208 protein-coding genes, 1 pseudogene and 4 riboswitches (2 of these 213 running past the window's edge) are annotated in these 230,686 nt (G+C 39.0%); of the genes and pseudogenes, 144 read left to right on the plus strand and 65 right to left on the minus strand.

Translation table 11 applies throughout. The annotated features are described in order from the left end of the window. The 6 genes from JI666_RS02725 to JI666_RS02750 form a co-directional block, all read left to right on the plus strand. Positions 1 to 584 carry the 3' portion of a phytoene desaturase family protein gene (locus JI666_RS02725; protein ID WP_206888680.1) on the plus strand. The gene continues 919 nt to the left of window position 1, outside the view, so the window shows 584 of its 1,503 coding nt (coding positions 920–1,503); its start codon lies off the left edge, out of view; its stop codon occupies positions 582 to 584. Further along, positions 581 to 2,017, plus strand: a complete 1,437-nt coding sequence (locus tag JI666_RS02730; RefSeq protein WP_206888681.1) for a phytoene desaturase family protein — start codon at positions 581 to 583, stop codon at positions 2,015 to 2,017. The genes JI666_RS02725 and JI666_RS02730 overlap by 4 nt, the downstream gene beginning before the upstream one ends. A 7-nt stretch (positions 2,018 to 2,024) precedes the next feature. Next, positions 2,025 to 2,861, plus strand: a complete 837-nt coding sequence (locus JI666_RS02735) for a phytoene/squalene synthase family protein (protein WP_206888682.1) — start codon at positions 2,025 to 2,027, stop codon at positions 2,859 to 2,861. A 269-nt stretch (positions 2,862 to 3,130) separates the two neighbouring features. Continuing rightward, positions 3,131 to 3,691: a GNAT family N-acetyltransferase gene (locus JI666_RS02740; RefSeq protein ID WP_206888684.1), complete on the plus strand. Its 561-nt coding sequence runs from the start codon at positions 3,131 to 3,133 to the stop codon at positions 3,689 to 3,691. A gap of 70 nt (positions 3,692 to 3,761) precedes the next feature. Then, complete coding sequence (locus JI666_RS02745) at positions 3,762 to 4,703, plus strand: alpha/beta hydrolase (protein ID WP_206888686.1); 942 nt, start codon at positions 3,762 to 3,764, stop codon at positions 4,701 to 4,703. Positions 4,704 to 4,744: 41 nt separating this feature from the next. After that, positions 4,745 to 4,918, plus strand: a complete 174-nt coding sequence (locus JI666_RS02750; RefSeq protein WP_206888689.1) for a hypothetical protein — start codon at positions 4,745 to 4,747, stop codon at positions 4,916 to 4,918. A 225-nt stretch (positions 4,919 to 5,143) separates the two neighbouring features. On the opposite strand, the gene JI666_RS02755 is transcribed toward JI666_RS02750, so the two are convergent. From JI666_RS02755 to JI666_RS02770, 4 genes are read right to left on the minus strand one after another with little or no spacing between them, the layout of a single operon-like run. Next, a complete protein-coding gene (locus tag JI666_RS02755) occupies positions 5,144 to 6,610 on the minus strand; it encodes a phytoene desaturase family protein (RefSeq protein WP_206888691.1) in 1,467 nt (488 codons plus the stop codon). Further along, positions 6,607 to 7,728: a glycosyltransferase family 2 protein gene (locus JI666_RS02760; RefSeq protein ID WP_206888692.1), complete on the minus strand. Its 1,122-nt coding sequence runs from the start codon at positions 7,726 to 7,728 to the stop codon at positions 6,607 to 6,609. Before JI666_RS02760 ends, JI666_RS02755 begins: the two co-directional genes overlap by 4 nt. Then, positions 7,728 to 8,540 carry a carotenoid biosynthesis protein gene (locus tag JI666_RS02765; protein ID WP_206888693.1) on the minus strand — a complete coding sequence of 271 codons (813 nt, stop codon included), beginning with the start codon at positions 8,538 to 8,540 and terminating at the stop codon, positions 7,728 to 7,730. The genes JI666_RS02760 and JI666_RS02765 overlap by 1 nt, the downstream gene beginning before the upstream one ends. 17 nt (positions 8,541 to 8,557) lie before the next feature. After that, positions 8,558 to 10,063 carry a phytoene desaturase family protein gene (locus JI666_RS02770; RefSeq protein WP_206888694.1) on the minus strand — a complete coding sequence of 502 codons (1,506 nt, stop codon included), beginning with the start codon at positions 10,061 to 10,063 and terminating at the stop codon, positions 8,558 to 8,560. Positions 10,064 to 10,244: 181 nt separating this feature from the next. Between JI666_RS02770 and JI666_RS02775 the strand changes: the two genes are divergently transcribed. The 4 genes from JI666_RS02775 to msrA all read left to right on the plus strand — a co-directional run bounded on the left by JI666_RS02775 (position 10,245) and on the right by msrA (position 14,213). After that, positions 10,245 to 10,757, plus strand: coding sequence for a glycosyl-4,4'-diaponeurosporenoate acyltransferase CrtO family protein (locus tag JI666_RS02775; protein WP_206888695.1), 513 nt, complete (start codon positions 10,245 to 10,247; stop codon positions 10,755 to 10,757). Further along, positions 10,744 to 11,787: a type 2 isopentenyl-diphosphate Delta-isomerase gene (gene fni, locus JI666_RS02780; protein WP_206888696.1), complete on the plus strand. Its 1,044-nt coding sequence runs from the start codon at positions 10,744 to 10,746 to the stop codon at positions 11,785 to 11,787. The genes JI666_RS02775 and fni overlap by 14 nt, the downstream gene beginning before the upstream one ends. A gap of 123 nt (positions 11,788 to 11,910) precedes the next feature. Continuing rightward, positions 11,911 to 13,266 carry a Na+/H+ antiporter NhaC family protein gene (locus tag JI666_RS02785; RefSeq protein WP_206889286.1) on the plus strand — a complete coding sequence of 452 codons (1,356 nt, stop codon included), beginning with the start codon at positions 11,911 to 11,913 and terminating at the stop codon, positions 13,264 to 13,266. Between the two features lie 86 nt (positions 13,267 to 13,352). After that, a riboswitch (SAM riboswitch) is annotated at positions 13,353 to 13,467 on the plus strand. A 101-nt stretch (positions 13,468 to 13,568) separates the two neighbouring features. After that, a complete protein-coding gene (gene msrA, locus JI666_RS02790) occupies positions 13,569 to 14,213 on the plus strand; it encodes a peptide-methionine (S)-S-oxide reductase MsrA (protein ID WP_206888697.1) in 645 nt (214 codons plus the stop codon). Positions 14,214 to 14,520: 307 nt separating this feature from the next. On the opposite strand, the gene JI666_RS02795 is transcribed toward msrA, so the two are convergent. Beyond that, complete coding sequence (locus JI666_RS02795) at positions 14,521 to 16,764, minus strand: alpha/beta hydrolase family protein (protein WP_206888698.1); 2,244 nt, start codon at positions 16,762 to 16,764, stop codon at positions 14,521 to 14,523. A 197-nt stretch (positions 16,765 to 16,961) separates the two neighbouring features. Here JI666_RS02795 and JI666_RS02800 point away from each other — a divergent pair, with 197 nt between their 5' ends. The 20 genes from JI666_RS02800 to JI666_RS02895 all read left to right on the plus strand — a co-directional run bounded on the left by JI666_RS02800 (position 16,962) and on the right by JI666_RS02895 (position 40,415). Continuing rightward, complete coding sequence (locus JI666_RS02800) at positions 16,962 to 17,327, plus strand: VOC family protein (RefSeq protein ID WP_206888700.1); 366 nt, start codon at positions 16,962 to 16,964, stop codon at positions 17,325 to 17,327. A gap of 135 nt (positions 17,328 to 17,462) precedes the next feature. Next, the gene (locus JI666_RS02805; RefSeq protein WP_206888703.1) at positions 17,463 to 18,290 is read left to right on the plus strand and encodes an ABC transporter permease subunit; all 828 of its coding nucleotides are present in this window, start codon (positions 17,463 to 17,465) and stop codon (positions 18,288 to 18,290) included. After that, entirely contained in the window at positions 18,287 to 19,291 is a 1,005-nt protein-coding gene (locus JI666_RS02810; protein WP_206888706.1) for an ABC transporter permease, read from the plus strand. The genes JI666_RS02805 and JI666_RS02810 overlap by 4 nt, the downstream gene beginning before the upstream one ends. 147 nt (positions 19,292 to 19,438) lie before the next feature. After that, the gene (locus JI666_RS02815) at positions 19,439 to 21,586 is read left to right on the plus strand and encodes a DNA topoisomerase III (RefSeq protein WP_206888712.1); all 2,148 of its coding nucleotides are present in this window, start codon (positions 19,439 to 19,441) and stop codon (positions 21,584 to 21,586) included. A gap of 167 nt (positions 21,587 to 21,753) precedes the next feature. Further along, the gene (gene argC, locus JI666_RS02820) at positions 21,754 to 22,791 is read left to right on the plus strand and encodes an N-acetyl-gamma-glutamyl-phosphate reductase (RefSeq protein ID WP_206888715.1); all 1,038 of its coding nucleotides are present in this window, start codon (positions 21,754 to 21,756) and stop codon (positions 22,789 to 22,791) included. Between the two features lie 33 nt (positions 22,792 to 22,824). After that, positions 22,825 to 24,051: a bifunctional ornithine acetyltransferase/N-acetylglutamate synthase gene (argJ, locus tag JI666_RS02825; protein WP_206889287.1), complete on the plus strand. Its 1,227-nt coding sequence runs from the start codon at positions 22,825 to 22,827 to the stop codon at positions 24,049 to 24,051. Next, positions 24,014 to 24,853: an acetylglutamate kinase gene (argB, locus tag JI666_RS02830; RefSeq protein ID WP_286170542.1), complete on the plus strand. Its 840-nt coding sequence runs from the start codon at positions 24,014 to 24,016 to the stop codon at positions 24,851 to 24,853. The genes argJ and argB overlap by 38 nt, the downstream gene beginning before the upstream one ends. Further along, positions 24,840 to 26,012, plus strand: coding sequence for an acetylornithine transaminase (argD, locus tag JI666_RS02835; protein ID WP_206888718.1), 1,173 nt, complete (start codon positions 24,840 to 24,842; stop codon positions 26,010 to 26,012). The genes argB and argD overlap by 14 nt, the downstream gene beginning before the upstream one ends. Continuing rightward, positions 26,009 to 27,082: a carbamoyl phosphate synthase small subunit gene (locus JI666_RS02840; RefSeq protein ID WP_206888720.1), complete on the plus strand. Its 1,074-nt coding sequence runs from the start codon at positions 26,009 to 26,011 to the stop codon at positions 27,080 to 27,082. Before argD ends, JI666_RS02840 begins: the two co-directional genes overlap by 4 nt. Beyond that, positions 27,069 to 30,272, plus strand: a complete 3,204-nt coding sequence (gene carB / locus JI666_RS02845) for a carbamoyl-phosphate synthase (glutamine-hydrolyzing) large subunit (protein WP_206888722.1) — start codon at positions 27,069 to 27,071, stop codon at positions 30,270 to 30,272. The genes JI666_RS02840 and carB overlap by 14 nt, the downstream gene beginning before the upstream one ends. A 4-nt stretch (positions 30,273 to 30,276) precedes the next feature. Further along, the gene (gene argF, locus JI666_RS02850; protein WP_206888723.1) at positions 30,277 to 31,248 is read left to right on the plus strand and encodes an ornithine carbamoyltransferase; all 972 of its coding nucleotides are present in this window, start codon (positions 30,277 to 30,279) and stop codon (positions 31,246 to 31,248) included. Positions 31,249 to 31,318: 70 nt separating this feature from the next. After that, a complete protein-coding gene (locus tag JI666_RS02855; protein ID WP_206888725.1) occupies positions 31,319 to 32,530 on the plus strand; it encodes an argininosuccinate synthase in 1,212 nt (403 codons plus the stop codon). 12 nt (positions 32,531 to 32,542) lie between these two features. Beyond that, entirely contained in the window at positions 32,543 to 33,931 is a 1,389-nt protein-coding gene (gene argH / locus JI666_RS02860) for an argininosuccinate lyase (RefSeq protein ID WP_206888727.1), read from the plus strand. Between the two features lie 321 nt (positions 33,932 to 34,252). Then, positions 34,253 to 34,390: a hypothetical protein gene (locus JI666_RS02865; protein ID WP_206888729.1), complete on the plus strand. Its 138-nt coding sequence runs from the start codon at positions 34,253 to 34,255 to the stop codon at positions 34,388 to 34,390. A gap of 129 nt (positions 34,391 to 34,519) precedes the next feature. Then, on the plus strand, positions 34,520 to 35,968 hold the full coding sequence (aldA, locus tag JI666_RS02870) for an aldehyde dehydrogenase (protein WP_206888731.1): 1,449 nt from the start codon (positions 34,520 to 34,522) through the stop codon (positions 35,966 to 35,968). A 101-nt stretch (positions 35,969 to 36,069) separates the two neighbouring features. Then, positions 36,070 to 37,185 (plus strand): aminopeptidase, encoded by a 1,116-nt coding sequence (locus tag JI666_RS02875; protein ID WP_206888735.1) that lies wholly within the window; start codon positions 36,070 to 36,072, stop codon positions 37,183 to 37,185. A 111-nt stretch (positions 37,186 to 37,296) separates the two neighbouring features. After that, entirely contained in the window at positions 37,297 to 37,503 is a 207-nt protein-coding gene (locus tag JI666_RS02880) for a hypothetical protein (RefSeq protein ID WP_048309524.1), read from the plus strand. Positions 37,504 to 37,766: 263 nt separating this feature from the next. After that, positions 37,767 to 39,053 carry an ergothioneine biosynthesis protein EgtB gene (gene egtB, locus JI666_RS02885; RefSeq protein WP_206888738.1) on the plus strand — a complete coding sequence of 429 codons (1,287 nt, stop codon included), beginning with the start codon at positions 37,767 to 37,769 and terminating at the stop codon, positions 39,051 to 39,053. Further along, positions 39,050 to 40,021: an L-histidine N(alpha)-methyltransferase gene (gene egtD / locus JI666_RS02890; protein ID WP_206888740.1), complete on the plus strand. Its 972-nt coding sequence runs from the start codon at positions 39,050 to 39,052 to the stop codon at positions 40,019 to 40,021. The genes egtB and egtD overlap by 4 nt, the downstream gene beginning before the upstream one ends. Before the next feature lie 76 nt (positions 40,022 to 40,097). Then, positions 40,098 to 40,415, plus strand: a complete 318-nt coding sequence (locus JI666_RS02895) for a thioredoxin family protein (RefSeq protein WP_206888741.1) — start codon at positions 40,098 to 40,100, stop codon at positions 40,413 to 40,415. 21 nt (positions 40,416 to 40,436) lie between these two features. On the opposite strand, the gene JI666_RS02900 is transcribed toward JI666_RS02895, so the two are convergent. Next, positions 40,437 to 40,667 carry a hypothetical protein gene (locus JI666_RS02900; protein ID WP_206888742.1) on the minus strand — a complete coding sequence of 77 codons (231 nt, stop codon included), beginning with the start codon at positions 40,665 to 40,667 and terminating at the stop codon, positions 40,437 to 40,439. Between the two features lie 227 nt (positions 40,668 to 40,894). Further along, positions 40,895 to 40,984: riboswitch (cyclic di-GMP riboswitch) on the plus strand. 26 nt (positions 40,985 to 41,010) lie between these two features. Between JI666_RS02900 and sinI the strand changes: the two genes are divergently transcribed. The 4 genes from sinI to JI666_RS02920 all read left to right on the plus strand — a co-directional run bounded on the left by sinI (position 41,011) and on the right by JI666_RS02920 (position 45,001). After that, entirely contained in the window at positions 41,011 to 41,163 is a 153-nt protein-coding gene (gene sinI, locus JI666_RS02905) for an anti-repressor SinI family protein (protein WP_206888743.1), read from the plus strand. Between the two features lie 369 nt (positions 41,164 to 41,532). Next, on the plus strand, positions 41,533 to 42,915 hold the full coding sequence (locus JI666_RS02910; RefSeq protein WP_206888744.1) for a glycine--tRNA ligase: 1,383 nt from the start codon (positions 41,533 to 41,535) through the stop codon (positions 42,913 to 42,915). A 63-nt stretch (positions 42,916 to 42,978) separates the two neighbouring features. Then, entirely contained in the window at positions 42,979 to 43,551 is a 573-nt protein-coding gene (locus JI666_RS02915; protein ID WP_206888746.1) for an HAD-IA family hydrolase, read from the plus strand. Positions 43,552 to 43,597: 46 nt separating this feature from the next. Continuing rightward, on the plus strand, positions 43,598 to 45,001 hold the full coding sequence (locus tag JI666_RS02920; RefSeq protein WP_206888748.1) for an MFS transporter: 1,404 nt from the start codon (positions 43,598 to 43,600) through the stop codon (positions 44,999 to 45,001). Between the two features lie 96 nt (positions 45,002 to 45,097). Here JI666_RS02920 and gltC read toward each other — a convergent pair whose 3' ends face one another. After that, positions 45,098 to 46,003: a glutamate biosynthesis transcriptional regulator GltC gene (gene gltC / locus JI666_RS02925; protein ID WP_206888751.1), complete on the minus strand. Its 906-nt coding sequence runs from the start codon at positions 46,001 to 46,003 to the stop codon at positions 45,098 to 45,100. Between the two features lie 176 nt (positions 46,004 to 46,179). Between gltC and gltB the strand changes: the two genes are divergently transcribed. Both gltB and gltD read left to right on the plus strand, forming a co-directional pair. Next, on the plus strand, positions 46,180 to 50,769 hold the full coding sequence (gltB, locus tag JI666_RS02930; RefSeq protein WP_206888752.1) for a glutamate synthase large subunit: 4,590 nt from the start codon (positions 46,180 to 46,182) through the stop codon (positions 50,767 to 50,769). Between the two features lie 14 nt (positions 50,770 to 50,783). Further along, positions 50,784 to 52,268, plus strand: coding sequence for a glutamate synthase subunit beta (gene gltD, locus JI666_RS02935; RefSeq protein ID WP_206888753.1), 1,485 nt, complete (start codon positions 50,784 to 50,786; stop codon positions 52,266 to 52,268). Between the two features lie 37 nt (positions 52,269 to 52,305). On the opposite strand, the gene JI666_RS21980 is transcribed toward gltD, so the two are convergent. Beyond that, positions 52,306 to 52,395 carry a putative holin-like toxin gene (locus JI666_RS21980; protein ID WP_224880206.1) on the minus strand — a complete coding sequence of 30 codons (90 nt, stop codon included), beginning with the start codon at positions 52,393 to 52,395 and terminating at the stop codon, positions 52,306 to 52,308. Positions 52,396 to 52,606: 211 nt separating this feature from the next. Between JI666_RS21980 and JI666_RS02940 the strand changes: the two genes are divergently transcribed. The 6 genes from JI666_RS02940 to JI666_RS02965 all read left to right on the plus strand — a co-directional run bounded on the left by JI666_RS02940 (position 52,607) and on the right by JI666_RS02965 (position 59,475). Continuing rightward, the gene (locus JI666_RS02940; protein WP_206888754.1) at positions 52,607 to 53,551 is read left to right on the plus strand and encodes a ring-cleaving dioxygenase; all 945 of its coding nucleotides are present in this window, start codon (positions 52,607 to 52,609) and stop codon (positions 53,549 to 53,551) included. Then, positions 53,548 to 54,153, plus strand: coding sequence for an alpha/beta hydrolase (locus tag JI666_RS02945; protein WP_206889289.1), 606 nt, complete (start codon positions 53,548 to 53,550; stop codon positions 54,151 to 54,153). Before JI666_RS02940 ends, JI666_RS02945 begins: the two co-directional genes overlap by 4 nt. 449 nt (positions 54,154 to 54,602) lie before the next feature. Then, positions 54,603 to 57,056, plus strand: a complete 2,454-nt coding sequence (locus tag JI666_RS02950) for a S8 family peptidase (RefSeq protein ID WP_206888755.1) — start codon at positions 54,603 to 54,605, stop codon at positions 57,054 to 57,056. Between the two features lie 389 nt (positions 57,057 to 57,445). Then, positions 57,446 to 57,811, plus strand: coding sequence for a DUF948 domain-containing protein (locus JI666_RS02955; RefSeq protein WP_206888756.1), 366 nt, complete (start codon positions 57,446 to 57,448; stop codon positions 57,809 to 57,811). Between the two features lie 392 nt (positions 57,812 to 58,203). Continuing rightward, on the plus strand, positions 58,204 to 58,980 hold the full coding sequence (locus JI666_RS02960) for a class I SAM-dependent methyltransferase (RefSeq protein ID WP_206888757.1): 777 nt from the start codon (positions 58,204 to 58,206) through the stop codon (positions 58,978 to 58,980). Positions 58,981 to 58,986: 6 nt separating this feature from the next. Next, on the plus strand, positions 58,987 to 59,475 hold the full coding sequence (locus JI666_RS02965) for a mismatch-specific DNA-glycosylase (protein ID WP_206888758.1): 489 nt from the start codon (positions 58,987 to 58,989) through the stop codon (positions 59,473 to 59,475). 38 nt (positions 59,476 to 59,513) lie between these two features. Here the strand turns inward: JI666_RS02965 and JI666_RS02970 are convergent, their stop codons facing one another. Beyond that, on the minus strand, positions 59,514 to 61,397 hold the full coding sequence (locus JI666_RS02970; protein ID WP_206888760.1) for a vWA domain-containing protein: 1,884 nt from the start codon (positions 61,395 to 61,397) through the stop codon (positions 59,514 to 59,516). Continuing rightward, positions 61,398 to 62,303 carry an ATP-binding protein gene (locus tag JI666_RS02975; RefSeq protein ID WP_206888762.1) on the minus strand — a complete coding sequence of 302 codons (906 nt, stop codon included), beginning with the start codon at positions 62,301 to 62,303 and terminating at the stop codon, positions 61,398 to 61,400. A 172-nt stretch (positions 62,304 to 62,475) separates the two neighbouring features. On the opposite strand from JI666_RS02975, the gene JI666_RS02980 reads away from it, so the two are divergent. The 3 genes from JI666_RS02980 (at position 62,476) to JI666_RS02990 (ending at position 65,198) form a co-directional block, all read left to right on the plus strand. Next, positions 62,476 to 62,817: a YojF family protein gene (locus JI666_RS02980; protein ID WP_206888763.1), complete on the plus strand. Its 342-nt coding sequence runs from the start codon at positions 62,476 to 62,478 to the stop codon at positions 62,815 to 62,817. 13 nt (positions 62,818 to 62,830) lie between these two features. After that, the gene (bshB2, locus tag JI666_RS02985) at positions 62,831 to 63,496 is read left to right on the plus strand and encodes a bacillithiol biosynthesis deacetylase BshB2 (protein ID WP_206889291.1); all 666 of its coding nucleotides are present in this window, start codon (positions 62,831 to 62,833) and stop codon (positions 63,494 to 63,496) included. Positions 63,497 to 63,578: 82 nt separating this feature from the next. Beyond that, positions 63,579 to 65,198, plus strand: coding sequence for an ABC-F family ATP-binding cassette domain-containing protein (locus JI666_RS02990; protein ID WP_206888764.1), 1,620 nt, complete (start codon positions 63,579 to 63,581; stop codon positions 65,196 to 65,198). Positions 65,199 to 65,232: 34 nt separating this feature from the next. On the opposite strand, the gene JI666_RS02995 is transcribed toward JI666_RS02990, so the two are convergent. Beyond that, positions 65,233 to 66,588, minus strand: a complete 1,356-nt coding sequence (locus tag JI666_RS02995) for an MATE family efflux transporter (RefSeq protein WP_206888765.1) — start codon at positions 66,586 to 66,588, stop codon at positions 65,233 to 65,235. A 128-nt stretch (positions 66,589 to 66,716) separates the two neighbouring features. On the opposite strand from JI666_RS02995, the gene JI666_RS03000 reads away from it, so the two are divergent. From JI666_RS03000 to JI666_RS03085, 18 genes are all read left to right on the plus strand, one after another. Further along, entirely contained in the window at positions 66,717 to 67,121 is a 405-nt protein-coding gene (locus JI666_RS03000) for a thiol-disulfide oxidoreductase DCC family protein (protein WP_349769293.1), read from the plus strand. A gap of 371 nt (positions 67,122 to 67,492) precedes the next feature. Continuing rightward, positions 67,493 to 68,332 carry an alpha/beta fold hydrolase gene (locus tag JI666_RS03005; RefSeq protein ID WP_206888767.1) on the plus strand — a complete coding sequence of 280 codons (840 nt, stop codon included), beginning with the start codon at positions 67,493 to 67,495 and terminating at the stop codon, positions 68,330 to 68,332. Then, positions 68,332 to 69,567 (plus strand): SpoIIE family protein phosphatase, encoded by a 1,236-nt coding sequence (locus JI666_RS03010; protein WP_206888769.1) that lies wholly within the window; start codon positions 68,332 to 68,334, stop codon positions 69,565 to 69,567. The genes JI666_RS03005 and JI666_RS03010 overlap by 1 nt, the downstream gene beginning before the upstream one ends. A 416-nt stretch (positions 69,568 to 69,983) precedes the next feature. Further along, positions 69,984 to 70,874 (plus strand): nitrilase-related carbon-nitrogen hydrolase, encoded by an 891-nt coding sequence (locus JI666_RS03015; protein WP_206888771.1) that lies wholly within the window; start codon positions 69,984 to 69,986, stop codon positions 70,872 to 70,874. A 58-nt stretch (positions 70,875 to 70,932) separates the two neighbouring features. Further along, positions 70,933 to 72,294, plus strand: a complete 1,362-nt coding sequence (locus JI666_RS03020; RefSeq protein ID WP_206888772.1) for an NAD(P)-dependent oxidoreductase — start codon at positions 70,933 to 70,935, stop codon at positions 72,292 to 72,294. Positions 72,295 to 72,316: 22 nt separating this feature from the next. Further along, positions 72,317 to 73,597 carry an NAD-dependent dihydropyrimidine dehydrogenase subunit PreA gene (preA, locus tag JI666_RS03025; RefSeq protein WP_206888774.1) on the plus strand — a complete coding sequence of 427 codons (1,281 nt, stop codon included), beginning with the start codon at positions 72,317 to 72,319 and terminating at the stop codon, positions 73,595 to 73,597. Between the two features lie 15 nt (positions 73,598 to 73,612). Continuing rightward, positions 73,613 to 75,037 (plus strand): dihydropyrimidinase, encoded by a 1,425-nt coding sequence (gene hydA / locus JI666_RS03030; RefSeq protein WP_206888777.1) that lies wholly within the window; start codon positions 73,613 to 73,615, stop codon positions 75,035 to 75,037. A gap of 16 nt (positions 75,038 to 75,053) precedes the next feature. Further along, a complete protein-coding gene (locus JI666_RS03035) occupies positions 75,054 to 76,535 on the plus strand; it encodes an NCS1 family transporter (protein ID WP_206888778.1) in 1,482 nt (493 codons plus the stop codon). Positions 76,536 to 76,539: 4 nt separating this feature from the next. Further along, positions 76,540 to 76,770 carry a hypothetical protein gene (locus JI666_RS03040; RefSeq protein ID WP_206888779.1) on the plus strand — a complete coding sequence of 77 codons (231 nt, stop codon included), beginning with the start codon at positions 76,540 to 76,542 and terminating at the stop codon, positions 76,768 to 76,770. A 15-nt stretch (positions 76,771 to 76,785) separates the two neighbouring features. Further along, a complete protein-coding gene (locus JI666_RS03045) occupies positions 76,786 to 77,028 on the plus strand; it encodes a hypothetical protein (protein WP_206888781.1) in 243 nt (80 codons plus the stop codon). Between the two features lie 262 nt (positions 77,029 to 77,290). Next, entirely contained in the window at positions 77,291 to 78,880 is a 1,590-nt protein-coding gene (locus JI666_RS03050) for a PucR family transcriptional regulator (RefSeq protein ID WP_206888783.1), read from the plus strand. Positions 78,881 to 78,991: 111 nt separating this feature from the next. Next, positions 78,992 to 80,458 carry a CoA-acylating methylmalonate-semialdehyde dehydrogenase gene (locus JI666_RS03055; RefSeq protein WP_206888785.1) on the plus strand — a complete coding sequence of 489 codons (1,467 nt, stop codon included), beginning with the start codon at positions 78,992 to 78,994 and terminating at the stop codon, positions 80,456 to 80,458. A 16-nt stretch (positions 80,459 to 80,474) separates the two neighbouring features. Beyond that, on the plus strand, positions 80,475 to 81,812 hold the full coding sequence (locus tag JI666_RS03060) for an aspartate aminotransferase family protein (protein WP_206888787.1): 1,338 nt from the start codon (positions 80,475 to 80,477) through the stop codon (positions 81,810 to 81,812). A 108-nt stretch (positions 81,813 to 81,920) separates the two neighbouring features. Beyond that, a complete protein-coding gene (locus JI666_RS03065; protein ID WP_206888788.1) occupies positions 81,921 to 82,904 on the plus strand; it encodes a quinone oxidoreductase family protein in 984 nt (327 codons plus the stop codon). A gap of 374 nt (positions 82,905 to 83,278) precedes the next feature. After that, positions 83,279 to 86,137 (plus strand): 2-oxoglutarate dehydrogenase E1 component, encoded by a 2,859-nt coding sequence (locus JI666_RS03070; RefSeq protein WP_206888790.1) that lies wholly within the window; start codon positions 83,279 to 83,281, stop codon positions 86,135 to 86,137. Then, on the plus strand, positions 86,130 to 87,422 hold the full coding sequence (gene odhB / locus JI666_RS03075) for a 2-oxoglutarate dehydrogenase complex dihydrolipoyllysine-residue succinyltransferase (RefSeq protein ID WP_206888792.1): 1,293 nt from the start codon (positions 86,130 to 86,132) through the stop codon (positions 87,420 to 87,422). Before JI666_RS03070 ends, odhB begins: the two co-directional genes overlap by 8 nt. Positions 87,423 to 87,483: 61 nt before the next feature. Continuing rightward, positions 87,484 to 88,335, plus strand: a complete 852-nt coding sequence (locus JI666_RS03080; protein ID WP_206888794.1) for a GNAT family N-acetyltransferase — start codon at positions 87,484 to 87,486, stop codon at positions 88,333 to 88,335. 67 nt (positions 88,336 to 88,402) lie between these two features. Beyond that, positions 88,403 to 88,606 carry a DUF6501 family protein gene (locus tag JI666_RS03085; RefSeq protein WP_206888796.1) on the plus strand — a complete coding sequence of 68 codons (204 nt, stop codon included), beginning with the start codon at positions 88,403 to 88,405 and terminating at the stop codon, positions 88,604 to 88,606. Between the two features lie 147 nt (positions 88,607 to 88,753). On the opposite strand, the gene JI666_RS03090 is transcribed toward JI666_RS03085, so the two are convergent. After that, positions 88,754 to 89,992, minus strand: coding sequence for a YeeE/YedE family protein (locus tag JI666_RS03090; RefSeq protein WP_414635125.1), 1,239 nt, complete (start codon positions 89,990 to 89,992; stop codon positions 88,754 to 88,756). Positions 89,993 to 90,239: 247 nt separating this feature from the next. On the opposite strand from JI666_RS03090, the gene JI666_RS03095 reads away from it, so the two are divergent. From JI666_RS03095 to JI666_RS03155, 14 genes are all read left to right on the plus strand, one after another. Next, complete coding sequence (locus JI666_RS03095) at positions 90,240 to 91,307, plus strand: nitric oxide synthase oxygenase (protein WP_206888802.1); 1,068 nt, start codon at positions 90,240 to 90,242, stop codon at positions 91,305 to 91,307. A gap of 21 nt (positions 91,308 to 91,328) precedes the next feature. Beyond that, entirely contained in the window at positions 91,329 to 91,625 is a 297-nt protein-coding gene (locus JI666_RS03100) for an antibiotic biosynthesis monooxygenase family protein (RefSeq protein WP_206888804.1), read from the plus strand. A gap of 103 nt (positions 91,626 to 91,728) precedes the next feature. Continuing rightward, positions 91,729 to 92,151, plus strand: coding sequence for a DUF4395 domain-containing protein (locus JI666_RS03105; protein WP_206888806.1), 423 nt, complete (start codon positions 91,729 to 91,731; stop codon positions 92,149 to 92,151). Positions 92,152 to 92,254: 103 nt separating this feature from the next. Continuing rightward, positions 92,255 to 93,565, plus strand: a complete 1,311-nt coding sequence (locus tag JI666_RS03110; RefSeq protein WP_206888808.1) for a lysine N(6)-hydroxylase/L-ornithine N(5)-oxygenase family protein — start codon at positions 92,255 to 92,257, stop codon at positions 93,563 to 93,565. A gap of 177 nt (positions 93,566 to 93,742) precedes the next feature. Next, on the plus strand, positions 93,743 to 94,372 hold the full coding sequence (locus tag JI666_RS03115; protein WP_206888810.1) for a methanogen output domain 1-containing protein: 630 nt from the start codon (positions 93,743 to 93,745) through the stop codon (positions 94,370 to 94,372). Between the two features lie 78 nt (positions 94,373 to 94,450). Next, complete coding sequence (locus tag JI666_RS03120) at positions 94,451 to 94,642, plus strand: hypothetical protein (RefSeq protein WP_206888811.1); 192 nt, start codon at positions 94,451 to 94,453, stop codon at positions 94,640 to 94,642. An 87-nt stretch (positions 94,643 to 94,729) separates the two neighbouring features. Beyond that, on the plus strand, positions 94,730 to 94,864 hold the full coding sequence (locus JI666_RS21590) for a hypothetical protein (protein WP_255435823.1): 135 nt from the start codon (positions 94,730 to 94,732) through the stop codon (positions 94,862 to 94,864). 209 nt (positions 94,865 to 95,073) lie between these two features. Next, a complete protein-coding gene (locus tag JI666_RS03125; protein WP_206888813.1) occupies positions 95,074 to 95,715 on the plus strand; it encodes a sterol desaturase family protein in 642 nt (213 codons plus the stop codon). 87 nt (positions 95,716 to 95,802) lie between these two features. Beyond that, positions 95,803 to 96,630, plus strand: a complete 828-nt coding sequence (locus tag JI666_RS03130) for an aldo/keto reductase (protein ID WP_206888815.1) — start codon at positions 95,803 to 95,805, stop codon at positions 96,628 to 96,630. A 181-nt stretch (positions 96,631 to 96,811) separates the two neighbouring features. Continuing rightward, positions 96,812 to 97,558, plus strand: a complete 747-nt coding sequence (locus JI666_RS03135) for a pirin family protein (RefSeq protein WP_206888817.1) — start codon at positions 96,812 to 96,814, stop codon at positions 97,556 to 97,558. 96 nt (positions 97,559 to 97,654) lie between these two features. Further along, positions 97,655 to 98,818 (plus strand): acyl-CoA dehydrogenase family protein, encoded by a 1,164-nt coding sequence (locus JI666_RS03140; RefSeq protein ID WP_206888820.1) that lies wholly within the window; start codon positions 97,655 to 97,657, stop codon positions 98,816 to 98,818. 187 nt (positions 98,819 to 99,005) lie between these two features. After that, positions 99,006 to 99,158, plus strand: a complete 153-nt coding sequence (locus JI666_RS03145; RefSeq protein WP_206888822.1) for a hypothetical protein — start codon at positions 99,006 to 99,008, stop codon at positions 99,156 to 99,158. A 197-nt stretch (positions 99,159 to 99,355) separates the two neighbouring features. After that, positions 99,356 to 100,792, plus strand: a complete 1,437-nt coding sequence (dacB, locus tag JI666_RS03150) for a D-alanyl-D-alanine carboxypeptidase/D-alanyl-D-alanine endopeptidase (RefSeq protein WP_524535769.1) — start codon at positions 99,356 to 99,358, stop codon at positions 100,790 to 100,792. A 285-nt stretch (positions 100,793 to 101,077) separates the two neighbouring features. Further along, a complete protein-coding gene (locus tag JI666_RS03155) occupies positions 101,078 to 101,698 on the plus strand; it encodes a hypothetical protein (protein WP_206888825.1) in 621 nt (206 codons plus the stop codon). Here the strand turns inward: JI666_RS03155 and JI666_RS03160 are convergent. Continuing rightward, complete coding sequence (locus JI666_RS03160) at positions 101,695 to 102,720, minus strand: YeiH family protein (protein WP_206888828.1); 1,026 nt, start codon at positions 102,718 to 102,720, stop codon at positions 101,695 to 101,697. The two genes, JI666_RS03155 and JI666_RS03160, sit on opposite strands and share 4 nt — an antisense overlap. 108 nt (positions 102,721 to 102,828) lie before the next feature. Between JI666_RS03160 and JI666_RS03165 the strand changes: the two genes are divergently transcribed. The 4 genes from JI666_RS03165 to JI666_RS03180 all read left to right on the plus strand — a co-directional run bounded on the left by JI666_RS03165 (position 102,829) and on the right by JI666_RS03180 (position 107,848). Next, a complete protein-coding gene (locus JI666_RS03165; protein ID WP_206888830.1) occupies positions 102,829 to 103,698 on the plus strand; it encodes a LysR family transcriptional regulator in 870 nt (289 codons plus the stop codon). 106 nt (positions 103,699 to 103,804) lie between these two features. After that, positions 103,805 to 106,024, plus strand: coding sequence for a DEAD/DEAH box helicase (locus JI666_RS03170; RefSeq protein WP_206888832.1), 2,220 nt, complete (start codon positions 103,805 to 103,807; stop codon positions 106,022 to 106,024). A gap of 101 nt (positions 106,025 to 106,125) precedes the next feature. Beyond that, positions 106,126 to 106,515 (plus strand): VOC family protein, encoded by a 390-nt coding sequence (locus tag JI666_RS03175; protein ID WP_206888833.1) that lies wholly within the window; start codon positions 106,126 to 106,128, stop codon positions 106,513 to 106,515. 136 nt (positions 106,516 to 106,651) lie between these two features. Next, a complete protein-coding gene (locus JI666_RS03180) occupies positions 106,652 to 107,848 on the plus strand; it encodes an MFS transporter (RefSeq protein ID WP_206888835.1) in 1,197 nt (398 codons plus the stop codon). 120 nt (positions 107,849 to 107,968) lie between these two features. On the opposite strand, the gene JI666_RS03185 is transcribed toward JI666_RS03180, so the two are convergent. Continuing rightward, on the minus strand, positions 107,969 to 109,138 hold the full coding sequence (locus JI666_RS03185) for a lactate 2-monooxygenase (RefSeq protein WP_206888837.1): 1,170 nt from the start codon (positions 109,136 to 109,138) through the stop codon (positions 107,969 to 107,971). Positions 109,139 to 109,331: 193 nt separating this feature from the next. Between JI666_RS03185 and JI666_RS03190 the strand changes: the two genes are divergently transcribed. The 5 genes from JI666_RS03190 (at position 109,332) to kynA (ending at position 113,820) form a co-directional block, all read left to right on the plus strand. Then, positions 109,332 to 110,732 carry a bifunctional metallophosphatase/5'-nucleotidase gene (locus JI666_RS03190; RefSeq protein ID WP_206888839.1) on the plus strand — a complete coding sequence of 467 codons (1,401 nt, stop codon included), beginning with the start codon at positions 109,332 to 109,334 and terminating at the stop codon, positions 110,730 to 110,732. A gap of 111 nt (positions 110,733 to 110,843) precedes the next feature. Next, positions 110,844 to 111,236, plus strand: a complete 393-nt coding sequence (locus JI666_RS03195; RefSeq protein WP_286170543.1) for a VOC family protein — start codon at positions 110,844 to 110,846, stop codon at positions 111,234 to 111,236. 102 nt (positions 111,237 to 111,338) lie between these two features. Next, positions 111,339 to 111,866, plus strand: a complete 528-nt coding sequence (locus JI666_RS03200) for a hypothetical protein (RefSeq protein WP_286170544.1) — start codon at positions 111,339 to 111,341, stop codon at positions 111,864 to 111,866. A 298-nt stretch (positions 111,867 to 112,164) separates the two neighbouring features. After that, the gene (locus tag JI666_RS03205) at positions 112,165 to 112,707 is read left to right on the plus strand and encodes a site-specific integrase (RefSeq protein ID WP_206888845.1); all 543 of its coding nucleotides are present in this window, start codon (positions 112,165 to 112,167) and stop codon (positions 112,705 to 112,707) included. A 267-nt stretch (positions 112,708 to 112,974) separates the two neighbouring features. After that, on the plus strand, positions 112,975 to 113,820 hold the full coding sequence (gene kynA, locus JI666_RS03210) for a tryptophan 2,3-dioxygenase (protein ID WP_206888848.1): 846 nt from the start codon (positions 112,975 to 112,977) through the stop codon (positions 113,818 to 113,820). A 95-nt stretch (positions 113,821 to 113,915) separates the two neighbouring features. Here kynA and JI666_RS03215 read toward each other — a convergent pair whose 3' ends face one another. Then, positions 113,916 to 114,566: an MtnX-like HAD-IB family phosphatase gene (locus JI666_RS03215; protein WP_206888851.1), complete on the minus strand. Its 651-nt coding sequence runs from the start codon at positions 114,564 to 114,566 to the stop codon at positions 113,916 to 113,918. Between the two features lie 162 nt (positions 114,567 to 114,728). Between JI666_RS03215 and ilvA the strand changes: the two genes are divergently transcribed. The 20 genes from ilvA (at position 114,729) to JI666_RS03315 (ending at position 138,939) form a co-directional block, all read left to right on the plus strand. Beyond that, positions 114,729 to 115,985 carry a threonine ammonia-lyase IlvA gene (gene ilvA / locus JI666_RS03220; protein WP_206888853.1) on the plus strand — a complete coding sequence of 419 codons (1,257 nt, stop codon included), beginning with the start codon at positions 114,729 to 114,731 and terminating at the stop codon, positions 115,983 to 115,985. A 94-nt stretch (positions 115,986 to 116,079) separates the two neighbouring features. Beyond that, entirely contained in the window at positions 116,080 to 117,042 is a 963-nt protein-coding gene (locus tag JI666_RS03225) for an LLM class flavin-dependent oxidoreductase (RefSeq protein WP_206888855.1), read from the plus strand. Between the two features lie 176 nt (positions 117,043 to 117,218). Next, entirely contained in the window at positions 117,219 to 119,144 is a 1,926-nt protein-coding gene (locus tag JI666_RS03230) for an ATP-dependent DNA helicase (protein WP_206888858.1), read from the plus strand. 75 nt (positions 119,145 to 119,219) lie between these two features. Further along, complete coding sequence (locus tag JI666_RS03235; protein ID WP_206888860.1) at positions 119,220 to 120,173, plus strand: phosphotransferase family protein; 954 nt, start codon at positions 119,220 to 119,222, stop codon at positions 120,171 to 120,173. A 27-nt stretch (positions 120,174 to 120,200) separates the two neighbouring features. Further along, entirely contained in the window at positions 120,201 to 120,773 is a 573-nt protein-coding gene (locus JI666_RS03240; RefSeq protein WP_206888862.1) for a histidine phosphatase family protein, read from the plus strand. 61 nt (positions 120,774 to 120,834) lie between these two features. Beyond that, a complete protein-coding gene (locus tag JI666_RS03245; protein WP_286170545.1) occupies positions 120,835 to 121,815 on the plus strand; it encodes an MBL fold metallo-hydrolase in 981 nt (326 codons plus the stop codon). Between the two features lie 170 nt (positions 121,816 to 121,985). Further along, positions 121,986 to 123,299, plus strand: a complete 1,314-nt coding sequence (locus JI666_RS03250; protein WP_206888864.1) for a TrkH family potassium uptake protein — start codon at positions 121,986 to 121,988, stop codon at positions 123,297 to 123,299. A 12-nt stretch (positions 123,300 to 123,311) separates the two neighbouring features. Then, positions 123,312 to 123,971: a potassium channel family protein gene (locus tag JI666_RS03255; RefSeq protein ID WP_206888867.1), complete on the plus strand. Its 660-nt coding sequence runs from the start codon at positions 123,312 to 123,314 to the stop codon at positions 123,969 to 123,971. Positions 123,972 to 124,232: 261 nt separating this feature from the next. Continuing rightward, positions 124,233 to 126,977 (plus strand): phosphoenolpyruvate carboxylase, encoded by a 2,745-nt coding sequence (gene ppc / locus JI666_RS03260; RefSeq protein ID WP_206889297.1) that lies wholly within the window; start codon positions 124,233 to 124,235, stop codon positions 126,975 to 126,977. 145 nt (positions 126,978 to 127,122) lie between these two features. After that, positions 127,123 to 127,938, plus strand: a complete 816-nt coding sequence (locus JI666_RS03265) for a YkwD family sporulation-associated protein (RefSeq protein ID WP_206888870.1) — start codon at positions 127,123 to 127,125, stop codon at positions 127,936 to 127,938. Between the two features lie 167 nt (positions 127,939 to 128,105). After that, the gene (locus tag JI666_RS03270) at positions 128,106 to 129,281 is read left to right on the plus strand and encodes an acyl-CoA dehydrogenase family protein (RefSeq protein WP_206888872.1); all 1,176 of its coding nucleotides are present in this window, start codon (positions 128,106 to 128,108) and stop codon (positions 129,279 to 129,281) included. 10 nt (positions 129,282 to 129,291) lie between these two features. Then, positions 129,292 to 129,741 (plus strand): MaoC family dehydratase N-terminal domain-containing protein, encoded by a 450-nt coding sequence (locus JI666_RS03275; protein ID WP_206888874.1) that lies wholly within the window; start codon positions 129,292 to 129,294, stop codon positions 129,739 to 129,741. Next, positions 129,738 to 130,136, plus strand: coding sequence for a MaoC/PaaZ C-terminal domain-containing protein (locus JI666_RS03280; RefSeq protein WP_206888876.1), 399 nt, complete (start codon positions 129,738 to 129,740; stop codon positions 130,134 to 130,136). Before JI666_RS03275 ends, JI666_RS03280 begins: the two co-directional genes overlap by 4 nt. 188 nt (positions 130,137 to 130,324) lie before the next feature. Next, on the plus strand, positions 130,325 to 131,866 hold the full coding sequence (locus JI666_RS03285; RefSeq protein ID WP_206888878.1) for a flotillin family protein: 1,542 nt from the start codon (positions 130,325 to 130,327) through the stop codon (positions 131,864 to 131,866). A 127-nt stretch (positions 131,867 to 131,993) separates the two neighbouring features. Beyond that, positions 131,994 to 133,388 carry an FAD-binding oxidoreductase gene (locus tag JI666_RS03290; protein ID WP_206888880.1) on the plus strand — a complete coding sequence of 465 codons (1,395 nt, stop codon included), beginning with the start codon at positions 131,994 to 131,996 and terminating at the stop codon, positions 133,386 to 133,388. Positions 133,389 to 133,615: 227 nt separating this feature from the next. Then, on the plus strand, positions 133,616 to 134,461 hold the full coding sequence (locus JI666_RS03295; protein ID WP_206889299.1) for a 3-hydroxyacyl-CoA dehydrogenase family protein: 846 nt from the start codon (positions 133,616 to 133,618) through the stop codon (positions 134,459 to 134,461). An 18-nt stretch (positions 134,462 to 134,479) separates the two neighbouring features. Continuing rightward, complete coding sequence (locus tag JI666_RS03300) at positions 134,480 to 135,628, plus strand: acyl-CoA dehydrogenase family protein (protein WP_206888881.1); 1,149 nt, start codon at positions 134,480 to 134,482, stop codon at positions 135,626 to 135,628. A gap of 14 nt (positions 135,629 to 135,642) precedes the next feature. Beyond that, a complete protein-coding gene (locus JI666_RS03305; protein WP_206888883.1) occupies positions 135,643 to 136,833 on the plus strand; it encodes a thiolase family protein in 1,191 nt (396 codons plus the stop codon). An 88-nt stretch (positions 136,834 to 136,921) separates the two neighbouring features. Beyond that, the gene (locus JI666_RS03310) at positions 136,922 to 137,395 is read left to right on the plus strand and encodes a GNAT family N-acetyltransferase (protein WP_206888885.1); all 474 of its coding nucleotides are present in this window, start codon (positions 136,922 to 136,924) and stop codon (positions 137,393 to 137,395) included. Positions 137,396 to 137,466: 71 nt separating this feature from the next. Further along, positions 137,467 to 138,939 (plus strand): flavin monoamine oxidase family protein, encoded by a 1,473-nt coding sequence (locus tag JI666_RS03315; protein WP_286170547.1) that lies wholly within the window; start codon positions 137,467 to 137,469, stop codon positions 138,937 to 138,939. Positions 138,940 to 138,952: 13 nt separating this feature from the next. Here JI666_RS03315 and JI666_RS03320 read toward each other — a convergent pair whose 3' ends face one another. Both JI666_RS03320 and JI666_RS03325 read right to left on the minus strand, forming a co-directional pair. Then, on the minus strand, positions 138,953 to 139,546 hold the full coding sequence (locus tag JI666_RS03320) for a DUF6944 family repetitive protein (protein ID WP_206888889.1): 594 nt from the start codon (positions 139,544 to 139,546) through the stop codon (positions 138,953 to 138,955). 81 nt (positions 139,547 to 139,627) lie between these two features. Next, entirely contained in the window at positions 139,628 to 140,080 is a 453-nt protein-coding gene (locus JI666_RS03325; protein WP_206888891.1) for an SRPBCC family protein, read from the minus strand. Between the two features lie 161 nt (positions 140,081 to 140,241). On the opposite strand from JI666_RS03325, the gene JI666_RS03330 reads away from it, so the two are divergent. Continuing rightward, positions 140,242 to 140,436 carry a hypothetical protein gene (locus JI666_RS03330; RefSeq protein ID WP_206888894.1) on the plus strand — a complete coding sequence of 65 codons (195 nt, stop codon included), beginning with the start codon at positions 140,242 to 140,244 and terminating at the stop codon, positions 140,434 to 140,436. 21 nt (positions 140,437 to 140,457) lie between these two features. Beyond that, positions 140,458 to 140,706: pseudogene (locus tag JI666_RS21985) on the plus strand (OsmC family protein); the annotation flags it as partial. A gap of 24 nt (positions 140,707 to 140,730) precedes the next feature. On the opposite strand, the gene JI666_RS03340 reads toward JI666_RS21985, so the two are convergent. Continuing rightward, entirely contained in the window at positions 140,731 to 141,048 is a 318-nt protein-coding gene (locus JI666_RS03340; RefSeq protein ID WP_206888897.1) for a YrhK family protein, read from the minus strand. Positions 141,049 to 141,194: 146 nt separating this feature from the next. On the opposite strand from JI666_RS03340, the gene JI666_RS03345 reads away from it, so the two are divergent. The 4 genes from JI666_RS03345 to JI666_RS03360 all read left to right on the plus strand — a co-directional run bounded on the left by JI666_RS03345 (position 141,195) and on the right by JI666_RS03360 (position 144,867). Continuing rightward, entirely contained in the window at positions 141,195 to 141,902 is a 708-nt protein-coding gene (locus JI666_RS03345; RefSeq protein WP_206888900.1) for a FadR/GntR family transcriptional regulator, read from the plus strand. A gap of 127 nt (positions 141,903 to 142,029) precedes the next feature. Further along, positions 142,030 to 142,755, plus strand: coding sequence for a (Fe-S)-binding protein (locus tag JI666_RS03350; RefSeq protein ID WP_206888903.1), 726 nt, complete (start codon positions 142,030 to 142,032; stop codon positions 142,753 to 142,755). A gap of 2 nt (positions 142,756 to 142,757) precedes the next feature. Next, on the plus strand, positions 142,758 to 144,182 hold the full coding sequence (locus tag JI666_RS03355; protein ID WP_206888906.1) for a LutB/LldF family L-lactate oxidation iron-sulfur protein: 1,425 nt from the start codon (positions 142,758 to 142,760) through the stop codon (positions 144,180 to 144,182). Continuing rightward, positions 144,175 to 144,867, plus strand: coding sequence for a LutC/YkgG family protein (locus JI666_RS03360; RefSeq protein WP_206888908.1), 693 nt, complete (start codon positions 144,175 to 144,177; stop codon positions 144,865 to 144,867). Before JI666_RS03355 ends, JI666_RS03360 begins: the two co-directional genes overlap by 8 nt. A gap of 16 nt (positions 144,868 to 144,883) precedes the next feature. Here JI666_RS03360 and JI666_RS03365 read toward each other — a convergent pair whose 3' ends face one another. Next, positions 144,884 to 145,768 carry a LysR family transcriptional regulator gene (locus JI666_RS03365; protein WP_206888910.1) on the minus strand — a complete coding sequence of 295 codons (885 nt, stop codon included), beginning with the start codon at positions 145,766 to 145,768 and terminating at the stop codon, positions 144,884 to 144,886. A 174-nt stretch (positions 145,769 to 145,942) separates the two neighbouring features. Here JI666_RS03365 and JI666_RS03370 point away from each other — a divergent pair, with 174 nt between their 5' ends. From JI666_RS03370 to JI666_RS03400, 7 genes are all read left to right on the plus strand, one after another. After that, complete coding sequence (locus JI666_RS03370) at positions 145,943 to 148,120, plus strand: malate synthase G (RefSeq protein WP_206888912.1); 2,178 nt, start codon at positions 145,943 to 145,945, stop codon at positions 148,118 to 148,120. Positions 148,121 to 148,242: 122 nt separating this feature from the next. Then, complete coding sequence (locus tag JI666_RS03375; RefSeq protein ID WP_206888913.1) at positions 148,243 to 148,962, plus strand: FadR/GntR family transcriptional regulator; 720 nt, start codon at positions 148,243 to 148,245, stop codon at positions 148,960 to 148,962. Positions 148,963 to 148,975: 13 nt separating this feature from the next. Continuing rightward, positions 148,976 to 150,259: an FAD-binding oxidoreductase gene (locus JI666_RS03380; RefSeq protein WP_206888915.1), complete on the plus strand. Its 1,284-nt coding sequence runs from the start codon at positions 148,976 to 148,978 to the stop codon at positions 150,257 to 150,259. Position 150,260: 1 nt separating this feature from the next. After that, positions 150,261 to 151,643, plus strand: coding sequence for a (Fe-S)-binding protein (locus JI666_RS03385; RefSeq protein ID WP_206888918.1), 1,383 nt, complete (start codon positions 150,261 to 150,263; stop codon positions 151,641 to 151,643). Positions 151,644 to 151,649: 6 nt separating this feature from the next. Continuing rightward, positions 151,650 to 153,113, plus strand: coding sequence for an FAD-linked oxidase C-terminal domain-containing protein (locus JI666_RS03390; RefSeq protein WP_206888920.1), 1,464 nt, complete (start codon positions 151,650 to 151,652; stop codon positions 153,111 to 153,113). 18 nt (positions 153,114 to 153,131) lie between these two features. Continuing rightward, positions 153,132 to 153,917 carry a fumarylacetoacetate hydrolase family protein gene (locus JI666_RS03395; protein ID WP_206888923.1) on the plus strand — a complete coding sequence of 262 codons (786 nt, stop codon included), beginning with the start codon at positions 153,132 to 153,134 and terminating at the stop codon, positions 153,915 to 153,917. Positions 153,918 to 154,076: 159 nt separating this feature from the next. Then, on the plus strand, positions 154,077 to 155,861 hold the full coding sequence (locus JI666_RS03400) for an L-lactate permease (RefSeq protein WP_206888928.1): 1,785 nt from the start codon (positions 154,077 to 154,079) through the stop codon (positions 155,859 to 155,861). Between the two features lie 44 nt (positions 155,862 to 155,905). On the opposite strand, the gene JI666_RS03405 is transcribed toward JI666_RS03400, so the two are convergent. From JI666_RS03405 to JI666_RS03415, 3 genes are all read right to left on the minus strand, one after another. Beyond that, complete coding sequence (locus JI666_RS03405) at positions 155,906 to 157,210, minus strand: nucleobase:cation symporter-2 family protein (protein WP_206888930.1); 1,305 nt, start codon at positions 157,208 to 157,210, stop codon at positions 155,906 to 155,908. Further along, positions 157,207 to 157,794, minus strand: coding sequence for a xanthine phosphoribosyltransferase (locus tag JI666_RS03410; protein WP_206888932.1), 588 nt, complete (start codon positions 157,792 to 157,794; stop codon positions 157,207 to 157,209). The genes JI666_RS03405 and JI666_RS03410 overlap by 4 nt, the downstream gene beginning before the upstream one ends. A 101-nt stretch (positions 157,795 to 157,895) precedes the next feature. Beyond that, positions 157,896 to 157,997: riboswitch (purine riboswitch) on the minus strand. 156 nt (positions 157,998 to 158,153) lie between these two features. Then, positions 158,154 to 159,167: an LLM class flavin-dependent oxidoreductase gene (locus JI666_RS03415; protein WP_206888934.1), complete on the minus strand. Its 1,014-nt coding sequence runs from the start codon at positions 159,165 to 159,167 to the stop codon at positions 158,154 to 158,156. Positions 159,168 to 159,358: 191 nt separating this feature from the next. Here JI666_RS03415 and JI666_RS03420 point away from each other — a divergent pair, with 191 nt between their 5' ends. The 6 genes from JI666_RS03420 (at position 159,359) to JI666_RS03445 (ending at position 164,092) form a co-directional block, all read left to right on the plus strand. After that, complete coding sequence (locus JI666_RS03420; RefSeq protein ID WP_206888936.1) at positions 159,359 to 159,616, plus strand: hypothetical protein; 258 nt, start codon at positions 159,359 to 159,361, stop codon at positions 159,614 to 159,616. A 105-nt stretch (positions 159,617 to 159,721) separates the two neighbouring features. Next, positions 159,722 to 159,952, plus strand: a complete 231-nt coding sequence (locus JI666_RS03425) for a hypothetical protein (protein ID WP_206888938.1) — start codon at positions 159,722 to 159,724, stop codon at positions 159,950 to 159,952. A 147-nt stretch (positions 159,953 to 160,099) separates the two neighbouring features. Further along, positions 160,100 to 160,702 carry a CPBP family intramembrane glutamic endopeptidase gene (locus JI666_RS21880; protein WP_206888941.1) on the plus strand — a complete coding sequence of 201 codons (603 nt, stop codon included), beginning with the start codon at positions 160,100 to 160,102 and terminating at the stop codon, positions 160,700 to 160,702. Between the two features lie 154 nt (positions 160,703 to 160,856). Further along, positions 160,857 to 161,924, plus strand: a complete 1,068-nt coding sequence (gene rlmN / locus JI666_RS03435; protein WP_206888943.1) for a dual-specificity RNA methyltransferase RlmN — start codon at positions 160,857 to 160,859, stop codon at positions 161,922 to 161,924. A gap of 140 nt (positions 161,925 to 162,064) precedes the next feature. Continuing rightward, positions 162,065 to 162,445, plus strand: coding sequence for a hypothetical protein (locus JI666_RS03440; protein ID WP_206888945.1), 381 nt, complete (start codon positions 162,065 to 162,067; stop codon positions 162,443 to 162,445). A 195-nt stretch (positions 162,446 to 162,640) separates the two neighbouring features. Beyond that, positions 162,641 to 164,092, plus strand: a complete 1,452-nt coding sequence (locus JI666_RS03445; protein ID WP_206888947.1) for a DUF11 domain-containing protein — start codon at positions 162,641 to 162,643, stop codon at positions 164,090 to 164,092. Between the two features lie 21 nt (positions 164,093 to 164,113). On the opposite strand, the gene JI666_RS03450 is transcribed toward JI666_RS03445, so the two are convergent. Together JI666_RS03450 and JI666_RS03455 are read right to left on the minus strand one after the other, a co-directional pair. Then, positions 164,114 to 164,578 (minus strand): S-Ena type endospore appendage, encoded by a 465-nt coding sequence (locus JI666_RS03450; protein ID WP_206888949.1) that lies wholly within the window; start codon positions 164,576 to 164,578, stop codon positions 164,114 to 164,116. Positions 164,579 to 164,768: 190 nt separating this feature from the next. Further along, a complete protein-coding gene (locus tag JI666_RS03455) occupies positions 164,769 to 165,233 on the minus strand; it encodes a hypothetical protein (RefSeq protein WP_206888950.1) in 465 nt (154 codons plus the stop codon). Between the two features lie 235 nt (positions 165,234 to 165,468). Between JI666_RS03455 and JI666_RS03460 the strand changes: the two genes are divergently transcribed. From JI666_RS03460 to JI666_RS03470, 3 genes are all read left to right on the plus strand, one after another. Next, positions 165,469 to 167,520, plus strand: a complete 2,052-nt coding sequence (locus JI666_RS03460) for a bifunctional 2',3'-cyclic-nucleotide 2'-phosphodiesterase/3'-nucleotidase (RefSeq protein ID WP_206888951.1) — start codon at positions 165,469 to 165,471, stop codon at positions 167,518 to 167,520. 127 nt (positions 167,521 to 167,647) lie between these two features. Beyond that, on the plus strand, positions 167,648 to 168,628 hold the full coding sequence (locus JI666_RS03465) for a DUF3895 domain-containing protein (RefSeq protein ID WP_206888952.1): 981 nt from the start codon (positions 167,648 to 167,650) through the stop codon (positions 168,626 to 168,628). A 91-nt stretch (positions 168,629 to 168,719) separates the two neighbouring features. Continuing rightward, a riboswitch (SAM riboswitch) is annotated at positions 168,720 to 168,831 on the plus strand. Positions 168,832 to 168,910: 79 nt separating this feature from the next. After that, positions 168,911 to 169,960: a homocysteine S-methyltransferase family protein gene (locus JI666_RS03470; RefSeq protein WP_206889302.1), complete on the plus strand. Its 1,050-nt coding sequence runs from the start codon at positions 168,911 to 168,913 to the stop codon at positions 169,958 to 169,960. Between the two features lie 56 nt (positions 169,961 to 170,016). On the opposite strand, the gene JI666_RS03475 is transcribed toward JI666_RS03470, so the two are convergent. Beyond that, the gene (locus tag JI666_RS03475) at positions 170,017 to 170,523 is read right to left on the minus strand and encodes a DUF3189 family protein (protein ID WP_206888954.1); all 507 of its coding nucleotides are present in this window, start codon (positions 170,521 to 170,523) and stop codon (positions 170,017 to 170,019) included. Between the two features lie 341 nt (positions 170,524 to 170,864). Here JI666_RS03475 and murB point away from each other — a divergent pair, with 341 nt between their 5' ends. From murB to JI666_RS03510, 7 genes are all read left to right on the plus strand, one after another. Beyond that, on the plus strand, positions 170,865 to 171,785 hold the full coding sequence (murB, locus tag JI666_RS03480; protein WP_206888955.1) for a UDP-N-acetylmuramate dehydrogenase: 921 nt from the start codon (positions 170,865 to 170,867) through the stop codon (positions 171,783 to 171,785). A gap of 179 nt (positions 171,786 to 171,964) precedes the next feature. Continuing rightward, entirely contained in the window at positions 171,965 to 172,555 is a 591-nt protein-coding gene (locus JI666_RS03485) for a YdhK family protein (RefSeq protein ID WP_206888957.1), read from the plus strand. A 156-nt stretch (positions 172,556 to 172,711) separates the two neighbouring features. Next, positions 172,712 to 173,695 carry a F510_1955 family glycosylhydrolase gene (locus JI666_RS03490; protein WP_206888959.1) on the plus strand — a complete coding sequence of 328 codons (984 nt, stop codon included), beginning with the start codon at positions 172,712 to 172,714 and terminating at the stop codon, positions 173,693 to 173,695. A 169-nt stretch (positions 173,696 to 173,864) separates the two neighbouring features. Next, positions 173,865 to 174,194: a four-helix bundle copper-binding protein gene (locus JI666_RS03495; RefSeq protein WP_136945205.1), complete on the plus strand. Its 330-nt coding sequence runs from the start codon at positions 173,865 to 173,867 to the stop codon at positions 174,192 to 174,194. A gap of 151 nt (positions 174,195 to 174,345) precedes the next feature. Beyond that, positions 174,346 to 175,731, plus strand: a complete 1,386-nt coding sequence (locus tag JI666_RS03500) for a sensor histidine kinase (protein ID WP_136945204.1) — start codon at positions 174,346 to 174,348, stop codon at positions 175,729 to 175,731. Further along, on the plus strand, positions 175,732 to 176,406 hold the full coding sequence (locus JI666_RS03505; protein WP_206888962.1) for a response regulator transcription factor: 675 nt from the start codon (positions 175,732 to 175,734) through the stop codon (positions 176,404 to 176,406). A 415-nt stretch (positions 176,407 to 176,821) separates the two neighbouring features. Further along, positions 176,822 to 177,130 (plus strand): hypothetical protein, encoded by a 309-nt coding sequence (locus JI666_RS03510; protein ID WP_206888967.1) that lies wholly within the window; start codon positions 176,822 to 176,824, stop codon positions 177,128 to 177,130. 295 nt (positions 177,131 to 177,425) lie between these two features. Here JI666_RS03510 and JI666_RS03515 read toward each other — a convergent pair whose 3' ends face one another. Next, positions 177,426 to 177,914, minus strand: coding sequence for a hypothetical protein (locus tag JI666_RS03515; protein WP_206888969.1), 489 nt, complete (start codon positions 177,912 to 177,914; stop codon positions 177,426 to 177,428). 293 nt (positions 177,915 to 178,207) lie between these two features. Here JI666_RS03515 and JI666_RS03520 point away from each other — a divergent pair, with 293 nt between their 5' ends. Continuing rightward, positions 178,208 to 178,753, plus strand: coding sequence for a 2'-5' RNA ligase family protein (locus tag JI666_RS03520; RefSeq protein ID WP_206888972.1), 546 nt, complete (start codon positions 178,208 to 178,210; stop codon positions 178,751 to 178,753). 56 nt (positions 178,754 to 178,809) lie between these two features. On the opposite strand, the gene JI666_RS03525 is transcribed toward JI666_RS03520, so the two are convergent. Next, positions 178,810 to 179,985 (minus strand): MalY/PatB family protein, encoded by a 1,176-nt coding sequence (locus JI666_RS03525; RefSeq protein ID WP_206888975.1) that lies wholly within the window; start codon positions 179,983 to 179,985, stop codon positions 178,810 to 178,812. 206 nt (positions 179,986 to 180,191) lie between these two features. On the opposite strand from JI666_RS03525, the gene JI666_RS03530 reads away from it, so the two are divergent. Next, positions 180,192 to 180,770: a DUF4184 family protein gene (locus JI666_RS03530; protein ID WP_206888978.1), complete on the plus strand. Its 579-nt coding sequence runs from the start codon at positions 180,192 to 180,194 to the stop codon at positions 180,768 to 180,770. Positions 180,771 to 180,808: 38 nt separating this feature from the next. Here JI666_RS03530 and JI666_RS03535 read toward each other — a convergent pair whose 3' ends face one another. The 5 genes from JI666_RS03535 to JI666_RS03555 form a co-directional block, all read right to left on the minus strand. Continuing rightward, the gene (locus tag JI666_RS03535) at positions 180,809 to 181,474 is read right to left on the minus strand and encodes a TVP38/TMEM64 family protein (RefSeq protein ID WP_206888980.1); all 666 of its coding nucleotides are present in this window, start codon (positions 181,472 to 181,474) and stop codon (positions 180,809 to 180,811) included. Positions 181,475 to 181,575: 101 nt separating this feature from the next. Beyond that, positions 181,576 to 182,073: a metal-dependent hydrolase gene (locus tag JI666_RS03540; protein ID WP_206888981.1), complete on the minus strand. Its 498-nt coding sequence runs from the start codon at positions 182,071 to 182,073 to the stop codon at positions 181,576 to 181,578. Positions 182,074 to 182,228: 155 nt separating this feature from the next. Continuing rightward, positions 182,229 to 184,655, minus strand: coding sequence for a DNA topoisomerase IV subunit A (gene parC, locus JI666_RS03545; RefSeq protein ID WP_206888983.1), 2,427 nt, complete (start codon positions 184,653 to 184,655; stop codon positions 182,229 to 182,231). 2 nt (positions 184,656 to 184,657) lie between these two features. After that, positions 184,658 to 186,628, minus strand: coding sequence for a DNA topoisomerase IV subunit B (gene parE, locus JI666_RS03550; protein ID WP_206888984.1), 1,971 nt, complete (start codon positions 186,626 to 186,628; stop codon positions 184,658 to 184,660). Between the two features lie 271 nt (positions 186,629 to 186,899). Next, entirely contained in the window at positions 186,900 to 187,292 is a 393-nt protein-coding gene (locus JI666_RS03555; protein ID WP_206888985.1) for a hypothetical protein, read from the minus strand. Positions 187,293 to 187,660: 368 nt separating this feature from the next. Here JI666_RS03555 and JI666_RS03560 point away from each other — a divergent pair, with 368 nt between their 5' ends. Beyond that, positions 187,661 to 188,248 carry a biotin transporter BioY gene (locus JI666_RS03560; protein ID WP_206888986.1) on the plus strand — a complete coding sequence of 196 codons (588 nt, stop codon included), beginning with the start codon at positions 187,661 to 187,663 and terminating at the stop codon, positions 188,246 to 188,248. Positions 188,249 to 188,321: 73 nt separating this feature from the next. Here the strand turns inward: JI666_RS03560 and JI666_RS03565 are convergent, their stop codons facing one another. From JI666_RS03565 to JI666_RS03590, 6 genes are all read right to left on the minus strand, one after another. Next, positions 188,322 to 189,497 (minus strand): MFS transporter, encoded by a 1,176-nt coding sequence (locus JI666_RS03565; RefSeq protein WP_206888988.1) that lies wholly within the window; start codon positions 189,495 to 189,497, stop codon positions 188,322 to 188,324. Between the two features lie 155 nt (positions 189,498 to 189,652). After that, on the minus strand, positions 189,653 to 190,642 hold the full coding sequence (locus tag JI666_RS03570; protein ID WP_206888990.1) for a sodium:calcium antiporter: 990 nt from the start codon (positions 190,640 to 190,642) through the stop codon (positions 189,653 to 189,655). Between the two features lie 159 nt (positions 190,643 to 190,801). Next, the gene (locus tag JI666_RS03575) at positions 190,802 to 191,920 is read right to left on the minus strand and encodes an amidohydrolase (protein ID WP_206888993.1); all 1,119 of its coding nucleotides are present in this window, start codon (positions 191,918 to 191,920) and stop codon (positions 190,802 to 190,804) included. Positions 191,921 to 191,967: 47 nt separating this feature from the next. Continuing rightward, the gene (locus tag JI666_RS03580; protein ID WP_206888998.1) at positions 191,968 to 194,244 is read right to left on the minus strand and encodes an ATP-dependent DNA helicase; all 2,277 of its coding nucleotides are present in this window, start codon (positions 194,242 to 194,244) and stop codon (positions 191,968 to 191,970) included. A gap of 8 nt (positions 194,245 to 194,252) precedes the next feature. Continuing rightward, entirely contained in the window at positions 194,253 to 195,545 is a 1,293-nt protein-coding gene (locus JI666_RS03585; protein ID WP_206889005.1) for a cytochrome P450, read from the minus strand. Positions 195,546 to 195,664: 119 nt separating this feature from the next. Further along, positions 195,665 to 196,903, minus strand: a complete 1,239-nt coding sequence (locus JI666_RS03590) for an aminopeptidase (protein ID WP_414635122.1) — start codon at positions 196,901 to 196,903, stop codon at positions 195,665 to 195,667. A gap of 113 nt (positions 196,904 to 197,016) precedes the next feature. Here JI666_RS03590 and JI666_RS03595 point away from each other — a divergent pair, with 113 nt between their 5' ends. After that, on the plus strand, positions 197,017 to 197,667 hold the full coding sequence (locus JI666_RS03595) for an SIMPL domain-containing protein (RefSeq protein WP_206889007.1): 651 nt from the start codon (positions 197,017 to 197,019) through the stop codon (positions 197,665 to 197,667). 30 nt (positions 197,668 to 197,697) lie between these two features. On the opposite strand, the gene JI666_RS03600 is transcribed toward JI666_RS03595, so the two are convergent. Further along, entirely contained in the window at positions 197,698 to 198,111 is a 414-nt protein-coding gene (locus JI666_RS03600; RefSeq protein ID WP_206889008.1) for a CoA-binding protein, read from the minus strand. A 428-nt stretch (positions 198,112 to 198,539) separates the two neighbouring features. On the opposite strand from JI666_RS03600, the gene JI666_RS03605 reads away from it, so the two are divergent. Together JI666_RS03605 and cspD are read left to right on the plus strand one after the other, a co-directional pair. Continuing rightward, positions 198,540 to 199,751 (plus strand): MFS transporter, encoded by a 1,212-nt coding sequence (locus tag JI666_RS03605; RefSeq protein ID WP_206889011.1) that lies wholly within the window; start codon positions 198,540 to 198,542, stop codon positions 199,749 to 199,751. A gap of 224 nt (positions 199,752 to 199,975) precedes the next feature. Continuing rightward, entirely contained in the window at positions 199,976 to 200,176 is a 201-nt protein-coding gene (gene cspD, locus JI666_RS03610; RefSeq protein WP_048309367.1) for a cold-shock protein CspD, read from the plus strand. 60 nt (positions 200,177 to 200,236) lie between these two features. Here the strand turns inward: cspD and JI666_RS03615 are convergent, their stop codons facing one another. Further along, positions 200,237 to 201,259 (minus strand): GNAT family N-acetyltransferase, encoded by a 1,023-nt coding sequence (locus JI666_RS03615; protein ID WP_206889012.1) that lies wholly within the window; start codon positions 201,257 to 201,259, stop codon positions 200,237 to 200,239. A 749-nt stretch (positions 201,260 to 202,008) separates the two neighbouring features. On the opposite strand from JI666_RS03615, the gene JI666_RS03620 reads away from it, so the two are divergent. Next, the gene (locus JI666_RS03620) at positions 202,009 to 203,364 is read left to right on the plus strand and encodes a YjiH family protein (protein WP_206889014.1); all 1,356 of its coding nucleotides are present in this window, start codon (positions 202,009 to 202,011) and stop codon (positions 203,362 to 203,364) included. Between the two features lie 172 nt (positions 203,365 to 203,536). Here JI666_RS03620 and JI666_RS03625 read toward each other — a convergent pair whose 3' ends face one another. Together JI666_RS03625 and JI666_RS03630 are read right to left on the minus strand one after the other, a co-directional pair. After that, entirely contained in the window at positions 203,537 to 204,475 is a 939-nt protein-coding gene (locus JI666_RS03625; RefSeq protein ID WP_206889016.1) for an NADP-dependent oxidoreductase, read from the minus strand. Positions 204,476 to 204,541: 66 nt separating this feature from the next. Further along, positions 204,542 to 205,438, minus strand: coding sequence for a hypothetical protein (locus JI666_RS03630; RefSeq protein WP_206889018.1), 897 nt, complete (start codon positions 205,436 to 205,438; stop codon positions 204,542 to 204,544). Positions 205,439 to 205,580: 142 nt separating this feature from the next. Between JI666_RS03630 and JI666_RS03635 the strand changes: the two genes are divergently transcribed. Next, positions 205,581 to 206,501: a ketopantoate reductase family protein gene (locus JI666_RS03635; RefSeq protein WP_206889020.1), complete on the plus strand. Its 921-nt coding sequence runs from the start codon at positions 205,581 to 205,583 to the stop codon at positions 206,499 to 206,501. A gap of 46 nt (positions 206,502 to 206,547) precedes the next feature. On the opposite strand, the gene JI666_RS03640 is transcribed toward JI666_RS03635, so the two are convergent. From JI666_RS03640 to JI666_RS03745, 22 genes are all read right to left on the minus strand, one after another. Beyond that, a complete protein-coding gene (locus JI666_RS03640) occupies positions 206,548 to 207,546 on the minus strand; it encodes a phosphotriesterase family protein (RefSeq protein ID WP_206889022.1) in 999 nt (332 codons plus the stop codon). 1 nt (position 207,547) lies between these two features. Continuing rightward, on the minus strand, positions 207,548 to 209,218 hold the full coding sequence (locus JI666_RS03645) for a long-chain fatty acid--CoA ligase (RefSeq protein ID WP_206889024.1): 1,671 nt from the start codon (positions 209,216 to 209,218) through the stop codon (positions 207,548 to 207,550). A 23-nt stretch (positions 209,219 to 209,241) separates the two neighbouring features. Beyond that, on the minus strand, positions 209,242 to 210,477 hold the full coding sequence (locus JI666_RS03650) for an ABC transporter substrate-binding protein (protein ID WP_206889304.1): 1,236 nt from the start codon (positions 210,475 to 210,477) through the stop codon (positions 209,242 to 209,244). 30 nt (positions 210,478 to 210,507) lie between these two features. Further along, positions 210,508 to 211,215: an ABC transporter ATP-binding protein gene (locus JI666_RS03655; RefSeq protein WP_206889027.1), complete on the minus strand. Its 708-nt coding sequence runs from the start codon at positions 211,213 to 211,215 to the stop codon at positions 210,508 to 210,510. Then, positions 211,193 to 211,972, minus strand: coding sequence for an ABC transporter ATP-binding protein (locus JI666_RS03660; RefSeq protein ID WP_206889029.1), 780 nt, complete (start codon positions 211,970 to 211,972; stop codon positions 211,193 to 211,195). Before JI666_RS03660 ends, JI666_RS03655 begins: the two co-directional genes overlap by 23 nt. Further along, positions 211,972 to 212,979, minus strand: a complete 1,008-nt coding sequence (locus tag JI666_RS03665; protein WP_206889031.1) for a branched-chain amino acid ABC transporter permease — start codon at positions 212,977 to 212,979, stop codon at positions 211,972 to 211,974. Before JI666_RS03665 ends, JI666_RS03660 begins: the two co-directional genes overlap by 1 nt. Continuing rightward, positions 212,979 to 213,842, minus strand: a complete 864-nt coding sequence (locus JI666_RS03670; RefSeq protein ID WP_206889034.1) for a branched-chain amino acid ABC transporter permease — start codon at positions 213,840 to 213,842, stop codon at positions 212,979 to 212,981. The genes JI666_RS03665 and JI666_RS03670 overlap by 1 nt, the downstream gene beginning before the upstream one ends. A gap of 121 nt (positions 213,843 to 213,963) precedes the next feature. Beyond that, entirely contained in the window at positions 213,964 to 214,758 is a 795-nt protein-coding gene (locus JI666_RS03675) for an enoyl-CoA hydratase/isomerase family protein (RefSeq protein WP_206889037.1), read from the minus strand. Positions 214,759 to 214,775: 17 nt separating this feature from the next. Further along, complete coding sequence (locus JI666_RS03680; RefSeq protein ID WP_206889041.1) at positions 214,776 to 215,546, minus strand: SDR family NAD(P)-dependent oxidoreductase; 771 nt, start codon at positions 215,544 to 215,546, stop codon at positions 214,776 to 214,778. A 14-nt stretch (positions 215,547 to 215,560) separates the two neighbouring features. Further along, on the minus strand, positions 215,561 to 217,300 hold the full coding sequence (locus JI666_RS03685; RefSeq protein ID WP_206889043.1) for an acyl-CoA dehydrogenase FadE: 1,740 nt from the start codon (positions 217,298 to 217,300) through the stop codon (positions 215,561 to 215,563). Continuing rightward, complete coding sequence (locus JI666_RS03690; protein ID WP_206889047.1) at positions 217,281 to 218,036, minus strand: 2-phosphosulfolactate phosphatase; 756 nt, start codon at positions 218,034 to 218,036, stop codon at positions 217,281 to 217,283. Before JI666_RS03690 ends, JI666_RS03685 begins: the two co-directional genes overlap by 20 nt. 8 nt (positions 218,037 to 218,044) lie before the next feature. Beyond that, positions 218,045 to 219,109: a phosphotransferase family protein gene (locus tag JI666_RS03695; protein ID WP_206889049.1), complete on the minus strand. Its 1,065-nt coding sequence runs from the start codon at positions 219,107 to 219,109 to the stop codon at positions 218,045 to 218,047. 77 nt (positions 219,110 to 219,186) lie between these two features. Beyond that, the gene (locus JI666_RS03700) at positions 219,187 to 219,591 is read right to left on the minus strand and encodes an acyl-CoA thioesterase (RefSeq protein ID WP_206889050.1); all 405 of its coding nucleotides are present in this window, start codon (positions 219,589 to 219,591) and stop codon (positions 219,187 to 219,189) included. An 18-nt stretch (positions 219,592 to 219,609) separates the two neighbouring features. Beyond that, positions 219,610 to 220,386, minus strand: a complete 777-nt coding sequence (locus JI666_RS03705) for an enoyl-CoA hydratase (protein WP_206889051.1) — start codon at positions 220,384 to 220,386, stop codon at positions 219,610 to 219,612. After that, entirely contained in the window at positions 220,386 to 221,270 is an 885-nt protein-coding gene (locus tag JI666_RS03710; RefSeq protein WP_206889052.1) for a 3-hydroxyacyl-CoA dehydrogenase family protein, read from the minus strand. The genes JI666_RS03705 and JI666_RS03710 overlap by 1 nt, the downstream gene beginning before the upstream one ends. Positions 221,271 to 221,347: 77 nt before the next feature. After that, entirely contained in the window at positions 221,348 to 221,917 is a 570-nt protein-coding gene (locus JI666_RS03715; RefSeq protein WP_206889054.1) for a TetR/AcrR family transcriptional regulator, read from the minus strand. 72 nt (positions 221,918 to 221,989) lie between these two features. After that, positions 221,990 to 223,606 carry a long-chain-fatty-acid--CoA ligase gene (locus JI666_RS03720; protein ID WP_206889056.1) on the minus strand — a complete coding sequence of 539 codons (1,617 nt, stop codon included), beginning with the start codon at positions 223,604 to 223,606 and terminating at the stop codon, positions 221,990 to 221,992. Positions 223,607 to 223,624: 18 nt separating this feature from the next. Then, a complete protein-coding gene (locus JI666_RS03725) occupies positions 223,625 to 224,377 on the minus strand; it encodes an SDR family NAD(P)-dependent oxidoreductase (RefSeq protein WP_206889058.1) in 753 nt (250 codons plus the stop codon). Positions 224,378 to 224,387: 10 nt separating this feature from the next. After that, a complete protein-coding gene (locus JI666_RS03730) occupies positions 224,388 to 225,557 on the minus strand; it encodes a thiolase family protein (protein WP_206889062.1) in 1,170 nt (389 codons plus the stop codon). A 22-nt stretch (positions 225,558 to 225,579) separates the two neighbouring features. Beyond that, a complete protein-coding gene (locus tag JI666_RS03735) occupies positions 225,580 to 226,353 on the minus strand; it encodes an SDR family oxidoreductase (RefSeq protein WP_206889064.1) in 774 nt (257 codons plus the stop codon). A 17-nt stretch (positions 226,354 to 226,370) separates the two neighbouring features. Beyond that, complete coding sequence (locus JI666_RS03740; protein ID WP_206889067.1) at positions 226,371 to 227,579, minus strand: acyl-CoA dehydrogenase; 1,209 nt, start codon at positions 227,577 to 227,579, stop codon at positions 226,371 to 226,373. Positions 227,580 to 227,681: 102 nt separating this feature from the next. Further along, positions 227,682 to 229,220: an acyl-CoA carboxylase subunit beta gene (locus JI666_RS03745; RefSeq protein ID WP_206889070.1), complete on the minus strand. Its 1,539-nt coding sequence runs from the start codon at positions 229,218 to 229,220 to the stop codon at positions 227,682 to 227,684. A gap of 189 nt (positions 229,221 to 229,409) precedes the next feature. On the opposite strand from JI666_RS03745, the gene JI666_RS03750 reads away from it, so the two are divergent. Further along, positions 229,410 to 229,856 carry a hypothetical protein gene (locus tag JI666_RS03750; RefSeq protein ID WP_206889073.1) on the plus strand — a complete coding sequence of 149 codons (447 nt, stop codon included), beginning with the start codon at positions 229,410 to 229,412 and terminating at the stop codon, positions 229,854 to 229,856. Positions 229,857 to 229,891: 35 nt separating this feature from the next. On the opposite strand, the gene JI666_RS03755 is transcribed toward JI666_RS03750, so the two are convergent. Further along, positions 229,892 to 230,686, minus strand: the 3' portion of a protein-coding gene (locus tag JI666_RS03755; RefSeq protein ID WP_286170554.1) for a carboxypeptidase M32. It continues 729 nt past the right edge of the window; only the last 795 of its 1,524 coding nucleotides appear in the window; its start codon lies off the right edge, out of view; its stop codon occupies positions 229,892 to 229,894.

A 230,686-nucleotide genomic window follows, 5' to 3' on the forward strand; every position in this document is an offset into this window, starting at 1 on the left:
GCTCAGCATTTATGCTTTATCTAGGAGTCAATAAAACCTATGATTTATCACATCACTCCATTGTCTTTTCTTCTGATTATAAAAAAAATGTAGAAGAGCTTACGAAGCAGAAAATGCTTTCGGACGATCCATCTATTTATATACAAAATGCCTCTGTAACGGATAAAACACTTGCACCTGAAGGCAAATCTTCCATTTATATTTTAGCACCAGTTCCAAATAATTTTAGTTTAATTGATTGGGAGAAACACAAAGAGGATTTTAGGAGACTCGTTCTAGATCAGATCAAGAAGAAAACAGGCTTTACCGATCTTGAAGAACATATTGAAGTTGAAGAAATGTACACCCCAACTGATTGGGAAACGGATATGAATGTTTATAAGGGTGCTACGTTTAACCTTGCACATAATCTTCCACAAATGATGTATTTTAGACCACCTAACCAATTTAAAGAGCTGAATCAATGTTGGCTTGTTGGAGGGGGAACACACCCAGGGAGCGGTCTCCCAACGATCATGGAATCTGCTCGCATAACAAGTAGAATGTTGCACGAGCAACCTGCATTAACGAGGTCTGAAACATGAGTATCGGTATAGTAGGTGGAGGAATTGGCGGAATGTTCTCAGCCCTTTTTCTTGCTCAAAAAGGGTACGACGTAACGATTCATGAAAAATCATCATCGCTTGGGGGTAGACTTTCTTTCGTTGAAAGAGAAGGGTTCAAAATTGATAAAGGGCCAACCATCGTTTTACTTCCAGGCATGATTTATGAATTCCTTGATAAAGCTGGGATTCCAAGAGATGAAGTCGAGATGGTGCGCTGCGACCCCCTTTATCGAATGATCTATCCTGATGGCACTACATTTACTAAAACGAGTGATGTTGACAAACAGCTTAAGGAAATCAGTCGTGTTTTTCCAGGTGAGGAAAAACACTTTTTATCCTATCTAAATGACATGCGTGTGCGGTTTACAAAAGGGAAAGCGGCTTTTCTAGAACAGTCCTTCGTCAAAAGAAAAGACTTCTTTACCCCAAAGAACATTAAGTTATTACTTGAGCTTAAAGCGTATCAATCTGTTCAGTCTCAAGTAGGAGATTACTTTACAAACACACGAATGCAAGATGCTTTCTCCCTTCAAACGTTATACATCGGAGGGGAACCATCAGCTTCACCAGCGCTTTATTCACTTGTTCCGTTTAGTGAGTACGAGCATGGCATTTGGTATATAAAAGGTGGATATGCTAGTTTAATATCTGTTTTAGAAAAGCATTTGCGCATCCAAAACGTAACAGTTCATTTAGAGTCTTCTGTGGAAGAGCTTCTAATAGAAGGCAACACCTGTAAAGGAATACGCACAACAGATGGCGAACATTATTACAACAAAGTAGTGTACAATGGAGATTTCCCGTTAATAAACCAATTAATCAAAGGTAAAAAGTCTTCTAAAAAGAAATATAAGGCTTCATCTGGCTGTTTACTTCTTTACATGGGTCTTAATCGTGTTTATGAAGAGGCGGATGTTCATCAATTCTTTATGACAGACGATTTTTCAACGCATATGAATGACGTATTTAAAAGCGGTAAACTGACGGATCAACCTGCTGTTTATACATTTCACCCCTCACGAATTGATGATTCGCTAGCTCCTCCTGGTAAGGGAGTGCTATACGTTCTAATTCCTGTGCCTTCAGGGGAATCAATTGATTGGAATGATAAAGAAGAGGTAGCCAATCGAATGATTCAATTATTGGATAATCGAGGATTTCCTAATTTGAAAGAATCAATTGAATGGTTAGAGATTCGGACACCTAGTGATGCCGAAAAAGAAGGACTTTACCAAGGTGGCAGTTTCGGGATTGCTCCTACACTTACACAGTCTGGTGCTTTTCGGCCACAGGTTAAGCCGTTTAAATATAATAATCTCTATGCAGTTGGGGCTTCCATTCATCCTGGTGGAGGAATACCGATCGTTATACAGGGAGCAGAACTTCTAGTGAAAGAAATCGAAAGGGAGTGAGCGAAAGATGCTGGAACAAGCTTATAATCACTGTGAAGCAATCATTAAACATCATTCTAAAACATTTTACAAAGCTTTTTCCTTATTACCTCCTACAAAGCGAAAGGCCGTTTGGGCTGTCTATGGTTTCTGTAGGCAGGTAGATGATATTGTCGATGAAGGCACAGATCCAGAAGCAGAACTAACTGTCTTTCGCGCTCAATTTGCCTCTTTTCTTAATGGACAAGTACCAGATACAGATCCAATGTGGCTAGCCCTTGAAGATGTATTTCAGAAGTTCCCAATGGAACCAGAAGCTTTTCATGATATGATTGCAGGTCAGGAAATGGATCTTTATAAAACGAAATATTATACTTTAGATGAACTTGAGCACTATTCCTATCATGTAGCAAGTACAGTCGGGTTGATGCTCCTACCCATTCTTGCTCCTAAGAAAGTAGACAAATTGAGAGAAAGTGCAATTGCTCTAGGTCTAGGAATGCAAATTACGAACATTCTCCGTGATATATCAGAAGACCTTGAAAGACAGAGGATTTATCTACCTATAGATGAAATGATTGCTTCAGGGTATATGGTCGATGATTTACTTAACCATCGTTTAACAGAAGAGTTCATTGAAGTTTGGGAAAGGTTAGCGATGAGAGCGGAAACTCATTATGAAAAGGCTCTCTCCGCGATGCATCACTATCCACTCGATGCTCGTTTACCTGTTAAAAGCTCTGCCGTCTTTTACCGCGCAATTCTAAAGTCGATCCGAAAAAAAGGCTATAACATTTTTGAACAGCGTGCGTTTGTAACTGATAAAGAAAAAGAAGAATTATTGTCTGCAATAGCAGGGAATTAATTAATCGCTTCCTCACTTAGGGAGCGTTTTTTTATTGAATAATTAGACCGGTAAGGCAAGAAGTTGTTGAGAAAATGGTTGCTGTTTGAAATAATTGTCATTGTACTAAAACAAAAAGTAATGGAGGCGGCATTCATAGTCCATTGGAGCTTTTGATCGGCGCGTTTCGTATGAATTGAAGAGTGAAATGGACAAGAATGTAGCCTGCAGTACTAAAACATTACGTAAATGGAAGACAGAAAGAAATGATACATAAGGTGGGGACAATTTTGATAACGATATCTAAAGACAAAATTATGTTAAGAGAAGCGACCTGGAATGATATTAACGAACTTTACTATTGGAAATACGAGGAGAAAGAACAAGAAGCGAAGAAGTGGAATGGTCCTTACATTCCTGAAAGGAAGATAACGAGAAGAGAGTATCGAAGATCGTGGGAGCATAATAATGAAATTCTACCTGGTATTCCCGATACTCTTGTCATATTAGCAGGAGACCATGTGATTGGAACTGTTGGCTCTTATTGGGTGGATCGAAATACAAATTGGCTTGAAACAGGAATTGTGATTTACGACAAACAATATTGGAATGGTGGGTACGGTTCAGAAGCATACAGAGTATGGATTGATTTTCTCTTCCGTTCAACAACTCTTCACCGTCTTGGGATGTCCACCTGGTCTGGAAATCATCGAATGATGAAGGTGGCAGAGAAACTTGGAATGAAAGAAGAAGCGAGAATAAGAGATGCAAGAATGGTAGATGGAGAGTACTATGATGCTATCAAAATGGGAATGCTGCGTAAAGAATGGGAGATTCTTAATAAATCGTAATGTGATAGTGTTTTTATACATCATATATGACATGATAGATAACGAGAGATTAGATAACCTGGAGGAATTTATGGAAAATATGACGTATACACATTTATTAAATGAAACGATTGCTATTTATGATAAGAGCGGTAGTCTAAAAGCTTATCAGTTTATGAAAGAAAATGCTGATGAAGTAGAAGGAAATCAGGCACAAATTTTTAATTTTAAATATGCCTTAGCAGCGGCTTCAGGTCTAGAACAAGAAGCACTTGATACAATGAAAGAAGCAGTCATTGATCGTGGATATTGGTACGCCTATGACTATTTACAATCAGATGATGATTTAAACTCTCTTCGTAAATTTGATGAATTTCAAGAGTTGGTAGTTCTTTGTAAAAGGCGAGAACAAGAAGCAATAGAAGAGACAAGTGCACAACTAATCATCGAAGGAGGCTCTAATAACAAGCGACCATTATTGATGGCACTTCATGGTGATCAGGAAAATGCAGATATGACCCTAAGAGCTTGGAATAGTGCCATTACTGAAGGATATACACTAGCTCTTCCTCAATCCTCACAAATTCAATTTACAGATGCGTATGAATGGGAAGATGTTGAAAAAGGTGTAGAAGAAGTCTCGGAACACGTTCAGAACCTTAGCAGCAGAACTGATCTTATGATAGAGGATATGGTTATCGGCGGATTTTCAGCAGGATGCCGAGTAGCACTGAAAGCGCTAATGAATAAGCGTTTTTCTGTGAAAGGTTTTCTCTTTGTTGCACCATGGCTTCCGGATATAGAGGAGTGGAGTAGTGCTCTAGATCATTTGAAAGGCGAGAATGTGAGAGGTTATATACTATGTGGTGATCAAGATGAAGACTGTCTAGACGGTTCTCGAAAGCTATCAGAATTGTTGGAAAAGAAAGGGATTCAACATGAATTGAGAATTATTCAAAACCTTGATCACGAATATCCTGAGGAATTTAATGAAGAATTAGCAAAAGCTCTTACGTTCATTAACAAAAACTAGAGTTTCTTATAAGACTACTTAAGGTATAGGGTGATGACTGGATGAAAGAACTGGTAGGAGAATGTGCAAATTGTCATAAGCCAATTTATTGTTTAGATGGTTTCTTAGATGGTGTTATTTCTGATAATCGGACACTTTATTGTTTTTCCTGTAATGGAGTTACTAATAGAGTTAATCCTGATAAAGATAGTAATAGTAGCGAGACAGAAAGTTAGGTGTTAACCTACTTACTTAAAAATTGGGCTCCATTTGCTTTAGGAATAATGATTTTAATCCCATTACTCGATATATTGGAGCGTAAACCAATTAATTTGGAGGTTGCCATTTGTATGAGTATAGGTGCTTTATTTGGCTTTATGATGAAATGGTATTACAAAAAGGGTAAGGAAAAAAGCAAGGACCATTAACACGTCTGTGTAATGGTCCTTGCTTTTTTGTAACTATGCATCTCGTTCAATAATCTTCTCCGCCACATTTTTCCCACTAATAACAACCATCGGAGAACCCCCGCCAGGGTGTGTACTACCGCCTGCGAAATAGAGATTAGCTATATCCTTTGATTGATTGGATGGGCGTAAAAAGCTGTTTTTTAGAGAGTTGGATGAGATGCCATACAGTGCGCCTCTAAATGCATGAAAACGCTCCTTAATTTCTTTCGGACCAATCACTTTTTCTTCTACTAAATACTTCCGAATAGGGAGACCACGAGCTTCTAATTTGTCGTATATGATTGTTTTATACTCATCCTCTGAAATGCTGTTGTCTGTTGAGATTGGTGGAGCATTTACCAGGATAAAGAGATTGTCTCCGTCTGGAGAAACAGATGGATCAGTATAGGAAGAATTTGAGATATAAATCGTTGGGTCTTGAGCCCACTTTCCATCAAAAAGCGTTTCAAATTCCTCAGTGTAATTTCTAGAAAAATAGACTTGATGATGACAGAGGTTTTCGAGTCGAGTTGAAAGACCTGCCATAATAACAAAAGCTGAAATAGATGGGGGAGAGCTCTCAATTTTTTTGTTTCGCATAGATGGACGATGCTTTTCGTTTACAAGTGTTGGATATGATTGAAGTAAGTCTCCGTTGATGACAACGTGGTCTACAGGCAGAACAAACCCGTCTACTGTTTCAACTTTCTTTGCTTCTTTACCTTCAATATGTACTTGTTTCACTTGCGTATTTAAATGAAAGTTCACCCCAAGTTGCTTAGCAGCACGCTCCAATCCTTCAGCGAGTCTAGTGTTACCGCCTTTAACGTAATAAACGCCTTGCACCATCTCTAAATATCCAATCATCGCAAAAGTGGCTGGAGACAAATAAGGCGATGATCCGATATAAGTAGAGTAGCGATTAAATGCTTTTAATAGAAGCGGGTGTTTAAAGAAGCGTTCGTGAAAGTGATTCATTTTCTCAAGTGGTCTAACTCTTAGTACTGCGTTAAAAAGTCCAGGTGATAAATAATCGCCTGGGGAAGTAAACATTTTCGGAAAGAACGAATGCTTTGATAACAAGTAAAGACGCTCGATTTCACGCAAATAAGCTGGATAATGTTCTGCAGCAAAGGGATCAAGCTTATTAAGCTGGTTAATCATATCTTCTTTATTTGTGCTCATCATAAATGACTCACCATTGTAGTCAACGTTGCGCGTGTGCTGATCAATCCGAGTCCAGTCAAAAAAATCACGAGGGTTGAGATTAGCCTCTTCAAATACACGATCGAATACTTCAGGCATCGTCATTGTGTTAGGTCCGAAGTCAAAGTGGTAGGAACCCATATTTACAGGCATCATTTTCCCGCCAGTATGAGCGTTTTTTTCAAATACATGTACATCATAGCCGTTGCTTGCGAGTTTAATAGAAGCTGATAGTCCGCCAAGACCTGCTCCGATAATTGCGATTGTTTTCATGAGTAGGTCCGCCCTTTCCAAACATAACCTTTACCCTTTAATCCTATACGCATGGAATGAATCAGTAGAATCATAAAAGCTAGCGCACTTAACGGCATAAAGAAAGATAAGGAAATAACTTGCTTCGTTCTAAAATCTACCCATGCTTTTTGTAGAACAGTCAAAAGGTAGGGATAGAACAATTCTAGTTGTAAGGTTCCATTAGCAAGCTTATAAAACCCAATAATTAATAAGATTAGTGGAGTAACATAAAAAATCCCATAGAAGCAAAATAGGACCGAGACGAGAAAGCGGGATCGTCCAAGGCCTGGAAACAGGTTCTTTGTAAATCCTTTCCACACTTCAAGGTTTGAGTGATACATATAACATGTTGCGTAGTTTGTTACATTTGCGAGTATCGCTCGATAGCCATGCTTTTTAAATGTTCTCGTTAAATCTACGTCATCAAGTAACGTGTTGTAAATCCCTTTGTGTCCACCAATGGTTTGATAGGCTTCATTTTTTACCATCATAAAAGCACCATGGGCGGCAGTAAATGAAGGGAGTGTGGTCCAGTTGGCTGGAGCTAAAGGTAGGTGAAAATGAACAACAAAGTGCTGTAGAGGCACTAGAAGTTTTTCGAGCCAAAGCTTTACTGGAAATGATGGAAACCCGGTTAACATAGCTGCTTTTCGCTTCTTCATTAAGGAAAGCGTTGATTGAACAACACCAGGTGCAAGTCTTAAATCGGCATCAATAAATAAGAGATAAGCACCTTTTGATTCTAAACTTAGTTGGTGGCAGGCATGTACTTTTCCAGTCCAGCCCGCAGGTAATTCCTTGCCTTCCATAATAGTGAATCGATCATCACTAATTGTCGTCATTTGAAGCAATTCCATTGTGTTATCTGTGGAATGGTCATCCAGAAGTATGATTTCTAGATTTGGATATGTAAGTTCTTTTAGAGACTTAACAAGATTAACAACATTACCCTTTTCATTACGAAGAGGGATAAGGATGGAAACAAGTTCATCCTTATCCCCCTGTGTGGTAGAATTTTTTAGGGGTGGCATAAATAACGAGTTGACGATTGTCCAAGCAACAAAACCAGTAAGAATCCATAGGTAGATTATTAGCATCAGAGTAGCACCTCTTCAGTTGTAGCCAATACTTTTTGTTTCGTGCTAGCTCGATAAGCAAAGAGTAGTAAATAGGCTGGTATTCCAGTAAGGAAAAATGCAAGCCATAGCCCATCAAGAAGAGCAAGAAAGATAAACATTCCCATTACCATACCGAACAAAGCAGCCATTCGATTTTTCCAGAGTTGAAAGGCTTTCTTTCTTTTCACTTTATTATTCATATAGATTGGATAGAGAAGGATGTGAAAGAAAAGTGATACCCAGAACCAACCTGAGAAGTTCTGTAATGGTACACTATAATAGAAGCTATCACCTTCCCACCCCCAATATCCTTTAACCAGATATGCAACTGGGTCAATAATTAAATCAATTAATACAGCAATCATTGCACCAAGTAATGAATAAGTTATCCATTTCATGATGGAAGGTTTAATCTTACTGACTAGTTCCATAGATAGTACATGAGTGACCGCTATAACCATTACCCAGGCGAATCCAATCCCAATTGGAACGTCAACTAATTTATAGCCGAAATCACCTGAGTAATCATATTTTCCAAAAATCCAACCATAATGAACGCCCAATCCTTCAGCGACCATACTAAATAAGAAGATAAAAGTAGTGATTGCTAATCCTTTATTTAATTCAAAGGTTCGAATGAAATAAAATCCTCCTAGAATACCACAAAGAATTAAGAAGAATGCATTGGCCCATTCGAGTATGGGGGGGAGCAGATCAAATCCTACTAGAATTAATCCGCAGCAATACCAAAAAACAAATAATCGAAATATTAAATTGTCCAATTTCATCATGCAGTGAAGATCCTTTCTCAGCCAGTTTGTTCGTCTTTCAGTTTCTGATCTTCAGCAATTAAGTCTGCAGTTAATTGTCCGGATAGAGTTACCATTGGAACGCCACCACCAGGGTGAGTAGATCCACCTACAAAATACAGATTATCAACAAGAGAGCTTCTAGAAGGAATTTTAAATCCGCCATTCACTTTACGATCAGTAGCAACACCATAAATCGACCCACCATTTGAACCGTATAGATCACGAATATCATCAGGAATAAATTGGTACTCAAATTCAATTGATTCACGAAGACCTGTCATGCCCATTCGTTCAAGTTTATCAAGCACAATTTCGCGGTATTTGCCACGGTATTGTTCAAAACTTTCACCTGGTTGAAGTGGTGGAACGTGAGTAAGTACAAATAGGTTTTCTTTTCCTGCAGGGGCTTGAGATGGATCAGACTTAGAAGAAACACCAATGTAAACAGTCGGATCATCCGCTGGAATACCTTCATCAAAAATTTGCTTAAACTCGAGCTCTGGATCTTTTGAGAAGAAGAAGTTGTGATGTTCTAAGTGATCAAATGTTTTGTTGACACCTAGCAATAAGACCAATCCTGAAACAGTTGGCGTATATTTCTTAAGATCATTTTTCACTTTTTCAGCGCCTGGTTCACCTTTTAATAGCGTTTCGTGAGCAGGAATTCCTTCAAGGTTACTAACAATTAAATCAGCTTCCATTATATGTCCACTTGCTAATTTAACGCCAGCTGCTTTTTTATTTACTGTTAGAATTTCAGCAACTTCAGTGTTTACTTGAACATCTACACCAAGTTCATCTAGTAGCTTAAGCATGCCTTCAGCGATGTTGTACATCCCGCCTTCTACATAATAAATGCCAAGTCCGAGCTGTACATAGACAAGCTGTGAAAGAATAGCAGGTGAGTGATATGGAGAAGATCCGATATACATAATGAAGAAATTAAATAATTGCTGTAGATGTTTATCATCTAAATACTTCTCAGTAGCTTGATTCATTGATTTCATAGGATTCATGGTGAGAAGATCTTTAAATGTATGTAGCTTTTGCAAATCCTGAATACCCGATAAGCTTTTTTTGTAGAAGCTCTTTAAACTTAAATCAAACATCGTCTTACAATAGTCTAAATAGGAGAGGAAATTGGAGTAATCTTTTTCTGAGCGTTTGTGAACTTCAGATAACATAACGGCAATATCACTCGTTACGTCTATCTGTGCACCATCTTCAAAGAAGGTTCTCCATTGTGGTTCGATCCGTTTGATTGTCATATAATCGCTCACATTTCGACCAGCACTATTAAAGAGCTTCTCTAGTACCCACGGCATTGTTAATATGGAAGGACCTGTGTCGAATTTGAATCCTTGACCGGACCGCTTGTTTAACTTACCACCAGCACGTTCGTTTTTCTCAAGAATTGTTACATCATGTCCATCGGCAGCAAGGCGAATAGCTGCTGAGAGCCCACCTAAACCGGCGCCGATTACGATTGTTTTTTTTCCCATTCCTTCTCCTCCTTCTTCATTTGAAAGTCATTCTTCGACTTTTGATCACTGTCATTGTATAGTGTAGGTATAACTTTTGTAAAGGAATCATAACACCTTGAACGTGCTAGGAGTATGTTCCTAACAGGACTATTACCTTAAATTAGGACATGTAAACCAAACTATGAAATGAGGATTGTCTGTGCAGGTTATCGAATTGTCCATTACCTTACTTATTATCCTAAATATACTTGCGTGGTTAATTATACACGTCGTACTATCTTATATTTGCCTTCGACTGCCAGATTCCTTTTATGAATCAGAAAAATCAGAGATTGATCTAAAAGATTGGGAACTCAAATTGTACAAGATTGTTGGCATTCGTAAATGGAAAACCATCTTACCTGATGGTGGAGGCGTTTTCCGAGGGGGATTCCGAAAGAAAGAGTTAAAAGCATTAACGTCTACTTATATAAACAAGTTTATACTTGAAACGAGACGAGCAGAGCTAACTCACTGGATTTTAATTCCACCAGCTATTTTGTTTTTTCTCTGGAATCCTCCCTTGGTCGGTTGGATAATGGTTGGATATGCTTTGCTCGTTAACCTTCCATTTATTATGATTCAACGGTACAACCGTTATCGATTTAAGCCGATATTAAAAAAACAAATGAAAAGAGAGCAGTACAGGGGGACTTCCAATGAATCATTTTGAATATGATCAAACTGAAAAACGTAAAAATGAACATATTGATATTTGTCTAACACAAGAAGTAGAAGGAAAAGATTTATCAACAGGTCTTGAAAGATATCGGTTTAAACACAATCCATTGCCAGAAATTGATTATAAGGATGTGGACCTTTCAACGACCTTCCTCAATAAAAAAATGGCCACACCTTTTCTTATTAGCTCGATGACAGGCGGAACGAACCGTGCCTGGGAAATTAATCAGCGACTAGCACAGGCAGCAGAGCGACATGGATGGGCGCTTGGTGTTGGATCAATGCGTGCGGCTATTCAAGAATCCCGCTCCGTTTATTCATTCGAAGTGAGAAAGCATGCACCTTCTATTCCAATTCTTGCAAACATTGGTGCTGTTCAACTGAATTACGGCTTCACAATTGAAGAATGCAAACGAGCAATAGATCTTATTCAAGCAGACGCCCTGCTTCTGCACCTTAATCCTCTGCAGGAAGTATTTCAGCCTGAAGGAGACACCAATTTCAAGGATCTAGTAGCGAAAATTAAAGAAGTCGCAAAAGAAATTCCTGTGCCTCTTGGCATTAAAGAGGTTGGAATGGGAATTGATTCTGAAAGTGCGAAACGCTTGATTGACGCTGGAGCTCACTTTATAGATGTAGCAGGAGCTGGTGGAACGTCTTGGATCCAGGTGGAAAGCTATCGAGCACATCAAGAAATGCGAAGACAAGCTGCAGAGGCTTTTCAGGAATGGGGAAATTCTACAGCAGACTGCTTGATTGACGTACGCAAGCACCATTCAGATGTGCCAATTGTGGCGAGTGGAGGGCTAAAAAACGGAGTTGATGCAGCTAAAACCATTGCACTAGGTGCAAATGTAGCTGGTTTTGGTCGTGCTCTTCTTGAGAATGCTGTAGATGACAGCGAACAAGCATTGTCTGATCAGCTTGAACGCATTGAGTTCGAGTTAAGAACCGCCATGTTTGGAATTGGCGCATCATCGATAGCAGATCTACAATTTCATAAAGCATTGCGTAACAGGTAGCCAGAGCGTATGCTCTGGCTTTTTGTATAGCTCGTTCCTCCTAGCGCAAACTAGTAGCGAAGGGGGGAGAATCACTTGGACTGGCTGTCAATCTTACCATTTGTGGTAGTTATCATTGTTGCAATGAAAACGAAACTTGTGATACCTGGTCTTACCGCAGGATTACTAACGGCATCATTTATATATAGAACGGGTCCACTTATAGGACTAGAACAGTTTTACACGTTTATTATGAGCGGGTTGAAAGATGAGAATAACATTAAAATTGTTCTCTTTCTTTATATGTTTACTGGGCTTATTGGAATGATGAAATTCACAGGAGGCATAAAAGGCTTTGTTAACGCTGCTTCTGAGAAAATTAGTACAAAAAAGGGAGCCCTTTTTCTTACATGGATCTCAACACTCGGTACGTTTAGTGCCCCAAGCTTTCGAATCGTTACAGTAGCTCCTATTATGAAAGCTCTTCTTAGTAAAGTGAAAATCACACCACAAGAACTTGGCTTTGTCATTGAGACAACAGCAACACCTGTTATCGTTTTAATGCCAATTGCGACAGCATTTGTTGGCTATATGTCTTCAGTTGTTCAACTTTCCATAAGAGCTGAGGGAATAGAAGGGGACGGCTATCGTTTATTCCTCCAAAGCATTCCATACAATTTTTTCTCAATTAGTATCATAATGATAGGTTTTTATTTAAGCTTTTTCCACCACCGCAAAAAGCCCTCTACTGATGCTGGTAATGCTGAGAAGGAAGTAGACGATCAATGGGAGGATTGTCATCCCGCTGTAGCAAAGAACCTTCCTACAAAACCGTTTAACTTATTAATCCCGCTTGGTGGCGTTATATTACTTACATTGTTACTAACGTATTGGAGTGGTTATCAAAAAGGGTTTACTTCTCCAATCAAAGCGTTCATTGAAGCAAGCGTTCTTGATGCGATGGTCTTTGCACTGCTTACGACTGTTCTCTTAGCATTTGTTTTTTACTTATTTCAGCGCTTCTCACTAAAAGAGCTCGTTACCTTTTTCATTGAGGGAGGTAACGAAATGATGCCGGTGATCGTTTTATTAACTGTCGTATGGGGACTTGCTGCATCGACGGAGGCACTAGGATTTTCAACTTTCGTAACATCAAACCTTGATTGGATTCCAGCACTATTTGTTCCAACTGTTCTTTTTTTAGTTGGAGCATTTATTTCCTATTTTATCGGATCATCGTGGGGAACATGGGGCATTTTAATGCCGCTTGGTGTTTCACTTGGTCATTCCACTGGAACTGATTTGCCACTTGTTATTGGTGCCGTTTTTGCTAGTGGGACATTTGGAGCTTTTTCATCTCCTTTAAGTGACAACACAAACACGGTTGCAAGAATTCTTAAATTGAATCCAATGTCGTATGCTAAATTCAAACTTGGCCCAGCATTAATAGGCGCTGGTACTGCTGCAGTAGGGTATTTTATAATTTCTTTTGTGATTTAGCATACTAATGTGTTCGTTTCTATTGACACTAGTATTAAAAGGATTTATTATTGAAAATAACTTAATAATCCTTTGTTTAAAGGATCTTCTTATTTAGAGAGGTGGAGGGACTGGCCCTTGGAAACCTCGGCAACGGACCGATGAATGTAATGTTCATTAGGAACCGTGCTAATTCCTGCGACGAAAGTCGGAAAATAAGAAGAGGCTCGGAAATTCCAAACCCTCTTCTGTTCTGACAGATGGGGGTTTTTTCGTATGCGCCCACTATCTGGCATCAATTTATTGTAGAGGAGTGACTGGCATTGCATACACTAATAAATAATGAAGCTAAACAACAACTTATTAAGACCCTTCTTTCAAAAGGGATTTACAAGAAGGGGAGTAAGCAGCTTTATATGTTACCACTAAATGAACTAGAGAACATATATAGAAATGAGACTGAAGCTAACAATATAGGAAACGGAGTGGGCACGATGAATTACGCAACATTTGCAGCTGGATGTTTTTGGGGAGTAGAAGCACTTTTTCAACAATTAAATGGGGTTATTTCAACTTCCACAGGTTTTACAGGTGGTGAAACCATCAATCCTTCTTATGAAGATGTATATAAAGAACTAACAGGTCATGCCGAAGCAGTTCATATTGAGTATGATTCAGCACTTATCTCGTATGAGGAACTCCTTGAAGTGTTCTTCGATAATCATAACCCAACTTCATTAAATCGCCAGGGTGAGGATGTTGGTGCAAGATATCGTTCAGCAGTCTTTTTCCATTCTGAAGAGCAGAAATCCGCTGCATTGATTGCAAAAAACACCCTGTCAGCCTCAGGAAGATTCAAGAAACCGATCGTAACACAAATCGTACCAGCTACAGCGTTTTATCGTGCAGAAGAGTATCATCAAAGCTATCTTGCTAAACGTGGTCAGTCTTCTTGCAGAATTTCTTAATACCAAAAGAGGCTGGGACATAAGTAAATAACCATGAGAAAGACCCGAACAATTCATTTGAATCAGATCGGGTCTTTCGTAATTTACAGATAGGAAACAACCGCTTCGCCAACATACTTCGCTTTCCGCGGGCACGGCCTCAGTCTCCTCAGAAAGCAAAAAACGCTTTCCTGCGGGGTCTTCGGACTCGTGCTGTTCCCGCAGGAGTCTACGTATGTTGGCTACGCTAAGGTCTTACTCTTAACATTCAAAATTCGCGATTTCCTTCATGTATTTTAGTTTTGTCCCAGCCTCTTTTTTTACTACTTTAGTTTGTTTGATTAACACCAATTTGGTCGATAAAGATAGTCCCTCCGTTAGGTTGATCGAATTGAAACGTAAGCGAATCTATCTTCTTAACATCTATAGAAGGGTTGTCTTCAATAAAATGTGAAATTGGAATGTTAAATGTTTGAAGAACAGGTTCTGTTGGTTCTCCGTACCGATTCTCTTCGAAGTAAATCGTTTTCGTATGCCTTACAGGTAAAACAGGATGCATAAGCATAATGTCACTTAACAAAACAGTAGCACTCTCACCGTTGCTTGATAATTTAATCGAGAAGTCAACCGGCTCCTGACTTATTTCTTCAGAAAGATTAGCCGCGGTAAAGGTTAAATCACTGTTCTTATTAAAATTAAATGGATCCTGAAGTGGTTTAGAAAAATTCAAGGTATAATGCCCGTTTTTGGAATATGAATCATCCCATTTCAAGAATACACCATGATTTGCTCTTTCTTTATCTCTTCTGTACTCAAGTTCTCCTTCATACCACTGCAATAAACTTCCTGCTGTAACATGAATAAAGGGAGACGATGTACTCGTCACATCAACATCTTCTTCATAATCAGCAAAGATGCTGTAGGAGGGATCTTCGTATTTACTAATATAAGTCGTATTAGGTAACCATCTAAGTGCATACCGGTAATCTTCAAACATCGGAGTAAAGGAATCATCCTCATGTAACGTAGATTCTAAGAAACCAGATACATATGTTTTAGCAATCTGTCGCTGTTCTTCCCCCTTTAATAAAGGCTTCTTATTTAAAAGCAACGTAAAAGGAAAGTACGTGTCATTATCTCCCCATGTTGTATTAAATTGTCCATGATTTGCACGATCAATATAAAGAGCTGCTTTAATGGCATCATCACCGCCAGTTAATTGAATACCGTTATATTGGCGATCTCCCTCGAATTCTGAAAGGTCACTGTCATATGATCCATGAAGTAACAAGTAGTTCACATCATTCATTTCAATTTTTCGGTCGGAAAGTTTTTGATAATCCGTTGGCGCTATGGCTATTACAGTTTGAATAGCGTAATTAAAATCAAAGCGCATAGTCGCATTATTTGGATAACGATCAAGCTTATTAAATTTCGCAGCTAGTATTGCTGCCTGACCGCCACGAGAATGGCCGATTAGAGCGATTTCATTCATATCAACTTTTTGATAAAAAGGCGTATCTTTCTTTTGGTTAAATGACTCGATTTGTTGAAGGTGTTGTAATAGCATCCAGGCTCTTCCGTTGATATCTCCTGCCACGCCTCCTGACCATGATGAATTTAGGAAATTCTCATCAACCGATACGGTGATAAATCCCCTACTTGCAAGTAATTCACCAAGATAGTCGTAACCTTCATCAGAGAAGTCCTCCATTTTGTGGTTTCCGTGAACAATAAGGACAAGAGGAAATTCACCTTTCCCTTCTGGCATCCAAACTCTGCCGTTAAGAGGAACATTTGTGTCTTTGAATCCCCAGAACCTTTCACGTGCTTTTGACCATTCGCCAATCATTGGGGAAGCATTGACAGACTGAGTCTTTAAATCCACTTGCTTACTGAATTCCTTTCGTTGTTTATCGTTGCCACTTCCATACGTAAATGTTTGAACAGAGTAGTTACCGCTACTTGCTGGGTTAGAGCTAACAGGCGAAAGAGGTTTTACTGCTATTTGAGAGCGGTAATCTTCAAAGCCAGGTGTGAACAGCCAGTAGAAAAAAACACCGGATGCGATTAAGCCAATAGTGAGTAAAACGATAGATACTGGTTTCTTTAGACCCTTCGTTAGAGGATAACCAACTAATCCACCAATACCAATGCCAACAACAAGCAATGTATAGGCTAAGGGAAGAATGTTATCGAGTTGTCTGTACTGATCTAATGTATAAATGATAATAAAGGCTGAAACTAGGATGCTTGCGATGAACAACGACGGTAGTTTCTTAATAAAGCCAACGATGATTACACCGATTTTAACAGCTAACCATGTTCCCGGAATCGCGATTAGTGTAAATATACCAATGTCTATTGCTTTCCCTAAGCCGGTATGAAAATCGAAACCCATTGAGATAATGAGTAGCATTGTCATGAAAATGGCTCCATAAGACGAACCTTTCCAAGTTGCTTTCGAAAAGGACTGAACTAGGTAGAGGCTTTTTTGCGTATAGATTTTAAAAATCTTTCTTTTATGATGGGTTGTTCTACGTGTTACCTCATATTCAGGTTCTTGATTCACACGAATCCTCCATTTCACTGCATGATTGTATTATTATATCAAAACCACATTCTACTTAGGGTACTAGAGAGTGGTTTTCACCATAGAAACTCCATCATTTTCGTGAAAAATTGAAGGGGATGAATCCTTTTTATGGAATTTTATAGGTTGTAGAGAAATCTTTTAGATAAATGACATCATTTTAAGGAGGAAATTTAGTGTTAAATCAGGTGTGTGTACTAACAGTTAAGGTAAAGGAAATGAAAGAATCGCTCTCATTTTATACGGAGATGTTCAATTTTACAGTATCAAAAAAGTATAGTGATAAGATTGTGAGTCTTGTACATAAGAATATCCCGATTGTCTTAGAAGAGGACCCTTCAATCAATTTGTCAGAGTCGAAGAATGTTCTGCTTGGTATTTCTTCAGAGAATATCGATTATGATTTCAAACTTTTAAAAGAACGAGGTGCTAACGTCCTATTTGATGAACCGAAGCCTTGTCCACCAGGTCTTTATTTTATCGTTGAAGATCCATCTGGCAACCAGATTGAGGTTGTTGAATTCACAAATGAGGATCAATAGGTAATCAATTATATGTTCAAAACTTACGCTGTCCGTTCACTCATTCAATTTTCCTTAACGTCAATTGGAATCATGTTGATAGGTTCACTTCCTTACCTTCTTTTCAATATGGAATCGCAATTGGACGTCTTAAAAATGGTAGATCGAAAGGAATTAACAAATACGCTTTTTATCTACGATACAATCGTCCTCAACTTTGAAGAATATTTAAAACACATGATGACAATGTTAAACCTGCTTTTTACTGATAATACGATTCAATATTACGAGCGAGGAAGAGAGCTACCATTGTTCCCTGAATTTTTTGATGCGTATCTTCAATCAATGGTTTATCTTTTGGCTTCGCTTACCTTAGCACTAGTGTTAGGAGTCCTACTCACAATTCTCACAATGTTGCTTCCAAAAGAGAAGAGAGCTCTACCTAAAGGAGTCCTGTTTGTTCTTGAGTCGCTTCCAGACATATTTGTTATATTGATTACGCAATTGACTATTATTTGGATTTACAAAGTATCAGGTATTCTTCTATTTAATATTGCTAGTGGATACAATGACCGAGCCATTTTGCTTCCGATTGTTGTATTAGCTCTTCTACCTGCTTTATACATCTTTAAATACTTATTAGTCTCATTTGAAGATGAGGAACAGCAGTTATATGTTGAGCTAGCAAGAGGAAAAGGATTAAAGCGAAGCAAAATCTTAGTGGTCCATATTTTTAGAAATTCTATATTAACGTTATTTAACCACTTTAAAGGCATTTTTCTTTTTGCATTAGCAAATTTGGTGATGCTTGAGGTTATTTTTGAAGTAAGAGGATTCATGACGTTTGTTATTAACCACGGCGTGTTAAACCCTGAAATTGTAACCATTGCCTTATTTATGATATTCATTCCTACTTTTTTATTCTTTACTTGTATGCAATGGATACTAGAGCGATGGTTGCATGTTAAGGGGGAGCTGATATGAGAAAGATATCGTTACTACGTAATAAACCTTTACTTGGCGGTGGATTGTTTATTGTATTATTGCTTATTGGGAGCATCTTGTATGGTTTGTTTTTCGATCCACAAGAGCCCCAAAAAGTTCTGCTTGATGAGAACAATAATGCTGTTGCACTTGCTCCTTTTCCGCCGTCACCAAAATTCCCACTAGGTAGTGACCTTGATGGCAAAAACTTATTGCTTAACATTCTTGAGGGGGCAAAATTCACGGTAGGCTTATCCATCCTCGTTGCATTTTTTCGAATGGTCGTTTCATTTGTTGGAGGATATATATTGTACCTTCTTCCAGGATCATTCCGAAGAATATTAGATGGTCTTGCTAACGCTTTGCATTACGCACCTGTAACGATTTTTACCTACGTACTAATAGCACCTGTCATCTTAAGCTTCAGCTGGAGTTATGACACATCAACGAAAGTGATTTTTCCGATGCTAGTACTTATCTTAATCAGCGTTCCGGTTTTATCACTTTATGTTCAAAATGAACTTCATCTTATTGCAGAAAAGGAGTTCATTGAAAGTGCTAAAGTGATGGGAGGGAGTCATTTTCAAATTTTTCGCAAACATATGGCACCGTTTCTATACCCTAAATTATTTGTTGTTTTTATTCAACAAGTCGGTCAGGTGCTGATTGTTTTTGCGCATCTCGGTCTTCTGAATGTGTTTATTGGTGGATCGGATATTCGAATTATGGATTACGATTATGATACGGGTGAAGCTACTATTGAAGTCTTCTCTATGTCCAATGAATGGGCAGGGTTGATTGCACAAAACTTTCAATATGTATCATCCTTTCCCTGGATGGTTCTTGCCCCTGTTACGGCTTTTGCCTTAACAATTCTAGCGGTTAATAGTATTGTATATGGGTTAACGCATACGTATACTTATCGCAAACGTAGGAAAAAAAGCAGTGAATCTTCCACACATCACGTTATCCGAGAAGATAGTTTTCATATGAAAGGTTAATAGTGGTAAAGTGAAGTACTGATCTTATGGATTGGTACTTCTTTTTCCCATGAATGAAAGACATGCTACCAAATGCGATCAAGTGTACGCTATACTAATAAAGAGAATAGATGATGCGCGCATCATGTTCAGGGAGGAATGTTTTGATTGGCAGCAGTATGTATTATCGCGGAAAAGCCAGATCAGGGAACGCGTCTCGCAGCGCCTTATCCGTCAGAAAAGAAACAAGGATATATTTACATAAAACCAAATCCAGATTTCCCAGAAGGTGCCTATATGACTTGGGCTGTTGGTCACCTTTGTGAACTTGTACCACCAGAAACATATGAGTCATCATGGAAGAAATGGTCACTACAAACATTACCTATGATTCCGCAGCAATTTCAATATCAAGTCACAAAAGGAAAGTGGAAGCAGTTTAAAGTTATTAAAGAATTAGTGAATAAGAAGGAAGTTCGCTCCATCATTCATGCCGGAGATGCTGGGAGAGAAGGAGAGTTGATCGTTCGCACCATTCTCAATCAGGCGGGATGTAAAAAGCCAATGAAGCGGTTATGGATATCCTCGCTAACTGAGCGAGCAGTAAAAGAAGGTTTTAACGCACTACTTGATGAGGAGAAAACGCGCAACTTATATTTTGAGGCTTATGCGAGGTCATGTGCAGACTGGGTCATCGGCATAAATGCTTCCCGTGTCTACACGCTCCTTTTTAAACAAAAGGGTGTACAGGATGTTTTTTCTGCAGGAAGAGTGCAAACACCTACACTTGCATTGGTTGTAAAAAGAGAAAAAGAAATTGCGGATTTTAAATCAGAACCATTCTGGGAAGTGAAGGGGACATTCAATTACAGTGGAAAAGTTGTTGTCGGGAAATGGATTAAGGATGACCAAACTCGAATTGAATCACCCGAAATGGCTAGTAAAATCGCTCAATTTTGTCAGGACAAAGACTGTATAGCCAGTGATGTTAAAAAGGAACGAAAGCAATACAAGCCTCCATTTCTGTTCCAACTTTCATCACTACAATCGACAGCAAACAAACGGTATAAGTTTTCACCTAAAAAAACGCTAGACATTGCTCAGAAGCTCTATACGAAGGGAATCATCTCATATCCCCGAAGTGATTCTAGTTTTGTCACAAAAGATGAGGCTGCAGAGTTTCCGTCGATTCTATCAAAACTGCAAAAGCAGTCAGCATACAAAGATCTATTTCCTCTAAAGCGTGATTCAATTATGGATGATAAACGGTTTGTCAATGCAGCTAAAGTTAGCGATCATTATGCCATCATCCCAACTGAGCAGGTTCCAAATATGGATAAACTATCAGGTGATGAAGCGAAAATTTATGACTTAATCGCAAGAAGTCTTCTAGCAGCACATGAAGAAGTCGCTATTGTTGATTATACAACGTTAATGACACTTGTAGATGATCGTGCTTTATTTCAATCTAAAGGTCAGGTTCGCATCCAAGAGGGTTGGCAACGTATTATTAATTCAACACAAAAAGATGAAGAGTTGCCTCCGATCGAAAAAGATGAAAATGGTAAGGTAGTATCTGCAGAAGTTACTGAAGGGAAAACACAGCCTCCTAAACGATTTACTGAAGGTCAGTTAATTACGATGATGAAAACCGCAGGCAGGCATCTTGAGGATGAATCGCTTGAGAAAATTCTAAAAGATACGGAAGGTTTAGGAACAGAAGCAACAAGGGCCGGAATAATTACAATGCTAAAAGACCGGAAATACATCGACGTAGTAAAAAACCAGGTGTTTGCAACGGATAAAGGAATTTTACTCATTGATTCAATCGGAAATGCCGTATTATCCAGTGCAGAAATGACAGCGAAATGGGAGCAGCGGTTGAAACAAATAGGAAGTGGAGATGCTTCTCCGCAAGCCTTTATGGAATCTGTTAAAAAGCTTGCTGCTAAATTAACGTCGGATGCAATTGAAGCTTCTGGAACGTGGGATTTAAAGGATATTAAAATTGAACCTTCTACGGTTTCCAAAAAGGCTCTAGGTAAAAAAATTGGGGAATGCCCACTATGTGGATCTGAAGTCATTGACAAAGGGAAGTTGTATGGCTGTAGCAACTATTCAAAATCCAAATGTCCGTTTACGATATCAAAAAGGATTCTTGGCAAACCAATCTCCCAAACCAATGCTAAGAAACTACTAACAGACGGCAAAACAAACGTAATCATTGGACTGAAAAGTAAAAAAGGAACGTTTGACGCAGCACTTGTTTGGAGTTCCACTGAAAAGAAAATAACGTTTGATTTTGCAAAAAAATAGCTTCTTCAAGAACATGCTCAGTACGCTGAGCATGTTCTTTTATAGTTTTATCAGTAGAACGTAATGTATTAATCAAAAATAAATATATTATTTTCTGAAACCTGTTGTATATATATTCTTTAGTATGTATAATCATACAATAAGAAAAGAAAGAGGGAGTGGAATTAGTGAAAGCAGGTATTGTCGGTGCCAGCGGTTACAGCGGTCTAGAATTGATCCGTTTATTGCTTGGACACCCTGAAGTAGAAATTAAAACGATCGTATCTCCATCTAATGTAGGTTCTAAACTAAATGATGTATTCCCTCACCTAACGAATATACACAATTGTGAATTTGATGCTCTAGATGTTAACGATCTAGCATCTAAAGTAGATGTCGTGTTTTTTGCTACACCTGCTGGAATTAGCAGTAAGTCCATTCCATCCCTTCTAGAGAGAGGAGTCCCATGTATCGACTTGTCGGGGGACTTTCGATTAAAGGGAGATGGGTTATACGAAGAATGGTATAAACATTCATCACCCCCTGCACATGCTTTAAAGCAAGCAGTCTACGGATTATCAGAATTTTATCCAGAGGAGATTGCGAATGCGAACTTGATTGCAAATCCGGGGTGCTATCCGACAGCTTCTCTTCTCGGCATTCTTCCTATTATCCAACAGGAATGGGTAGACCCAAATTCACTGATTATTGATGGTAAATCCGGACTTTCTGGTGCAGGTCGTAAAACAAGCCTTGAATCACACTTCTCAGAAGTGAATGAGAATGTTTCTGCCTATAAGCTTGGAAAACACCAGCACATTCCTGAAATTGAACAACTGCTTTCAATGCAAATCGAAAAAGAAATTCAGCTGACGTTTTCAACACATCTCATTCCGCTAACAAGAGGGATGATGTGTAGCATGTATATGAATCTACTAACTGATAAAACAACTAACGAAGTGATTGAGCTATACCAATCATTCTATGAAAATCATCCATTTATTCGTATTATGCCTGAAGGAAAATGGCCAACACCAAAGGGCGTTGCAGGATCTAATTACTGTGACATCGGCTTCTCGGTAGACAAGAGAACAAACCGGGTTACGGTAATATCTGTGATTGATAATTTAATGAAAGGTGCGGCCGGTCAGGCTGTTCAAAATATGAATTTACGATTTGGTTTTGCCGAAACAGAAGGTCTAACGCTTTCACCAGTGTTTCCATAAGTTTACGAATAGAAAGGATTGAACTTTGTGGCAATGACAACTGCAAGTGAGGAACTTTTTACTAAGGTAACAGAAGGCACAGTTACATCTCCAAAAGGATTTGAGGCAGGAGGATTTCATGCTGGGTTAAAGCGAAAGCGTAAAGATCTTGGCTGGATTAAGTCGAATGTTCCAGCAGTTGCAGCGGGGGTTTTCACGTTGAATACCTTCCAGGCGCCTCCATTGAAAGTAACGAAAGAGAGTCTATCTGGGGGACTACTGCAAGGTATTATTGTAAACTCTGGAAATGCAAATGCTTTTACTGGCAAAAAGGGACTTGAAGATGCTTATGAAATGCGCAAACAATTTGCAGAAGTGATGGATATAAAAGAAGCACAAACAGCTGTTACATCAACAGGTGTAATCGGCGAATTTTTACCGATGGAAGCTATTGCTAAAGGAATAAAGCAAATTCCAAATTACGAAGAAATGACATGCGGAAGTGATTTTGCTGAAGCCATTGTGACGACGGATACCATAACAAAGGAAATTGCAGTTACATGCGAGATAGACGGGAAGATGATTACGATTGGAGGTGCAGCTAAAGGTTCAGGGATGATTAAGCCGAATATGGCAACAATGCTTGCTTTTGTTACAACAGATGCAAAAGTGGAAACGGAGGCACTTCAAACAGCACTGAGTACGGTAACAGATCGTACCTACAATATGATTACAGTAGATGGAGAAACGAGCACAAATGATATGGTACTTCTTTTAGCAAACGGTCAAGCAGAAAATAAGGTATTGTCAGCAACTCATCCTGATTGGAAGACATTCTTACATTCACTAGAGTTTGTTTGTCAGCAATTAGCCAAAATGATTGCAAAAGATGGCGAGGGTGCAACTAAGCTCGTTGAAGTGCATGTAAAGGGAGCACAAACGAATAATGGAGCTAAAGCAATAGCGAAATCGATTGTAGGCTCTAGTCTTGTTAAAACAGCCATTTATGGAACAGATGCGAACTGGGGGCGAATCGTTTGTGCGATTGGGTACAGCGGTGAATCAGTTCAAGAAGAATCGCTCTCCATATCACTAGGTGGAATTAAAGTAGTTGATCATGGAATAACTACTAAATTTAGTGAAGAAGAAGCAAAGAGCTACTTAGAAAATGAAAACATTCATATTTATGTTGACTTGGGTAACGGAACCAAAGAAGCGACAGCATGGGGGTGTGATCTTACTTATGACTATGTCAGAATCAATGCCTCCTACAGAACATAATAGATTGAAGTATTTCGTTATCAAATGTGGAGGAAGTATTTTAGATCAACTTCCAGACGAATTCTATCAGGATCTTATTAAACTCAAATCTTATGACATCTATCCAGTGCTTGTACATGGTGGTGGTCCAGAAATATCGCATATGCTTCATAAGTTATCGATTGAGACTACTTTTATTGATGGATTACGCGTAACGACTGATCAAATGGTTGATACAGTTGAAATGGTTCTGAGCGGTAAAATTAATAAGCTGCTTGTCAGGAACATCCACCGTGCTGGAGGGAAAGCGATTGGTATAAGCGGTGTAGATGGAGGGATGTTTCGTTGTAAACAGACTGATCAAGCGCTTGGTCGAGTAGGCGAAGTGACTCATGTGGATCGATCTTTAATTGAACAGCTGTCTATTTCAGGTTACATACCTGTTATCTCTCCGATTAGTATGGATGACCATGGAAATTCGCTCAATATTAATGGAGATGAAGCTGCGTCTGCTGTTGCACAATCATTACATGCAGAGATATGTCTTGTGAGTGATATTCCTGGCATTTACAAAGAAATAAATGGTGAAAAAGTTGTTTTTAGATCTTTAGATGAAATTAGGATTACAAAGTTAATAGAAGAAGGCACAATATCAGGTGGTATGATCCCGAAAGTGAAAGGTGCGGTTGCTGCCCTTTCTGATCAAGTGTCTTCCGTGATTATTCTTGATGGAAGAGAAAAGAACGCTCTACAAAAAGCTGTCTCTAATGAACAGATAGGCACTAGGATTGTGCGAAAGGAGCTTACAAATGTCACCAACTGAAACCTCGCAAACTAGCATTATGAGAACGTACAATCGTCTTCCAATCACTGCAGTGAAAGGTGATGGAAGCTTCCTATACGAAGCAAACGGCATGAAATTTCTAGACTTCACCTCAGGGATTGCAACGTGTAACCTCGGTCACCAGCCAAATTCAGTAAAAAAAGCTGTCACAGATCAGTTAGATCTGCTTTGGCATTGCTCTAATTTATATCACATTCCGAAACAACAGGAGCTTGCAGACCTGCTTACCGAAAAAAGCTGTTTTGATCAAGTGTTTTTCTGTAACAGTGGAACAGAAGCCAACGAAGCGGCCATTAAACTAGTTAGAAAATGGAGTGACAACGAAACGATTGTCACGTTTACAAAGTCATTCCACGGAAGGACGCTCGGATCTCTCTCAGCTACTGCACAAACAAATTTGCAAGAAGGCTTTGGTTCTATGTTGGAAGGATTCCATTACCTTCCTTATAATGAATTTGAGAGTTTAGCAGAAATCGAGGAACAGAAACCAGCAGCTGTCATGTTTGAGCTTGTACAAGGAGAGGGCGGTGTTCGACCGGCAGATCAACAGTGGGTCTCAAAACTTGTTGAGATTTGTCAGTCAAACAATATCCTACTTGTAGTGGATGAGGTTCAAACTGGAATGGGCAGAACGGGAACCCTATTCGCGCATGAGCAATATGGGTTTGAACCTGACATTATGACACTTGCTAAAGGACTTGGATCAGGATTTCCGATTGGCGCGATGCTTGCTAAGGAAAGCGTAGGATCTGCTTTTGGTCCTGGGGCTCATGGGAGTACGTTTGGAGGAAATCCTCTTGCATCAGCAGCAGCTGTTGAAACGGTTAAGCAGGTATCTTCTCTATTGCCTGAAGTTAACGAGACATCAACTTATCTTATAAGTGAATTAAAAAACATTTCAGAACAGTGTACATCGATATTAGAAGTAAGAGGACTTGGTTTGCTCATTGGAATTGAAGTGAAAGAAGCAGCACCGTATATGACGAAACTGAGAGAAAAAAGTGTGCTGGTTTTAACGGCTGGTGCTTCAGTACTTCGGATCCTTCCACCATTAAATGTGACTAAAGAAGAAGTGAATAACTTTTTGAACGTTTTAACAGAAGTTTTTCAGGCAGCGGAGGAGGGTGAACAGCAATGAAAAAAGGCTATCTCGCTCTTGAAAACGGAGCGGTGTTTGAAGGTGTCCTAATAGGGGATCTCGAGGCCACAGGAGAAGTGGTTTTTAATACGAGCATGACTGGTTATCAGGAAATCGTGACTGATCCCTCCTATGCAGGGCAAATTATAGTTTTTTGCTATCCACAGATTGGAAATTATGGAATGAATGATTTTGATAGTGAAAGTGAGCATCTCCATCTTCACGGTGTCGTAACAGGTGAGCAATGTGAAACGCCTAGTCACTACCTATCTAATAATTCGTTCTCGAATGGACTCGCGCAAAAACATATCCCTTCATTAACTGGAGTGGACACACGAGCTCTTGTAAAGATGCTTAGAGATCATGGAACGATGAAGGGTAAAATACTGACCGAATTGCCAGTAGCGGAGATCGACTGGCATGGTGGTGACTCGTATGTTCCTCTTGTGTCAGTTAAAGAATTCAAGCATTTTCCAAATAACGGTCCACATATTGTATTGATTGATTTCGGCTATAAGAAGTCAATTTTAACGGCACTACAATCTATTGGGTGCGCGGTCACTGTTGTTCCTTATAATACAACGTTAGATCAGCTTCTTGATCTAAATCCCGATGGAGTTGTTTTAAGCAATGGACCAGGTGATCCTGAAGCTTTATCCGCAAGTTACGAAACGATACGTATCATAAGTGAAATGTATCCGGTTTTCGGAATATGTCTTGGTCACCAACTTCTAGCTCTAGCTCATGGTGCTTCTACTCGAAAGCTTTCGTTTGGGCATCGAGGATCAAATCATCCTGTTAAGCACGTAGAAACGGGTAAGGTGTATATGACTTCTCAGAACCATGGGTATGAAGTAGTGCAAGATAGTCTTATAGATACTGGCCTCAAAACAACTTTTATGAACTTGAATGATGGAACGGTGGAAGGATTGACGCATGAGAAATACAACATCCAATCAGTGCAATTCCATCCTGAAGCACATGCAGGACCATCAGATACGGCGTATTTATTTGAAGTTTTTATGCAGCAGATTACAAGAACAGGAGACCAGCATTATGCCTTTACGTAAAGAGTTAAAAAAAGTAGTGATTCTAGGTTCCGGTCCGATTGTCATTGGTCAGGCAGCAGAATTTGATTATGCTGGTACGCAAGCTTGTCTTGCTCTTAAAGAAGAAGGAATTGAAGTCGTCTTAATCAATAGTAACCCTGCAACAATTATGACGGATAAATCTATTGCTGATCATGTTTATATGGAGCCAATGACGATTGATTATGTAGAAGAAATTCTACGAAAGGAAAAACCTGATGGCATTATAGGAACACTTGGAGGGCAAACAGGACTGAATCTTGTTGTGCAACTATATGAAAAAGGAATTCTCGAGAAGTTAAACGTTGAGCTTCTTGGAACGTCAGTTGAATCAATTCAAAATGGCGAAGACCGTGAGAAGTTCAGACAAATGATGATTGACATCGGAGAACCAGTACCTGAATCTAAAATTGCTGTAACTGGAGACGAAGCTTTAACTTTTGCTAATGAAATTGGTTATCCAATTATGGTACGTCCTGCCTATACGATGGGTGGTGAAGGAGGCGGTTTTGCTGCAAATGATCACGAGTTGCTTGAGATTGTGGAACGAGGACTAGCGTTAAGTCCAATTTCGCAAGTTCTTATTGAGAAAAGCATGCTCGGATGGAAAGAAATTGAGTATGAAGTAATGCGTGATGAAAACGACACATGCATGATCGTGTGCAACATGGAAAATATGGACCCAGTTGGGATTCACACCGGAGATTCAATTGTTGTTGCACCTTCACAGACGTTAAATGATTACCAGTATCAAATGCTTCGTAATGTTTCCTTGAAAGTGATTCGCTCTCTTAATGTGATTGGAGGATGCAATATTCAACTTGGGTTAAATCCTGAATCCAACGATTATTACATTATTGAAGTTAATCCAAGGGTAAGTCGCTCATCAGCTCTCGCTTCTAAAGCGACAGGTTATCCGATTGCTCGAATGGCGGCAAAATGTGCGATCGGTTATACACTTGATGAACTTCCAAACCCTATTACTGGAACGACGTTTGCAGCTTTCGAACCAGCGCTCGATTACCTAGTCGTTAAAATACCGAGATTCCCATTCGATAAATTTCCTGAAGGTGATCGAGGTCTTGGAACCCAAATGAAAGCAACAGGAGAAGTAATGGCGATTGATCGAAGCTTTGAGGGGGCTTTAAACAAAGCGATTCGTTCCTTGGAAAATGGTCTTTATTCATTAACGAAAAATTTTTACCAAAATGTCAGTACAGAAAATTTAGATTATCAACTGCAACATCCTACAGACGAAAGGCTTTTTTTAATTAGTGAAGCTTTTCGTAGAGGTTATTCTGTAGAGCACGTAAAGTCCCTTACAGCGATTGACAACTGGTTTCTTGATAAAGTGAAGCGAATCGTAGACGCTGAAATGATGTTGAAAAATATAACCGACCTGAACGAAGAATTGTTATTGAGCTCCAAGCGTTTAAACATAAGTGATTCGTTCATCGCTGAAGCTATCGGAAAAACGATTGATACTGTTATTGAGATGAGTAAGAATGCAGGTATTAATCGTGGAATGAAACAAGTCGATACGTGCGCAGGTGAATTTGAAGCGGTGACGCCTTACTTCTATTCCACTTTTCTAGGAAACGATGAACTAGAGGTGGTCAGTGATCCAGCTATTCTCGTGCTTGGTTCTGGGCCGATTCGAATTGGTCAGGGTGTCGAATTTGACTATTGCTCTGTTCATGCGGCTCAAGCAGTGAAAAAGTTAGGGTACCGAGCAGTGGTCATGAATAATAATCCTGAAACAGTGAGTACAGACTACAGCATCGCAGATTGCCTTTACTTTGAACCACTTTCTCTAGAAGACGTTCTTGCGGTTATCGAGAAAGAGAATGTTGTTGGTGTAGCGGTTCAATTTGGTGGTCAAACAGCCGTTAATCTCGCTGAGGAGCTTCATGAACGAGGCGTACCGATTCTAGGAACACCAGTTGAGAACATCAATAAGGTGGAAGACCGGGATCAATTTTATCAATTGTTGAACTCACTATCAATTCCATATATAGAAGGAAGAATGGCATATAAAGCTGATGAAATGGAGCAGCTTGCTGAAGAACTAGGGTTTCCGATCATCGTGAGGCCATCTTACGTTATTGGGGGACAAAATATGTTTATCTTCCGGAACTTAGATGAGTTGAAAAAGTACACGAAGAAGCTAGGTTCAAGTTCAAAAAAAATGTGGCCATTTCTGCTTGATCGTTATGTGGAAGGCGTTGAATGTGAAGTCGATGTGATCTGTGATGGTAAATCAGTTGCCATACCAGGTATCATGGAACACCTTGAGCGAGCGGGAGTCCATTCTGGAGATAGCACCGCGATTTACCCACCTCTTTCTATTACGAAAAAACAGAAGGAAGTCATCACCCAATACTCTGAGAAGTTATCACGAGCACTCGAATGTCGTGGGCTTATGAATATTCAATTTGTGATTGATGAAGATATCATTTACGTTCTTGAAATAAATCCAAGATCTTCACGAACCGTTCCTGTTATGAGTAAAGTAACCAATGTCCCAATGGTCGAATGGGCGATTAAGTCTCAACTACAACCAAACTCACTCGAATTAACAGGGCTTTTAGAAGAAAAACCTTATTACACAGTGAAATTCCCGATTTTCTCAAAGGGAAAGTTAAAAAACGTCGATCATGTATTAGGACCTGAAATGAAGTCAACTGGTGAAGTTCTTGCTATAGCAAGAAACAAAGAGGAGGCGCTTAGTAAAGCTGTATTATCGACATGGGATACAGAGGTACTACCTTCAAAAATTCTTTGTTCAATAAGTGAAGAACATAAAGAAGCTGCGTCAAAAGTAATATCAAATCTCCCTGAAAAGGGTGTAGAAATATTTGCAACCCCTGGCACCGCTCATTATTTAAGCAAAAAAGGAATTCAGACGATTCTCATTCAAAAAGAGTTGGGTGAGGTAGAGAAATTGATGAAAGAAGGACTTGGAGCTGTTATATCCATTCCCACGACCGGAAGAGAAAAGGAACGTTCAGGCTTTCAAATCAGAGCGCTTGCAACACGTTATAAAATTCCATGCTTTACTCATATCGACACTCTTCAGCTTCTAGATTTAGCTGGATTAAAGACGATGGAAGTGATGAGTCTTCAGGATTGGCACCAGATGGAGAAGAATACAATCGGACAGAAAGGATGATTAGATGTTTCAATCAATACAGAAAGAAGATACTGAAATTGAAGAAGGGATGAAAGGGAAGGATTTTCTTACCCTGGATCAGTTTTCAGCAGAAGAAATTCATTACCTTTTAAAAGAAGCAGTTGAAATGAAAAAGTTACAAAAACAGGGCATACCTCATGAGGAACTAAAGGGGAAAGTCCTCGGGATGATCTTTGAAAAGTCATCAACCAGGACGCGCGTCTCATTTGAAGTAGCCATGTTGCAACTTGGAGGGCATGCACTATTCTTAAGTTCGAAAGATATTCAGCTTGGAAGAGGCGAGACGATAGAGGATACGGCACAAGTGCTTTCGGGATATCTTGATGGTGTTATGATTCGAACTTTTGGTCATGAGACCATTGAACGCTTTGCTAAAGCATCATCAATTCCAGTTTTTAATGGATTGACGGATACACACCATCCTGCACAGATCCTTGCCGATTTGCTTACGATTATGGAACGTAAAGGTGAGTTATGCGGGTTGAAAGCAGCTTATTTCGGTGATGGGAATAATGTGGCTCATTCATTAATAGAAGGTGCAGCTAAAGTTGGGATGCATTTTACCATTGCCTGTCCACCTGGATATGAACCAGACGAAGCGATCTTATCTAAAGCAAAAGAAGTTGGAAAAAAGACTGGCGCAGTTATTAACGTTACCCAAAATCCTTTCGAGGCTGTGAAGGATGCGGACGTGTTAATGACAGATGTATGGGCCAGTATGGGGCAAGAAGAAGAACAAGAAGAACGTGAAGGAGTATTTGAACAGTATCAAGTTAATAAGGAGCTATGCATAAACGCGAATGAAAATTACATCTTTATGCATTGCCTGCCCGCACACAGAGGAGAAGAGGTTACAGGAGAAATCATTGATGGTCCACACTCTGTTGTATTCGAGGAAGCAGAAAATCGTCTTCATGCTCAAAAAGCTCTTTTAAAACTTTTATTAAAAAGTTAAAAATTTTTAATGCATTTTGAATAAATATACGTTATCATATATATTAATACAAAGATAGGGAGTGGTTAGCATGGCGAAAGAAAAAATCATTCTGGCATATTCGGGAGGATTAGATACCTCCATTTCAATAAAATGGTTGGAAGAGAAATACGGTTATGAGGTAATCGCACTTGGACTCGATGTAGGAGAAGGGAAGGATCTCGAAACGATCAAGGATAAGGCGCTAAAAGTCGGCGCTTCTAAAGCATACATGATTGAAGCTAAAGAATTACTTGCTCAGAACTATTTGTTACCTGCTCTAAAAGCAAATGCGCTTTATGAAGGAAAGTATCCATTATCCTCTGCACTGTCACGCCCACTCATATCGAAGCTTCTCGTTGAAGCGGCAGAACGTGAAGGAGCATCAGCGGTTGCTCATGGATGTACCGGAAAAGGTAATGACCAGGTTCGCTTTGAAGTTTCGATTCAAGCGTTGAATCCGGACTTGAAAGTGATCGCACCAGTTCGTGAATGGGGCATGACGCGTGATGAACAGATTGCTTATGCTGAAGAAAAAGGCATTCCAGTACCTGTTAAATTGGATAATCCCTTTTCAATAGATGCAAATATTTGGGGCCGTGCTTGTGAAGCGGGGGTACTAGAAGACCCTTGGGCTGAAGCACCTGAAGCAGCGTTTGAATGGACCGCTCCGATTCATCTTACACCAGATGAGCCAGAGTACATTGAAGTGGATTTTAAAGAAGGTTGCCCAACTGCATTGAACGGTGAGGAAATGGGGCTAGTTGACCTTATTGAGAAACTTAATGAAATTGGCGGTCATCACGGAATAGGCCGCATCGACCACATTGAGAATCGTCTCGTTGGTATTAAATCAAGAGAAGTGTATGAAAATCCTGGCGCACTAATTTTAATTAATGCACACAAAGAGCTAGAATTTCTAACACATACACGTGAAGTATCACAGTTCAAAACAACGATTGATCAGCAGATGTCGAAACTCATCTATGACGGACTCTGGTATTCGCCACTTCGTCAAGCACTTGAAGGATTTATTAACGAAACACAGAAAGTTGTCAGTGGAAAGATTCGCATCAAACTATACAAAGGAACGCATACAGTGGTTGGCCGTAAGTCAGAGAATTCGCTATACAACGAACAACTCGCTACGTATCTTAAAGGAGATCTCTTCGATCATGATGCAGCGGTAGGTTTCATTAAGTTATGGGGACTACCAACAAAAGTAAATGCGGAAGTGCATAAAAAGCAAAAAGTACATCAATAAGGAGATGTTAATGTGTCTAAGCTTTGGGGAGGACGCTTCACGAAAGAGACGAATAAGCTCGTAGAAGAATATACAGCATCTATACAGTATGATAAGGAACTAGCAGAGGAAGATATCGAAGGGAGTCTTGCCCATGTTCAGATGCTTAGTGAATGCGGCGTAATCAGCTCAGCAGACATGTTAGAAATCAAACGCGGACTGAATATCGTGCTTGAGAAAATTCAATCTGGTGAGTTTGAATATGATGTATCTCATGAAGATATTCACATGAATATAGAGAAAGCACTAATTGATGAAATTGGTCCAGTAGGAGGTAAGCTTCATACCGGAAGAAGTCGTAACGATCAGGTAGCTACCGATATGCACATGTATCTTGTGAAAAAGGTGAAGTTATTCATTTCACATATCGAAGCTGTTCAGCAGGCAATCGTGAAGCAAGCTGAAGAACATGTGGAAACGGTTCTTCCTGGGTATACACATTTACAACGTGCTCAGCCGGTCTCTTTTGCGCACCACATGCTTGCTTACTTCTGGATGTTCGAGCGAGACAAGGAGCGACTCAAGGAAAGCTTGAAGCGCACAAATATGCTACCACTTGGAGCAGGCGCATTAGCTGGGACGACGTTTCCAATTGATCGCCATCGTACCGCAGAGCTACTTGGATTCAATGATGTTTATCCAAATAGTATGGATGCTGTAAGTGATCGCGATTTTATTCTTGAGTTTCTATCTAATGCTTCGATGCTAATGATGCACATGTCTCGTTTGTCTGAAGAAATGGTCATTTGGAGCAGTCAGGAATTTCAGTTCATTGAACTTGACGACTCTTTCTGCACAGGATCTAGTATTATGCCACAGAAGAAAAACCCTGATGTGCCTGAATTGTTACGTGCCAAAACAGGAAGAGTTTATGGGAATTTATTCAGTTTGCTAACTGTTCTGAAAGGATTGCCTCTCGCTTATAACAAAGACATGCAGGAAGATAAAGAAGGCATGTTTGATACAGCTAAAACGCTAGACGGAGCACTAAAACTTTTAGCGCCAATGATTGCGACGATGACAGTGAAAACAGAAAATATGAAGCAGGCAGTGAATGAGGATTATTCAAATGCAACGGACATAGCTGATTACCTTGTGAACAAAGGCATGACTTTTCGAGAATCTCATGAAATGATTGGAAAAATCGTTTTATACAGCATACAGCATCAGAAGTATTTGCTGGATCTGACGCTACAAGAATACCAAACCTTCACGCCACTGTTCGAGAAAGATGTATTTGATATCTTGAAGCCTGCAAACGTTATGAACGCAAGGAAAAGCTATGGAGGTACTTCACCTGAACAAATTAAAGTTCAGCTCGAATTAGCTAATCATCACTTAAAAGTGAAGGAAAGCGTATAGAAAAAGGCCCTATCCGTATGGATAAGGCCATGAAGAAGGAAATTATTAGCTATTGCTAAACAAGCGATGGGGTAGAACGGAAGTTGTCTTTTGGAGACACCTCTTTCTAATGAAAGTTGTTAGAGCCTTGTTTTACCAACAGAGTAGTTCAACGCGACCATCTCCTTAATTGACGATGCCGTCTTTCCTTATGCACTTTTGTTTTCCTTCTTCACTAATTATAATGGCCAAATGAACCTGATAATATACATCCGTATATCATTTTTTTTCGAATATGGGTTATGACAGGTGACATACTATCCACATGGAAGGAGGGATCGTATGGGTAGAGGCAAAGCTTTTGATCATAAGAAAAAAGGTATGGAGCGAAAGCGACCTGCAACAGCTGATCAAACGAAGTTTCCACACGAAGCTTCAACTGGACACAAAACAATTACCAATGAAGAACGTGAAGAATAGTTGATAATCCTGCTTAAGCAGGATTTTTTTGTGCATGAAAGCCATCAAAAGATTGAATGTGCTACAAAATGTTTAAGAATGTTCCTAACGCGGGAAGAGTTCACCACTAACGCGTAGGAGGTATTTCAAGTGAAGAGTTATCAAATCTACATTAATGGTGAATTTACAAAAAGCAATTCTGAAGAAATGATTGATGTTATTAATCCAGCAACAGAAGAAGTGATTTCGCGCATACCTAAAGGTGACGAGAAAGACGTAGAGCGAGCAATCGAAGCTGCTAAATCTATACAGCAGGAATGGGAACATAAACCATCTATTGAACGAGCTGAATACTTAACAACAATTGCAAGTGAAATAGAAGATAAAAAAGATACATTTATTAAAATGCTTACTGAAGAAAACGGTAAAACAACGGATGCTTCCAAAGCTGAAGTAGAAATAACAATCGATTATTTCCGATATATGGCTGGTTGGGCTAGAAGATATGAAGGCGAAGTTCTTCCAAGTGATCGTCAAAATGAGAATATTCTTGTATTCAAAAAACCAATTGGGGTCGTAGGCGGTATTGTACCTTGGAACTTCCCAATGTTTATCTTCGCACGCAAAGTTGCACCAGCTTTTGTTACGGGATGTCCTATTGTTATTAAACCAAGTCAATACACCCCAAATACAGCATGTGAATTGGCAAGTATCATCCATGAAGCTGGCGTTCCTAAAGGAGTCTTTAACTTAATTACTGGTAAAGGTTCAGATATTGGTACACCACTTGCGTCATCCCCAGATGTTGCAATGATAAGTTTAACTGGTAGTTATCCAGCAGGCTCTAAAGTAATGGAAGCCGCAGCTAAGAACATTACGAAAGTAAATCTTGAGCTTGGTGGTAAAGCGCCTGCCATCGTAACAAAACATGCAAATGTCGATCTTGCAGTAGAGAAGATTACAACTTCACGCATTACAAATAATGGGCAAGCTTGTACGAACGCGGAGCGAGTATATGTACATGAAGATGTGGCAGAAGAATTCATTTCAAAAATTACTGAATCCTTCAAGAATACAAAAGTCGGTGATTCTTTAAATGAAGAAGGCTGTGACATTGGACCACTTGCTAATGAACAGCAAATTGACTCTGTTGAAGAGATGGTAAACAACGCAGTTAAAGCAGGTGCAGTTGTAAAGACTGGTGGAAAGCGAATCGATCGAGAAAAAGGCTTTTTCTTTGAGCCAACAGTCCTAACAGATGTTTCCCAAGACATGAATGTCATTCAAGAGGAAATATTCGGTCCAGTACTACCAATCGTTGTCTATAGTGATTTTGATAAAGTCTTAGAAGCTGCGAATGATACGAAATATGGACTTTCTTCATCTATTTTTAGTGACAACATGCATGAAGTTATGAAGGCGTCTAATGTGCTTCGTTATGGTGAAACATATGTAAACCGTGAGAACTTTGAAGCCGTTCAAGGTTTCCATGCCGGAATGGGTCAATCAGGAATTGGTGGCGCAGATGGTAAGCACGGCTTGAATGAATATTTAAAAACCCACGTGATCTACATGGAGTACAATCAAGATATTAAGTAAAGAGAAACCGGGCTTATGCCCGGTTTTCTATTGTTTGAAGAAAGGGTTCTTTAAAGCGTATAATGAATGAAGCTATTATATTTTAAGAAAAGAGGGAGAATATGATTGATTCTCGTATTATAGAATTTTCACAGAAACTTGTTCAATACTCAACTGAAATCCAACCTGGTGAACACGTTCTAATTGAAGCATTTGATGTGGATAATACCCTTGTAAGAAGTATCGTAAAAGAAGTACATAAGGTAGGGGGATTTCCACACGTTAATTTACGAGATAACCAGATCATTCGTGAATTGTTGATGAATGCGACTGAAGAGCAAATTTCACAGTGGGCAGAGATGGACTTAAATCAGATGGAGAAAATGGATGCATATATTGGGATACGTGGATCTGAGAATATCAATGAACTATCTGACGTACCTGAAGCAAAAATGGCTTTATATAATCAAATTTATAAAACAAAAGTTCATAGCAACCAGCGTGTTAAGCATACAAAGTGGGTTGTAATGAGATATCCTAATGAATCGATGGCGCAGCTATCTGGTATGAGTACAGAAGCGTTCGAAGATTTTTATTTTAAAGTATGTACGATGGATTACGCGAAAATGAGTGAAGCCATGGATGCGCTTGTTGAGCGCATGAATAAAGCAGATTCAGTTCGAATCGTTTCTCCGGATACTAATCTGAGTTTCTCAATTAAAGATATCCCTGCAGTCAAATGTGCAGGACAACTTAATATCCCAGATGGTGAAGTATTTACTGCTCCAGTTAAGGATAGCGTAAATGGCGTTATTACTTATAACACACCATCTCCATACAATGGTTTCGTTTTTGAAGATGTTCAGCTTACGTTTGAAAATGGGAAAGTGATAGATGCAGAGGCAAATGATACTGAACGTTTAAATCAAATTCTTAATACGGATGAAGGCGCACGTTATATCGGTGAATTTGCTATTGGAGTTAACCCATTCATCCGCGAGCCAATGAAAGATATCCTTTTCGATGAAAAGATTGATGGTTCATTCCACTTCACACCTGGACAAGCATATGATGAAGCTCCAAATGGTAACGACTCTTCCGTTCACTGGGATCTCGTTTTAATTCAGCGCCCTGAATATGGTGGTGGTGAAATCTGGTTCGACGATGAATTGATTCGTAAAGATGGAAAGTTTGTCCCCGAGGCACTTCAGGCGTTAAATCCTGAGAATCTTAAGTAATTTACCGAGGCGCATCCAAGTGGATGCGCCTTTTTCGTACAGATGACCAATCACATTATAGATCTCTTGAATATAAATAAAGAAAATACTTAAGACAGGAAGTGCCTTCCAATGGAAATACATTGTGATGGATGTACGAAGGAGATGAGGGACTGGGAAACCATTCATATGGTTAAGTTCGATAAATGGTATGTTGGTCATTTCAACTGCTTATTGAACTTAAAAAAGAAGTTAAATCTTAATAGACCAATCAAGTGGGATAAACTTGAGGGTAAAAAAGATAACCAAAAAGATTCTGATGGTAAAATGGCACCTTAGATCGAGGGGTAAGAAAAGACGCTACGATAAAGTAGCGTCTTTTCTTATGGTACGATTCACCCTTTTCTACAAGGAAGACGCACCATGTAATAGCTATGGAAGAGAGGGAGAGTTATTATTGATGGCATTCATCCGAATACAGAAGGGCATAAAGTGTTAGAAAAGAACTAGTGGAAACAGGAATATGCTTATGAATGTTTAATTTAGAATAAACCGGGTAAAATTTGATGTTCATTATACTATTACTATTCAGGGAGGAACACATGGTACAACAATCTATTCAAACTACTGAGTTAAGAAATCAATTGCTCCATTCATACGAAACGATACGAATGATGACAAATAAATTAGTAGAACCACTCGAAACGGAGGACTATACGATCCAATCTATTCCAGATGTAAGTCCTCCAAAATGGCACATGGCTCACACAACTTGGTTTTTCGAGACTTTTATTCTAAAAGAATACTGCGAAAGTTACCGTTCCTTTCATGAAGAATTCGATTACTTATTTAATTCTTATTACGAAAGTGTAGGTAGTTTCTTTCCAAGACATTCTAGAGGGCTTTTGAGTCGACCAAGTATCGAGAAGGTAAGGAGTTACCGTAAAGATATTGATGAAGAAGTAATAAGGTTGATCATAGAAGCCGACGAAAAGAAGCTAGTTGATATATCAGGGTTAATTGAAATTGGATTAAATCATGAACAACAGCATCAAGAGCTACTTATGACTGACATCAAATATAACTTTTCAATAAATCCTTTAAAACCAGTTTACCGAGAACTTGAAATGAATTCTGATGGCAAAGCTTCTCCTTTAGAATGGGTATCGTTTGAAGGAGGACTTGTCGAAACTGGTATTAATGAAGAGGACGGCTTTTCTTTCGATAATGAACGTCCCGTACATAAAGTGTGGCTAGAACCGTTTGAACTTGCCACGAGAACGGTGACCAATGGTGAGTATCTTGCCTTTATTGAAGATGGTGGGTATCAGCGAGCTGAATTCTGGTTATCTGATGGTTGGTCAACAGTAAAGAATCAAAATTGGGAAGCACCTTTACACTGGGAGAAAAAAGATGGAGAATGGTATAATTTTACCCTTCATGGTTTGGTCCCTGTAAATAGGGAAGAACCAGTTACGCATATTAGCTATTATGAAGCAGAAGCATATGCAAGCTGGGTAGGTAAACGTCTTCCCACAGAAGCAGAATGGGAAGTTGCAGTGAGAGATCAGCCTATAACAGGGAACTTTGTAGAAGATGGTGTCTATCACCCTGTTGCTTCAGTTAAAAACGATGAAGGACAGCTACAAAAAGCATATGGAGATGTTTGGGAATGGACAAAAAGTCCATACATGCCGTATCCGGGAAACAAACCACTTGATGGAGCATTGGGTGAATACAATGCTAAATTCATGAGTAGCCAAATGATTTTACGAGGCGGATCTTGTGTAACCTCTCAATCTCATATACGTCCTACCTATAGGAATTTCTTTGCTCCTGATAAACGCTGGCAGTTTACTGGAATTCGTCTTGCAGGAGATGTTGAATGATTAAAACTCAAAGCAATATGCGAATCATTGATCAGCTTAATGAACAGAACAATCGGTTTAACGAAGCTATTGAAGGTTTAACTGCTTCAAAAAAGTCATTGCAGCCTAAGTTTTTGTATGATAAATATGGTTCGGAGTTGTTTGAGCAAATAACCCAACTTAAAGAATATTACCCAACTAGAACTGAACTTTCGATTATAGAACACTCGCTTGATGAGATTTTAAGACATATCGGTTCTGGCTCGACTGTTATTGAATTCGGTAGTGGTGCAAGTAGGAAAATTAGGTTACTGCTTGAATCAGGTATGATTCATGAGTATGTACCAATTGATATTTCGAAATCATTTCTAATAGAATCTTCTGAACAACTTTCATTTGACTATCCTGATATTCAAGTTACTGGCATAGTAGCTGATTATACAGATCAGCTCAATCTTCCTAACGAATTTATTGATTCAACGAAAAAAAAGACGGTCTTTTTTCCAGGTTCAACGATCGGGAATTTTGAGAAAAAAGAAGCCCAGAACTTCCTTTTAACAATCTCTAACTTACTGTCATCCGGAGATGGCTTATTAATTGGAGTTGATGTTAAGAAACCTCCTAGAATACTTCATAACGCTTATAATGATAATGAGGGCATAACAGCTAAATTTAATTTGAACATGCTTACACACTTGAATCGTGAACTTGGGGCGAATTTTAATCTTAATCAGTTCGAACATTATGCTTATTACAATGCAGTGATGGGTAGGATTGAAATGCATCTTGTTAGTATGGAGGATCAGATTGTTACCATTGGAAATGTAACGATTCCATTTAAAAATCATGAGACCATCCATACTGAAAATTCATATAAGTACAGTATCAGTGAGTTTCATAATCTTGCATCTGCTTCTGGTTTTATTCTAGAAAAGACGTGGACAGATCCAGAAGAATTATTTAGTCTTCATTATCTAAGTGTTTTGTAAAGGGGTCTCTTTAAAGACAACAGGAGAGTATTTCGGTATAATTGTGGTAAACGCTAGTTTCAAAGGAGAGATGAACATGAAAAAAATTGAAACAAATGATTCTTATCAATCATTTATTAACGATACGAATGTATCAGTCTTGAAATATGAGGCAAATTGGTGTCCTGACTGCAAGCGTCTTGATTTTTTTATTGATGATATTATGACAGAACATGATGATAAGAAATGGGCTCAAATTGATATTGAACAATTTCCTGAAATTACGGAGGAAAATGACGTAATGGGAATCCCAAGCCTTCTTATTTATAAAGAAGGTAAAAAAATTGGCCATCTTCACAGTGCTAATACGAAGAACCCTGATCAAGTAAAAGATTACTTAAGTCAATTTAAATAAAGAGAGGGGGGATCCCTCTCTTTATTTTGTTAAAATATATTCGATTGTGCCTTCTGGAAGTGAATGGACGAACGAAATGTTGTAGCCAATACTTAAGTAGATTGATAAGGTCTCCGTACATAATGGGTGGAGTGGTTCTGTCGGGGCATGAAGACTACTAAAAAACGAAATTACTTTATTCGTGTCTTGTGAACAGCGAATAATGACAACATGTGTGCCACTCCAAGCAGTGCCGATTTGATTTCTATTCATTAGAATACTTCCTTTATAATAGTAGTATAGTCCTTATTAGGGTATGAAAAAAATACCTTCATGTTAGAACATATTTTTTTCGAAATAATAATTAAAATATTTTGAATTTTAAATGAATTACTGGTATATTAGTAGCATATAACCTCAATGTTCTTTTAATACGGGTGAATTTCACTAATAATGCTAGATTAATTGGAATGTTGTTGGAGTGTGTCATTTCTGAACTCTCCAGAAAAAGGCAAACCATCTGAAAGGGTGGGACGCAAAGACACAGGTCTAATGTTGGAGATTCCAACGATGACGGCTGGTCCTCCTGGAAAACCTACGAAGGAGGATGAGGAGAATGGCCGTGGCCAAGATAATGTCTACTAAAGTACTTGATCAAGAATGGGTTGTTTTAATGAGAGCCGCCAGAGAACTGGGACTCCAAAAGAATGAGATTCAAGCATTTTTAAGACAATATAATAAACCAACAACGACGAGATTACATAAATGAAAAGAGCGATCAATAGATCGTTCTTTTTTTGGTCATTATAAGTAACGAGACGATGCAATTGAAATCCCTTGACTTTAGGTACTCATTTTTTGTATCATATGTCTTATCAATTGCATACATAAAACGTACAACTGTGAAGGACAGATAGTAACCAGGAGATTTCTTACTAGCGATTCAGGGATGGTGAAAGCCTGAAAAAAATCTGGTGAAACGGCAGTCTGGAGTTGGCATTCTTAAAGTGGATGTACTTTCTTTGTACATTAACTAGGGTGGAACCGCGGGTGCACAAGCTCTCGTCCCTGGACAATTACTGTCCATGGGTCGGGAGCTTTTTATAATTGAAGAGCATGAATAAAAGGAGAGATTGACATGAGTATTACAATGGAACAAATTGTATCTATATCGAAACACAGAGGGTTTATCTTTGCAGGGTCTGATATTTATGGTGGTCTTGCGAATACTTGGGATTATGGTCCACTTGGTGTGGAACTTAAGAACAACATTAAGGGTGCATGGTGGAAGAAATTCGTACAGGAGTCACCGTATAACAGCGGACTTGATGCAGCGATTTTAATGAACCCGAAAACATGGGAAGCTTCAGGGCATTTGGGTAATTTTAATGATCCTTTGATTGATTGCAAAAGCTGTAAAACACGCCATCGTGCAGATAAACTGATTGAGGATGCATTATCGACTGATACAGATGAAATGATTGCAGACGGTCTTTCATTTGAAGAAATGGGTCGTTTAATTAAAGAAAATAATATTACATGTCCTGAATGTGGTAGCGATGATTTCACAGAAATTCGCCAGTTTGATTTAATGTTCAAAACTCATCAAGGTGTAACAAAGTCGAGCACAAGTGAAATTTATCTTCGCCCTGAAACAGCACAAGGTATTTTCGTGAACTTCAAAAACGTTCAACGTTCTATGCGAAAGAAAGTTCCTTTTGGAATTGCTCAAGTCGGTAAAAGCTTCCGTAATGAAATTACACCAGGTAACTTTACTTTCCGTACACGTGAATTCGAGCAAATGGAACTAGAATTCTTCTGTAAACCTGGGGACGAACTGGAATGGCACGACTACTGGAAAGAATATTGTAAGAACTGGCTCCTTAATCTAGGTGTAAGTGAAGATAGCATTCGTCTTCGTGAGCATGCAGAGGACGAATTATCACATTATAGTAATGCGACAACAGATATTGAGTACAAATTCCCGTTTGGTTGGGGAGAACTATGGGGCGTAGCTTCAAGAACAGACTATGACCTTAAGCAGCATATGCAACATTCAAATGAAGACTTTACGTATCATGATCAACAAACAGGTGAAAAGTACGTTCCATATTGTATCGAACCTTCCCTTGGAGCGGATCGTGTAACACTCGCCTTCTTAATTGAAGCATATGAAGAACAAGAACTTGAAGACGGAACATCAAGAAGCGTGATGCACTTCCATCCTGCTATTGCACCGTTCAAGGCAGCTGTTTTCCCACTTTCTAAGAAGCTTTCTGAAGAAGCGAGAGCAGTACATGCTGAACTATCTAAATATTTTATGGTTGATTATGATGAAGCAGGTTCGATCGGTAAACGTTACCGTCGCCACGATGAGATTGGTACGCCGTATGCGATCACTTTCGACTTTGATTCAGTTGAAGATCAACAGGTTACAATTCGTGATCGTGATACAATGGAGCAAAAGAGAATGCCGATTTCCGAACTAAAAAGCTTCCTAGAAGAGAAAACACAATTCTAACTATGAGAGCCGCTCGATGTGAGCGGCTTTTCTATACTTATAAAAAAGGAGAGGGGTTACACGATGAGAATCTTATGGGATTTCGACGGTACTCTTTTTGATACATACCCAGCTTTTACAACAGTAATGAAAGAGCTAGTACCTCCCGAAGTAAAGGAAGAAGATATCTTAAAAGAATTAAAAGTATCTTTCCATCATGCTACAGAAGTTTTTAATTTATCGGAAGCTCAAATAAAAACGTTTCGTGAAATGGATAATGCGTTATCACCTGAAGATAAACCACCGTTTACTGGTTTGAAAAAAATCCTTGAGAAAGCAGAAATGAACGTCATTATGACGCACAAGCCTCGAGAAGAAGTAATAGCAATTCTAAATCATTTTAAAATGAACCATTATTTTACTGACCTTGTAGCAGGTGATGACGGCTATCCTCGTAAGCCTGATGCTTCTTCCTATCGCTATTTACATAGTAAACACAACCTCGATCTTGCGATTGGTGATCGTGTGCTTGATATCCTTCCTGCGAAAGAAATCGGTTTGAAAACGTGTCTATTCCAGAATAATGCAGAAGGTGCCGATATGTATGTAACGAATTATCACGACCTAAGTGAAATGTTGTGGCCAACTTCTAAATAGATTAGCTCTTTATGACATATGCATTGAAAGTGAGGGAGAATGAAGCGTGGATAAACAACTCCGATTTATACTCATTACATTTCTACTCGGTGTGTTTCTTGGAGCACTTGATTCTGGTATTGTATCACCAGCTTTAACGACATTAATTGAGGAACTTGGGATTGACCTGAAATGGACTGTTTGGGTAGTAACGATTTATACGCTTGTGTATGCAGTGAGTATGCCAATTGTTGGTAAATTAGGTGACTTATTAGGAAGGAAACGCGTTTTTCTCACCGGTATTGTCCTTTTCGCTATCGGGTCACTTATTGCAGGGTTAAGTCAATCACTGCCATTTCTACTGATTGGTAGAGCGATTCAAGCTCTTGGAGGTGGAGGTATTATTCCGATTGCAAATGCCGTGATTGGGAGTAGTTTTCCTAAAGAAAAGCGAGGTATGGCACTAGGGCTAGTTGGTGCAATGTACGGTATAGCAACGATACTTGGTCCAAACCTGGGAGGCTTATTTGTAGCACAGCTGAGTTGGAGATGGATTTTTCTTATTAATTTACCTATTGCCTTCATTATACTAATGATGGGTCTTAAACTTCCTGAAGATCGTATAGAAAGAAAACAACCTTCACTTGACTGGGGAGGGGCTACGATTCTGTCATTTGTCATTATTTCACTATTACTTGGACTAACGAATTTAGACACCAGTGACTTTTCTGCTTCTTTACAATCAGTGCTCGTATGGCCATTGCTTATACTTAGTATTTTGCTAATTTATCCGCTCATTAAAGTGGAGAAGAAGGCGAAAGACCCGATTATTAAATTATCTTATTTTACTGATCGAAACATTGTATTGGCACTCTTGATCTCAACAATTACAGGTATTGGAATTATAAGTATGATATTCATACCATCCTTTTCTGAAATACTCCTCTCATTATCAAGGGGACAGGGTGGATATGTTATGACTATTCTAGCTGTTGCTGCAGGTTTTGCTGCTCCTATTGGTGGAGTGTTGCTTGATAAGTGGGGTGCGAAACAGGTAGTGCTTCTAGGTTTTTCTTTAAGTTTACTAGGATCTCTCACTTTTGTTTTCATTGCACAGGGCTTTGTATCGCTATCGATCGGCATGATTCTCTCGGGTGTAGGTATTGGTTTTACAATGGGAACACCGCTTAATTACATTATTTTAGAATTAACTCCTGATCGTGAAGCGGGGGCTGCACTATCTCTCGTAAGCTTACTAAGATCAATTGGAACATCCCTTGGGCCAGTCATCCTTGCTGGTTTCATAGCAACTTCTGGTGCTGGATCATTTAGTAGGGGGGTGACGGAGACGATTAGGGCAGTGGTTCTAAATGGTTATGAACAGATGTATCTTGCTAGTGCAGTTATTTTTCTCATAGGTCTAGTTCTGGGGATTTTTCTGAAACTGCCTTCAAAAAACGTAACTAATTAAATTCTCCAAATTAAGAAGCCAGGGGTGAGTCTGATTGAATCAAACTCACCCCTGGCTTCTATGTATTTTGAATTAGCTCATTGTAATTAAATCAGTTTATTGTCCAAATCGGTTAAGAACTTCATAAAAATGGGTAAGGAATTCAAAAAACTTCCTTTCAGATGGAGCGAGTTCTCTTCCTTTAGGGATAATGACGCCAACAGTGCGAGTCACGTTAGGTTCAGATAGTTCAATTTTAACTGTCTCACCTGGTAGCTGTTCTGAAAGTGTAATTTCAGGAAGGAGGCTAACACCGAGCCCTGCAGCCACAAGACCCTTTATCGTATCGATATCTTCTCCTTCAAAAGCGATTCGAGTTTTAAAGCCAACCTGCTGACATGCTGATGTAACAAGATGATGAAGGGCATAGCCTGATCGAAACAGGACGAATGGTTCATTCTTCAATTGTCCTAGTCTTAACATCGGATAGTCGGCTAGTGGATGGGAGATAGGGAGAAGGGCTAGTAGCTTCTCTGTGAAAAAAATATGACCATCAACATCAGTACGATCCTTGGGTACTGGAGAAACAAAAGCGATATCGATTTCTCCTTTACTTACTGCATCCGTAAGGTCCTGAACTGAACCTTGCCTCAATTGAAAACCAACACTTGGGTGCTCTTTTCGAAATGCAGAAATAACGGTAGGTAACGTTTTGGCAGCTAGACTGTTTGGAAATCCAATTCGAATCGTACCAGTATCAGGATTAAGAAATTCGAACACTGCTTGTCTTGCTCGTTCAATCTCAGAGATAGCTGTTTCGGCGTGATCCATAAAGATGTGTCCAACTTGTGTCAGCTTAACGTTACGTCCCTCACGAATAAATAATTGCACACCGAGCTCAGACTCTAGGTTGGCAATCTGTCGGCTAACAGCTGATTGAGCGACATGTAATGAGGTTGCTGCCTCTGTTACATGCTCTCTTTTAGCTACTTCCATAAAGTAATAGAGTTGCCTAAGTTCCAATAAAAACGACCCTTTCTTCGATTCATATCAATAATAGATTAATTATATCTTAATTATATATTGGAAGCATTGGTTAAAGCAATGTACAATAAGTGTAGAATATTTAAACAATTTCGACGTTATGGCGTTAAAGCGAGAAACCATAATGAATTGGGATAAGAGCGAGGAGTGGGATTATGGATAGAAGCAATTTTCCAGAGAAACAGGGATTATATGATCCAATTCATGAGCATGACGCTTGTGGCATCGGGCTGATCGCCAATATGAATAATGAGCCAGCACATCATATTATTGAAAAAGGAGTTTATATGCTTCGCCAGCTAGATCACCGAGGCGGACAGGGAAGTGATCCTGACACAGGTGACGGTGCGGGTATTATGCTACAGATTCCACATGAATTCTTTATAGAAAATTCAGGTTTTAACCTCCCAAATAAAGGCGAGTACGGTGTGGGGATGATGTTCCTACCAGTAGATAATCAGCTGAGACAGCGCGCAAAACAAATTGTTGAGAAAGCAATTAAGGAAGCAGGTCAAGAATTTATTGGCTGGAGAACGGTTCCTGTTGATGAGTCCACAATTGGAGAAGCTGCATGCATTGCTCAGCCTGTCATTCGACAGGTCTTTATTAAGAAAAGCGATATTTCCGCTGAAGAATTCGAACGTAAACTTTACGTGATTCGTAAGAAAGCCGAAAAACAAGTAGCACTTGATTCACAGCTTTCCAAAACAAAGTACTACGCAGCAAGCTTTTCTAAAGATACGATTGTTTATAAAGGAATGCTTACACCAGAACAACTAGACAAATTTTATCTTGATCTTAAAAACCCAAGTTTTAAATCTGCCTTTTCAATGGTCCATTCACGTTTTAGTACAAATACATTTCCTAGCTGGGATCGAGCGCATCCGAACCGTTATCTCATTCATAATGGTGAGATCAATACGCTACGGGGAAATGTTAATTGGATGAGAGCACGTGAAGGAGCGCTTCAATCAGACGTTTTCGGTGACGATATGCAGGACATCGCTCCGATTATTCGTCCGAATGGAAGCGATTCTTCTTCATTGGACAATTGCCTGGAATTCTTGAACCTATCTGGACGTTCGTTGCCACATGCAGCAATGATGATGATACCTGAACCTTGGGATCGTGATGTTACAATGCAGGATCCAAAGAAGGCCTTCTATGAGTACCATAGCTGCTTAATGGAACCATGGGATGGTCCGACAGCCATCGCCTTTACAAATGGGCGTCAAATTGGTGCGATGCTAGATCGAAATGGTCTGCGTCCTGCGCGTTATATTATTACGGATGATGATACGTTTATCCTGTCTTCAGAAGTTGGCGTTATCGAAATGGAAGAAGAAAAGATAATTGAAAAAGGTCGTTTGAGTCCTGGTAAGATGCTACTTCTCGATTTAGAAGAGAAGCGCCTTGTATATGATGAAGAGATTAAAGAACAGATTTCAACAGAAGTTCCGTACAGAAAATGGCTTGATGATAATTTAATGAGCTTAAATAATACGCCTGCAAGTGAGCGCCATATTGATGAGAAAGAACTTGTGAAAACACAACGGGCCTTTGGTTACACATATGAAGAATTAACGAAGAATATTGCACCAATGGTCACGGAGAAAAAAGATCCAATTGGTTCGATGGGTAATGATGTACCACTTGCCGTTCTATCTCAACGTCCACAGCTTTTGTTTAATTACTTTAAACAGCTATTTGCACAGGTAACAAACCCTCCTATCGATTCAATTCGAGAAGAGTCCGTTACATCGACAATGACGTTACTCGGACCAGAAGGTAATTTATTAAGTACTGATCCCGGTAGTGCAAAAAGAATTCGTCTTGAAACCCCTATTTTAACTGAGGGTAGATTTGAAGCAATTAAAGCTTTAGATAAAGAGGATTTTCACACTGAAACGCTAAGCTTGCTGTTTAATGCTGCACGCGGTGAAACTGAAATGGAGCACGCGCTACTTGCTTTATTCCGTAAAGCAGATCGTGCAATTAAGAATGGAAAAACTATTCTAGTGCTTTCGGATCTTGGTGTTAATAGTGAAAAAGCAGCCATTCCTTCCCTTCTTGCTATTAGCGGACTTCATCACCATTTAATAAAGCGTGAGACGCGAACGAAAGTTAGTCTCATTGTGGAAACAGGTGAAGCGAGAGATGTACATCAATTTGCAATGCTAGTTGGGTACGGATCAGATGCAATTTATCCTTATGCTGCCTATGATTCAATTGCTCATATGATTCAGGATGGCACAATTGAAGGATTCACATTTGAAGATGCTCTTGATAATTACATTGAAGCTGCGACAACAGGAATTGTAAAAGTAATGTCCAAAATGGGGATCTCTACCATTCAAAGCTATCGAGGTGCGCAAATCTTTGAAGCTATTGGTGTTAGCGATGAAGTGATTGATCGTTACTTCACTGGTACAGCATCACAAATCGATGGGATTCCAATTGATATTATTGCAACAGAAACTCTGATGAGACATCATTTTGCTTATCATGATTCCGAATATAGTGACCTTACACTTGAAACAGGTAGTGAATTGCAGTGGAGAAATGGTGGAGAGCACCATTCATTTAATCCAAAAACGATTCATACGCTGCAACATGCTGCAAGAAGCAATAACTATGAGTTATATAAAAAATTCTCTAGTATGGCATTTGAAGAAAACTTAACGTATTTGAGACAGGCGATTGATTTTGGATCGAATGAACCGATTCCAATTGATGAAGTTGAAAGTGTTGAGTCAATCACACGCCGATTTAAAACAGGTGCTATGAGTTACGGTGCACTTAGTGGAGAAGCTCATGAGGCACTTGCAATTGCTATGAACCGCATTGGTGGACGAAGCAATAGTGGTGAGGGTGGAGAAGATCCTTCGCGCTTTACACCTGATGAGAATGGAGACTTGCGTCGAAGCTCTATTAAACAAGTTGCATCAGGAAGGTTTGGCGTTTCAAGTTATTACTTGAGTAATGCTGATGAAATTCAAATCAAAATGGCTCAAGGGGCTAAACCAGGTGAAGGTGGTCAACTGCCTGGTAAAAAGGTTTACCCGTGGATTGCAGAAGTTCGAGGTTCAACGCCTGGAGTAGGCTTGATCTCCCCGCCACCACACCATGATATTTATTCGATTGAGGATCTTGCTCAGCTTATTCATGACTTAAAGAATGCAAATCCTTCTGCACGAATTAATGTCAAACTAGTTTCCAAAGCGGGTGTAGGTACGATCGCTGCAGGTGTAGCGAAAGGGCTTGCAGATGTAATCCTCATCAGCGGATATGAAGGTGGAACTGGAGCTTCACCTAGAACCAGTATTAAACATGCTGGTTTACCTTGGGAGTTAGGTCTTGCTGAAACACACCAAACCTTAGTCCTAAATGATTTACGGGATCGCGTCGTTCTTGAAGCTGATGGAAAAATGATGACTGGCCGTGACGTTGTGATGGCTGCCATCTTAGGAGCAGAAGAATTCGGTTTTTCAACTGCACCACTTGTTGTATTAGGTTGTATTCTAATGAGAGCTTGCCATCTAGATACATGTCCAGTTGGGGTAGCGACACAGAACCCTGAACTTCGTAAAAAGTTTATAGGTAACCCTGATCACGTAGTAAATTACATGCAATTTATCGCACAGGAAGTTCGTGAAATCATGGCACAGCTTGGTTTCAGAACGATTGGAGAAATGATTGGTCGTACAGATGTGCTGAAAGTGAGTCGTCGTACGAAAGACCACTGGAAAGCAAGATATCTTGACTTAAAGCCGCTACTTTATCAACCACATGTATCTGAAGAAGTTGGTCGGTTTAATCAACGTAAACAAGATCATAATCTTGAAGCAGCACTTGATAATACGTCAATTATTCCTGCCTGTCTTGGAGCACTTGAAGAAGGAAAACCTTTTGAAGGGTCATATATCATTCGAAACACAAATCGAGTAGCTGGTGCGTTGTTAGGGCATGAAATTACGAAACGATATGGTGCAGAAGGACTTCCAAATGACCTTATCCGATTGAACTTTAAAGGATCAGCAGGACAAAGTTTTGGAGCATTTGTACCTAATGGTGTCACAATGCATCTTGTGGGTGACGCAAACGACTATGTTGGAAAAGGATTGTCAGGTGGTAAGTTAATTATCCACCCTTCATCTAAATCGGTATTTGCCCGTGATGAGAATACGGTTATTGGTAACGTTGCTTTCTATGGTGCTACTTCTGGTGAAGCATACATTAGCGGACTTGCTGGTGAGCGATTCTGTGTAAGAAATAGTGGAGTAAAAGCAGTAGTAGAAGGTATTGGGGATAATGGATGTGAATATATGACAGGCGGCCGTGTAGTTGTTCTTGGAAATACTGGGAAAAACTTTGCAGCAGGTATGTCAGGTGGAATCGCCTACGTGCTCTCTGAAGACCGTGACGCATTTATGCATAATGTAAATGCTGAAATGGTTCATATTGAATCTTTAACAAATTACGAAGAAATTCTTGAGGTAAAGCATCTGATTCAGCAGCATGCATACTTTACAGATAGCCCTAAAGCGATTCGTTACATTCAAAATTGGAACGAATATGTAGGCAAGATCGTGAAAGTTATACCAAAAGAGTTTAAGCGAATTACAAATTCATTAGAAGAATTGAAAGAAAAAGGATACAAAGATGATGAAGCAGCATATGAAGTGTTCCAGCAGGCTAAGAACGGTCAAGTTAAACCACGACAAAGCGATCTGGAGCCGGTATAAGGGGAGGTAATCGATTGGGTAAGCCGACAGGTTTTATAGACTATCCTAGAGAAAAAGCACGTGAAAGAGATTTAACAACACGACTAAAAGATTGGGAAGAATATCAGCTTCCTCAATCTGAAGAAGAATTGAAGACGCAAGGGGCCCGCTGTATGGACTGCGGCACCCCCTTCTGTCACTCAGGTATTGAATTAAATGGAAGCGCATCTGGATGTCCACTCTATAATCTTATTCCAGAATGGAACCATCTTGTTTACCAGGGTAAATGGAAAGATGCTTTAGATCGTCTACTGAAAACGAATAACTTCCCTGAATTTACTGGTAGAGTGTGCCCTGCACCATGTGAAGGTGCATGTGTAGCAGCTATTCCAGATGATGCGGTTGCAATAAAAAGCATTGAGAAAGAAATCATTGATCGAGGCTTTGCTGAAGGTTGGATGATTCCAAAGCCACCAGAAAATCGTACAGGAAAGAAAATTGCTATCGTAGGTTCGGGACCAGCTGGTCTTGCAGCAGCTGACCAATTAAACAAAGCAGGTCATTCTGTTACAGTATATGAACGTGACGATCGCATTGGTGGATTGTTAATGTATGGTATACCTAACATGAAGCTGGATAAAGATCTTGTTGAGCGTCGTGTGAAGTTGCTTGAAGATGAAGGTGTTGTATTTGTTACAAATACTGAAATCGGTAAAGATGTAACACGTGAAGAGCTTCGTGAAGAACATGATGCTGTTATCCTTTGTACTGGTGCCCAGAAGCACAGAGACCTTCCCATCGAGGGACGTAAACTTGGCGGTATTCATTATGCAATGGACTATTTAAGAAAGAACACGAAAAGCTTATTAGATTCACATCTTCAAGATAAGCAATATGTTTCTGCAGAGGGTAAAAATGTTATTGTTATTGGTGGCGGAGATACAGGAGCAGACTGTGTCGCAACTGCGCTTAGACACGGTTGTAAAAGTGTCCACCAGTTTGGTAAACACCCACAATTAACAGCAGATCGTATGATCGATAATCCATGGCCAGAATTTCCGAAAGTCTTTACGCTGGATTATGCTTATGAAGAAGCACAAGCAGAGTACGGAGAAGATCCACGTCAATATTCAATTATGACGAAGAAGTTCGTCGGCGATGAGAATGGTGATGTGAAAGAACTTCATACCGTTACAATTGAGAAGCATGTTGATAAAAAGGGCAACGTCTTTATGAAAGAGCTACCGGGTACAGAACAAGTTTGGCCGGTTGAGCTAGTTTTAATCGCGATCGGTTTTACTGGTCCTGAAGAAGGCGTGCTAGAACACTTTGAAGTAGAGCAAGATAACCGTAAGCGTGCAAAAGCAGAATTCGAAGATTACAGAACAAATGTTGATGGCGTCTTTGCTGCAGGGGATGTTCGTAGAGGGCAAAGTCTTATTGTGTGGGCAATTAACGAAGGACGTGGAGTAGCTCGTGAGACAGATCGCTATCTCATGAATAAGACGGTTATGCCATAAATTGAGAAAGCACTCCTCATTGAGGAGTGCTTTTCTATTACGATGACCGGTCTTTCGTGTGGATGATGGCGAGTACAAGAGCGGAAAAACTGACCATTAACGACAGGGCCTCAAATACGCTAAGCATCTCATCACTCCTTTACATATAGAATGTCTCATTGTGGGGTTGTCCTATACGCGTAAACCAAAACATTTGACAGATAGAGGAGATTTTTAATAAACTCAAATCAAACATCTCGAATTAAAGATAATTAAGTGGATAAATTCGAAGATTAGAAAGTTCACTAGACGGGAATCTTCTAGAATGGATGTAAAATTGTAAAGGAGAATAGCAATTTATGAAACATACAACAGGAATTCATCACATAACAGCAATTGTAGGAAATCCTCAGGAAAATGTTGATTTTTATAGTGGAGTATTAGGGCTTCGACTTGTGAAGAAAACAGTGAATTTTGACGATCCAGAAACATATCATCTTTACTTCGGTAATGAAGAAGGTGCACCAGGTACAATTATGACGTTCTTCCCGTGGTCAAACGCTCACGAGGGTACGATTGGATCTGGACAAGTCGGCGTAACGAGCTTTGTGATTCCAGAAGGGAGCCTTTCGTTTTGGAAAAAGCGCCTAACGAAATTAAATGTCGAGTATGGAGAAATGACACGCTTTGGTGAGGACGTACTTACGTTTGATGATCCTCATGGCTTGCACCTTGAGCTTGTAGAGCGAGAAGAGGGTGAACGTAATACGTGGAACTTCGGTGGAGTTGGTACACAACATGCTATTAAAGGATTTGCGGGCGCAACACTATTAACTGGAAAACCGGAATCAACTCTGCAAGTTCTTGAAGAAATACTTGGATTTGTTCGAGTAGCAGAAGAAGAGGATTTCGTGCGACTTAAATCAAGTGATTCTATCGGTAATACGATTGATGTCAAGAAAACGCCTCTTTCATCAGGTAGAATGGGTTCTGGTACGGTACACCACATCGCATTTCGTGCGAACGACTTTGAAGACCATGAAGAGTGGAGAAGTTTACTAGAAGAGAACGGGTATAAACCAACACCAGTTGTTGATCGCCAGTACTTTAATGCGATTTATTTCCGTGAAGAAGGCGGAATATTGTTTGAGATTGCAACGGACCCTCCAGGCTTCGCTAAAGATGAAGATCCTGAAGAAATGGGTAAGGAACTACTTCTACCACCGTGGCTTGAAGAGAAACGTTCACAGATTGAGAGTGTTCTTGAGCCTGCTAACACAAGAGTTCTTAAAGGTGATAAATAATGAAGCATATCTTCAAAAAAGGGAATGAGGACCTTCCTGTTTTATTGTTGTTACATGGAACAGGAGGTACGGAAGAAGATCTTCTTCCGCTTGCTGAGTTAATTGCGCCTGAACATTCCATTTTAAGTGTAAGAGGAAACGTATCTGAAAATGGCATGCCGCGTTTCTTTAAAAGACTTTCAGAAGGTGTATTTGATGTGGAAGATTTAATAGAACGTACACATGAGTTGAATACATTCATTGATGATTCAGCAAAGCAATATGACTTTGACCGAAATAATGTCATTGCGATTGGCTATTCAAATGGTGCTAATATAGCGGCAAGCTTACTGTTTCATGATCAAAATGCGCTTCGTGCAGCCATTCTTCATCATCCGATGGTTCCATTAAGAAACCATGTGCTTCCTAACCTTAGTAAGAAATCAATTTTCATTGGGGCTGGTGAAAATGATCCAATTTGTTCAGCCGATGAAACAAAAGAGCTAGAGCAGTTATTAAATAATGCCGGCGCTGAAGTTACCGTTCACTGGGAAAAGTCAGGTCACCAGTTAACACAGTCAGAAGCTATAAAAGCAGCAGAATGGTTTAGAAGATATAGTTGATGTTTAGAGGAGTAGCCAATCAGGCTATTCCTCTTTTTAATTGGCTCTTTTCTAAAAGATTGTTGCTTTTGAAAGTATTTAATATAAAAAACTACACTTAGCTAATTGGAGCGGAAGGATGCTCGACTCCTGCGGGACTAGCGGGACAGGCGAGACCCCACAGGCACGCCCGAGCGTGCCGAGGAGGCTCAGCGCCCGCCCCGCGGAAAGCGAGCATCCTGGAGCGGAAATTAACCCTCTCATATAGCAATAATGTGTACGAAAAGAGCCTTTCTAAAAGATTGTTGCTTTTATTGAGGTAACGAAAGTAGTACCCTATACTACTTTTGAATGATGACGATATAGTTCTTTCCCTTTTACCATTTAAAACCTTTAGTGAATAGAAAAAGGTTTGTTTTCATTACATAATGAAAAATAAGAAAAATAAGAAAATTAAAGGAGGAAAATGGATGAAGCAAATTTATGTACTTGTACTTTCGTTATTACTAACGGTAGGATTTGGTTATACTCCACAGTCATATGCAGAAAATGCTGCTGTGATTGGTCCCGAATTAACAGAAATGATGGCTAAAGAACACGGCCCTTTTGAGGTAATTGTAACCTTTAATGGTGATGGAGCTCCTACCAATGCTCAATCAAGCTTATTAAAGGATATTGGAGTGAAAGCCGGATTAACGTTACAGAACCTCCCAATGGCTGGAGTCATTGCAACAAAAGATCAAATTAATACGCTCGCTAAAAATGATCTAGTTCGTTCGATTTACTTAAATAAAAAGTTAAAATATTTCAATGCAGATGCAACAGCTCTAACAGGTGTCGATAAGGTCCGTACAGATGACGAAATGCGAAAAGAAAATGGTGGCATGCCTGTTAGTGGAAACGGAATAGGAGTAGTTGTGAATGACAGCGGAGTAGATGGTACGCACAAAGACCACGAGCTTGGAAGAAATTTAGTTCAGAATGTGATAGGTTCTACAAACCTTAATAGTTTATCGCCAGGATTACTACCTGTTACATATCAGGAAGGTGTTGCTAATACTGATACGAACTCAGGACATGGTACGCACGTTGCGGGTACAGTTGGAGGAACTGGAGCAATGTCAGGTGGTAAATATGAAGGTGCAGCTCCAGGTGCAGACCTAATCGGCTATGGATCAGGTGCAGCGCTATTCGTTCTTGATGGAATTGGTGGATTTGATTATGCTTTAACGCACCAATCTCAATATGATATCCGCGTAATTACAAACTCATGGGGATCATCAGGTGACTTCGACCCTAACCATCCAATTAATATTGCTAGTAAAAAAGTATACGACCGAGGCATTGTCGTATTATTTGCAGCAGGTAACGAAGGTCCTAGCGAAAATACACATAATCCCTATGCAAAAGCACCATGGGTCATTTCAGTAGCTGCAGGTGAGAAAGATGGTACATTAGCAGACTTCTCTTCTCGTGGCACAAAAGGATTAGGTGGCACATTTGAGATGGACGGTGAGACTTGGACATGGGAGGATCGTCCTACTGTAACAGCTCCAGGTGTTGATGTTGTTTCAACGCGTGTTATTGCTCCAGTTAGTTCTCTCGGTGCAACAAGTGATGTTGAAGACATTGATCCTGCTCACATACCGTTTTATACAACAATGAGCGGAACTTCAATGGCGACTCCACATGCAGCGGGTGTTGTCGCATTAATGCTAGAAGCTAATTATGCTTTATCACCGGCTGAAGTGAAAGTAATCGTTCAAGCAACTGCTACAAATATGCCAGGATATGAAGCATGGGAAGTCGGAGCAGGATACTTAAATGCTTACGCTTCAGTTGATAGTGCATTTGGAGATACAGGATATGGTGAAACAGTTAATACGAATCAAAAGTTTACTAGTTCTGTAGAAGCAGATACATTAAGAAAAGACTTTACTGTTGATTATAATCCAGTAACGCTCACATCGGATAATCAGTATGCATTTGAAGTTGAGTCAGGTTTAACAACTCTAGTTGCCAAAGTAAATGCAGGGGGGTTATTAGGAGAGACGGGTAACCCGGTCAACCTTGTCCTAATAGCTCCAGATGGTACTGAGTACAGTTCAGGTATCAGTTTATTGTTCACATTATCGACAGATAGAACTGTTTCTGTGAACGCTCCACTGAAAGGCACATGGAAGGCAGAGATTAGAGGTCTCAGAGGCGATGAAGCAAATCTAACTTCTGGATTATCGTTTCCTGAAAAAGTAAAAGGAAGTCTTGCTTTTACAAAGATTAGTGGATTCTCTGGACTAAATGATATTGAGGGACATGCAGCCGCTTCTGCAATTAAAACTGGTGTGAAAGAAAGACTTTTTGATGCTAACAATAAAGGTAACTTTATGCCAGATCAAAAGCTACAAAGAGGAGATTTAGCCAAGTATTTGGTAATGGGAGCAGAAATACGACAAGCTACGAATCAATCATACAGCGATGTTTCTTCCAAACAAGCTCCATACGTCGCAGCAGTAACTGAAGAAGGAGCATCATTCCGTGATACAACTTATAAGCAGCAGGGAGTTATTCTTGTTGAAGGAGCAAAATTCAATCCCAAATCTTCTGTTACAAGAGCAGAATTAGCTTACTCTCTTGTGCAAAGTCTCGGACTTCAAGAAGAAGCACAGTCAATTACGGGTAATCTAACTGTTCAGTATCGAGATGAAAGAATAAATATTGAAGACGCAGATTCAGTACCTGAGCACCTTAAAGGTTACGTTCAACTGGCGCTTGATCTCAATATTATCAACGCTAACTTCAATATCTCTCAAGGTAATTATGATCTGGAGCCTACTGTAATTGCAACGTTCAGTCCTAACACAGACGTAACTCGTGGAGATTTTGCTGTTGCTATGACAAGATATTTTGAAGCTTTTCTAAAATAGTTCCTTTCATTAGGAATAAGAAAGATTGAAATACTAAAAGTAACAAATGTAAAAAAGTCCCTTTAGGTAACGGGTTCAGTTATCGGGTATAAAACTTAATATCACACATAAAATGGAGTGCTAAATCATATTGATTTTGATGCTCCTTTTTTGTTGGATATACACAGATTATATAGATTTAACTATTCGATTGGTATAGGAAATCGCACGCTAAATGAGAAGCTATTTAGGTTACCAATAATAGTTAGAGATCGTTATAAATATGATAGATATGTAGAAAATGTTCCTTCTGTTATAGGGGCTTCTTGTATTAAGGTCTCTAGATCTAGTAACTAAGGAATGTCCTAACCCCTAACCTCATAGACTTAGAGAGTAGGAGGGAGGTGGTCTTGATAATTGAGTGGAGTGTTACCCTTGTAGCCATCGCGTTTATTGTTCTCGTCGTCTATTTAGTTTTGACATTACGAAAAGTTATGACAACATTGGCAGAAACAAAAGAGACGCTGTCTGGCGTCCGGAATTCTGTAAACGGCATTTCAGATGAAGCAGAAGAACTGATTCATAAAGCCAACGAAATTTCGGTTGATGTAAAAGGGAAAATGGAAGCCGTTGACCCTTTAATCGAGTCAGCTCATGATGTGGGGGATATGATACACGATGTAACAAGCTCAATAAAAAGAACTGCTTTGCATAAGAACAATAAGAAAACCATTCATACACAGGAAAGTCAAGGTGTGCAAATTAAATTGAAATAAGGAGAAAGAGGCTGGGTAAACCGGTCTCTTTTTAAATCGCTCTTCTCTAAAAGATTGTTGCTTTTAAAAATTTTTCTATAGAGAACCTCATTTCATAGTTCATTGGAAGGGAAGGTGCTTGACTCTTGTGGGACTAGTGGGATAGGTGAGACCCCACTGTGCATTTTAAGTATAAAAGAAGACTCTGTGGGCTTTTTATTATTGAAAATGTTTTATTTTAAAGCGGATTGCTTTTAACTATAAATATTTTTGACTACTATTAATTTGTATATTAAAACAGCAGCCGTTAACCCTTTGGGCATTTTTTGTTTGTGAAAAATATCTACTTAAGGTGTTAAAGAGGACATCTCATCGCATGGTATAATAGAGATACAAAAAGGAGTTATGAATAAATGATTTATACAACAGCAGGAAGACCAACAGATGCTTTGATTCTTGAAGCCACAAGACTATCAATAGAATACAATGGAACATACATACCTAGAAAAAAGCGGACTCTTCAACATTTTATCGACACATATAATGCCCCTGTAGTGGTAACCGGATTTGACCGACTCTTTCTCTATACGAATAACGCTGAAGAACCCGTTTTCTTTCACCCGAATTCCGCGATGTTTCGATGTAAATCTATTCTAAATAATCGTCCCGATGCTTTTATCAATGCAAGTGGCCTTAAAGAAGGGATGAGTTTACTAGATTGTACTGCTGGACTAGGTTCAGACAGTATCGTTGCAAGTCTTGTTACTGGTGAAACTGGAAGTGTGCAGGCACTTGAAGGCTCTAAGCATGCGATTCTTCTTCAAGAAGGGCTTCAGACGTGGCAGAGCGGAAATGAACAGATTAATGCTGCTATGAGAAGGGTATCGGTAAAGCATAATCGTTACGAAGATGTCTTGCCCTATTTAGCTGATCAGTCTGTTGATGTAGTGTATTTTGATCCCATGTTTGAGAACTCCATACTTGAATCAGACGGTGTGCATGCTATCAAACAGGTAGCTCTTTACGATCCATTAACAGACGAAATGCTAAGAGAAGCGAGACGTGTTGCTAGGAAAAGGGTAATACTGAAAGATTTTTGGAAAAGCACTCGATTTGAACGTCTAGGTTTTCAACAATTAAAAAGAAAAACAGCTAAATTTCACTACGGTATACTTGAAAGTAAGGAGTGAAAATAAATGTTACCAGACCATCTTGCTCATGAGCTTACAATAGTGTTTATCGGTTTTAATCCTGGCCTTCAATCGGAGGAGGAAGGTCATCATTATGCTAATCCGACAAATCGTTTTTACACTGTTTTAAAAGAAGCGGGCCTTACTCACCGTAAACTTTTGCCAGAAGAAGATCACAGGCTGCTTGAATATGGATATGGGTTAACGAATATCGTTGATCGTCCTACAAGAGGGGCTGCCGACTTAACTGCTGAAGACTATGCAAAAGGGAGAGAGAGCCTCCACAAAAAAATTAAAATGTATCGTCCGAGAATCAATTGTTTTGTTGGAAAAGGTGTTTACCAAAGATTCTCAGGAATCAAAAAGGTTGATTGGGGATTTCAACCGACTAATCAAGTTGAAGGAGTGCGTGACTTTGTAGCACCATCAACAAGTGGCCTTGTCAGGATGAGCGTTGACGAGCTCACGCATATTTATAGCAAGTTAATAATGTGAAAGAAACCGCGTAATGTAATGGACGCGGTTTCTTAATGTTACACAAATCGTAGCAATAATCGTTTCAGAAGAGGGGTTAAATAAGCAGGAATCTCGTTTGCAGATGGGATTACAATACTTTGTGTGCCATAAATATTTCGCATTGTATTCTTTTCTTTTTCCTGGGGTTCCCCGTTCGATAAGAAAACACCGATTACTTCATAGCCTCTTTTCCTCGTTTGTATGACGGCTTCATGTGTGTCGACGATGCCATTTTCACTGTAATCGAATGCAGACGGTTCACCATCAGTAAACACTAATAGTATTTTATGCTTCTCATTCCGTTCAGCGAGTTCCTCAGCGGCTTTACGAATCGCATAGCCATCTCGATTGTCTTCTTCAGGCTCAAGTTGCATGATTTTAGCACCCTCGTTCGGTTGTGTTGAACGATTGTAATCGATGATTTGAAACAAAGTGTTCGGTTGCTCCTGATCATCTGCATCGAATGCATCTTCATAGAAGCCTGTAATCGAGTGCTTAATATCGAGTCCTTTTAACGTTTCATGAAAAAGCGTAATTCCTAAACGCGTTTCCTCCATTTTGTCGTACATTGATGCCGAACAGTCTACGAGAAGTGAAAAGGTCACGTCAAGCTTAGTGCTTGGAGCATTTTTTTTATAAAACAGACGAGGATTTTCATCTGTTAACAGTCTTAGTAGCTTTCGATTCAATCTTCCGAAATGGAGATCACTTCTAGGTGCAATTTGTTTTTGCTCAATTGTCTTTTGAATTGCAGTACGAAGAGACTTCTCAGCATATTGAATCTCTGCTTTCGCAGTACGATACGACTCTTGATCTTGACCAGAAGGCTTTTCTGCGTTTCGAATGACTTCTTTCACATTGCGATTCGCTTCACCAAGAGGATCTTGAGCGGATGCAACAGCTTTTGTATCACGGCTGTCTAGAAGAGCTTCTTCATCGAATTGACTGCCTTCTGATTGCTTAGAAGCCCCTTGCACACTAACGAAAGCCTGATCACCAGACTCTTCTTTTCGTTCCCCTTCACCAATAAGGTCAGATTTTGCACCTTCCTCTAAATCAAATTGAAGGAAGTTAGACCCTTCTTGTTCCTGTTCTTCGTGCCAGGTGTTCATTTCTTCATCATACGTTTCTTTATCTTCTTTATCAGTCGTTTCCATCGTATCATCACTTTTTAACTCTCGAGCCTGCTCGTCTTCAACGAATGTTGAAGGATTGGAAGCTGTCCCGTACATTGTTAAATATTCAGTCGTCATGTCTGCATGATCTGCACTTAGTTCATCACAAAACGCATTCGTTAGAACAGAGACGTCTTTAGTCGACTTTGCCTTACGGATTTCGGCAATCAAATGACGCAAGTAAGGTTTGTAGGTAGCAAGGCTTTCCCCAACAGAAACAGGTTTTCCTATCGCTTGAAGATAAATGGCACAGAAAAGCGAATCGATGATCTGATTCTGTCGATTGTGTACTTCTAACCGACCTCGGAACCGTTTTTGAAAAAGAGAGCGTCTTGTTTCAAAAGCATCGCTCATACCAGGTCTCTTTAAAATGCAAAGGGATTCAATTCGCATGTCTTCTAAAAGGGAAAAAAGTTGCTTCCTAAATGATGGATAATTTTTGGTGCGTAGAGATGAAAGATAGTGATCGACGGCAGTAAAGTCAGTGTAGGAGACATTGCCAAGCGCACGTAAATATATATCACTTTTCATTCCATCGAACTGTCTACCGTCAAATATATCATTCCAGTAGTGGCTAACTGTAATTAAATTCTCAGCCGGTCTGTAATAGGAGTGAAAGGCAAATTGAACTTCGCTTTCGCTGTTACTTAATGTTTCAGCGAGATCAGATAAGCTCAAATGGAGAAAAGGATCCGTCTGATTCTCCGCAAAGTTAAGAAATTTCATTTATCCTTTCTCCTGAATGCGACCAAAAATTGTTTCTGCAATGTTTTCTACAGCTGCTTTTTCGCGTTCTTCTTCAAGTTTATCTGTAATCGCACGCTTTATTGCACGCCTTGCTTCCATAAACGTTGTAAGGTCACACGCATCAAGCAGAGACCGAGGTGATGCAGCTTCTTCTGAAATCTGACCGTCTCTTACCTTGGATTGGAGGTCCGTTGATAACGTTACGAATTGATCAAGTTTATCTGAATCGTTAAGTAAAGACTGTTCGTCCAGCATCTCTTTTAATGCAGAGCCCTGTAAGTACGGAACTTCAATAACAATAAAGCGATTTTTTAGTGCCTCGTTTAATGGAGCAGTACCAATATAACCTTCATTGATGGCTGCAATGACGCCGAAGTTTTCTTTAGCACGGACCGTTTCTCCTGTAAAAGGATTTAGAACCATGCGTCGATAGTCAAGTACACCATTTAATATAGGTAGTGTTTCAGCCTTCGCTGTATTAATTTCATCTATATATAGTAGCTCACCATTTTTCATAGCATTTTCAACTGGTCCTGGGATGAAAGTAATATGGGCATTGTTTTGGTCATCATATGTGAGAGTTTTATAGCCAAGAAGTGCTTCAGCGTCTAGATCCACCGAGCAGTTAATCGAATACATAGGTTGATTAAAGAAATAACTAATAAGCTCAGCAAGCTTTGTTTTACCTGCTCCAGTTGGACCTTTCAATAGAACATTTTTACCTAGAATTAATGCTGTAACGGCATCTTTAACAATTGACATATTAGGTGCTGTATAGCCCTCTGACCCAATTAAATAATGGTCAGGATTGTCATTGGCATCACGGCGATCTTGAATTCTGTTCTGTATTTCTAATGGAATATCAAATGTTTCATATAGTTGCATAAGTAAAACCTCCGAGTATCAATTATTCGCTTCTGTTCAACAGTTAACTATAACGGAAAAAAACAATGCTTGTCTAATAAGGAGGTACAGTAATATCAATCATTTTACCCGACTCGATAGATAGGCTATACTAGTTTTAGCTAGCTGGCCTAAGAAAGAAGGGGGCAATAGGATGAAGCCTATTCAAATAGAAGATGTTCAAGACATTCTTGAAACGTTTGAAAACAAAGATTTGTATTTCCATCTTGAAACAACAAGTGGAGCATATGCAGCTCAAAATAAAGAGAAGCTTGCAGTAGGAGCATACATAAGAAATGGCTCACTTCAATTTACGAATGTGAAAATAGCCGGTACTGGGCCATTCCGTGTTGGATTTAAACTTAAGGAAGGCTGGATGTATGCAGAAGGGTTAACGGATTATCAATTAGATGATGGTCGACTGCTTATGGCTGGTCATGATGATAGTGGACGTCTGGCGGTTGCGCTTCAATTAAGCTATACGCCATTTGATTAAGGAGGAATACATGATGGAGAAACAAGTCCTAGTAGTCTTCCCACATCCGGATGATGAAGCATTTGGAACGGCCGGGTTGATGACGAAATTTGTAAATGAAGGCGTGCCTGTTACGTACGCATGTGCAACACTTGGAGAAATGGGTCGCAATATGGGCAATCCATTTTTCGCAACCCGAGAAACGCTACCCGAAGTGAGGAAGAAAGAATTGAAAGATGCCTGTCAGGCAATGGGAGTTAATGATCTTCGTATGCTTGGCTTTCGCGATAAAACACTTGAATTTGAAGATCCAGAACTTCTTGTATCGACGATTAGTAAATTGGTGGATGAATTAAAGCCTTCACTTGTTATTTCATTCTATCCAGGGTATGGTATTCATCCGGACCACGATGCTTGTGGAGCAGCGGTTGTGGAAACCTTAAAAAGGTTGCCAGCTGCTAATCGACCTACATTGTACACTCTTCCAATCACACCTGACCGTGAAGCGGTATTGGGTAAACCTGATAAAGTATTCGATGTGATGGATGTACTAGATACCAAAATTAAAACAATTGAGGCCCACCGCTCACAAACAGAAGCCATGGTTGCTCGTCTTGACGATGGCTCTCTAGATCCGAATTCTGACATTATGACGTTCATCAAGCAAGAATCATTCTGGATCTATCCTTTTGATGAATAAGTTCTGATGCGTTCATATCTATTCGGCTCTATCCATGTTATAATCTTGACTATATTACGATAGATGGAGGAATACGACCTAAATGATTACTGTTACAGATGTCGGCTTACGATATGGTGATCGTAAGCTTTTTGAAGATGTTAATATTAAATTTACCCCGGGAAATTGTTATGGACTAATTGGCGCAAACGGTGCTGGTAAGTCAACATTTCTCAAGATTTTATCTGGTGAAGTTGAGCCACAAACAGGTGATGTTCACATGGGACCTGGTGAACGCCTAGCGGTTCTAAAGCAGAACCACTTTGAATATGAAGATTTCGAAGTGCTTAACACTGTTATTATGGGTCATACACGACTTTATGAAGTGATGCAGGAAAAGAATGCTATTTATATGAAAGAAGACTTTTCTGATGAAGATGGCATGAAAGCTGCTGAACTCGAAGGAGAATTTGCTGACTTAAACGGTTGGGAAGCAGAGTCCGATGCTGCAGTATTGCTTAAAGGACTCGGTATTTCAGAAGATCTTCACTATAAAAAGCTTTCAGATTTAACTGGCTCTGAGAAAGTAAAGGTACTTCTTGCTCAGGCATTGTTCGGTTCTCCGGATATCCTTTTACTTGATGAGCCTACAAACAACCTTGATTTAAATGCAATTCAATGGCTTGAAGAGTTTCTTATTAACTTTGAAAACACTGTTATTGTCGTATCCCATGACCGTCACTTCTTAAATAAAGTGTGTACGCACATGGCAGACCTCGACTATGGCAAAATTCAGGTATATGTAGGAAACTATGACTTCTGGTATGAATCAAGCCAGCTTGCTCGTACAATGAAAGAAGATGCGAACAAGAAAAAGGAAGAAAAGGTTAAAGAACTTCAAGCGTTTATTCAGCGATTTAGTGCGAACGCATCGAAGTCAAAACAAGCAACATCACGTAAAAAACTTCTTGATAAAATTACGCTTGATGACATTAAGCCATCTTCAAGAAAATATCCGTATGTTGCCTTCACTCCAAATCGCGAAATCGGAAACGATGTACTTCACGTTGAAGGTTTAACGAAAACAATCGACGGTGTGAAAGTGCTTGATAATATTAGCTTTATGCTGAATAAAGATGACAAAGTAGCACTTGTAGGTAAAAACGAGATTGCGAATACGACACTAATCAAAATTCTAATGGGTGAAATGGAAGCTGATAGCGGAACGTATAAATGGGGCATTACAACGTCTCAAGCATACTTCCCTAAAGATAACTCAGAGTATTTTGAGGGCGTAGATACCAATCTTGTGAATTGGCTTCGTCAATATTCACCTGAAGATCAAAGTGAAAGCTTCCTTCGTGGTTTCCTTGGAAGAATGCTATTCTCTGGTGAAGAAGTATTGAAGAAAGCGAGTGTTCTTTCCGGTGGGGAGAAGGTTCGCTGTATGCTATCTAAAATGATGCTGAGCGGTGCGAACGTGCTTGTTCTTGATGATCCAACAAACCACCTGGATCTTGAATCAATCACAGCATTGAACAATGGACTAACGAATTTCAAAGGTGCCATGATATTTACTTCTCATGACCATCAGTTCATTCAAACAATCGCTAACAGGGTGATTGAAATCACACCTAAAGGCATCATTGATAAAGAAGCAACGTACGATGAATACCTTGAAAATACTGAGCTTCAGGCGAAAGCACAGGCAATGTATAAGTAATACAAAAAAGCGGGTCCCAATTGGGATCCGCTTTTTATTTGTTTACTAGCACCTTTGTTCTTTGCACATGACGCAATCTAATAAAGAGGGTAACCGCAGCAACAAACAAGCCGGTACTAAGGCCTACCCAGTATCCATAAGGCCCAAATTCTGTATACTTAGCAAGCAAAAAACCTGAAGGAAGTCCAATAATCCAATAAGAAATCAAACTCATGACAAGCGTTACATTAACGTCTTTGTAACCTCGAAGTGCTCCTTGAATTGGAGCAGCGATCGCATCGGATAGTTGGAAGAAAATTGCATAAATAAGAAAGACTTTAATTAAATCAAACACGATTTCATTACTCGTGTACCAGCTAGCAACAGCATCATTAAAAATGAATAAGCAAAGTGCTGAGAGTAAGGCCATGCCCACTGCAACTGCAATTCCCAGATAGCTGTATTGCTTTGCATCCTTAAATCTTCCGCCACCAACTTCAAAACCAACCGCAATCGTTAAAGCCATAGAAATACTGAGAGGAATCATGTATAGAAGAGATGCGAAATTAATAGCAGCTTGGTGAGCTGCTATTGTTTCGGTTGTATACGTACTCATTAGAAGCGTAACAGCAGCAAATATACTAACTTCAAAGAAGATCGAGAAGCCAATAGGAACCCCAATTTTAAGCTGTTCTTTCCAATCCGAAAGTGAAATGCCATGTAACTTTTTGAAGATCGCGTACGCTCGGAAAGGACTGACTTTTAGAACGACAATTAATGATATAAATAAGATAAACCAGTAAGTGATTGCAGAAGCATACCCAGCTCCAACACCTCCTAGTTCAGGAAATCCGAATTTACCGAATATCAAAACATAATTGAAGAAGACATTAATTGGAAGTGAAGTTAGTGTAATTAGCATTGTTGTTCTTGTTTCTCCGAGTGCATCGATAAAGCTTCTGAGTACAGAGTAGATAAAGAGTGGAATGATTCCGTATGAGAGACCAATTAAATACTCTTTCGCAATCCTTCTGACGCTATCATTTAAATCCATAAGTTGTAGAACAGGATTAAGTATAATACTACCTGCAACCAAAATTAATATTGATAGTACAACTGAAAGGTAGATGCCCTGTAGGACTGAGAAGGAGACTCGATTTTGTTGTTTTGCCCCAATGTATTGAGAAACAATCGGTGTAATGGCGAGTAGGATACCACTTAATCCTGTAAAGATTGGGACCCATAGACTTGAACCAATTGCGACACCAGCAAGATCGTTTGCACCAGCTCTACCACTCATAATGGTATCAACGAAATTCATGGAATAAAGCCCAACTTGTGTGATAAGAATAGGGTATAAAATGATAAATAGTAGTTTTATCTTTTCTCGTAATGATTGAGTAGAGTACATGAACAAACATCCTTGCTACATAGTTTACTGAACACGAAAATTATAGCATATTCATATCAAAAAATAGTGCGTATGTGGTATACTGAAATTGTGAAATGTTGAGCATGAGTTACAACGAGGTGATTAGTGTGAAAAAGGATCAACCCAAAAATGTGATTTTGTTTGATGGGGTATGCAATCTTTGTAATGGCCTAGTGAAGTTTATGTTTAAATATGATAAAAAGGCTATATTTTCATTTGCTTCATTGCAGTCAGAAGTAGCTGGAAAGTTGCTACGAGAAGCTGGAGTGGTAGAAGTTCCAGATAGTGTTATTGTCATTTGTGATGGGAAAGCGTTAGTAAAGTCTGACGCAGCTCTTCATATTGTGAAGTATCTTGGAGGACTCTTTAACCTGTTGCTTATTTTTCGTATTCTCCCACGCGGATTAAGGGACAACTTGTATGATGTTATTGCAAAAAGGCGCTACAAGTGGTTTGGAAAGCAGGAGGCATGTATGATCCCGACGCCTGAACAGCGGAGCAGATTTTTATAGGTGAACATGGCTTGCCGTTCTCGGTGAGCCTTTTTTGTGGAGAATGGCCAATAACGGAGTTAAGGACAATTTTAGTCAATATCGTTTCATTACTGCTATATTAGAAGGGAGAAGTCTTAGAATAGTTTACAATTTTAGTTTTCGAAACAATAACAAAGATTAATATTCTATATTTTTTGAATAGTAAGATATTTTTCGTACAATACAACACACGTACATGTTAAAATAAGATAACTCATACTTCCTCTTTGATTTCGGTGTATTTATATTCCGTACATTAAACACTCCAAATTTAATTATAGTAGTTCATTTTAGTTATCTAGTACTTTTAATAATGAAAGATTAAATCTTAGTGAGAGGAGCTTATAGCAATGGATAATAGCATCCTGTTACGAAATAATGTCAACCTGAAAGGCGATGGCCAGACGCCACTAATCTTTGCTCCAGGTCTTGGTTGTGACCAGAACGTTTGGAATTCAGTAGCAAAGACGTTCGAAAAAGACTATCAAGTCATTTTATTCGATTATGTTGGGTCAGGTCATTCCGACATAGGTTCATATGACGAAGTACGGTACAGTTCGCTAAAAGGGTATGCTAAAGATGTCATTGACGTATGTACTAGTCTTGATCTTAAAAAAGCAGTCTTTGTTGGTCACTCTGTTGGGAGCACAATAGGTATGCTAGCATCAATGGAACATCCTGAATTCTTTACTGACCTGATCTTGGTCGGACCTTCTCCATGCTATATGAACGTGCCTCCTAACTACTTTGGAGGGTTTGAGAAAGAAGAAATTCTTGGATTAATAGATTTAATGGAGAAGAATTATATTGGTTGGGCACATATATTTGCCTCCACAGCAATGGGAAATGAAGAACGGCCAGAACTTGCTCAGGACCTTGAAGATCGCTTTTGCTCAACAGATCCAATCATCGCTCTTCAATTTGCCAAAGCTACTTTTTTTGCTGATACAAGGGCTGATCTACACAAAGTAACTGTTCCATCTCTCATTTTACAGTGTGCAGAAGACATTATTGCTCCAGTTGCTGTAGGGGAATATCTTCATCAACATCTTCCCTCTAGTACGTTTAAGCAAATGAAGGCAACAGGGCATTGCCCACATATGAGTTTCCCTGAAGAGACAGCGCAGTTAATTCGAGAGTATTTGAACGAATCGATGGAAAGGACAATTCAATTCGGTGATCTAAGGTAATGGAAGACATATTAAACTATGCACCTTGCGGCTTTCTAACTTTATCACAAAAAGGAAGTATTCTAGCTATTAATCAAACACTGCTTACTGTACTTGGATACGAGTTGGACCAATTAATTGGAAAGAATATCAATCATATACTTTCTGTTCCAGCTCGTATTTTCTATCAGCTTTACTTTATTCCATTAATCTCAGCAGAAAAACCTGTAGAGGAGATGTATATCTCTTTAGCATCAGAAAAAGGCGAAGAAATTCCTGTCCTGATTAATGCAGTCCAAAGGAAAAACAGTCATTTAATTGATTGCGTTTTTGTTAAAATGAACAAACGGAACGAATATGAGAATGAATTACTTATTGCCAAGAAAAACGCAGAGAGTGCTTTGTCTGCTAAAAGAAAAGCAAATAAGGATCTTGAGATCGCTCTTCATAAACTAGAAATGAAACAAAAAGAATTAATAGAATTGAACAAAGAGAATGATAAATACAAATCAGAAACCCAGATGGAATTGCATCTGGCAAAGAATATTCAAGAAACTTCGTTAACAGAACCAATTGTTTCTGAGCGGTTGCAAATTGAAGCATACTATAAAGCATCCAGTGAATTATCAGGGGATATGTATGGTTTTTATACTATTAACCCAAATCAATACGGAATTATTATACTAGATGTCATGGGACACGGAATTTCTTCAGCATTAATCACAATGTCGCTACAATCCCTGTTTCAACGATTAATATCAAAAGGGATGAGAGCAGATGTTATTTTTAAAGAATTAGATAACCATCTGAATAGGTTATTTCGAAAGAATGAGGAAACGTGGCATTATTGTACAGCTATTTATCTTTTCATTGATACTGAAAGAAAAACAATAGAATACATAAATGCCGGACATCCCCCTGGATTATGGCAAAATAGCAAAGGGGAGCAGTATGAACTCACTTCTACAAGCCCTCCAATAGGTTCATTTACTGACCTTACATTTAAACGAAATACGTTATCATACACAAAAGGTGGCAGGTTACTTTTGTATACGGATGGTGTCGTTGATCCATATGATGCTCATCTTCTTTCTTCTTTGTTGAAAGACAATCCTGAAGTACCAATTACTAAATTTAAAAACAAACTTCTTCAGCTAATTAAAGAAGAAGAAAATGGCTTCCATAAAAATGATGATCAGTGTTTTATACTAATTGATTTAAAGGGTGGAGTAGATACAGCAACGGTAACGATGTAGGTATGCGCGAAGTTTATATGAGCATCTTGATGAAAGGCAATGATATTAGTTTGAAAGAATAATTAAGGATTGCAGATATTCTCTTTACGCTTTTCCTTCACAAAAAAGCAAGCACTCTTCGTCGAGTGCTTGCTTTTCAATTTGTACTTTTCTAGTTCTATTAATAGAGGTATGTATAAAAAATTCACATTTAGCTAATCTCAGCGGGAGGGATTAGACTCCCACCTTGTGGAAAGCTAGCATCCTGGAGCATAAATCAACTATTCCATCTATAGAAATTTCACAACAACGACATTATGATTAATTTTCTTTAAAACTTTTTTACATTTTGTATAGTGCACGACTTCTAGCAATCTTCTACACTTTTATTAGAAAGAAAATTCAGTAAATTAAGAGCGTTAGAGGAGGGTTTACATATGGCGGATTCAGTGACAATCGGTTTGATTCAAGCAAGAAATGATGTGGAAGGAAATGAGTCAGTTGAAGTTCATAAAGAGAAAGCGATTGAGAAACATATAAAGCTTGTTCAGGAAGCAAGTGATAAAGGGGCACAGATTGTTTGTCTTCAAGAAATTTTCTATGGTCCTTATTTCTGTGCTGAGCAAAATAAGAAGTGGTATGACGCTGCAGAAGAAATACCCGAAGGACCTACTACGGTTAGGTTTCAATCGCTTGCCCGCGAACTAGGTATAGTCATTATCCTACCAATTTATGAGCGAGAAGGTATTTCAACTTATTACAACACAGCAGCCGTAATTGATGCTGATGGTTCTTATCTTGGTAAATACAGAAAACAGCATATTCCACACGTAGCAGTAGGGGAAAACGGTCATGGATTTTGGGAGAAGTATTATTTTAAACCTGGGAACCTAGGATATCCTGTTTTTGATACAGCTTTTGCAAAAATTGGTGTGTATATCTGTTACGATCGGCATTTCCCAGAAGGAGCAAGGCTTCTAGGTTTGAATGGAGCTGAAATTGTGTTTAATCCTTCTGCGACAGTAGCTGGATTGTCAGAGTATTTGTGGAAGCTAGAGCAACCTGCACATGCTGTTGCAAATGGTTACTATCTTGGTGCAATAAATCGTGTTGGTACAGAAGGGCCATGGAATATGGGGGAATTTTACGGACAATCCTATCTCGTCGATCCTAGAGGGAATTTTGTTGCAACTGGTTCACGTGATCAGGATGAGGTAATTATTGGGGAAGTGAACAAAAAATTAATACGAGAAGTAAGAGATACGTGGCAGTTCTATCGTGATCGACGTCCTGAAACTTACGGAGAAATGACGTCATTGTTACCTTGAAGATCAAAAAGCAGGTGAAACACACCTGCTTTTTATATTAATTATAGGGGGGACGTTTATGAGTTCGCTAGAATCATCGGTTCAGAAAGAGCTACAGAAAAACTTCACGGAAGTCATTCCATCTCTAACAAATCAAGAGGCATTCCAAGAATCCCAACGCTGTCTGTATTGTTATGATGCACCATGTATTACTGCGTGTCCAACCGGTATTGATATCCCTACTTTTATTAAGAAGATCGCATCTGGAAATATGAAAGGTTCAGCTAAAACCATCATGACTGCAAACCCTATAGGGGCTAGTTGTTCCAGGGTTTGTCCTACTGAAGAGCTATGTGAAGGTGCATGTGTGTTAAACCATTCAACTAAGCCAATTTTAATTGGTAATCTTCAGCGTTATGCAACAGATTGGGCAATAAAAAACGATCAGGTTTTATTTAAACAAGGTCAGCCCAATGGAAAGAAGATAGCAATCGTTGGTGGAGGACCAGCAGGTTTATCTGCAGCTCGTGAACTGGCTCTTCTTGGATACGACGTTACGATTTATGAAGCAGAATCACAGGCGGGTGGTCTTGATACATATGGAATTGTGTCATTCCGTTTGCCGAAGTCCGTCTCCCTTTGGGAGGTGGAGCAGGTTCTGAACCTGGGTGTGAAGATCAAAACAAGCGTTAAAGTTGGTGAAGACATCCAATTTGATGAAATATATTCTAGGTACGATCGCGTAATCCTGGCTATCGGAATGGCAAGCGTGCCGGATTTGAATATTCCAGGAGAACAATCAAGTGGCGTATATGATGCAATTGAACTTGTGAAGATGACGAAAGCAGCTCCATTCCCAACTGAATTAAAAGACAAGAAAGTTGTGGTCATTGGTGCTGGGAATACAGCTATTGATGGTGCCACATGTTCTGTTCGTCTTGGAGCTGATAACGTGAAAATCCTCTACCGACGGAGCGAACAGGAAATGACCGCTTATGATTTTGAATATGAGTTTGCGAAGCAAGATGGTGTGGAGTTCAGGTGGTTAACACAGCCAGTTGAAATAATGACAAATGAAGATGGAAAGGTAAAAGGAATTAAGTGTATCAGATTGAGGTTATTAAAAGCAGATCATGGTGAAAGACGAAGAACAGAACCAGTCCCTGATTCAGAATTCATCATTGAATGTGATGCAGTAGTTAAAGCGATTGGACAAAAAAGACACCTACCTTTTATTGAGGAACTGGGGCTTGCTCATAAAGATGGTGTCATTCTGATTAATAATGAAACGATGGAAACATCAAATCCAAAGGTATATGCTTGTGGCGACGTTATTTTTGGTAAAGGACAGGGTGAAGCAATGGTTGTGTCTGCTGCTCAACAAGGGAAAACAGCGGCGTATCATATGCATGAAAGTTTAAAAGAAACGTATACAGCATAACGGGATAGAAAGGGGAATGACGATGGCAGACCTGAGAACTAATCTTGCGGGCATTACATCACCAAATCCATTCTGGCTCGCATCAGCACCTCCTACAAATTCAGGGTATCAAGTGCAACGTGCATTTGAAGCAGGTTGGGGTGGAGCTGTTTGGAAAACGCTTGGTGATCCCATTTTAAACGTTTCATCAAGATACGCGGCCGTACACTTTAACGGTCAACGAGTCGCAGGCTTTAATAACATTGAACTGATAACAGATCGCCCGCTAGAGGTGAATTTAAAAGAAATTTACGAAACCAAAAAACGATTTCCCAATCATGCCGTTGTAGCATCTTTGATGGTAGAACCCAACCAGAGCGCATGGCATGAAATCGTTAAGAAGACGGAAGCAGCTGGCGTTGATGGGCTGGAACTGAACTTTGGTTGTCCGCACGGTATGGCAGAAAGAGGAATGGGATCAGCTTCAGGGCAGGTACCTGAACTCGTAGAGAAACAAACGCATTGGGCGAAGGAAGCTGCTGAGACACCAGTGATTGTGAAGCTTACCCCAAACATAACGGATATTACCGCTACTGCTGAAGCGGCAGTACGGGGCGGAGCTGATGCTGTCAGTATGATAAACACGATCAATAGCCTGGCAGGCGTTGATATTGATACGTGGTTACCAATTCCACATGTTGGTGGTAAAGGTGCACATGGAGGCTACTGTGGACCTGCGGTTAAACCAATTGCCCTTAACATGGTAAGTGAATGTGCTAGAAATAACCGAATCAACGTTCCTATTTCAGGAATGGGTGGGGTATCTAACTGGCAGAACGCAATAGAGTTTATGCTCATGGGTGCAAGTAATGTCCAAATTTGTACGGCTGCCATGCACCATGGGTTTCGGATTGTGGAAGACCTTATTGATGGTCTTTCAACATATCTTGATGACCGCGGTATTCTATCAGTACAGGATATTATTGGGAAATCGGTCCCTACATTTTCGGACTGGGGTAACCTTGATTTGAATTATAAAGTTGTTGCGAGAATTAACAATGATGTTTGTATTAATTGCAATAAATGCCATATCGCATGTGAAGATACATCACACCAATGTATTGATATGTTAAATGATCCCTCTGGCAATCCAATCCTTCAAGTTCGGGAAGAAGATTGTGTAGGGTGCAATTTATGTTCTATTGTATGCCCAGTCGATGGTGCTATCGATATGATTGAACTTAAGCGTGAACATCCAGCAATGACATGGAATGAAAGGCAGACTCTTATCGGTTCACTGAAAGATAAGAAAGTATCCAAATAAGTAGGAGGATTTGAAATGAAGAAAATCATTCGAAATGGAACGATCGTTACGGCAAGTGAAACGTATCAAGCGGATATCCTCGTAGCTAATGGAAAGATTCTATCAATAGGTAAGCAGCTGGTAGAAAAAGATGCTGAAGAGATTGATGCAACAGGACGTTATGTATTCCCCGGAGGCATTGATCCTCATACACATCTTGAAATGCCTTTTGGAGGAACTGTTTCAAAAGATGACTTTGAGACGGGAACAATTGCTGCAGCTTTCGGTGGAACGACATCAGTGATTGACTTTTGTTTAACAGAGAAAGGCAAACCTCTTTCTCAATCAATTAAAACCTGGCATGATAAATCGAAAGATAAATCGGTCATAGATTATAGTTTTCACTTAATGATTAGTGAAATTAACGATCGTGTTCTAGAGCAGCTTCCAGAAGTGATTGAGAAAGAAGGGATTACGTCTTTTAAAGTGTTCATGGCCTACAAAAATGTTTTCCAATCAGACGATGAAACCCTATATCGAACGCTTCTAGCGGCTAAGGAACTTGGGGCGCTCGTAATGGTGCATGCAGAGAATGGAGATGTCATTGAATACTTAACGAAAGAAGCACTTTCGAAAGGTCAGACCGAGCCCATCTATCATGCATTAACACGACCACCTGAAGTGGAAGGAGAAGCTACAGGTCGAGCAGCGCAGCTAACAGGTCTTGCATCATCACAACTTTACGTCGTACATGTTAGCTGTAAGGAAGCTGCAGATAAGATAGCTGAAGCAAGGAGCAAAGGTTACGATATTCATGGAGAGACGTGTCCACAATACCTTGTACTTGACCAAACCTATCTTGAAAAGCCGAATTTTGAAGGAGCTAAGTATGTTTGGAGTCCACCTCTACGAGAAAAATGGAATCAAGATGCTCTCTGGAATGCTTTACGGACCGGGCAACTTGAAACAATAGGGTCTGATCAATGTTCATTTGATTTTGTAGGTCAAAAAGACCTAGGAAGGGACGATTTTACGAAGATCCCTAATGGAGGCCCTATGATTGAGGATCGGTTTAGCATTCTATTTTCAGAAGGTGTTCTTAAAGGGAGAATCTCCCTGAATCAATTTGTAGACATTACGTCTACGAAGGCTGCGAAACTATTTGGATTGTTTCCTAAAAAAGGGACGATATCGGTAGGTGCTGATGCAGATTTAGTTATATTTAATCCTGATAGTAAACGTACAATTTCTGCAGAAACCCATCATATGGCAGTAGACTACAATGCTTTTGAAGGGATGGAAGTAACTGGAGAGGCTGAGTTTGTTTTCGTTAGAGGTGAATTTGTTATAAAGAATAAGCAATTCGTAGGAACACCAGGTTCAGGAAAGTATATGAAACGAGCGAAATACGGGAAAATGATGAACATCACTGATAAGGCAGATCCAGTAAGAAGTGAATGAAAAAGGAGATAGCTCAATGAAAAAAGAGGAAAGCTATTTAAAATCTCCAGATCTTCTACCTATTGCTCATCATGATAAGAAAATTGGCGCAACAGGGTTCGCAATGATGTGGGTTGGTATGGCGGTTGTGCTTGCTGCCTTTGCCATTGGTGGGGCAGGTGTTCAATCACTTTCTCTTACATGGGTTGTTGTGGCTACAATTATAGGATCACTAGCAATTGGATTATTTATCACTATTATTGGGGATATAGGCATTGAACATGGACTATCTTTTCCAGTCTATATGAGAGCGCCATTTGGAACAATCGGTACCCATATCCCATCTGTCGTAAGAGGTCTTGCAGCATCATTCTGGTTCGGTATTAATACGTATTTTGGCGCAACAGCGATGAATGCTATCCTAAACGTTCTGTTTGGTTTTAATAACTGGTTTGTATGTTTTCTTATCTTCGCGACCGTTCAGCTCGTGAATACATCCCTAGGAATTAAAGCAGTAGAACGATTCGCAGACCTCGCTGCACCGGTTATTATTATCATCTCTGTATGGATGTATGCCTCTCTCTCAGATCAGGCGCTCACGCAAGGAAGAGAAGTATGGGGATGGATTGAAAGTCCTGTAACTGGTGGAGCAGCAGTAACTGCGTTTCTTGTTGTAATCTTCAGTAACATGGGATTTTGGGCAACCATTTCAGCAGATATACCCTCAATCTCACGTTTTATTAAGGCGCCGAAGTTTGAAAGAAATTGGGTAAAGCGAAATAAAGGAACCTTGATTGGAAGTATGGTTGCCTTACCTTTAACGCAAACATTTATGGTTATAATCGGTGGCGTATCTTATATTGCGGTTTCAAACTATGATCCAGTTGTAGCTTTACAAGAAGCAGCAACAGGCTTAGTACTTGGGATTCTACTCCTTATGATCGTGCTTGCTCAATGGTCGACGAATGTATCGGCTAACCTTGTTCCCGCTGCTACGATTTTCTCGAACGTAGGAGGTCCGAAAGTACCTTTCTGGGCTGGAGTATTTATTGCTGGAATTTTAGGTTCAGTTGTTCAACCATGGAGTCTGTTTAGTATTCTCATTCCTATTCTACTTGTAGTAGGAGGCATTCTTTCAGCTATTGTAGGTATTCTTTTCTGCGATTATTATGTGCTTAGAAAACGCAGGGTGAACGTACCCGAACTGTACGAACAGTCTGGTCAATACCGATATGCAAACGGAATCAATGCAGCAGGGTTTATCGCATGGATCATTGGTGGAACGGCAGCATATTATCTTTCTACTTATTCATTTCTTGTAGGGTTTGTTGTAGGGGGCGCTACTTATTACGTTCTAGCGAAATATTGGTGGTTCAAAAAGTATGTACAGGCTGAAATTACAGATCCAAGTGATGATAAATATTTGGGAATTACGGTTGGGCGAGATTGGGTCATTACAAGTGGAAGTGAATCTGAAGCAGTAAAAGAAGTCGGTAGTGCACTTGAGGATGGGAGGTAAATACATGAGAGAACATCAACATTATATAATTGAACGTGAAAAAATTGATTATTTTATTGATAGAGGTTACCGTATACATGGTATTACAGAGAATTTAAGCGGTGCTTTTATTGAATTTAAATTAAAAGATAATAAGAATGAAGAAGAATCAATTGAAACCCTTCATATTCAAACACCAGATGGGAGAAAATACTTCTCAGCACTACTTTTAAAACAGATCCAAACAGTTTCTTAGAGAGGGAGGGTGTTCATGGAATATAATCTGTATTCAAAAGATAGTGCGTATCCATGTGAGGTTACCATCGATGAAGAAAATGGCCGCTATATGATTCGAAAAGCGGATACAAGTGGAGAGATATTTAATTCTGCAGCAGAATTAACAACATGGGTTCGTTCGAATTGGAAAGAAACAGACTTCCGTAGCAAAAAACAGTATTATTACTTAATGGAGCTATTAGACGAGTATGAATGGGAGATGGAAACCGGGCAGTAGCCCGGTTTTTAAATACGTTATTTATAAATTTCAATTACCGTATTGGATATAAAAAAATCAACTAAAAAAGGCTAATTATGTCACATATAGAAGAATAAGTAGAAAAGAAAAGCTTGATGTAGTAAAGTAAATCTCAAAAGATGTAAGCGTCATCATCGTAATTATTGAAAGATTATCTCCCCAATTTCACCTCGTAAACCATCGTCCATGATTAAATTATTGTACTTAATATTACAAAAGAGGGTGTGGTAGGATGCTACGAATGACCAGTTTAACGGTTCATGAGGTGTTAGAAAGAGAACATTTTAGTCATGCTACTGTGATAGCTGGGCAAGGCGGGTTATCTAGGAAAATCAAGTGGGTTCATGTAATGGAAGTAACAAGTGTTAAGCAATTACTACATGGGCAGGAATTAATTTTATCCACGGGCTTTGTTTGGAAAGATAATGTGAAAGTATTTCTATCAATTGTCAAACAACTTATTCAAAGCAAAGCGGCTGGTCTTTGCATTGAAATTGGTACATATATGGACAGTATTCCCTCTGAAATTATTGACCTTGCAAATCAACAGCAATTTCCCATCATCGTTTTTACGAAAGAAGTCCGTTTCGTCGATATCACCCAGGATCTTCATTCCCTCTTAATTGCCCATCATTATCAAATGATTTCTGACCTTGAAAAGTTTTCTCAAGAACTTAATAATCTTCTATTAGCACCTGGCTGTCTTTATAAAATCCTATCCTATCTCGCTAAAAGGACTGGGATGCAGGTTATCTACAAACCGAAGGAAAGTGAACCTATTTTTGCACCTGAAGCAACGGAAGAGAAGAAAGAAACATTTCTTCATTTCCTAACATTTCAACCAGATGGGAAAGGACTTGTTGTTCAACACGTCCGAGCAATGGATTATCATTTCGCAAATTTAATTCTTGTACCAGATCAACATACATCTGTTTCGGACTATGACATGCTTCTCCTCGATAGAAGTGCAACAGCAATTGCTCAATTTTTATTAAGAGAATTGTATATTGAGGAGAAAAAAAGAGCACTTGAAACAGAGTGGCTTTATGACTGGCTTGAAGGAAAGCATTCTGAAGAAAGAATCCTTTCATACCTTGTTGACTTTGACGAATCTCTCATACCAAGGGGTCTTCAAGTATGTACATGCAAGTTTACAAGGCAGATTGACGCATATACTTCATCTCAGGTCACATACTTTATGCTGTTAATGCGCTCTGTTTTTGAACAGGAAGGTTTCTTCCTATTATCATTAACAACAAGGAATAAACTCATCATCATCGTTCTCAACAGACGGGATGAGTTAACTGTAATGGAGCGTTTAAGAGAGGCGTTTAATCGATTTTTGACTAGCGATATCCTCCAAAAAGAAACTGTACCAGACGTTGACCAAATAAGTGTAGGTAAACATGTTCGCCTTTTAAAAGAAATGCACAAAAGCTATGAATCTTCGACAGAAACACTTGCAATGAACGACAAGCTATTGACTCAGTCCTCTAAAGTCATTTACCATGCTGATTTTCATATATATCGAATGATCTATCAATTAGCTAAAGGTAAAGAATTAAATGAATTCATGCATGATTATTTAGAACCTGTTTTAAAGTATGACGAGAAGAATAATAGTAATCTTTTAAACACTCTCAAGGTGTATATGTGCTGTAATGGATCCAAAAAGGAAACAGCTGAACAATTATTCGTTGTAAGACAAACACTTTACCATCGTTTAGAAAAACTTGAAGAACTGCTGGGTATTGATTTTATGAGCTCGCCCAAACGTCAAGCTATAGAATTCGCAATACATGCCTATGAGTATTTGAAACGAAACGTCTAAATTGTGCACCATGTACAGTGTCTTAACAATCCATGTTACGTTTTGTCTAATGAAGGATTGCCATTCCATCACCTACAATAGTGATATGAACGAATTAAAGGAGGGCGTGTTATGGCAGTCGTTAAAAAGGAAACAGCTGTGTTAAAAAACTTTGTGAATGGTGAGTGGGTAAGTTCTAGAAGCAATGAGACCCTGGAGGTACCGAATCCTGCTACAGAGGAAAATTTGGCTTATGTGCCGTTATCATCTAAAGAAGATGTTTCTCTTGCTGTGAGTGCTGCTAAGGAGGCTTTTCAGACTTGGAGTAAGGTGCCTGTACCAAAACGCGCTAGAATATTGTTTGCGTATCATTCCTTGCTTGTAAAGCATCATGACGAACTAGCCGAGCTAGTTGTAAAAGAAAACGGAAAAAGCTATAAAGAAGCTCACGGTGAAGTACTTAGAGGGATTGAATGCGTTGAATTTGCAACCGGTGCACCTTCGTTAATGATGGGTGACAATTTGTCTACTATTGCAGAAACGATTGATTCTGAAATGTATCGCTATCCTGTAGGTGTAGTAGGGGGCATTACGCCATTTAATTTTCCAATGATGGTTCCACATTGGATGTTTCCACTAGCCATTGCCTGTGGAAATACCTTCGTTCTAAAACCTTCTGAACGTACGCCTATTCTTGCAAACCGCATGGCAGAATTGCTAACAGAAGCAGGTTTACCAAACGGTGTGTTTAACATAGTTCATGGCGCTCATGATGTAGTTAACGGACTAATTGAACACGAAGAAGTTAAAGCGATCTCGTTCGTGGGTTCTCAGCCTGTAGCGAAATACGTTTATGAGCAGGCAGCGTCTAGGGGAAAAAGAGTTCAAGCACTTTCTGGAGCAAAGAATCATCATATCGTTATGCCAGACGCGGACATAGACAAAGCAGTGCAACAGGTTATTAGTTCTACATTTGGTAGTGCTGGCCAGCGCTGTATGGCTTGTAGTGCTGTAGTCATTATTGGATCAAGTGAGAAGTTTGTTTCTGCATTAAAAGAAAAGGCTGATGAACTGAAACTTGGTAATGGATTGGATGATGAGGTGCTATTAACCCCTGTTATTCGTAAGTCACATAGGGAAAAAGTGCTTGGGTATATCGAGAAGGGCTTAGAGGAAGGAGCAGCCTTAATTCGTGATGGACGAACAGATATACAGACTCATGAAAAAGGAAACTTCCTAGGGCCGACTATATTTGATGAAGTGACACCTGATATGACAATTGCGAAAGAAGAAATATTTGCCCCCGTGTTAAGTTTATTGCATGCTGATACGCTCGATGACGCTCTAAGTATTCTTAAAAAATCGAGATATGGCAATGGAGCGACAATTTATACGAAAGATGCAGGTGCGATACGAAAATTCCGTGAAGAAGCAGATGCTGGAATGCTCGGTGTTAACATTGGTGTACCTGCACCTATGGCGTTCTTCCCATTCTCTGGTTGGAAAGATTCTTTCTATGGTGATCTTCATGCTAATGGTAAAGACGGTGTGAATTTCTATACACGTAGGAAAATGATTACAACCCGCTTTGACTATTAATGAGGGAGTGAAAGATATGCATACAGCTCACGAGAACCTTGCTGGTAAGGACGAGAAGTATGTCTGGCATGCTATGCGTCCATTCGATCCAAAGTCTACAATGGTTATTGAGAAGGCGCAGGGCGCCTGGCTAACTGACTATGAAGGGAATCAGTTTCTAGATGCGATGGCCGGACTATGGTGTGTCAATGTAGGTTATGGCCGTGAGGAACTAGCTGAAGCAGCATACGAGCAACTTAAAACACTCTCTTACTATCCTTTAACACACACACATGCTCCTGCGATCAAGCTTGCTGAAAAGTTAAACGAAATGCTTGGTGGAGGATACGTCATTTTTTTCTCTAACAGTGGATCAGAAGCAAATGAAACTGCTTTTAAAATTGCGAGACAATATCACGAACAGAATGGTAATGTACATCGAAACAAAATTGTTTCTCGTTATCGTGCCTACCATGGTAATACGATGGGATCTCTTGCTGCAACTGGCCAGGCGCAGCGAAAATATAAATACGAACCACTGGGACAGGGATTCTTGCATGTACAGCCACCTGATACGTACCGTGATGCACCAAACATGGATGACCACCTTCCATCTGTAAAAGCGGTTGATGATCTAATGACATGGGAATTAAGTGAAACAGTAGCCGCAATGATAATGGAGCCAATCATTACAGGTGGCGGAATTATTATGCCACAGCAAGGTTATATGAAAGCTGTTAAAGAAGTGTGTGAAAAACATGGGGCTCTCCTTATATGTGATGAAGTGATCTGTGGATTTGGAAGAACAGGTAAGCCCTTCGGATTCATGAACTATGATGTAATGCCTGATATCGTTACGATGGCGAAAGGGTTGACGAGTGGATACTTGCCCTTATCAGCAACTGCTGTGAAAGAAGAAGTGTATGAAGCTTTTAAGGGAAAACAGCAATATGATCATTTCCGACATATAAATACGTTCGGAGGTAATCCAGCGTCATGTGCGCTTGCATTAAAAAACTTAGAAATTATGGAAACAGAACAGCTCTTTAATCGTTCAAAAGAGTTAGGTGAGAAGCTAAAGAACGAGTTGCAGAATCGTCTTTCAAAACACCCTAACGTCGGTGATGTAAGAGGTAAAGGACTATTAGTAGGGATTGAACTTGTTGAAGATCGCACAACTAAAAAACCTTTGGGTGTTACAGAGTTGAATAAAGTGATTGGCTATTGTAAATCACAAGGCGTGATTATAGGTAAAAACGGTGATACTGTTGCAGGATACAATAATGTTCTTACTATGGCTCCGCCGCTATCAATACAGGAAAAAGATATTGATTTAATCATACAGACAGTTGTCGAAGGATTATTGCAGCTGTAAAGTGCGCCTGAGTGCGCACTTTTTTTATTGAATAGTTTGACAAATTGTATTATAGTGATACTAATAATGTACATACTAACTGGTTAGTTTATAAAAGGAGGATTAATTATGAAAGCTATTCAATTAACAGAATTCGGTGGTCCAGAGGTTTTGAAAGTGATTGAGATGGATGTTCCTAAACCAGAGGGGCATGAGGTATTAATTGAGATTAAGGCGATTGGGGTTAACTATGCAGACACAGCTAGGAGAGAGGGGCAGTATGTTGTAGACACACCTCTTCCATATGTACCAGGATCGGAAGTTGCTGGCGTTGTTAAGGCAGTTGGGGAAAAGGTTACATCAGTTAAACCTGGTTCAACAGTTGTAACCTTGCTTGGGACGAAGAATGCAACTGGCTATGCTGAATTTACGCTTGCAGATGAGCGAGGGTTAATTCCAATTCCAGAAGGCATGGATCTTCATCATGCAGTAGCTTTACCTCTCCAAGGACTAAGCGCTTACCACACTTTGAAAACGATGGGGCGGTTTGAAAATGGTGAGACCGTTTTAATCCATGCAGCAGCTGGTGGTCTTGGGACAATTGCTGTTCAACTTGCCAGGCTATGGGGAGCAAAGACGATTATTGGAACAGCAAGTACTGAAGAAAAACGTAAGCTTGCTTCTGATATAGGAGTAGATGTAACGGTAGATTATACAAAGGAAGGGTGGGAGCAAGAAGTATTAGCTGCAACAGATGGAAATGGGGTTGATGTCATACTAGAGATGGCTGGAGGAGATGTTTTTTGCAAGTCGTTAAAGTGTCTTGCTCCATTTGGAAGACTCGTGATTTACGGAGTGGCTAGTGGAGAGCAAAGTCGCTTTTTTCCATCCTCATTAATGGAGAAAAATCAATCTGTTGTTGGATTTTTCCTTCCACAAATTATGAGAAAACCTTCTCTCTATCAAAAGAGTCTTGAAGAACTCTTGAATTATATCAAGAGCGGAGAGTTGAAATTAACAATAGGTGGAGTGTATGACCTAGAAAAAGCAGCCGATGTACATAGGATGCTTCAAGGAAGAGCAACGAAAGGGAAGCTTATTTTAACACCTTGATCTTTTGAAGGCGACCATACTCAGGTCGCCTTTTTTGGTGGTGAATTTCGAGTTTTCATATTCATTGTTATAAAATCTCTAATTTGTATTCACTATGGATACACTTTGTGGTAATTTAGTATTGCACTGTGTTAATATTCGAAAAATTTTTCGGTGAATTTATCTATTTCAGAAATTTTTTTCGAGAATTTGCTTGAAAGTTTTGTGGGCATCGCAACACTGTGCTAAAATGCCAATGTAAGCGTTTTTTTAAAATGAGGTTTTCAAATCACTCAAAGAGTGAAAAGAACTAGTAAGAAATCATGCTTTAGATTGCGTACAAATATACTATTTGCGCATGAATTTAGTAAAACCCAGTAGGGAGGTAGCATGCTTTGAATACCAAACAGTCCAGAGTGGAACATCAATGGCAAGAATTTTATGGACCCAACCTTGGCTATGCCATTGAATTATATGAAAAGTACCAGGAAGACCCGGAATCAGTCGATCCGGACATGCGCCAAAAGTTTGAACAGTGGGGACCACCACCATCTTCAACAGATGCAGTGGAAACATCTGGCCAACCAGGTAATTTAAAAAAGGTCATTTCAGCAGTTAAACTAGCTGACAACATTCGTACATATGGCCATTTAGCTGCAGCAATTAATCCACTAAATAATGAGAAATCTGATCAGAAATTTATGACTCCTAAGAAATACGGTCTTTCTGATGAAGACTTGAAAGCGATTCCCGCTGAAGTAATCTGGGAAAAAGCGCCTGCAGATATTCAAAATGGCTTGCAGGCTATTAAGCGATTGCAAGATCTATATACAAAGTCCTTATCTTATGAATTCACTCACGTTCATTCTGAAGATGAGCGTACATGGCTTGACGAAATGGTTGAGAACGATTCCGTAAGCAGAACGTTAACCAACGAAGATCGTAAAGCACTACTTCGAAGATTAACAGAAGTAGAAGGATTTGAGAAATTTCTTCATAAAACATTTGTCGGTCAGAAACGCTTCTCTATTGAAGGTGTGGACGCAATGGTACCAATGCTTGATGACGTTATTAAATGTGGTACCAGTGACGGTGCAAAAAACGTAATGATTGGAATGGCTCACCGAGGACGATTAAACGTTCTTACTCACGTTTTAAATAAGCCATATGAGAAGATCTTCGCAGAATTCCATCATGCACCGAATAAGGAACTTGTTCCATCTGAAGGCTCTATGGGTATTAACTATGGCTGGACTGGTGATGTGAAATACCACATGGGTGCAGATCGCAAGTTTGAAGGTTCTGAGACGGCTGAAGCAACCGTTACGCTTGCCAACAATCCGTCTCACCTTGAGTTTGTAGATCCAGTTGTAGAAGGGTATGCAAGAGCAGCTCAGGAAACTCGTGATAACAAAGGGGAACCTAAGCAAGATTTCCGTAAATCATTTGCTATTCTAATTCATGGAGACGCAGCTTTCCCTGGTGAAGGCGTGGTAGCTGAGACGCTTAACTTAAGTCAACTTAAGGGCTATCATACAGGTGGAACGATTCATATTATTGCAAATAATCAGCTCGGATTCACAACTGAAAGTTCGGATTCTCGTTCTACCAAGTATGCAAGTGATCTTGCAAAAGGGTATGAGATACCAATTGTGCATGTAAATGCGGACGATCCTGAAGCATGTTTAGCTGCAATGCACCTTGCATATGAGTACAGAATGAAGTTCAATAAAGATTTCTTGATTGACCTAATTGGATATCGTAGATTTGGTCATAACGAAATGGATGATCCAGCTGTTACCCAACCACATTTATATGAAAAGATTAAAAATCACCCAACAGTAAGAGCAAGCTATGCAAAGTACCTTACTGAACAGAATGTAATTGATTCTGGCCAGGGTGATCAGATTGATGAAGACGTTCTGAAAGAGTTGCAGGAAGAGTACGATAAGGTTGCAAAAGGCGGAGATAGTAAAGGGGATGTGCAAGAGTTACAACCTCCTAAAGAAATTGTTAAAGGCATTCCGTCTATTGATACAGCAGTCCCTCTTGAAACACTGAAAGACATCAACGATAAGTTACTCATTCGTCCTGATGGCTTTAATGTATATCCAAAGCTCGAGCGTATTTTGAAACGTAGACTTGATATGCTTGAAGAAGGTGGAAAAGTAGATTGGGCACTTGGTGAAACGCTTGCTTTTGCATCCATCCTTGGTGATGGAACACCAATTCGTATAACTGGCCAGGATTCTCAGCGCGGAACATTCGCTCAGAGACATCTTGTTCTTCATGATAAAGAAACAGGTGAAACGTTCTGTCCACTTCACGAACTGCCTCAAGCTGAATCGTCATTTGCGATTCATAACAGTCCACTTTCAGAGGCGTCTGTTGTTGGCTTTGAATATGGTTATAATGTATTCGCTCCGGAGACGCTTGTAATCTGGGAAGCACAATATGGTGACTTTGCTAATGCTGCACAAGTTATTTTTGACCAATTTGTTTCAGCAGGTAGAGCAAAATGGGGACAAAAGTCAGGAATGGTGTTGTTGCTTCCACACGGTTATGAAGGACAAGGCCCTGAACACTCTAGCGGAAGAGTAGAACGTTTCCTTACGCTTGCTGCTGAAAATAACTGGACGGTTGCGAATCTAACAAGCGCAGCGCAATATTTCCACATTTTACGTAGGCAAGCTGCCATCCTCGAGAAGCAGGAAGTAAGACCGCTTGTCATTATGACACCGAAGAGTCTACTGCGTAACCAGCGTACCTCATCACCTGGATTTGAATTTAGCCAGGGGCAATTCCTAAGCGTTGTTGAACAAGCTGGCCTTGGCGAAAGCAAAGAAAAGGTAGAGCGTATTGTACTTTGTACTGGTAAGGTTGCGGTAGATCTTGCTGCTGAAATAGAATCTTCTGAAGAGAATTTTGAATGGTTACATGTGCTTAGAGTAGAGCAATTATATCCATTCCCTCATGAAGAAGTTAAAAAGATTTTTGAACGTTATTCTAACGTGAAAGAAGTTATCTGGTTGCAGGAAGAACCGAAAAATATGGGCTCTTGGAATTATATTTCTCCGCGTATAAATGAATCAGCCCCAGAAGGTATAGCTGTTAGCTATGTTGGTCGTCCAGATCGATCAAGTCCAGCTGGTGGAGAGCCTAACGTGCATAAGAAAGATCAAGAACGAATTATACAAGAAGTATTAGAGCCATCCAAAACTGTTTCCCATCAAGGAGGTAATCGTCGTGATTGAAGTTAAAGTACCAGAACTCGCAGAATCCATTACAGAAGGTACCATTTCTCAATGGTTAATCAAAGTAGGCGACAAAGTAGAAAAAGGTGACAACCTTGTTGAGCTTGAAACAGACAAAGTTAACATCGAAGTTAGTGCTGAAAACGATGGAGTAATTAAAGAGCTCTTGAAAGAACCTGGAGATAATGTAGAAGTTGGCGAAATCATTGCTTATTTAGGAGGCAGTGAAGGAGGATCTTCTGTATCAGAAGAACAAGGAAATAATACTGAAAAAGCTGAAGCTAAAAAAGAAGAAAAAGAGTCATCTGAAGAGGCGAAATCAGAGCAGGAATCGAAAGCTCATGTAGCACCAGAACCTGATCAACAATCTGAGAATGGTCGTACCGTGGCTTCACCATCAGCTAGAAAACTTGCACGTGAACTTGGCGTTGATTTAAATGAGGTTAAAACGCGTGATCCTCTTGGTCGTGTTCGTCCTGATGATGTGAAAGCACATGCTGATCAACCGAAACAAAAAGAAACTCCAAAGCAGGAGAACAAACAAGAAAAACAAGAAAAGAAGCAACCAGAAGCTAATGAAGGTAAGCCAGTAGAACGCGTGAAAATGTCTCGCCGTCGTCAAACGATTGCGAAGCGTCTTGTTGAAGTTCAGCATACAGCAGCAATGCTTACGACATTCAACGAAGTAGACATGACAGCGATTATGGAGCTTCGTAAACGCCGTAAAGACAAGTTCCTTGAAGATAACGATGTAAAGCTTGGTTTTATGTCTTTCTTTACAAAAGCAGTTGTAGGAGCTCTTAAAAAGTATCCTCGTCTAAATGCAGAGATTCAAGATACTGATATTGTGTTGAAGAAATTCTATGATATCGGTATTGCAGTTGGAGCTGAAGAAGGACTTGTTGTTCCTGTCGTACGTGACGCAGATAAACTTTCATTCGCTGGGATTGAACAGGAAATTGGCAATCTTGCGAAGAAAGCCCGTGACAATAAATTGAAACTTGATGAGTTGCAGGGTGGATCGTTCACAATTACAAACGGTGGTATTTTTGGGTCTATGCTTTCGACTCCAATTCTAAATGCACCTCAAGTAGGAATCCTTGGAATGCATAAGATTCAATGGCGCCCTGTTGCGATTGATCAAGAGCGAATGGAAAATCGTCCTATGATGTATATCGCTCTTTCTTACGATCACCGTATCGTAGATGGTGGGGAAGCTGTTAGTTTCCTTGCAAAAATTAAAGAACTTCTTGAAGATCCAGAACAACTTCTTCTTGAAGGATAAGTTAGAGGTAGAACCTGAATCCGAGTGATTCAGGTTCTTTTCTCAAAAGTGGGGAATTAGAATGAAAATAAGAACCTTTCAAGATCCGGTTGCATACTTAAATCATGTCAAATCCTTTCTAGAAGAAAACGAAGCAGTGAATAATTTATCACTTGGAATTTTACATCGACTTGTTTCACAGAATGGAGTAGGGGAGCATAGGCCTTATTTATCAACGATCGAATCAGATGATGGAGAAATAGAACTATGTATGATTCAAACGCCGCCTCACAATCTCACAATAGCTGGACAACCAACTACTTCAAGTGAGACGCTTTCTTACGGAGCGAAAGAATTACTTAAGCAAAAGCAAGTTCCAGGGATTATTGGAGAAAATCATCTGGTTGAAATATTTTCTAAAGAGTATTGCAGGTTAACCACCCAAAAGCGCTCACTTCATATGAATCAACGTATTTATCGGCTTGATAAGGTAATATCACCTAAACAAGTAAATGGGACGATGAGGATTGTTGAAAGAGCTGACAATGAGTTATTAACTAAGTGGATCCAACAATTTATACAATCATTGGGACAACAAGCTACTCTTGAAGAAAGTCGTGAACGTGCTGAACAATTCATTGAAGAGCAATCCATTGTATTCTGGCAAGTTGAAGATCAAATTGTTTCAATGGCAAATCAGACGAGACCCACTTCAAACGGAATGACAATTAACTTTGTCTATACTCCACCAGAGTATGAAAGAAAAGGCTTTGCTTCTGCTTGTGTAGCTGAACTCTGTCAATCACTATTAGATCGTGGTTATACGTTCTGCAGTCTATATACTGATTTATCAAATCCTACTTCAAACTCAATTTATATGAAAATAGGTTTTAAACCTGTTGGAGATTCAATTGTCTATATATATGAATCCTAATGACGTATTCTTTATCTAAAAGGCGCTCTCATGTAGAATAGAAGAAAAGAAGAAAGGAGTGAGTGTAATGATCCATCACTCATGGAAAGATAAAGCAACCATTAAGAAAGTGAAATGTGTACATACTGACGCTAAGAAGTATATGGTAAACCGAGTATTAACTGAGGGAAAGATATACGATGTAAAGAATGAAACAGAAGAGTTCTTGTTTGTCATAGATAATAGCGGTAAAGTTGGCGGATTTTATAAAGAATATTTTGAAGAACTTTAAGTATTGAAAGGATAAAGACCTAATCGATTATCGATTAGGTCTTTATATTAATCTTACCTAAAGTTTTTTATCATATGGAATGTGTAGACAAAAAAACAAAAAAAGCCGTTCATAGAAGAGAAATTTGATGCACGACTTTTTCTTTTACTAACAGAATTGGTCTCCTTTTTTAGGATTACTTAACCCAAAAAGTGGACGAATGTAAAGAGCTAAGTAAGACCCTGCAAGAGCAACAATCATCCAAACCCAACCATGAAGGCTAAATGAAGCGATGCCTCCGAAATAAGCACCAATGTTACAACCAAATGCTAAACGAGCACCGTACCCCATTAACAAACCACCAATAATAGAGGCTGCAGCTAACTTAAGCGGAACTCTTCGAATGATAAACGCTCCACCTGCACCAGCAGCAACAAATGCACCTAGAATAACACCAAAATTCATAACGCTAGTAGAATCAGCGAGAATGGATTGTTCAAGTGCAGCTGATTTACCGCCAGACCAGTAACCCCACTGTGTGACATCAATTCCGAGAAATATTGCTATTTTTGAACCCCAAAGAGCAAAAGCAGAAGTAATTCCCCATGGATTACCTCTAGAAATTAACGTTAAAGCATTTAAAATGCCAAGCGCAATCGCGGCAGTCCATATTGGCCAAGATCCCCTGAAAAATCGTTTCCAACTGCCTGCAGATGGTAGAGGTTTCATCTTTGGAGGCTGACGTTTCTTTGCGATAAATCTTACAAGAAAGAAGATAAATGCAAATAAAGCAAGTTGAAGGACCCAAGCGCCGAAAAAGCCAAGCCCAGTATCTTTGGCTAAAGAGATAGCTGGAAACGATGGCATTTGGTTTACCCAGAAATCAAAATGCCATGCCCCGATGACGGATCCGACGATAAAACCGTAAAGCGTAAGTAGCATTTCGGTTTTGCCCCAACCAACTGTATAGAGTGTACCAGACGCACAGCCACCCCCTAGTTGCATACCTATACCGAATAGAAATGCTCCCACTACTACGCTTGTTCCGACAGGAAATACGTATCCTAAAGGGGTTGTACCAAATAGACCAAAACCATTTGATAGAATTGGTGCAAACAACGTGCAGGCGACAGCAAGCATCAGCATATGGGATTGGAGGGCTGTTCCGTTTCCCACGCTTAATAGTTGTCTAAAAGCAGAAGTAAAGCCGAACCTTGCGTGGAGTAAGCAATACCCGAAGGATAATCCTAATCCAAAGAGAACAACTTGCTGAACTCCTTGATCTAGAAAGAGTATCAAACCGAGTATTGCAATAATAAAGAAGCCAGCTGTAAGAACGGGCTTTTGTGGCGCTTTTAGGAACGGAATCTGTAATGAATTTTTCGTTGAATGAACAGGTTGTTCCATTGCCATAATTAATGCACCTCATTCCGATAGTTTTAATATGAATTAACGAATTTATCCTACAATAGATTCGATATAGTGTAAACAATTTACTCTTTAAAAAATTAAGAACACATTCACTGCAGTAGTTCATTAGGCCTGAATATCGTCGTGTGGTATAATACGCGTGGACTAGAAGTATACCTATGACAAAAACGATGAGCTTAAGATTAGGTTTTAGAACCGTCTCCGGCTACAGGAGGTAGATTCAATGAAAAATAATGAATTAGTAGAGAAAGCCTTGGACTTTCTTAATCAGGCTTATTATGAATTAGACAAAGAGCCTGCTATTCTACACAATCGCAAAAATGAAATAAGAGCTGAAATTAGCTCTAAAGGAACATATACCCATACATACGAGGAACTCGAGCATGGTGCCAAAATGGCATGGCGAAATAGTAACAAATGCATCGGTAGACTTTTTTGGAACACCATGACAGTGCTAGATGCACGGAATGCTTCAACAATAGATGAAGTAACAGATGCGTTAAGTAATCATATTAAGGTGGCTACAAACGCTGGTAAGATCAGGCCCACTATTACTATTTTTGAGCCTGGGATGGTACGAATTTGGAATCATCAGCTAATTCGTTACGCAGGATATGAAACGGAAAATGGAATTGTTGGTGATCCTGATTCAGTCAACTTCACAAATCAAGTGATGAAACTCGGTTGGAGAGGAGAAGGGACACCACATGACGTGTTACCCCTCGTCTTTACAATTAATGATGAGAAACCAGCAATTATTGAGATACCTTCAGAATATGTCCTACAAGTAGAAGTTGAACATCCTGAATATGATTTTTCTTCTCTTGGTGCTAAATGGTATGCAGTTCCAATTATTTCAGATATGCGATTAGAAATAGGCGGAATTGATTACAATGCAGCTCCATTTAATGGTTGGTACATGGGAACAGAAATCGGTGCACGGAACCTTGCTGATACCGACCGCTATGATTTACTGCCTCAAGTAGCAAACCTAATGAAGATTGATGCGAGTTCTAATGCGACATTATGGAAAGATCGAGCATTAGTTGAACTTAATCGAGCAGTTTTGTATTCCTACCAAAAGGCAGGAGTAAGCATAGTTGACCATCACACAGCAGCAAAGCAATTTCAGAAGTTCGAGCAAAACGAAGCAAAAGCAGAGCGAGAGGTAACAGGGAATTGGACATGGCTGATTCCTCCGTTATCACCAGCAACGACCCATATTTTCCATAAACCATATAAGAATAAAATTTTATCACCAAACTACTTTTATCAGCAGAAACCATTTTAGTTCAGAATAGGTGGAATGGAATTGATTACCGAAAAAGCGTACTTTACAATACACGAAGGGCTAGAAACTAAATTTGAAGAAGCTTTTGCAGAAGCAGTTGAATTAATTGCTGAAACTAAGGGATACCAGCATTACACTCTGACAAAATCAATTGAGTCTGAACGTAAATATGTGATTTTTATAGAGTGGGATTCACTTGCAGCCCACACGGAAGGTTTCATGAATTCACATCGGTTTGAACAGTTTACGAAAAAGATGGATCCATTTTTGGAACATGTGGAAATGGAACATTTAGTTCAACTAAATTCTGACAAGTAAACCCACTTTTAGTGGGTTTTTTTGAGCTTTGTACTGTACAAAATGCTCCATACCGTATATGCTATTATATAAGTAAATTCCTATAAGAAAGGTAGGTATTAACATGTCTTCATCCATACCTAGACCTCTTGTACGATTAAATCAATCGTTTATTTTTATATTTGCAACATTATTTATCATCACATCTAATTGGATCTTTTTAGTAGTACCGCTCTTGGCAGGATTAATTGGGCTGCTCTTTCATTTCAATCCAGTGATTAAAGCAGGTAAACCATTTCTTAAAAAACCTCTCAGTAGCTATATTCCTGAGGACTCTGAGCAGCAAAATTTCAATCAGAAAATAGCCGTAACCCTTTTGACTATCTCATTAATTGGAAGTATTTCATCTATTCAGTGGCTAGCGATTACAGCTGCTATTATGGTTGCACTTGCTTCCTTAGTAGCTATTCTTGGATTTTGCGTCGGCTGTTTTGTCCGATTTCAATGGAAACAATTTCAGTACAGAAGATCACAGCATTCTTCTTAAAAACAGCCTAAGGGCTGTTTTTTTTTTGTGAAAAAACAGAAAATATAATTTCTGATATACTTAGTAGAGATAATAGATAAAAGATTAGAAAGGATAGGGTTGGATGAGAGACAAAGTTTATGACTTGATTGGTGTAGGGATTGGGCCATTTAATTTAGGATTAGCTGCATTATTAGATCCTGTAAATGAAATTGAATCGTTATTCTTTGAACAGAAAGCAGAATTTGACTGGCATCCGGGTATGTTAATCGAGGGGACAAGGCTACAAGTCCCATTTATGGCCGATCTTGTTACAATGGCGGATCCCACAAATCCATATAGCTATTTAAATTACTTAAAGCATCAGAATCGATTGTATAATTTTTATTTTCTTCAGCGACTTGAAATGCCACGAAATGAATATAACCATTACTGTCAGTGGGCTGCTAGTCAATTAGAAAGCTGCAGATTTGGAACAAGGGTAACTAGTGTTGTGCCTGTTGGTGATCCTGTTCATCGCTATGAAATCACAGTAGAAAAGGTTGAATCTGGTGAAATAGAAAGGTATATTGCAAAAAATATTATTCTTGGAGTAGGAACAGTCCCATCTCTTCCTGCTCCGTTAAGAGGGATGCCTGAAGAAGATGTTTTTCATTCTTCAACGTTCCTTCAGCATACTGAACGATGTAAAGAAGCGAAGAGCATCACAGTTATCGGATCAGGACAAAGTTCAGCAGAAATTTTTCGGGAACTGTTAAAAGAGAGACAGGATTATGGCTATTCACTAAATTGGGTGACAAGGTCTCAAGGGTTCTTCCCAATGGAGGAAACGCGATTAAGTCTTGAGCATTTTTCGCCAGAATATATCGATTACTTCTATGACCTCCCACAGGATCAAAAAGATGAGATATTTAGTGGACAACAGCTTCTATACAAAGGAATTAGTCCACATACCATTACAGATATTTATAACCTTCTATATGAGCAATCTGTCGGCGGTAAGGAGATGGATGTTATGCTGATGCCTCTCACTGAGATTAATGGTCTTAAAATGAAAGAAGATGAATCAGGATATGAACTGGAATGTCGCCAATGGCAAAAAAACAAAAATTTCTTACTTGAAAGCGAAGTTGTTGTCGCAGGCACTGGATATCGCCCTTTAATTCCAACGTGTCTAGATGATCTCAAAGAATTAATTAAATGGGACGATAAAGGGCGATATCATGTAACCAAAGATTATCGTTTAACATTAAATTGTGAATCAACCTCTACTATCTTCGTGCATAGTGGTATGCAACATACGCATGGCGTTGGTTCAACAAACCTTGGTCTTGCCGTTAATCGTAATAAAATTATTATAAATGAGCTTGCAGGCAAAGATATTTACCCTGTCTTAGAAGGAAATGTGTTTCAGCAATTCGAATATAGAGAGTAGTTAGTATTGTTATAAAAGGCTCTTTTCTAAAAGAATGTTGCTTTTCAATGATTTTTCTATAGAGAACCCCATATCATATCATCCTGTAGCGGAAATCAACCACTACCTTTATAGCAATAATGTTTACGAAAAGAGCCTATTAAAAAGAGGAGGACTGGCTATGAGTGTGATCAAGACATGAATCAATTGCAACCCTTAACAGCCAGTAAGTTTCTTGGAAAGTTAATCACACAATATGCTCATATTCATAAACGGACAATCGGTCCAGGAGCGCAAGAATATATTACACAATTAGGAATAAGAACAGGAGAATGGCTGGAGTCGTATTATCCAAAAAGTAGCTGGACGCCTGATGACTATGCGCGCGTGATTGTTGATATTAAGAATTCAATTGGTGGAGAATTTTATATATCAGAAGTGAATGAACGTTACGTCGTCGTTAAATCGAACAGCTGTCCATTTGGTGATCAGGTCAAGGATGCCCCACACCTATGTAGCATGACTTCAAGTGTGTTTGGTGGGATTGCAGCTAGACACTTCAAGTATGGTGAAGTGAATTTACGAAAACGCATTGCTCTTGGAGACCCGGGGTGTGAAGTTATGATTGCATTTGAACCGGGTATTGAAGATGGGGATCGATATAAGAACCTACCGGTGACGCCTAAAAATGGTGATCCATTTACTTGGGAAGAGGATGCGATTGCGCTTTTGAACAAAGAATTAAAGCGTAGCGATGATATGGTGATGAAACTTGTCCAAGAATTAGAAGATCTTAAACAACAAGTAGATCGGAATAATACAGTATAGCCAGTTGGATATAATCCAACTGGTTTTTTGTATGAAATTTATGTTTTATAGGACACTAATAGAAAAGGAGGGATGAATATGGAAAAGAATGCAAGAGGTTATGTTCAGGATAGTTGTCAAGCATTAGAGGAAGCGAGCCGTTGTTTAGAACAAGCCCTTTCTACTGTTGAAAAAGGGCAAAATCGTGAGAGAATTCAACAATCCTTAGATGAGTTAATCACTGTTCAAACCCATTGTGGTGAAACAGCGAATGTACTTGAACAACAATAAAATATTTTAACAAATTTAATAAAATAAGTTTTAACAAAAATAAAATCGGAAATGGTGGATTAACGTTCACATAAGGAGGTATAAAAGATGAGCTTATTATTTGGCAAAGGCATGCAAGCATTTGAACAAGATGCCAAAGCTGAGAAAGAAAAAGTGCAAACTGCTCCAGATGCTCACTTTAATAAAAAGTCTCGATTAAAACAAAAACCAACTAAAATATAACCATCCAATTGGATGGTTTTTTTTATTGCTTATTGGAATGATGTTAATTACAATATATATGAAAATAATGTAAAAAAAGGTAGATTTGTTTCTCGGAGGAAATAAGAGACTTTAGTATCGATCTGAAGCTTTGAATGGCGACGTTCAGGGACATCATTTGAGGAACTTGGCAATAAATTGATAATAGAAAATAACAAAGGTGGAATGTAATGAAAAAGGTGAATTTTTATACGTTTTGTTTATATCCTGATATCATGATTATGTCTTTTCTTTTAGGGGCAAGTATTATTTATCTTATAAGTCACTTCACTGTACAGCATCTTCTTTTTGTTCTTATTGGTTTTTTAATTTTTAGTGTGATTGAATACACAACTCACCGTTTTTTCTTTCATCTTAAAACTCCGAAAAACCCGGTGTTATTGAAGGTCCTTCAGCGGTTACATTATGACCACCACAAAGACCCCAATAATTTACATCTTATGTTTTTGCCGATCTGGTATACAATTCCTCAATTTTTACTTATTTCCTATTTTATCTATCTAATTACACACCAGTTAGGAAGTTCTGTTGCTGTTGGTTTAGGGTTAATGTTCATGCTTCTATTTTATGAATGGAAGCATTATATTGCACATCAACCGATCGTACCTAGAACCAAGTTTGGAAAGTGGCTTAAAAAAACTCATTTACTTCATCATTACAAAAATGAAAATTACTGGTACGGGGTTACAAATCCATTTGTTGATATTATATTAGGTACCTTTAAGGATGAGAAAACAGTTGACAAGAGTAAGACGGCTAAAAGTTTGGAGATGCAACATTCATCTAAAAAAATGAATTCATTGGATGTGTAAAAATAAAGAAAGTACCTTTAAAAAAGATTAAATTCTTTAGAAAATGGGAAGAGTTCACTTGTAAATGAAAATTGGAGGAGATTTCTAATGACTAAACAATGGACAACAACAACATTGCATAATGGCGTTGAAATGCCAACGCTAGGACTAGGCGTATGGAAAATGGAGAACAATGATGAAGTTAAGACAGCTGTAAATGCTGCGATTGATGCAGGTTACAAGGCAATCGATACAGCAGCAGCTTATAAGAACGAAGAGGGCGTAGGTGCAGCGATTAAAGAAAACAGTACACCACGTGAAGATCTTTTTATTACATCTAAAGTGTGGAATGATGACCAGGGGTATGAGTCAACATTACAAGCATTTGAAGATACAGTAACTAAGCTTGGCGTTGATACTCTAGACTTGTACCTCATTCATTGGCCAGTAGAAGGCAAGTACAAACAGACGTGGAAAGCAATGGAAAAGCTATATAAAGATGGACGTATCCGTGCAATTGGGGTAAGTAACTTCCACCCACACCATCTAGAAGATTTAATCAAAGATGCAGAAATCAAGCCCATGGTAAATCAGGTGGAATTTCATCCACTCTTAAACCAACAGGAGCTTCGTGACTACTGTAAACAGCACTCTATTCAAATGGAAGCTTGGTCACCACTTGCACAGGGAAAATTGCTTGATCACGATGTAGTGAAACAAATTGCAGAACAGCATGGTAAATCAACTGCTCAGGTTATTATTCGATGGGATCTTGAACACGAAGTCGTAACAATCCCTAAATCATCGAATCCAGAAAGAATTAAACAAAACTTTGATGTTTTTGATTTTGAATTAACGAAAGATGATATTAGAGCCATTGACGAACTTAATCAAAATGAACGAATGGGTCCAGATCCAGATAACTTTGATTTTTAATTAATAAGCCGGCCAAAAGCCGGCTATTTTTATTGTGATATAGTTTTCGGATTTATTCTGTACAGAACCAGAACCCATATATGTCGATTAAGACATGAATTGTGGATTTATATTTGACTGAAAAAGGATAATGAGATAAAATTATCTCGAATTCAAGATATATTCGAAAGTGGTGAGGTAGTTGAATATAAAAAGGTATCAAGTGAACCAGCAAGGTGTTGGGCAGTTTGATGGAGGTAAAATCACTGAACAGAAGCCAATTGGTTTTCCAGGTGAGGGTTCAGAAGTGAAACGAATAGGACCACTTTTTTACTGGGCATGGGCAAAGTCGGAAAATGAAGGTTACATACCGCTACATCCTCATCAAGGATTTGAAATTATTACCTATGTGATAAGCGGTAAAGCTGAACATGGAGACACACTTGGGACCAAAAGTACGGTTGGTCCAGGGGGATTACAAGTCATGCAAACCGGATCAGGAGTTTCACACAAAGAAGGGTTTATAGGGCCAAACATGCAAGGTTTCCAAATTTGGTTTGAACCTCACATAACAGAAGCCTTGAAAAGAAGACCGACATATCAGCAATATAATGATGAAGATTTTCAAGTGGAAGGTAGTGAAGGGATACGTGTAAAAGAAGTATTAGGTGTTGATTCGCCGGTTGATTTTGTAACAGATGCTGCCATGTGGGATATAGAGGTAAAAAATGATTATACGTACGAACAAAGTTTAACTAAAGGACGATCTCTAAGTATTCTCGTTCTTAGTGGTGAAGGAAATATAAATGGAACAGAATTTCAAATGAAAGAATTTCTCGTTATGGAAGCAGATGAACGGAGTAAGGTTGCAATAGAGGTTAGAAAGGATACAAGAGTAATAGCTATTGAAGTACCAACTTTTGTTGACTATCCTATGTACAGAAAATAAGGGAATATGTTTATTCCGATCGATTTACTGGAGAATTAGACATACAATAGTGTACGATTAATAGTAGATCATGTTCGGAAAGGCTGTGAGTAAGAGATGAATCATTTGTATGAATCATTTATTAAATCTGAAAGTCAACAACAGTTGTTTGAACTAGGTAGTAAGCTTTCAGAATCTTTTGCATTGAGAGCAGATAAGGTTGATCGTGAAGGGCGTTTTCCTTCCGAGAATTTCGAACAGTTAGAACAGTCGGGCTACATTGCTTTAACGGTACCTGAGAAATTCGGTGGAAGAGAAATTAACTTGTATGAATTCGTTATGCTACAGGAACAGATTGCCACAGGTGATGCTGCAACTGCTCTTTCAATTGGATGGCATTTAGGTATTATGCTTGAAATGAGAGACGACCAAACATGGTCAGATGATGTGTATGAACGTTTATCCAAATTAATTGTCAATGAACATGCACTTTTAAATCGTGCGGCTTCAGAACCTGCAACTGGAAGTCCGACACGAGGTGGGATGCCTCAAACCAAAGCGAGTAAGAAGGATGGACAGTGGATTATAAACGGAAGAAAATCATTTACTTCTATGGCACCTGGACTCCATTATGCTCTTGTATCAGCACGAATTAACAATACAGGTGAGAAGGGCTTTTTCCTTGTCGATATGAGTTTAAAAGGAGTTACGATAGAAGAAAACTGGGATACGATATCTATGAGAGGTACGAGAAGTGATGATCTCGTACTAAATGATGTTATCCTCCCGCATGATGCTCTTATTGAAGGTCCCAATAGCAATAAAAGCGAACTACCTAAGGCGTGGCTTCTTCACATCCCTGCTTGTTATCTTGGTGTCGCAATTGCAGCAAGAAACGAAGCGATTGCATTTGCATCTGAGTATTCTCCCAATAGCCTACCAGGACCAATTAAAGATGTACCTGAAGTACAAAGGAAAATTGGTGAAATGGAGTTAGAGCTAATGAGAGCAAGAGAAATGATGTATTCTATTGCCTACCGGTGGGTAAATGAACCTCATCATAGGATCAACATGGGTCCAGAACTTGCAGCCGTAAAGCATGTAGCTACAAACAGTGCTGCTAATGTGGTTGACATCGCTATGAGAATTGTTGGAGCAAGAGCCTTGTTTAAAGACAACCCCATGCAGCGTTATTACCGAGATGTGAGAGCTGGTCTTCATAATCCTCCAATGGATGATGCTGTGATATCTATGCTTGCAAGTCGAGCACTTAATAAATGAGTAAAGTCTTCCTGATGGAAGGCTTTTTTTGCGCGAAGTGCTAAAGTCATACTGTTTTACCATGAATCAACATGTTTTTCCTTATCGTAACAGGATTCTAGGTAATTAGATTCAAATTCGCCAGCAAAGAAGGAAAAAGTTATTTGAGTGGCGAAATGAATCATTAATAAACGAAAAGGAGGGGAGTATGTTGAGAGAGCGAAGGACCGTTTCGTTGAGTGGAAGTTTGCTGCTGACGAATGTCTGGGGATTTGATCGGTTTGAAGAAGATCATTCAAAACAAGAAGGCGATTATGTAAGGAAGATCACCAAAGAACAGGGGTTGAAGGAAACCAAATGAATCTATTCAAAGCTAAATTACGACAGGAAACTTCATAGAAGGAGCCGTGCGACATGTCCATTCGCAGCGGCTCCATTTTCATTTACATAGAATGCACGAAATAAAGAATGCTAATAGAAAAGGAGGTCATAGTCATATTAAATAGAAAAAAATTGACTGGTGCTGCTTTACTTACAACTTGCTTGCTTCTCATTCCGATGACGTCTGTCAAGCAATTTGGTAGGTCGGCAAGGGCTGAAGATCATCAGACTTTAACAGAGCAAATACATACGATTGTTAACAATAAGCGATTAAAAGGTGCAATTGCTGGCGTTAGTGTTCGATCAGCTATAACGGGAGAACTTCTTTTCGATCATCATGGCGATACAAGACTAACTCCTGCCTCTAATATGAAACTACTCACAGCAGCTGCGGCTCTTGAAACACTCGGTTCAGATTATAGATTCAAAACAGTAGTCTTTGCAGATCATCGCAATGGAGAAATCATTAGTGGAAATCTTTATATAAAGGGAAGTGGTGATCCAACATTACTTCCCAAAGACTTTGATGCATTAGCAAATCAATTGAAACTTTTAGGGATTACCCAGGTAGATGGAGATCTAATCGGCGATGAGTCATGGTATGATAGTGAGTATTTATCAGAGGATATGATTTGGAGTGATGAGGATCAATACTATGGTGCTCAAATTTCTGCGCTTACAGCATCTCCAAATCAAGACTATGACGCTGGTACAATTATGATTGAGGTATCACCTGGAAGTGGTGAAGGATTGTTGAGCAGTGTTAAGTTAACACCTGAAACGGATACAATATCCATTATCAACAATGGAATGACCGTGAATGAAAATGAAGATGCTGAGATTGAGATTCACCGAAAGCATGGTACGAATATAATCGTTGTTGATGGAACAATTTCCAAAAATGCTTCCCGAGAAAAAGCTTGGGTGGCAGTTTGGAATCCAGCAAGCTATGCATTAAATCTTTTTGCCCAATCATTGAAGAAGCACGGTATTGAAATAAAGGGAGAAGAAAGGTTAGGTAAAACTTCTGATCAAGCCATTCCCTTAGCTGAAAAGAAATCCATGCCTCTTTCAGACTTACTCATTCCGTTTATGAAACTTAGTAACAACGGCCATGCAGAAGTTCTTGTGAAAGAAATGGGAAAAGTAGTGAAGGAAGAAGGTAGTTTTCAGGCAGGTTTAGAAGTAATTCGGTCAGTTTTACGAAATGAAGGTCTTCATACAGATGACATGTGCTTGCGAGATGGGTCAGGAATTTCACAGATAACTCTCATTCAACCTAATCAACTTTCATTACTTCTTTATCGAATTCAAGAAAAGCCGTGGTTTGATTTATATTTGAACTCTCTTCCTATTGCGGGCGAACCTGAACGATTGGTTGGAGGAACGCTTCGGAATCGATTAAGCAACACAGTAGCAGAAGGGGTCATTTACGCGAAAACAGGCTCATTAATCGGTGTAACGTCTTTGTCTGGTTATGTTCGAACTGAACATCCTCTTATATTTTCAGTCATTCTAAATCAGTTTATTGATGAAGAAGAAATGGGAAAGATAGAAGACCAAATTGCGGTTGTACTTGCTAATTATAAAGAAGCAAACAAACGAAAAGGCTGAATCATAGCCTTTTCGTTTGTTTGCAACCGTCGAAATAGATACACTTTAGTTTGATTACTTTGGTAAAGGCTATGTTAGCTCTTATTGTTGATTTCTCAATTTTTGGCTCATTCGAGTGAAACCTTAGTTTCACTCGCCTTTCAGCTCTGCTGAAAGGTTGTCCTGTGGTGACCAATCGTCTGAGCAAATGAATTTGCTCGAAGCGATTGGTCACCACAGGGCGTAAATGGGCCAAAAATCAACACTGCTCGCTAACATAGCCTTGGTAAAAGGGGGGATAGTCCAATGTGGAAACTTATTTATCAGTATCTTTTATTTGCATGTGTCATTTTGTCTGTTTCAACAATTTGGTATGAATCCCCTTTTCAAAAGGCAATCCTTATTGGGACCTGGGTTGTCTTTTTTGTAGATTACATGGTCTTTCTTTATCTATCTAAAGATCGGTTTCAATATATTAAAAAGCATCCTTTTGATCTTATTGCTTTAATTCCACTTGACTCTATCTTTCAAAGTGCAAAATTAGCTAGACTTTATCGGCTCTGGCGAATTAAGACGATTACGAAACGATTCAGTAATCCTATCATTGGAAAAGCGATGGGAATGTCGCCTCAAACATGGTTTCTCACAAGCTTTGTTTTTGTGATTGTTTCAACATTTCCCTTTTACTTCTATGAGCCTGTTGTGGATTCATTCCAAGATGCTGCGATTTGGTCATTTGGCTCGCTCCTATTTGTCGGTCGTTTTTCAGTTGAACCAACATCTTTTGTAAGTAAAATCGTCATTGTCGTTCTGACGATTGTAGGAATTCTACTACACGCATTAATTGTTCGAACGGCGCTTCATTATGTGGATCGAATAAGAAAAAGTTGGTCATCCAAAAAAGATGACCAGTCAGAAGAAGCCTAGTAGAACCATTTAACGATAAAGAAGGTTAGAATGGAAAGCGTCAATGATACAATTGTAATAATTGCGATAGGTTTTAATGCTTTATTTTTCAAATCTTTGATACTTACACTCAGCCCTAGTCCAACCATAGCAGCGGTTAGACACCATGTTGTGACTTCCGTAACGGCCGTCATAGCAGTTTCTGAAAATGGAACAATTGGGCCAAGGATATAAGTACCTGCAAGACTCATCAAAATGAATCCTACTAGGAACCATGGGAATGGAACCTGCTGCTTGCTTCCTATATTTTTCTTTTTCACAATGTACATAAATAAAAAACAAACTGGAACGAGTAAGAAAACTCTTCCAAGCTTTGCAAGAAGTCCCATAGCTAGTGCGGTCTCTCCCCCTGGAGCTGCGGCTAACGCAACGTGGGCTACTTCATGTAGTGAAATACCAGACCAAATGCCATATTCGGAAGGTGTTAAGGGAAGAAATGGACGAACGATTGTATAACCTACCGAGAAAATCGTTCCAAATAAAGCAATGATTCCGACTCCGATCGCAGTATCTTCTTCCTTCGCTTCAACGATGGGCGCTACGGCAGCAATCGCAGCAGCTCCGCATATTCCAGTTCCTGCACCTACTAACAAAGTAATCGAACGGTTTGCATTCATTGCTTTAGAAAGCCATACAGAAGATAGTAAGGCAAAAGCAATCACAGCAGCACCAAGAAGTAGAATTGGCAAGCCATCTTGTAATATCAAGCTAACATTCAGTTTTATTCCATATAAGATAATGGCAAATCGAAGTAATTTCTTAGAAGAGAATGTGATTCCTGCTCTAAGCCATTCAGGGTAACCCGCAATTTGTCTGTAGATGATTGAAATAAATATGGCAGAAGCGAGTTGTCCGGTCAATTTAAAGCCAGGAACCATTGCTAGATAATAGCCCAGTAATGCAATGAAAAATGTAAACGCGATTCCTAGCATCCATCGTATACCAGGCGTTAGTGTTTGTTGTTGTCTGATTATATTGATCATGATTCTGCCTCCGTTTCTCTTCTTATAGTTTACCTAGTTGTTTGCTATAAGTGAAATAATTAAATATAATTCATATCATAAGTAATTAGTTATAGTGAGGTGGATTAAATGGATCAACCATTAACTGTTTTTGTAACGGTTGTTGAGAAACGAAATTTTTCTAGAGCTGCTGAAGAGCTTCATATGACGCAGCCTGCCGTAAGTCAATATATCAAAAATCTTGAAGAGTCATTAGGAACGAAACTATTGGAACGAAGCAATCGTTCAGTAGAAATGAATAAAGCAGGCGAAATCGTCTATCATCATGCAAAAGAACTGTTAAATTTATACTCAAAAATGAACTATTTGCTTGATGATTTAAGTAATCGTGCAAGTGGGAAAATAACAATCGGTGCAAGTTATACATATGGAGAATATGTATTACCACATGTTATTGCTAAAATACGAAAGAACTATCCTCTCATTACACCGTCCATTACAATAGGTAACTCTAGAGAAATTGGTGATCTAGTTTATTCACATCAATTAGACGTTGGAATTATTGAAGGAGACTATCCTGCTCGGGATATGAAAATAGAAGATTTCACAGAAGATGAAATGGTCATTGTAGCTTCACCCTCTCATGTACAGGTAGCAAATGGATCTATGCTTGAGAACGAAATGTGGATTGTCAGAGAAGGGGGATCAGGAACGAGAGAAGCTACAGAGAAAATGTGGAAACATCTAGAGATCACACCAGGTAATACAATGGCGTTCGGAAGCACTCAGCTTATTAAAGAGTCTGTTGAAGCTGGAATTGGTATTAGTTTTCTTTCAAGGTGGACGATTCGAAAGGAATTAGAGCTTGGAACTTTAGTCGTTCTCGCCATTCCGAATTTTACATACAAACGAACTTTCTCAATCCTCATGCGTTCTCCTTTCCAGACTAAAGTCCTTGAATTGTTCCTAGAGCATTTGCACGACCATCATCTTGACTAAAAGTTCAGTAGAGAGTTCGAGTTATGCGTGATATAGTATAGGAATTGAAAAAAGACAAGTTGTCTCTTTAAGGAGCACTCCTAAGTAATAAAGGAAGCGATTAATTATGAAAGAACTAATACAAGAATGGCAAATGGCATTACGTGCTGAAATTGCACATCTGAAGAAATATGGAAGTAGACCATACAAAATTGTAAATGGACAAATATTATCTTCTAAAGATGACTTCCGCTATTACTTTGACGCCGTTATGCCTATTCAGATTCCAACCGGCTCAAAGGTGCGAATTGAGATGGGAGATGTAAAGCGTGAGGGGAGAATACTCTCTTCAGAAGGTAAGAATATCATTCTTTCCTTAGAAGGTGGGTTTGGTGACCTTATAGGTGAAGCGGATCTTTATCACGACCCATGGGAGCTACTCGACGAACTACATGAACGGTTAGAGGAAATTAAGAAAAGCAAACGCAGGTTAGCAAGAGTTAAAAATATGATGAATCCACCAGAAATTACGAAGCATCCGGAAGGAAAAGCGAAAAGTAAACTACATGAGTTAATTCTCAGATCCAAATATAACCCGGTTACGTTTGTATGGGGACCACCTGGAACAGGTAAGACTCATAATCTCGCAAGAGCGGCAGCTAACCATTTCTTTAGAGGTAATAAAGTACTGGTTTTATCTCACAGCAATCAGGCTGTCGATGTCTTGATGCGTGAGACGGCTGCATTCATTCAAACGAGAGAGAAGTTTGAAGAAGGTAAAATCATGAGATACGGTTTGCAGCGAGATGTGCCATCAGAACTACCGCTTTATACCGATCAGCTTTTAAGGACAAAACACCCAGAACTAGCTGAAGAGAAAGAAAACTTAATGACAGAACGTAAGAAACTGAAAGAAGATCTAACGAAATCTTTTAACAACAGAGATTCCGATCAACTACTTAAGCTTGAAGCGAAACTAGGAAATATACTCGAACAGATTCGTAGAAAAGAGTCTCAGTTTGTAAAGGAAGCGTCCATTATAGGCACAACGCTTGCAAAAGCTGCAATCGATGAAACGATCTATCGAAAACGAGTCGATGTTGTGATTATTGATGAAGCGAGTATGGCATATGTTCCCCAAGCCGCGTTTGCAGCATCTCTTGGAAAACGAGTTGTCATATGTGGGGATTTTAAGCAGTTACCACCGATTGCTACTGCACGACATCCTCTTGTATCAAAATGGCTTCGTGAAGATGTTTTTCATTGCAGTGGTATAGTCGATACTGTCCAAGAAGGAAAACTGCATCCTCAACTTTTCTTGCTTAATGAACAAAGGAGGATGCATCCGCTTATCTCAGCTTTTACAAATGATAAAATCTATCACTCTCTTGTAAAAGATCATCCCAAAACAACTGAAATGAGGAGAGCTATTGCAGAACGCTCTCCTTTTCATGGACGTGCCTCTACTCTTATCGATACAAGTCATACTGGTCAATTCTGCATTACAGGACATTCATCCAAATCACGCATGAACATGTGGCAACTTCTTGTATCATTTCAAGCTATTTATGAATCATTACTTGGGGGAATGACATCTATCGGCTACGTCACTCCTTATCGTGCTCAGGCTAAGATGATGAGTTTATTATTTGAAGACTTACTGCAAGAGCATCAACAAGCCGATATTCTTTCAGCAACCGTCCACCGGTTTCAAGGTAGTGAACGAGATATGATGGTGTTTGATACAGTAGATGGTGAACCACAAAATCGCCCAGGCATGCTCCTAGTTGGACAGAATAGCGCACGTCTTATTAATGTTGCTATGACAAGAACAAAGGGTAAATTTATTCATGTAACCAACGTCGACTACATTAAGAAGAATATATCTCGATTTAAAACGTTACATCAATTAGTGGATCATCAATTAGAACAAGATGAACAAATTACACCATCTCAAATTGGGAAGTGGGTCAAAAACCAGCATCCCCGTTTGCGTTGGAGTCATGCAATGAAGACAGACTCCGTTTTTGATGATATTAAGAAGGCAAGCGAAATTATACTCGCTCTACCGAACGACTCTTCTTTAACAGAAGAATGGGAAAGTCAAATCAAAGCAGCAAAAGGAAAGCTAACAATTGTCTCACCCACTCCTTTAAGTTCATTTCCACTAGCAAAACAAGTGGAGGAGGCGATTCCATTTCCATTTATAGCAATTAATCATAATGTCCTCTGGTTAGGCGTACCCTTTGAAGCTATGAAAGGTACTCTCCCACCGGCCGTTTCAATAAGACTTCAATCTTCACTCGTAACAGGTGAGTTTATAAATCAAGTCGTACCTCATCAATAAGCGCTGTGACCTCTTCCTTGCTTTGAAATTAGACGATTAGTATGATAGATATGAGTATTGAATGTGAGATTCAGATTACGTGATGGGAAAGCTGGTGTTTTATGAGTATACAGAAACTTGAGCATGTAGGAGTACATGTAAGAAATATCGAGGCTTCGAAAGGATTTTATCAGGGTATTCTGGGTCTTGAATTACTTGATGAATTTAATCATCCTGATGGTGATAAGCAGCTTGCATTTCTAGGCTTAGATGGTCAAATTATCCTAGAATTGATTGAAGGCTATAACGCTGATTTACCTGTCGAAGGAAAAGTTCATCATATAGCTTTTACTGTTTCAGATATTGAAGAAGAGCGGACAAGAATTCGAAATCTTGGCGTGACCTTTATTGATGAAGGAATTAATGAACTTCCAAATGGAGCAAAATATTTATTTTTCGCTGGTCCAGACGGTGAGTGGATTGAGTTCTTTCAATCTCCTAAATCACAATAATAAAGTAATAATTAATAGAAGCGACCTTCACTCTCAGAAGGTCGTTTCTTACGTTTCATGAGCAGGAAATCACATGAAATTATAAGAGTAGTGTAAGATTAGTATGGATAAAACGTGAAGGAAAGAAGGAATAAGCATGCAAGGTCATCAGAACTTGTCGAAAGAGAAAATATGGACACGTGATTTTATTTTCATTTGCATCTCCAATTTTTTTATTTTTGCTGGTTTCCAAATGACTCTACCTACATTACCATTGTTTGTGAATGAACTTGGCGGAAGCGATCAGCTCATTGGATTCGTCGTGGGTATATTTACTCTTTCGGCACTGTTAATTCGTCCATGGAGTGGACATGTTCTCGAATCTTTAGGCAGAAGAGTAGTATTCTTAATCGGTCTATTGGTTTTCGTTATTTCTGTTGGTTCCTATGCTTTTACTGGAAGTCTAATTCTATTATTTCTAATGCGAATCGTACAAGGTCTTGGTTGGGGGATGTCTACTACCGCAGTAGGTACGATTGCTACTGACCTTATCCCTCAAAAGCGCAGGGGAGAAGGAATGGGATACTTCGGGTTAGCTGGTAATTTAGCAATGGCATTTGGACCTGCACTAGGACTGTTAATTATTGCTGTTTTTGATTTCACATCAATGTTTTTAATTGCGGCAGCTGCCGGTTTCATTTCATTTGTTATAGCAGCATTTATAAGGTATAAACCTGCAAATAAGACACCCGTTCAGAAAAAGAAATGGGATGTATTTGAAAAATCTGCATTAATGCCGTCGCTTTTGCTCTTCTTTATAACAATGGTGTTTGGTGGAATTGCCACCTTTCTACCACTTTATGCTGAACAGCTTGGTATAGATGGAATTGAATGGTACTTTGTAGTATTTGCACTATCATTAATGGCAGTTCGAGCTTTCGCAGGAAGAATTTATGACAGGAAAGGGCATAAAGCCATTTTTCTACCAGGAGCTTTACTAATTCTAGCTGCAATGATTGACCTAACTTTGCTGTCAAATCAGTTTATGTTGTTACTTGCGGCATTTCTGTTTGGTGTTGGTTTCGGCTCAGTACAACCTGCTCTTCAAGCATGGGCAGTTAATGAAGCCCCTTTGAATCGAAAAGGAATGGCTAACGCTACATTTTTCTCAGCGTTTGATTTAGGAGTCGGCCTCGGGGCAATGTTTTTTGGATTGATTGCTTCTAAGTTTGGCTATGCTGATATCTATCTAACAGCAGGAGTATCGGTCATAATCTCCATGATTATTTATGTTATCTATTTAAAACGAAGCTCAACAGTGCAGAAGCATAGTGAAGCAGTACAATGGAAATAGAATGAAAAAGCATAGCGCAATATTGTTTAGTAGTTTAATTATAGGTGCAAGACATTTGCACCTATATTGAACTGCTCATTTTTGTATTGTAGTCGTTTTACGTTTGAGGAAAGGTTACATTTATCGACTTGCTGGAATAATCATTTCTTTATTCACCTCATTTAAGTCACGGCAACCTGATAACCCCATCGTTAGATCAAAGTCTGCAAGAAGATTGGTCATAACTTGTCTCACTCCCGTTTCACCAGCAACAGCTAGTCCATACATACAAGGTCTTCCAATGAGGACCGCTTTGGCTCCAAGAGCAAGTGCTTTGAATATATCAGCTCCACGACGAATGCCACTGTCCATTAGAATGGGAATACGGTTTTGGGTTGCTTCAACTATGGCTGGTAAAGCATCAAGAGCAGCGATAGCGCCATCAACCTGTCGACCTCCATGATTTGATACGATGATGGCATCAACACCATATTTTAAAGCGAGCTTTGCGTCTTCCGGGTGAAGAATCCCTTTTAAAATGATTGGTAGTGATGTATAGGTCTTCAGCTCGGCAAGATCTTCCCATGTTAATCCTGCATGGCCAAATATTCGAGTCCAATGCATAATGGCTCCCATTGAATCTTCTTCAGGTGGAACCTTGAGCCCTGCACGAAAAGCCGGATCAGTCAGGTAATTTCCAATTCCTTCACCAATCAGAAATGGTAAGTACACATTTTTAAGATCAAATTCCCTCCATGCCATCATCGGTGTGTCGAGTGTAACAACTATAGCGGTATATCCAGCGTTTTCAGCACGCTCCACAAAGCTTTTTGCTATAGAAGGATCACTGCTCCAATAAAGTTGAAACCACTTAGGTGCTTCTCCCATTACTTGCGCAATTTCTTCCATTGAATGAGTAGAAGCTGAGCTTGCAATGTACGGCACTCCAATTGATGCAGCAGCTTTTGCCGTAGCGAGTTCTCCATCATTATGAATAATAGATTGTACACCAATCGGAGCTACCATAAGAGGGGAAGGAAGCATGTTACCAAATAACCCTAGTTTTAAATTTCGATCTTCCACATTTCTAAAGACACGAGGCATGATATGCCAGCGCTTAAATGCTTCTCTATTCGCTTGAACGGTATCTTCACCACCAGAACCACCTGCAACATAATCGTAAGGGCCATCTTCTAAAACTTCTCGAGCTCGCTTTTCCCATTCCTCAAATCGCGTCGGAAGGCGGTTTGGATCTGGGGAATGCATTTGTTTATAGATATTAAATTGGACTTCATTTCCGATATTTGACATAGATCATACTCCTTTGTTTTTTACTGATTAAAGGAGTCTTCTTTATTGTTTCATTAATTCCTTTAATCAAGTTTCATCGAAATAAAAGCAAGAAAAAAGGACTAATTAAAAACAGGGATTAAGCAGGACTTTCTCATCATGTTTAGAAATAAGTAGGATAGATGAATTAGCTAGAAACCATTGGGGGACAATCATGAAGCTCAACATCATACATACTAACGATATCCATAGTCATTTTGAGACCTTTTCAAGAGCCACATCTTTAATGAGACACTATTCAGATGAGCACACATTACTTTTTGATGGAGGAGACTTTGCTGATTTTAAAAGTATAGAACTTCAGGGTACGAGGGGATTAGCAGCAGTCAAAATGCTCGAATCCGCTGGGTATAAAGCTTTAACGATTGGAAATAATGAATTGTTTAATGGGAATGAAACGTTAGAGCATATGGCAGTGAATTCTACAGTGCCTTTTATTAGTTGTAATTTGCTTAAAGCAAATGGAGATTCATTTGAAGGTGTTAGAAGCAGTATCATACTAAATAAAAACGGCTTGCGTATCTTACTAACAGGCGCTTCTCCAGATCTACAAGAATTCAATGATTTAATGGGCTTTCAAATTAATGATTACAAGGAGTCAATACGAAAAGAAATCACGAAACACCAAAATCAATATGACATATGCATTGTATTGAATCATATTGGAACGGAAGCAGATATTGAATTAGCAGAAGCAATTGAGGAAATTGACTTAATTCTTTCAGCTCACGACCATGTTCTTTATGAAGAAGCGAAAGTAGTAAACGGAACGATCATAAATTCAGCTGGGATGTACGGAGAACATGTGGGTATCGTTGAAATGGAATACAGAAATGGCTCCTTAGAGCTACTAGCCTCATCCACGATTTCAACTTCAAAAGCTACAGAAGACGAAGAAATTGTAGGTATTCTAGCATCAAGTAAAGCAGAAGCGATTGCTAATTTAAGCGAGCCACTATACCATATCACTACCACGCTTTGGGATGATGTATTAGAAGAGAATCCACTAACTAATTTAATTGCAGATGGGTTAAAAGATCGCTTTCAGTGTGAGATTGGAATTATTAATAGTGGCATTGCAAATGGTGGCATAGTTAATTTTGTATCCAATAAGAAATTGATTGAAATTTGCCCATCACCTTTAAATCCAACTTATTTTGAAATTCAAGGTAAGCATCTTAAGAATGCTCTAGAAAGTTCACTTGATAGTTCAGTATGTATGGCGGATGGTAGGGGACCTGGTTTTAGAGGTAAATACGCAGGAAGACTTCATGTTTCCGGGATAGAAGTTAACCACAATGGGACTGGAATTACCTCTCTTACAGTAAACGGACAGTTACTTGATGAAGAAAGGTGGTACCGAGTAGCTTCATCAGATTATTTACTAAGAGGATCTGGTTACCCTGACCTCGCACATAATCGAAACTTTTCATATCAGCCTGACGAAATAAAAGATGTGATACGAGAATACGCAGAAAAAGATCGATTTGTAACGAATGCTTTTAAAAACCGTTGGGTCCTAGAAAAATCAGCTGTGTGCAATAATCATCTGTAGAAATAGTATCATCTCGATCACAGACAGATGCCAATTCTGTCTGTGATATTTAGTTTACATAATAATAATATATTTAATTATATCATTTTAACGAAACAAGGGAGTGATCTATTGATTCATCACATTGAGTTGTATGTTTCAGATCTTAAAAAGAGTAGTTTATTCTGGGGTTGGTTATTAGAAGAACTTGGGTACATACCGTTCCAAAAATGGGATGAGGGAAGGAGTTGGAAGTGGAAAGATAGTTACATTGTATTCGTGCAGGTAGAAGAGTCTTTTGTAGATCATGGTTATCATCGAAAAAGAATAGGGCTAAACCATCTCGCTTTTCACGCCAAGTCTAGAGAACATGTTGATTATCTGTTTAATCAACTGGAGACTATGGGTATAAACATTCTTTATAGGGATAAATACCCCTTTGCAGGTGGGAAAGGTCATTACGCTCTTTATTTTGAAGACCCGGATCGAATTAAGGTTGAAGTTGTTGCAGTTACCCATTCATAAATCACATAAATTTCAATTACCGTAATTGATTATTAAAATTCATTTAAAATATCCAGAATATATCAATAGATAAAACAATAAATCAAGAACTAAAGCTGCAATTTGCCTGCTTTTTTTGTCATTCAATCAGAGCTATCATCATTACTTACTCTATATAAGGTTTCTGAGGAACAGAATATAAAAACCGCTTCAGAAAAACAATATGAAAAAGGAGGAGCTGTAGATGTCCTTAAATTTACAATTGGATTTCTGATCGGTTCTTTAATCCAAGCAAGAATAGTGATGCTGGCTGAGTCAAGTGGGTTTTCTAAACTTGGAGCAAATTTAACGCTGATACACTTTATTACACATATTCTTGCGGGCCAAGTTGCAGGTTATATCTTGCTAGTTCTAACGAGGCAACTGAAAGTATTACAACAATTGAACATAATTCTAATTGGTGCAATTTGGGGGACAATTATTTGGGCGATCGTCATTCCACTTAACGCTTCTCAAGGGAAGGTCGTTATACCATGGGAAGCAGGAATTTCTACAATCATAATTAGTCTTTTTGCATTTATCACCTTTGGAGTGATTGCTTCCTTTACCATAAAAAATTTTGGATATGAAACTAATCTCAACAAAGAGTGAATCTTTCGCCAGTCATATGTTCGTACTTTTAAACAATCACCTGCTTATAAAGTGGGTGGTTGTTTAATTTTAATCAATCTTACACTAATGAAGATAGTACCGGTTATTTTAATCTAAGTGCAACTATTTCTACATAATGATACAAAACATATATTGTGTATCATTATGAAAATGAATGAAAGCTTGTTTTTCGCGGTTTTTTTCTTTTCTTAGGAAGCTAGGAACGGTATAATGAAACTTATTGAACCATTACTTATCGTTAATGATACATATCGGATATAGAAAGGAGGGTGTCTCTATGAACACGGTTCAGCCCATTCGAGACCCTCAGAAGATAAAATTGATCAAACAGAATTTACGAAGACGAAATTCCAGAGATTGGTTTTTGTTTCTGATGGGAATTAATACCGGCCTTCGAATTAGTGATCTGCTTCCATTACGTGTAGAAGATGTTCGAAATCAAACTCACATTGTGATCAAAGAGAAAAAGACTGGGAAAACGAAACGATTTCCAATAAACTATTCGCTTAAAGAATTAATAGAATCGTATACGTTTGATATGCAAGATCAAGATTTCTTATTTCCTTCTCACAAAACGGATTTACCAATCCAAAGAGGGCAGGCATACAAAATATTAAATCAGGCTGCTGCTGAAGCGGGGCTTTCCGAAATAGGTACACATACAATGAGGAAAACGTTTGGGTATTTTTATTACAAACAAACAAAAGACGTTGCGATGCTTCAGAAAATATTCGGCCACTCTGCGCCATCTATTACACTCAGATACATTGGAATAGAGCAGGAGCAAATTGACGAATCTCTGTTCAACTTTAGTTTGTAAGAATCCGATGTTTAGAACATGTTATACTTATGATGGGGGACAAGGGGAATATGGCCTCTAGATTGATGCATTTACTAATTGATGATCATAAAACAATACAAATTCCGTTCGTTAATAGTAGTGCTTTTCTTGCAGGCAGTGTTTCCTCTGATGTTTTTTTAGGGCATGAGTATAAAAAGAGCCATTGCGATAAGGTCTAATATTAATGAAGGAACTCGTCATATTTTTATTTTTTGTATTCGCTTACATTAAGAAGGAGGTACACTAATGGACAAAAAATATAATAGTCAAGATCCAACTGAAGCATCTATACATACTGATTTTAAAGATAATATGACATACGGAGAGTATTTAAATCTTGATCAGATTCTTTCCGGTCAAAACAGGCTTTCAGAGCATCATGATGAAATGCTTTTTATTATTATTCATCAAGTAAGTGAACTCTGGATGAAGTTAATTCTCCACGAACTAAGAGGGGCGATTGAGTCGATTGAAAACAACGAACTTTCTACAGCCTTTAAGATGCTTGCTCGCGTCTCAAAAACACAGACGCAAATTATTCAAGCCTGGGACGTGCTCTCCACGTTAACACCATCAGAGTACATGGAGTTTCGTGATTCACTTGGACAGGCTTCAGGGTTTCAATCGTATCAATACAGAATGATCGAATTTGCACTTGGCTACAAAACTTCACACGTACTTAAGATTTATGAAAAGGATCAGGAACTTCATCATCATTTAGTAGAAGCCTATGAGGCTCCAAGCATTTATGATGTTGCTATTAAAGCTCTCGCTAAGGCGGGATTACCAATTGATGAGGATATACTGGAACGGGACGTAACCGTTACATATGAGAAGAATGAGTCGGTAATGAAGGCTTGGCTATCAGTCTATCGTGATGTTGAAACGTATTGGGATCTTTACGAGCTCGCTGAAAAGCTGGTGGATATTGAGGACTGGCTTCAGCAGTGGCGTTTTCGCCATATGAAGACAGTTGAACGCATTATAGGATTTAAAAAAGGAACAGGAGGATCGTCAGGTGTAGGGTATTTAAAAAAAGTGCTGGATCACCGCTTTTTCCCAGAGCTTTGGGATATTCGAACCGAACTGTAGGTGATAATAAAAACATTATGTAAACAAAATATAAATAGACGCTAGAAAATACAGCGTCTATTTTTTCTGTACGTCACTTTTTTATCAAAAGAGTACTAGCTAAGGATTCCTTTATTACGAAGAATCTCCTCAATCTCTAAGAACGTATCCACACCGATAAACGGCACACCATTTTCCTTTAGAATATCTTGAAGTGCATCCTTTGCAAAAGTAAGATCTGCTACTTTCGCAGGATGAGAATCCGGTTCACTATCACCTGCAAAGTATATAAAATCATATTTTTCCTTCATTTCTTCTATGACCTTAGATTTGTCAATGCCATACCTTTTTGAATAATGTTTGTGATTTTCATCAATCGAAAGGTGTACGTTTTGGTTTTCATAATAGCCTTTATTCGAAAAGACAGGTACATTCTGAATACCATATTGTTTAAGAATATGATGAATGTAATAATCCGTTCCCGCACTTAAAATATAGAAGTCCCCACCGCTCTGTTGAACTTTTTCTATAAAGGAAGGAACATATTCATCAATAGGTAGTGATCGAATATCCTCTATGATTTGTTCTTCATTCTGATCAATTGATTTAAATACCTTCTGCAGAAAATCAATATCCTGATATTCTCCAGCTTTCCACTTTTTATAGAGCTCCTGACCTTCTGGAAAATACGTTTCAATGACAAGCCAATAAAAATCCTTTTTTGAGATCGTACCATCAAAGTCAGAAACAAATGCCCAGTTCCCCATGAAGTAGCCTCCTCCTATTCGTTATCTTATAGAATTGTAGCATGGTTCACTGTTGAAAAGAAATTAAGCACATTTAGAACAATAACGTACAACCGCATTAAATTATGTTAAAATGAATTTTAAAAAGTTAAACTATTCTTATTAATCAGAAGGAGTGCGAGAATGAGTAAAACAATCAGCAAAGTACAGGTAGAAGATGTCATTATCGCAAATCAAGTATTAAAGGAAGTTGTAGTGCCTACTCCACTGCAGCGTAACGAAATCCTTTCTGATCGATATAACTGCAATGTTTATTTAAAGCGTGAGGATCTTCAGAACGTAAGGTCATTTAAGATTAGAGGCGCTTATAATTTAATCCAAAGTTTGAATGCAGATGAAAAAGAAAGTGGAATAGTATGCGCAAGTGCTGGTAATCATGCGCAAGGTGTTGCTTTTTCTTGTAAGGCGTTAGACATTCAAGGTCATATCTTTATGCCAGCGACTACGCCTCGACAAAAGGTTACTCAAGTAGAACTGTTTGGGGGAGCAAATGTAGAAGTGATTTTAACTGGTGATACGTTTGATGACTCTTTTCAAACGGCAAAGAAGTTTTGTAATTCGAATGATAAGACATTTATACATCCATTTGACGATTATCGAACAATCGCAGGGCAGGGAACTGTGGGACTAGAAATTATGAATGATATTGATGAAGTGGACTTTTTGATGGTACCAATTGGAGGGGGAGGACTTGCATCTGGTGTTGGTTCTTACGTCAAGAGCATCAGTCCCCATACTCAAATCGTTGGAATTGAACCCCAGGGTGCTCCAGGTATGAAGAATTCTCTTGATCACGACGAGGTTCTGTCTCTTGATTACATTGATAAATTTGTTGATGGGGCTGCTGTTAAGCAGGTAGGTAAATTAACGCTTGATATTTGTAAACACATTCTTGACGATATTGTCCTTGTACCTGAAGGAAAGATTTGCACGACCATTCTTGAGTTGTATAATCAAAATGCGATCGTGGCAGAACCAGCAGGAGCGATGTCAATTGCAGCGTTAGATTTTTATCGGGATCAGATTAAAGAGAAAAATGTGGTATGTGTAATTAGTGGTGGTAATAATGATATTAACAGAATGCAAGAAATTCAAGAGCGATCGCTTATTTACGAAGGATTAAAACATTATTTCATCGTCCACTTTCCACAGCGAGCAGGTGCTTTGAAAGAGTTTATGGCAGATGTCCTCGGTCCAACTGATGACATCACCCGCTTTGAATATACGAAAAAGAATAACCGAGATCGTGGCCCTGTACTTGCAGGAATTGAGTTGAAACAAAAAGAAGACTACGAACCATTAATTGAACGTATGAATCGCAAAGGCTTTTCATATATCGAAATCAATAAAGATCAAGACCTCTTTAACTTATTAGTTTAAGCGCCCGAACAGGGCGTTTTTCTCATAATGAGAGGATAAATGGGTCTTTTCTATCTATATGATAGTAGTAAATGGTTGTAAAAAGAGGTGTATAATGAAATTAAGTATTCTCGATCAATCACCACTCTTCATAGGAGAAACGGTAGCTGATGCACTTCAAGGCTCAAAGGAACTTGCGGTACTTGCAGACAAGCTAGGCTACACAAGGTACTGGATTACAGAACACCATGACCTTAACCATGTAGCTTGTCCTGCGCCAGAAGTTCTCATTAGCTACCTTGGTGCACATACAAAAGAAATACGAATTGGTGCAGGAGCTATTCTCCTTCCACATTACCAACCTTATAAAGTCGCGGAGATATTTAACACACTAGCAACATTATTTCCGGGACGAATCGATCTAGGACTAGGACGTGCACCTGGTGGCTCAGCTGAAGCAACAACCGCCTTATCAGGTCGATTTCTTGAAGAAGTGACACGAATGCCAGAAAAACTGGAAGAACTGCTTTGCTTCTTAAGAAATGGCTTTCCCAATGATCATATGTACAATAGCTTAGATGCGGCACCTGTTCCTACCGTAGCACCTGAACAATGGTTACTTGGAACAGGAATCAAAAGTGCAAAGCTTGCAGCTAGAAATGAGATGTCTTACGCATTCGGGTATTTTATGAGCGATAAAGACGGTAGAGAGCTACTAGATACGTATAGAAGTGAGTTTAAAGGAAGTAACCCATACACTTTATTTGCTGTATCTGTGATCTGTAGTGAAACAAAGGAGCGCGCAGAAGAACTTGCACAATGGGTTCATGTTTTGAATGACTTCCAATCAAAGGGTGAGACGAAATTACCAACCCTTGAAGAAGCTAAAGAAATTAAGGTTGAACCTAATCCTTCTTCTAAGCTAATAGCAGGGACGATTGATGACGTTAAACAACAGTTAGAGCAGTTAAAGACTATCTATCAACCAGATGAGTTAATGATTACAACAATGATACCAAGTAGACGTGACCGTTTACGCTCCTTTCAATTAATCGGTGAGGCGCTGATTCAACAGTAGATCTTTTTTCACTAATAACACTAAATCTGTTATGATAAAAGGTGGTTTTCTTGTTTTTCATATTGATACATTCATATACACGCAAGATGAACAAAAGAAACCACAGCTGTCGTTAAAAATAATGACAGAGTTGTTCTACTATACAGGACGGATCAAGCTAGAAGAGGAGACCGTACATGACACAATCATTACCTTTTGAAATTACAAAGGAAGATTCCTTTTTCGAAAAGCTCGGTGACTATATCGGAGATGTTTTCTATGATATCCTCCCTGAACACGGTTATGAGCTTCGCGATGAACAAATCTTCATGGCCTTTCAAATCGAACAGGCTTTTAAAAATAAAAGTGTCGTATTCGCAGAAGCAGGCGTTGGGACAGGTAAAACGTTTGTTTATTTGCTATATGCCATTTGCTATGCACGCTACACGCGTAAACCTGCTATTATTTCATGTGCTGATGAAACGCTTATTGAGCAGCTCGTTAAAGAAGGCGGGGACATTGAGAAGCTTGAAAAAGCCCTCGGTTTAACCGTTGATGTGAGACTTGCAAAAGCAAGAGAGCAATATGTGTGCGTGAAGAAACTGGATCATCTTGCTCACCGAACAGATGATGAAGATATTCTAAGTGTTCATGATGAAATACCAGAATTCGTATACGAGCCTGCAGCATCAATGAAATCTTTCAAACGCTATGGTGACCGTAAAGAGTATCCATGGGTACCGAATGAAAAGTGGGAGAAGATTGCGTGGGATCCCCTTCAGCAGTGCTCTACATGTGATTGGCGCCATCGCTGTGGTCAGACATTAAATCGTGAGTATTACCGTCATGCTAGTGATCTCATCATCTGTTCACATGATTTTTACATGGAGCATATTTGGACAAAGGATTCTCGCAAACGTGAAGGGCAACTTCCATTGTTACCTGAAGCAAGTACAGTTGTCTTCGATGAAGGTCACCTTCTCGAATTTTCCGCACAAAAAGGATTAACCTATCGCTTTCATTCGGAAACACTTTCTAGCATCTTAACAGGGTATATGGATCAGGATGTTCGTGAAGAATCCTTAACGCTTGTGGAAGATATTCTTGAACTACACGATGAATGGTTTGCTCATCTTAGCAAATCTTCTAAAGCTGTAGAAGGGTCCGTTCGTAAAGATGTACCACGAACAGAAGTGATGCTTTCAACTGCCAAGACGATCGCTGAAAAAGTTGATGCATTGCTTGAACAGCTCGTTTTTGATTCTGAACTTTATGTGATGGAAGATTACCATGTGAAAATCATGGAAGAATACCTTGAATTCTTCGCCTATGGGCTAAGAACGTTACTTCATGACGGACAAGGCATTCATTGGTTAGAGGAAACTGAAACTCAGACGTCTCTTGTCATCATGCCAAGACTTGTAGAAGATATTCTACGAAAGGAAGTTTTCTCTCAAAAAATTCCATTCGTCTTTTCTTCTGCAACACTATCTCAAGCAGGTGACTTCTCATATACTGCAAGCAGCCTTGGGATACAAAAGTACGCTTCTTTCTCTGTTAAATCACCTTTTGATTATGAAACTCAAATGAAGATGAATGGAACAGTTTCAGAAAACGAAATTGAGAAGTGGGAAGCCATGGGTAAAGCCCTTAATGATAACAATGGCCAATCCTTGATGTTATTCTCGTCGCTCGAAGAAATGGATCGGTTCCGTGACTGGGCAGATAATCAAAGTTGGACCTTTGAGATGATCTATGAAGGGGATAGGGAGATTAGTGAAATTGTAAAACAATTCCAGCGTGATCACTCTGCTGTACTATGTTCTTACCATCTGTGGGAAGGTCTAGATGTACCAGGAGAAGCTCTTACACAGGTATTGATCTCTTCACTACCTTTCCCTCCTAACGATCCCGTTTTCCAAGCCAAGCGAAGTCACGCCGCGGATCCAATCGCTGAAGTTGACTTGCCATATATGCTACTCAGGCTTAGGCAGGGAATTGGACGCTTGATAAGAAGTAGTGATGACCACGGTTCTGTTCGAATATGGATGTCAAAAGAACAGGTTACGAAGTATGAAAAACAGGTTCAAGACGTGTTGCCTTTACCAATAAACTGGATCTAATTTATAAGCTCTTTCTCTTTCGAGAAAGAGCTTATTTGTTATGATGTTGATATGATAAGGAGAGGGAGGGGTTACATGAAAACAAACTGGGAACGTCACAATCCTATTATTGAAATTCCTATCGAAGCCATACAATCAATCATTCGAAGTTATTCTAGCAACCTCACCGTTCAGAACGTTACACTTCTCTCAGGTGGATTAAGCCATACAAATTACAAGGTAGAAGTTGAAGCGAATTTCGTCGTTGTACGAGTGACCAAAAATCACGAGAGCCTATTAAGAGAAGAAACGCTTCACGCTATTCTACCAGACAAAGTGCTGGCCCCACGTTTCTTGCATGTAACAATGTGGAATGGGTATGGTGTAGGTATTCTAGAATGGAAAAATGGTTCTTTGCTTTATCACCATTTAACGGATTCTTCTCCAAGTAACATGAATCGAATGGGAAGATCCATTGGCCAACAACTTGCAGCACTTCGAGAACTAACTTTTGATACGTATGGATTTTTAGACACAGAATTAACTGTTGCTGAAGAATTCCGCCTAACACCAGAAAACTTTATCTCAACAATTGAGTCTTTCTTTACGGCTGGTTATGCCTCCAAGTGGCTACCGAATAATGAAATTGATCAAATACATAGGTTTACGAGGGGGAACGCCCATCTATTTGAAGAAGACGAGAGTGGAGCAAGGCTTGTTCATGGTGATTTTAATGGTCTAAACCTCTTAATGAATGGGTCCGATGTTAGCGCTGTACTAGACTGGGAATTTGCTTTATCAGGAAGCATCTATTTCGATATTGGCAACATGCTTCGATACCAGTATATCCATATGTCATCATTCGAATCTGGCCTTATCACTGGTTTGAACGAAAGTGGAATTGTTTTAAGTGATAATTGGAAAAAGTTAGCCAAGTTAGCAGACTTAGTAGCTCTATGCAGTTTAATCAACCGGCAAGTGTGTGGAGAAAATCGTGTAAGAGATATTCAAGGATTAATTCATATGACACTAAGTGACTCATGGAAATGAGAATAATTCAATATGGGGAGAATCGAGATGAGAATTGGATTTATTCGACACGGTAGCACATCCTGGAATAAAGAAAAGAGAGCGCAGGGCAGTTCAGATATTCACCTTGATCATGATGGGCGGAGGGACGCAGCAAAGCTCGCGCAACATCTTGATAAAGGGAAATGGGATATCATTTTCTCTAGTCATTTAGCAAGAGCCGAACAAACAGCTAATATTATTGCTGGAAATCTTGGTATTGATGTAATAATCGATCAACGCTTACGGGAAGCTGGAGGAGGTATGATTGAAGGAACAACTGAACAAGAGCGAATTAATAAATGGGGAGAGAACTGGCGAGAATTAGATCTTGGTATTGAAGCAGAACAGCTTGTCATGGCACGCGCAACAGAAGCTATCACCGAATTCCAGAGAACCTATCAGGATAAAAATATCTTAATTGTTAGTCATGGTTCCTTTTTGAGACACTTTTTTAAAGATGCATTACCCGCTCTCGATCACAATAGTCACCTATATAATACATCGCTAACGATATTAGAGAAACAGGCTGAAGGCTGGAAGCATGAGGTTTATAACTCAACCGCTCATCTGCATCAATAATCGATTGAAAAAAAGGTTTTTCAATCGATACAGAGAAATTGTTTCCTAGAAGAGTATGATAATGCTTGGAGGGAAGATTGATATGCTAGAAACGCTTAGAATTGAAAAGGATTTATCTCTTGTTGACCTTTACGACTTAACCTTTGCGAAACGAACTGGAAGTTACATACTACACGAAGAAGAGCTCACTATCATTGAGACAAGTGCCAGTCCCTCTATACCTTATTTAATGGAAGGGCTTAAAGACCTTAATATTGAATTAAAGTCAATTAAGAATATTATCATTACTCACATACACCTTGATCATGCTGGAGGTGCTGGTCTCTTACTTGAAAAGTGTCCAAATGCTCGTGTAATTGTTCATCCAAAAGGTGCACGTCACCTTTGTAATCCAGTGCGCCTCATTCAAGGCGCAAAAGCAGTTTATGGAAATAAATTCGATGAGCTCTTTGACCCTATTGTGCCGATTCCAGAGGATCGCTTAATGGTGATGAATGACGGAGACACCTTATCAATTGGCCCAAAAAGAACGCTAACATTCTTTGACACACCAGGGCATGCAAAGCATCATTTTTCGATACATGATTCGAAGACGAATGGGGTCTTTGTAGGAGATACCGTAGGTGTTTATTATCCACAGCTGGATTTTGAATTGTATTTGCCCTCAACATCACCAAACCAATTTGATCCTGAAGCAATGCTTGATTCAGCTAAAAAAATCTTTTCTTATTATCCAAATGCTATCTATTTCGGGCATTATGGCAAGTCTGATAATCCTCGTGAAGTATCTAGACAGCTTAAGCACTGGTTGTCACTTTTCCTTAAAAAAACAGAAACAACCGTTGATCGATTAGAAGAGGGTTCTTTTGTGGAAATGAGTAATCTGTTAGCAGAAGAACTGTTACTTCTCGTTAAAACGGTGTTAGATGAGCATGATGTTCCAGAAGATCATGCTGTTTACAACTATATCAGCGTCGATTTAAAGGTGTGTGCGATGGGTCTTGTAGATTACTATACAAAAACGGCTAAGAAAACCTCTTAAGAATCGTCTTAAGAGGTTTTCTACTGTACGATTAGATAAAAAGATGGTGAAAGATAACCTGCACCAATTCTATGGCTTTGTGTTTGTCAGAGAGTGAAGCAAAGGCTTTTCTTTCATGATATAGTGGAGTGATAGGAACAAAGTAGAAAGAACGTATGTGGAGAGATGCTATGATTAAGAATAAATCAACGATTAAATCCTTTCGCTATATTTTCTTAATGTATATGGGAACCATTCTTTTATTTGCAATTCTTTACTTGCTGCCAATCTCTCATATCGGTTCGATTCAATTAATTGATGCCTTGTTCGTTTCAACAAGTGCGCTTAGTGTAACAGGGCTAACCGTTTTAAACATTTCTTCCGAATTCACAAGAATTGGTCAAGCGATGTTAATCATTGAAATGCAGCTTGGCGGTATTGGAATACTAGTACTTGTTAGTTATTTGTTTATGATGATGGGAAAAAAACTAACGTTGTCGAGTATGTTGCTAATCTCTAAAGACCAGAACCAAACCCAGTTAAAAACAATCCGTTCGTTGAGTCTTTCTGTATTGATGATTGCCTTAACGGTTGAAGCTATAGGCTTCGGCTTAATGTTTAATGGGATACATGAACAGTCAAGTTCACTTAAAGAAGCCATATTTATCACTGTTTTTCACAGTGTAGCAAGTTTTACCAATGCCGGATTTGATCTATTCGGTGATAGTTTAATTTCATTTCAAGAAAACTGGTTGCTTTTATTAACGTCTGCTACTATGATTTTTCTTGGAAGTCTTGGGTTTCCGACCATAGTCGAATACATATTTGCATTTCGAAAGAAGAAAAGTTTATTTACAAAAGTGAACATTAGACTGCACAGTTCTTTATTTCTTTTCGGAACAGTCATTTACTTTCTATTAGAGCATAATGGGGTATTTAGCCATCTTTCACTGTTCAATAAACTCGTCAATATTATTTTCTTATCTGCGACATCAAGAAACGGTGGACTAACAACGGTTGATATCTCGACGCTTAATATAACAACCCTCCTAATATTGATGAGTTTGATGTTTATCGGCGGCGCTTCCTCTAGTACAGGGGGAGGCTTACGTTTAACAACCTTTACTGTTTTAGTTGCAAAGATGATATCTGTTGCACGATCGGAAGAAAATACAACATTATTTAAAAAGACGATTTCTCAGGATTCGATTAACAAATCGTTTCTCATTTTATTAACCTTTATCTTTTTATTCGGTTTCTCAACCATCTTTCTATCAATTTTTGAGGCGCAGGAAATCGAAATGGTTGCGTTCGAAGTTCTTTCAGCACTTACGAATACTGGTCTTTCGATGGGAATAACCGCAGAGCTCGCTGGCATTTCTAAATTGCTTCTCTGTATGTTAATGATTATCGGAAGGATTGGTGTCTTTAGTTTCATCTATGTTGTATTCAAAATTGAAAGGTCACGAACGCGTTATTTAAAAGAGGATCTCGCTGTAGGTTAAGGAGTGTTCAATATGCGGAAGCAATATTTAGTTATAGGAGCTGGGCGGTTCGCTAAAGGAATCATCCGAGAATTATATGCCCAGAAATGCGATGTTGTTGTTTGTGATAAAGATGAAGGCCCATTAGAAGATGTTGATGATTATACAACACATTCCATTGTAGGGGACCTTCGTGAAAATCGTGTCATGGATGATTTGAATGTGGAACAGTATGATGCCGTATTTGTTGCTATTGGAACAGATGCGTATTCAGCCATATTAATTACAAATCGTCTTCACGATCGGAACGCAAAGAAAATTATTACGAAAGCTGTGAGTCGTGAGATTGGTGAGATCTTATCCAATTTAGGTGCAGATCAAGTTATCTATCCAGAAGAAGAGGCTGGCATGAAGGTTGCGAAGCAAATTACAATGCCTAACGTCCTTGAATACATCGAAATTACAAAGAATGTATCAGCAATTGAGATCAAAGTACCTGATGAATTAGTAGGTAAAACGCTTCTTGATCTCGAATTTTCAAGAAAATATGAATTAAACGTATCACTTATTTTACGTCAGGATTCTCCCATTTTAAGCCGTTATGCTGAAGTGGCATTTGAAAAAGGGGACGTCATTTTGATGGTTGGTGAAAACAAAAAAATCGACCAATTCAAACGAAAATTCTCTATATAATAAAAGAAGATAATAAATTGATTTGACCTTACCTCGCCTTTTTTGCGAGGTTTTTTTATAGATTCTCGAAAAAAATAAATTTTATTTGAATGCGTTTTCATTCCTTTAATGTAAGTAGGTATAGCCGATGTAAAGCAAAAGTGGCAGCGTCATAAAAGATGACAAGAATAAATTTTCTTGTTTATAATAAGTTTATTGAAATATTTTTAATATTTAATTAGATATCTCTATAAGAAAAAGAAAGGTTGATTGTACATGGCTATGGATACAGAACGTTCGACACTACAGAGTCACCACGTTGCCCTAAGACGTGACATTAGTATGCTGGGAAGTTTATTAGGTGACGTTTTAGTGCAGCATGGCGGCAAAGAACTTCTTTATAGGGTTGAATCGATTCGTGAGAAGACGAAATCACTTAGACAGGAAGTAAGTCAAGAAACATCTCATGAACTTAAAGAAGAAATTCATACACTTAAACCACCGATGCGAAAGCAAGTCATTCGTGCCTTTGCATTGTATTTTCATCTTGTAAATATCGCTGAGCAAAACCACCGCATTAGAAGACGACGCGATTATCAAATGCTTGAAGAGGACCAATCACAACCAGGTTCCATACCACATGCAATCGCTCTGCTTAAGAAAAATAATGTGCCAGGTGAACTGATTGAAGATACACTATCATCTCTTTCTCTTGAATTAATTCTTACTGCACACCCAACAGAAGCAACAAGACGATCCGTGCTTGAAATTCATAAGCGCATTGCAGTCTCATTACAACAATTGGACAACCCATTGCTTACAAAGCGTGAGCAAAAAGGACTTAAAGAAGAGCTATTAAATGAAATTACGACACTTTGGCAAACAGATGAACTGCGCCATAAAAAGCCTTCTGTAATGGATGAAGTCAACATGGGACTTTTCTATTTTGAAGAAACGCTTTTTGAGGTTCTTCCTCAAATTCATCAAGAACTTGAAGAATGTCTCCAAGAACACTATCCGGATGCAGAGTGGCGCATTCCTAATATCCTGAAATTCGGTTCGTGGATTGGGGGAGATCGTGATGGTAACCCATTCGTAACACCTCAAGTAACTTGGAACACACTTGAAAGACAGCGTGATGTTGTCCTTTCGAAATATAAAGAATCCATCAAAAATTTAATGCGGAAGCTTAGTCAATCCACCAATCGTATACCAATTTGTGGTGAACTCATTGCTTCAATCGAAAGAGATAAAGAAGCATTTCCAGAAGTAAAAGAGTGGGGCGTTGCACATGAAGCTTATCGTGTTAAACTTGCTTACGTATTAGAAAAGCTTAATCGCATTAATTCTGATAAGGGATATAGTGATGTAGAAAGTTTTATTGAGGACTTGAAGCTAATCGCCAACAGCCTTCGTCAGCACCATCCGGAACGATATCATTTCGCGGATCTTACTAAGCTGATACGCCAGGCGTCACTCTTCGGTTTTCATCTTGCTACTTTAGATATCCGAAATCATAGCGGTGAACATGAAGCAGCTATTGCAGAAGTATTTAAACGAGTAAATGTTGCTAATGACTATGCATCTCTTCCTGAAAAGGAAAAGGTGAAATTGCTTAGCGATGTTCTAGAAGATCCAAGGCCTGTGCTCTCAACATATGAAGATTACTCTGAAAAAACGAGAAAAATCCTTGATATTTTTAACATGATTAAGAAAGCACATAATGAATTTGGTTTGAATTCAATTTCAGTATACTTAATTAGCATGACACAATCTGCAAGTGACTTGCTTGAAGTACTTGTTCTTGCTAAAGAGGCAAACATCTATCGCTTACATTCAGATGGCAGCATCGAAAGTGATTTGAATATCGCTCCATTGCTAGAGACAATCGATGATTTAAAAGCTGGTCCTTCCATCATGGAAACATTATTTGATCTTCCAGTGTATAAAAATCATCTCGAAAAGCTTGATAACAGACAAGAAATCATGCTTGGTTATTCTGACGGAAGCAAAGACGGCGGAACGCTTACTGCTAACTGGAAACTTTATGAGGCACAACAAGAAATTAGTCGCCTTGCTTCTGACCGCAACTTGCGTCTGAAGTTCTTCCACGGACGTGGTGGTGCTCTTGGACGTGGTGGCGGTCCACTACGAAGAAGTTTATTATCACAGCCACCTGAAACATACACAGCTGGAGTGAAGATTACCGAGCAAGGTGAAGTGTTATCTTCTCGTTATCTTTTGTATGATATTGCCTATAGAAGTTTAGAGCAAGCAACAACTACACTGCTAACATCGGCTGTATCTGGAATTGAAAAAGATAAAAGACAAGAGAAATGGCAGAAAGCAATGGAACAGATCTCTGAAGTCTCACTTAAGACTTACCAATCACTGGTCTTCCAAGATGAAGGGTTTCTAGCTTACTTCAAACAAGGAACACCATTACCAGAGCTTAGTGCACTTAATATCGGCTCAAGACCTATGAGTCGCAAAGGAACAGATCACTTTGATGATCTTCGAGCCATTCCATGGGTGTTTGCCTGGACTCAGAGCCGTCAATTGATGCCTGCATGGTATGCATCAGGTACAGGTCTTACTGAATATGCATCCACTAATGAAGGTTTAAGTACGCTCCAAGAAATGTATGAAAACTGGCCATTTTTTGCTTCTTTAATCGATAATTTGCAAATGGGCTTAATGAAAGCTGACTTAACAACAGCAGAAAAATATATGGATCTCATTGATGATCAGCAACTATCAAGTCGTATTTTCGGTAAAATCGTGGATGAATATCATCAGACAAAAGATGTTATTCTAACGATTACTGGTCAAAAAGAGCTTCTTGACGGTACGCCAAATATTAAAGATTCCATCCGATTAAGAAACCCTTACGTTGATCCATTGAGTTCACTTCAAGTTGAACTGATCTCAACTTATCGTGCTGATGGGAGTTCTGATGACGAATTGCTGAAAGAAATTCTCCTTACGATTAATGGCATTGCAGCTGGACTTCGAAATACTGGTTGATGAATGAAAAGCTTCTCTCAATTGAGAGAAGCTTTTTTTGTATAACTGGAACCTTTCTTATGATTTCTCGATTATTACCACATATACTTTGTCCTTCTTTAGAAAAACTAAGACAGTAAGAAATTGAATTACAGGAGGGCAACCAATGTATAAGAAACTAATGCCATTATTGCTGCCGGGTTTATTACTACTTGGGGCATGTAATGCAAATAATAACGATGAAGCACTCGATATCAATAAAACGAGTTCGCCTACAGAAGGTGTTCAGCGGATAAACAGTGGACAACTAACCATTGACCCGAACTCGTATAGTACTGAAACACCAAGTATTAAATTTCCACATGGTGAAATTGTTCAGAATGGGCAATTTGAATTTAAAGAGGCACTGCCTGAAGGAGTAGATCCTAGAGAATACTTGCCAGAAGGCTTCCCTGAACAATATGGAATTGGTGGGAAAGAAGAGCAACAGCGCCAACAGAAGATGCGACCAGATCAAGGTACAGGGCAAGCACAACCTGATCAAAAAGCCGCACCTAAGCAAGATGACACTGAGAACAAGAAAGCTCCAAAACAATCAGGAGAAATCAGCAAAGAAGTTCAACAAGTAATTGATTTAACAAATGCTGAGAGAAGAAAGCAAGGTCTTTCGAATTTAAAAGCAATGCCTTCATTGAGTGATGTAGCACAGGAAAAATCCCGCGACATGCAACAAAAGAATTACTTTTCTCATACGAGCCCAACGTATGGCTCACCTTTTGACATGATGAGAGACTTTGGTGTTGATTTTAACACTGCTGGAGAAAACATTGCTCAGGGTCAACAAACACCTGAAGCAGTAGTTGATGCATGGATGAAGAGTGAAGGTCACCGTAAGAACATTATGAATAAGAACTTTACTCATATTGGCGTTGGACTTGCACAAGATGGACATTACTGGACTCAAATGTTTATAGGGAAATAGAAGTAAGGGGGTCAGGCAAGTGCCTGATCCCCTCTTTTATTTTAACTAGCCTAAACAATCTCTAAGTTATAAGAAGGAAGAAGAATCAATATGTCGAAATAGGATACTAACCGGTTAGTAAGTTTTGCTTTTTGTTTTTTAAATAGATACTTAAGGAGAGATCTAACATGGATTTACGTCTAACAGATGAACAGGTTATGGTGCAAAAAACAATTCGCAAGTTCGTTGAAAATGAATTAATGCCCTTAGAAAATGATGTTCTGCGGAATGAGCGTGAAGGAAAACCAGGTATCTCTGCCGAAAAGATGAATGAATTACAACAAAAAGCAAAAAAAGCAGGGTTCTGGGGAATTAATACACCTGAAGAATACGGTGGTGCGGACCTTGGTCAAATGATGCTTGCAATCGTGATGATGGAAGTATCAAAAACGTTCGTTCCGTTTCGATTCGGAGGCTCAGCTGACAATATCCTGTATTATGCTAATGAAGATCAGAAAAAGAATTATTTGCTACCAACGATTAACGGAGATAAGAAATCTTGTTTTGCCATGACAGAACCAGGCGCTGGTTCTGATACGCGTAACATTAAAATGACTGCCGTCCAAGACGGTGATGAGTGGGTATTAAATGGTGAGAAAACCTTTATCACTGGTGGTAATGAGGCTGACTTTGTGATGGTTATTGCCATCACGGACAAAGAAAAACACGCTGCTACTGGTCGAGATGGGGTTACTTGCTTTATCGTCGATCGAGAGATGGGATGGAGGTCAGAATATATTCATACAATGGGAGAATGGGGTCCTGCTGGCCTTGTTTTTGATAACGTAAGAGTCCCTCATGAAAATATTCTTGGAGAAGTAAATGGTGGTTATAATCTCGGGCTTGAATGGATTGGTTTTGCTCGTTGGATCGTTGGTGCTACAGCTGTGGGAGCAGGAGAACGACTGTTAAAAATGGCCATAGATTATTCAAACGAAAGAGAAACATTTGGTAAACCAATTGCAGAGCGCCAGGCTATTCAGTGGCAAATTGCAGATTCTGCCGTGGAGATTGAAGCAGCGAAATGGCTCGTATTAAACGCTGCCTATACACTTGATGAAGGGAAAGACAACCGTCACCTTGCATCAATGGCAAAATTATATGGATCTAACATGGGAAACAGAGTCGTTGATCGCGTTCTACAAATCCACGGCGGGATGGGTTATACAAGAGAGTTACCAATTGAACGCTGGTACCGTGAAGCGAGACTCTGGAGAATATATGACGGAACGGATGAAATCCAACGCCTTATTATTGCAAGAAACCTGTTAAAAGGACATGTAAAAGTCGGACAATACGCTTAGGAGGATTTGTATGTTTCAAGAATTAATCGGAAAACAATCCACTCCTGTAAAGAATACTGTGGAACTCGGGTCTGTCAGAGCATTCTCAAAAGCAATAGGAGATCCTTCTCCAATTTATACAGATGAAGAGGTCGGCAAACGCTCAAGGTATGGTACGAACCTTGCCCCTCCTACATATCCGAGAGTGTTTGATTATGGAGTTATAGAAGAATTTAATCTTCCTAATGTTGGATTGATTCATGGGAAACAAACATTTCATTACAATCGTCCTCTTCTTGTCGGTGAGACTGTAATGTGTACTACAGCATTAGAGGATTATTACGAACGTAATGGGAAAAGCGGTCTTTTAGGATTTCTCATCTTAAAACGAGTAGGTAAAGAACCAGATGGAGAAACAATTTTCACCGAAGAACAAGTCGTTATCATCACTGAAGCCGTCAGAAGGGGGATGTCTTCATGAACACAGTTAACGAATTTAATATTGGCACTCCATTAGAAGTAACTCTTCCACCTGTCTCTCGGCTTGATTTAATTAAGTATGCAGGTGCGTCAGGCGACTTTAACCCTATACACACCATTGATGAGGAAGCTTCTAAGGCAGGACTGCCGGGAATTATTGCTCATGGTATGTGGACAATGGGTAACTTAGCAAAACTCTTTACGCCTTATTATGAAGAAGTGTTTCTTAAAGAGTATTCCGTTGCTTTTAAAGGAATGGTTTTCTTAAACGATGTCATTACGCTACAAGCATCACTTGCATCCATTCAAAATGATCAATACAAATTTGATGTTCTCGCAATGAATCAAAAAGATGAAGTGGTTGTTAAAGGCGAAGCCATTTTAATGCGTTTTTAGTCATTAGGTTTTATTATTCATTATGTTCAGCTAAACGAACCTGCCTAAAGGTTCGTTTTTTGATTTGAATCCATCAATTTCTAGTCAATTTGGTAGATTCTGAAACTTTTTATGACCACAATCGTAGAAAAGGGGAACGCAATTACATAATAAGAATTGCAAAACGTAGAAAGGAAGATGAACACTATATGATGGAATTCATTGGATTAATCATTTCGGGGATTATCTTATTTTTCTTACTTATCGCTGGTGGAATCGGCTTTTTCATTTTCAAAAAGCGATATAAAACAGCAAGCTCCAATCAGGCGCTAATCATCACTGGCCCCAAACTAGGTGATGCTGAAAAGGACAACCGGATTTTTGTAGATGATAATGGTAGAAGTATGAAAATTGTTCGAGGTGGCGGGATTCGACTCAAAATGTTCCAGACGAGTACACCGATCGATCTTACATCTTTTCAATTAGAAATTGCTTCACCAAAAGCATACACATCAGAAGGTGTACCTATTAAAGCAACAAGCGTTGCTGAAATTAGCATAGGAAGCAAGCTTGAAATTGTTGCGAACTACGCTGAGAAGTTCCTTGGTAAAGAACAAAAAGAAAAAGAACGCGAACTAAAAGAAGTTCTAGAAGGTCACCTTCGTGCGATCATATCTTCCCTCACGGTGGATGAAATCTACAAAGATTTTAATTCTGTTAACAAAAAAGTGAAAAACATAGCAGAGGAAGATCTAAAAAACCTCGGTTTTGAAATCACTTCTTTTGCTTTAAAAGAACTAAAAGACGACGACGAGGAAAATGGATACCTTGAAGCACTTGGGCGTCCCAGAATCGCAGAGGCTAGAAAAGATGCAGATATTGCTGAAGCGAATGCGAGACGTGAAACCCGTATGCACAAGGCTAAGACAGATCAAGAAGCCGAAGAAGATGAAATCAGGCGTCAAATTGATATTGCTCAATCGCAAAAAGATAAGGATGTAAAGGAAGCAGAATATAAAGAAGAGATCGAGCGTGGACGAGCTCGTTCAGAACAATCTTACAATCTAGAGCAAGCAAGACTAAACCAGAAAGTTAAAGAAGAAGAGATGCAGGTACAATATATCGAACGTCAACGTCAAGTTGAGTTAGAGTTAGAAGAACAAAAACGTAGGAAAACACAGGCAGATGCAAATGCTTACGATATTCGTGCAAAAGCGGAAGCTGAGGCAGAAAGTGATCGTATTGACGGTCAAACGAAAGCTGAAATTCAGAAGCAAAAAGGCCTTGCCGAAGCTGAAGTAATTCGTGAACGCGGCCGAGCTGAAGCCGAAGCAAAAGAATTAATGGCAACAGCGATGGAGAAATATGGCGAAGCAGCGATTATTGAGATGGTTGTCGACATGTTGCCTAAATACGCACACGAAATTGCTCAACCGCTATCACAGATTTCAGAAATGAAAGTGATTGATATGGGTGGCGGTTCTAGTAACGGTTCTGCAAAAATCACAGACAACGTAACCAAAACCATGACTGGTCTACAAGCAAGTCTTAAAGAATCAATGGGCATGGACTTAAAAGCAATGCTAGAAAGCTTCGTGTCGAGAGGGAGTTACAACAACTTCGCTTCAGATAAAGAAAGCTCTTCTCCAAAGAAAGAGAACGAACAAGAAGAGGAGCATCAATATACTAGCGAAGTTGCTACTGCATATGAAGAAGAAATAGAAGAAGAAAACAATCTAAAAGAATCGTAAAATTTGAGTCTGGCTAATACCCAGACTCTTTTTCGTTTGTTAAAGAGTTTTATGAGATTGACGCATATTATCCAATAGTGATAAAGTGGTGAGATAGTTATCAGAAAAGTATAAATTTTATATACAAATGGAGGAAAGACTGTTGAAACTTCTATCCCTATTGTCTACTTTCCTTGAAGATGATCAAATTAGTGTAAATGCTACAGTACTCGAGCAGCACAGCAAAGATGAGTCTTATCACACACCCCATGACCCTGATGTTGTCGTATTCCCTAAAACAACCGAAGAAGTATCCAAAATTATTAAAACAGCTAATGACAATCAAGTGCCAATCATTCCGTTTGGACTTGGATCAAGTCTCGAGGGGCATGTCATTCCTTATCATGGCGGTATTTCTATTGATTTTCAGATGATGAACAAAGTACTTGAGGTTCGTCCAAAAGACTTTCTTGTAAAAGTTCAGCCAGGCGTAACCCGCTCTCAGTTAAATAAGGAGTTAAAAAAACACGGCTTATTCTTCACTGTAGATCCTGGTGCAGATGCTACCCTTGGTGGAATGGCAGCAACAAACGCAAGCGGTACGATGTCTGTTCGATACGGCGTTATGCGCGATCAAGTGCGCGATTTGGAAGTTGTTCTAGCTGATGGACGCGTCATACATACAGGAAGCATGACAGCAAAATCTTCATCAGGTTATCATCTTAATGGGCTTTTCGTCGGATCAGAAGGCACTCTTGGCACATTCACCGAGCTTACCCTTAATGTGAATGGCATACCTGAAGCTACGCTAGCAGGTAGAATTGTTTTCCCTTCAATCGAAAAGGCCGTATCAACTGTTACCAATATTCTTCATGTTGCAATACCAGTAGCAAGAATCGAGCTTGTAGATGCTCGCTCTGTCCAGCAAGTTAATAAAACAAATGAAACGAATTATATTGAGAAACCAACTTTATTTGTTGAATTTCACGGCAACGAAGCAGGCTTAAAACAGGACGTCGTATTTGCACAAAGTATCGCAGAAGATAATGATTGCGAAGAATTTATTTTTGAACATGATACGAAGAAAAGGGCTCTTCTGTGGGAAGCTCGCCATAACCTAGCGTATTCCTTCAGTCACGGTTCACCAGGAAAGAAAATGATGGTTACTGATGTTTGTGTACCAATATCAGAACTCACACGCGCCATTGTGGATGCACGTAAAGCAATTGAAACGTATGGATTAGACGGCGCGCTTCTTGGTCATGTAGGAGATGGCAATTATCATGCTATTGTTATGATTGACCCTTCTGATTCAGATGAGCTCGATCGAGCAATGAAATTGAACCAACACCTTGTCCACTATGCATTGGAACGTGGAGGTACTTGTACTGGTGAACATGGAGTTGGTACAGGTAAAACACAGTATCAACAGAAAGAACATGGCCCAGCATTGGATGTTATGAAGGCGCTTAAGCAAACACTCGATCCGAAAGGTATTTTAAATCCAGGTAAAATTTTCGCAATAGATCGCATTACTAATTAACCAAACCGTTCACACTGAACGGTTTTTTATTGGAAAGGTTATGTTAGCTCATATTGTTGATTTCTCGATTTTTCACTCGAATGAGTCAAAAATCAACACTGTTCGTTAACATAGCTATTGTAAAAATATACACAGTTTAAAGGAAGTCTTACATACAGACGAGAAGTAAAATAAATATCCAAATTTGTAAGCGATTACATTAATTCAAAAGGGTGATAGAAGTGACCATTCAAAACATTGCAGTAATTGGAGCAGGAACGATGGGAAGAGGCATTGCGTATTCAGCAGCTGTTGCAGGTCTCTCCGTAATTGTTCAAGACGTTAGCGACATGTCTTTACACAATGCAAAAGAGGATATTGAAAAACAATTTGACCGTGCAGTTAGGAAAGAATTGTTATCGAAAGAAATGGCAGACGAGCGTCGTAGCGGAATCCAATTTACAACAGAGTTAAGCGAGGCAGCAAAGGGTCGAGACTTAGTAATTGAGGCTGTGCTTGAAATCATGGATCTTAAAACAAGCATTTTCAAGCAACTTGATGAGCTAACCCCAGCTCATGCTATTCTCGCCACGAACACATCAACAATGAGTCCGACGGAAATAGCTGCTCAAACAAGAAGACCTGAAAAATGCCTAGCTCTTCATTTCTTTAACCCAGTTCCAAAAATGAAGCTTATTGAAGTTATTTGTGGGTTAGAAACATCTGAAGAAACAATCAATAAGGCTATAGCCTTTGGAGAATCGATTGGAAAAGAATGTGTTAAAATCAATGAATTTCCAGGTTTTGCTGTAAGTCGTATGAATTGCCTGATTGGAAATGAAGCAATGAATATGGTTATGGAAGGCGTAGGTTCACCTGAGGATATTGATAAAGCCATGAAACTTGGTCTTAATCATCCGATGGGACCGCTTGAGCTTGCAGATTTAGTTGGACTTGATACAAGACTTCGAAACATGCAATACCTTTATGAAACACTTGGAGAAAAATATAGACCATGTCCAATTCTGACAAAATACGTTAAAGCTGGTCGACTAGGACGAAAAAGTGGAAAAGGCTTTTATGACTATACATAAACGAATAGAGGGATATACATGGACTTTCAATTAGATGAAGAAATCGAATTTTTAAGAACCAATATCCGAAATTTTGTACAAAATGAAGTTGAGAAAGTGGCTATGACAATTGAGCGAGAAGACAGAGTTCCAGATCGAATTATTGAGATGTCAAAAGAGATGGGACTATTCGGTTTAAGTATTCCTGAAGAATACGGTGGACTTGGCATTGGAATGGTTGGGAAATGTGCACTTTATGAAGAACTAGGGAAAACCCATAATGGATTTACAACGCTAATTGGAGCTCACACTGGAATTGGGTCAGTGGGTATTGTAGAGCTTGGGAATGAAGAACAAAAGAAGAGATACCTTCCAGATATGGCAAAAGGGGAGAAAATAGGCGCATTTGCATTAACAGAACCGTCTGCAGGATCAAATGCTTCAAATTTAAAAACAACTGCAGTTAAAGATGGAAAAAAATATATTTTGAATGGAACAAAACATTATATAACTAACGCAATTGAAGCTGACGTTTTTACTGTTATGGCCGCGACAGGTCCTGCAAAAGGAGCAAAAGGTATTACTTCTTTCATTGTTGAGAAAAGCTTCCCAGGATTCATTGTCGGTGCCGTAGAAGAGAAAATGGGATTAAAAGGCTCTCATTCCGCTGAACTTATTTTTGATAACTGTGAGGTACCCGAGGAAAATGTGTTAGGTGAAGTGGGACAGGGGTATGTAAATGCATTAAAAATTTTAGCTAATGGGCGTGCGGGCCTTGCTGCTCGTAATCTTGGATCTTCTCAAAAGCTACTTGATCTGAGCATGAAACATGTAGAAGAACGAATCCAATTTGGTGTACCGATTATTGAACACCAGGCAGTGGCACATATGGTAGCAGAAATGGGCGTTGAAATTGAAGCGCTTCGTTCGTTTACATACCGGGTCGCATGGATGGTTGATCAAGGTCAAAAGGTGATTAAGGAAGCAGCTATGCTTAAATTGTACGGCTCCGAAGTGTACAACAGAGTCGCAGATAAAGCACTTCAGGTACATGGTGGTTTAGGTTATATTTCTGACTATCCAATTGAACGCTATTTCCGTGATGCTCGTATTACACGTATTTATGAAGGAACTTCTGAAATTCAAAAAAATATCATAGCAAGTCAACTTCGAAAGGAATATAGCTAAAGGAGGATTTATCAATGAAAGAGAATATTGTTATTGTCGAGGCAGTGAGAACCCCTGTCGGCCGTTATGGTGGCGTATTAAAAGATTATAATTCAGGTGAACTTGCTGCGATTGCAATCAAAGAATCTATTTCAAGAGCAGGCCTGTCACCAGACCTTGTTGATGAGGTTATTCTTGGTGAAGTAAGACAAACGACGGAATCTTCAAATGTAGCAAGAGTCGCAGCGTTAAGAGCAGGTCTCCCCGATACCACTCCAGCATTTACAATCAATCGTCTATGTGCTTCAGGTATGCAAGCTGTTGCATCTGCTGTACAACAAATACAATCTGGACAAGCGGAGGTCGTGGTTGCTGGTGGAACGGAGAGTTTAAGTCATGCTCCTATCTATCTACGCAACAGCAGGTTTGGTGGGGATAAAACGAGCCTGGTTGATTCGAACGTCGAAGCAGGTCAACAGCCGATCGAACTATATGGAGAAAACCTTGGTATGGGAATAACGGCAGAGAATGTCGCGGAACGTTTCCACGTAACGAGAGAGGATCAAGATGCATTCGCAGTTGAAAGTCAGAGACGTGCTGCTAATGCCCTCGAGAATGGTACTTTTAGTGAAGAAATTGTTCCAATGAGTGTGAAGTCTCGAAAACAATCAAAGATTGTAGATGCAGATGAACATCCAAGGCCTGGTACGTCAGTAGAGAAACTTTCAAAACTAACGCCAGTATTTAAAGAAAACGGAACGGTAACAGCTGGTAATTCATGTGGACGAAATGATGGAGCTGTTGCCATGCTAGTAATGACAGAAGAAAAAGCGAAGGAACATAACCTTAAACCGCTTGCCCGCATCATAGACTGGGCAACGTCAGGTGTGTCTCCTGAAATCATGGGAATCGGTCCAGTTCCTGCTGTTCGAAAACTTCTTGAGAGGACAGGCAGACAAATTGAAGATGTTGGTTTAATTGAATTAAATGAAGCGTTTGCTTCACAGGCACTAGCCGTCATTCGAGAACTAGATCTCGACACAAAGAAAGTAAACGTAAACGGCGGTGCGATTGCACTCGGTCATCCGCTAGGCGCAACAGGTGCTAGAATACTTACTTCGCTCATGTATGAGATGAAAAGAAGGAAAGAACGCTTTGGAATCGCAACACTTTGTGTTGGTGGTGGACAGGGAATGGCAATGATGGTAGAAAATAGTTATCGTTAATTCATTAGACAGCACTTTTTCAGTGCTGTTTTTTCTGGTTTACTTAAGCTGTACGATTTGATAGGGAAACTTGATGATGGAGGTAAAAATGAAAATAAGACGATATGAGGAAAAAGACTTGAAACAAATCATCAATTTATTCTATGACACGGTTCATCTCGTGAATAGAAAAGACTATTCAGAAGAACAAGTGAACGCTTGGGCATCATCTGACGAAAGAGAAACTAAATTCACCGCCTGGGGCGATTCTTTCGCTCAAAACACTACTTTTGTAGCTCTTAGTGATCATCGAATTATTGGCTTTAGTGACCTATCTTCCTCTGGATTGCTAGATCGCCTGTATATTCATCATGAATACCAGAGAATTGGGATAGCCTCTGCACTATTAGATAAGGTCGAATCTGCTGCTCTTAGCATGAATATTAAAAAGTTAAGAACTGAAGCAAGCATAACCGCTAAGCCGTTTTTTGAGCGTAAAGGGTTTCAATTGATAACCATACAGAATGTGACCAAGAACGAAACCACAATGCCAAACTATTTAATGGTTAAAACTCTCGTGTAAATCAATACATAATCGAATTAGAATAGTTCCTTATCATTTATAATATCTTTAAATTAAAAAGGATGACTGCGATGATTCGGGATACTCCTAAACTGCAATACCCAGATGACATGCTTAAGATCATCAAAAAAGGACTTAAGAGACCGAATAGACCAGCGAATGTTATTATAATCGGTGCAGGCATGGCTGGACTTGTATCCGCATCATTATTGAAGCAAGCAGGACACCAAGTAACGATCCTCGAAGGAAATAATCGTGTTGGTGGAAGAGTGTATACATTAAGAGAACCTTTTACAGAAGATAACTATCTCGATGTTGGGGCGATGAGAATTCCAACAACGCATAAGTTAACTTACGAATATATAATGAAATTTAACCTTGCTATTAATCGATTTATTAATTCTTCACCAAAAGATATTATTTTTGCCAATGGTATAAGAACAACAAGAGCAAAATACGAAGAAAATCCAGATATTCTTAAATTTCCTGTTGAACCACACGAAAAAGGGAAAACAGCCACAGAACTCTTCTTGAATGCTGTTAACCCTTTTTTAATGTTGTATCAAGGTGGGGACGAAGAACAAAAAAAATTTCTTAGGAAGAAATTCGATCAGTATTCCATGGAGAATTTTCTGCGCTTTAATCCAATCGGACCATCTTTATCACCAAATGCGGTTAGAATGGTAAAAGTTCTTCTCGGTATTGAAGGATTTTCCGAACTCTCCTTTATAGATATCTTAACGGATATTGTGAATACCGTTTTTAATGAAGATATGCAATTTAATGAAATTACTGGTGGCAATGACTTACTGCCTAAATCATTCTTGGCTGAGCTTCAAGATGACATTCTTTTAAACGAAAAAGTACATCGCATGATTCAGCGTCCACAAGGCGTGGAGATTCAAACTAGAAATCAGAAAACGGGGAAGATCCAAACGTTTACAGCTGATTATGTTGTCATTACTGTTCCTTTCTCAGTATTCCAATTCATTGAGGTCTATCCTTACCGTTCTTTTTCATTTGATAAATGGAAAGCCATACGAGAACTGCATTATGTTGCATCAATCAAGATAGGAATGGAATTTAAAGACCGTTTTTGGGAGAGGGAAGGTCTAAATGGAGCTAATATGATATCTGACTTCCCTAATCGCTATACGTATACCCCAAGTCGAACAGTAGGTGAAGCTCGAACTGGTGTCTTACTTGCAAGCTATAGCTGGGAAGATAATGCGATGCTTTGGAATAGCCTTTCTGATGAACAAAAAATCACTCAGTCACTTGAAGACCTCGCCAAAATTCATGGACCTAAAGTTTTTGAAGAATTTTTAACGGGAGCTTCATTTAGTTGGAGTCAGAATCAATTTTCTGGTGGGTGCTTTACACTTTTTAAACCTAATCAAATTACTGAATTTGAAGAAGTTTCTAAAAAACCAGAAGGAAGAATTCATTTTGCTGGGGAACATACGTCTTCATTTCATGGTTGGATTGAAGGTGCAATTGAGTCAGCAGTTAGAGCTGCGTTTGAGGTCAACCAGCGCGCATAATAGTTATATTCAACTAATTTAGTACATTGAATTTTTTAGTCAATCCGATCGCAGCAATTGCGGCTCCAGCCGTTTGTCCATAACTTCCGAGCGCAACAATCTGCTGACCGAATTTAACTTTCCCTTTTTTTATATAAAGAAGGCCAATCGCCTCAATTGCAACTGCAAACGATTGAATCGATTGTCCCATTGCAATCCATTCTGTATAGGCTGTATGACTTAAACTAGAAATTGTCGCCTCAAAAGCTGCACCAGTCGATTGAAAAACATCGCCCAAAATATCAATATTAAGACCTTCATCCCTTTTTCCGGTAAGGGCTTGTGAACCACCTACGACGTTTGCAACGTTACCTGCCGCTTGAAACCATGCCCCCATCGTTCCAAACGTCTCATCTTCGTTATCCAATGGTAAGTTGGTTCGTCCAATCGCTTTAATTGCATTACCTGTAGCTTCAATGCCATTGCCTAGTACGTATAACTCACCACCAGCAGTTTCGCTATTTTCTTCTGCAGTAGCAATGAACGTATTTCCAATGGACGCAACACCTGCACCTATCGTTTGAATCCAGGCGCCAGTAATGATTAATTGCTCTCCATACACATCCATTAAAACACGCCTCCTTCATTACGTTATACTATTCTAGAAGAAGGCATCACGATTGTTTTTTTATTCATAAATTCACCCATTCTATTCTTTATTCTCAGCTACTCGTTTTACTCTTTCCATAAAATCGTTAACGACTTTATCACCAGAAAGCAAAACAAATGGTTTGATATACCACTTCAGAGGTTTGTTGAAACCTGTATAATGTAGGTTTGTTGTCGTATCTGACTCTTTAGTAAGTTCATAACATCCTTCGATTTGAAACATACTCGCTAGATTAAAACCTATTTTCAATTTTTTATAGTCATCTTGATTGTTATAATCTAGCGTATGTACATCATATTCCATCACGCGCTTTCCTTCACGATAGGATTGTCGGTAAACGCTCCCAATGACATTGTCAGTTACGGTTACTGGTTGGTTATCAACGACATTAGGCATGATCTTTTGCATATTTTCAAGAGAACCATCAAGGTAGCTCCAAACTGTTTCGATAGAAGCATTGATGAGTATCGACTTATCCCACTTCTTTTCCATTCCATTTCCTCCTTAAATTTGATTTCCTCACTTGCTTTATTATTCGCTACTTACATGCTACTTTCCCATTAGCTTGATTTACTTATTACGGTTTAAAGATAACAGAAAAGGGAATTACCAAACCATGGAAATTACTTTGAGATAAGGAAGGAGAAATGGGAATGAGCAATCCAATTGAAATAGCTAACATACGCATTGAACAGGATGAAGGTAAGAATCGACGTGCCTATATTTCCAACTTTGAAGAGCCCATTCAATATGGTGTACATGGTGGGGTTAAGGAGTTTTATAAAGCTTCACCTGAAGTTGAACATCCATCCACACTAGACCATATTGTAGCCGCAGCAGGTGGCTGACTAACCGGCACATTATCAGGTGCGCTGGAGGCGCGCCACATACCGACTTTTCCTAATAAGTTATCAGGTCAATTTGAAGGGATTATTGAAGCGCCAGATGGTGTTCTTAAAATAACTCAAATCAAATGTCACTATAAACTAACAATTCCAGAAGGAAAGCTTGAAGCGGCTGAAAGAGCGCTGCACGTTTTTGAACGGGGATGTCCAGTTGCCCAAACGCTAAAAGGCTGTGTTGCCTTTGAACATGATTGGGAGATTATAGAGGAATAGAGAAAAAGCGGATGAATTAAGTATTCATTCGCTTTTTCTCTGTTCTTTTTCATATTCTTCTCTATAATGTTTTCTTAAGTCAAATCGATGTATTAATCGTATCGATGGGCGTATAAGCATCTGTAAACTTCCTAGAACAAATAGCGATACTCCCCATGTTTTTAACGATTCAAAATAGAAAAAAATACTTCCAATTAGGAAGGACAACCCTAATAGAAACTCATTCACTGTATAGAAAACCTGATACCCCTTTTTGAAAAATAAATCATGATGCCCCATTTGAATGTCTACGTATTCATCTTTACTTTGTGTTTGAGCGTTAGCTGATTTTTGATTACTCATTTTAATCTCCTTTCCAATCACACTATTGATCATTTCCTTTTTTCACATTTCTTCTAAACCATAAAATCTACTAAATTATAAATTGTCGCGTCTAGTTTGTTAAAGTAAACTAATATATAAATAAACCAAAAGGGATGATGTCATTAATGGCGTATAAGGAAGTGAAAAGACGCAAGATCTATGAAGAAATAGCCGATCAGCTTCTAGATAAAATTAAAAGTGGCGACCTGTCCCCAGGTGATAAACTTGACTCCGTTCAATCTTTGGCTGAAGGTTTTAATGTGGGAAGATCTGCAGTGCGTGAAGCCCTTAGTGCCCTTCGAGCTATGGGATTAGTAGAGATGAGACAGGGGGAAGGCACCTATGTTAAACATTATGATTCTTTAACTTTAAGCCAATCTCTATCGACAGGTATTCTAATGAATCGAGAAGATATTATAGAGCTATTAGAAGTTCGTAAAATTCTTGAAACAGGTTGCGTTGCAAGCGCTGCAGTGAAAAGGACAGAGGAAGAACTTTCTGGAATTGAAAAAGCACTTATGGAAATGGAAAAAGCTCTTTCACACCATCAATTAGGAGAGAACGCAGATTTGCAATTTCATATGGCAATTACTGCTGCATCACACAACCGATTGCTTGGCGACTTAATGAATCAAGTGTCTCAATTAATAATCGATTCCATGAGAGAAACAAGAAAGTTATCTCTTTATTCCGAAGCAGCTATCCTAGAAAAACTTTATAAAGAACATAAAGAAATCTTCGTTGCAATTAAAGACAGTGATTCAGAAAAAGCACAGCAAGCCATGCTTCACCATTTAAATGAAGTAGAAAGATTCCTTTTAAAACATGTGTAAGCCTTAATAGTTAGAAAAATCAATATATTTAGTTGAAATGTTCAAAAGTTATCCTTATACTGGAAGAAGGAATTCTAGTCATCAGATGACCTGATAGCTAACGATCCTAAACAGAAAGGAGGCTCATATGAACGTTTCGTTGTTTATTACATGCCTTGGTGATATTTTCTATCCTAACGTTGGAAAAAGTGTTGTAGAAGTGTTAGAGAGTCAAGGGTGTGAAGTGGATTTTCCCATTTCACAAACGTGTTGTGGCCAGCCAGCGTATAACAGCGGGTATCATGAAGAAGCAAGGGAAGCAGCCCGAAGAATGATCACAACATTTGAAAATTCTTCATATGTGGTAAGTCCTTCAGGTTCTTGTGTGGCCATGTTCGCAGAATACGAAGAGCTGTTTCATAATGAACCTGAAATGCAGCGAAAGGCACGCTCATTGAAAGAGCGCTCGTATGAATTTACTCAATTTCTTGTAGATGTTCTTAATGTAACCAATGTTGGAGCTTCGTTACATGCTACTGCCACTTACCACAAATCCTGCCACATGACGCGACTGCTAGGGATCAAGCATGCACCAGAAGCATTACTTTCTCAAGTAGACGGGTTATCTTATAGGAAACTACCAAACTGCGAAAATTGTTGTGGATTTGGAGGCACATTTTCTGTGAAAATGGAAACGATCTCAAAAGAAATGGTAGACGAAAAAATTAATAACATTGAATCAACCGGTGCTGACTTATTAATTGGTGCAGATAGTGGTTGCCTAATGAACATTGGCGGGCGAATGAAGCGTCTTCAAAAACCGGTGAAAGTGATGCATATTGCAGAAGTTCTTACCCAGCGGGAGGTGAAATAAACATGCCAATGAGAATTGGGGCTGATCCGTTCAAAGATCGTGTCAAAAAGGGCTTGAACGATACGTTTATGAGAGACTCTGTTCGCTCAGCTCAAGAGCGCTTATATGGAAAGCGTCTTGATGCAGCAGAAGAACTTGGAAACTGGGAGGATTGGCGAAATCTAGGGGAGGAGATCCGCTCACATACGCTCGAAAACCTCGACTATTACCTTCACGAGTTAAGTGAGAAAATCGAAGAAAACGGTGGTCACGTTTATTTTGCTAAGACTGCTGAAGATGCGAATTTCTATATTCAAGAAGTTGTGAAGCGTAAGAATGGAAAGAAGATTATCAAATCCAAGTCAATGGTTACAGAAGAAATTAGTATGAATGAAGCGTTAGAATCAATTGGCTGCGAAGTCATTGAAAGTGACCTTGGGGAGTATATCCTACAAATTGACGATCACGATCCTCCGTCACATATTGTCGTACCTGCTTTACATAAAAACAAATCCCAAATACGAGATGTATTTAAGGAGAAGCTAGGCTATTTAAACACAGAAAAACCAGAAGAACTGACGCTTTTCGCTAGAGAAAAACTACGTGAAGAGTTCCTCTCAGCTGATATTGGCATTACAGGCTGTAACTTTGCAGTAGCGGAATCTGGAACGATTAGCCTAGTAACTAATGAAGGAAACGCAAGGCTTGCAACAACCCTACCAGAAACACAAATTACCGTAATGGGAATGGAGCGTATCGTTCCAACGTGGGAAGAACTGGATGTCATGATTAGTCTCCTTAGTCGAAGTGCTGTTGGACAAAAGTTAACAACGTATGTTACAGCATTAACGGGTCCAAAGGCAGCTCTAGAGGGTGATGGTCCTGAAGAGTTTCATCTTGTAATCGTAGATAATGGACGCTCGAACATGATTGGTACAGAGTTTCAGGAAGCGCTCCACTGCATTCGCTGTGCTGCATGCATTAATGTGTGTCCTGTCTACCGACACGTTGGTGGACATGGATACGGCTCCATCTACCCAGGGCCGATCGGTGCTGTAATTAGTCCATTACTTGGAGGATATGAGGAATACGGAGAATTGCCCTTTGCCTCAACACTTTGTGCTGCCTGTACAGATGCATGTCCTGTGAAAATACCTCTTCATGAACTCTTAAACAAACATCGAAAGAAAATGATTGAAGGAAAAGGAATAACAGCTGAAAAAATCGCAATGAAAGGATTTCAATATGGCACCACACTTCCTATGTTATATCAAGTAGGTACGAAACTAGCACCATTCCTCTCATTGCCATTCCAAACAAATCGATTTCTAACAAAAGGTCCAGGACCGCTAAAAGCATGGACTACAATTCGTGACATGCCTGCACCAAATCGTGAACGGTTTCGAGACTGGTACCAAAAAAGACAAAGGGAGGATTCAGGTGAGTGAGCAAATTCATAATCGTGAATCATTTCTAAGTTCTCTTGCACAGAAGTTAGGCCGCAATACTCCAAAAACGGTAGAAGTTCCTAAATGGAAACACCAGCCGCAATGGAATGTATTAAAAGATGCTTCTCAGGATGAGCTTGTTGCTGTATTTAAAAAGCAATGTGACACAATTCATACTGATGTAATCGAAACGGAATCAAAGCAACTAGCAGATGTCATTCAAGAAAGAGTCGAATCTTACAATGGTAAATCTATTTCCACCTGGAATGATAAACGTTTTGATCGATACAAGATTTTCAGTAAAACAGAAGCATTGATTCATACATGGGATCCCCGAACGAAAGATAATGTGAACGTAGCAGAACAAGCAGATATTGGCATTACTTTCTGTGACTTGGCACTTGCAGAATCCGGCACAGTTGTTTTGTTTAGCAATGAACGCCAGGGGCGATCGGTTAGTCTTCTTCCAAAAGCTTATATTTCACTCATTCCTAGAAGTTTAATCGTCCCGAGAATGTCACAGGCAGCAAGAATCATTCATCACCGCAATAAGGCAGGTGAGTTTCCCGCTACCTGTGTTAATTTTATTTCAGGACCAAGTAATAGTGCAGACATCGAGATGAATCTTGTCGTAGGGGTGCATGGACCTATTAAAACGACTTATGTTATTATATCTGATTTATAATCAGGTAAATGAGTTGCTACTTTTCAATTATAGATTGTGCTAGTTTAATAAATTCTTTAACTGCATAGGGTAGATACTTATTTCTTTTCCAAACCATGCCTAGCTCAAGACTTACATTGGAATGCGTTAGTTCAAGAGATTTAATAGCTTCATTTGGTATCGCTTTTGCAATTTTACCAGGCATAAGAGCAACACCCAGCTTTGCCTCAACCATTTCAATCATGAAATCTTTTTGGGAGCTCTGACAAACAATATTAGGGTAAAAACCTTTTTTTGAACATTCTTCTATTATTCTGTCATGCAGGGTAAAATCTTCACGATATAAAATGAAAGACTCATATTCAAGATCTGCGAGATTGACCTCTTTGAATGCAGATAACGGATGCGAACTGTGAACGATTAACATCAAAGGGTCATTAATCACTCGAACAGATTCAAAGTTTTCATTTTGTACAGGAGTATTACAAATTAATCCGATATCGAGTGACCCATCTTCAACACCAAGTTTGATTCGCTTAGAGCCTACTTCTGTGAGAATGATCTCGACCATCGGATAAAGCTCTTTAAACTGGCTGATTAATTTTGAGAAGAATGCTGCTCCAATGATTGGGGGAATACCAATTTTGATTTCACCTTTTTTCAGTTCGGTTAAATCTGAAAGCTCAGACGTCAGATTTCGGAAAGCACTTAGCACATGCTTCGCATTAACAAGTACGGCACGTCCAGCATCCGTTAATTCCAATTGTTTTGATCTATAGAATAAAGGGACACCAAGCTCATCTTCTATATGTTTAACTGCTTTACTTATTGATGGCTGAGAGACATGAAGTGTTGAAGCAGCCTTTGTAAAACTTAACTGTTTTGCAACTTCTGAGAAATATTCAAGATGACGAATTTCCAAAAAATCACTCCAAATCTTGTAGAATCATAGAAAATTCTGAATTATAACGATAAAGAATACTCAATATTCCAAATATGTATTATATCTATACATTTATTTATTATAAGATAAGACTAAATGGAAGGACAGTCCTAATAGAAACTTAGGATCTGTTCATTATGAGGAGGAAATTTAATGGAAAGCTATGCTAAAATCGGTTATTTACAAGTTGCTGAAGAACTCTACGAATTTATTAATAAGGATGTTATCCCAGGAACGGGTATGTCTAGTGAAGAATTCTGGATAGGACTTGGTGACATTGTGAAGGATCTCGCTCCAAAGAATGAGAAACTTCTAAACGTTCGTGATGATATTCAAATGAAACTAGATGAATGGTATAAATCAAATAAAAATTCTAATTTCGATGAGTATAAAGCTTTTCTGAAAGACCTAAATTATTTAGAGTCTGAAGTAGACGACTTCACCATTTCTACTACAAATGTTGATGATGAAATTGCTCTTCAAGCAGGCCCACAACTCGTTGTGCCAGTCAACAATGGACGTTATGCAATCAATGCTGCAAATGCAAGATGGGGTAGCCTGTATGATGCACTTTATGGAACAGACGCCATAAGTGAAGACAACGGGGCAGAACGTAAAGGGGCTTACAATCCTGTTCGAGGAGATAAAGTAATTGCTTATGCTAAAAGGTACCTTGATAAAACAGTTCCTCTTAAAGAGAGAAGTCATTCAGATATCGTTCAGTATTCCATTGAACAGGGTATGCTGAAAGTACATTTTAAAGATAACAATGAAAGCGTTTTACTAGATCAAAGTCAATTTGTTGGCTATCAAGGTAGCGAAGATCATCCAAGCGCAATCCTATTAAAGAATAATGATGTCCATCTTGAAATACAGATTGACCGAGAAGACATGATTGGTCAAACAGATACTGCAGGAGTAAAAGATGTGTATATGGAATCTGCCATTACAACAATTATGGATTTCGAAGATTCCGTTACTGCAGTAGATGCTGAAGATAAGGTGCTTGTTTATCGTAATTTCCTCGGTTTAATTAAAGGCGATCTAAAAGCTTCATTTCAAAAAGGATCTAAAACAGTAAGCCGTACGCTTAATACAGATCGTAATTATACTTCCCCTGATGGAGATAGCTTTTCACTAAGTGGACGATCGCTAATGTTTGCTCGTAATGTAGGTCATCTTATGACAACAAATGCTGTGTTGGATCAGGACGGAAATGAAATTCCAGAAGGTATTCTTGATTCTGTTATAACTGGGCTAATCGCAAAGCATGATGTACTTAAAAATGGCAAGTACCAAAACTCAACAAAAGGTTCGATATATATTGTTAAACCGAAAATGCACGGTTCAGAAGAAGTGGCTTTTGCCAATGAATTATTTGATAGAACAGAAGATTTACTGAAACTTGATCGGAATACAATTAAAATTGGCGTAATGGATGAAGAAAGACGTACAACCCTTAATCTTCGCAACTGTATAAATAAAGTAAAAGAACGTATTGTATTCATTAATACTGGATTCCTTGATCGAACTGGCGATGAAATTCATACGTCTATGGAAGCAGGGCCGGTCATTCGCAAAAGTGAAATGAAAAACTCTACTTGGCTACAAAGCTATGAGAAATCAAATGTCCAACAGGGCTTAAAAACAGGTTTTTCTGGAAAAGCCCAAATTGGTAAAGGAATGTGGGCAATGCCTGATTTGATGGCAGATATGCTTGCACAAAAAGGAAGCCAATTACAAGCAGGAGCTAATACCGCATGGGTACCATCCCCAACTGCAGCAACACTACATGCACTTCATTATCACGAAGTTAATGTGCCTAATGTACAAGAAGAACTAGCTAAAGCAGCGGTAAATTATCAAGATGATATTCTCGAAATCCCTCTTTCAAAAGATACAAAGTGGAGTGAAAAGGAGATCCAAGAAGAGCTTGATAATAATGCACAGGGAATACTTGGTTATGTTGTACGTTGGGTTGAACATGGAGTAGGATGTTCGAAAGTTCCAGATATCCGCAACATTGAGTTAATGGAAGACAGAGCAACACTTCGTATTTCAAGTCAACATATGGCTAACTGGCTCCATCACGGTATTTGTACGAAGGACCAAGTAATGGAAACAATGAAACGGATGGCAAAAGTTGTCGATGAACAGAATGCTCTAGATCCAGAGTATCGTGCAATGGCAGCAAATTATGACGAATCGATCGCATTCCAAGCAGCTTGTGATCTTGTTTTTGAAGGATTCAATCAACCGAGCGGCTATACTGAACCGATCCTTCATAAACGTCGTCAAGAAGCTAAAGCGAAAGTATATGCTAATAAGTAATAGCAGATGCAAAAGTGGCACACGCCACTTTTGCAATCTTTTATCATTTACTATCTGAATACTCTTGAAATTTTCATTCGTGAACTTGTCTGATATGTGACTTCTGAAAGGTGGTTTTTATTATGGAATTTAGAAGGATCTCATCCCAAAAAATTTCAGATAAAGTAGAAGAACAGATTGTTAGGTTAATAAAGGAAGGCAGTTATAAACAGGGCGATAAACTTCCATCCGTTCGTGAACTTTGTGAATCGCTTGAGGTAGGAAGATCAGCTGTACGAGATGCCTTGACCACTTTAAAAGGAAGAGGATTAGTAGACATTAGGCAGGGAGAAGGAACATTTGTTACTGGATTTAATCCGAAACGATTTTTTAAACATATGCTCATGCCGAACCAGAAAGAGATTGAGTCCTTGTTTCAGGTTCGTGAAATTCTGGAAACGAGCATTGTAAAGTTAGCAGCAGTGAATCGTTCAGAAGATGATTTAGTTGCGATGAGAAAAGCCCTTGATCATATGAGTCTCTGTAAATATGACAATAGCGGTCAGCATGATTGTCAGTTTCATATGGTGATAGCGAATGCATCAGGTAATCCAATTCTCCATCAATTGCTAGAATCGATTTCTTCTAGCATGGAAAAATCAATGGCTGACTTTCATCGGTTAATTGCTTCTAAACCTGAACTTATTCATGACATCCATCATCAGCATGAATTAATTATGGAAATGATTGTTTGTGAGGATGCTTCTGGCGCATACGAAGCCATGATGCTTCATCTCTCTTATGTTAAAAAGCAAATGAGAAAAGGTTTTTCTATACGATCTGAATATATTCAAACCCACTAAAGGAGGGAAGGAGTTGGACAAACACTTACTTGACGTCGCGCCACTAACTGATTCGAGTAACCGTTTTGGAAACTTAAGCTCAAATTTAATATACCCGGAATCAGAAGATGAAGTTGTTGACATTGTTACTAAAGCCAATGAATCAGGAAAGAAGATTTCCATTGTAAGCGGTGGCACGAAGCTCGGTTATGGTGGTCTTAAATCCAAGTATGATCTTACGCTTTCCCTCAAGAAACTTTCCGGAATTGTTGAACATACGGTGGGTGACATGACAGTGACTGTAAAACCTGGCACCACGATACTTGAGCTTCAGACTTTTTTAGGTCAGTACAATCAAATGGTTTCACTTGACCCAGCATTCCCATCCACTGCCACAATTGGAGGAGTTATTGCTGCTAATGAGAGCGGTCCAAAGCGTTTAAAGTATGGTTCAGCAAGAGATCACGTCATTGGAATGCGCGTTGTTTATGCAGATGGAAAAATCATTCGGACCGGAGGGAAAGTGGTTAAAAATGTCGCTGGATATGACATGAATAAACTTTTTATCGGTTCGATGGGAACCCTTGGTGTTATAACTGAAATTACTTTAAAATTAAGACCGATTCCAAAACATACAAGCTTAGTTATGCTAACAGTTCGTGAAGAAGCACTCGACCAATTGAAAGCGTTCACAAAGTTAATTCAGGATTCTCTATTAGAACCTGTTTCCCTAGAGATATTAACACCATCAATGTCAAAGCGACTTATAGACAAGGATGACTACTGTCTATTAATAGCGCTAGAAGACGTCAAGAAAGCTGTTCAATTTCAAGAAGTTTGGATTGATCAACATAAACCTCATGAAGCTGTTATGACTGTTCATCCTAATCCAGACTATTTCTGGCAAATGTTTAGTGAACTTTCGCCAAATAGTCTCACTGATTTAGGTGAAAGCACACATGGCGTTTTGAAGGTTGGCACTAAAAATTTAGATGTATTTCCTCTACTACAGGAGTGTGTCCGTATTCATCATGAAGGTAACGTTAAAGTTGAAGCAAGTGGTGGTGCAGGTCACGGCCTTAGTACCATTATCGTTTCAGGAAAGGGTGTTAATGTCGTTAAGACCATTCAATACATTCAATCGTTCGCCACAAATTTAAACGGGTATGCAATTATAAAACACATTCCAATTAAACTTAGGAATGAACTGAACGTATGGGGAGAATCTGATGGCTTGTTCAAACTGTTTAAAGGTATTAAACAAAAACAAGACCCCAATAATACGCTGAATGAGCAGCGCTTTATAGGAGGAATTTAGAATGTCTGTTAAAGAAGAAGAGCTAACAAATAACTCGCCTCCGTGTGCTTCCAACAGTCTTAGTAATTATTTGTGGGACGACCATCCCGATGAAAATAAATGGGCGGACTGCGTTCATTGTGGGATGTGTCTTGAATCCTGTCCTACTTATTTAGAAACAGGACAGGAACAACACTCACCTCGTGGAAGAGTACATCTAATTAAATCAGTTGCCGAAGGAAAACTCGAGGTAAATGAACAATTTATGGATCCCGTTTTCCAATGCCTCGATTGTCGAGCTTGCACGACAGCATGTCCAGCTGATGTGGATGTGGGTGGTCTTATTGAAGAAGCACGTGGACAAGTGAGGCAAGCAATGCCTTTAACAGGATTGAATGGCGTTGTAAGCAGCTTTTTCCTAAAAGGATTATTTCCTCACCCTACTCGGCTTCAGGCAGTGGGCGGCTTATTGAAATTCTACCAAAAGAGTGGACTTCAAAAGGCAGTTCGATCGACAGGAGCACTTCGTATTATGCCAGATCATCTCGCTGAAATGGAAGCAATTATGCCTGAAATTAAACAGTCGGTTCATAAGAAATACAAAAGTGTTGATGTTATCCCAGCAAAAGGATCTTCGAAAGCACAGGTTGCTATGCTAAAGGGCTGTATCATGGATGTTATGTTTAGTGATATTAACGAATCAACGATCAATGTACTAACCTATAACGGTAATGACGTCACACTACCTAAAAACCAGACATGTTGTGGTGCATTACATATCCATGCTGGAGACAGAGAAACAGGTAAAAAGCTTGCAAAACAAAATATAGAAGCTTTTCAGGACGCTGATAAAGTTGTCGTGAATGCTGCAGGGTGTGGTTGTGCACTGAAAGAATATCCTGAGCTATTTCGCAACGATCCTGAATGGCATGAGAAAGCAGAAGTGTTTTCTGAAAAGATAGAGGATATTTCGAAATACCTTTATGATACAGGTTATATAAAACCTCAAAGCTCGATTAACAAAACCATCACATACCATGATGCTTGCCATCTTGCACATGGACAGGGAGTACGGCACGAGCCAAGGCAGTTAATTAATGACATTCCAGGGGTCAACTACATTGAACAACCTAATGCTGATACGTGTTGTGGCAGTGCTGGTATTTATAATATTACAAACCCTGAAATGGCTTCAGCTGTGTTAGAGCGCAAAATGGAGAATGTACCCCAGGATGTTGAAATGATTTCGATGGGAAATCCAGGTTGTATGCTCCAAATGGCTATGGGTGTTCAAAAATATGGCCGAGGCGGAAAAGTTGTTCATACTGTCCAACTGCTAGATTGGGCATATCAGGAGGATGAGAAAAAAGGTCTTGAAAATAAGGTAGCCTCGGTGAAGGAGTGAACAAAAATGCTTTTATCAAAGAAAAAGAAGCAGAAACTTGATCCAGACATTTTAGCACTCACTGAAATTGTAGGCGCTAAATCCATTCTACATTATAAGGAAGACCTACTTTCTTACGATTGTGATGGATTTACAATTCATAAAGCGATGCCTAAAGCAGTCATTTTTCCCAAGAACACAGAAGAAGTAGCCGCTGCAGTAAAATATTGTGCTGATCGCAGCATTCCTTTTTTAGCCCGAGGTGCTGGAACCGGCTTGTCTGGTGGAGCAATCCCATTAAACAATGAAGTAATTATTAGTCTTGTAAAGATGAAACACTTACTTGAGGTTGATTATGAAAATAGACAAGCTGTTGTCCAACCTGGATTTGTTAATTTAAAGCTTACAAACTCTATTTCACACAAAGGATACTATTATGCACCAGACCCTTCCAGTCAGTACGTATGTACAATCGGTGGCAACGTTGCTGAGAACGCCGGAGGAGCTCATTGTCTTAAGTATGGAGTGACAACTAACCATATACTTGGACTCGAAGTTGTCCTTCCTGATGGAGAAATCATCGAAATTAGCAAAAACGGCGTATTGGATATGCCAGGATATGATTTACTTGGTATTCTTACAGGTTCTGAAGGGACGCTCGGAATCGTGACGAAGATTATCGTCCGCATTCTAAAGAATCCTGAAGCTAAGAAAACCGTTCTTGCTTACTTCGACGATGTAGAAGATGGAAGCCATGCCGTTTCTGATATCATTTCTGCTGGGATTATTCCTGCAGCGCTTGAAATGATGGATCAAACCGCTATAGAAGGAGTAGAAAAGGGCGCCTTTCCAGTTGGTCACCCTGAGGATATTGAAGCTCTCCTACTAATTGAAGTGGATGGGATTGCAGAAGGAATTGAAGAGCAGATTGAGCAGATTTTAACTGTTTGCCGGAACAGGAATGTTCGTGAAGTTAAAGTAGCTCGTGATGAGGAAGAAAGAGGACGCTGGTGGGCGAATCGAAAAACTGGATTTGGCGCAATGGGCGCAATCTCACCTGACTACCTAGTTCAAGATGGGGTTATTCCACGTAGTAAACTCCCTGAAGTGCTTGAAAGAATAAGGTCAATCAGCGATGAATACGGCTTAAGGATTGCCAATATCTTTCATGCAGGAGATGGTAACCTTCATCCGCTCATTTTGTTTGATTCAAGGATTGAGGGAGAAACCGGCAAAGCATTAAAAGCTGGAACCGCATGCCTTAAAGCCTGCGCTGATGCAGGAGGCTCCATCACTGGTGAACATGGAGTTGGTATTGAGAAAAAGGAAGAAATGCGCTTTATATTTAGTGATGAAGAAATTGATGCACAAACAGCTATAAGAGATGTTTTTAATCCTACCAATCTATTAAACCAAGGAAAATTATTTCCAACCCCTAGCAGATGTATGGATATCAAAAAAGTGATAAAAGAAACTGCTATAACGAAATAGCACAAGGGAGAGAATGATATGAAATTTGGAAGATTCACTTATAATAACAGCATTTATAACGGTGTGTTTGAGGAAGATGTTATAACGATTATTGATGGAAATCCTTTGACTAAATGGTCTTATACAGATGAAAAGGTTTCGATTAATGACGTTGAGTTACTCGCACCACTTACTCCTAGAAATGTAATTGGAATCGGAGCAAACTATGTTGGGGATAAAGATTCATTACCAGACAAAATTCCAGAAATGCCTGTTTTCTTTTTGAAACCAGCAACTTCAGTTATTGGACCGAATGAAGCAGTCATTATTCCAGAGCAACTTCAGGAAGTGAAATTCGAATCAGAACTTGCCGTTGTCATTGGGAAAGAGGCTAAAAATATTGAAAAAGAGAAAGCGTTTGAGTATGTGTTTGGGTATACGGTAGGGAATGATGTAACAGCTCCACAATATTTCCACAATGATGGTCATTGGACACTGGGTAAATCCTTTGATACATTCACCCCCCTCGGTCCAGTTATCGAAACGGAGCTTGATCCTTATCACATTCATGTCACAGCAACAGTTAACGGAGAGCAGAAGCAGAATAGTCCTACAAAATGGATGATTGTACCGATTAAAGAGATGATTGCATATCTTTCAACAGTCATGACTCTTCATCCAGGAGACGTGATTCTAACTGGAAGCCCCACAGGAGCACATTTTGTTAAAAATGACGACACTATTACTTGCTCCATTAAGGAAATCGGTTCACTATCGAATACGTTCTCAAGGAAGTCATCTCTAATCGGGGTTACCCAACAGTAATTGGACAAGAAAGCAAGGGGGATATTTCCCCCTTTGGTTACCATAGAAGCGGAACGCGCTTTTTCAGACCAGAATACATACAACACAAAGACAGCAACTGAATAGTGAAAGAATGTCACGCTTCATTACCCAACAAATAACATTTTTGGAGGATGAGCAATGAGTACAGGGTTATTATCGATTCTTTCGTTACTGCCGATTGCTGCTGTAGGGATTTTTCTAGTAGGGTTACGGTGGCCAGCGAGTAAAGCCATGCCGGTTTCATACATCGTTGCCGTTTTTCTTGCGCTGTTTGTTTGGAAAGTTCCCGGTGCTACTGTTGCTGCAGCATCAGTAAATGGCTTAGTGGTTGCAGCAACCTTACTCTACATCATATTTGGGGCAATTCTACTATTAAATACCCTTCAAGAAAGCGGAGGTATCAAGACAATAAGAGAAGGATTCATCGGTATCTCACCAGATCGACGAATTCAGGTCATCATCGTTGCCTGGTTGTTCGGTTCTTTCATTGAAGGTTCAGCAGGTTTCGGAACACCTGCTGCAGTTGCCGTGCCGCTTCTCGTTGGACTCGGTTTTCCTGCCATGGCGGCTGTTATTGCTGGTATGGTCATTCAAAGTACACCAGTATCATTCGGGGCAGTAGGGACACCTATTCTTGTTGGAGTTCAAACTGGGTTAGCTGCAGATGCCAGCATTACAAACAATTTTCTAGCACTTGTTACAATGGTTGGAGGACGCGTTGCTATCCTACACGCAATAGTCGGAACACTCATTCCATTATTTGTTGTAGCACTTATGACGCGATTTTTCGGTAAAAATAAATCGTTTCGTGAAGGGGTTAAAGTGTGGAAATTTGCATTATTTGCAGCCTTCGCCATGACAATTCCATACGTTATTGTTGCTAATGTACTCGGACCAGAATTCCCTTCAATGATAGGGGGATTAGTTGGGCTCTCGATTGTTGTAACTGCCGCGAAAAAAGGTTTTCTTATGCCACGACCTGAAGAACAATGGGATTTTGACGATAAAGCCAATTGGGATCCTACCTGGACTGGTACGATTGAGATTAAAGACATTGCTCATAAAAGTGGTCATATGTCGATGGTTCGCGCCTGGCTTCCTTATATCCTTGTCGGCGTTCTTCTTGTAGCGACAAGATTGAAAGCGTTACCAATTATTGATTGGTTCCAAGCCTGGACTGTCTCTATTCCAAATATCTTTGGTACAGAAATCTCGTCTAGCTTTCAGCCGCTTTATTTACCAGGAACAATTTTTATCATCGTATCACTCATCACATTTGTCATCCATCAAATGAATGAAAAAGCTTACGTAAGAGCATGGAAACAATCAGGTAAAACAATGATAGCAGCATCAACAGCTCTTGTTTTTACTGTGCCAATGGTTCAAGTATTCTTAAACTCGAGCGGAGGAGCAGCTGGATTTGATAAGATGCCGATTGAGCTTGCAAATGGAGTTGCAGCCCTAACAGGTGATTTCTGGCCATTATTTTCATCATTTATAGGTGGGATCGGGGCATTCATTGCAGGAAGTAACACCGTTAGCAATATGATGTTTTCATTATTCCAATATGATGTAGGTTCTCAAATTGGTGTAGACGCTTCCTGGATTGTTGCCCTCCAAGCTGTAGGGGGAGCTGCAGGAAACATGATCTGTGTGCATAATGTTGTTGCTGCTTCTGCAGTTGTTGGACTTGTAGGGAGGGAAGGGGAGGTAATTCGAAAGACGCTCATTCCTTTTGTTTATTATGCAACAATGGCGGGCGCCCTTGGATATTCCATCGTATGGACGTCAGAAAAGGGATTGTTTAATATAGGAACAATCATAGCGACACTCATTTCAGTAAGTGCTATTTATATTATTGCGACGAACCGTTCACGCACTTCAGTTATCGAAATGAACAACACCTATAAATCCGCAAAATAAGCAACTCAAAAGCCCCTGTTGTCAGAAACAGGGGCTTTATACATCTATGAAGCTTTAGATTGAACAATTGGTTTAATAACGCTTCTTTTGCTCTTAGATGATACATTAAAAATAAGATTCATTACTATTGCAGTGATACTACCAGCAACAATCCCATTATCGGTAAGGATTTGGATGCTTTCTGGGAGTTGCTCAAAAATAGATGGGGCTGCTGTCACGCCAAGTCCCATACCAATAGAGCAAGCAATGATGAAAAGATTTTCTTGAGATGTTAAATCGACTCGCGTTAGCATTTTAATCCCATAGGCCATTACCATCCCGAACATAATAAGCATAGCTCCACCTAGTACAGGAGCAGGAATAATCGTTGTCATAGCACCTATTTTGGGAACTAAGCCTAGCACAAGTAACATTCCGCCTACAAGATAAATGACTTGTTTTTTCTTAATACCTGATAATTGAATTAAACCCACATTCTGTGAGTAGGTAGTGTACGGAAAAGCGTTGAATAGAGAGCCAAGTATAATGGCAAGCCCTTCAGCACGGTATCCTTTCTTGACATCATTTTGCGATAGTTCCTTTTCGCAAATATCACTTAATGCAAAATAAACACCAGTCGATTCTACAAGACTCACCAATACGACTAATATCATTGTAAGAATAGCAGTAAGTTCAAAGGTTGGTACTCCAAAATATAGTGGCTGGATCATATGAAACCAGGAAGCATCTTGTACAGGAGATAAACTAACCATCCCCAAAAGCGAAGCTATAATTGTACCAACAACAAGTCCCATTAATATCGTAATGGAGCGAATAAATCCTTTTGAAAAGCGTGTAAGTAAGATAATAAAAAGCAGTGTGCCAAAAGCAAGAGACATATTTTTTAATGAACCATAGTCAGCAGATCCTTCCCCACCTGCCATATTTCCCATTGCAACAGGTATAAGAGTAATCCCTATTATTGTAACGATAGAGCCTGTTACAACAGGTGGGAAGTATTCAATTAATTTGCTGAAAATAGGAGAGATAAGAACAACGACCACTCCAGCAACAAGAATAGAACCATAGATTGCCGTAATGCCATACTGACCTCCAATAGCTATCATAGGTCCTACAGCGGTAAATGTGCATCCGAGAACAACTGGTAAACCAATACCAAAGAAACGATTACTCATCACCTGCAAAATGGTTGCGACTCCACACATGAAAATATCAATTGAAACAAGATAAGTTAATTCTTCACCGCTAAGTCCTAGAGCTCCACCAACAATAAGGGGTACTACAACAGCACCTGCATACATAGCTAGGACGTGTTGAATACCGAGGGATGTATATTTAAACAAACTCATACCAAGCTTTCCTCTTCAGCAAAGGTCACCTGGCCTTCTTCCAATTGAGATATCTTGGCAAGGGATTCTACTCGATATCCTTTTTTTCTCAATCGTATCCCGCCATCTTGAAATGCTTTTTCAATTACAATACCAATACCCGAGCATGTTGCTCCTGCTTGAGAGACAACGTTTAATAGACCTTCTGCAGCTTGTCCATTTGCGAGAAAATCATCAATGAGTAATACACGATCCTGTGCAGTGAGAAATTTCTTAGACACTGAGATTGAATTAGTTTGTTGTTTAGTAAATGAGTAGACTTCCGCAGTAAGCAAATCCTCTTGAAGGGTTAAAGATTTTCTTTTTCGTGCAAAGATGAGAGGAACATTTAGTGTCAAAGCAGTAAATACAGCTGGAGCGATGCCTGAAGATTCAAGTGTTACAACCTTTGTTATATTTTCTTCTTCAAATAGTTTAGCAAACGTAGTTCCAATTTCATTCATTAGTTTTGGATCTACCTGATGATTTAAAAACGAATCTACCTTCAGAACCGTATCAGATAAAGCAGTACCTTCTTCTAAGATCTTTTTCTTTAAACTTTCCATATATAATTCCCTCCTCAAAACAAAAGCCCGAAGAACACCATCCTCACAAAAGAGTGAGCAAAATGTCCTCGGGCGATTGGTCATTAAAGAAATAAAATCCGCTCAAAAGGCTGCTCACTCATAGTCAAATCATTTACGGTGATTTGGTAGAAACTTGCAAGCCATATTCTTGCGGTTATATGAGTGATGTTCCTATTCAGGTTATGAGTGGTATTATAGCTCAACACCCAAATGATTGTAAAGATGAAACTTAACGATTTAACGTAGAATCAATTAAACGTTCGTTTCTACAGAAATACAATGTTCATTATTAGAAGGCAATAGAAAAGGCCATATATAAAATATGGCCTTTAGTGTAGTTATGATTTCACTAACTCAGAGAGCAACTCATAAGATTTCTTGCGCTTCTCATGATCATATATTGAAGAGATAACCATCATTTCATCGGCTTGTGTCTCATTGAGAAATTCCTGTAATTTTCGTTGGACCGTTTCAGGACTTCCAATGATTGAAGTGGCGAGTTGTTGATCTAAAGCTGCTAATTCATATTCACTCGCATTCAGTTTTTCAACAGGCGGTTGCATCGGTGCTTCATGATTGCGAATCAAGTTAAGAAATTGTTGCTGAAGCGTTGTTGCAAGGTAATTTGCTTCTTCATCCGTATCAGCCACTATTACATTTACCCCAACCATCGCATAAGGCTTATCAAGAACTTTGGATGGCTTAAAATGCTCATGATACGTTTTAATGGCAGGGATCGTATTCTTTGGTGAAAAATGACTTGCAAACGAGTAAGGGAGTCCAAGTTCACCAGCAAGCTTTGCACTATATAAGCTTGAACCTAGTAACCATGTAGGAATATTTAGCCCTTCACCTGGTACAGCACGAACTGGGGAAGAACCAGCACTCAATGTGGGATCAAAATAAGACCGCAATTCAGCAAGTAAATCAGGAAAATCTTGTCCCATTGACCCTTGGCCTCTTCGTAAAGCAAACGCAGTACGTTGATCTGTTCCAGGAGCGCGTCCAAGACCTAAATCAATTCGACCTGGAAAAAGCGAATCGAGAGTTCCAAATTGTTCTGCGATGACTAAAGGAGCGTGGTTCGGAAGCATTATACCTCCAGAGCCTACTCGAAGTGTTGACGTTCCAGCTGCAACATGTCCTATAACAATAGAAGTTGCAGAGCTCGCAATAAAAGGCATATTATGATGCTCAGCAAGCCAAAAACGGTTGTATCCAAGTGCTTCAACATGCTGTGCAAGGTCTCTTGTCCGATTCAGCGCATCTGTATAGGCGCCATATTCAGTTACCGGTGCTAAATCAAGTACAGAGTATGGAATATCATTGAGATCTTTATGTTGTTCAGGCATTATTTCATCTTCTTTCTATATTAAAAATTTAAAAGTATGTTTTGAGTTGCATTAAAACCTATACTTAATTTTATCAGGAGGATCATGAGATAGAAAATAATCCGCTCAACCATCAATCATATTCATTACGGTATAAACGAACTCTTGTTCGTCAATACTGGATAGTAATTACACGATGGGGAGAGGAAAGTATGGAAGAGCAGCGTTATCGCATTATGTTTGCTTATCGAATGAGAAGTGTTGGATTCCTTTGCCTGCATTGCTTCGATACCCTAGATAAACAAATCGTTACAATACCTGTTTATAGTGGATATGAAGGAATTGAAATGAATCATGGTTCAATGGCCAATTTTCCTGAAGAATTGAAACAAACACTATCTCTTGAAAAAGAGAAAATCGATCAAGGATATTATTCAATACGTACATGGGATATTGAGAATTTAGGATAACATTAGTAGCTTTTTATTTAATAATCCTCTTTGAGTCATCACGTTAACTAGATGGTCTTAATTCTGTTAGAATAGCTTTAAGAAGATTAAAGGGAGCTGCTTAGATTGTTAAACAAAGTTGATTATTTTTTCTATCCTGTTGATGTTACACAACCAACAGGTGCTGAAGTCACTTACTACTGGGAAATTAGCGTAGCAGAGTACGGCGGCAAAATTTATTCTTATGCAAAAGCGGATGAATTCGGTAGAAAAATTCGATGGCATGTAAGTGACCAACCGGATAAAGAAAGTGCACTTGAAGTCATTCAAGAAAAATGCAAATCACAAAGTAAATAATGAAGAAAAAAGCTAACGATATGAATTCGTTAGCTTTTTTATGTATTGAGCACATCGTAACCTATTGGAGCTGTTCATCCTAGCATTCATCCGTTACTTTGAGGGTATGCTTACTTAAAGATAACAACAAGATAGGATGATGACATAGTGAATCAAAAAATCATAGTCCTAAGCTCTCTCTTGCTTGCTCATTTTCTTCTTTTCATTAGTTTTGTTCAATATCCCGAAACATTCTGGCCTGTTTTCACGACTACACTTGGCATTCTAATTTTAATCAGCATCACAACCGGTTCTTTAGTGTTTAAAAAAATCACATTGGTGGATGCCTATTATATTGTGGTAAGTGCTGTATCGCTTTATATAATAAGTTATATAGGGATTCAAATCATTCAGTGGATTACTCCATCATTATTTGAAGATATGGAACAGTTTTATAAAATTGTTCAACCTATAAAGGCCTGGCATTACGTTAGCCTGGTACTGATTGTCATCCCTGGTGAAGAGATATACTGGAGAGGCTATATCCAGCAACAATTTAAACGGTATAAAAAGGGTAATACCATTATCATCGCTACCTTACTTTACGCTATTGCTCATCTTTATTCTGGTGCGCCATTATTAATCGTTGCAGCATTGGTTGGAGGGGTAGTATGGGGTTGGATCTATGAAAAGAGAGGGAACTTCTGGGTCCCGCTTCTTTCACACATTTTATTTGACTTACTCATCCTAGTATTTATACCGTTGCTTTAAAAACTCTTGAAAAGAGAAGTTGAAGCTATTAAGACCGGCTTATACTCTATTTTTGCGTATCCTATTTTCCTCAATCTAGATTAACAGGTTGCGACTTGGTTATACTTCTAGTAGTATTAGAATGAATGGCTAAGAATTGAAAAGAGGGTTATACATGAAAGAATCAATATACGGATTAACGTTTGATCAGCTAACTGAATGGTTGTTAGAACGTGGTCATAAGAAATTCCGTGCTTCTCAAGTATGGGATTGGCTCTATAAGAAGCGTGTTAAAGAATTCTCTCAAATGAATAATGTAAATAAAGATTGTATCAAACTGTTAGAAGATAACTTTGCGATTCAGACGTTAACAACGGAAATCAAACAGGAATCTTCCGACGGTACGATCAAATTCTTGTTCAAATTACAGGATGGTAACGTTATTGAGACGGTTCTCATGCGCTTCCATTACGGACAATCTGTTTGTGTGACAACACAAGTTGGCTGTAACATCGGATGTTCATTCTGCGCAAGTGGCTTATTAAAGAAAAGCCGAGACCTGACAAGTGGTGAAATTGTTGAGCAAATTATGAACGTGCAGCACGCACTTGATGAGAAGGCAAACGAAGAACGCGTAAGCCACATTGTTATTATGGGAATTGGAGAACCATTTGATAACTACGATAATATGATGGACTTCCTACACATCGTTAATTCTCAAAAAGGGCTTTGTATTGGTGCCCGTCACATTACAGTTTCAACAAGTGGACTTGCGAAGCAAATCTACGACTTTGCGAATGAAGATCTTCAAGTAAACCTTGCTATTTCTCTACACGCTCCTAACGACGAGCTTCGTACGAAGATTATGAAGATCAATAAAGCTTATCCGCTCGGAAAGTTAATGCCTGCGATTGATTACTATTTGGAGAAAACGAATCGCAGAATCACGTTTGAGTATATTATGTTACGAGACGTCAACGATCATGTGGAAGAAGCGAAACAACTTGCGAATCTCCTAAAAGACAAGCGTCATCTTTCATACGTGAACTTGATTCCATACAATCCAGTCGATGATCACTCTTATCAGCGTAGTGAAAAAGAATCGATTCTTGCGTTCTATGATACGCTTAAGAAAAACGGCATTAACTGTGTTATCCGTCATGAGAACGGTACAGATATTGATGCAGCCTGCGGTCAGCTTCGTAGTAAGCAAGTGAAAAAGCTTGAGAAGACAGGAAAATAAAATTGTTATTAAAAGACACACTCTCATTATGAGTGTGTCTTTTTGTGTGCTTTTATTTGCTTCAAACACATTCATTCCTTACTTGAATAAACTACTATAGCTACTTCACATCATCTTATTACAAGGAGAAATGAATAGAGATGAGAGGATTATTAGTTATTGGTTGCTTTCTATTATTTTGGATTGGGGCGGGGGTGTTAGAGGATATAGATAGAAAAGATTTCCCTTTTCAAATAGACCAGGATGACCTGGCAGTTCTATCTGGATACAATTACATGCATGCGGTTATGGATAATGACCTCCTTTTGCAATTAAATGTGTATGATCAAAACAAGCAACTTGTAAAAACATACTATGCAAGTGATCTTAATGAACTAGTACCATCAGCAGCTTATAAGCAAATTGTAGAAGAGAATGAGAAACTTTTTGTGTTATATGAGGAAAATGACACTAGTATATCTAGGAAAAAGTTAGTCGTAGGTCCAAGAGGGTCCTTAACATTCGTTCCAGAGCGATATTAAGAGTGTATCTTACAATTAGAGATACACTTTTTTTATTGAGATTAAGTAAAATTTTTTTCTTTACTTAAGAAATAATATCGATCTATTATACCCAATTCCGACGAATTTGGACATATATGGATGCTTTGTCCACGTTCTATACATATAGTAATTAGAGAAGGAAAATCAACCAAAGGTTAGAAAGGAAATATGGGTATGGCATTTGTCAATCGTTATACAGGATCTGAATGTGGCGCAATGACATTTACAGGAAACACGCTTGGTTTGAGTGGAAATGGCTCTGCCAATCAGGCAGGAACAGCAGGGACTGCAGGAACTTTTATTACACTTGATAGCAGTTCTACCGTTGATGCTTATCCTCCTCCTGTTCCACCAACTTCAGCAGGAACAACGCTTGTTTATCAAGATAATGGTTCTGAAGCATTATTAACATTACCTGCTAACAGTACAATTCTATATGCTGAGCTAATCTGGGGTGGATTATACCAAACAGGGAACGATGATATTTCCGCTATTTTAAATGATGATATTTTATTCTCATCACCTTCTGCAATCAATTTACCTGTTTCACCCGATTCAACTACTGCAAATGAATTTAATGTGGGTACGACAGGATTCTATATGCGCTCTGCTAATGTCACGTCAATTGTACAGGCAGGAGGAAGTGGCACGTATAGTGCAGGTAGTATACCAGCTATTATTCTTGATATCACAACTGTTAACCACGCAGGATGGACCCTCGCGGTCGTTTATACAAATAATAGACTTCCAAACCGCTCAATGAATTTATATGTTGGTGCTGAAGGACTCGTAAATCAAAATAATACAATTGATATTCCAATCACAGGATTTACAACTCCTCCTATTGGGGACGTAGACGCAAGAGTGTTACTGAGTGCACAGGAAGGTGATGCAGAAATTAACGGAGATCAAGCTCTATTTGGACCCGACTCATCCTCTCTTACGAATTTGTCTGGTCCAAGAAATCCGGCAATGAATTTCTTCGGTTCACAAATCACAGATAATTCAGGAAACCTTAACACCAATGGATCATATGGCACCTTTAACCAAACCCCAGGTACTCCAGGATCTAACGTACTTGCCGGTAGGCAAGGATGGGATATCACAAACGTCTCAGCTTTCAATTATTTACCTAACAATCAATCATCAGCTTTGTTTCGCTTTGCTTCAACTGGGGATTTCTATATGCCTAATGCATTAGGGGTACAAATTGATTTAGGCGATGCTGTAATGGAAATGGATAAAGAAGTAAACAAGTCGTTTTCATACCAAGGAGACCAGCTCACATATACAATTACAATTACAAACAATGGAGTAGTCGAAGCAGCTAATCCATACCTTGTAGATGATCTTCCTGCAGGGGCGGAGTTTATCACTAATTCCGTAACAATTAATGATGTTTCACAACCAGGATATGATCCTCAAGTAGGGTTTCCTCTGGGTCCAATGCCGGTAGGTGATGTTAGGGTAGTGAAGTTTAGAATAAGAGTACTAATTAATAGTTGTTTTCTTATGAATGAAGCAAACGTCACGTTTGGCTGTGGAAAAGTTGCGACAAGCAATTCAGTATTAACAACCATATGTAAGATTTGTTGTAAACGTCGAGCCCGTTGCAGTTGCACTTAAAAAGCTGCTGAATATCTCTGCTCAGCAGCTTTTTCCATTCAAATAATAATAAATGTTTAGACAATATTTACCTACACATTGTGTTGCTTTCAGTTGATTAGGTTTCTCGTGAACTGATCCATTATTGGTTTGAATACCATCCCGTAATTCAATTGCAACTCTACACAAATCACTATATGTTCGCGTTCTCGTATTGCCTAACGGTACATAGAAACTAGTATCATCGCAACAATTTACGATCACATCAATCTCTTCGCAACTACCTTTTTCATAATAAATTGTCAGAGTAGCGAAAACTGGGGTAATACAACCTTCTACTTCCCAGATAGGAGCATATGGATTTTTCCTAGGATCAATTCTAAATATTCCTGTAATGCACTCTTGAATTAACTCTCCACTACCACACCCATACTCCGGCTCTCTCTCATCCATCTCATTTATATAATGTAAATCACCTGCACTCAGTAACGATCTTTTTCTTGCCACTGTACATACACATCCCTATAAAAACACCATTTGTAATATAAAATGCCAGAATAAAAATTTTGTGTAGGCAGGAGACTATTATTTACAGTCATATATTTAGTAAGCTGCCATTTAACTAGCACAATTAGAAAAAAAGAGAGTACTTCGGATGCTCTTGGTCGAACCTCCGGAGTACTCATGTATATTTGATTTACAGACCAGCTTTATATTGAAGATCTAATTCTACTGTTGCTGTACAGTAGACAAGAGGATCAGCTTGTGGGGGATCAGAAGCGCAAAATACAGTGATTAAATTTAAATCTGTCACCTGTACCATTAGAGAAGATTGAGCATCAATAGTATAAGTTTGTGGGTTTGCGTTTGTTCCGTCAGTAATAGTAACAGTCATAATACAATTATTAGTTGTAGAGCTTGTGTTAATTATAGAAACCATACCGCTAGCTAGCGAATCTGGTGGTGTATCTTCAGGAGCTATATAAAGCGTTTCTGGCACAGGAACTACTGGTGGATCTGCTTGGGGGTCGGCAACTTGACATACTGTTCTTACAGGCAAACATCTCTTAATACCTATTAATGTGGTATTAGCACCACCAAAAAAGTCAGGTGTGGAACAAGGAACGGGACAGCAAAAAGCATTGGTACTACAGTTAGCCATTATTTTTCCTCCTAGTAAAATAGTTACAATCCTAGCTTATGCCCGTACGCGTATCTTGTATAAACACTAGTCCAGTTTTAAATGATTTTATTACGTTAACGTCAATTTTCACATTCTTTTGAACTATTTCCTGTAATATTCATCATCTTTTTACACTACTTCAACTTAATTTACACAAAAATTAGTTACAATATAGTGTGGATGCATTTATTACTAGAATTAACAGGGGGATATTATGTTACATAATGTAAAAAGAAAATCACTTACAACAACCATTGCTTTAAGTTTATTAGCCACGCCTTTGCTTGCTCATTCAGATCAAGCAGAAGCTGCAGGTTCCGATGTGAACCTTCGAATTATGGAAACGACTGATCTCCACACAAATATCGTCAACTATGACTATTACAAAGATCAGTTAACCGATCAATTCGGGCTCGCGAAAACAGCTTCACTCATTAATCAAGCTAGAAATGAAGCGGATAATAGTTTGTTGTTTGACAATGGGGACTTACTACAAGGGAATCCTTTGGGAGATTATGTCGCAAAGATTAACCCACTCCAAAAAGGCGAAACACATCCTGCTTACAAAGCGATGAATCTATTGAATTACGATGCTGGAAATATTGGAAATCATGAGTTTAATTTCGGACTTGATTTCCTTCAAAACAGTCTAGCAGGCGCAAATTTCACATATATCAATGCGAATGTGTATGTAGATGACCATGATAATGATCCAACAAATGATAAAAATTATTTCTCACCGTATAAAATCATCAATAAGACAGTAACAGATGAATCAGGAGCTAAGCACGAACTTAAAGTAGGAGTTATTGGTTTTGTGCCACCACAAGTTATGCAATGGGACAAGGCAAACTTGGAAGGTCATGTGATTGTAAAAGATATCGTAGAGACTGCTAACAAGTACGTTCCAGAAATGAAAGCAAAGGGAGCTGACCTTATTGTTGCCATTCCTCACTCAGGTTTCGAAAAAGCAGCACCAGAGGGGAACGATGAAAATGCGGTTTATTACTTAAGCGATGTGGATGGAATTGATGCCATTTTGTTTGGACATGCTCATAAAGTATTCCCTGGCGATAGTAGTTTTGAGGGGATTAATGGAGTAGACAATAACAAAGGAACAATCAATGGCGTTCCTTCTGTAGAACCTGGTTATTGGGGTGATCATCTAGGCGTTATTGATCTCACATTAACAGAAGAGAACGGAAAATGGACAGTAAGCAATTCTCAGTCTGAAGCTCGCCCTATATATGATAAAGCAACAAAAAAACCTCTTGTGGAAGCCGACATGGACATTGTGAATGCGGTTAAAGAAGAACATGAAGGTACCATTAATTATGTAAGAACTGCTGTAGGTGAAACAACTGCACCGATTAACAGCTATTTTGCGCTTGTTAACGACGATCCTTCTATTCAAATTGTAACGAATGCACAGAAGTGGTACGTTGAGAACAATATACAAGGGACAGAGTATGAAGGCATTCCAGTTTTATCAGCAGGCGCACCTTTTAAGGCAGGTGGTCGTGGCGGATCGTCTTACTATACTGACATTCCAGCTGGCGATTTAGCTATTAAAAACGTAGCAGATCTTTATGTTTATCCCAACACGCTAAAAGCAGTTCTTCTAACAGGTGAGCAAGTGAAAGATTGGCTAGAGATGTCAGCAGGACAATTCAATCAAATCGACAAGAAAAACAAGGAAGAGCAAGCGCTAATTAATCCTGATTTCCCTTCGTTTAACTACGATGTGATTGACGGGGTCACGTACAAAATTGATGTCACAGAGCCTGCTAAGTATGATTTGAGCGGGAACGAAGTAAATGCTGATGCAAACCGAATCAAAGAGTTGAAGTACAACGGTAAGAAAGTGACGAAGGACATGTCCTTTATTGTTGCTACAAATAATTACAGAGCAACAGGCGGAGGGCACTTCCCACATCTGGATGGGTCGAATATTGTTATAGATTCACCTGACGAGAACAGACAGATTCTTATTGATTACATTCTTGAAGAACAAACGATTAACCCAACAGCTGATCAAAACTGGTCATTTGATACAATTAATAAAAAGAAACTGAATGTTACATTTGAGTCATCGCTACAAGCTCAGCCTTATGCACATGATATTAAGTCAATTGATTTCGTAAAAGAAACGGAAAATGGTTTTGCAACGTACAAAATGGATTTATCAAGACAGAAAAAAGACAAGAAAAAACACCATGATAAAGGACACCATCACGGACATTATAGTCACCACCACAACAAATAACTAATTCCTTTACATTAACGCCTCCCCTCGGGGGTGGCGTTTTTTCATGCAAGAAAACAAAGGTTCAAACCTATTTTAGGATTTATACTGTTATACTTATATTATTATCATTTAGAGAGGGATTTTTATGTCACATAACCTAACTACTACCGAGCGGGATAAGCTGTTTCAGCAGCTTTCGACTGACCAACAACGCTATCTCACACAATTTCTTAAACGTGGAAGAAAAACTGTTTTTGCAAATGTGATTGCGCGAGATAAAGGCAGGATCATACCGTATGGTGCTTCTGACGAAGAAATTGAAATGCTGCTTGATGACTGGATTCTAGATGACTTTATCGATGCAGGCATTGTGTCTGATGAGCTATTGTGTGAATGTGGTCGTCCTCTTAGGTATCAGTATGTTGTAAGGCACGTTAAAACGGGAGAGGTCTTACGCTTTGGAATTAATCATTTCGAAGAACATACCGGCATGTCTTCAGTCATCGTGAAAGAAGTCATGAAAGGATTTAATACAATTGATTATGAATTAGATGAGTTACTAGTGAAACTGTCCAAAGGAAAGTCTTCCTATGAGGTTCCTCCAGGTATGAATATCCCAAAAGATATTAGTGATCACTTTGAACTAGACTTACCATTACTCGATCGCCAAGAAAGGCGCCTTATTGAAGCGCTAAGAGCTTTTAGAGAAGGCCACGAAGCTGCCAAACGAGGAAGTAACGATTTTAGTATTCCTTCTAGAACGAAGCGCACAGAGTCGAAGCCTGACGATGAATTACAACCTTCTTTTGATTTATTTACGGAAGATACTTCTTCCACTCTTCAGCATGATCTCCCTAAAGCAAAAAACACGTTAGTTGTAGGTGAGCTGTCGTTTATCATTCAAGAAGCAATCGACGGCTATATCCATAAAGGGATTGAAAGTACGATCATGATGTGTGAACTACTTATAAAAGAGGAAAAGACATCAAATAATCGCTATTCAACTGGAAAACCCAAGATTTATTTTGCAGTAAGCACGTATCTAGATTCATTTGTTCATGCTGGAGAAATGACGGTAGAACCACTTGGACAAGAGGACCGCATTTATCGATTAAAAGACAAGTAAAGAAAGATATTTGGAAATTATCTGAATAATAATTGACATAACCATTGTACGGGTCTATAATTTCAAGCATGTTGAAAATGAAATATAACAACTCTTATGAAGAGCGGCGGAGGGATTAGGCCCTATGATGCCCGGCAACCTTTCAAGCAAACACTTGAAGTTGGTGCCAATTCCTACAGACATTGTTGTCTGAAAGATAAGAGGAGGATTAGACAAGTAAGCCCTCTTCTTATTTAAAGAAGAGGGCTTTTTCTCATTCCAATAATAGGGAGCTGGTTAATGATGAAACGATCACTAGAAGAACGATTGCAAGAAGGGCCCGTTATATGTGGAGAAGGCTATTTGTTTGAATTAGAGCGCCGTGGTTATGTGCAAGCAGGTTCCTTTGTACCAGAAGTTGCACTTGATAATCCACAAGCACTTAAACAAACCTATCGAGACTACATGCTAGCTGGATCAGATGTTGTTTTAGCGTTTACGTACAACGGACATCGTGAAAAGATGAGAATTATTGGGAAAGAAGACCTTCTAGAACCATTAAACCGTCAAGCGATTCGATTAGCGAAAGAGGTAGCGAAGGAGCATCCTGTGGAAGAAGCGCTTGTAGCAGGGAATATATCAAATACAAACCTATTTGACACACATGATGAAGAAGGGAAAGAGACAATTCGCGCTATGTTTGCTGAAATGGTCGGATGGAGCAAGGAAGAGGGCGTTGATTTCGTTAATGGGGAAACATTCTATTACTATGAAGAAGCAAAGATCGCCTTAGAGGAAATTCAAAAACAGGGATTACAAGCCGTTATCACACTTGGACTTATGAGTGAGGGTATTCTTAGAGACGGATACACTGTTGAGGAGGCCTGTCATCTTCTAGAAGAGCAGGGAGCACTTGTAGTTGGTATGAACTGTTTCAGAGGCCCCGCTACAATGCAACCATACATCGAGAAGATTAGACAGTCAGTGGATGGCTATGTGGGTGCACTCCCCGTTCCATACCGTACGACTGAGGAGCATCCAACGTTATTCAATTTACCTGATGGCGGATGCTCGTGCACCTTACCAACAGAAACAACTTTTCCAACATCGTTAGATCCATTGTATTGCAATCGTTATGAATTGGCAGAATGGGCAAAAGAAGCAAAGAACATTGGCGTTAATTACTTTGGCCTATGCTGCGGGGCTTCACCAAGTATGCTTAGAGAAGTGGCTGAGACGGTCGGTAGAACAGCGATAAACTCCGTATACTCGCCTAATATGGAGAAGCATTTCCTATTTGGAAATGATAAGTCACTTAAAGCGAATAATACTTCTTATCGAACAAAAGCTTAGTATCGGACGGAGATTCCCTTTCTTTTAGGGGATCTTTCATTACACAAATTATTTTGCTATTTAAACTGCTGATTTTCTAGTATGATCGATTGTGATTGGCATACATCTCGTTGACTCTTTGTATACCTCACTAAATTAACGATGTTCTGATGTGTCTGCTTTGCACCAATTATTAATAAAGGTACACCAATCCAATTTATTTTTAATCCTCTTGCAAACATACCACCAAATGTCATGGCTAATGGAACGGTAGGAGAGGTATTAGAAAAAATCACGGGTTCTTTCATATCAAAGGTGTCATGAAACAAGACACTGAGATGATTTAATGCAGGTAGAAGTACTTTCGAACCACCTCTTCCGATGGTATACACCTTGTCTCCACGCTCATCCTCACCATGATAAATAATCCTTCCCATGTCACTCCTCTTTAACTTATTAAAGATATCAATGTTAAGAATCTCTTCCTTTGAAGGAACTCTGTCTGATGAAAGCTTTTTTAAATGATAAGCTGCGGCTAGAGCAGATGAATGAGTTCCACCATAGCAATTGTAAATGTAAATCACCTCGAAAACCTCTTTCCTCGTGAATCATGTGTAAATCGATGTATAAAAGGGGGGATGACAATAGCAAAGGATAATAAGTAAGATTGTATTAGTATGAATCGAAATACGAAAATATATTTACATGTTCAATTCAAAAGAAGCATTAAAAATAGGAACGAAGTCAAACATTTCCTTATATAGTGAATAAAGTGGGTAATCTGTCTTGAAAAGTGGCAATAATCATAGATACCTTTCCAAAATAAATCACTTTATTATCGAATTATGTTATTATTTTAAATGTGTCTGCATGCATTCAACATGAATACTGCAGAAAAGAACCTGTACTATAAGTGAGGGAACCAATGATTAATCAAAAAGCCATAAATGAACTCCGCGCTATCTTGCCCGCAGCGGAAGTAAAAATAAATGAACCATTACATGAACACACATACACAAGAATGGGTGGACGGGCAGACGTTCTTGTTTTCCCAAAAACGATTGAAGATGCAAGAGCAGCTGTTGAATATGCTTACAAATCGAGCTATCCACTAACCATTTTAGGAAAAGGCTCCAATGTCATTATCCAGGATGGTGGAATCCGCGGAATTGTGCTTAACCTTTCGTCTCTTGATGCGATTCAGAAAAATGAGAAGAAAGTAATTGCACAGTCTGGAGCACGCATCATTGACGCATCAGAATTTGCACTCGATCAAAAGTTATCTGGCCTCGAATTTGCTTGTGGTATTCCAGGTTCCGTAGGTGGAGCTGTATATATGAATGCTGGCGCTTACGGTGGAGAAATAGCCGATTGTCTTGAAAGTGTGATCGCGGTAACAAAGGAGGGGAAGTTAATCAGCTTAACAGCTGATCAACTCGACTTATCTTACCGTCATAGTAACGTGGAAGAAAACGGCCTTCTTGTGCTTGAAGCTACGTTCCAGCTAAAAGATGGCAATTACGATGATATTAAGGCTATTATGGATGATCTAACAGAGAAACGGGAAACCAAGCAACCGCTTGAATACCCTTCCTGTGGTAGTGTATTTAAACGTCCTCCAGGACTATTTGCTGGAAAGTTGATTCAAGACTCAGAGCTACAGGGCACGCGTATTGGCGGAGCTGAAGTATCCAAAAAGCATGCTGGGTTTATCGTCAACATTGATAACGCAACAGCAACAGATTACTTGAACGTTATTCAACACGTCCAACGTACCGTTAAAGATAAATTCGGTGTTGATCTAGAACGTGAAGTACGTGTTATAGGTGAGCCCCCTGAGATGTAGTGTTACATCTGAATATTAAAAAAAGCAGCGTATCTCAAAATGATACGCTGCTTTTTTGATTTGTTAATAATTTGTTAAACTCTTAAAATCTGCACATTTAATTCATATTTATAAGATATTGTGGGTTTGTAGCACCTTATATAGGTATGATTGTAGATATTTGACTAAGGAGGATACTTATGAGAAACAAGTCTATTTTACTGGTAACTACAATACTTGCATTCACATTCACTCTTACTGCATGTTCAGGAAACAACGAAACCATAAGTCAAGAAAATACTGAAACAAATGCAAATACTGAATCGAGTAATGAAAGCAGTATGGATGATATGAACCATTCCGGTTCTTCTGAAGTACCTCAGAACTTAGAAGATGCTGAAAATCCAACTTATGAAGTGGGAAGCCAGGCGATAATCGAAGCAAACCACATGCAAGGGATGAAGGGCGCTGAAGCAACGATTAAGGGCGCATATCAAACGACTGCCTACGTTGTGTCGTATACTCCAACAAACGGTGGAGAAAGAGTAGAAAACCATAAGTGGGTGATTCACGAGGAAATTGAAGAGGCTGGAGATAAAATCCTGGATCCAGGAGCAGAAGTTACAATTAATGCATCACATATGAAAGGAATGGAGGGCGCTAGCGCTGTAATAGAATCTGCTAACGAAACGACTGTTTATATGATCGATTATATGCCGACCACAGGTGGCGAAAAAGTAACAAATCACAAATGGGTTACAGAAGATGAATTATCTGCTGAAAAGAGATGAGTAACTCATGATCCGGACTAGATTAGTCCGGATTTTTATATGACCACACTTTCTCTATTAGTTTATAGACCCACACTAAATTTGCACACTTTCTTCATATTTTTCTGATAAACTATGAGAGGATTTAGCCAAAATAGATGAAAAGGATGAAATGTTTTGAAGAAAAAATGGATCAGTATTCTTGGTACCTCTGTCTTACTTATTAGTGCAGGTTGCCAGAATGATAAAGAAATAACACCAGATAATAATTCAGAGGTAGTTGAGGTTCAAGAGGGCGATACAGAACTCATCTCATTAGAAGAGTCTAGCTTATATGAGGAATTCGAAAGCAAGCAAATCGATCACGTACACGGCATTGGATATCCTGGTAATCGCAATGAATTGTTAATAGCCACTCACAACGGACCTATTATTTATCAAAATAACTCCTGGTACGAAGCGACTACAAATAATAATGATTATATGGGTTTTACTGCGGTATATGATGGATTTTATAGTAGCGGACATCCCGGTGAAGGTTCAGATCTTCCAAATCCCCTTGGATTAATTAAAAGTTCTGATCGAGGTAATACGTTAGAAGAGCTCGGTTTCCAGGGAGAATCCGATTTTCACTTTCTGGCAGTTGGATATAACACTCATGCGATATATGCAGTAAATCAACAAAAGAATAGCAAAATGGATGTTGGTGTTTATTATAGTGAAAATGCAAAAGACTGGGAGAGAGTTCAGCTGAACGGAACGCCTGACAAGGTAGCGGGAATCTTCACACACCCAAGTGATTCAAACGTGCTGGCCATAACATCTCCCACCGGCTTGTACGTCTCAAGCGATCAAGGTAAGTCATTTAATCGAGTAACAGAAGAAGTTGGTATTAGTACGATGGTATTCCTGGAAGATAAACTCCTTTATGCGAAACAAGATACTAACAAACAACTCGTTCTTCAGGATTTAAGCAATGGAGAGCAAAAAGAAATTTCAATGCCCAATGAGGAATTAAAAACAATTGATTATATCACCGTCAACCCTCAAAATGAGCAAGAGATTGTATTCCATACTAAAGAAGAATCGATTTACCAAACTACAGATTCTGGAGAAACATGGGAAACACTTGTGAAACAGGGGAAAGTTGTAAATAAATAAGACATTCCCTACTTTCTGTTCAAACATTTACATATACCCATTAAGTTTCTAGAAACTGTGCATAAACCATGAAATTTAAAATTTTTCCTACTTTTTTTATTTTTGGGTTTAAATTCCTCATAATAGGCAAATATTACCCTGTAACCAACTTACAAGGAGGAATTTGATTATGTCACATGAGAAATACGGTTCTGTTATTGAGACGCTACATGAATGTATGACAGCTTGTAACCACTGCTATGATTCTTGTTTAAAAGAAGACGATGTTAAGATGATGGCCGATTGTATCCGCCTTGATAGGGAATGTGCGGACATTTGTGGGTATCTTGAACAAGCCTTAGTTAGAGGAACTCCGTTTGCCTCAGAGCTCGCGAAAGTATGTGCTACGATTTGTGAAGCCTGTGGAAACGAATGTAAAAAACATGATCACAAACATTGTCAGGATTGTGCTGACGCTTGCTTTAAATGTGCAGAAGAATGTAAGAAGTTAGCTTCATAAATTAAGAACATAGTCATTAAGCCTGCTTTTAACAAAGCAGGCTTATTTTAATGGGAGAGTTCTTATTCAGCTAGAATTATAACGGATAGGACAAGGTGCACAATTTCTCGATATAATACTGATAAGCTAGCTATTGAAAAAGGAGATCTACATGGCATTTAAAAGAAAAAATAAATTAGCTACAAAATTAGGACTGATGTTTCTCATAAGTATCTTACTTCTTGAAGGAATACTATTTGTTGTGTTGTACTTCGGATTTCTAAACGAGCGAATTATGGCCGAAACCGATGCTTTACTAGCTCGTGGAAACAGTCATAGGGATGTTCTAGAGAAACATTTCGATTCGGAAACAAGAGACCATGTTGCCCTAATGGAATCAGAAGCTGATACGCAAGTGGTGATTACAGACAATAAGAAGAACATTCTTGTTCATTCAAATGAAGTGACACCTCCCATTAAAAAAATGATCCAATCTTCAAACTCCCTTCCTGTTGATGGGGCCGTTATTGAAGGAGATTGGGTGAGAGAACCGAATGTTACGTCCGGTTCACCTATAATAATTAATGATGAATTAGTCGGATATGTTTATATGGTGCTTGATACACAGGGGATTAGAGATGTACGTGATCATTTAACTGCTCAGTTCTTAATCATTAGTGGACTTGCTTTATTCCTGACAATCATCACCATTATTTATCTATCGAGAATTATCATTCGTCCATTAATCCATATGAAAGAAGCCACCAAAAAAATGAGCGCAGGTGAACATGATGTTTCTTTAAAAGTGGATCGAAACGATGAATTAGGAGAATTAGCAAAAGCCATTCAAAGTTTGTCAGATGATTTACTCCGTTTGAAAAACGATCGCAGTGACTTTCTTGCTAGCATCGCTCATGAACTGAGAACACCCTTAACCTACCTTAGCGGATATGCCGACATTGCGCAGAGAGATAACCTGTCTTCCGAAGAAAGACAATACTACCTTTCCATTATTAAGGAAGAATCAGGGAACTTAACCTCCCTTGTAAGAGACTTATTCAACATGGCAAAGATGGATCAAAAAGGGTTTGTTATTGACAAAGAAGAAATTGAATTATGTAGATTAATGCAACAGGTTAATGAGAAAGTAAAGCCAGCTTTTGATAGCAAAGGAATACATCTCTTAATATCTTGCCAGAGAAAGATCCTGGTTTCATTGGATCCAGGTCGGTTCTCTCAAGTTCTCCTCAATCTCCTTGATAATGCCTTACATTATTCAAAAGAAGGAGATACCGTTCTTGTTGAAGCTTCTTTAAACCATTCTAAAGTAGAAGTGAATGTGATCGATGAAGGAGAAGGGATACCTGATAAAGACCTCCCTTATATATTTGATCGACTTTATCGAGTGGATAAATCCCGCTCTCGAAAATATGGCGGGTCAGGTCTCGGCCTTGCGATTGCTAAGGAAATTATTGAAAAGCATGGAGGAAGCATTTCAGCGTTAAGTAAAGAAGGTAAAGGAACAACCATGAAAATAGTCATACCAGGAGATGATTAAATGCAGCGTGTGTTAATTGTTGATGACGAAGAGCGGATGGTAGAGTTAATCTCCCTCTATTTAAAACCACAGGGGAATACGATCTACAAGGCTTACACTGGAAAAGAAGCTCTTGAGATCCTACAGGAAAATAAAATTGATCTTGTGTTATTAGATGTGATGATGCCTGACATGGATGGATGGGTTACCTGTCAGGAGATACGTAAGGTTTCGAATATACCTATTATCATGCTTACCGCTCGAGAACAGTCTGAAGACATAGTGAAGGGATTGAAAATAGGAGCGGATGATTATATTACGAAGCCGTTTGATGAACAGGTTCTCCTTGCCCGAATCGAAGCTGTGACTCGACGTATACAGCAAGAAGATGCGAACCAAGTGTTTATCAAGGGGCTGATATGGGATATGGATAAACATCTTGTCAAATTTAAGGGAAATAAGATCTCAATGACACCAATGGAGTTCAAGCTTCTCGGCCTCTTTTTGAAAAATCCTGAAAAAGTATTTAGCAGAGAGCACCTTATCCAATTAATATGGGGATTTGAGTCCAATACGGAAGGCAGAACCATAGATTCACATATTCGGAATTTGCGAGAAAAATGTAGACAAGCCGGATTTCTTATCGATAACTACTTAAAAACCATCTGGGGTGTAGGATATAAATGGAAAAAATAAACATCATACGTATTAAAAAAATGACTGCCTTTATGTGTCTCTTACCTTCACAGCAAGCATGTTAGCGGCTTGTGCGGGTAATGGGAATGAGATGGTTAACAACCTGAAGATTTTAATTATGCACCGACTCGCTACAACGATGAGAATATTGATATGGATAACAATCGAGGAAGAGATATCGACACTGATCCTCGCGATATAAAAGATCCTAATGAGCCTGATACACCGCCTTAATTACTATTCACATTGACTTTATTTTTTACCCATTCAGCATTCAATTCGATTGTGGAAATTAAAGGAGATAGAAAAGGCAGAAGGAAGCAGTATATTTACTACCGGATTACTTAAACTAACATGTGTTTCTATAGGGGGGAGATACAAGTGTTTAAATTCGCATCAAAGGAAGTGAATTTTCGTGAATAAGAAAAAGAAGAATCAAGGTAAAGGAAAAACCGCAACAATGATGGCATTAAGCGCATTAGGAGGAGCGGCTGCTTATGGATTGACCAATCGCTTTAGAGACGAATATAATGCCCAACAAAATTCTTCCCAAACCATGACTCATGGCAATAAGCACACAATGTCACAGCAGCCTGCACATAATTCTTCAGACAGTGCGTCGAAACAATCATTCACAGACATGACCAACGCAGCAAAAGGTATGGGTATAGACAACAGTGCGATTGAAGAATTTACGAATGCGATTAAGGATGATTTGAAATAGGTTGATACTTTACATGGGATGAATGAGAATATAAGCAAAAGAAGCAGATGAATGCGTCGCTTAATTTCATTATTAAACAAACTCACAGAACATTCCAGTACTGTGAGTTTGAATTTTTATTTGTAAAAATGAAAGAGAGGAATATATGTATTGATCAATATAAAGATATTTAGTCGTTAAATCATTAATTTTTATCTTAGTTAACATAATACTTATTATAGGAAGTCAATCTCAAAACTATAATTCCGTCTCAATCGTTAAGTAAACTTAAGATAGTGAGACGGAATTGAAATTTTTACTTTATATCAAGAATGCGTTCCAAATCATTTATTTTATCATAACTGCTTACTAAGTATGTTGAGAACGTTTTGTTATCATTATCATTCCTGGATATGATGACTGTATCCTGATCTATATTCACTCTAAGTTCTTTGCCGGTTTTTAAGTAAATAATTAAATCAGCATCATCAACTTGAACTCTGTGATTTGGTAATTGAGTTATTTCATTTTGGTCAAGATCATTTAACCAATTCACAAGGATTGACTCATCTTCAGTTGATGTTATCGGCTGGTTTTGACCTTCGCCATTTCTATGTACTTGTATTTCATAGATGTTCTGTTCATCGATTTCCTTATGCAAGCTGCTCTCGAGACTTATAGCGCTTGCAGTATGCTTATATTTGTCGTTCTTATAGTTTATATAAAGTTCGGCTGATTTCAAATAACTAAATGCGAGAACAGAGAAAAGTAGGATGGTTAGAAGTCCTTTGGTTATTTTTTTCAAACAAATCACCCGCTTTCCTTTTATAGCCTAAGAATCTTTAAATTAATTATAGATTAATCCTTCCTATCATAACAAAATTTCTGTTTTTTTCCTTTAATTATGTAACTTTTTTTATAATTTCCTTGTTTAGTTATATACGTAGTACCAATGATTCCTTTTTATCGTTTTGTGCCAAGTATGTCCTTATTTTAAAGGTGTATTTAGCTAAATAGCGAATTAAAGATAATAGTAGAACACTTTTCGAAATGACAATTCCCTAGTCGATGTATCTTATAAATGAAGGAGATTAAGCAATGCCGTTTTTTATAGGGATCCTCCCTCCACTACTCATTACAAATGAAATCAGCTCGTTTCGAAAAAGATGGGAATATCAAGAGATTTCTCCTCCACACATAACGATAAAAGCACAAGGTGGTTTAACTGAAGAAAAAAGTTGGCTTCCAAAAATTGAGAGTGTATGTTATGACTTTCCCGCTTTTGATTTGAAACTAGGTGCACCTGCAACATTTGGTTCAACGGTATTGTTTAGCAGCGTCCTATCGAAGGAGATCATCACACTCCACCTTCTACTAGTAGATGCTATTAAACCAACACTTGATGAACAAAAAAATTATTACGAGGCAACAGATTTCATACCGCATTTAACCATTGCTAAAGGAGAAGGAATTCCAAATGATGACAATTTTCTACAAATGAAAAACGATGCACATGAAAAATTAGTAGGTTTTGAACCTTTTAAAGTGCATTCAATCCATTTATTTTCTTTAAATGAAAATGAAATCTATAAACCTGTTCTAGAAATACCACTTCGCCCACCTCATAAGAATGCAATATATTAGTTTTATTACAATCAAAAACAACGAACGCCCTGGGTTAATCACCAGGGCGTTCGTTGTTACTTTCGGTTAAGCATAGCTTGCTCCAACCGTTCTAAGCCTTCTTGGAGTATTGAGCGAGGACAAGCGATATTCAATCGTTCAAACCCTTTCCCACCTTCACCAAATATATAGCCTTCATCCAATGCTAGCTTAGCATCCACCTGTATAAATTGCTCTAATTCTTCATAAGACATCGAGAGCTTTCGGAAATCTAACCAGACAAGGTAAGTACCCTCTGGTTCAATTACATCAATTTCTGGTATACGCTTTGCAATAAATGATTTAAGATAATCAAGATTTCCTTCAAGATATTCTATTAATTGCTCAAGCCACTCTTCCCCATGAGTATAGGCCGCTTCAATAGCCGTTATCCCAAATGGACTTGGTGCAAATAAACCAAGTTTACCCATGTACGCATTGAATTGCTCCCGCTTCTCATTATCAGGAATGATAATTGTCGATATTTGCATTCCGGCAAGATTAAACGTTTTGCTAGGCGCAACACAAGTAATCGTATTGGCAGCAATCTTATCAGACAGTGTAGAAATTAGCGTATGTTTATTCTCATTAAGAATCAAATCAAAATGAATGTCATCCGACACGATCAATACATCATACGTTAAACAAAGCTCAGCTAACTTTAACAGCTCTTCTTTTGTCCAAACCCTTCCTACTGGATTGTGTGGGTTACATAGAAGGAACATTGTAACATCTGAATCCTTAAGCTTTAACTCAAGATCCTCATAATCCATCACATACTTGCCTTCTTCTAATTTAAGCGGATTATCAACTACATGTCGATCGCTCTTTTCTACCATATCACGGAACGGATAATAGACAGGTGATTGAATTACCACTTTTTCACCCTTCTTGGTGTATGTATTCACTGCAGCTGAAAGTGCAGGTACAACGCCAGGTGTAAATACAATCCAATCTCGGTGAATTGACCATTGGTGCCTTCGATCAAGCCAACTCTGAATAGTCATCTTTGTTTCTTCAGTTGGCATAGAGTAGCCATATATACCGTGTTGAATTCGCTTAGAAAGCGCGTCAATCACAGCTTGCGGAGCTTTAAAGTCCATATCTGCTACCCACATAGGTAGTAAGTTTTCTTTTTCGAATATTGCATCTGTGTGATCCCATTTTACAGAATGTGTATCATATCGATTAATTCGTTCATCAAAAAGGTTCATAATTGCGCCTCCATCTTTTTGTTTCCATCTTTACTTTATCAAAACTCGTCTACTCTGTCAGATCACTTGCCTGACAGAGAACATAGACACTATTAACTAACGAAATTAATGATAGAATGAACCTACTTAAGTAGGCTTACTGCACTTGTGATTTCTTTCAATTTGTAATAAATCATTAAAATAACTAAAGCGAGGATCGGTTCAAAATGAACACATTACATCATGCATTCTGGAGTTACTTTTTCTTTCGTAAAAAGAAGCGTCTTACAGTTAAATATATTGTTATTGGCGGCATTGCGCCAGACATCATTTATTATGTGATGTTTCTATTTTTATTAGTAGAGCGAAGTATTCAAAAACTCATTGATCCTAGTGTGCAGTTATCTATACATTACTTTATCCATGGTCTTTTTGAACATCCTGTAGTCGATATTTTACGTAAGTTAGGTCATTCCATAGTAATCTGGTTTATAGCTTTTATTGTACTAATGATACTTCACCGCGGGTTTAAACTAACCCCTTTGTCTGGATTCATTTGGGGATGGTTCCTTCATGTTGTTGTTGATTTCTTTACCCATGTAAGTGACGCTGTCCCTATTTTCTATCCTATTTATAACAAAATCATACCTGGCGTTGTATCTTACTGGAACGGTGACTACTTTGGAATCGAATTTTCGATCACGCATTCCATTGTACTCGTATCTACGATCATTTATTTACTAATAAAACGACGTAAAACGAAAAAGATCCTTAAAGAAAACAGTCAAAAAGAGTTCAATTCATAACAAAAAAGGAACAAGTGCTTTTGCACTCTGCTCCTTTTCTAGTCTACTTTCTCTTTAATAACAGAATTTGATTTCATTACTCGATTTCGAATTAAGATCGGAATAACTGATAGTAGGATAAAGACCCCAACCGCTATCGCTATAACTTTTGGATCACCTGTTACAAGACTACTTCCAAGAAAATTATAAGCAAATGTCCCTGGGATAATACCAATTAATGTGCCTAAAAAAAACGAAGTAAATTTAATCTTGGATAAACCAGCTGAATAACTAATTAAATCAAAGTTAAATAGCGGAACGAATCGAAAGAATAAAACATAGAAAAACCCATTCTTCTCAAGTTGTTCCTGTAATTTACGACCTTTTCCTTGCCAATCTTTTTTCGCAATGGTTTTACCTAATTTTCTAGCTACAATAAAAGACAATACTGCCCCACCGGTCGCACCGATAACAGTATAAATCGTTCCAAATAGTGACCCAAAAGCTAGCCCACCTGCAATCGATAGGACAGATGCAGGGAAAAAGATTAATGGGCGGATCGTATAGATCACCATATAGACAATTGGAGCAAGTATGCCAAAGGATAGGATCCAATCTCGAATCTCTTCTACTCGAAAGTCAAGATAGGAACGGCTAAACCAGATTAATAAACTAACGGCAGCCAGAAACCCTATCCATTTCAACCATCTTATTGGATGTTTCATCTTCCCATCCTCTCTTTATCGTTCTACATCTTACACTACCGTATTTTCGATGAAATGACTGTAATAATGCTTACATACGCAAAAAAATGAGCTTTTCCCCGCTATGCGAACAATTGTTTGTATATTAAGAAAATCGCACTTATTACTAGAATACTTGATATAAGCCCTTCAGCTTTCGAAGCGGTTTTCATGTAAACGGGAAAACGCACTCGAAGTGGGATCGGATAGAACAGTTGAATACCTCTAACTGTCATTGCATCAAGTATTAAATGACTAACAAATCCGATTAGAAGCCCTGTTTGAATCAACTCGTTATCCTGAAATGCAAAGGTTGAGGTTAGCCAGTAAATAAGAACAACGAAAAGAATGCTATGTGTGATTGTTCGATGTCCAAAGTACCGACTAATTCCTTTTGAGAGCACTTTGGCTCTTCTTCCTGTCCATGAACCCGGGTGGCATACATCTGGTAAGAGCGACCCTAATAAACACGCTCCGTAGTATAGCATTATCTGCGGTGCGTCCAAACTCTGCGTTATGTAATAGCTTTGTGAAGCTATGCCAAGGCATATACCACCTATGGCATGTGTTTTCCCCTCCATATTATTCCTCCTTCTTTCGTGATGCGTTCTCAATTGGTGTAAAGTGCCCATTTAGAGGGGGTGCAATCATATGTTCGCATTCGGTTTAGTATAGCACAAATAAAGTAAATCATCACGAAAAAAATAGACCCGTCGATTAGACGGATCTACTAGCTTTATTCAGGTTTAGATTTCTTTGTTAATTCAAGTGCATCACCAGTCTCACTTACATCGATAACAAAAGAACCATTGCTATAGCGGTCATTTGGACGATAAGTGGAAGGGTCTACTTCAACTGGTTCACCTTTTTTCGTTCTTACCATTACAAGATCTTGTTTCGTTACAGCCTCAACTCCAATAACACGATGAGGATTTGATTTTAATTCCCTAAGCATCACGACGCCTCGTTTGGCTCTCGTTGTTATTTCAAATTCACTTAATTGCATTTTCTTTACCGCTCCTCGGTGGGTTACAAGGAACAGATCATATTTCGCTGTCGGTTCATAAATAATACCACTCACAACAAAATCATCTTCTTTTAAATTAATACCTTTTACACCGCTCGCACGCTGACCAACGAGACTAATTTCATCTTCTTTAAATCGAAGACCATAACCGAAGTTTGTAGCAATGAATACTTCTTTGCTGCCGTTTGTTACATAAACATCAACCAATTCATCATCTTTTTTAAGCTTAAGTGCCATAAGTGGCTTTGAATAACGTTGAGCTTTATAGTGTGATAGCTCGGTTTTCTTAATCATACCTTGTTTGGTTATGAAAACAAGGTAACGATCTTCCTTAAACTCCTGAATCTCCATGGCCTCAATAATCCGCTCGTCTGATTCAATAGAAACAATATTGGCCACATGTTGTCCGAGATCTTTCCACCTGATTTCTGGTAACTCATGAACAGGAAGATAGAGATAACTACCTTTGTTCGTGAATAACAGAATGGTGTTTGTCGTATTGCTATCAAATTGACGGAGAAGAGTATCTGTCTCTTTCATCCCAAAGTCTTTCCCGTTTGAGGCAGCATATGAACGAGGACTTGTCCTTTTTACATAGCCATCTTCTGTAACCGTTACAATAACATCCTCAGATGGGACCATCACTTCAAGATTGACTTTAATATCTTCAATTTCCTGTTCAATTTTAGTCATACGAGCATCAGCATACTTCTTACGAATTTCAAGAAGTTCTTTTTTAATGAGATTTACAAGTTTTTTCTCACTACCAAGAATTGTTTCTAGCTTGTTAATAAGTTGAGTAAGCTCTTCTGATTCTTTCTGAAGCGTTGTAATATCCGTATTCGTTAAGCGGTATAGCTGTAAGTTTACAATCGCTTCAGCTTGAGCATCTGTAAAGTCGTACTGACTTATTAAATTGTTCTTTGCATCGCGCTTGTCTTTTGATGAACGAATGGTAGCGATAACTTCATCTAGAATGGATATCGCTCGAATAAGCCCTTCAACAACGTGCTGTCGATCCTTCGCTCGTTTTAAATCATACTCAGAACGACGGATGACTACTTCCTTCTGATGCTCAATGTACGCACTTAGAATACGCTTTAAGCCCATTTGTTTAGGGGTTTTGTTATAAATCGCCACCATATTGTAATTGTACGTAATTTGTAAGTCTGTTGCTTTGTATAAATACTTCAGGATTCCAGTTGCATCTGCGTCTTTCTTTAACTCGATCACAAACCTAAGACCAGTGCGATCCGTCTCATCTCGTACTTCTGAAATACCTTCTACTTTGCGATCTACGCGTAGTTCATCAATTTTCTTGACGAGATTTGCCTTGTTAATTTCATACGGAATTTCAGTTACAACAATTTGTTGACGTCCACCACGTACTTCTTCAATTTCAGCTTTACCACGTAGGATGAATTTCCCTTTACCTGTTTCAAATGCCTTACGAATTCCTTCTGTCCCTTGAGCAATGCCCCCTGTTGGAAAATCAGGTCCTTTAACAACATTCATTAGCTCTTCTAGCGTCACATCAGGGTTTTCCATCTGCATGACAGCAGCATCAATGACTTCCCCTAAATTGTGTGGAGGAATATCTGTCGCGTATCCTGCAGAAATACCAGTTGATCCGTTAACGAGTAAGTTTGGGAAACGAGCTGGAAGCACAATCGGCTCATACTGCGTATCATCAAAGTTCGGAGCAAACTCTACTGTATCTTTATCGATATCACGAAGGAGTTCAGATGATATCGCAGAAAGTCGTGCTTCTGTATAACGCATAGCAGCAGGTGGGTCCCCGTCAACACTTCCGTTATTACCGTGCATTTCCACTAGGATATTGCGTACTTTCCAATCCTGCGTCATGCGCACCATAGCGTCATAAACAGACGTATCGCCGTGAGGGTGGTAGTTACCAATAACGTTACCAACCGTTTTAGCTGATTTCCGAAAAGGTTTATCTGCAACATTTCCTTCATGATGCATCGCATAAAGAATACGTCTTTGTACAGGCTTCAGACCGTCCCTTGCATCGGGCAGGGCACGGTCCTGAATAATGTATTTACTATAGCGGCCAAAAGCGTCTCCAAGGACATCTTCTAGCGGTAGATCTAGAAATTTTTCTGCGTTAGCCAATGTTACGCCTCCTCTTCAATAATGGAAATGTTCTCATTCTCGATGATGTTGGTCTCTTCATTCAGTCCAAATGCTACATTTGATTCAATCCATTGTCTTCGTGGTTCAACTTTGTCTCCCATAAGAACAGAAACGCGTCTCTCAGCACGAGCAATATCTTCAATCTTCACTCGAATCAATGTGCGACTTTCAGGATTCATCGTCGTTTCCCATAATTGATCGGCGTTCATTTCACCTAGTCCCTTATAACGCTGAATGGTATAGCCTTTACCGACTTTCTTCATTGCTGCTTTCATACCTTCTTCATCCCAAGCATACTCGACAACTTCTTTCTTTCCTTTCCCCTTACTAACCTTATAAAGAGGAGGAAGTGCGAGAAAAATCTTCCCATTTTCAACAAGCTGCTTCATATAGCGGTAGAAGAACGTGAGAAGAAGTACCTGGATATGCGCACCATCTGTGTCCGCATCCGTCATAATGATGACTTTGTCGTAGTTTGCATCCTCAATATCAAAGTCTGGACCTACTCCCGCTCCAATAGCGTGAATAATGGTATTGATTTCTTCGTTTTTAAAAATATCCTGAAGTTTTGCTTTTTCCGTATTGATTACCTTACCACGGAGCGGGAGGATAGCCTGTGTTCGTCGATCTCGTCCTTGCTTAGCAGATCCTCCAGCTGAGTCACCCTCAACAAGGTATAATTCGTTCTTTTTCGGATTACGAGACGTCGCAGGTGTTAATTTCCCACTTAGAATCGTTTCTTTCCGCTTCCCTTTCTTGCCAGAACGTGCATCTTCTCGCGCTTTTCTAGCTGCTTCTCGCGCTTGAGCAGCTTTAATAGATTTTTTGATAAGCATTTCACTAATCGACGGATTTTCTTCTAAGAAATAAGAAATCTGACCTGATACAATTGCATCAATAGCTGATCGAGCTTCACTTGTACCAAGCTTACTTTTCGTTTGTCCTTCGAACTGAAGCAGTTCCTCTGGAATTCGAACCGATACAATTGCTGTGAAGCCTTCGCGTATGTCATTTCCTTCAAGGTTTTTATCTTTTTCTTTTAAAAGATTTACTTTTTTCGCATAATCATTAATAACGCGCGTAATCGCAGTCTTCATACCCGATTCATGTGTACCGCCATCTCTTGTTCGTACGTTATTAACAAATGAGAGGACATTTTCCGAGAAGCCATCGTTATACTGGAATGAGAAATCCAGTTCAATACCATTGTGTTCACCGTTAAACGTAACAACTGGATGTAATGTTTCTTTATCTTCATTCAAATAGTTAATGAAGGCTTCGATACCGGTTTCATAATAGAAGACTTCTTTACGATCATGGCGTTTATCATTCAGTTCAATCTTAAGACCTTTAAGTAAGAATGCCGCTTCACGAAGGCGTTCGCTGAGCGTATCGTAATTATAATTTAGTGTGCTAAACATCGTAGGATCCGGTTTAAAATGAATTGTAGTTCCGGTTTTACGCGTTTTTCCTATGTTTTCGAGCGTTGTTGCTGGCTTGCCACCATTTTCAAATCGTTGCTTAAATATAAAGCCATCACGATGAATGGTAACTTCTAGCCATTCCGATAGAGCGTTAACAACGGAGGCGCCTACACCGTGTAATCCTCCACTCGTTTTGTAGCCACCCTGTCCGAACTTACCTCCGGCGTGAAGGATGGTAAGGATGATTTCTGGTGTCGGTTTACCGAGTTTGTGCATTCCAACAGGCATTCCACGACCATTATCTTCAATACTGACACTATTATCTTCATATAAAGTAACGTTGATTTCATCGCCATGTCCTGCAAGAGCTTCATCAACTGAGTTATCTACGATTTCGTAAACGAGATGATGCAAACCTCTTGAGTCAGTGCTTCCGATATACATACCCGGACGCTTTCTAACAGCTTCAAGCCCTTCTAGAACCTGGATCGAATCATCACTGTATTCTTGCTTCTGTTTCGTTACCATGTTTTTCCCCTTTCAACTTGCTGTATAGACTAGCCTACCACATGAGAACGGATGTTTCTATTTTTTCTTACACCCTGTCCTTTTTTAAAAGCATTGCCAGATCTGCACTTTTTTAATAGTAAGGCAGTACTCTACAGTCTTTATCTACACTAAGCTTTAACGTAATCATCGTCATTTCTTCTATTGATATACGCTTTCGATTCATCGTATAAAAAAATCCTGCACATTGGCAGGAGAGAAAAAAACATCGAACCGTATTGTACCGTATTGTCTATTTTTCATCAATTGTTTTTACGACATCTACATTACCAGCTTTATAACCAATTGTGATCGTGTCCCCCTCATGAATCGACTCCCACTTCGACCTATCGGTTAAATAAGGAGTTTTGTTAACAACGAGATAATAATAAGGTTTGTCAGCTGCAAATTCAGTCAACTCTTCTGCATTTTCATTTGTTTGATCATTTCCATCTTCTTCATTACTTTCATCTTTTTGGTCGATTTTTATCGTCATTTGTGGCTTTTCATAGCGAATCATTTTCTTTTGGACCTCGCCAGTTACATGTGCTAGATCATCATTTTGTTCGTTAGCAAAGGCCGTACCAACAGCTACAACAAAACATAGCAACAAAACCGACAGAAGGGTTCCTCTCAACATATTCATATAGAGGCTCCTCTCATCGTACATTCGCTATTAGTTTACCATACATTTTTCATTTGGTAATACGTTTTCTTATAGCATAAGCGATTTCCCAATGTTCAAATGAATGATTTAAGTTGAAAGTTCGTTTGAATGTTGAACAACATTAATATCATTTTGCTCTTCCATATAACAATAAAAAGCGTTAACCAAATTTATAATTAAGGTGTTATAATAAGAATGAAATAAACGAATCCTAGTGTTTCAACTAAGATATATTCAAATTAATAGCTGTAGCAAACTTAACTGTTAACTTAATTTATTTTATAGTTGACATAAAATAGTTTATCTTTTACGATTCTTTATAGTGATAATGAAAGCGAGGATCATTTATGGGGAAAATGAAAACAATTGATTTAGTTTACGCAGGAATGTTTGCTGCATTGATGGCCGTTGGGGCAAATATTGCTCAATTTCTTGTCGTTGGGGGTGTCCCAATTACATTACAAACGTTTTTTGCAATTCTTGCTGGCCTTCTACTCGGTAGTAGACTTGGTGCTACTTCAATGATTGTTTACACCTTAGTTGGATTAGCAGGAGCACCCGTTTTTGCTCAATTTACAGGTGGACCTGGTGTTATTTTCAAACCAACATTTGGATTTATTCTATCTTATATTTTAGTTGCGTATGTAGTTGGTAAAATTGTTGAATCAAAGGTTAAGCCTTCTATGTCGACCTTTATGATTGCTAGTTTCACTGGATTTATTTTGAACTATGTTTTAGGAACAAACTATATGTACTACGCTTATAAACTGTGGGCAGATGCTCCAGAAGGATTTACTTATAGCATGGCTTGGCTCTGGATGCTTGCCCCTTTACCCAAAGATATTATTTTAAGTGCTGTAGCGGCTCTTATTTCTCCACGTATCTACACTGCTGTTTCAAAAACGGCGAGACGTCAACATGGCAAAGTTGCCTAATTACGTATTCCTCTATTCCCAATAGTTGAATAATAAATGACCGCCGGTACGCACCGGCGGCTTTTTTTGACTATTATTCGCTTGCGACTTGTTTTGATTTGTTTGAATTCAAGAATAAAGAAACGATGAACATTAGTAGAAGGAAGACAATAACAAGACTAAAGCCACCTTTTTCACCAAACGCCTCTGAAACAAGGCCGATGATATAACCGGCTAACCCGCCACCAATTCCTGAAGCAACGTAGATTAGACCAAGAGCCGACCCTGGATTTTTTGAAATTGTCGTTCCGAAAGCCGTCGCTGTTGGGAACAATGTGGAGAAGAATAGACCCGCACCAGCGAACAAGTAAGGCACTTGATTGGCAAAGAAAAAGCTAATCGCCACGATAATTACTGATCCGAGAGAGAATGAAATCATGATTAATCTTTCGTTCAGTTTATTTGCAAGATATGCAGCCCCAAGTCTTCCTACCATAAAGAAGACAGAGAACAGTGATAATATCGTTGCAACCATATCTGATTTCGCTTCGTTTGATATCCCACCAAGTTCAAGTGATTTTAAATATGGTGGAAAGAAGTTTGTAAATGATACTTCAGCAGATACTTCGAAAATCAAGAAGAACATTAAGAAGACCATTTGCGCATCCTTTAACATTGGAATAAAGGCTTTTAAGTCAATCTTCTCTGCTTTACCATCTGGGAAGGCAACCGATGTAACGTAGAAAATTACTAAAACATTTAATGCAGCAATTCCTGCATAGAAATAGCGCCATGATGCAAATTCAAAGAGATAGTTTAGAAGTTGAGGAAAAACAATCATTCCAAGTCCGTAAATCCCCATCGCTAAATTAAACATTTGATTTTGTTTATTAGGATAAGCAGCTGGAACGATTGCATTTGAAGCAACACCAAGTGCACCAAGACCAAATCCAATTAACATATAGAAACCAAGAAACAGCATTACATTAGATGCTAATCCTGTGCCTAAAAATCCAGCACCCATAATAAATGTAGCAATAATAACCATGATTCGAAGTCCTTTTTTATCTGTAAAATAACCAAAAATCAAGCTTGCAAGTGTAAAGCCAATTTGAAAGATCAAAACGACTAGCCCAAACTCACTCATATCAAGCCCGATGTCTGCTTCGACCTCATCAAGGACAATCCCTTTTGTATTCGTAACCCCACCAGATACGAACTGGGTAAATAATAAAATAATTAACGCGTGAATACTTTTTCCTTTTGACATAGTAACCTCCAAAATTTAATCTATCACGGAGGATTCCACGGTTATTTACATTTAAAACTTGTCATTATTTTCAAATGATTTCAGTTACCGCTTTCATTCCCTCCATACCGTTTCTTAAGCCAAAAAAAAAAGTTGCAGGGATTTCTCCCCGCAACCTATTTCATTTGATAAACCATAAATGTAGCTATAAAGTAAATAACAACAATGGCGATAGATGGTAGCATATAAAAAAGCGTAGATCGCTTCTCTTGCCTTGTAATACTATATAAAATGACAAGTACCACTACAACCGTTGAAACTGTTGTAACGATATTAGACATACTAGCATGCTGGAATATATTCGTTTTAAGATAGATTGCATCCGTAAAAGAGAGAAGCATAATGTTAAATGCGTTACTCCCCAATAATGAGCTTACCCCCATGCTATAATTCCGAAGCTTAAGGGCAGTTGCAACACTCACTGCGTCAGGAAGTGAGGTACTTGCACCGACTAAAAATGAACCTACAAATGATGCACCAAGCCCAGTACTGTCAGCAATTCGATCTGCCGTAAGGGTCAATATTGTACCAACAATCATAATCCCAACAGCGGAAAGTACAAACATTGTGACGACTCTTTGATAGGAAAATTCTCCGTATTTTTGATTTCGACGATTTTTTCTTTTTACTTTTTCTTCTGTTTTGCTATTAATCCATTTTACCCCTACAAAATAAATAAGCACTAGAATGACTGAACTATATCCAATGTGAAAAATACTCGCTTGTAAGGTTAAAGATAATCCTGCTACAACAATTAAAGTCATGACAATGACAAGATAAATATAAAGCTTACTACCAATGTCCGTTTGGCCCATGATTTGTTCATGGCGGTAAACCATATCTAAAACAGCAAGTGCCAGTAAATTAAATAAGTTACTACCGAGTAAATTACCGATAGCAAGATCCGGACTATCAATAGCAATGGCCGTTACACTTGACGTCAGTTCTGGTAAAGAAATGGCAGCGCCAATAATGATGCCCATAAACGCTGATGATGTTTTCGTTTTCTCACTGATCGCATCCCCATACATGGCAAGACGCGTTGCAACAAAGTACGTTGCAATTGCTGCTGAGACAAATAACATAATCGTTAGAAATAATTGCATGAATGTTCTCCTTATGTCCTACAATTTAGCTTCTTCTTACCATTACCTTCATCGATTTTAGCTAAACCTTAAAAAGAAATATAGTATTGCAATGGTTTAATAGGAGTGAGTCAAAAAAAGGTTCTTTACACATAGTAAAACCCGCATTTCCAGCGGGTTTTACTTTTTATTATGCAATTGATCCACAAGATGACTTATAACAAGCGCAGCATCAACGAGTGATTTCCGATCAAACGTCATGGACGGATCATGTAACCCCGGAGATACATTAGCGCCAATCCCAATATAGACAGCTTCTACATCTGTGAGCTCTGTATAATAGTGAAAATCTTCTCCACCTGGCGTTAGTATAGGAGAAATTGCTTTTCCTTCCCCAAGAACAGATTCAATTGAAAATTGCGCTTCTTCAATGAGTCTTTTTGAGTATCTTGGAGCAGGAACGCCACCTTCGGCTTGATAAGTAATATAAGCGTCATGCATGCTTCCGGTGTGAATAAAGATGCGGTCTAATTTTTCTATAACCTTTTTAAGTTCCTCATTATCTCGGCTTCGAATATCAATAGCGAATGAAGCACTACCAGGAATAACATTGAAAGAGCCTCCACCTGCTGAAAAATTGGTGAATTTAATACTTGTTCCAGTCTGAGGATTTGGTCGAATTGCGTTAACCGAATTAATTAAGGCGCCAAAAACATCAATGACATTCACACCAAGGTGCGGGCGTCCAGCATGTGCTGCCCTTCCTTGAATCTTACCAGTCAAAATCGTCCCTGCACTATGCATAAGCGCAGGAGACATAGAACCAGTTGGACATTCTGTTGCAGTTCGTAAATGATAGCCAATCAAGCTTTCAACATCCTCTAGAACCCCTTCATTAACCATCGCTTTTGCTCCCAGCATGATTTCTTCAGCAGGCTGAAAAATAAATTTAATCGATCCATTCATCTCTTTCTTTTTTTCACTAACCAGTTTAGCAACACCTAGTGCAATACTTGAGTGAGCATCATGGCCACACGAATGACGATAAAATACATGTCCATCCGCTTCATGTATAATACAGTCCATATCTGCACGGACGGCAATGCATGGGTGATTACACTCTCCCACCAAGGTTGCAGTCACACCCGTACCAGCTATACATGAGTGAACAGTATATCCCATGCTTTTTAGCTCTTTTTCAATGTAAGCTGCTGTTTTAAATTCATGAAAAGCTGGTTCTGGTATTTCGTGAAGATCTTGTTGTACTTTTTGGATATAGTTGCTAATGTTATATGACATTGTCACACCTCCAATTCTATAGAAGATTTGTGCAAGAGCGTTATATCTTATAAGACAGTGAAATGTTGCCATTCATAGGGTAGTAATTGTTGGTACCGTTGTTCTAGAAAACGACTATCGATTAATACCAGCTGCCCAGTGTCCGTTTCCGTTCGAATAAGCCTTCCTCCCGCTTGTTGTACGCGATTCATACCTGGATAGACATATGTATATTCAAAACCGTTCCTTCCTTGCTGATCTAAATACTTTTTCATCAACTGTCGTTCTAAATCAAAGTTAGGAAGCCCAACTCCCACTACCACGACTCCTGTTAGTCTGTCACCTTTTAAATCAATGCCTTCAGAGAAAACCCCTCCAACTACTGCGAATCCAATCAAACTACATTGACGATTAGCCGTAAACGTGTTCAAGAATTCTTCTCGTTCTTGTTCTGTCATACCACTCTTTTGAATAATCGTTTCGAAACCATCGTTTTTAGAAGTAAAAGCATCATAAACTTGCTCCATATAGCCATAAGACGGGAAAAAGAATAGATGATTTCCTGGTTTTTCATTCACCACTTTAAGTAGGACCTCTACAAGCGGTTGAAGCGTTTGTTCACGATCCCTATATTTTGTCGATAAAGGAGCAATATAGACCTTTGCATTTTCTCTAGGAAATGGAGAACGTATTTGAACAGCATAATTCTCATCATTCCAACCGAGCATCTCTTGATAATAGGATAACGGGGAGAATGTTGCAGAGAAAAAGACAGTGGCCATAAAGCCCTTACGCATAGTTTGGAGTATATAAGAGGGGTCAAAACAAAACAATTTCATCTTTACTTCCGATTTTCCAGATTCGACATACGTGATGAACCGTTCATCATAAAGCTTTGCTATGCGTATAAAATTCTGTGAAGCAAAATACGCATCAAGTAGCTCTTCGTCATTTCCTTGGTGGAGTAACTCCTCCTCGCTGACCTGTATAAATGTATCCAGCTTTACTAGCAACTCCTCGTCAACACCTTGTATCACGAGCTTCCCATTCTCACATGATTTTCTTAATTCAATCATAAATTGATTAATTGCAGATGCAGCGTTTACGATCTCAGCGTTCTTTCCTTTATAAGACCGTTTAAGTTGCAGAAACGGTGACTTAAATAGCTCCGATGAATACATGCCCCTTGCTCGATCTACGAGATTATGAGCTTCATCTACTAGCACCGTCGTACGCTTCTTTTGGTCTTCAATCAATCGTTTCAAAGAAACTCTCGGATCAAATAAATAATTATAGTCACAAATAACAGCATCAGCCGTATAAGAAAGATCGAGCGAGAGCTCAAAAGGACATAATCGGTGCTTATGGGCATACCGCTCAATTACATCTCGAGTTATACGCGTTTCGTTGGTTAACACATCAAGCATCCCGTCATTTATGCGATCATAATAACCATCAGCATATTCACAATAGTCCTTTTGGCAAATGGTTTTATCCTTCAAGCATATCTTATCTTTTGCTGTTATCGTAACGGAAGAAGTGTGGAGTCCACTAGATTCCATTAGTCGAAACGCTTCCTGAGCGGTTTCTCTTGTGATTGTTTTTGCAGTTAAATAGAAGATTTTTTGACCCAGACCTTCCCCCATCGCTTTCACAACAGGAAAGAGCGTACTAATTGTCTTCCCAATCCCGGTTGGTGCCGTAGCAAATAATGTTGCTTCATCTTGAACCGTTTTGTAAACAGCTCCGGCTAGCTTACGTTGTCCATCTCGATACGAATCGAAAGGAAATGGTAAGGACTTAGCTGTTTCCGTCCGCTGCTCTACATGCTTTTGTTTCCATTTAGCAAATGGAGCATAGTGTGAGATCAGTTCATGCATAAACTCGGTCAATTGATTGGAAGTGAATACTTTTTCGTATCGAACAATCTCCTTTGAGTTCGATTGAATGTACGTAAGCTGAACGGTTATTTCGTCACGTTCATGTCGCATAGATGCCATATACGCATAACACATCGCCTGCGCCCAATAAACCGGATAAGAATTTTCATTTATTTCAGTGAGCGGGAGAGAAGTTGATTTAATCTCATCAATAACAAGCTGGTCTTCTCTCGAAAGCAATCCATCACATCGTCCTTCGATATGAAAAGTTAAGTCTTCATATACAAAATCGATTTCGAATGGAATCTCTTTTTGATCTTTTTCCCCATACGTTTTCTGGATCATTTGATGCAGACGAGTGCCCTCAGTCATTGATGTTGTTGTACGAAAGCGAGTGTCAATGCTTCCGCTACGATATGCATATTCCACTAGAGGGCGAACCGATAATCGAATTACTTCATTCATGTTATCACCTATTGTTTTCTTTCATGGACCTTCATATATAAGCCATTTTTAATTCGTAATGAAATGAGTGGTTCAGCTTCGACAGAATGATGATCTGCCATTAACTCAAGACGAAACTTTTTTCCGATTGTAGAAATAATAAGCAGTGCCTCCATTGTTGCAAATTGATTTCCTATACAGCTTCTCGGTCCTGCACCGAAAGGGATATACGCAAAAGGCTGTATCTCTTTCGTATTATCTTCAGAAAAGCGATTGGAATCAAACTGGTTAGGGTCCTTAAAGAATGTCGGATTTCGATGCATGATATATGGACTAATTAAAAATGATGACCCCTGCTTAAATTCTTGACCAGATAGATTTACAGGCGCTGTTGCTTCTCGTAATAACATCCATGCAGCGGGATAAAGTCTTAACGTTTCTTTTAGAAATTGTCCTGTTTGTTTAAACGATTTCATGTCTAATTGGTCAATTGATCGCCATTCACTTAAAAGCTTGTCTTCTTGAGGATTACTCCTCGAAAGTTCGTACCACATCCAAGATAAAACGTTTGCAGTCGTCTCATGTCCTGCAATAAGCATCGTCAAAACCTGACTTTTGATTTCTTCTCTTGATATGCAAGAACCGTCGTCATACTTCGCTGTTTGAAGTAGTCGAAGCAAATGATCACCATCTGGCGCTTGATCAATTAACAAATCAGCTAGATCACGGAGACATTCTCTTCCTGAAGTATACCGTTTATTTCTTGGCGAAGGAATGAATTCTGGAACTGGAAAAGGGAGAAATAAATCGCTAGCTGACTTTTCGATAATGTGTGTAACAGCATCCACAACTTCCTCACTATCATCCTCTAATACATCCTTACCAAACATGATTTTCACAATAATACAGAGTGTCAATTTCATCATTTCATTGCTTATACATCGTTTATCATCATCACGCCAAGATTTAATAAACCGTTCCGTCTCTTCAAGAATGATCACTTTATATTGTTCAAGCTTTTCTTTATGAAAAGCTGGTAGAATAAGCCTTCGTTGTCGCAAGTGCTCTTTTCCTTCTGATGTGAGTAAACCTCTACCAATCGTTTTACTTAATAACCAAGCAGATGCACCTTTCTGAAAAGAAGAGGCATGTGTGACGAGAATTTCTTTAATAGCATCTGGTTTGTGAACGACAAAAGAAGATGCTCCGAGCTCTACAAAATCAGCAATTTCACGTGTTTGAGATAGAAACTTTAATGGGTCTTTTCTGAAATCAAGATAGTTTTTTAATCGAATACCTGAAAGTTTTTCAACCGTTTTCATCACAGATCACCACTCTTTATTTTCTTCTATTATAGAAATCACACAGCTATTATGGCAATGTTAAACAGGTTCTATAAAAAACGTTCCAACTGGAATGACCAGAAGGAACGTATGAGAAATTAATTTACATCAATAGCCCAGTTTCCATTACGGAAAATAGCTTCAGTTGTACCATCTTCTTTAACACCATCAATATCTAGCTCACCTGAACCCATCATAAAGTCAACATGAGTGATACTGTTATTAACACCATTCTGATCAAGCGCTTGATCATCCATATCTGCTCCACCCTTTACGCTACTAGGGTAGGCTTTCCCAAGTGCTAGGTGGCACGAAGCGTTCTCATCGTAAAGTGTATTGAAGAAAATAAGCCCTGACTGCGAAATAGGCGAATGATGTGGAACAATTGCGATTTCGCCAAGTCTTCTTGAGCCTTCATCCATGTTAAGAAGGTTCTCAAGCGTTTCATATCCTTCTTCAGCAGAAAAATCGATCACTTTACCATCTTTAAAGGTGAGAGAGAAGTTATTAATTAAGTTGCCACCGTAGCTAAGTGGCTTTGTACTTGCGACTGTACCATTCACACCGTATTTATGTGGTAGTGTGAACACTTCTTCTGTAGGCATATTCGCATTAAATTCAATACCCTGTTCAGAATGAGAAGAACCACCTTTCCAGATATGACCTTCAGGAAGATCAATCTCAAGATCTGTACCAGGAGCTTTGTAGACAAGCTTCTTATAATGTCTGTCGTTTAGGACTCCTCTTGCTTTAGCAAGAGTCGCATTATGTTCGTTCCATGCTTCAACTGGATGATTCTTATCCACGCGCGTAATCTTAAAGATTTGATCCCAAAGCTGTTCGATTGCTTCATCTTCAGATGCTTCAGGAAAGATCTTTGTTGCCCATTCTCCATTTGGTATTGCTATGATTGACCACGTAATTTTGTCGTTCATCGTATATTTACGGAAGTTCTTCATCGCTTCACCAGCCGCTTTATTAGAAGCGGAGATTCGCGATGAATCAATGCCCTTTAACAAATCAGGATTAGTGGAGCGGATCGATAGAATTGCTGCACCTTCCTCTGCGAAATGATCGAACATCTTTACTCGCCATTCAGGAACGTTTTCAAGCACATCCTGGGCAGCATTTTCATACCATAAACGGTCTAGCTCATCGTCACTCCAATTTATATGTACCGTTTTTGCTCCCATTTCATAGGCTTGCTTAACAACGATGCGTGCGAAATCTGCTCCTTCAATCGAAGCATTTACGATTAGCATTTGATCTTTCTGCAGATTAACTCCTCGCTTAAGAGCTAATTCTGCATACTTTTCTAGCATATTATGTTCTGGCAAATCAATTCCTCCTTAGTTTCAAAACGACTACTTAGAATTTTAACAAAACTCACACTCTCTGTCCTCTATATCCTGGATATATCTTCAATCATCTAAAGAAAGGCGTGTAAAATGTGAGCAACACTCCTAATGAGCAGCATTCAGACATGTGCATGTCTGAGAACACGATAACGGTTTATGGCACTGGGACTATTGAAGCAACCCCTGACATAGCTAACGCTGTTATTGGTGCAGAAACAACATCTAAAAGTATTAGTGAAGCACAGAGAGAAAATGCAGAGACGATATCTGCAGTCGTAAATACAATTCATAATATTGGTATATCGAACGATAATATTCAAACCGCGGATTATCGAATTGAAGAAGAGTATACGTTTGAAAATAACACGAAACAATTTCTCGGATATAAAGTTACACATCTTTTAAACGTACTAATTGAACCAGTTCAGAAAACAGGGGCCGTTTTGGACGCAGCTGTTGCTTCAGGTGCAAACACTTTATCAGGCATTCAATTTAAAATTAAGCATCCTGAGCAATACAGCCAGAAAGCATTAACACTCGCGATTGAACAGGCAAGAGAAAAAGCGATAGACATTGCGGTTGCTCTAAAGGTCCAACTCCCTCGAACCCCACACAAAGTCATCGAAATAGAATCATCTACTCCTGTTTACCGTATGCTTAGCCAATATCAAGGAACACCTATACAACCAGGACAATTAACCATTGCTGCTAGCGTTAAAATGATCTATGTTTTTCCAACATGAAAAAGGGCGTAACTGATTACGCCCTTTTCTTCATTTCGTCATGGCATGCTCAACTTTAATACAGCGATCCATTACCATTTTCAAGTTATGTTTTTTACCATATTCATACGCTTCTGCATTCATAACACCTAACTGTGACCAGAAAACATCCGCATCAATGTCTACAGTATCTTTCATAATATCGGGTAAATATTCGCTACGCCTAAATACATTAACGATATCAACGTGACCTTCAATATCTTTTAAAGAATCCACTGCTTTAATACCAAGTGCTTCATCTATCGTTGGATTTACTGGAATAATTTCATAGCCAGCATCCATCATAGCCTGTGAAACCATATAGGAAGTTCGATTTGGATTATTTGATAAACCTACAACAGCGATTCGATTGTTTTCTTTAAGGATTTTTCCTATTTCTTCACGAGACGGATTTTCAATATTCATCTGCGTACACTCCTTTGCAAATATTTGTATACTTCTATTATAAAAGAACGCAAGTCAGATCAACACTAATTCGCTCAAGTATTTTGAACGAGCTGACTGTTCTATCGCTTTGATAATAACCTTTAAAATATCATAAGGGGTATTGTTTCCTGAGTTCGTTGCTTTAATGTAAGTAGATTGTTTCAACAGAGTTGTTTGTTCTCTGACTCGTTGTTTTGTCTGAATTAGGTTACGAAAGAAAGTTGTTAACTTTTAATCCATTAAACCAGCTCAATTTGTTATAATTTTCTTAACTAATTTAAGGGGGAATTATTTATGTCAAAAATTCTATTTTCTAATTTACTAAACAGGGGGGGATTACTGCTTTAATGTAAACATATCCCTCCTACCTTTCAAATGTCCGAACTTATTATGAAAGTTGGAGGATCATGTCATCGATTTCAACAAGAAATATTACTGTATTATTTTGGGTTAATTTCTTTGGTACAGTTAGCTTTCTTCAACCAGTCCTAACGTTATTCTATTTAAAGAATGGATTAAGCGAAGCTGATATACTAATCATTTTACTGTGCTGGAGCGGGGCAGTTTTGATAGGTGAAATTCCAACCGGTGTTTTTGCGGATCGTTTTGGTCCTAGATTATCATTCATCGTTGGTTCATCGATCAAACTATCAAGTATAGGGTTCTTATTATTTGCGGAAAGCTTGCCTATGTTCCTCCTATTCAGTTTCTTAAACGGCCTATCTGTAACGTTTTTCTCAGGAGCGGATGAAGCGTTAATTTACGAATCGCTCAAGAAAGACAATCAACATAATAAGATGGACCAGGCAATGGGTAACATTCAGTCAGCTGGTTTTATGGCAATGATGATTGCGGTGTTGTTGGGTTCTTTTATAGCAAAAGATCTACAAATGGAGCAATTCAAACTACTCATCACCCTTAGCATGGGATCATATATAGTAGAATTTCTACTTTTATTTCTAATTCGCGAACCTGAAGTAAAAATTACAATTTCTGATACTTCACTACATAAAGTAGCTGAAGGAATGAAAGTGATTAAGAGAGCACCACAGCTATTGCTTATGTTTTTGAACTTAACCCTTGTATTTATTCCAACCGTTGCGGTTTTTGAAAAGTTTGATCAGCCACTTATGATTGACGCAGGATTACCCGTTTATCTTATTGGTTCTGTGTATGCAATTGGAGCATTACTCGCTTTCTTTTCTTCAAGAAGCATTGGAGTACTTCATAAAAAATTCACTTATCCTTTCTTAATGTACGCATCTGGATTTTTATCTGCATTGGGTCTAGTAGTTGCAGCTATGTTTCAAAATCAATTATGGGTTGTGCTTTTCGTTGTTCTTTTCCTAAGGTGGGTTGGAGCGATACGCTATCCCATCTATTCACAGTTAAGCAATAACCTTATCCCAACTCATGTAAGAGCGACTACAATTTCGCTATTATCGATTCTAGACTCATTATTTGATCTTATTGTTTTTATTCTCCTCATCGGTTTTGCACGTGAAGGAATTCCAGGCATACTATTAGGATCGGCCTGTATAGCAATGATCGGCTCATTTCTTCCAATTCAGAACAGATCACATCGTAAAAAACAGGGAAACAGAGCTTTTAACCACTAAATAAATTTCCAGAATGGTTTGCTTTTTAGCATAGGCGATGCTATTATATATTTAAACCATTTTACTATTAATATATTTAGGATTTAAATTAGCTGTAGCTTCGAAAGAGGGTAACAAAGTTAAATCCTCTTAAAAAGCTGCAGTTTTTTAATGTAAACGTATTACTTTGTAAAGTGGTGAATTTTAAATTATGTACGATGAGGTACATTAGGAGGCAATTTTTTATGCAAAACGGTAAAGTAAAATGGTTCAACGCTGAAAAAGGTTTCGGTTTCATCGAAGTTGAAGGTGGAGACGACGTATTCGTACACTTCTCTGCAATCAACGGCGAAGGTTTCAAAACACTTGACGAAGGCCAAGAAGTTAACTTCGAAATCGTAGAAGGTAACCGCGGACCACAAGCAGCTAACGTAACAAAAGCATAAATGGCTTAATAAGCCCCTGACGACTAGATCGTCAGGGGCTTATTTATTGTATAGAAGTTGTTATACCGTTTCTTTTATGTCCAACTTTTTCCTTAGTTCAAGCTCATCATGAATAGGTATCTGATGATAACCCATTATTGGAATTTCTGGTTTTTGAACACGTGCTTGATTAACTGCATCTGATTTAATACTGGTTAATCGGTATCCTTTTCGTTGATAGAACCGTAAAGCTTTCAGGTTATCATTCGTCGTAAGGAGTACTATCTCATTTAACCCATCCATTAAAGCTAAGATTTCCACTTCCATTAACAAACGGCTTCCTATGCTGTTATTTCCGACTAAACTATCCAAAGAGATTATTTCAAGGAAGCTCTCATGTAGATAATAGGTAATCATTCCGATAATATCGCCTGATTCATTGTATGCTATGAAACCGCTTAGTCTACTTAAGTCATAAACTCCTGATGAAATGACCATTTCGGTACTTCCCCATAGAGTTGTGAACAAATTTTGCAATTCCTCTTGGTGATCCTCGAGGATTGGTTGTATGTTGTATTCACAAGGATCATAAACCATAAGGTAACAATCCCTCCACTTCCCCTCATGAAACTCATTCTTAGAAAGCATACATTTTCTCACGAATCCTACGTTCTCATAACAAGTAATTTCTCTTGTATTCCACGCTTGTGGATCCATTACAATAAGGGATCCTTTTAATTTCTCAATAATATAATTTAGAACCATAGCAACGATTCTCGTTCCTATTCCTTTGTTCCAGTATCTTGGCTCTCCAATAAATTGATCCATTCCATACGAGTTTGCAGGAAGCGAAATACCCCTCACTTCATTGAGCTGATAAAATTGTATATAACCTATTGGATAGCTATCCTTGTATATGAGGCACCGTGTTTCATAATCATCGACCAAAAAATCGTTTCGTACTTTATTAATCGTGTACTTGTTGTCTCTCCCTTCATAATAAGAAAGTACTTCGTCATTCGTTAACCATTTCAAAAGATGAAGTTCATCTTCTTTTTTAATTGATTGTATATTCAGGTCGTTTTCTTCAATGAAAATAGTCACTATCCTGTCCTTTCTCAAGCATTTTTAGCTTGTCACTTTTTGATTAGGTAGTACTAATAATAAATGACATAAATAAAAAAAATAAAAATCACAAAAAGTGAATATTTCCGATTAAAATCGGGTATAATAAATAGTTATGCTATATCAATGCTATAAATAGTATGGTACAATGATTAAAACATACTTCTAAAAGATGGGACTTGATAAACATATATGGGAAAATACATGATTGACCACCAAAAACAAATTGTCCATAGGACAGCATACGCTGGTGATGAATGTCATTTACCCGAGACCCCTATAAAACACCGGACCGAGGCTAATCATGAACAAGAACTTCTAGTTTTTCTTCGTCAAAAAGGTTATCGAAAATGTGCTTCTTGTTTCTTTGGTTCAACATTTGAAGCAGAATACGAACTTTATACTCCGTCAAGATCTTTGTGAGTATTTACTAATTAGATAGATTAACTTTCCAGAAAGGGCAAGGATATTATATCCTTGCCCTTTCTTTCGTTCTAGATCTCTAACTAGCATACTTAGTTATATGTACTATTACCAGCCTTTTATTGTTAGCGATTTCACGGTATAATACAAATGGTCGCTTTTTTCTGAACAATTTTTTTATTCAAGAGTTTGCATTTTCATGTTTTACTAAAGGAGTTGGTGTGTTATATTCATAACTATGTTTTTATAAACATACGTTTTTCCGTTTTAGAAAATTCGTTAAATACGACAGAGGTGACACTACTATGCACAGTAATTATCACACTAAATTATCTTCAGAAGGAATACTTAAATTCGCTCTCCCTTCTCTTATCGGTATCTTTTTATTCATGATCCCCATTCCAAATGATGAGGGTGTAACGATTCCAATTGCTAAACTTGCGGGTTGGCTCCAGGGCTTATTCGGCACTACATTACCTGCTATTATGACTATTGTCATTTCAATTACTGCAATACTTACAACGATAGCTGTTGTAATCAAGCCAAATTGGGTGACGAATCGACCATTTATGGTAAGTCTTCTCCAAGTCTCTCCAATCTGGACTTTTGCGCGCATTTTGGGGATGATATTCGCAATTCTTACATTATACAATATTGGCCCCGAATGGATCTGGTCAGATGCAACTGGCGGGTTGTTACTTAATGATCTAATTCCAATATTGTTTTCTGTGTTTTTATTTGCGGGAATCTTCTTACCTCTTCTATTAAACTTCGGTTTATTAGAATTTTGCGGCACGCTTCTTACAAAAATTATGCGCCCTATTTTTAAGCTTCCTGGACGTTCTTCAATTGATTGTCTCGCGTCATGGATGGGAGATGGTACGATAGGAGTCTTATTAACGAGTAAACAGTATGAAGAAGGATATTATACCAAACGAGAAGCAGCCATTATTGGAACTACTTTCTCAGTAGTATCCATCACTTTTAGTATTGTTGTACTTCAGCAAATGAAGCTAGAGCAATATTTTATACCTTATTACATAACGATTGTTCTTGCAGGGGTCGTAGCAGCAGTTATTATGCCAAGAATACCACCACTCTCTCGAAAACCGGATACAACATTTGAGTCTGCTGCTGAGACACCAGATGATACAATTCCAGAAAACATGTCCCGTTTCCGTTGGGGGCTTGTTCAAGCAACTAGAACAGCAGAAGATAACCGCACTTCTAATGTTTTAAAAGGCGGTATTCAGAACGTACTAGATATGTGGATGGGTGTTATTCCAATTGTAATGGCAATCGGAACAGTCGCGTTAATCATTGCAGAAACCACTCCTGTATTCAGTTACCTTGGAGCACCATTTGTACCTATTCTCAATATTATGCAGGTTCCTGAGGCAGCTGAAGCAGCACAAACGATGGTAATCGGATTTGCTGACATGTTCTTACCAGCTATTATTGGCGCAGATATTGAGAGTGACTTAACCCGATTTGTTATCGCAAGTCTATCAGTATCTCAGTTAATCTATATGTCTGAAGTTGGTGGACTACTCCTTGGCTCGAAAGTACCTGTGAGGTTCATTGATCTTGTGATTATTTTCCTTGAACGTACATTTATCTCATTACCTATTATTGTAATCATGGCTCATATTATTTTTTAATTCCAAGAAGTTGGGACAAATTGTCCCGACTTCTTTTTATTTTCTCTTGTTATTTAGATTATTGATTGAAAGTTTGTTTAGTAGCAAAGTTTTTTATTTTCTTATACAGTACGGTAAGTGAAATTAATAAAAGTATAAATACAAAAGCAGCGGCATAACCGCTGCTTTTTCATTATTTATCAAATAAAATGACAATCTTACCTTTAGCATGATGCGATTCGCTTAAAGCATGTGCTTCTTGAATTCCTTCTTCACAAAACTGAAAGCGATGTCCAATCGTAGCCTTGATTTCTCCTTTTTCCATTAGAGAAGCAATTTTTTTAAGCTGTTCACCATTGGGTTCTAGCCAAACGTTGCCTGAGCGAACTCCCATTTCCTTAGCTTTATCTTTATCAGGCTCACCTACGATTGAAACGAGGCGTCCACCCCCTCGTAAAACGGCGAAGCTCCTATCCTGAATTTCTCCACCCATTGTATCCAGAACAACGTCATATTCTTCTAATACTTCTGAAAAGTCCTGTTCACGATAATTGATTACGAGGTCAGCTCCAATGGATTTTAAATACTCTTCATTTTTACCACTCGCTGTCGTCGCTACAAATGCACCTTTATGTTTTGCTAGCTGAATAGCAAAACTTCCAACACCACCAGCACCTGCATGTATTAGAACTTTCTCACCCTTTTGTAGGTCAGCAAAATCAATTAGACACTGCCATGCTGTCAATCCTACAAGTGGTACTGAAGCAGCTTCCTCATAAGAAATCGAATCGGGTATCCTTGCGAGCAAATGATCATCAACTAGAACTTCTTCGGCATATGTACCATTTGCTGTTGTTGCCGGTCTTGCAAAAACACGATCGCCAACTTGAAAATCCTCAACGTCTTTCCCTACTTCTTTAATGACACCTGCGATATCCCAGCCAAGGACTATTGGAAAGTTGAAAGGTAGCATTTCTTTTAAATATCCTTCTCTTAATTTCCAATCAATAGGATTAATAGAGGTTGCATAACTCTCTACAACCACCTGATTTTTATCTGGAGAAGGGGACTCTAGTTCTTTTTCATGTAATTCATCTTTTCCACCGTATTGTTCGATCACTACTGCTTTCATAATAGAAAAACTCCTTTCTTTCTCATTCCCTATTATGTTCCCACGACAAGTACGATTCTAAACAAATTAACTTTCAATTCTTCCAAATTGAGAAAGTACAATTAATTGTTGTACTGTTAAATACCCTTTCCACTCTTGCTTAGCATTCTTCCATTCATTTTCATATTGTCCCCATTCCCAATTTGGTCCCCAGCTACCATCACCAAGCTGTTTATCCACAATATAGTCAAGGTTTACGTGAATCTCCTGGTTTAACTCCTTTGCAAATGGCGATTGATTCGATTCTGCTAAAACTACTGGTTGCACTCCATAATGATCCCATTTTTCTGGAGGATCGATAATTGATGGTAGCTTGTTATGTATCTTTTTTATAATACTCTCTACTTCTTCACCACCAGCCAATTTTGCCAATCTTAAATAGCAAAGCACTTCATGAATTTCATATTCATTTAGCTCCTCAAGATGATTCATTACTTTAGAGAGCATTCTTTCAGCCAGTTCATTATTGTAACCTCTATAATGAAGAAGATAACCCACAATTTCTGCATCTGGATTTGCATTAAAACGCTCTTCATTCCCGCTTACATGCCACCACGGAGCGTGAGGAACATCATTTACGTTATCAGAAACTGCCATCCATTGTTCTTTTTCCGTATTAAACGTGTTCATAAAGTATTCAATACCCTCTTTAAGAAAAGGATGACTTTTTGAAATACCAATTTTATTCATGTATTGAAAAGCAACTGTTGTTGCCATAGGAGATGATTCCTTTAATCTGAAATCAGGCTCCAGACTATGCCCAAATCCTCCGTCAGAATTCCGAAACGTTTCAAGCTCATGTAACACTTCTTCTGCACTTGCTTCTCCTTTCCAAAACGCAAAAAATGATCGATCAATCGGTCTTGCATTACTCTCAACATAGGAACAGGCTTTTTCGTAATGCTTTTGAGATAATTTTTTCATGCTTATCCTTCCTTTCCAACTTTACTTCTATAAAGATACTTTCTCGATCTTCTTGTAAATTCCCTTTCCTCATTTCTTGAAAAACTCAATACAAAAAAGTAGAGTAGTAGTGAAGAAAGCGATTTCTAAAAGGAGCGTGTTTATGAATATCGTAATCGTTGGTGCAGGTGCACTGGGTACATACTTTGGTGCAAGATGGATTGAATGTGGAGAAAATGTCTCCTTCTTTGTTCGAGAAGGAAGAAAAGCTCAAATCAAAAAAGAAGGATTAGAAATAGCTAGTGTAAAGGGAAATGCCAAGATTGAAAACCCTCTTATCTTCACTAATCCTGAAGAAATGAAGGATCCTGATTTGATCTTATTAGGTGTGAAGGGCTATCACATTGAAGGTACTTTGCCAGCATTAAAAGCATTTGTTTCAAAAGGGGCAAAGGTTCTCCCAATTCTTAATGGGATAGAACATCTTTCTATTCTGAAAGATGAATTAGGTGAAGAAGCTGTGATTGGGGGATTGTCCTATATTATTGCAACTCTCGATGATCGAGGTCACGTACAACATACAAGTGATTTACATGAATTGATATTTGGTCCTCTGCACCCTTCCCAACAGGAACTATGCAAAGAATTAAGTTTAATAAGTGAGCAAGCTAACTTCAACTGTTTATTAAGTTCAACTATTGAGGAAGAAATGTGGAAAAAATACATGTTCATTTCAGCAATGTCTGGAGTCACTACTGCAGGAGATTTTCATACAGGTACAATCCGAGATGTACCTGAGACATTTGAACTTGTCCAAAATGTTATGAAGGAAATTAGTACGCTTGCTTCTATGTATGATGTTCAAATTAATGATGAAGACATCGAGCGTCGTATGGAACAATTTAATCAATTACCATATGAAGCTACTTCCTCTATGCACCAGGATAAACGGAAGAAAAACAAGCTAGAAGTAGAACACCTACAAGGTGGGGCGCTTCGACTTGCTGAGCGTGTTCAGCTAACAATACCCTATACTGAAACACTTTATCGTTTGATTAAGCCATATGAAATACAAAAATCATAAAGTTAATTCACATAGAAAAAAGCGAGGAATCTTCCTCGCTTTTTTCTTATGCTTTTACTTTCGTTTCAGCCGAAAACAGTGCCAAAGGATTGTCAACAAACAAAGTATTAATAGTTTCATCTGAAATCCCTGCTGCTTTAAGCTTTGGAAGAATTTCTTCAAATATATACACAGGCTGCCAATTCACCATAATCTTTTGCACTGATTCAGGTAATACTGGAGGTCTTCCCATCCAGTAATTAACCGTATCATGCGACAACATGATCTGGCGCTCGTAGCCACTGTTCAATAAACCGATCAGTGCTACTAATCTTTCTTTATCAAATGGTGCACCGACCAGCCCCTGGATACCAAAGCGATCGAACCCGATGTTCACACCTGTTTCTAGTGTTCTCAAATGATATGAAACATCTGTATTGCCACACATATGCCCAATGATAATAGACTGAGGATTTACGCCTTCCTCAACTAAAAGTTTAGCTTGCTCCGGGCCCATAGTCCCTTCTTGAGTATGCGTCAATATCGTTATACCTGTTTCTTTATGCACTCGAGCTGCTGCTTTAAAAAACATCATTTCATAGTCAGTAATCATATCTTTACTTGAAGCAAGCTTGATAATACCAGGCTTAATCCCGGTATTTCCAATACCATCCGTAATTTCTTTCATAAACATTTCATAAATATCTTCCTCGGCTGTTCCAAGTGCCTGACGAAACTTGAAATAAGGTGTAGCGCCTTCACCTTCGTAATAATAACCAGTAGCACATATAATTTGCAGCCCTGTTTCAGTAGCTATTTTACTCAAGAGTTCTGGATTTCTTCCACATTCATTTGGCGTAGGATCAACAACCGTTTTAACACCATGCGCCATTACACTTTCTGCAACTGAAATACCCACTTGCAGTGCTTCTTGAAAATCGAATGGCCCAAGAGAAATATCACCACTGTAACCAGGATACCCGAATGCAAAATGCTCATGCACTAAAGTTTTTCCAAGTTGTTCCACTGGAATAGCACCTGTAACGGTTTCAACAGTTTTCCCCATCTTATTTCACCCCTTCAGCTTTCTGCCTCTCATTATCTTGGAGTTTACGCCATAGTATTTTTCCACTGCTCGTCGTTGGGAATTTATCCATAAATTCAACCATTCTTGGATATTTGTAGGCAGCCATTTGCTCTTTAGACCATTCAACGATTTCTTCTTGAGTGATTTTTCCTTTAGCCTCATCATTTAAAATGACAAATGCCTTTACTGTCTCTCCCCTACGAGGATCCGGCACTCCCACAACGCATGCTTGTTGAACAGCAGGGTGCTTGTATAACATCGATTCGACTTCAGTTGGCCAAACCTTATATCCTGAAGCATTCACCATTCGCTTTACACGATCTATGATAAAAAAGTATCCTTCCTCATCATATCGAGCAATGTCTCCCGTACGGAAAAAGGTTTTACCATCTATCTTAAGAAACGAATTACGGTTCTCATCCTCTCGATTATAATAACCGTCAAACACCTGTGGTCCGTTTACAATTATTTCGCCAATCTCCCCAGCTCCTAATTCTTTCATTGTTGTTGGTTCTATAATTCTTGCATCAACATCAAACGATGGAACGCCCAGACACTGTAGCTTTGGAAAATCAGGTGGATTAAAGTGCGTGTGAGAAATGGTTTCTGAAAGTCCATATCCTTCAATGAAATGCAAGCCTGTTAAATTGTATAGCTTCTCTCCCACAGCTGCAGGTAGCGGTGCCCCTCCACCTGCTAGAATTTTCAGAGAGGAAATAGAATAGTTCGGTAGATTAGGGTTTGACAGAAAATCAATCAACATCGTGCTAATGTTTACCCAGTTTGCAATCTCATATTTCTCAATATATTTTGCGGCTAAATCGCGATCCCACCTTGTCATTATCACCATCGGAGCCCCACTATATATCGGTGCATGCATACTATGAAGCATACCTGTAACGTGAAACAATGGTAATGTAACAAGATGCATACCGTCTGCCGTTATGTTCATCCATTGACACGCTCCCACAGCATTTGCTTGTAATGTGCGGTTAGGATGAATGCAACCTTTCGGAAGACCGGTTGTTCCAGAAGTGTAAGGCATAACAGCTATATCATTAATTGATCGATTGTAGTCTCCTGATATTAATTTATGATTCACTGCCTCTTCCCAAGTGTAATGATTTGGTTTATTTAACGGTTTGGTTTTAAGGGCTACCTCAGCAGGAATTTCACTTTCGTCACCTGCATAGTAGGAGTAAGCGGCCGTTAGGATGTTAGAAAGAGAAGTGGAAGACAACAACGGTTCTGCCCTGTCATAAAGCTCCTGACCAACAACAGCCGTTTTGATCTCGCAATCTTTAATATAGAAGGAAAGTTCTTCGGATGTAAGCATAGGATTAATTGGAACGACTACAGCATTCGCTCGCAAAATGGCATAATAAGCTATAACAAACTGAGGTGAATTCTGCATAAAGAGAAGAACATTCTCCCCTGGTGATACTTGAAGTTCTTTCTCGAGAAAGGCAGCTGTTTGATCCACCTCCTGCAACAATTTCTCATAAGATAAAGTCGCTCCGTAGTAGATAATCGCATCTTTCGAAGGATATCTTTTTGCAGAAACTGTTAAATTATCATAAATTGTTGTTTCTGGAATAGTTAGTGAATAAGGCACTCGTTTTGGCCAGAACTGAAAATGATTCGTTTCCATGTTTTGATCCCCTTTCATACACCTTAATAGTCTTTATCGAGCACTTTTCCATCTTCTACTACACCAATTGCTGGTTTCCAATCAAATGCTCCTCCGTTAACAACTCCATTTATATGCCAAACGACGTTTTCATCTGGAAGTGTTTTAATCCCATCTTCTATGCTTGCCATGATTTTTGTGGGATCGTCCACACTTCCCGATTCTTTCATAGCATTCACAAGTACATGCATAGCTTGATAGTTAAATGCACCTTCAGCAGTTGGTATACGATCAAATCGTTCCTTATATTTCTTTATAAACTCTTCTGCACCTGACGCATCGCTTTCGATTATTGGAAGAGTACCAATTGCACCCTCTAGTTGTTCAAGCCCTCCTAATACTGGTTCCATCTCTTCAATTTTTGCTTGGTCCATTACCATAAATCCACCTTCAAACCCTAATTCTCTCGCTTGCTTGATAACGAGCGCTGTTGGTTGAGATGGTCCACCAACAAAGAGTACATCAGGATCATTGCTTAACGCTTTTGTAACGATAGAGAAAAAGTCTGTATCTTTGCTAAAATCAATTGACCCTTCAAATACGACTTCCCCACCATTTTCTTCCCATACTGGCTTTAGTGCTTCAGTCCAATCCTTACCGTATTGAGATGCCGTTGGGAGAAGTGCAATCTTTTTGCCGAACCTTTCCATTTCATACTTTGTAAAAGGTTCTGGATAAGCACTATAAGCTGGTGGGATCCCGAGTGTTAATGAATTATTCTGTTCCATAATTTTCGGTTCACTCGTATACGCAGCAATTAGAAAGTTCTCCTTCTCATTAAATACCTGTGTAGCAAACACACCACCGCTATGCGGAACAAAAATAACTGGGGTATTGTTTTCTTGAACAAGTCTTCTTGCATTCGTACCCGTCTCGTTCGGTAAATATTGATCGTCTAGAGTTATGAGATTAATGTCATATGTTTTGCCATCCACTTCAAAGCCTTCTTCATTAATTTCATCAACGGCCATTTCTAACCCACTAAGTGTGTTCTCTCCGTAATATGCTGCTGGACCGCTTAGAGGTCCACTAAAACCAATATTGACAGTATTTTCTGCAGAAGAACCAGCTTTCGCATCTTTGCTGGTATCTTTCGTTTCCTTAGAACCAGATGAGCTTTCTGAATTGCTATTGCTTACTGAGCTTGCAGCACAACCTGCCATGACCAAAATCCCAACCAAAACCATTAGTAGTACAAAGAGCTTTTTACTAAATTTCATCATTTCTCCCCCTGTTCAAATAGACTCATATTATGCACCAATATAGGCCTTGCGGATTTCATCATTAGATAACAGTTCTTCTTTACTTCCTTCTAGAACTATTTTGCCACTTTCGATGACATAGCCACGGTTAGAAATTTGAAGAGCAGCATTTGCATTTTGCTCAGCTAAAAGTATGGTTGTTCCCTGCTCATTTATATCTTCAATAATGTTGAACATTTGCTCAACAATTAGTGGAGCTAGTCCAAGAGATGGTTCATCAAGAAGAAGTACTTTTGGATTCGCCATAAGAGCTCGACCTATCGCAAGCATTTGTTGCTGTCCCCCACTCAATGATCCTGCAGCTTCATGGCGTTTATCATAAAGAATTGGAAAGAGAGAATACACCTTCTTTAAACGATTTTCCACTTCTTTACGCTGCTTGCGATGAACAAAACTGCCCATTTTCAAATTTTCATAGACTGACATATGAGGAAAAAGCTTTCTTCCTTCAGGGCATTGCACAATTCCCTCTTTAACTAGTGAGTGTGGCGATTTACCTGTCAGTTTACGATTCATGAATACAATCTCTCCAGAAGCAGGCTTCATTAGTCCACTTATCGTACGGAAAATCGTGCTTTTACCTGCTCCATTTGCTCCAAGTAATACGACTGTCTCCCCTTCATTTACGTGAAGACGAATCTGGTGCAACACCTGAGATGCCCCATAGTTCACGTTAATATTGTTTAACTGGAGCATGAACTTCGCCTCCTAAATATGCTTGAATCACAGCTTCATTCTGACGTATTTCATCAGGGCGACCTTCCGCAATTTTCTTTCCATGATTCAAGACAACTATTTTATCTGCTAGACTCATAATCATTGGCATTTTATGCTCGATCAGACAAACAGTAATACCGTGATCTGCCATTTTTCGCATCAAGTAAGCTAATCCATCTGTTTCATCTGGATTGACACCGGCAGCTGGTTCATCGAGAAGGACCATTTCTGGATCCGTAGCCAATGCTAGAGCAAAGGCTAACCTCTTCTTCTCTTCCTGAGATATAAGAGACACAGGGTGCTCCACAACGTTCATCAGCTCAACAAACTCGAGAGCTTGCAATGCTTTTTCATAAGATCGTTTCTCTTCCTCTTTTTCTCTTGCAGTTCTAAAAATTGCATCCCATATCCCTGATTTCGTGCGAAGTCTATGACCAATTAATACGTTATCGAGGACAGTAGATTGTTCAAATAAGTTTGTCGTTTGAAATGTGCGGCCAATCCCAAGTCGAGCAATCTGTTGCGGTGGCATTTTTGTAATATCGTTATTCTTGAAATGCACTTTTCCTGACGTAATAGGATGAATTCCACTGATCAGATTGAAAAAAGTAGATTTCCCAGCTCCATTCGGACCAATAATGGCTGTTATCGATCCTTTTTCGAATGAAACGCTTACATCTTCTACAGCAGCGAGACCACCAAATCGTTTTGTTATTCTCTCTGTTTCAAAGAACATTAACCAGCCTCCCCTACATCACGTTTGACTTCATGTTCTTCTTTACGCAAATTCAATTTCTGTTGCTTTCTTTTTTGAATGAAAGTATCTATACTTCCTGTTATACCGCGTGGGTAGTATAGAACCAAAAGGACAACTACTGGTCCGAAAATAAGCATACGGTATTCTTCGAGAAATTGAAGTGACTGAGTGAGCGAGATAACAATTAATGTGCCAACTAGAGGGCCAGCAAGTGTTCCTATCCCACCAACAAGAAGATACATAAGCATTTCAAATGTAACCGTAATGGCTGAAATTTGAGGTCCGATGAAACGAATAAATGATGCATACAATGCACCTGATAAACCAGCGAATAATGCTGACAACGTAAAAGCAAGTAGCTGATTTTTCATTATAGATATACCAATTGTTTTTGCGAGTTCCTCACTATTCCGAATCGCAATAAATGTTCTTCCAAGTAAAGAATGAACGATGCGATAGCAAATAAAAATAGTAAGTGCGAGGAATGAAAGAGCGAGATAATATTGAGATGTTAACGTATCAAAGGTAATCGGCCCGATATTACCTGGCGCTGAAATGCCAATTAATCCTCTAACACCGCCTGTAAGGCTATCCCATTTGTCGATTAGAAGATAAATAATCACCCCAACACACATTGTATAAATCGCAAAAAAGTGAGATTTTGTTCTTAATGCAATGACTCCAACCAGAGCACCAGCTAGAGCAGTAATAACCACTGCAAGGAATAAAGAAAGCCAATATGGTAATCCTGCTTTCGTTGTTAAAAGACCTACACCATAGGCTCCGATGGCAAAAAATCCTGCATGCGCCAAAGACAGATAACCCACATAGCCAGATATGATATTAAAACCATATACAGCAATTGACCAGATGAAGACGAGAGTTAGTAATTGCAAAAGATACATATTTTGAAAAACGAGTGGGAATAGAATGGCGATACCTGATAACACAATGATCATTGTTCGCTTTGAAAGAACGTTCGACATTACTGAACCCCCTTCGTAAACAGCCCGGTCGGTTTCGCTGTCAGAATGACGACGAGTAAAAGAAACGCGATGACATCTTTGTAATCAGATGATATGTACGTCGCTCCAATACTTTCAGTTAAACCGAGCATATACCCCCCAATGATTGCCCCAGGAATGCTTCCCATCCCTCCAATAATAATAATGACAAAGGCTTTCATGATAACCAGATTACCCATCGTAGGAAAAACTAGATTAATAGGAGATGCAAGAGAAGCTGCAGCTGCTGCAAGTCCACCAGCAATCGCAAATGTTAACCACGCTACCTGGTTTGCATTAATTCCAACGAGAAATGCTCCTTCACGATTTTGAGCCATTGCAATGATCGCAGCTCCAATCATCGTTTTCGTTAAGAAAAAGTGAAGTGCTAGCATTAACATAATTGCTGAGATAATAATTAAAAGTCGCTGTAAGGTAACTGTTAATCCAAACAAATTTACTACTGAGCTATAAGGTGTATCCATTCTGTAGTATTCAGTTCCCCACATAAACTGACCAAACGCTTCTAGAAATAGGAGGATTCCAATGGCAGCAACCATCATCCTCATGCCATCTGCACCTTCTAATTTCTTAAAAATAAGCTGCTGAGTAACGACACCAAGTAAAGCAACCACTGCTACAGAAGCGATAATGGCTATCCAATAATTGAAGCCGAATCCTACCATCATCATTAATGTTACATAAGCACCAACCATATAGAATGCACCATGTGCGAAATTAGGGACGTGAAGAATACCGAAAACGAGTGTTAAACCGAGTGCCACGAGAGTGTAAACGCTTCCAATTGTAAGTCCGTTAAAAATCTGCTGGAAAAGAAGCTCCATTTTTTTCCTCCTTCTTTTCAGTTAGGATCCAGACAAAGGGAACGGCGATTTGTGCTGAGGATTCAAGTTGTGAGGGTGTTTTATCAGGATTGAAGTTTGATCTTCAATCCTGATTAGTAGATTATTTGCCTTTGAATTGAGGAGCGCGCTTTTCTTTGAAAGCAGTAGCACCTTCTTTATGATCTTCTGTTGTTACCATCAATGCCTGAGTAATTCGTTCCTGCTCCAAAACTTCAGATAATGATGAGGTAAGAGAAGCATCAGCTATTTTCTTAATAAAACCAAATGCTTTACCAGGACCTCTTGAAAGTTTGTCTGCGTAAGCAATCGCTTCGTCTTGTAATTCTGATAAAGGGTATGTTTGATTAACAATTCTTAATTCTTTTGCTTCTTTTGCAGTGATTGGTTGTGCTGAGAAGAATAATTCTTTTGCTTTGTAAGGACCGATTAGACGTGGCAAGAAAGAAAGTCCTCCACCATCAGATATTAGTCCTACTTGAGAGAAACTTAAGACAAAGCTACTATCTTCCGCTGCTAGAATAATATCACTTGCGAGCGCCAGATTAAAACCAGCTCCAGCAGCAAAGCCGTGTATAACTGAAATTATCGGCTTCTCAAGGTCTCTCATTGCAAGCACAAGTTCATTCAATTTCCCAATATGCTCATATACTTCAGTTGAAGTTGTGTCTCCCATCGTCTTTACATCTCCACCAGCACTGAAAGATCGACCAGCTCCAGAAAGCATCACTACACGAATATCATCGTTTTCTTTAGCATCCTGAATTGCCTTTGTAAGTCCTAAAATCATATCTGAACTAAATGCATTTAGTGCCTCAGGTCGATTTAGTGTAAGATGAAGCACAGTCCCTTGAATATTCACTTTTAGATGATCTGTTTTTACAGTTGTTTCCATCATTAAACACTCCTCTTTTTTTATACGATGAGCCAGCCACCGTCTACTAATAAATCAGATCCTGTCATGTAGCTTGCTTCAGTTGAGGCAGCAAATGCTATCACATTAGCTATCTCATCAGGCTGCCCAACCCGGTTTAAAGCTGTATTACGCTTAATCGAAGCTTCAAATCTTTCATTTTTCAGTCCTGATTCTGTTAGCGGTGTTTCCACAAAACCAGGGGATACGGAATTCACACGAATGTATGGTGATAGTTCCACTGCTAGTGCTCTTGTAAAATTAATAACCGCTGCCTTTGCAGCACTGTAATGAGGAATTTGAGCACCCGCTTTATGTCCTGATAATGAAGCGACGTTAACAATCGATAAATCTTCCAATGAATTGTTTTCTTTAGCTGTATCTAACATCAACTTTCCAAGTGCTTTAGATACAAGGAATACGCTTTTTAAATTTACCGACTGCGCATGATCCCAATTTTCCTCAGACATCTCAAGAATTGGTGACCCTTGTGAACCTCCAGCATTATTAATTAAAATATGAAGGGAGTCTGTTTTTTCTTTAACAAAAGAAGTAAGTAATTCAATGTCTTTTTGCTTTGTTACGTCAGCTACACATGTTAATACTGTTCCTTCTAAGTCTTTAAGCTCATTGGCTGTGCGTTTCAACTTCTCTTCTGTACGTCCAACAAGGATCACTGTCCCACCTTCAGAAGCGATACGTCTTGCAGTCATCGCTCCAATTCCGCTTCCGCCACCTGTCACAACAGCGGTTCGCCCTGTAAATCTCGCCATTCTAACACCACTTTCTAGACGTCATACTTTAGTTTCTTATAGATTGATTGTGCTATTTCTCGATTTCGTTCGAGCGAGCTTCCGAAATCGTAAGCAGAAAGCTCGTTAAAAACGAGTTGGATAGCTTGTTGCTTCTTCTCTTTAGGTAGAATACTCATTAGCAGCATTCGAGCTGTAGATTCAACATCTTGAAGAGTTTCCTCTAAAAAGGTTCTTGCTAGCTTAATTTTCATTTCATCCTGATCTTTCAAAGCTCGAAGAACTGCAGATTCTGCTGCATATAACGCGATGGCTATATTCGAAAGCCTCATTAGAGATTCCTGGTTATCCATTAAATCCTCACCATGTTTCTCAAAAGCAGTCCCTACGCAAAAGAGAAACACGTTTCGTATACTTTGGATAGCCGATTCCTCATTTGTCGGATCGATTACCTTTTCTGTTAGCTTTCGTCTTGCTTTTTCAACTAGTTCTTCAAGGAAAATATCTCCCTTAGTTGCTTTCTTAAAGAGCGTTCCAACAATTAACATTCGATTTACTTCATTCGTACCTTCAAAAATACGATTGATTCTTGAATCGCGATACATCTGTTCAATCGGATATTCCCTTATGAAACCAGCCCCACCATGTAACTGAAGAGATTCATCCACAACTTGATCTAGTGTTTCAGAACCAAATACTTTACAAATCGCGCATTCTACAGCGAATTCCATCATTTGTTTGCCTACGATTTTGTGATCGGTCTCGTTATACAGTCCATTCATGGCCTCTTCCAGTAAGAACGCCGTTCTGTACTGAAGCGATTCAGAAGCATAAATTCTTGTCATCATGCGAGCTACTTTTTCTTGCGTAGCAGTAAATTCAGCAATGGTACGACCAAACTGTTTGCGTTCGTTCGTATGCTGAAGTGCTAATTTTAATCCATGCTTTGCTCCCCCAGTACAAGCCGAACCAAGATTAAATCGTCCTAAATTTAACACATTCAGTGCAATAACATGGCCCTTTCCAACAGCACCGAGAAGATTTTCAATAGGAACCTGACAATCTTCTAAAATTACTGATCTAGTCGATGAACCTTTAATCCCCATCTTTTTTTCTTCAGGTCCTAGTGAAAGACCAGGAAAATTTCGCTCTACAATAAATGCAGAAAACTGTTTTCCATTAATTTTGGCATATACAATGAAGGTATCTGAGAACACAGCATTGGTTATATATAATTTCGTTCCATTTAGAAGATAGTGAGTTCCTTCTTCATTAAGCACCGCTGTTGTTTGTGACGCTAACGCATCCGACCCAGCACTAGGTTCTGTTAAACAATAAGCTCCAAGATACTCCCCTGAAGCAAGTTTTGGCAGATACTTCTTCTTCTGCTCGTGGGTACCAAAATGCGTAATCGGTAGGGTAGCGATACAGGTATGGTTGGATTGCGCGACACCATAACCACTCGTCCTCCCAACAACCTCCCCTACTACGCATTTAGAAATCTTATCTAGCCCAATTCCACCATATTTCTCTGGAATACTATGTCCAAGTAATCCAAGTTGACCTGCTTTCTTAAGTAAAGTAACAACTTGATCAAAGTCCTGATGTTCGATCGCTTCTCTAAAAGGATCCACGTCTTTCTCAACGAATTGTTGAGCTGTTTTTGCAATCATCCGATGTTCATCTGTAAACTCTTCAGGAGTAAAAATATCATCTGGAGTGGAACGTCGATAAAGAAAATCAGATCCCGTTCTACTAGACTTGATTTGTGTCATGATGGACCTCCTCCCGTATAATTGTTTTCTTTCCGTCTACGAAAGGTATGATCGAAAAAATACCTTCTGAAGCTACAAATCTCACTTCGTCTTCATACCCATATCGTTTGATCATCTCTCCGACACGAGAAGAAATTAAAACATCTTCCGCACTTTGTTCACTACCTCTATAGAACGAAGATGCAGCACGTGCAGCGTCAGTAAGCTCCCAATCAGGCAACGATGAGATCATTTGATTAATTAAATAACCAGCTCCATAAAAATCTTCTAGAGCAAATTCACCTGATGAACCAGAACAAACTACCACAATTGTTTCATTCGGATGTTCCTGGTTGAGCTTCTTTGCAATAGCTCTTCCGTTTAAGAGTGAGGCTACATATACTCGTTTTGCTCCACTTGTACGTTTAATGGCTACGGTACCATTCGTAGTTGAAAGAATTAATGTTTTGCCTTTCACCGCTTTCTTCAATTGCAGTGGATTAGGGTCAAGAAACCCTTCAATTGTCTTACCTTCATATTCACCAGAAAGCAGATAACTTCCATCAGGTAATGCTTTCGCTTCCGCTAATGCATCGTATTGATCAAGAACTGGTATCACCTGTTCTGCTCCAAATTCAAGAGCTGAAGTAATTGTAGATGTAGCCAGAAGTACGTCCAGCACAACTGCAATTTTCCCATTACCTATCTTCTCCTGATCAATATCTTCTTTTTTCATAAGCACGTGTATTTTTCCCATATGAACTCCTAACGCTTTACTTTTGAATTGTTCCGAGCATGACCAATTAAGCTAGCAACAAATTGATTCAGATCACGAAAACGTTCGTCGGTTGTTTGACCCATTTTCCATCGATAGTAGATCTGCTGACAGATAACGGCGAGCTTGAAATAAGCAAAAGTTAAATAGAAATTCATTTGTGAAACATCTCGACCGGATTTCTTAGCATAAGATTCGATAAATTCATTCCTTGTCATAAAACCGTCCATCACTGTAATAGGTGGCTTTCCGGTTCCACTTTTAAGGATTTCTGGATCATCATTTTGCAACCAATATCCCATTGCAGCACCAAGGTCTGCGAGTGGGTCTCCTACTGTCGTCATTTCCCAATCAAACAAACCTACTATTTTGCTGTAATCATCGTGTGCAAACATAGCGTTGTTTAATTTGTAATCATAATGAATAACAGTTGGGCTTTGCGATTTAGGTATATTTGAAGCCATCCAATTCGTTAGCTCATCAACACCTGGGATTTCATCTGTTTTTGATCGGTGATAACGTTTGATCCACCCATGCACCTGACGCTCCATAAACCCATCTGGATGACTTATTTCACTCAATTTAGTAGCTTCATAGTTAAGACTATGGAGCTCTACAAGAGTATCTACCATTGTTTCAGAGATGTTTCTACAGATCGCTTCCGTTGGCTGAAAACCATCCGGGAAAGAAGTATCAAGTACGACACCTCTTCTTCTTTCCATTAGAAAAAATGGCGAACCTAGCAGAGTTTCATTATAAAAATATGGCTTAGGAGCAAGGGAAAAAATAGGATGTAATTCTTTCAAAATGGTAAACTCTCGCTCCATATCATGCGCTTTTGGTGCAAGTGGTCCAAGAGGAGGCCTTCTCAGTACCGCTTCCCAGTCACCAATTGAAAGCTGGTATGTTAAATTAGAGCGACCAGTTTCAAATTGTTGAATAGTGAGTGGGTCATCACTTAATTGATTGATGTTTTCTCTAATAAAAGTTTCAAGCTTTTGTTGATCAAGCTCTTCTCCATCCCGGACAGGAATCGTATCGTGTGAATAGGACATACGCCACTCTCCTGATTACAAAATATTCGGACTTCTAAACGTGGAAATATTGATTCTTGAGCAAAGTTATTGCATTCTTAAAGCAACTGATAAGATTCCTCGAGCCTTTTTCGTAACTCATCTGGAATAATTTCACTCGTTTGTTTGTTGAAGTCGAAGTACACAACGGTTGCTTCACCTTCAGCTACAATATCATTCGTACTAGTGTCTTTAATCAAGTGAAGCAGCGTAAAGCTTTTCGAACCAATTCTTTTAACTGATGTTTCAATACGAAGTGCCTGTTTAAAGTACACTTGCTTTATAAAATCACATTTCGTAGAAACAAGAATAAACGGCCAATCGTCCGTACCAGATTGTTTACCAAGATATTCAAAAAATTGCACGCGAGCTTCTTCTAAATAAATGAAATAACTTGTATTATTTACATGCCCAAGCGCATCTGTTTCACAGAATCTTACTCGAACATCGATATTTTCACTCATATGACTCCCTCTTTTCTACTACCTATGTGTAAATGCAGGCTTTCTTTTCTCGATGAACGCTTGGACGCCTTCTTTAATATCTTCCGTTTGAAAAACTTCTTCAAACAATTCTGCTTCAAGTTCAACAGCCTCTTCAATCGGAAGGTGTGCTCCTTTATTAACTGCATGTTTAATGCGGGATAACGCCTGCAAAGATTGACCAGTCACTTTAGCTGCCATACCTTGAGCATACGTCATTCCTTGACCTGTTGGTACAACATGATTAACGAGACCGTAACGATCTGCCTCTTCTGCTGTAATAGGTTCTCCAGTAAACATCAATTCCTTTGCTCTTGCTTCGCCAATAAGCCTTGGAAGACGCTGTGTTCCGCCGCCACCCGGGAAAAGTCCAAGCTTAATTTCAGGAAGACCGAGTTGCGCATGCTCTTCTGCTATTCGTATATCACAGGTCATAGCTAGCTCACATCCACCACCGAACGTTAAACCATTTAACACGGCAATCGTTGGTTTAGAAAAATGATCGATGTAATTCATGACACGGTGAGTTTCCAGGACAATGTCCTTAAAACCAGTCTGACCAATCCATTCAGGAAATTCCTTAATATCAGCGCCTGCCATGAACGCTTCATTTCCATATCCTGTTAAAATAACGGCAACTGCTTCTTCATTTGTTTCTAGTTCAGTGAATACATCGTACAATTCTGTTGTTACCTGTTTACTTAACACGTTAAGAGGTGGATTGTTGATCGTTACAATTGCAGTCTTCTCATGAATTTCGTAAGTTACTTTTTTCATTAGTTCTTCACTCCTTCTTTTGTATAGGTATACCAGCCTTTACCAGTTTTACGACCTAGCGTTCCTGCTTTCACCTTATCCTCAATTGCCTTAGAAGGTTTATCTTCAGGATTGCCGGTTTCATTGTATCTTTGCTGCATCACATAATAGCCAACATCAATTCCTGACAAATCCATTAATTCGAATGGACCTATAGGGTGATTGAGAGCTTTTCTACAAATCAGATCAATATCTTTAAAGTCTGCAATTCCTTCTTCATATAGGTACATCGCTTCTTTTTGCAGCGCTCCTAGAATACGATTCGCAACAAATCCGGAAATTTCTTTTTTCAGAAGAACACCGGTCCGATTAATCCGTTCACAAACATCCATGGTCATTTTTGCTGTCTCTTCTGATGTTGCGTCACTCATAACAACTTCTACACAATCCATTACTAGCGGTGGGAAGAAGAAGTGCATATTTACTACTTTGTCTTTGCGATTTGTTACTGAAGCAATTAAAGAGTTAACAATTGTAGAGCTATTAGAAGCAAAAATAACATCAGGAGCGGCTAATTCATCAAGCTTCTGGAATACTTCACGTTTAACATCGAGTTTCTCTACAATCGCTTCAATAATAAAATCAGCTTTAACAGCTGCTTCTTCAAGACTTGTCGTAAAATGTAATCTATTAAAAGCATCTTCTTTCATTTCTTCAGTGATTTTATCTTTCTTTACCCACTTTGTCATAATGCCTTCTAGTTTCTCTCCAGCATTTTTCAATGCCACTTCATTGATATCTTGTATAGTCGTTTCATATCCTCCTAATGCACAGAGCATGCCGATTTGATGGCCCATTGATCCTGCCCCTAGTACTGAAATGTTCTTAATCTCTTTATTACTCATCTCATTTCCTCCTTAAGGTTACTAACCGGTTAGGATGTTAAATTCGCAAGCGCTTACAATTAGGTGGGAAGGAAAGCTTACTTGCTTTCCTCAATCCCACTTAAAACCATATCTACGAAAATACTTGCTACCTCTTTGTCTGAAACAGGTCCGTCTGGTTTATACCACTGATAGGTCCAATTCGTAATGCCAAGAATTGCAAAAGTGACAATTCCAATGTTAAGGTTGGTTCGAAATTCTCCGTTCTCAACGCCCTGTTTTAATAGGTCCTGAAAGTAATAGCGAATTTGGTCTCGTTTCGGCAAAATTTTAGATAAGTTCTCTTCTTTCAAATTCTTCATTTCACGAAAGAAAACCCTTGCGCTATTCCCCTCAAGCTCAACATTATGAATAAGCATGTACACCATGTCGTATAGCTTTGTTCTACAATCTTTCGACGTATCCTCTAGAATTTCTTTTTGCTGCCTGATCATACCGTCGATATAAGAAGAATGAATATCCATTAATAATTCTTCTTTACTCTTAAAATAGTAGTAAAATGTTCCCTTCGTTACACCTATAGCATCTACGATATCTTGGATCGACGTTTCACTAAATCCTTTTTTCTCAAATAATTCAATACTTTTCACCGTTAGTTTGTGTTTCATGGCAGTACCCTCTCAATCTATCAATGATCATTGATTTAGATTATATCACATGGAGGTTACTCCTATGCACACCTATACTTGTCGGGCTTCTTCTCTAATTGATCTTCTTAAAATTTTACCGACACTAGTTTTGGGAAGTTCATGACGAAACTCTACCAATTTAGGTACTTTATATGGCGCCATTTGATCTTTGCAGTAAGAGATCACTTCTTCTTCTGAAAGTGTAGCACCAGGTTTTTTCACGATGACGGCTTTTACTGTTTCACCGCGGTATGGGTCTGGCACACCAACAACAACAGCTTCCATAATACTCTTATGCTCATATAGAACTTCTTCTATATCCCGAGGATAGATGTTATATCCACTTGCTATAATTAGATCCTTTTTCCGATCAATGATATAGACATAGCCATCCTCATCCATTTTTGCAATATCTCCAGTAAATAGCCATCCGTCTCGAAGCGTATTTGCTGTCTCCTCTGGCATGTTCCAGTAACCTTTCATTACCTGAGGACCTTTAATTACAATCTCTCCTGATTCACCAAATGGAACTTCCGTTTTTCCTTCTCCAAGATCTACAATCTTGTATTCTGTGGAAGGAAATCCTATACCAACACTTCCAGGCTTACGTTCTCCGAATGGTGGATTAACATGTGTAGTTGGAGCAGCTTCGCTTAAGCCATATCCTTCTAAGATCTTAGCGCCTGTTTTTCTCTCAAATTCTTTCATTAATCCTACTGGCATTGGTGCACTTCCGCTATTACAGGTTCGAATACTATCAAGATTAAAATTCTCAGCATTCGGATGGTTCGTAAGTGCAACATACATTGTTGGCACACCAGGGAACAATGTTGGCTGTTCTCTTTCAATCGTTTCTAAAACCTCATTTACATCGAATTTTGGTAGTATGACACTTTCAGCGCCGATTCGAATTGATAAATTCATACAGGACGTCATCCCAAATACATGGAATAGTGGAATAACAGTTAAACATTTTTCTTTACCGAAAGTAAACTCATCTTTAAAGAATTCTAGACACTGCTCCACATTTGCGACTAGATTACGATGAGTAAGCATAGCACCTTTGCTTCTTCCAGTTGTTCCACCAGTATATTGTAGAACCGCAATATCTTCTTTAGGATCGATTGAAACGGGTTGAAGAATTTCTGTAGTACTCTGAATAAATTGTTCGAAGGTATAATCCGGATCAACAGGACCCGCATCAGGTTGAAGAGATACAACAATGACATTCTTTACATTTGTTTCATCTTGTATCGCTTTCAATCTAGGATAAAGCGCATCATATATGACTATGGTTTCTGCTCCAGAGTCAGCCAATATGTATTGTAATTCACGTTCTACAAGCATCGGGTTAATTTGAGTAATAATACCACCCGCTTTTAATACACCATAATAACTAATTGAAAACTGTGGACAATTGGGAAGCATAAGCGCTACTCGGTCTTTTGTCTTCATTTGAAAGGTGTTTTGTAGTGCAGAGCCGAATGCTGTAGAAAGATGTCCTAACTCTCGATAGGTTATTTTTTTATGGTAAAACGATAGAGCCACATTGTCGGGATAATCTTCAACTGTTTGATTTAACATGTCTGGGAGTGAAACGTTAGGAATTTCAATAGTACTGGCTATCGATTCAGGGTAATGTTTGAACCAACTATTCTTTGCGTTCATGCTTCCACCTCCGGATAATTAAAACGTTAAACCTCCGCCATCTACAAGAAGGCTAGTTCCTGTTACATAGGATGCTTCATCTGAGACTAGGAACAGTACAGCATTAGCTATTTCTTCTGGTTGTCCAACTCTTTTAAGTGCATTAGCTTTGGAGATAATGGGCCATTTGCGATCGTCCTCTTTCCATGGCGTAACAATATTCGTGTCAATAACCCCAGGACAAACTGCGTTAACACGAATGTTTTTCGCCCCATACTCAAGGGCAGCATTTTTCGTAAGCGTTATGACACCACCTTTTGAAGCGTTATAGGGGGCCATATATTTCTTTCCTTTGAACCCAAGTAGACTTGATGTATTAACGATAGCGCCGCCATTTCTCTTTTCCATTGCCGGGATAGCATACTTCATACCCATAAAAACGCCTTTTAAGTTAATTGAAACAACACGATCCCACTCATCAACCGATATGTCCACTAACTTTACTTCTTCATTACTCACTCCGGCATTATTGAAAAAGATGTCGAGACCACCGTACTGCTTTTCACATTCTTCTACAAGCGCTTTCATATCTCCTTCAATTGACGTGTCAGTTCTTACAAAAATGGCATCTCCTCCCATTTTTATAATTTGATCGACAGATTCCTCACCTGACTCAGAATGGATATCGGAGACAACCACCTTAGCTCCTTCACTTGCAAAACGAAGTGCAGTTGCTCGACCGATACCTCCTCCACCGCCGGTTACAATGGCTACTTTATCTTGAAGTCTCATCAGATCCTCCTTAAATTCGCTCTAAAATCGTAGCGATCCCCTGTCCCCCACCAATACAAGCTGTAACAAGCGCATATTTTCCTTCTCTTCGATCAAGCTCATAAATGGCTTTTGTTGCAAGAATGGCTCCTGTTGCTCCTAATGGATGACCGTGAGAAATGGCTCCACCATTCACATTTAATTTATCAGAATCCATTTTTAATTCACGATCGCAGGCAAGCACCTGTGCAGCAAAAGCTTCATTCAACTCAATCAAATCCATATCTTCTAGTGATAATCCCGCTTGCTCCATAACTTTTTGCGTTGCGGGTACTGGCCCGATTCCCATAATATTAGGATCAACACCACTAACAGCATAAGCTTTTATTACTGCAAGTGGTTTTAAACCAAGTTCTTCTGCTTTTTCGCGAGACATGACAATGACTGCAGAAGCAGCATCATTTAAACCTGAACTAGAGCCCGCTGTAACGGTTCCACCTTTTTTGAATGCAGGAGGTAGCGCTGCTAACTTTTCGAGCGTTGTTTCAGGTCTAGGATGTTCGTCATTAGAAACAACAATAGGATTTCCTTTACGAACAGGTACACGAACAGACGCAATCTGAGAGTCAAAATATCCCTCCGCCATCGCTTTCCCCATACGTTCTTGACTGCGTTGTGCAAATTCATCTTGCTCTTGTCGAGTAATCTCATATTTCGCAGCTAAGTTTTCAGCAGTAATACCCATTGGAGGATCCCCAATTTCATCTGGTGAAAGCCTTGATTTCATAAATCGTGGTGGCATTGTACTATAAGGTTTAGACGGCTTTTCCATTAAGTAAGGTGCCTGACTCATACTTTCAGCTCCGCCTACCACATAAACATCACCATCACCTGCTTTTATAGCCTGTGCAGCTAGATTAATAGCATTCAATCCTGACCCGCACTGTCGATCAATCGTTAATCCTGGTATTGTTAGTGGAAGACCCGCCTCAAGTGCTGTTAACCTTGCAATATTTCCACCACCGCCTATTACATTACCAAAAATAACATCATCAATGCTTTCAACTTCTAATTTAATACGGGCTACAGCTTCCTTGAGGGCTATTGCTCCAAGTACATGTGCTGGAATACTTGCGAATGCTCCTCCTTGTCTACCAATAGGCGTACGTACTGCAGATACAATTACTGAGTCACGATTCATTCCAAATGTCCTCCCCTACTTTTTACATTGCGTGCTGACCACCATCAACGATTAGAATATCTCCCGTTACATAATTGGAAGCATTTGATGCTAGGAATAGAGCAGCTCCTTTTAAATCATCATCCGAACCAAATCGATTTAGAGGAGTCGTTTCTAGCATTTTCTCTCCACCCGCATCGATTAATCCTTTCGACATTTTCGTTGGGAAGAAACCTGGTGCAATCGCATTTACGTTAATGTTATATCCTCCCCACTTCACTGCAAGATCCTTTGTAAACGTAATGACAGCACCTTTACTCGTGTTATAGCCAATAGCATCCATGTAACGTGGATCAGCCCCACCAAGTCCTGCCACCGAAGCTATATTAATGATTTTACCGCTGTTCTGCTTAATCATTTCTTTCCCAGCTGCCTGTGCAAAAAGGAATGTACCTGTTACGTTTACTTCCATTACTTTATGCCATGCCTGTAGGGGCATTTCAACAACAGGTGCTCCCCACGAGGCACCACTGTTATTTACAAGAATATCAATCTGTCCAAACTCTTTCATTGTTTCGTCAACCACATGTTGAACGTGTTCTTGATTTGTCACATCACACTCAAACGCAAGTGATCTAACTCCCTTGCTTTCTAACTCGTCACGAACAGCCTCACACGCTTCCAATTTTCTTGAACAAACAACAACATTTGCCCCAGCTTCAGCGAACCCTTCGGCAATTTGCTTACCGAGACCCCTTCCACCACCAGTCACAATTGCTGTTTTACCTGATAAATTAAACAATTCCATAACGTTCATATTGTATTCCCCCTTGGCTAGATATACTTTTTCAGTTCTTGTCTCGCGATTGCATTACGATGAACTTCATCCGGTCCATCTGCGAGCCTTAATGTTCTAGCATTTGCCCAGTGTGCTGCAAGCGTATAATCATCACTTACTCCCGCTCCACCAAACGCTTGAATAGCACGATCAATGACACTTAGTGCCATATTAGGCGCTACTACTTTAATCATTGCGATTTCTGCTTTTGCCTCTTTGTTTCCAACCGTATCCATCATATGTGCCGCCTTAAGTGTTAAGAGTCTTGCTTGCTCGATTTCGATTCTAGAGTCAGCAATCCATTCCCTCACAACACCCTGATCAGATATCTTCTTACCAAACGCTTCTCGACTTTGTACACGCTTACACAAATCCTCAAGTGCACGTTCAGCTGTTCCAATCAAACGCATACAGTGATGAATTCGTCCTGGCCCAAGTCTTCCTTGCGCGATTGCAAATCCTTTTCCTTCTTCCCAAAGCATATTAGAGGCAGGTACTCGCACGTCTTTGTATTCAATTTCTGCATGGCCATGTGGCGCATGATCATAGCCAAATACAGGAAGAACTCGTTTAATTGTTACACCCTTTGAATCAAGTGGAACTAAGATCATAGATTGTTGCTCATGTTTCGCTGCAGTCGGATCGTTTTTCCCCATCACAATAGCGATTTTGCACCTTGGATCTCCAGCACCAGATGACCACCATTTTGTCCCATTAATGACGTATTCATCACCATCTCGTTCAATTCGAGCCTGAATATTCGTCGCATCTGAAGAAGCAACATCAGGTTCTGTCATCGAGAAACACGAGCGAATTTCACCAGCCAGTAAAGGTTCGAGCCACTGCTTTTTCTGTTCTTCTGTACCGTAACGAACAAGTACTTCCATATTCCCTGTGTCTGGTGCAGCACAATTGAATACTTCAGGTCCAATCATTGAACGGCCCATCACTTCACATAATGGAGCGTATTCAGTATTCGTAAGGCCTGCACCATACTCACTTTCAGGTAGAAATAGATTCCATAAACCAGCATCTTTTGCCTTCTGCTTCAATTCTTCCATTATAGGGGGAACATCTGACCATCGACTTTCTTGATCGGAAAGTTGCTCTTCATACAATTTTTCATTCGGGTATACATGGTCATCCATAAATGCCTTTACTTTTTCCAAGTAAGAATGGCAACGCTCGGAATAATCAAAATTCATTCTTATTCGTCTCCTTGTACCCGTTATCTAACTAACCGGTTGGTATGTTCTCACATTTAGTATAAATATATCTTTCGGAATATTCAATACATTTATTGAAAATTAAAATCCAGTCGGCCAATTAGCTAATTTCCTTTCGCTTTTTGATCCGTTTTTATAACAAGCAAGCTCTAATGTTTGTGCAAGAAAAATTCGAGTTTCACCAGGATCAATAACATCATCAATCAAATGTTTTGCCGCTGCTTTATATGGGGAACTATCAAAACTCCACTTTTCTAAAAGCTTTTCCCTTTCGAGCTTAGGATTTTCAGCTTCCATTAACTCTCTGCCATAAACGACATTAATTCCAACTTCAGGTCCAGTAAAATTAATTTCTGCAGAAGGCCAGGCGACAACAAAATCCGCTCCCATCGTTGGACCACACATGTTTCCATATGCAGCTCCTACGCTTTTACGTATGATAACAGAAACTTTAGGAACTGTTGACTGAGCTAGTGCCTGGTTCCACATCATGATTTTGGTAGGTATTTTCCTCTTTTCTGCATCAGAACTTACTCGAAATCCTGGTATATCATGTAGAAAAATTAAGGGGATATGATAGGAATCACAGAGACAAATAAAATCTGTCGCTTTTTCACACTCCTCTACGCCAGCTGCACCTGCGTAATTCAACGGTTGGCTCGCTATAATCCCTACAGACCTGCCGTTTATCCTAGAAAGCAAAGTGAGAAGAGCAGGACCATATAACGGTTTCACTTCTAAAAAGTCCCCTTCATCAACTAGCTCCTTAATTACCTTTTTCATGTTATAGGCACGGTTTCTCTTCTCAGGTACGATTGATAGAACCTCATCCACTCTTCTCTCTATAGAGTCATGTGTAGCTTTTAAAGGAGGTTCCTCTTCTCCATGTGATGGAAGGTAGCTCAGGAACTTCTTTAGTTGATCAATGCATTTTTCTTCTGTTGTGGCGGTTTGATCAATTTGCCCTGTATACTTTTCATGAACTTTCACACCTCCCAATTCTTCTTCATTAACTTTCTCACCAGTAGCAACTTCAAGCATCCGGGGACCGGCTACCGCCATACACGTTCCGTCCAATTGCGTTACAAAATCTGACGACACAGCAAGCCAGGTAGGCCCACCAAAGCTATCTCCTAAAATCGCAGAAACCATGGGTACCTCACGATTGTGCGTTAGCATTTCTTGTGGAAAAAGCTTATCACTTATACCGTCAGATCCCATTCCATCTGGCATCCGAAGACCTCCCCCTTCACTCAAATTCACAATTGGTAAACCACGTTTTAATGCATATGAATGAGCTGCTTTCGTTTTGCGAATATGTACAGCTCCCTCAGTTCCTGCGAACACTGTTTTATCGCCCGCTTGAACAACGACTGGCCGTCCATCAACGCGTGCAGTTCCACAAATGATCCCGTCACCAGAGCTCTTCCTTTCTAAACCAGGAATTTCAGATACATTTAACTTTCCGAACTCAAGAAATGAATCTTTATCAACCAGGAGTTTAATTCTTTCTCTCGCCGTCTTTTTCCCTTTATCATGTAGAGCATCAATTTTGCTTTGCCCACCCATCAGTTCCGCTCTGTTTCTTCGTTCCTGTAACTCTTCTACATAACCTTTCATAACAGCATGCCTCCAAACTAGTTTTCTTCAAAAACTTCTTTGGTTACTTTGAATTTAACATACTAACCGTACAGTATGTTTAATTTCTATCATACAGGTTTGTGTTTAGACTATTCAATGCTAATTTCTAGTTTTAATTTAATAAAAATGGGAATTCTCTCTTTATGAATTTGAAAGGATGGATATTTAATGAACCAAAATTTATATTTCTTAACTCAGGAGTATGAAAAATTCACGGATGAATGTGAAGGAGAAAGCGTTCCAGAATTTGTAGAGAACTTTATTTATGGATCAATGGAATACAACGATGTAAACCTTCCTAAATTAACCGAAGAAATGAGTAAGCAGGCTCAAAATAAAGAACCTGAAGAATTCAAAAGAGCTTTTGATGAAATGCTTCTTTACCTTAGGGACCGTTTTGTAGCATTAGATCCGGATAAAAAATACTGGCCTCTCCATTACCGTGAAGGAGTAAGTGCTTTCGTTGCAATGATCGATGGGCTTGTCGTACAATATTTCTCAGGTCTTTATTCTGTAGACGATTTAAGAGAGCGTGCCCCTCTTTTTGCTGCCATTATTTTGAACGGATTTATCGGAGTCCACGAACACGAATATAGCGCATTATCTACAGATTAAAAAAGATCTTGCCCACGTGGGCAAGATCTTTTCCTTTAAGATTGTAAACGATAAACTTGTGAGTATTTCTCTTCTAAATACTCTATAAGATATTTTGCGTTAAGTCCTTCGCCAGTAATGTCCTTAATAATTTCAATTGGCTGTTTAAGCTTGCCGTACTGATGAATGTTTTCTGTCAGCCATTCTTTAATTGGTAGCATATTTCCTTCTTCAAGAAGTTCATCAAAATTAGGAAGATCTTCTAGCATAGCGTTCTTAATCTGTGCAGCGTAAATGTAACCAAGTGCATAAGAAGGGAAGTATCCGAACGAGCCACCTGACCAATGCACATCCTGAAGGACACCGACAGCATCGTTATCAGGAGTAATTCCAAGGTATTCTTCCATTTTCTCATTCCATATCTTTGGAAGGTCCTTTACTTCTATATCGCCATTAATAAGGCCTTTTTCTATTTCGTACCGAACCATAATATGAAGAGCGTACGTCATCTCATCTGCTTCAATACGAATTAAGGATGGACCCGCCACATTTATTGCACGATAGTAATCTTCAAGCGATACGTCATCAAACTGTCCTGTTGAATAACTCTTTAACGTATCGAAATTTTTCTGCCAGAAGGACTTATTACGACCAACAAAGTTCTCCCAGAAGAGGGATTGTGATTCATGTATCCCCATGGATGTTCCAGAACAAAGTGGCGTACCAATTAATTCAGGTGAAATATTCTGCTCATATAAAGCATGACCACCTTCGTGTATGGTGCCAAATACAGCTGTTCGGAAATCACTTTCATCATACTTAGTGGTAACACGGACATCACCAGGATTTAA

The sequence above is a fragment of the Bacillus sp. NTK071 genome (assembly GCF_017303315.1).
In the GTDB taxonomy this organism is placed as follows: Bacteria; Bacillota; Bacilli; order Bacillales; family Guptibacillaceae; genus Guptibacillus.

Coding starts and splice junctions, on each gene's coding strand:
- JI666_RS03280 (WP_206888876.1), top strand. CDS start 129,738: ATGAACACAGTTAACGAATTTAATATTGGCACTCCATTAGAAGTAACT.
- JI666_RS02730 (WP_206888681.1), top strand. CDS start 581: ATGAGTATCGGTATAGTAGGTGGAGGAATTGGCGGAATGTTCTCAGCC.
- JI666_RS03130 (WP_206888815.1), top strand. CDS start 95,803: ATGACTAAACAATGGACAACAACAACATTGCATAATGGCGTTGAAATG.
- JI666_RS02750 (WP_206888689.1), top strand. CDS start 4,745: ATGAAAGAACTGGTAGGAGAATGTGCAAATTGTCATAAGCCAATTTAT.
- fni (WP_206888696.1), top strand. CDS start 10,744: ATGAATCATTTTGAATATGATCAAACTGAAAAACGTAAAAATGAACAT.
- JI666_RS02755 (WP_206888691.1), bottom strand. CDS start 6,610: ATGAAAACAATCGCAATTATCGGAGCAGGTCTTGGCGGACTATCAGCT.
- JI666_RS03245 (WP_286170545.1), top strand. CDS start 120,835: ATGCTTGGAGGGAAGATTGATATGCTAGAAACGCTTAGAATTGAAAAG.
- cspD (WP_048309367.1), top strand. CDS start 199,976: ATGCAAAACGGTAAAGTAAAATGGTTCAACGCTGAAAAAGGTTTCGGT.
- JI666_RS03185 (WP_206888837.1), bottom strand. CDS start 109,138: ATGTCAAATATCGGAAATGAAGTCCAATTTAATATCTATAAACAAATG.
- ppc (WP_206889297.1), top strand. CDS start 124,233: ATGGATACAGAACGTTCGACACTACAGAGTCACCACGTTGCCCTAAGA.
- JI666_RS03175 (WP_206888833.1), top strand. CDS start 106,126: ATGAGTATACAGAAACTTGAGCATGTAGGAGTACATGTAAGAAATATC.
- egtD (WP_206888740.1), top strand. CDS start 39,050: ATGATTAAAACTCAAAGCAATATGCGAATCATTGATCAGCTTAATGAA.
- JI666_RS03155 (WP_206888825.1), top strand. CDS start 101,078: ATGTGGAAACTTATTTATCAGTATCTTTTATTTGCATGTGTCATTTTG.
- JI666_RS03535 (WP_206888980.1), bottom strand. CDS start 181,474: ATGAAACATCCAATAAGATGGTTGAAATGGATAGGGTTTCTGGCTGCC.
- JI666_RS03275 (WP_206888874.1), top strand. CDS start 129,292: ATGTTTCAAGAATTAATCGGAAAACAATCCACTCCTGTAAAGAATACT.
- JI666_RS03040 (WP_206888779.1), top strand. CDS start 76,540: ATGAGAGAACATCAACATTATATAATTGAACGTGAAAAAATTGATTAT.
- JI666_RS03575 (WP_206888993.1), bottom strand. CDS start 191,920: ATGTCATATAACATTAGCAACTATATCCAAAAAGTACAACAAGATCTT.
- parE (WP_206888984.1), bottom strand. CDS start 186,628: ATGGTAACGAAACAGAAGCAAGAATACAGTGATGATTCGATCCAGGTT.
- JI666_RS02990 (WP_206888764.1), top strand. CDS start 63,579: ATGATTACTGTTACAGATGTCGGCTTACGATATGGTGATCGTAAGCTT.
- JI666_RS02760 (WP_206888692.1), bottom strand. CDS start 7,728: ATGCTAATAATCTACCTATGGATTCTTACTGGTTTTGTTGCTTGGACA.
- JI666_RS02865 (WP_206888729.1), top strand. CDS start 34,253: ATGGGTAGAGGCAAAGCTTTTGATCATAAGAAAAAAGGTATGGAGCGA.
- JI666_RS03585 (WP_206889005.1), bottom strand. CDS start 195,545: ATGAAAACGGTTGAAAAACTTTCAGGTATTCGATTAAAAAACTATCTT.
- JI666_RS02965 (WP_206888758.1), top strand. CDS start 58,987: ATGTTACCAGACCATCTTGCTCATGAGCTTACAATAGTGTTTATCGGT.
- JI666_RS03560 (WP_206888986.1), top strand. CDS start 187,661: ATGGGGAAAATGAAAACAATTGATTTAGTTTACGCAGGAATGTTTGCT.
- JI666_RS02805 (WP_206888703.1), top strand. CDS start 17,463: ATGGTAGATCGAAAGGAATTAACAAATACGCTTTTTATCTACGATACA.
- JI666_RS03730 (WP_206889062.1), bottom strand. CDS start 225,557: ATGAATCGTGACTCAGTAATTGTATCTGCAGTACGTACGCCTATTGGT.
- JI666_RS03675 (WP_206889037.1), bottom strand. CDS start 214,758: ATGATGGAAACAACTGTAAAAACAGATCATCTAAAAGTGAATATTCAA.
- JI666_RS03285 (WP_206888878.1), top strand. CDS start 130,325: ATGATGGAATTCATTGGATTAATCATTTCGGGGATTATCTTATTTTTC.
- JI666_RS03090 (WP_414635125.1), bottom strand. CDS start 89,992: ATGGAACAACCTGTTCATTCAACGAAAAATTCATTACAGATTCCGTTC.
- JI666_RS03305 (WP_206888883.1), top strand. CDS start 135,643: ATGAAAGAGAATATTGTTATTGTCGAGGCAGTGAGAACCCCTGTCGGC.
- JI666_RS03525 (WP_206888975.1), bottom strand. CDS start 179,985: ATGAACCTTTTTGATGAACGAATTAATCGATATGATACACATTCTGTA.
- JI666_RS03720 (WP_206889056.1), bottom strand. CDS start 223,606: ATGAACGCAAAGAATAGTTGGTTCAAACATTACCCTGAATCGATAGCC.
- argJ (WP_206889287.1), top strand. CDS start 22,825: ATGACAACTGCAAGTGAGGAACTTTTTACTAAGGTAACAGAAGGCACA.
- JI666_RS03055 (WP_206888785.1), top strand. CDS start 78,992: ATGGCAGTCGTTAAAAAGGAAACAGCTGTGTTAAAAAACTTTGTGAAT.
- JI666_RS03680 (WP_206889041.1), bottom strand. CDS start 215,546: ATGGCGAGATTTACAGGGCGAACCGCTGTTGTGACAGGTGGCGGAAGC.
- JI666_RS03265 (WP_206888870.1), top strand. CDS start 127,123: ATGTATAAGAAACTAATGCCATTATTGCTGCCGGGTTTATTACTACTT.
- JI666_RS03225 (WP_206888855.1), top strand. CDS start 116,080: ATGAAATTAAGTATTCTCGATCAATCACCACTCTTCATAGGAGAAACG.
- JI666_RS03115 (WP_206888810.1), top strand. CDS start 93,743: ATGAATCAATTGCAACCCTTAACAGCCAGTAAGTTTCTTGGAAAGTTA.
- JI666_RS03600 (WP_206889008.1), bottom strand. CDS start 198,111: ATGAATATTGAAAATCCGTCTCGTGAAGAAATAGGAAAAATCCTTAAA.
- JI666_RS03215 (WP_206888851.1), bottom strand. CDS start 114,566: ATGGGGAACTGGGCATTTGTTTCTGACTTTGATGGTACGATCTCAAAA.
- JI666_RS03605 (WP_206889011.1), top strand. CDS start 198,540: ATGTCATCGATTTCAACAAGAAATATTACTGTATTATTTTGGGTTAAT.
- JI666_RS03415 (WP_206888934.1), bottom strand. CDS start 159,167: ATGCCTGAACAACATAAAGATCTCAATGATATTCCATACTCTGTACTT.
- preA (WP_206888774.1), top strand. CDS start 72,317: ATGGCAGACCTGAGAACTAATCTTGCGGGCATTACATCACCAAATCCA.
- JI666_RS03580 (WP_206888998.1), bottom strand. CDS start 194,244: ATGAATGAAGTAATTCGATTATCGGTTCGCCCTCTAGTGGAATATGCA.
- JI666_RS03725 (WP_206889058.1), bottom strand. CDS start 224,377: ATGAGACTTCAAGATAAAGTAGCCATTGTAACCGGCGGTGGAGGAGGT.
- JI666_RS03485 (WP_206888957.1), top strand. CDS start 171,965: ATGAGAAACAAGTCTATTTTACTGGTAACTACAATACTTGCATTCACA.
- JI666_RS03310 (WP_206888885.1), top strand. CDS start 136,922: ATGAAAATAAGACGATATGAGGAAAAAGACTTGAAACAAATCATCAAT.
- JI666_RS02900 (WP_206888742.1), bottom strand. CDS start 40,667: ATGAATAGAAATCAAATCGGCACTGCTTGGAGTGGCACACATGTTGTC.
- JI666_RS03505 (WP_206888962.1), top strand. CDS start 175,732: ATGCAGCGTGTGTTAATTGTTGATGACGAAGAGCGGATGGTAGAGTTA.
- JI666_RS02960 (WP_206888757.1), top strand. CDS start 58,204: ATGATTTATACAACAGCAGGAAGACCAACAGATGCTTTGATTCTTGAA.
- JI666_RS03085 (WP_206888796.1), top strand. CDS start 88,403: ATGATCCATCACTCATGGAAAGATAAAGCAACCATTAAGAAAGTGAAA.
- JI666_RS03290 (WP_206888880.1), top strand. CDS start 131,994: ATGGAGGAAAGACTGTTGAAACTTCTATCCCTATTGTCTACTTTCCTT.
- JI666_RS03705 (WP_206889051.1), bottom strand. CDS start 220,386: ATGAAAAAAGTAACTTACGAAATTCATGAGAAGACTGCAATTGTAACG.
- JI666_RS03670 (WP_206889034.1), bottom strand. CDS start 213,842: ATGGAGCTTCTTTTCCAGCAGATTTTTAACGGACTTACAATTGGAAGC.
- JI666_RS03140 (WP_206888820.1), top strand. CDS start 97,655: ATGAATCATTTGTATGAATCATTTATTAAATCTGAAAGTCAACAACAG.
- JI666_RS03355 (WP_206888906.1), top strand. CDS start 142,758: ATGCCAATGAGAATTGGGGCTGATCCGTTCAAAGATCGTGTCAAAAAG.
- JI666_RS03010 (WP_206888769.1), top strand. CDS start 68,332: ATGGAAGACATATTAAACTATGCACCTTGCGGCTTTCTAACTTTATCA.
- JI666_RS02950 (WP_206888755.1), top strand. CDS start 54,603: ATGAAGCAAATTTATGTACTTGTACTTTCGTTATTACTAACGGTAGGA.
- JI666_RS03645 (WP_206889024.1), bottom strand. CDS start 209,218: ATGGAAACGAATCATTTTCAGTTCTGGCCAAAACGAGTGCCTTATTCA.
- JI666_RS03570 (WP_206888990.1), bottom strand. CDS start 190,642: ATGCAATTATTTCTAACGATTATGTTATTTGTCTCAGCAGCAATTGCA.
- JI666_RS03635 (WP_206889020.1), top strand. CDS start 205,581: ATGAATATCGTAATCGTTGGTGCAGGTGCACTGGGTACATACTTTGGT.
- JI666_RS03665 (WP_206889031.1), bottom strand. CDS start 212,979: ATGTCGAACGTTCTTTCAAAGCGAACAATGATCATTGTGTTATCAGGT.
- JI666_RS02770 (WP_206888694.1), bottom strand. CDS start 10,063: ATGGGAAAAAAAACAATCGTAATCGGCGCCGGTTTAGGTGGGCTCTCA.
- JI666_RS03565 (WP_206888988.1), bottom strand. CDS start 189,497: ATGTCAAAAGGAAAAAGTATTCACGCGTTAATTATTTTATTATTTACC.
- JI666_RS03640 (WP_206889022.1), bottom strand. CDS start 207,546: ATGGGGAAAACTGTTGAAACCGTTACAGGTGCTATTCCAGTGGAACAA.
- JI666_RS03015 (WP_206888771.1), top strand. CDS start 69,984: ATGGCGGATTCAGTGACAATCGGTTTGATTCAAGCAAGAAATGATGTG.
- JI666_RS03230 (WP_206888858.1), top strand. CDS start 117,219: ATGACACAATCATTACCTTTTGAAATTACAAAGGAAGATTCCTTTTTC.
- JI666_RS03740 (WP_206889067.1), bottom strand. CDS start 227,579: ATGAATTTTGATTATTCCGAGCGTTGCCATTCTTACTTGGAAAAAGTA.
- JI666_RS03065 (WP_206888788.1), top strand. CDS start 81,921: ATGAAAGCTATTCAATTAACAGAATTCGGTGGTCCAGAGGTTTTGAAA.
- JI666_RS03530 (WP_206888978.1), top strand. CDS start 180,192: ATGAACACATTACATCATGCATTCTGGAGTTACTTTTTCTTTCGTAAA.
- JI666_RS03120 (WP_206888811.1), top strand. CDS start 94,451: ATGGAAAAGAATGCAAGAGGTTATGTTCAGGATAGTTGTCAAGCATTA.
- JI666_RS03715 (WP_206889054.1), bottom strand. CDS start 221,917: ATGAAACACAAACTAACGGTGAAAAGTATTGAATTATTTGAGAAAAAA.
- dacB (WP_524535769.1), top strand. CDS start 99,356: ATGACGTCTGTCAAGCAATTTGGTAGGTCGGCAAGGGCTGAAGATCAT.
- JI666_RS03405 (WP_206888930.1), bottom strand. CDS start 157,210: ATGAGTTTGTTTAAATATACATCCCTCGGTATTCAACACGTCCTAGCT.
- JI666_RS03460 (WP_206888951.1), top strand. CDS start 165,469: ATGTTACATAATGTAAAAAGAAAATCACTTACAACAACCATTGCTTTA.
- JI666_RS03255 (WP_206888867.1), top strand. CDS start 123,312: ATGCGGAAGCAATATTTAGTTATAGGAGCTGGGCGGTTCGCTAAAGGA.
- JI666_RS03630 (WP_206889018.1), bottom strand. CDS start 205,438: ATGAAAAAATTATCTCAAAAGCATTACGAAAAAGCCTGTTCCTATGTT.
- JI666_RS03035 (WP_206888778.1), top strand. CDS start 75,054: ATGAAAAAAGAGGAAAGCTATTTAAAATCTCCAGATCTTCTACCTATT.
- JI666_RS03110 (WP_206888808.1), top strand. CDS start 92,255: ATGAGAGACAAAGTTTATGACTTGATTGGTGTAGGGATTGGGCCATTT.
- JI666_RS03400 (WP_206888928.1), top strand. CDS start 154,077: ATGAGTACAGGGTTATTATCGATTCTTTCGTTACTGCCGATTGCTGCT.
- JI666_RS03465 (WP_206888952.1), top strand. CDS start 167,648: ATGTCACATAACCTAACTACTACCGAGCGGGATAAGCTGTTTCAGCAG.
- JI666_RS03165 (WP_206888830.1), top strand. CDS start 102,829: ATGGATCAACCATTAACTGTTTTTGTAACGGTTGTTGAGAAACGAAAT.
- JI666_RS03095 (WP_206888802.1), top strand. CDS start 90,240: ATGAAAAATAATGAATTAGTAGAGAAAGCCTTGGACTTTCTTAATCAG.
- JI666_RS02840 (WP_206888720.1), top strand. CDS start 26,009: ATGAAAAAAGGCTATCTCGCTCTTGAAAACGGAGCGGTGTTTGAAGGT.
- JI666_RS03050 (WP_206888783.1), top strand. CDS start 77,291: ATGACCAGTTTAACGGTTCATGAGGTGTTAGAAAGAGAACATTTTAGT.
- JI666_RS03750 (WP_206889073.1), top strand. CDS start 229,410: ATGAACCAAAATTTATATTTCTTAACTCAGGAGTATGAAAAATTCACG.
- JI666_RS02995 (WP_206888765.1), bottom strand. CDS start 66,588: ATGTACTCTACTCAATCATTACGAGAAAAGATAAAACTACTATTTATC.
- JI666_RS03395 (WP_206888923.1), top strand. CDS start 153,132: ATGAAATTTGGAAGATTCACTTATAATAACAGCATTTATAACGGTGTG.
- hydA (WP_206888777.1), top strand. CDS start 73,613: ATGAAGAAAATCATTCGAAATGGAACGATCGTTACGGCAAGTGAAACG.
- JI666_RS03350 (WP_206888903.1), top strand. CDS start 142,030: ATGAACGTTTCGTTGTTTATTACATGCCTTGGTGATATTTTCTATCCT.
- JI666_RS03695 (WP_206889049.1), bottom strand. CDS start 219,109: ATGTCCTATTCACACGATACGATTCCTGTCCGGGATGGAGAAGAGCTT.
- JI666_RS03620 (WP_206889014.1), top strand. CDS start 202,009: ATGCACAGTAATTATCACACTAAATTATCTTCAGAAGGAATACTTAAA.
- JI666_RS03325 (WP_206888891.1), bottom strand. CDS start 140,080: ATGGAAAAGAAGTGGGATAAGTCGATACTCATCAATGCTTCTATCGAA.
- argD (WP_206888718.1), top strand. CDS start 24,840: ATGTCACCAACTGAAACCTCGCAAACTAGCATTATGAGAACGTACAAT.
- JI666_RS03375 (WP_206888913.1), top strand. CDS start 148,243: ATGGAATTTAGAAGGATCTCATCCCAAAAAATTTCAGATAAAGTAGAA.
- JI666_RS03250 (WP_206888864.1), top strand. CDS start 121,986: ATGATTAAGAATAAATCAACGATTAAATCCTTTCGCTATATTTTCTTA.
- egtB (WP_206888738.1), top strand. CDS start 37,767: ATGGTACAACAATCTATTCAAACTACTGAGTTAAGAAATCAATTGCTC.
- argF (WP_206888723.1), top strand. CDS start 30,277: ATGTTTCAATCAATACAGAAAGAAGATACTGAAATTGAAGAAGGGATG.
- JI666_RS03410 (WP_206888932.1), bottom strand. CDS start 157,794: ATGGAAAGTTTAAAGAAAAAGATCTTAGAAGAAGGTACTGCTTTATCT.
- JI666_RS03005 (WP_206888767.1), top strand. CDS start 67,493: ATGGATAATAGCATCCTGTTACGAAATAATGTCAACCTGAAAGGCGAT.
- JI666_RS03470 (WP_206889302.1), top strand. CDS start 168,911: ATGAAACGATCACTAGAAGAACGATTGCAAGAAGGGCCCGTTATATGT.
- JI666_RS03685 (WP_206889043.1), bottom strand. CDS start 217,300: ATGACACAAATCAAGTCTAGTAGAACGGGATCTGATTTTCTTTATCGA.
- JI666_RS02735 (WP_206888682.1), top strand. CDS start 2,025: ATGCTGGAACAAGCTTATAATCACTGTGAAGCAATCATTAAACATCAT.
- JI666_RS03655 (WP_206889027.1), bottom strand. CDS start 211,215: ATGCTCCAGTTAAACAATATTAACGTGAACTATGGGGCATCTCAGGTG.
- JI666_RS03315 (WP_286170547.1), top strand. CDS start 137,467: ATGATTCGGGATACTCCTAAACTGCAATACCCAGATGACATGCTTAAG.
- JI666_RS02765 (WP_206888693.1), bottom strand. CDS start 8,540: ATGATGAAATTGGACAATTTAATATTTCGATTATTTGTTTTTTGGTAT.
- JI666_RS03495 (WP_136945205.1), top strand. CDS start 173,865: ATGTCACATGAGAAATACGGTTCTGTTATTGAGACGCTACATGAATGT.
- JI666_RS02910 (WP_206888744.1), top strand. CDS start 41,533: ATGAGTATTACAATGGAACAAATTGTATCTATATCGAAACACAGAGGG.
- JI666_RS03300 (WP_206888881.1), top strand. CDS start 134,480: ATGGACTTTCAATTAGATGAAGAAATCGAATTTTTAAGAACCAATATC.
- JI666_RS03060 (WP_206888787.1), top strand. CDS start 80,475: ATGCATACAGCTCACGAGAACCTTGCTGGTAAGGACGAGAAGTATGTC.
- JI666_RS03690 (WP_206889047.1), bottom strand. CDS start 218,036: ATGGGAAAAATACACGTGCTTATGAAAAAAGAAGATATTGATCAGGAG.
- JI666_RS03105 (WP_206888806.1), top strand. CDS start 91,729: ATGTCTTCATCCATACCTAGACCTCTTGTACGATTAAATCAATCGTTT.
- kynA (WP_206888848.1), top strand. CDS start 112,975: ATGGACAAAAAATATAATAGTCAAGATCCAACTGAAGCATCTATACAT.
- JI666_RS03330 (WP_206888894.1), top strand. CDS start 140,242: ATGAGCAATCCAATTGAAATAGCTAACATACGCATTGAACAGGATGAA.
- JI666_RS03710 (WP_206889052.1), bottom strand. CDS start 221,270: ATGAGTAATAAAGAGATTAAGAACATTTCAGTACTAGGGGCAGGATCA.
- JI666_RS03500 (WP_136945204.1), top strand. CDS start 174,346: ATGGCATTTAAAAGAAAAAATAAATTAGCTACAAAATTAGGACTGATG.
- JI666_RS03745 (WP_206889070.1), bottom strand. CDS start 229,220: ATGAAAGGTTATGTAGAAGAGTTACAGGAACGAAGAAACAGAGCGGAA.
- JI666_RS02915 (WP_206888746.1), top strand. CDS start 42,979: ATGAGAATCTTATGGGATTTCGACGGTACTCTTTTTGATACATACCCA.
- JI666_RS02810 (WP_206888706.1), top strand. CDS start 18,287: ATGAGAAAGATATCGTTACTACGTAATAAACCTTTACTTGGCGGTGGA.
- JI666_RS03320 (WP_206888889.1), bottom strand. CDS start 139,546: ATGGATGTGTATGGAGAGCAATTAATCATTACTGGCGCCTGGATTCAA.
- JI666_RS03520 (WP_206888972.1), top strand. CDS start 178,208: ATGCCGTTTTTTATAGGGATCCTCCCTCCACTACTCATTACAAATGAA.
- JI666_RS03625 (WP_206889016.1), bottom strand. CDS start 204,475: ATGAAAGCAGTAGTGATCGAACAATACGGTGGAAAAGATGAATTACAT.
- JI666_RS03160 (WP_206888828.1), bottom strand. CDS start 102,720: ATGATCAATATAATCAGACAACAACAAACACTAACGCCTGGTATACGA.
- JI666_RS03080 (WP_206888794.1), top strand. CDS start 87,484: ATGAAAATAAGAACCTTTCAAGATCCGGTTGCATACTTAAATCATGTC.
- JI666_RS03540 (WP_206888981.1), bottom strand. CDS start 182,073: ATGGAGGGGAAAACACATGCCATAGGTGGTATATGCCTTGGCATAGCT.
- JI666_RS02785 (WP_206889286.1), top strand. CDS start 11,911: ATGAAAACGAAACTTGTGATACCTGGTCTTACCGCAGGATTACTAACG.
- JI666_RS03125 (WP_206888813.1), top strand. CDS start 95,074: ATGAAAAAGGTGAATTTTTATACGTTTTGTTTATATCCTGATATCATG.
- JI666_RS03240 (WP_206888862.1), top strand. CDS start 120,201: ATGAGAATTGGATTTATTCGACACGGTAGCACATCCTGGAATAAAGAA.
- JI666_RS03235 (WP_206888860.1), top strand. CDS start 119,220: ATGAAAACAAACTGGGAACGTCACAATCCTATTATTGAAATTCCTATC.
- JI666_RS03190 (WP_206888839.1), top strand. CDS start 109,332: ATGAAGCTCAACATCATACATACTAACGATATCCATAGTCATTTTGAG.
- JI666_RS03420 (WP_206888936.1), top strand. CDS start 159,359: ATGGAAGAGCAGCGTTATCGCATTATGTTTGCTTATCGAATGAGAAGT.
- JI666_RS02745 (WP_206888686.1), top strand. CDS start 3,762: ATGGAAAATATGACGTATACACATTTATTAAATGAAACGATTGCTATT.
- bshB2 (WP_206889291.1), top strand. CDS start 62,831: ATGGAGAAACAAGTCCTAGTAGTCTTCCCACATCCGGATGATGAAGCA.
- JI666_RS03345 (WP_206888900.1), top strand. CDS start 141,195: ATGGCGTATAAGGAAGTGAAAAGACGCAAGATCTATGAAGAAATAGCC.
- JI666_RS03340 (WP_206888897.1), bottom strand. CDS start 141,048: ATGAGTAATCAAAAATCAGCTAACGCTCAAACACAAAGTAAAGATGAA.
- JI666_RS03700 (WP_206889050.1), bottom strand. CDS start 219,591: ATGAGTGAAAATATCGATGTTCGAGTAAGATTCTGTGAAACAGATGCG.
- rlmN (WP_206888943.1), top strand. CDS start 160,857: ATGAAAGAATCAATATACGGATTAACGTTTGATCAGCTAACTGAATGG.
- JI666_RS03445 (WP_206888947.1), top strand. CDS start 162,641: ATGGCATTTGTCAATCGTTATACAGGATCTGAATGTGGCGCAATGACA.
- JI666_RS02855 (WP_206888725.1), top strand. CDS start 31,319: ATGGCGAAAGAAAAAATCATTCTGGCATATTCGGGAGGATTAGATACC.
- JI666_RS02940 (WP_206888754.1), top strand. CDS start 52,607: ATGAAACATACAACAGGAATTCATCACATAACAGCAATTGTAGGAAAT.
- JI666_RS21980 (WP_224880206.1), bottom strand. CDS start 52,395: ATGCTTAGCGTATTTGAGGCCCTGTCGTTAATGGTCAGTTTTTCCGCT.
- JI666_RS03370 (WP_206888912.1), top strand. CDS start 145,943: ATGGAAAGCTATGCTAAAATCGGTTATTTACAAGTTGCTGAAGAACTC.
- JI666_RS03650 (WP_206889304.1), bottom strand. CDS start 210,477: ATGAAATTTAGTAAAAAGCTCTTTGTACTACTAATGGTTTTGGTTGGG.
- JI666_RS21590 (WP_255435823.1), top strand. CDS start 94,730: ATGAGCTTATTATTTGGCAAAGGCATGCAAGCATTTGAACAAGATGCC.
- carB (WP_206888722.1), top strand. CDS start 27,069: ATGCCTTTACGTAAAGAGTTAAAAAAAGTAGTGATTCTAGGTTCCGGT.
- JI666_RS02980 (WP_206888763.1), top strand. CDS start 62,476: ATGAAGCCTATTCAAATAGAAGATGTTCAAGACATTCTTGAAACGTTT.
- JI666_RS02895 (WP_206888741.1), top strand. CDS start 40,098: ATGAAAAAAATTGAAACAAATGATTCTTATCAATCATTTATTAACGAT.
- JI666_RS03555 (WP_206888985.1), bottom strand. CDS start 187,292: ATGAATATGTTGAGAGGAACCCTTCTGTCGGTTTTGTTGCTATGTTTT.
- JI666_RS03145 (WP_206888822.1), top strand. CDS start 99,006: ATGTTGAGAGAGCGAAGGACCGTTTCGTTGAGTGGAAGTTTGCTGCTG.
- JI666_RS02975 (WP_206888762.1), bottom strand. CDS start 62,303: ATGCAACTATATGAAACATTTGATATTCCATTAGAAATACAGAACAGA.
- JI666_RS03455 (WP_206888950.1), bottom strand. CDS start 165,233: ATGGCTAACTGTAGTACCAATGCTTTTTGCTGTCCCGTTCCTTGTTCC.
- JI666_RS03170 (WP_206888832.1), top strand. CDS start 103,805: ATGAAAGAACTAATACAAGAATGGCAAATGGCATTACGTGCTGAAATT.
- murB (WP_206888955.1), top strand. CDS start 170,865: ATGATTAATCAAAAAGCCATAAATGAACTCCGCGCTATCTTGCCCGCA.
- ilvA (WP_206888853.1), top strand. CDS start 114,729: ATGAGTAAAACAATCAGCAAAGTACAGGTAGAAGATGTCATTATCGCA.
- JI666_RS03735 (WP_206889064.1), bottom strand. CDS start 226,353: ATGAACGTTATGGAATTGTTTAATTTATCAGGTAAAACAGCAATTGTG.
- JI666_RS02880 (WP_048309524.1), top strand. CDS start 37,297: ATGGAAATACATTGTGATGGATGTACGAAGGAGATGAGGGACTGGGAA.
- JI666_RS03270 (WP_206888872.1), top strand. CDS start 128,106: ATGGATTTACGTCTAACAGATGAACAGGTTATGGTGCAAAAAACAATT.
- JI666_RS03440 (WP_206888945.1), top strand. CDS start 162,065: ATGAGAGGATTATTAGTTATTGGTTGCTTTCTATTATTTTGGATTGGG.
- JI666_RS03390 (WP_206888920.1), top strand. CDS start 151,650: ATGCTTTTATCAAAGAAAAAGAAGCAGAAACTTGATCCAGACATTTTA.
- gltB (WP_206888752.1), top strand. CDS start 46,180: ATGGATAGAAGCAATTTTCCAGAGAAACAGGGATTATATGATCCAATT.
- JI666_RS03045 (WP_206888781.1), top strand. CDS start 76,786: ATGGAATATAATCTGTATTCAAAAGATAGTGCGTATCCATGTGAGGTT.
- JI666_RS03020 (WP_206888772.1), top strand. CDS start 70,933: ATGAGTTCGCTAGAATCATCGGTTCAGAAAGAGCTACAGAAAAACTTC.
- sinI (WP_206888743.1), top strand. CDS start 41,011: ATGGCCGTGGCCAAGATAATGTCTACTAAAGTACTTGATCAAGAATGG.
- JI666_RS03385 (WP_206888918.1), top strand. CDS start 150,261: ATGTCTGTTAAAGAAGAAGAGCTAACAAATAACTCGCCTCCGTGTGCT.
- JI666_RS03180 (WP_206888835.1), top strand. CDS start 106,652: ATGCAAGGTCATCAGAACTTGTCGAAAGAGAAAATATGGACACGTGAT.
- JI666_RS02875 (WP_206888735.1), top strand. CDS start 36,070: ATGATTGATTCTCGTATTATAGAATTTTCACAGAAACTTGTTCAATAC.
- JI666_RS03660 (WP_206889029.1), bottom strand. CDS start 211,972: ATGTTCTTTGAAACAGAGAGAATAACAAAACGATTTGGTGGTCTCGCT.
- argB (WP_286170542.1), top strand. CDS start 24,014: ATGACTATGTCAGAATCAATGCCTCCTACAGAACATAATAGATTGAAG.
- JI666_RS02970 (WP_206888760.1), bottom strand. CDS start 61,397: ATGAAATTTCTTAACTTTGCGGAGAATCAGACGGATCCTTTTCTCCAT.
- JI666_RS03205 (WP_206888845.1), top strand. CDS start 112,165: ATGAACACGGTTCAGCCCATTCGAGACCCTCAGAAGATAAAATTGATC.